Origin of the sequence: Bradyrhizobium sp. SZCCHNRI2009 (genome assembly GCF_032485115.1) — a bacterium.
GTDB lineage: Bacteria > Pseudomonadota > Alphaproteobacteria > Rhizobiales > Xanthobacteraceae > Bradyrhizobium.
On record NZ_JAUEUH010000007.1, the window covers coordinates 1 to 180,000 of the forward strand.

The 180,000-nt window shown below is 64.6% G+C and carries 162 protein-coding genes, 3 tRNA genes, 2 rRNA genes, 2 pseudogenes and 1 riboswitch (1 of these 170 only partly in view); of the genes and pseudogenes, 94 read left to right on the forward strand and 75 right to left on the reverse strand.

What is annotated here, in order from left to right; all coding sequences use genetic code 11:
• Window positions 1-211 (forward strand): hypothetical protein (locus QX041_RS23585; protein WP_316166664.1); only part of this gene is annotated, 211 nt, incomplete at its 5' end.
• 1,193 nt (window positions 212-1,404) lie between these two features.
• On the opposite strand, the gene QX041_RS23590 is transcribed toward QX041_RS23585, so the two are convergent.
• Window positions 1,405-2,067 (reverse strand): SOS response-associated peptidase, encoded by a 663-nt coding sequence (locus QX041_RS23590; protein ID WP_315718658.1) that lies wholly within the window; start codon window positions 2,065-2,067, stop codon window positions 1,405-1,407.
• Window positions 2,068-3,143: 1,076 nt separating this feature from the next.
• Between QX041_RS23590 and QX041_RS23595 the strand changes: the two genes are divergently transcribed.
• The 20 genes from QX041_RS23595 to QX041_RS23690 all read left to right on the forward strand — a co-directional run bounded on the left by QX041_RS23595 (window position 3,144) and on the right by QX041_RS23690 (window position 22,695).
• Complete coding sequence (locus QX041_RS23595) at window positions 3,144-3,422, forward strand: DNA -binding domain-containing protein (protein WP_315718652.1); 279 nt, start codon at window positions 3,144-3,146, stop codon at window positions 3,420-3,422.
• A 656-nt stretch (window positions 3,423-4,078) separates the two neighbouring features.
• Window positions 4,079-4,381 carry a helix-turn-helix domain-containing protein gene (locus tag QX041_RS23600; protein ID WP_315770026.1) on the forward strand — a complete coding sequence of 101 codons (303 nt, stop codon included), beginning with the start codon at window positions 4,079-4,081 and terminating at the stop codon, window positions 4,379-4,381.
• A 2-nt stretch (window positions 4,382-4,383) separates the two neighbouring features.
• Window positions 4,384-5,265, forward strand: coding sequence for a replication initiator protein A (locus QX041_RS23605; RefSeq protein ID WP_315770028.1), 882 nt, complete (start codon window positions 4,384-4,386; stop codon window positions 5,263-5,265).
• Window positions 5,266-5,554: 289 nt separating this feature from the next.
• Entirely contained in the window at window positions 5,555-6,019 is a 465-nt protein-coding gene (locus QX041_RS23610; protein WP_315770030.1) for a DUF2840 domain-containing protein, read from the forward strand.
• A gap of 26 nt (window positions 6,020-6,045) precedes the next feature.
• On the forward strand, window positions 6,046-6,528 hold the full coding sequence (locus QX041_RS23615) for a S26 family signal peptidase (RefSeq protein ID WP_316166665.1): 483 nt from the start codon (window positions 6,046-6,048) through the stop codon (window positions 6,526-6,528).
• Between the two features lie 463 nt (window positions 6,529-6,991).
• Window positions 6,992-8,752 carry a relaxase/mobilization nuclease domain-containing protein gene (locus tag QX041_RS23620; RefSeq protein WP_316166666.1) on the forward strand — a complete coding sequence of 587 codons (1,761 nt, stop codon included), beginning with the start codon at window positions 6,992-6,994 and terminating at the stop codon, window positions 8,750-8,752.
• Between the two features lie 17 nt (window positions 8,753-8,769).
• The gene (locus tag QX041_RS23625; RefSeq protein WP_316166667.1) at window positions 8,770-10,764 is read left to right on the forward strand and encodes a conjugal transfer protein TraG; all 1,995 of its coding nucleotides are present in this window, start codon (window positions 8,770-8,772) and stop codon (window positions 10,762-10,764) included.
• Between the two features lie 10 nt (window positions 10,765-10,774).
• Window positions 10,775-11,203, forward strand: coding sequence for a CopG family transcriptional regulator (locus QX041_RS23630; protein ID WP_315716450.1), 429 nt, complete (start codon window positions 10,775-10,777; stop codon window positions 11,201-11,203).
• Between the two features lie 158 nt (window positions 11,204-11,361).
• Window positions 11,362-11,901 carry a hypothetical protein gene (locus QX041_RS23635; protein ID WP_316166668.1) on the forward strand — a complete coding sequence of 180 codons (540 nt, stop codon included), beginning with the start codon at window positions 11,362-11,364 and terminating at the stop codon, window positions 11,899-11,901.
• 34 nt (window positions 11,902-11,935) lie between these two features.
• Window positions 11,936-13,309, forward strand: coding sequence for an MFS transporter (locus tag QX041_RS23640; RefSeq protein WP_316166669.1), 1,374 nt, complete (start codon window positions 11,936-11,938; stop codon window positions 13,307-13,309).
• Between the two features lie 275 nt (window positions 13,310-13,584).
• Window positions 13,585-14,556 carry a P-type conjugative transfer ATPase TrbB gene (gene trbB / locus QX041_RS23645; protein ID WP_316166670.1) on the forward strand — a complete coding sequence of 324 codons (972 nt, stop codon included), beginning with the start codon at window positions 13,585-13,587 and terminating at the stop codon, window positions 14,554-14,556.
• A complete protein-coding gene (locus QX041_RS23650; RefSeq protein ID WP_316166672.1) occupies window positions 14,553-14,879 on the forward strand; it encodes a TrbC/VirB2 family protein in 327 nt (108 codons plus the stop codon). The genes trbB and QX041_RS23650 overlap by 4 nt, the downstream gene beginning before the upstream one ends.
• Window positions 14,879-15,142, forward strand: coding sequence for a VirB3 family type IV secretion system protein (locus QX041_RS23655; RefSeq protein ID WP_315773483.1), 264 nt, complete (start codon window positions 14,879-14,881; stop codon window positions 15,140-15,142). Before QX041_RS23650 ends, QX041_RS23655 begins: the two co-directional genes overlap by 1 nt.
• Before the next feature lie 7 nt (window positions 15,143-15,149).
• Window positions 15,150-17,591: a conjugal transfer protein TrbE gene (trbE, locus tag QX041_RS23660; RefSeq protein WP_316166673.1), complete on the forward strand. Its 2,442-nt coding sequence runs from the start codon at window positions 15,150-15,152 to the stop codon at window positions 17,589-17,591.
• Window positions 17,588-18,316 (forward strand): P-type conjugative transfer protein TrbJ, encoded by a 729-nt coding sequence (trbJ, locus tag QX041_RS23665; protein ID WP_316166674.1) that lies wholly within the window; start codon window positions 17,588-17,590, stop codon window positions 18,314-18,316. Before trbE ends, trbJ begins: the two co-directional genes overlap by 4 nt.
• 76 nt (window positions 18,317-18,392) lie before the next feature.
• Window positions 18,393-19,604: a P-type conjugative transfer protein TrbL gene (trbL, locus tag QX041_RS23670; protein ID WP_316166675.1), complete on the forward strand. Its 1,212-nt coding sequence runs from the start codon at window positions 18,393-18,395 to the stop codon at window positions 19,602-19,604.
• A 1-nt stretch (window position 19,605) separates the two neighbouring features.
• Window positions 19,606-20,289: a conjugal transfer protein TrbF gene (trbF, locus tag QX041_RS23675; protein WP_315716441.1), complete on the forward strand. Its 684-nt coding sequence runs from the start codon at window positions 19,606-19,608 to the stop codon at window positions 20,287-20,289.
• A gap of 32 nt (window positions 20,290-20,321) precedes the next feature.
• Window positions 20,322-21,254: a P-type conjugative transfer protein TrbG gene (gene trbG / locus QX041_RS23680; RefSeq protein ID WP_316166676.1), complete on the forward strand. Its 933-nt coding sequence runs from the start codon at window positions 20,322-20,324 to the stop codon at window positions 21,252-21,254.
• 74 nt (window positions 21,255-21,328) lie between these two features.
• On the forward strand, window positions 21,329-22,456 hold the full coding sequence (locus QX041_RS23685) for a TrbI/VirB10 family protein (protein ID WP_316166677.1): 1,128 nt from the start codon (window positions 21,329-21,331) through the stop codon (window positions 22,454-22,456).
• A 5-nt stretch (window positions 22,457-22,461) separates the two neighbouring features.
• Window positions 22,462-22,695 carry a DUF2274 domain-containing protein gene (locus QX041_RS23690; protein ID WP_316166678.1) on the forward strand — a complete coding sequence of 78 codons (234 nt, stop codon included), beginning with the start codon at window positions 22,462-22,464 and terminating at the stop codon, window positions 22,693-22,695.
• 299 nt (window positions 22,696-22,994) lie between these two features.
• Here the strand turns inward: QX041_RS23690 and QX041_RS23695 are convergent, their stop codons facing one another.
• The gene (locus tag QX041_RS23695; protein ID WP_316166679.1) at window positions 22,995-23,711 is read right to left on the reverse strand and encodes an acyl-homoserine-lactone synthase; all 717 of its coding nucleotides are present in this window, start codon (window positions 23,709-23,711) and stop codon (window positions 22,995-22,997) included.
• A 703-nt stretch (window positions 23,712-24,414) separates the two neighbouring features.
• On the opposite strand from QX041_RS23695, the gene QX041_RS23700 reads away from it, so the two are divergent.
• On the forward strand, window positions 24,415-25,221 hold the full coding sequence (locus QX041_RS23700) for a LuxR family transcriptional regulator (protein WP_316166681.1): 807 nt from the start codon (window positions 24,415-24,417) through the stop codon (window positions 25,219-25,221).
• 407 nt (window positions 25,222-25,628) lie between these two features.
• Window positions 25,629-27,206, forward strand: coding sequence for an ABC transporter substrate-binding protein (locus QX041_RS23705; RefSeq protein WP_316166682.1), 1,578 nt, complete (start codon window positions 25,629-25,631; stop codon window positions 27,204-27,206).
• Here the strand turns inward: QX041_RS23705 and QX041_RS23710 are convergent.
• On the reverse strand, window positions 27,193-28,176 hold the full coding sequence (locus QX041_RS23710; RefSeq protein ID WP_316166924.1) for a LysR substrate-binding domain-containing protein: 984 nt from the start codon (window positions 28,174-28,176) through the stop codon (window positions 27,193-27,195). The two genes, QX041_RS23705 and QX041_RS23710, sit on opposite strands and share 14 nt — an antisense overlap.
• 20 nt (window positions 28,177-28,196) lie before the next feature.
• On the opposite strand from QX041_RS23710, the gene QX041_RS23715 reads away from it, so the two are divergent.
• The 7 genes from QX041_RS23715 (at window position 28,197) to QX041_RS23745 (ending at window position 34,878) form a co-directional block, all read left to right on the forward strand.
• Window positions 28,197-29,315 carry an FAD-dependent oxidoreductase gene (locus QX041_RS23715; RefSeq protein ID WP_315716466.1) on the forward strand — a complete coding sequence of 373 codons (1,119 nt, stop codon included), beginning with the start codon at window positions 28,197-28,199 and terminating at the stop codon, window positions 29,313-29,315.
• The gene (locus QX041_RS23720; RefSeq protein WP_315716423.1) at window positions 29,296-29,589 is read left to right on the forward strand and encodes a (2Fe-2S)-binding protein; all 294 of its coding nucleotides are present in this window, start codon (window positions 29,296-29,298) and stop codon (window positions 29,587-29,589) included. Before QX041_RS23715 ends, QX041_RS23720 begins: the two co-directional genes overlap by 20 nt.
• Window positions 29,586-30,983 carry an FAD-dependent oxidoreductase gene (locus QX041_RS23725; protein ID WP_316166684.1) on the forward strand — a complete coding sequence of 466 codons (1,398 nt, stop codon included), beginning with the start codon at window positions 29,586-29,588 and terminating at the stop codon, window positions 30,981-30,983. Before QX041_RS23720 ends, QX041_RS23725 begins: the two co-directional genes overlap by 4 nt.
• Before the next feature lie 76 nt (window positions 30,984-31,059).
• Window positions 31,060-31,998, forward strand: coding sequence for an ABC transporter permease (locus tag QX041_RS23730; protein WP_315754288.1), 939 nt, complete (start codon window positions 31,060-31,062; stop codon window positions 31,996-31,998).
• Entirely contained in the window at window positions 31,995-32,864 is an 870-nt protein-coding gene (locus QX041_RS23735) for an ABC transporter permease (protein ID WP_315773510.1), read from the forward strand. The genes QX041_RS23730 and QX041_RS23735 overlap by 4 nt, the downstream gene beginning before the upstream one ends.
• A 5-nt stretch (window positions 32,865-32,869) precedes the next feature.
• Window positions 32,870-33,865, forward strand: a complete 996-nt coding sequence (locus QX041_RS23740; RefSeq protein ID WP_315716419.1) for an ABC transporter ATP-binding protein — start codon at window positions 32,870-32,872, stop codon at window positions 33,863-33,865.
• Window positions 33,865-34,878, forward strand: coding sequence for an oligopeptide/dipeptide ABC transporter ATP-binding protein (locus QX041_RS23745; protein WP_316166686.1), 1,014 nt, complete (start codon window positions 33,865-33,867; stop codon window positions 34,876-34,878). Before QX041_RS23740 ends, QX041_RS23745 begins: the two co-directional genes overlap by 1 nt.
• Window positions 34,879-35,005: 127 nt before the next feature.
• On the opposite strand, the gene QX041_RS23750 is transcribed toward QX041_RS23745, so the two are convergent.
• A complete protein-coding gene (locus QX041_RS23750; RefSeq protein ID WP_315828479.1) occupies window positions 35,006-35,986 on the reverse strand; it encodes a response regulator transcription factor in 981 nt (326 codons plus the stop codon).
• Window positions 35,987-36,314: 328 nt separating this feature from the next.
• On the opposite strand from QX041_RS23750, the gene QX041_RS23755 reads away from it, so the two are divergent.
• From QX041_RS23755 to QX041_RS23785, 6 genes are all read left to right on the forward strand, one after another.
• Window positions 36,315-37,238: a sugar phosphate isomerase/epimerase gene (locus tag QX041_RS23755; protein WP_316166687.1), complete on the forward strand. Its 924-nt coding sequence runs from the start codon at window positions 36,315-36,317 to the stop codon at window positions 37,236-37,238.
• Between the two features lie 364 nt (window positions 37,239-37,602).
• A complete protein-coding gene (locus QX041_RS23760; protein WP_316166688.1) occupies window positions 37,603-38,706 on the forward strand; it encodes an NAD/NADP-dependent octopine/nopaline dehydrogenase family protein in 1,104 nt (367 codons plus the stop codon).
• A 31-nt stretch (window positions 38,707-38,737) separates the two neighbouring features.
• Window positions 38,738-39,700, forward strand: a complete 963-nt coding sequence (locus QX041_RS23765; protein ID WP_315754299.1) for a DMT family transporter — start codon at window positions 38,738-38,740, stop codon at window positions 39,698-39,700.
• A 215-nt stretch (window positions 39,701-39,915) separates the two neighbouring features.
• Window positions 39,916-41,295 carry an MmgE/PrpD family protein gene (locus QX041_RS23770; RefSeq protein ID WP_316166690.1) on the forward strand — a complete coding sequence of 460 codons (1,380 nt, stop codon included), beginning with the start codon at window positions 39,916-39,918 and terminating at the stop codon, window positions 41,293-41,295.
• Window positions 41,296-42,532: 1,237 nt separating this feature from the next.
• Window positions 42,533-42,727: a transcriptional regulator domain-containing protein gene (locus tag QX041_RS23780; protein ID WP_315754303.1), complete on the forward strand. Its 195-nt coding sequence runs from the start codon at window positions 42,533-42,535 to the stop codon at window positions 42,725-42,727.
• Window positions 42,728-42,731: 4 nt separating this feature from the next.
• Complete coding sequence (locus QX041_RS23785) at window positions 42,732-43,307, forward strand: DUF2285 domain-containing protein (protein ID WP_316166691.1); 576 nt, start codon at window positions 42,732-42,734, stop codon at window positions 43,305-43,307.
• A 110-nt stretch (window positions 43,308-43,417) separates the two neighbouring features.
• Here QX041_RS23785 and QX041_RS23790 read toward each other — a convergent pair whose 3' ends face one another.
• A complete protein-coding gene (locus QX041_RS23790) occupies window positions 43,418-43,894 on the reverse strand; it encodes a helix-turn-helix domain-containing protein (RefSeq protein ID WP_316166693.1) in 477 nt (158 codons plus the stop codon).
• 167 nt (window positions 43,895-44,061) lie between these two features.
• Between QX041_RS23790 and QX041_RS23795 the strand changes: the two genes are divergently transcribed.
• Window positions 44,062-44,841 carry a hypothetical protein gene (locus QX041_RS23795; protein WP_316166694.1) on the forward strand — a complete coding sequence of 260 codons (780 nt, stop codon included), beginning with the start codon at window positions 44,062-44,064 and terminating at the stop codon, window positions 44,839-44,841.
• Window positions 44,842-44,872: 31 nt separating this feature from the next.
• Window positions 44,873-45,244 (forward strand): nuclear transport factor 2 family protein, encoded by a 372-nt coding sequence (locus QX041_RS23800; RefSeq protein WP_315716411.1) that lies wholly within the window; start codon window positions 44,873-44,875, stop codon window positions 45,242-45,244.
• Window positions 45,245-45,396: 152 nt separating this feature from the next.
• On the opposite strand, the gene QX041_RS23805 is transcribed toward QX041_RS23800, so the two are convergent.
• From QX041_RS23805 to QX041_RS23840, 8 genes and pseudogenes are all read right to left on the reverse strand, one after another.
• Window positions 45,397-46,695 carry an alkaline phosphatase family protein gene (locus tag QX041_RS23805; RefSeq protein ID WP_315801426.1) on the reverse strand — a complete coding sequence of 433 codons (1,299 nt, stop codon included), beginning with the start codon at window positions 46,693-46,695 and terminating at the stop codon, window positions 45,397-45,399.
• A 2-nt stretch (window positions 46,696-46,697) separates the two neighbouring features.
• A complete protein-coding gene (gene phnA, locus QX041_RS23810; protein ID WP_315716409.1) occupies window positions 46,698-47,975 on the reverse strand; it encodes a phosphonoacetate hydrolase in 1,278 nt (425 codons plus the stop codon).
• Complete coding sequence (locus QX041_RS23815) at window positions 47,975-49,321, reverse strand: amidase (RefSeq protein WP_316166695.1); 1,347 nt, start codon at window positions 49,319-49,321, stop codon at window positions 47,975-47,977. Before QX041_RS23815 ends, phnA begins: the two co-directional genes overlap by 1 nt.
• On the reverse strand, window positions 49,318-50,370 hold the full coding sequence (locus QX041_RS23820) for a branched-chain amino acid ABC transporter permease (RefSeq protein WP_316166925.1): 1,053 nt from the start codon (window positions 50,368-50,370) through the stop codon (window positions 49,318-49,320). The genes QX041_RS23815 and QX041_RS23820 overlap by 4 nt, the downstream gene beginning before the upstream one ends.
• Before the next feature lie 6 nt (window positions 50,371-50,376).
• Window positions 50,377-51,231, reverse strand: a pseudogene (locus QX041_RS23825) (branched-chain amino acid ABC transporter permease); the annotation flags it as partial.
• A gap of 6 nt (window positions 51,232-51,237) precedes the next feature.
• Window positions 51,238-51,963, reverse strand: coding sequence for an ABC transporter ATP-binding protein (locus QX041_RS23830; RefSeq protein WP_316186196.1), 726 nt, complete (start codon window positions 51,961-51,963; stop codon window positions 51,238-51,240).
• Window positions 51,956-52,765 carry an ABC transporter ATP-binding protein gene (locus tag QX041_RS23835; RefSeq protein WP_315716406.1) on the reverse strand — a complete coding sequence of 270 codons (810 nt, stop codon included), beginning with the start codon at window positions 52,763-52,765 and terminating at the stop codon, window positions 51,956-51,958. Before QX041_RS23835 ends, QX041_RS23830 begins: the two co-directional genes overlap by 8 nt.
• A gap of 2 nt (window positions 52,766-52,767) precedes the next feature.
• On the reverse strand, window positions 52,768-53,976 hold the full coding sequence (locus QX041_RS23840; protein WP_316166699.1) for an ABC transporter substrate-binding protein: 1,209 nt from the start codon (window positions 53,974-53,976) through the stop codon (window positions 52,768-52,770).
• A 159-nt stretch (window positions 53,977-54,135) separates the two neighbouring features.
• Between QX041_RS23840 and QX041_RS23845 the strand changes: the two genes are divergently transcribed.
• The gene (locus QX041_RS23845; protein WP_316166700.1) at window positions 54,136-55,122 is read left to right on the forward strand and encodes a sugar-binding transcriptional regulator; all 987 of its coding nucleotides are present in this window, start codon (window positions 54,136-54,138) and stop codon (window positions 55,120-55,122) included.
• 95 nt (window positions 55,123-55,217) lie between these two features.
• Here the strand turns inward: QX041_RS23845 and phnY are convergent, their stop codons facing one another.
• From phnY to aepX, 5 genes are all read right to left on the reverse strand, one after another.
• Complete coding sequence (phnY, locus tag QX041_RS23850; RefSeq protein ID WP_316166701.1) at window positions 55,218-56,660, reverse strand: phosphonoacetaldehyde dehydrogenase; 1,443 nt, start codon at window positions 56,658-56,660, stop codon at window positions 55,218-55,220.
• A 15-nt stretch (window positions 56,661-56,675) separates the two neighbouring features.
• On the reverse strand, window positions 56,676-57,662 hold the full coding sequence (locus tag QX041_RS23855) for a DMT family transporter (protein ID WP_316166703.1): 987 nt from the start codon (window positions 57,660-57,662) through the stop codon (window positions 56,676-56,678).
• A 15-nt stretch (window positions 57,663-57,677) separates the two neighbouring features.
• Entirely contained in the window at window positions 57,678-58,820 is a 1,143-nt protein-coding gene (gene aepY / locus QX041_RS23860; protein WP_316166704.1) for a phosphonopyruvate decarboxylase, read from the reverse strand.
• Between the two features lie 69 nt (window positions 58,821-58,889).
• On the reverse strand, window positions 58,890-59,969 hold the full coding sequence (locus tag QX041_RS23865) for a methyltransferase (RefSeq protein WP_316166706.1): 1,080 nt from the start codon (window positions 59,967-59,969) through the stop codon (window positions 58,890-58,892).
• Between the two features lie 38 nt (window positions 59,970-60,007).
• A complete protein-coding gene (aepX, locus tag QX041_RS23870) occupies window positions 60,008-60,886 on the reverse strand; it encodes a phosphoenolpyruvate mutase (RefSeq protein ID WP_316166926.1) in 879 nt (292 codons plus the stop codon).
• Window positions 60,887-61,309: 423 nt separating this feature from the next.
• Here aepX and QX041_RS23875 point away from each other — a divergent pair, with 423 nt between their 5' ends.
• Both QX041_RS23875 and QX041_RS23880 read left to right on the forward strand, forming a co-directional pair.
• On the forward strand, window positions 61,310-62,230 hold the full coding sequence (locus tag QX041_RS23875; protein ID WP_316166707.1) for a hypothetical protein: 921 nt from the start codon (window positions 61,310-61,312) through the stop codon (window positions 62,228-62,230).
• 747 nt (window positions 62,231-62,977) lie between these two features.
• On the forward strand, window positions 62,978-63,427 hold the full coding sequence (locus QX041_RS23880; RefSeq protein ID WP_316166708.1) for a hypothetical protein: 450 nt from the start codon (window positions 62,978-62,980) through the stop codon (window positions 63,425-63,427).
• Between the two features lie 123 nt (window positions 63,428-63,550).
• Here the strand turns inward: QX041_RS23880 and QX041_RS23885 are convergent, their stop codons facing one another.
• The 11 genes from QX041_RS23885 to QX041_RS23935 all read right to left on the reverse strand — a co-directional run bounded on the left by QX041_RS23885 (window position 63,551) and on the right by QX041_RS23935 (window position 72,779).
• Window positions 63,551-63,730: a hypothetical protein gene (locus QX041_RS23885; RefSeq protein ID WP_316166710.1), complete on the reverse strand. Its 180-nt coding sequence runs from the start codon at window positions 63,728-63,730 to the stop codon at window positions 63,551-63,553.
• A 10-nt stretch (window positions 63,731-63,740) separates the two neighbouring features.
• Complete coding sequence (locus QX041_RS23890; protein ID WP_316166927.1) at window positions 63,741-64,196, reverse strand: class I SAM-dependent methyltransferase; 456 nt, start codon at window positions 64,194-64,196, stop codon at window positions 63,741-63,743.
• A gap of 311 nt (window positions 64,197-64,507) precedes the next feature.
• Entirely contained in the window at window positions 64,508-65,353 is an 846-nt protein-coding gene (locus QX041_RS23895; protein WP_316166711.1) for a GntR family transcriptional regulator, read from the reverse strand.
• Window positions 65,354-65,410: 57 nt separating this feature from the next.
• Window positions 65,411-66,343 (reverse strand): ABC transporter substrate-binding protein, encoded by a 933-nt coding sequence (locus QX041_RS23900; protein WP_316166712.1) that lies wholly within the window; start codon window positions 66,341-66,343, stop codon window positions 65,411-65,413.
• Window positions 66,344-67,018: 675 nt separating this feature from the next.
• Entirely contained in the window at window positions 67,019-67,756 is a 738-nt protein-coding gene (locus tag QX041_RS23905) for a class I SAM-dependent methyltransferase (RefSeq protein WP_316166713.1), read from the reverse strand.
• 118 nt (window positions 67,757-67,874) lie between these two features.
• Window positions 67,875-68,042 (reverse strand): hypothetical protein, encoded by a 168-nt coding sequence (locus QX041_RS23910; protein ID WP_316166714.1) that lies wholly within the window; start codon window positions 68,040-68,042, stop codon window positions 67,875-67,877.
• A 499-nt stretch (window positions 68,043-68,541) separates the two neighbouring features.
• Window positions 68,542-69,867: a type II toxin-antitoxin system HipA family toxin gene (locus QX041_RS23915; RefSeq protein WP_316166715.1), complete on the reverse strand. Its 1,326-nt coding sequence runs from the start codon at window positions 69,865-69,867 to the stop codon at window positions 68,542-68,544.
• On the reverse strand, window positions 69,867-70,118 hold the full coding sequence (locus tag QX041_RS23920; protein ID WP_316166928.1) for a helix-turn-helix transcriptional regulator: 252 nt from the start codon (window positions 70,116-70,118) through the stop codon (window positions 69,867-69,869). Before QX041_RS23920 ends, QX041_RS23915 begins: the two co-directional genes overlap by 1 nt.
• A 374-nt stretch (window positions 70,119-70,492) precedes the next feature.
• Window positions 70,493-70,960: a hypothetical protein gene (locus QX041_RS23925; protein WP_316166716.1), complete on the reverse strand. Its 468-nt coding sequence runs from the start codon at window positions 70,958-70,960 to the stop codon at window positions 70,493-70,495.
• A 142-nt stretch (window positions 70,961-71,102) separates the two neighbouring features.
• A complete protein-coding gene (locus QX041_RS23930; RefSeq protein ID WP_316166717.1) occupies window positions 71,103-72,473 on the reverse strand; it encodes a tyrosine-type recombinase/integrase in 1,371 nt (456 codons plus the stop codon).
• A 221-nt stretch (window positions 72,474-72,694) separates the two neighbouring features.
• Window positions 72,695-72,779, reverse strand: a tRNA-Leu gene (locus tag QX041_RS23935).
• 173 nt (window positions 72,780-72,952) lie between these two features.
• Between QX041_RS23935 and QX041_RS23940 the strand changes: the two genes are divergently transcribed.
• Window positions 72,953-73,486, forward strand: coding sequence for a disulfide bond formation protein B (locus QX041_RS23940; protein ID WP_315754326.1), 534 nt, complete (start codon window positions 72,953-72,955; stop codon window positions 73,484-73,486).
• On the opposite strand, the gene QX041_RS23945 is transcribed toward QX041_RS23940, so the two are convergent.
• Both QX041_RS23945 and QX041_RS23950 read right to left on the reverse strand, forming a co-directional pair.
• The gene (locus QX041_RS23945) at window positions 73,483-74,568 is read right to left on the reverse strand and encodes an AbrB family transcriptional regulator (protein WP_315716226.1); all 1,086 of its coding nucleotides are present in this window, start codon (window positions 74,566-74,568) and stop codon (window positions 73,483-73,485) included. The genes QX041_RS23940 and QX041_RS23945 overlap by 4 nt on opposite strands.
• Before the next feature lie 83 nt (window positions 74,569-74,651).
• The gene (locus QX041_RS23950) at window positions 74,652-75,176 is read right to left on the reverse strand and encodes a PsiF family protein (protein WP_316166719.1); all 525 of its coding nucleotides are present in this window, start codon (window positions 75,174-75,176) and stop codon (window positions 74,652-74,654) included.
• On the opposite strand from QX041_RS23950, the gene QX041_RS23955 reads away from it, so the two are divergent.
• From QX041_RS23955 to QX041_RS23970, 4 genes are read left to right on the forward strand one after another with little or no spacing between them, the layout of a single operon-like run.
• Complete coding sequence (locus QX041_RS23955; protein WP_315716224.1) at window positions 75,155-75,649, forward strand: hypothetical protein; 495 nt, start codon at window positions 75,155-75,157, stop codon at window positions 75,647-75,649. The two genes, QX041_RS23950 and QX041_RS23955, sit on opposite strands and share 22 nt — an antisense overlap.
• Window positions 75,650-75,687: 38 nt before the next feature.
• Window positions 75,688-75,837, forward strand: coding sequence for a hypothetical protein (locus QX041_RS23960; RefSeq protein WP_315754328.1), 150 nt, complete (start codon window positions 75,688-75,690; stop codon window positions 75,835-75,837).
• 13 nt (window positions 75,838-75,850) lie between these two features.
• Window positions 75,851-76,636 (forward strand): sulfite exporter TauE/SafE family protein, encoded by a 786-nt coding sequence (locus QX041_RS23965; RefSeq protein WP_315716223.1) that lies wholly within the window; start codon window positions 75,851-75,853, stop codon window positions 76,634-76,636.
• A 5-nt stretch (window positions 76,637-76,641) separates the two neighbouring features.
• Window positions 76,642-77,304: a DsbA family protein gene (locus QX041_RS23970; protein WP_316166720.1), complete on the forward strand. Its 663-nt coding sequence runs from the start codon at window positions 76,642-76,644 to the stop codon at window positions 77,302-77,304.
• A gap of 64 nt (window positions 77,305-77,368) precedes the next feature.
• Here QX041_RS23970 and QX041_RS23975 read toward each other — a convergent pair whose 3' ends face one another.
• The 4 genes from QX041_RS23975 to QX041_RS23990 form a co-directional block, all read right to left on the reverse strand.
• Entirely contained in the window at window positions 77,369-77,575 is a 207-nt protein-coding gene (locus QX041_RS23975) for a hypothetical protein (RefSeq protein ID WP_316166721.1), read from the reverse strand.
• Between the two features lie 91 nt (window positions 77,576-77,666).
• Entirely contained in the window at window positions 77,667-78,488 is an 822-nt protein-coding gene (locus QX041_RS23980; protein WP_316166722.1) for a hypothetical protein, read from the reverse strand.
• Window positions 78,489-78,492: 4 nt separating this feature from the next.
• On the reverse strand, window positions 78,493-79,857 hold the full coding sequence (locus QX041_RS23985) for a hypothetical protein (RefSeq protein WP_409999239.1): 1,365 nt from the start codon (window positions 79,855-79,857) through the stop codon (window positions 78,493-78,495).
• A gap of 141 nt (window positions 79,858-79,998) precedes the next feature.
• Entirely contained in the window at window positions 79,999-81,066 is a 1,068-nt protein-coding gene (locus QX041_RS23990; protein WP_316166723.1) for a phospholipase, read from the reverse strand.
• Between the two features lie 343 nt (window positions 81,067-81,409).
• Between QX041_RS23990 and QX041_RS23995 the strand changes: the two genes are divergently transcribed.
• Window positions 81,410-83,341, forward strand: coding sequence for a calcium-binding protein (locus tag QX041_RS23995; protein ID WP_316166724.1), 1,932 nt, complete (start codon window positions 81,410-81,412; stop codon window positions 83,339-83,341).
• Window positions 83,342-83,360: 19 nt separating this feature from the next.
• Here QX041_RS23995 and QX041_RS24000 read toward each other — a convergent pair whose 3' ends face one another.
• The 6 genes from QX041_RS24000 to QX041_RS24025 all read right to left on the reverse strand — a co-directional run bounded on the left by QX041_RS24000 (window position 83,361) and on the right by QX041_RS24025 (window position 89,351).
• Entirely contained in the window at window positions 83,361-84,332 is a 972-nt protein-coding gene (locus tag QX041_RS24000; protein ID WP_316166725.1) for a S1C family serine protease, read from the reverse strand.
• A gap of 157 nt (window positions 84,333-84,489) precedes the next feature.
• On the reverse strand, window positions 84,490-84,795 hold the full coding sequence (locus tag QX041_RS24005) for a hypothetical protein (protein WP_316166726.1): 306 nt from the start codon (window positions 84,793-84,795) through the stop codon (window positions 84,490-84,492).
• Window positions 84,779-85,882 carry a hypothetical protein gene (locus QX041_RS24010; protein WP_316166727.1) on the reverse strand — a complete coding sequence of 368 codons (1,104 nt, stop codon included), beginning with the start codon at window positions 85,880-85,882 and terminating at the stop codon, window positions 84,779-84,781. The genes QX041_RS24005 and QX041_RS24010 overlap by 17 nt, the downstream gene beginning before the upstream one ends.
• Window positions 85,879-86,322, reverse strand: a complete 444-nt coding sequence (locus tag QX041_RS24015) for a DUF4383 domain-containing protein (protein WP_315716214.1) — start codon at window positions 86,320-86,322, stop codon at window positions 85,879-85,881. Before QX041_RS24015 ends, QX041_RS24010 begins: the two co-directional genes overlap by 4 nt.
• The gene (locus QX041_RS24020) at window positions 86,319-87,764 is read right to left on the reverse strand and encodes an FAD-binding oxidoreductase (RefSeq protein ID WP_316166728.1); all 1,446 of its coding nucleotides are present in this window, start codon (window positions 87,762-87,764) and stop codon (window positions 86,319-86,321) included. The genes QX041_RS24015 and QX041_RS24020 overlap by 4 nt, the downstream gene beginning before the upstream one ends.
• Before the next feature lie 69 nt (window positions 87,765-87,833).
• The gene (locus tag QX041_RS24025) at window positions 87,834-89,351 is read right to left on the reverse strand and encodes an AMP-binding protein (RefSeq protein WP_316166729.1); all 1,518 of its coding nucleotides are present in this window, start codon (window positions 89,349-89,351) and stop codon (window positions 87,834-87,836) included.
• A gap of 350 nt (window positions 89,352-89,701) precedes the next feature.
• Between QX041_RS24025 and QX041_RS24030 the strand changes: the two genes are divergently transcribed.
• Complete coding sequence (locus QX041_RS24030; protein ID WP_316166730.1) at window positions 89,702-90,106, forward strand: four-helix bundle copper-binding protein; 405 nt, start codon at window positions 89,702-89,704, stop codon at window positions 90,104-90,106.
• A 136-nt stretch (window positions 90,107-90,242) separates the two neighbouring features.
• On the opposite strand, the gene QX041_RS24035 is transcribed toward QX041_RS24030, so the two are convergent.
• Both QX041_RS24035 and QX041_RS24040 read right to left on the reverse strand, forming a co-directional pair.
• On the reverse strand, window positions 90,243-90,413 hold the full coding sequence (locus QX041_RS24035; RefSeq protein WP_284418181.1) for a Flp family type IVb pilin: 171 nt from the start codon (window positions 90,411-90,413) through the stop codon (window positions 90,243-90,245).
• A gap of 160 nt (window positions 90,414-90,573) precedes the next feature.
• Window positions 90,574-92,121, reverse strand: a complete 1,548-nt coding sequence (locus tag QX041_RS24040) for a winged helix-turn-helix domain-containing protein (protein WP_316166930.1) — start codon at window positions 92,119-92,121, stop codon at window positions 90,574-90,576.
• Between the two features lie 146 nt (window positions 92,122-92,267).
• On the opposite strand from QX041_RS24040, the gene QX041_RS24045 reads away from it, so the two are divergent.
• On the forward strand, window positions 92,268-93,317 hold the full coding sequence (locus QX041_RS24045; RefSeq protein WP_316166731.1) for an alpha/beta hydrolase: 1,050 nt from the start codon (window positions 92,268-92,270) through the stop codon (window positions 93,315-93,317).
• 11 nt (window positions 93,318-93,328) lie between these two features.
• Here the strand turns inward: QX041_RS24045 and QX041_RS24050 are convergent, their stop codons facing one another.
• Window positions 93,329-93,901, reverse strand: coding sequence for a GNAT family N-acetyltransferase (locus QX041_RS24050; protein WP_315754349.1), 573 nt, complete (start codon window positions 93,899-93,901; stop codon window positions 93,329-93,331).
• A 324-nt stretch (window positions 93,902-94,225) separates the two neighbouring features.
• On the opposite strand from QX041_RS24050, the gene QX041_RS24055 reads away from it, so the two are divergent.
• Both QX041_RS24055 and QX041_RS24060 read left to right on the forward strand, forming a co-directional pair.
• Entirely contained in the window at window positions 94,226-95,737 is a 1,512-nt protein-coding gene (locus QX041_RS24055) for a hypothetical protein (protein WP_316166733.1), read from the forward strand.
• Window positions 95,734-97,230 carry a hypothetical protein gene (locus QX041_RS24060; protein WP_316166734.1) on the forward strand — a complete coding sequence of 499 codons (1,497 nt, stop codon included), beginning with the start codon at window positions 95,734-95,736 and terminating at the stop codon, window positions 97,228-97,230. Before QX041_RS24055 ends, QX041_RS24060 begins: the two co-directional genes overlap by 4 nt.
• A 6-nt stretch (window positions 97,231-97,236) precedes the next feature.
• Here QX041_RS24060 and QX041_RS24065 read toward each other — a convergent pair whose 3' ends face one another.
• The 5 genes from QX041_RS24065 to QX041_RS24085 all read right to left on the reverse strand — a co-directional run bounded on the left by QX041_RS24065 (window position 97,237) and on the right by QX041_RS24085 (window position 102,488).
• Window positions 97,237-98,496: an Hsp70 family protein gene (locus QX041_RS24065; RefSeq protein ID WP_316166736.1), complete on the reverse strand. Its 1,260-nt coding sequence runs from the start codon at window positions 98,494-98,496 to the stop codon at window positions 97,237-97,239.
• Window positions 98,497-98,666: 170 nt separating this feature from the next.
• Window positions 98,667-99,290 (reverse strand): peptide chain release factor H, encoded by a 624-nt coding sequence (gene prfH / locus QX041_RS24070; protein ID WP_316166737.1) that lies wholly within the window; start codon window positions 99,288-99,290, stop codon window positions 98,667-98,669.
• Window positions 99,287-100,426, reverse strand: coding sequence for an RNA ligase RtcB family protein (locus QX041_RS24075; RefSeq protein ID WP_316166738.1), 1,140 nt, complete (start codon window positions 100,424-100,426; stop codon window positions 99,287-99,289). Before QX041_RS24075 ends, prfH begins: the two co-directional genes overlap by 4 nt.
• Window positions 100,427-100,874: 448 nt before the next feature.
• Complete coding sequence (locus QX041_RS24080; RefSeq protein ID WP_315716202.1) at window positions 100,875-101,327, reverse strand: hypothetical protein; 453 nt, start codon at window positions 101,325-101,327, stop codon at window positions 100,875-100,877.
• Between the two features lie 177 nt (window positions 101,328-101,504).
• A complete protein-coding gene (locus QX041_RS24085) occupies window positions 101,505-102,488 on the reverse strand; it encodes a phosphotransferase enzyme family protein (protein WP_316166740.1) in 984 nt (327 codons plus the stop codon).
• Window positions 102,489-103,351: 863 nt separating this feature from the next.
• Between QX041_RS24085 and QX041_RS24090 the strand changes: the two genes are divergently transcribed.
• Window positions 103,352-104,563, forward strand: coding sequence for an APC family permease (locus tag QX041_RS24090; protein WP_316166741.1), 1,212 nt, complete (start codon window positions 103,352-103,354; stop codon window positions 104,561-104,563).
• An 82-nt stretch (window positions 104,564-104,645) separates the two neighbouring features.
• Complete coding sequence (locus QX041_RS24095; protein ID WP_316166742.1) at window positions 104,646-105,941, forward strand: MgtC/SapB family protein; 1,296 nt, start codon at window positions 104,646-104,648, stop codon at window positions 105,939-105,941.
• A gap of 20 nt (window positions 105,942-105,961) precedes the next feature.
• Here QX041_RS24095 and QX041_RS24100 read toward each other — a convergent pair whose 3' ends face one another.
• The 5 genes from QX041_RS24100 to QX041_RS24120 all read right to left on the reverse strand — a co-directional run bounded on the left by QX041_RS24100 (window position 105,962) and on the right by QX041_RS24120 (window position 111,851).
• Window positions 105,962-107,923, reverse strand: coding sequence for a putative bifunctional diguanylate cyclase/phosphodiesterase (locus QX041_RS24100; protein WP_315826614.1), 1,962 nt, complete (start codon window positions 107,921-107,923; stop codon window positions 105,962-105,964).
• A 248-nt stretch (window positions 107,924-108,171) separates the two neighbouring features.
• Window positions 108,172-108,729: an HNH endonuclease gene (locus QX041_RS24105; protein WP_006610584.1), complete on the reverse strand. Its 558-nt coding sequence runs from the start codon at window positions 108,727-108,729 to the stop codon at window positions 108,172-108,174.
• Window positions 108,730-108,949: 220 nt separating this feature from the next.
• Window positions 108,950-109,921: a peptidyl-alpha-hydroxyglycine alpha-amidating lyase family protein gene (locus tag QX041_RS24110; RefSeq protein WP_315826615.1), complete on the reverse strand. Its 972-nt coding sequence runs from the start codon at window positions 109,919-109,921 to the stop codon at window positions 108,950-108,952.
• A gap of 75 nt (window positions 109,922-109,996) precedes the next feature.
• Entirely contained in the window at window positions 109,997-111,088 is a 1,092-nt protein-coding gene (locus QX041_RS24115) for a DUF2855 family protein (RefSeq protein WP_315826616.1), read from the reverse strand.
• 109 nt (window positions 111,089-111,197) lie between these two features.
• On the reverse strand, window positions 111,198-111,851 hold the full coding sequence (locus QX041_RS24120; RefSeq protein ID WP_315826617.1) for a DNA-3-methyladenine glycosylase 2 family protein: 654 nt from the start codon (window positions 111,849-111,851) through the stop codon (window positions 111,198-111,200).
• Between the two features lie 93 nt (window positions 111,852-111,944).
• Here QX041_RS24120 and QX041_RS24125 point away from each other — a divergent pair, with 93 nt between their 5' ends.
• The 3 genes from QX041_RS24125 to QX041_RS24135 all read left to right on the forward strand — a co-directional run bounded on the left by QX041_RS24125 (window position 111,945) and on the right by QX041_RS24135 (window position 115,393).
• Window positions 111,945-112,811: a nucleotidyltransferase domain-containing protein gene (locus QX041_RS24125; protein ID WP_315753873.1), complete on the forward strand. Its 867-nt coding sequence runs from the start codon at window positions 111,945-111,947 to the stop codon at window positions 112,809-112,811.
• Complete coding sequence (gluQRS, locus tag QX041_RS24130) at window positions 112,811-113,680, forward strand: tRNA glutamyl-Q(34) synthetase GluQRS (RefSeq protein WP_315826746.1); 870 nt, start codon at window positions 112,811-112,813, stop codon at window positions 113,678-113,680. Before QX041_RS24125 ends, gluQRS begins: the two co-directional genes overlap by 1 nt.
• A gap of 558 nt (window positions 113,681-114,238) precedes the next feature.
• Complete coding sequence (locus QX041_RS24135) at window positions 114,239-115,393, forward strand: ATP-binding protein (protein WP_409999241.1); 1,155 nt, start codon at window positions 114,239-114,241, stop codon at window positions 115,391-115,393.
• On the opposite strand, the gene QX041_RS24140 is transcribed toward QX041_RS24135, so the two are convergent.
• Complete coding sequence (locus QX041_RS24140) at window positions 115,320-116,213, reverse strand: YihY/virulence factor BrkB family protein (protein WP_315718152.1); 894 nt, start codon at window positions 116,211-116,213, stop codon at window positions 115,320-115,322. The two genes, QX041_RS24135 and QX041_RS24140, sit on opposite strands and share 74 nt — an antisense overlap.
• 130 nt (window positions 116,214-116,343) lie before the next feature.
• Between QX041_RS24140 and QX041_RS24145 the strand changes: the two genes are divergently transcribed.
• The 6 genes from QX041_RS24145 to QX041_RS24170 all read left to right on the forward strand — a co-directional run bounded on the left by QX041_RS24145 (window position 116,344) and on the right by QX041_RS24170 (window position 120,236).
• Window positions 116,344-116,538 carry a twin transmembrane helix small protein gene (locus tag QX041_RS24145; RefSeq protein ID WP_315718162.1) on the forward strand — a complete coding sequence of 65 codons (195 nt, stop codon included), beginning with the start codon at window positions 116,344-116,346 and terminating at the stop codon, window positions 116,536-116,538.
• 45 nt (window positions 116,539-116,583) lie between these two features.
• Window positions 116,584-117,156: a cob(I)yrinic acid a,c-diamide adenosyltransferase gene (locus QX041_RS24150; protein WP_315736202.1), complete on the forward strand. Its 573-nt coding sequence runs from the start codon at window positions 116,584-116,586 to the stop codon at window positions 117,154-117,156.
• Between the two features lie 133 nt (window positions 117,157-117,289).
• Window positions 117,290-118,039, forward strand: a complete 750-nt coding sequence (locus tag QX041_RS24155) for an electron transfer flavoprotein subunit beta/FixA family protein (RefSeq protein ID WP_315718150.1) — start codon at window positions 117,290-117,292, stop codon at window positions 118,037-118,039.
• Window positions 118,039-118,983, forward strand: coding sequence for an electron transfer flavoprotein subunit alpha/FixB family protein (locus tag QX041_RS24160; protein WP_315718148.1), 945 nt, complete (start codon window positions 118,039-118,041; stop codon window positions 118,981-118,983). Before QX041_RS24155 ends, QX041_RS24160 begins: the two co-directional genes overlap by 1 nt.
• Before the next feature lie 99 nt (window positions 118,984-119,082).
• A complete protein-coding gene (locus QX041_RS24165; protein ID WP_315718147.1) occupies window positions 119,083-119,961 on the forward strand; it encodes a 3-hydroxybutyryl-CoA dehydrogenase in 879 nt (292 codons plus the stop codon).
• Window positions 119,962-120,038: 77 nt separating this feature from the next.
• Entirely contained in the window at window positions 120,039-120,236 is a 198-nt protein-coding gene (locus QX041_RS24170) for a putative motility protein (protein WP_315718145.1), read from the forward strand.
• A gap of 10 nt (window positions 120,237-120,246) precedes the next feature.
• Here the strand turns inward: QX041_RS24170 and tlpA are convergent, their stop codons facing one another.
• The gene (tlpA, locus tag QX041_RS24175; RefSeq protein WP_316166744.1) at window positions 120,247-120,936 is read right to left on the reverse strand and encodes a thiol:disulfide interchange protein TlpA; all 690 of its coding nucleotides are present in this window, start codon (window positions 120,934-120,936) and stop codon (window positions 120,247-120,249) included.
• 98 nt (window positions 120,937-121,034) lie between these two features.
• Here tlpA and argH point away from each other — a divergent pair, with 98 nt between their 5' ends.
• The 5 genes from argH to argC all read left to right on the forward strand — a co-directional run bounded on the left by argH (window position 121,035) and on the right by argC (window position 125,768).
• A complete protein-coding gene (gene argH, locus QX041_RS24180; protein ID WP_316166746.1) occupies window positions 121,035-122,426 on the forward strand; it encodes an argininosuccinate lyase in 1,392 nt (463 codons plus the stop codon).
• Between the two features lie 83 nt (window positions 122,427-122,509).
• Entirely contained in the window at window positions 122,510-122,803 is a 294-nt protein-coding gene (lptM, locus tag QX041_RS24185) for an LPS translocon maturation chaperone LptM (protein ID WP_315718142.1), read from the forward strand.
• Window positions 122,804-123,078: 275 nt separating this feature from the next.
• Window positions 123,079-124,344 (forward strand): diaminopimelate decarboxylase, encoded by a 1,266-nt coding sequence (gene lysA / locus QX041_RS24190; protein ID WP_316166747.1) that lies wholly within the window; start codon window positions 123,079-123,081, stop codon window positions 124,342-124,344.
• A gap of 91 nt (window positions 124,345-124,435) precedes the next feature.
• Entirely contained in the window at window positions 124,436-124,723 is a 288-nt protein-coding gene (locus tag QX041_RS24195; RefSeq protein ID WP_316166749.1) for a hypothetical protein, read from the forward strand.
• A 70-nt stretch (window positions 124,724-124,793) separates the two neighbouring features.
• Window positions 124,794-125,768 (forward strand): N-acetyl-gamma-glutamyl-phosphate reductase, encoded by a 975-nt coding sequence (gene argC / locus QX041_RS24200; protein WP_316166750.1) that lies wholly within the window; start codon window positions 124,794-124,796, stop codon window positions 125,766-125,768.
• A 99-nt stretch (window positions 125,769-125,867) separates the two neighbouring features.
• On the opposite strand, the gene QX041_RS24205 is transcribed toward argC, so the two are convergent.
• Window positions 125,868-126,692, reverse strand: a complete 825-nt coding sequence (locus tag QX041_RS24205; RefSeq protein ID WP_316166752.1) for an SDR family NAD(P)-dependent oxidoreductase — start codon at window positions 126,690-126,692, stop codon at window positions 125,868-125,870.
• A gap of 54 nt (window positions 126,693-126,746) precedes the next feature.
• Entirely contained in the window at window positions 126,747-127,733 is a 987-nt protein-coding gene (locus tag QX041_RS24210; RefSeq protein WP_316166753.1) for a zinc-dependent alcohol dehydrogenase family protein, read from the reverse strand.
• 132 nt (window positions 127,734-127,865) lie between these two features.
• Here QX041_RS24210 and QX041_RS24215 point away from each other — a divergent pair, with 132 nt between their 5' ends.
• Together QX041_RS24215 and QX041_RS24220 are read left to right on the forward strand one after the other, a co-directional pair.
• Window positions 127,866-128,720 carry a LysR family transcriptional regulator gene (locus QX041_RS24215; protein ID WP_316166754.1) on the forward strand — a complete coding sequence of 285 codons (855 nt, stop codon included), beginning with the start codon at window positions 127,866-127,868 and terminating at the stop codon, window positions 128,718-128,720.
• Window positions 128,721-129,039: 319 nt separating this feature from the next.
• Window positions 129,040-131,169, forward strand: coding sequence for a helix-turn-helix transcriptional regulator (locus QX041_RS24220; RefSeq protein ID WP_316166755.1), 2,130 nt, complete (start codon window positions 129,040-129,042; stop codon window positions 131,167-131,169).
• A 129-nt stretch (window positions 131,170-131,298) separates the two neighbouring features.
• Here the strand turns inward: QX041_RS24220 and QX041_RS24225 are convergent, their stop codons facing one another.
• Complete coding sequence (locus QX041_RS24225; protein ID WP_316166756.1) at window positions 131,299-132,510, reverse strand: AIPR family protein; 1,212 nt, start codon at window positions 132,508-132,510, stop codon at window positions 131,299-131,301.
• 1,209 nt (window positions 132,511-133,719) lie between these two features.
• On the opposite strand from QX041_RS24225, the gene QX041_RS24230 reads away from it, so the two are divergent.
• Entirely contained in the window at window positions 133,720-136,362 is a 2,643-nt protein-coding gene (locus tag QX041_RS24230) for a TIGR02302 family protein (RefSeq protein WP_316166757.1), read from the forward strand.
• A 65-nt stretch (window positions 136,363-136,427) separates the two neighbouring features.
• Here QX041_RS24230 and QX041_RS24235 read toward each other — a convergent pair whose 3' ends face one another.
• The gene (locus QX041_RS24235) at window positions 136,428-137,258 is read right to left on the reverse strand and encodes a MurR/RpiR family transcriptional regulator (protein ID WP_316166758.1); all 831 of its coding nucleotides are present in this window, start codon (window positions 137,256-137,258) and stop codon (window positions 136,428-136,430) included.
• Window positions 137,259-137,483: 225 nt separating this feature from the next.
• On the opposite strand from QX041_RS24235, the gene QX041_RS24240 reads away from it, so the two are divergent.
• Complete coding sequence (locus QX041_RS24240; protein ID WP_316166759.1) at window positions 137,484-139,832, forward strand: phosphocholine-specific phospholipase C; 2,349 nt, start codon at window positions 137,484-137,486, stop codon at window positions 139,830-139,832.
• Between the two features lie 58 nt (window positions 139,833-139,890).
• Here QX041_RS24240 and QX041_RS24245 read toward each other — a convergent pair whose 3' ends face one another.
• A complete protein-coding gene (locus QX041_RS24245; RefSeq protein WP_316166760.1) occupies window positions 139,891-140,355 on the reverse strand; it encodes a metallophosphoesterase family protein in 465 nt (154 codons plus the stop codon).
• A gap of 29 nt (window positions 140,356-140,384) precedes the next feature.
• Window positions 140,385-140,867, reverse strand: coding sequence for a transcription elongation factor GreA (gene greA, locus QX041_RS24250; RefSeq protein ID WP_316166762.1), 483 nt, complete (start codon window positions 140,865-140,867; stop codon window positions 140,385-140,387).
• A 221-nt stretch (window positions 140,868-141,088) separates the two neighbouring features.
• Here greA and QX041_RS24255 point away from each other — a divergent pair, with 221 nt between their 5' ends.
• From QX041_RS24255 to QX041_RS24290, 8 genes are all read left to right on the forward strand, one after another.
• A complete protein-coding gene (locus QX041_RS24255) occupies window positions 141,089-141,904 on the forward strand; it encodes an IclR family transcriptional regulator (RefSeq protein WP_316166763.1) in 816 nt (271 codons plus the stop codon).
• A 28-nt stretch (window positions 141,905-141,932) separates the two neighbouring features.
• Window positions 141,933-142,877, forward strand: coding sequence for a dihydrodipicolinate synthase family protein (locus QX041_RS24260; protein ID WP_316166764.1), 945 nt, complete (start codon window positions 141,933-141,935; stop codon window positions 142,875-142,877).
• Window positions 142,878-142,949: 72 nt separating this feature from the next.
• A complete protein-coding gene (locus QX041_RS24265; RefSeq protein WP_315826638.1) occupies window positions 142,950-143,777 on the forward strand; it encodes an ABC transporter ATP-binding protein in 828 nt (275 codons plus the stop codon).
• The gene (locus QX041_RS24270) at window positions 143,770-144,609 is read left to right on the forward strand and encodes an ABC transporter permease (RefSeq protein ID WP_315718117.1); all 840 of its coding nucleotides are present in this window, start codon (window positions 143,770-143,772) and stop codon (window positions 144,607-144,609) included. The genes QX041_RS24265 and QX041_RS24270 overlap by 8 nt, the downstream gene beginning before the upstream one ends.
• A 21-nt stretch (window positions 144,610-144,630) precedes the next feature.
• Entirely contained in the window at window positions 144,631-145,701 is a 1,071-nt protein-coding gene (locus QX041_RS24275) for an ABC transporter substrate-binding protein (protein ID WP_315826640.1), read from the forward strand.
• On the forward strand, window positions 145,698-146,405 hold the full coding sequence (locus QX041_RS24280) for an SDR family oxidoreductase (RefSeq protein ID WP_315718115.1): 708 nt from the start codon (window positions 145,698-145,700) through the stop codon (window positions 146,403-146,405). The genes QX041_RS24275 and QX041_RS24280 overlap by 4 nt, the downstream gene beginning before the upstream one ends.
• Before the next feature lie 34 nt (window positions 146,406-146,439).
• Complete coding sequence (locus QX041_RS24285) at window positions 146,440-147,609, forward strand: mandelate racemase/muconate lactonizing enzyme family protein (protein ID WP_315826641.1); 1,170 nt, start codon at window positions 146,440-146,442, stop codon at window positions 147,607-147,609.
• A 187-nt stretch (window positions 147,610-147,796) separates the two neighbouring features.
• A complete protein-coding gene (locus tag QX041_RS24290) occupies window positions 147,797-148,954 on the forward strand; it encodes an IS481 family transposase (protein ID WP_315759740.1) in 1,158 nt (385 codons plus the stop codon).
• Between the two features lie 312 nt (window positions 148,955-149,266).
• On the opposite strand, the gene QX041_RS24295 is transcribed toward QX041_RS24290, so the two are convergent.
• A complete protein-coding gene (locus QX041_RS24295; RefSeq protein ID WP_315718112.1) occupies window positions 149,267-149,647 on the reverse strand; it encodes a response regulator in 381 nt (126 codons plus the stop codon).
• A 54-nt stretch (window positions 149,648-149,701) separates the two neighbouring features.
• Entirely contained in the window at window positions 149,702-150,556 is an 855-nt protein-coding gene (locus tag QX041_RS24300; protein ID WP_315753890.1) for an MJ0042-type zinc finger domain-containing protein, read from the reverse strand.
• Between the two features lie 214 nt (window positions 150,557-150,770).
• Here QX041_RS24300 and ftsE point away from each other — a divergent pair, with 214 nt between their 5' ends.
• The 4 genes from ftsE (at window position 150,771) to QX041_RS24320 (ending at window position 154,140) form a co-directional block, all read left to right on the forward strand.
• Complete coding sequence (gene ftsE / locus QX041_RS24305) at window positions 150,771-151,430, forward strand: cell division ATP-binding protein FtsE (protein ID WP_006615648.1); 660 nt, start codon at window positions 150,771-150,773, stop codon at window positions 151,428-151,430.
• Window positions 151,423-152,391 carry an ABC transporter permease gene (locus tag QX041_RS24310; RefSeq protein ID WP_315826642.1) on the forward strand — a complete coding sequence of 323 codons (969 nt, stop codon included), beginning with the start codon at window positions 151,423-151,425 and terminating at the stop codon, window positions 152,389-152,391. The genes ftsE and QX041_RS24310 overlap by 8 nt, the downstream gene beginning before the upstream one ends.
• 255 nt (window positions 152,392-152,646) lie before the next feature.
• On the forward strand, window positions 152,647-153,360 hold the full coding sequence (locus QX041_RS24315; protein WP_315718108.1) for a YdcF family protein: 714 nt from the start codon (window positions 152,647-152,649) through the stop codon (window positions 153,358-153,360).
• 12 nt (window positions 153,361-153,372) lie between these two features.
• Complete coding sequence (locus QX041_RS24320; RefSeq protein WP_315718107.1) at window positions 153,373-154,140, forward strand: lysophospholipid acyltransferase family protein; 768 nt, start codon at window positions 153,373-153,375, stop codon at window positions 154,138-154,140.
• Between the two features lie 3 nt (window positions 154,141-154,143).
• Here QX041_RS24320 and QX041_RS24325 read toward each other — a convergent pair whose 3' ends face one another.
• Window positions 154,144-154,740, reverse strand: coding sequence for a gamma-glutamylcyclotransferase (locus QX041_RS24325; protein ID WP_409977989.1), 597 nt, complete (start codon window positions 154,738-154,740; stop codon window positions 154,144-154,146).
• A 99-nt stretch (window positions 154,741-154,839) separates the two neighbouring features.
• On the opposite strand from QX041_RS24325, the gene QX041_RS24330 reads away from it, so the two are divergent.
• Window positions 154,840-156,024 carry a DUF2125 domain-containing protein gene (locus QX041_RS24330; protein WP_315826643.1) on the forward strand — a complete coding sequence of 395 codons (1,185 nt, stop codon included), beginning with the start codon at window positions 154,840-154,842 and terminating at the stop codon, window positions 156,022-156,024.
• A 2-nt stretch (window positions 156,025-156,026) separates the two neighbouring features.
• Here QX041_RS24330 and QX041_RS24335 read toward each other — a convergent pair whose 3' ends face one another.
• The 3 genes from QX041_RS24335 to QX041_RS24345 are packed head-to-tail and all read right to left on the reverse strand — an operon-like array spanning window position 156,027 to window position 158,927.
• Window positions 156,027-156,962, reverse strand: coding sequence for a prephenate/arogenate dehydrogenase family protein (locus QX041_RS24335; RefSeq protein ID WP_315753824.1), 936 nt, complete (start codon window positions 156,960-156,962; stop codon window positions 156,027-156,029).
• The gene (gene hisC / locus QX041_RS24340; protein WP_315753822.1) at window positions 156,959-158,056 is read right to left on the reverse strand and encodes a histidinol-phosphate transaminase; all 1,098 of its coding nucleotides are present in this window, start codon (window positions 158,054-158,056) and stop codon (window positions 156,959-156,961) included. The genes QX041_RS24335 and hisC overlap by 4 nt, the downstream gene beginning before the upstream one ends.
• Before the next feature lie 37 nt (window positions 158,057-158,093).
• On the reverse strand, window positions 158,094-158,927 hold the full coding sequence (locus QX041_RS24345) for a chorismate mutase (RefSeq protein ID WP_315718102.1): 834 nt from the start codon (window positions 158,925-158,927) through the stop codon (window positions 158,094-158,096).
• Window positions 158,928-159,124: 197 nt separating this feature from the next.
• Window positions 159,125-159,204, forward strand: a riboswitch (SAM riboswitch).
• Between the two features lie 91 nt (window positions 159,205-159,295).
• Here QX041_RS24345 and QX041_RS24350 point away from each other — a divergent pair.
• From QX041_RS24350 to QX041_RS24360, 3 genes and pseudogenes are all read left to right on the forward strand, one after another.
• The gene (locus tag QX041_RS24350; protein WP_315718101.1) at window positions 159,296-160,510 is read left to right on the forward strand and encodes a homoserine O-acetyltransferase; all 1,215 of its coding nucleotides are present in this window, start codon (window positions 159,296-159,298) and stop codon (window positions 160,508-160,510) included.
• Between the two features lie 3 nt (window positions 160,511-160,513).
• Window positions 160,514-161,179 (forward strand): methionine biosynthesis protein MetW, encoded by a 666-nt coding sequence (gene metW, locus QX041_RS24355; RefSeq protein ID WP_315718100.1) that lies wholly within the window; start codon window positions 160,514-160,516, stop codon window positions 161,177-161,179.
• Between the two features lie 59 nt (window positions 161,180-161,238).
• Window positions 161,239-161,573: pseudogene (locus tag QX041_RS24360) on the forward strand (GIY-YIG nuclease family protein).
• Window positions 161,574-162,247: 674 nt separating this feature from the next.
• Here the strand turns inward: QX041_RS24360 and QX041_RS24365 are convergent.
• The 4 genes from QX041_RS24365 to QX041_RS24380 all read right to left on the reverse strand — a co-directional run bounded on the left by QX041_RS24365 (window position 162,248) and on the right by QX041_RS24380 (window position 166,780).
• A complete protein-coding gene (locus tag QX041_RS24365; RefSeq protein ID WP_316166766.1) occupies window positions 162,248-164,317 on the reverse strand; it encodes a S8 family serine peptidase in 2,070 nt (689 codons plus the stop codon).
• 53 nt (window positions 164,318-164,370) lie between these two features.
• Entirely contained in the window at window positions 164,371-164,601 is a 231-nt protein-coding gene (locus QX041_RS24370) for a hypothetical protein (RefSeq protein WP_315718098.1), read from the reverse strand.
• Between the two features lie 114 nt (window positions 164,602-164,715).
• Entirely contained in the window at window positions 164,716-165,858 is a 1,143-nt protein-coding gene (locus tag QX041_RS24375) for a hypothetical protein (RefSeq protein ID WP_316166767.1), read from the reverse strand.
• Between the two features lie 190 nt (window positions 165,859-166,048).
• Window positions 166,049-166,780 (reverse strand): BTAD domain-containing putative transcriptional regulator, encoded by a 732-nt coding sequence (locus QX041_RS24380; protein WP_315826647.1) that lies wholly within the window; start codon window positions 166,778-166,780, stop codon window positions 166,049-166,051.
• Window positions 166,781-167,151: 371 nt separating this feature from the next.
• On the opposite strand from QX041_RS24380, the gene QX041_RS24385 reads away from it, so the two are divergent.
• Complete coding sequence (locus tag QX041_RS24385; protein WP_315755973.1) at window positions 167,152-167,571, forward strand: secondary thiamine-phosphate synthase enzyme YjbQ; 420 nt, start codon at window positions 167,152-167,154, stop codon at window positions 167,569-167,571.
• Window positions 167,572-167,833: 262 nt separating this feature from the next.
• On the opposite strand, the gene QX041_RS24390 is transcribed toward QX041_RS24385, so the two are convergent.
• On the reverse strand, window positions 167,834-168,694 hold the full coding sequence (locus tag QX041_RS24390) for an alpha/beta hydrolase (protein ID WP_316166769.1): 861 nt from the start codon (window positions 168,692-168,694) through the stop codon (window positions 167,834-167,836).
• Window positions 168,695-168,950: 256 nt separating this feature from the next.
• On the opposite strand from QX041_RS24390, the gene QX041_RS24395 reads away from it, so the two are divergent.
• Window positions 168,951-169,607, forward strand: coding sequence for a TIGR02594 family protein (locus QX041_RS24395; protein WP_315718092.1), 657 nt, complete (start codon window positions 168,951-168,953; stop codon window positions 169,605-169,607).
• 199 nt (window positions 169,608-169,806) lie between these two features.
• On the opposite strand, the gene QX041_RS24400 is transcribed toward QX041_RS24395, so the two are convergent.
• Window positions 169,807-170,592 (reverse strand): MOSC domain-containing protein, encoded by a 786-nt coding sequence (locus tag QX041_RS24400; protein WP_316166771.1) that lies wholly within the window; start codon window positions 170,590-170,592, stop codon window positions 169,807-169,809.
• Between the two features lie 223 nt (window positions 170,593-170,815).
• On the opposite strand from QX041_RS24400, the gene clpB reads away from it, so the two are divergent.
• Entirely contained in the window at window positions 170,816-173,455 is a 2,640-nt protein-coding gene (clpB, locus tag QX041_RS24405; protein ID WP_316166772.1) for an ATP-dependent chaperone ClpB, read from the forward strand.
• 99 nt (window positions 173,456-173,554) lie between these two features.
• Here clpB and QX041_RS24410 read toward each other — a convergent pair whose 3' ends face one another.
• Window positions 173,555-175,618, reverse strand: coding sequence for a M23 family metallopeptidase (locus QX041_RS24410; RefSeq protein WP_315718088.1), 2,064 nt, complete (start codon window positions 175,616-175,618; stop codon window positions 173,555-173,557).
• An 802-nt stretch (window positions 175,619-176,420) separates the two neighbouring features.
• On the opposite strand from QX041_RS24410, the gene QX041_RS24415 reads away from it, so the two are divergent.
• The 4 genes from QX041_RS24415 to QX041_RS24430 all read left to right on the forward strand — a co-directional run.
• Window positions 176,421-177,909, forward strand: a 16S ribosomal RNA gene (locus QX041_RS24415).
• A gap of 233 nt (window positions 177,910-178,142) precedes the next feature.
• Window positions 178,143-178,219 (forward strand) — tRNA-Ile (locus QX041_RS24420).
• A gap of 53 nt (window positions 178,220-178,272) precedes the next feature.
• Window positions 178,273-178,348 (forward strand) — tRNA-Ala (locus tag QX041_RS24425).
• Between the two features lie 423 nt (window positions 178,349-178,771).
• Window positions 178,772-180,000, forward strand: a 23S ribosomal RNA gene (locus tag QX041_RS24430); it runs 1,616 nt beyond the window's last position.
• Together the 16S and 23S rRNA genes with 2 tRNA genes alongside form the textbook arrangement of a ribosomal RNA operon.

Here is a 180,000-nt window from a genome sequence, read left to right on the forward strand (position 1 = left end):
GCGCCAATTCGTCCTCGAAACAGATGGCGTTCACGACGAAACTACTGCCGACTTTTTCAACGGAATCGGTCAAAAGCGTTCCTATGATCCTTTGACGGCCTGCTTCCAGTCCGCTCCGGGAGCGGACGTCGCGAGCGCCAACCGAGAAGATCCGCGAGGCGACGTCTCGAATCGGGCTCTCGGCCGGGCCATCTCAGCGCTCCTGAAATAGTCGCGCGGCGTGCCGTTGACGCGCACGCACTCGACTCAGAAAGGTGCCGAGGTGTCTATTCGTCGTCGACCCAAGCGCAACGATGCTAAGGGAGTCGCTTTAGTGCCCTGCCTCCCAATCGATACGCGGCCGTCACTCATCAATGTCGGGCCGCCGTCCTTCTCAGCAGCGACATTGCCACGTCTCGGCTACGTGGGGCACCGAAAGGTGGCCACTAAACCAGAAATGGATTGGCTCTGCCGATTGCTGGGCCATGCTGGCGTACTGTGGATGGAGGACCGAAGCACGTCTGGCGAGGCGAACCGGGTTCACACCCCGGTGCCCTGATCGACCCATAGCTTTGCCCATCGAGGGCAGGATGGGTATGTCCGCCGAAGCCTATGGCTTGCTGTTCTGCCAGATCCCTGAGAGCGGGTTCGGCAGCGGGACATAATCGCGCTTGTTCTAAAGGGCAGATCGAGGGTGAAGATGGTAAAAGGGTCGCGCCGGCCGGGCTGTCGTGAACGGAGTCGCTAGCAAGTATGGACGCGTCTCCGCCATTCGGCTTTCATCCCTGGCGCATCATGATGGATCGCTCGCCGGGGGCAGTCGGTCCCGCGTCCCGGCTTCGCCGTCGCATGCTGACGCTCCTGCGGCTGCCCTCTTGACTGGTCTCGCGATCGCAGTCGGTCCCGCGCCGCAAAGCGGCGCTCCTGCGGCTGCTCTTTCGCGTTCCGCGCCCTGGCGGCTGATCGCCGCGCCTTCTCTTCAAAGAAGATCCCAGGGCAAAGAGGTTCCCAGGAGCAAGCGGCGCCTCGCGTAAGGCGGCTTCGATTCCCTTGATCTCTATCGTGGTAGGCGTTCGCCCAGCGGCGATCATTCATTCCGACCTTCGGCCGGACGCACGAGGCTGCGGATCGTGAGCTCGTCGTGTAGATGCCGAAATCTGGCAGGCTCACCTCCGCGATGCTTGGCCGGCCTGACCACTTTGTGCGCGACCGATCGTCTTGCAGTCCGGCTGTCCGAAGCCGTGCCGCGTGGTCTAGAATCGTTTTCCTTTGGTTCCGTCAGCTTCGCGGCAGCGACGCTACAACGCCACCCGATGACTCCACACGAGCGAGCGCTTCGAGTCTCGGACGCGGAAAAGGTTGTCGCCGGGAGCTGTAGGATTGGGGCGCAAGGCGAGCCCGTCTTTGTGCAATCCGCCGGCTCGTTCAGGCCGCAGGTATATCTTCCTTGGCCGGCCCGCGTGCGACGATCTCGAGCGCGCCATCGGGCAATGGACGTTGCAGCTCCTTGGCCTCGTTCCATGGCGCACGCAGCCAGACCTCCCTCTCTTCTTCTGTCGTCAGGATGACCGGCATCGCCTTGGGGTGGATAGGTGCGACCACGGCGTTGGGCTCCGTAGTCAGGAAGCCGTAGACCAAATGAGGGCCTGGCAGCGGCTTGGATTTCGTGCCGCGGTCGCCTTTGAACTCGGTCCAAATGCCCGCGAAGCTGGTCAAGGGGCGATCATCAGACAAGGCAAACCAGACCACGTCCTTCTTCTTCGTCTCCGGGTTCGGCTCGGGCGCATATTCGGCGAAGCTGTTGAAAGGCACAAGGCACCGGTTCTCGGGCTTGAGCCAGCCGCGCCAATGCGGAGACGACGTGTTGCGGATGTTGGTCACGGGTGGCCCGCCAGTCCGCGGAGGTGGTGGCATTCCCCACCGCATCATCATCATCTCGCGGTCGTCTCCGGTGCCGCGAATGATCGGAGCCGGATAGTCGGGGAAGACGCCCGGCATCGAGGGGAGATTGCCCGCGAACTGGCGAACGATCCGAAAAAGCGCGGCGATGGCGGCCTGATTGGTGGTGATCGAGTAGAGATTGCACATCGTCAAGATGATCCCGGAACCAAGCGTCTCGCGGTCGGCATGTGGTGAGAGTAGATGTGCTCGGTACTTGTCTTCAGGTCGATCACCGCGCCGCAGAAGCAGCGCGAGCAACCTGACTTGGTTTGGGTCGGCTGAGGACATCCGGCCTCCCGCATCTGATCCTTCCAGGCGACGAAGGCCCGGTGCTGGCGCCATTCGTCGAAATCTTGCTGTGACCGATTCGATAGGAAGACGTTCCATGCTGCCTGGAACGCGTCGCGCGCCTGCTCATAGGTGCTGGCGCCGCCAAGCTGTTGCTCGCCTGGGTGACTGCCTGGATAGAAGCCGCAGAACCACTGCCAGACGGGCGAACCGGAGGGGCCTTCGGGGCGCTCTGCAATCGTTCCCGCCTCGACGTCTCCGAAGTAAATGCGCCAGGTCTCGTTTGGCGAGTGCGGATCGCGGCGACGGGTGAGTGTAGGCATGCCGCATTGATTCCAGTCCCGCGGCTGAAAGTGAAGCCGCTACGCCTTGGGTGCAACTACATCGTCGTCCTCAATCTCTGGGACGGGCGCTTCGGGAACCTGAACGGGAGCGCTTGGTCTTGAGCTCGATCGAGAGCTGGATTCCACAGCGCTGTGCGCTCCTGTTTGGCGGCGAGAGGTCGTGGCCACTCTGCCGCTCACGGAACTCCATTTGGAAAGACGGTTCTCAGATACCGATCGTCAGCCCTCCCCGCGCGGGAATTCGCGAGCGTCGCCGGCGCTTTGGCAACATCGGCCGTGAGTATTATTCTCAAGATGAAATGTGGACGTGCGTCGGCTACACGAACGCAGGCGACGAGCCAAGCGTGAGCGAGCGCTTGCAGCAAAACGCCTTGGATTAGACGCAAGCGCTTCATGGTGGCGGCAAAGACGCGTCGAATTGTCTTCTCAAACAGCTCCGGCTTTGCCGGCATTTCAACACGGACATCTTTCTCTCACGCGGGAGCGACAGCTGAAGACGTTTGGAAGGCGGTCTCGTGCCCGGATCTCGACGGGGTCCGTGCTGCTTTTTCAGGTCGACAGGTTGTGTTCGCTCCAAACAGGTTCTGACCAATGCCCATTCCACCGCTCGATCCCGCTGTCGCCGACCTCGCGCCGACTGATTCCGTTCTGACAGCCTATGATGAAGAACATGCTGTGACGTATCTCCGCCTTCTGGATGCAGCATCCGAGGGCGCGGACTGGGAGGAGGTTGCCCGGCTCGTCTTGCACATCGATCCGGTCAACGAACCCCAGCGTGCCCGCCGCGCCTTCGATAGCCATCTGGCGCGGGCGAGGTGGATGTCTGAGAAGGGTTATCATCAGTTGCTACGCGGATCGGATCAGACGTAGCTCTGAGCTCCTGAGGCTGCGGCAGGCCCGCTTGGACTGGAAACAAGCCGCGGTCCGTCGCGAGCATGGACGGGCTCGCGAGATCATACGCAGGCAACCAAACTCAAGTTGCGGTAGAAGCGATCGAACATGCGGCGCAGCTTCAGCCAGCTTCGAAGCCGCCTTCCGGCATGCGCCGCGATCCACGGTCTTGGCCGTCACTCAGATCCTTCTCCAGGCGACTGAGGGCGTGGACAAGAGATCAGGGCGGAAGCCGCACGCGGAGCGTCCCTGGGTCGCGCCTGAGGCATCATCTGGCTGCCGCTCGCGCTTGATCCTGCCGGTGGGTCTGCGAGCTCACCCAATGGCAGCGGGCGGGCGATCGCTATCCGAGGATTTTCGGAACTGCCCTTGAGCGCGGCATTCAGCATGCCACTGATCGGCCTCCCATGCTCAGCTGCACTGGTCACCGGTGAAAAGACGGCTCGTGGCCGATAGGGGCTGTCACTAAGGCCGCGCCCGCCGCCGCAAAGACGAGTCGCTTCCTTGAGGCGAGGGGGTGCCGAAACCGCGCCCCTCGATCTCCGGCATCCCCCCTCGCTGCCCTGCGCGTCGATCATGTCCGTCGACGCGCCGAACGACCCGTGAGGGCGCGAACCTGTCCCGGAGGATGCTCGATGCCCGATCCGATAGCCGGTCCCCCGCCGCGCTTTCTTCGTACACCCGAAGCTGCGCGTTACCTTGGACTGTCCGGCCGCACCCTGGAAAAGCACCGCACCTACGGCACCGGCCCCTTATATCGCAAGATCGGCGGCCGCGTCGTGTATGCGCTCGACGATCTGAAAGCCTGGGCCGATCGCGGCACCAAGACGTCGACGGCTGATCCCGGCCAGGGCACCGTTCTGCCGGCGAAGCGACATCCAGGTCTCATTCCCTATGCAGGGCAGGAGCGTCGCGCGTCGCGGGCTGGGCGGGCTTGAACGTGCGAGGTTTGCGCAAATCCGAGCGCGATCAGCTCGATCTGTTTCGCGCGCTGCCTGGCGATCTGGCGCCGCGCGATGCGCAGGATCTGATGGCCTATCCGTTCTTCTCGCTGGCCAAGAGCAAGCGCGTCGTGCCGATCGACTTCCGCGCGGGGCCTGTCGCCATTCGGGTCGAGGCCGTCCCCGAACATGGCATGGCGACGATCTGGGACGCGGATGTTCTGATCTGGGCGGCGTCACAGATCGTCGAGGCTCGCGACGCCGGACTGAAGACGTCGCGCCTGATGGCCGCCACGCCGTATGAGATCCTGACGTTTGTCGGTCGCGGCACCGGCGTGCGTGACTACGACCGTCTGAAGGCAGGACTTGATCGGCTGCAGTCGACGACCGTGCTCACCTCGATTCGTCAGCCGGCCGAGCGGCGGCGGCACCGCTTCTCCTGGATCAACGAGTGGAAGGAGACGGCGGATGCCCATGGCAGGCCGTCCGGATTGCAGCTGATCCTGCCGGACTGGTTCTATTCGGGCGTCATCGATGACGCGCTCGTGCTGACGATTGATCGGGCCTATTTCGCGCTGACGGGCGGGCTGGAGCGCTGGCTGTATCGCCTCGTGCGCAAGCATGGCGGCCATCAGGATGGCGGCTGGAGCTTCGATCTCGGCTATCTGCATGCCAAGTCCGGCAGCCTCTCGCCGCTGAAGCATTTCGCCTACGACCTTCGCGAAATCGTCCGCCGCCAGCGCCTGCCGGGCTACGAGCTGGTCCTCACCCGCGATCCAAACGGCACCGAACGGCTGAACTTCGCAGCCGCCGTTACTGACCCGGTCGCAAGGCGTTTCGCCAGGCATCGCCCCTCGAGCTCCGCAGGGGACAAGCTGTGAATTGTCTCGTGCTATCGGGGACCGGAGGACGCGTGCCATCGAGGACCGGATCGTCGTGCCATCGGGGACCGAAGTCGACCCTAAGCCTTTGGTCTGGCGCGTCCTTTCCGCCTTCTAACTTACCTAACCGCAAAATCCTTCGGATTTTGTCTAACGGGCCCGAGCTTTGGGGCGCCGGTGCACGCTGGCTTCTCCTGCTGTCGACAGCGGAGACCGTGCGAGACGCCCCCGGTTTCCTCATTCCCGGCCCGCAGAGCCGTCCAGATTTCGTCAACCTCAGAGTTTGCCAATGAGCGAGCTGACGCGTGTCCAATTGCTGTGGCTGCAGGGAAAGATCGAAAACCGCATACGCTTCGGTCGAACCGTGCGGGAGCTTCGCCTCGACCGTTATCGCCGGGAGGTCGCGTTCACGCCGGGAAGCGTCTTTGCGTTCGTGCGCTGGTCGTCGAACGATTACGGCACGGTGCTGTCGCGGATCAACGTTCTGCAGGCCGTTGGCCCCGGAGAAGCCTGTGCGACCGTGCCCTTCGTCGCTCCGGGAGCAGCGATCCTGTTGCAGGTGTTTGGCTGGCCGAAGGTCGAGCGGGTGCTGCAGCAGATCGACGCGATCGAGGCGCTCGGCATCGATCCGGCGGATGTCGCACCGGATCATTGGTGGCACGTTCAGAACCGCATGGCCGCCGGACAACCGCCGCGTCCCTACACGGATCTGCGCCATCGGGCCTGGCTGCATCGAAGGACGATCATGCCATGACGAAATGGCTTGCCATTGGCGTCGCGATGCTCGCCGGGGTGTGGCTCGTGACGGAGGTCGGGCGACCAAGGTTGCGTCCGCTGCTCATCTGGAATGTCTCCGGCAGCGTTCCGATCGGCCTCTATCTGGTTCGGCCGGTCCGGCAATGGGTCACCAACGAGATCGTCGTTGTCCTGCCCCACGGCGTGTTGGCCGGATGGCTTGCGGACGAAGGCTACCTGCCGAGGGGCGTACCGATGCTGAAGCGCATTCTTGCTCTTCCCGGCCAGGCCGTTTGTCGTCGCGAGCATGTCATCCTGATTGATGGAGTCGAAGTCGGCATCGCGCAAGAGAGCGACAGACAGGGCCGGCCGCTCCCGGATTGGCGTGGCTGCCGCATCATCGGCGGTGACGAGCTCTTTCTGATGAACAGGCAATCGGATAGTTCGCTGGATGGACGCTATTTCGGTCCGACGGCGACATCGGACGTCATCGGGCGTGCCATTCCCGTGTGGACGAGGCAGCCGTGATGATTCACGCGTTCTGCGCACGACCTGCGAACGTCATGTCGACGTTGATGAGCAGCCGCTGCGATCGGAAACGGTCGTCATTGAGGTCGGCACGAGAGGCTTTGAATGACAAAGCCGACCGCAGCGGAATTCCTCGCGACGTTGTCATGCGGTGCGATGCGTCGGCCTCAACGATGATTGTCCGTCGCAGTCTTCACGGTCGCCGATGCTTCGCTGTTGTTTCCGGCACGCCGGCGCGGAGCGTCGGACCGAGAGCCGAGGCGAGGGTCCAAAGCCAGCCGCAAGCTGCCGACGGTCGACTGCAAGATAAAAGCGGCTCGCCTGTTGATCAGCAAGCCATTGACATGGCTCGCGTTCAACCGTGCCGTCCGGTCGGAGCGCGTGTCGCGCTGATGCTCTTTCTCAACAACATCAATGCTGCTTTCGGCACTATAGCCTCAATCCTTGCCGCGGGGTGCCGCGCATGAGCACCACAGAGCGCGAATTCCGCATCCGTCCGGGGCGCATCCGTCAGGCGCGTGAGAGGAAGGCCAGGAGCTTCATCAATCGCGTCCTGCGCGCGGCGAACGCCGCGGGGCACGTCACGCTGCCTTCGGTGATCGACGGACGCCGGCCGGCTGGCACCCATTCGACCTTCGGCCGCGGCCGTCTCAGCTTCAGTCGCGAGCGCCTCTTTGCCTCGGGCCGCCGCGTCACGGTGAAGGCCCGCATCGCAAGGCACAAGGGTCACGCGTTTCGGTCAGCGCCGCTGGCGATGCATCTGACCTATCTCAAGCGGGAGGGGGTCACCCGCGACGGCGAACCGGCAAGGATGTTCGATGCGCGAGCTGATCACGCCGACGAGGCTGCCTTCGAGGCGCGGAGCAGCGACGACCGGCATCATTTCCGCTTCATCGTCTCGCCAGAGGACGCAGCCGACATGGTGGACCTCAGAGCGTTCACGCGCGATCTGATGCGGCAGATGGAAGCTGATCTGTCGACGCGTCTCGAGTGGATCGCGGTTGATCATTGGAATACGGACCATCCGCACGTTCATGTGCTCGTACGCGGTGTCGATCAGACGGGCGCAGATCTCGTAATGGCCCGCGACTATATCGGCCGGGGCCTGCGCTCCCGGGCCGAGGAGCTGGTGGCGCTCGAGCTCGGTCCGAAGCCTGAGCACGACATCCGCAACGCACTGGAAAGAGAGATCACCGCGGATCGCTGGACACGGCTCGATCGCGAGATCCGCATGGCCTGCGATGAGGTGGGGGCCATCGATCTCCGTCAGCGGGTGGCAGCGGGTCCTGATCCCGAGGTCCACCGCCTGATGCGAGGGCGCCTGCAATATCTCGAGCGCCTGGGACTGGCAGCGGCGGCCGGACCCAACGAGTGGATGGTCGAGCTTGGCGCAGAGCGACAGCTCCGCGAGCTCGGCACGCGTGGTGATATCATCAGGACCATGCATCAGGCGTTCGCTCGCCGTGGTGAGGAGCGGAGCGCTGCGGACTACGTCATCGACGGGATCAACAGTCCATCATCGATCATGGGGCGGTTGGTCGACCGTGGACTCCACGACGAGCTGACCGGCGAAGCCTATGCAGTGATCGATGGCATCGACGGCCGCGCCCACCACGTTCGCTTCCGCGGGATCGAGGCTTTTGCGCAGGCGCCTCAGCCTGGCGGCATTGTGGAGATCAGGCGCTTTGGCGCTGCGGACGAGGCGCGGCCGACCCTGGTCCTGGCGACGCGCTCGGACCTGGCCCTGGCCGACCAGATCAAGGCCGAGGGAGCGACCTGGCTCGATCATCGGCTGGTCGAGCGTGAACCTGTCTCCCTGGCCTTCGGCGGATTTGGCGCGGAGGTGAGGAGCGCGCTGCGCAGCCGGGCAGAGTATCTCGCGGACCGGGGACTGGCGCAGAGACATGGCCAGCAGATCGTCCCGCAACGGGATCTTCTGAAGACGCTGCGCAGGCAGGAGCTTGAATCCGTGGGCGCGCGGCTGTCGGCGACCAACGGCGCGCCGCAGCTGAAGGTCGACCCCGGCCAACAGGTTGCGGGCATCTACCGCCAGCGGCTTGTCCTGGCCTCCGGCCGCTTCGCCATGATCGACAATGGTCCCGGTTTCTACCTCGTCCCGTGGTCGCGCGACATCGATCACCGGCTCGGTCAGAAGGTCACGGGCCTTGCGAAGGCCACTGGCATCGACTGGCAGCTTGGTCGCAAGCGCGACCTCGGTCTTTAGAACTCGGGAGACACCACATGCCTGCGACGAGAATCCAATGGGCACAATTACTCGCCGTCGTGCTGATCAACCTGCTTGCGATATGGGCCGCGACCGAATGGACGGCCTGGCGGCTCGCCTTCCAGTCGCGATTGGGGACGCCATGGTTCATGCTGGCCGGCTGGCCAGTCTACTTCCCACCGACCTTGTTCTGGTGGTGGTTCATCTACGATGCCTATGCCCCCTCCGTCTTTGCCGAAGGTGGGGCTATCGCGGTCAGTGGCAGTCTCGCGTCTATTGCGGTTGCGGTCGGCATGTCGCTGTGGCGGTCGCGCGAGGCGAAAGCCACAGCAACTTATGGGTCCGCGCGCTGGGCCGAGCTGGGCGAGGTGCGCAAGGCGGGACTGCTCGGCGAGGATGGCGTGGTCCTGGGACGGTTGGGAGCGCGCTACCTGCGCCATGACGGACCGGAGCATGTGCTTTGTTTTGCACCGACGCGGTCTGGCAAGGGCGTCGGTCTCGTGGTGCCGTCTCTTCTGACGTGGCCGGGATCGGCGATCGTTCACGACATCAAGGGCGAGAACTGGCAGCTCACGGCAGGATTCCGCGCGCGGCACGGCCGCATATTTCTGTTCGACCCGACCAACCCGAATGCCTCAGCCTACAATCCGCTGCTCGAAGTCAGGCGAGGGGCCTGCGAGGTGCGTGACGTCCAGAATGTCGCCGACGTGCTGGTGGATCCCGAGGGATCCCTCGACAAGCGCAATCATTGGGAAAAGACCAGCCATTCGCTTCTGGTCGGTGCCATCCTGCACGTTCTCTATGCCGAGCCCGACAAGACCTTGGCCGGCGTTGCCGCGTTCCTCTCCGACCCCCGGCGCACGATCGAGGCGACGTTGATGGCGATGATGGCGACGCATCATCTGGGCGCGGCCGGGCCGCACCCGGTGGTGGCATCGACAGCGCGCGAGCTTCTGAACAAATCGGAGAATGAGCGCTCGGGCGTCCTTTCAACGGCGATGTCATTCCTCGGTCTTTACCGGGATCCGGTGGTGGCTGCTGTCACGGGGAGATGTGATTGGCACATTGCTGATCTGGTTGCAGGGGAGGAGCCTGCGACGCTGTATCTCGTCGTGCCGCCATCCGACATCTCACGTACGAAGCCGCTCATTCGTCTGGTTCTGAACCAGATCGGCCGGCGCTTGACCGAGGATCTCAAGGCAAAGCAGAGCCGGCATCGTGTCCTGATGATGCTGGACGAGTTTCCGGCGTTAGGCCGGCTCGACTTCTTCGAATCCGCTCTCGCCTTCATGGCTGGGTACGGCATCAAGAGCTTCCTGATTGCGCAATCGCTCAATCAGATCGAGAAGGCCTATGGGCAGAACAATGCCATTCTGGACAACTGCCATGTCCGCGTCAGCTTCGCGACCAACGACGAGCGAACCGCCAAGCGCGTCTCGGACGCGCTCGGCACCGCAACCGAAATGCGGGCCGTGAAGAATTATGCCGGGCATCGCCTGGCGCCATGGTTGGGTCACCTCATGGTGTCGCGCCAGGAGACGCCGCGTCCGCTCCTGACGCCGGGCGAGGTGATGCAATTGCCGGCGGCTGATGAGATCGTGATGGTCGCCGGCGTACCACCGATCCGCGCCAGGAAGGTGCGATATTTCGAGGATGAGAGACTGGTCTCGCGCATCCTGCCGCCGCCGGACATCGCCAGGACCAGAGCGTCCGTGAGTGCGGATGACTGGTCATCGCTTGCGCCCCTCTCGCCCGTGCTCACTGGATCCCGGCTGACGGTGCCCACCGAGACAAGGGGCGAGCAGGCCAATGGCGGCTTGCGACGCGAGCCGGAGCTGCCGCAGCACGAAGCGATCGCGAGCGAAACGACGAGCCTAGATCCGGTGGACGAGTTTTCTGTCGTGCTCGATGACGATGATGGGACGCCGCAGCTGGTCAGCTCACGCGATGCGAGCACGACGGGGATTGCGCGTCAGGCTGCGCTCGACCCGCGCGATGACATGGGCTTGTGAGGACAGACCAATGCGGGATCGAATGAATGTCTACTTCCCGCCGGAGCTGCTGCGGCAGATCGTAGAGCTCGCCGATCGCAGGAAGCTTTCGCGCTCGGCCATCGTCGAGGCGGCGGTTCAGTCGTTTCTGTCGCCGGATGCGGCTGATCGGCGCGAGGCGGCGCTCACACGCCGGCTCGACAGGCTGTCGCGGCAGATGCAGCGGCTCGAGCGTGATGTCGGCATCCTTGCCGAGACGCACGCATTGTTCGTTCGCTTCTGGCTGACCGTGACACCCCCGCTGCCGTCCGAAGCGCAGGCCACAGCGCAGGTCAAGGGACGCGAGCGGTTCGAAGGCTTTGTGGAGGCGCTCGGCCGCCGGCTGCAGAAGGGGCAGAGCTTCCTGCGCGAAATTCCTGAGGATTTCGTCAGACCGCCGTCGAGCGAGCCCGGCTCCTGAGGCGGTGGAAGCGTCGATCGGGACCGTTCCAGCGCGCGGGTTGAGCTTGGCATCTACGCCAGCGTTTCTTTCCACCCGCCAGGCTTCGAACGTTCGAATCTTGCGCGTGCCAGGCCAGGCAAGCTGACCTAATCGACGGACCAGATGAGGTCCGAACGATGAAGAAAAAACTCACTTTGCAGCTATCCAGCGAGATTCTCGCCCGCCTTGCCGGCGCAGCCGAGGAAAGATGCGTGAACCGCACGATCGTCGTGGAAAAGGCGCTCGAACGGTTTCTAGCCCAGCCGCTGGACGGACCGATGCCGGCGCAAGATCGCCTGCAGGGCCTGGAACAGCAGCTGCAAACGATTCAGCGCGACATCGCGGCCCTCAATGAGACGGTCGCCCTTCATGCACGCTACCATCTGGCGTTGACGTCGCTGGCGGATCAGGAGAGCACGGGCGCAGCAAGGGGCGGTGATCGTGATTTCGACCAGGCGATGCGGATTGGCGCGATCCAAAAGCTGCAGCGTGACTTGTCGGAAAGGCAGCGAGAGAGGCGACCCGATGGCGCTGCGCGAGCCGGTCAAGTGAGCCAGCCATTTCCGGCTCAACTTCGCCGTGCCGAGCCTCCAATCGCCGAGGTGTCCTGGGGCGTGCCTGCCGCCGGGGAGGGCGGCGAGGATCCCTTTCGCCTCCCGCCTCAATCGAGCCGTTGAGCGATCCCGCGAGCACGCAGATCACGGCAGTTCGTTGTCGGCCTATGCCTTCGGCCGAAAGGGCACCGAAGCCGGAGACCAAGGCCATCGCGAGATCACAGGCTGGCGGCTCGCCGCCCTGGTGTTTCTGCCCTTCGCAATGGGCTATTTCCTGTCCTATCTGTTTCGCACCATCAATGGACTCGTCTCTGCCAGTCTTGCCTCAGAGCTCGGGTTGAACGCGGCCGACCTTGGTCTGATCACGGCGGCCTACTTCCTGGTCCTTGCGGCTGCCCAGATCCCGGTCGGCATGATGCTCGACCGCTATGGCCCGCGCCGGGTTCAGAGCGCGCTTCTTGTCGTCGCGGCCTTTGGCGCGGAGGCCTTCGCAAGGTCGTCGGGGCCGCTCTCGCTGCTCCTCTCACGCGCCCTGATCGGGCTCGGGGTCGCTGCGGCTCTGACCGCGGGCCTGAAGGCCATTGTTCTGTGGTTTCCGCGCGAGCGGGTGGCGTTGGTCAATGGGTACATGGTCATGCTCGGGGCGCTTGGCGCTGTCAGCGCGACGCTGCCCGCCGAGGCGATCCTGGTGAAGACCGGATGGCGCGGCCTGTTTGACATCCTGGCCATCGCGACCGCTGCAGCGGCGATCCTGATCTATTGCCTGGTGCCGGAGCGCGAAACGCAGGCGTCGTCCGCGTCGGAAGCAGGTGGCTTGCGGAGCATTCTTCGCGACGTCCGGTTCTGGAGGGTCGCGCCGCTATCCGGAGCCTGCATCGGATCGGCGTGGTCGCTCCAGGGCTTGTGGGCATCCGCGTGGCTGGCCGACGTGGAGGGCATGACCCGCGCCCAGGTCGTGACAGCGCTGTGTCTGACCGCCCTGATGCTCAGCCTCGGTGCGTGGATGCTCGGTGCGTTGGCCAACTGGACGCAACGCAGGGGATTAGGTCCAGAGCATTTGCTGGCTTTGATCGCCGTGCTCTTCATGGCGGCGCAGCTGGCGCTGGTGTGGCGGCTGCCATTGCCGGCAATCGCGCCATGGCTGATCATCGCGATCGTCGGAGCCGCTACCGTGCTCAGCTTTGCGATCATCTCGGACTATTACCCGAAGGAATTGGCTGGCCGCGCCAACGGGGCCTTGAACGTGGTGCATTTCGGGTGGGGGTTTCTGGCCCAGTACGGGATCGGTGTTTTGCTGGCCCAATGGCCGCAATCCAATGGGCACTATCCTGTCATCGCCTATCAGGTTGCCTTCGGAGTGAACCTCGCGCTGCAGGCAGCAGCACTGATTTGGTTTGCCGCTCCACGAGAGCAGAGGCCGCGATCATCGGAGGCGAGCAGCGGGACCGAATTTGTCATGGCCGACCTCGCCGCGACCTCAAGCGATCGCCCGGCTCCCGCCCGCGAGCCGCCAAGCCATGCCAGATGGTGAGTCGACGCCGCGGCGCCGGTGGCGACCTTCGCCTTTGCTAGAGCAGCGTTCGCCGTCGCTCTCGGCCGCGAGGGGGCGGTGCTGCGGGCCCATGACCCGCGCTCTGAAAGCTGCTGCCCCGCCTTGGTGATCTGCTTGTCCCGCCCGAAAGAGCCCTCCTGTCTCTACGCTTTCCTGCGCCAGGCTACACCCGAAGCGCTGTTGGTCTTGCTGCTGCAGGAGGTCTGCATCTTTGATCATCACAAGCGATGCTGACCGCGCTTCAATGATCGGAGATGAGAGTGACCGGCTTCGTCCAGACACAGCGCATCACGCGTGGCACCCGCATGCTGCGGACGGCATTGGGGCCTGCCATCGCGCGTCATCTCGACGATCAATCCGTCGTGGAGATCATGCTCAATCCGGATGGCCGGCTCTGGGTCGATCGGCTCGCGTCTGGCTTGGCCGATACCGGTGAGAGCCTCGCTGCCGGTGATGGCGAGCGCGTCGTCCGGCTGGTCGCGCACCACGTCGGGCTCGAGGTCCATGCGGGCTCTCCGCGCGTGTCGGCGGAGCTGCCGACGACGGGCGAACGTTTCGAAGGCCTGCTGCCGCCGCTCGTTGCAGCCCCGACATTCGCCATCCGCAAGCCCGCGATCGCCGTCTTTACGCTCGACGACTACGTGGCTTGTGGGATTGCGACCGCAGAACAGGCCGGCGCGTTGCGGCGGGCTGTTGCCAACCGCTGCAACATTCTGGTGGCCGGCGGCACCTCGACCGGCAAGACCACGCTTGTCAATGCCTTGTTGGCTGAAGTGGCGATGACCGGCGATCGCATCGTGCTGATCGAGGATACGCTCGAGCTGCAATGCTCGGCGCCCAACCTCGTGACGCTTCGAACCAAGCAGGGTGTCGCGTCGCTTTCGGATCTGGTGCGCGCCGCGCTTCGGTTGCGCCCGGATCGCATTCCGATCGGCGAGGTCCGCGGGCCCGAGGCGCTCGATCTCGTCAAGGCCTGGGGCACCGGCCATCCCGGCGGCATCGGCACCATTCATGCCGGGTCCGCACTCGGCACCCTCCGGCGGCTGGAGCAGCTGATTCAGGAGGCCGTCGTGAGCGTCCCACGTGCTCTGATTGCCGAGACGATCAACGTGATCGCCGTTCTTGCCGGGCGCGGCTCGCAGCGGCGGCTCGGCGAGCTCGTGCGTGTCGAGGGGCTCTCACCTTGCGGAGACTACATCCTCGCTCCTTTGGGAGATCAGCGATGAAGGCGCGACTGTCTTGCTGGTCCATCGCCACGATTGCGATTGCTGCAGCCGCAGTGCTCGTGGCGGTGGCGCCGGTGCATGCGGCGGGCTCGAACATGCCTTGGGAGCAGCCGCTCAACAAGATCCTGCTTTCAGTCGAGGGGCCGGTCGCCAAGATCATCGCCGTGATCATCATCATCACGACGGGTCTGTCACTGGGTTTTGGCGAAACCTCCGGTGGCTTTCGGCGGCTCATCCAGATCGTCTTCGGTCTCTCCATCGCCTTTGCCGCCTCGAGCTTCTTCCTGTCGTTCTTCTCCTTCGGCGGCGGCGTGGTGTTCTGATGGATAGTGAGATCAAGGGCTTCAGCGCGCCTGTGCATCGCTCGCTGACCGAGCCCATTCTGCTCGGGGGCGCGCCGCGATCGGTCGCGATTGTCAACGGCACCGTGTCGGCGGCGCTCGGCCTCGGTTTGCGGCTCTGGTTCTTCGGCCTGCTGCTCTGGTTCGTCTGCCACATGGTCGCGGTCTGGGCGACACGGCGCGATCCATCCTTTGTCGAGGTCGTGCGCCGCCACCTGCGGATTCCCAATCATCTCAGCCAGTGAGGCTCCCATGTTCAATTTGGCCGAATACCGCCGCACCAATATCCGGCTTGCGGACTTCCTGCCCTGGGCGGCGCTGGTGGACGAGGGCGTCGTCCTCAACAAGGACGGCTCGCTGCAGCGGACGGCGCGTTTTCGCGGGCCTGACCTGGAGAGCTCGGTCGCATCCGAGCTCACAGCAGTCGCCTTCCGTCTCAACAACGCTCTGCGGCGCCTGGGGTCGGGCTGGGCGATCTTCGTCGAGGCGCAGCGGCATTCGGCCGGAGCCTACCCAATTTGCGTGTTTCCGGATGCCGCGTCCGCCCTGGTCGATGCCGAGAGAAAGGCACAGTTCGAGGAGCAGGCGGCGCACTACGAGTCGAGCTATTATTTGACGTTTCTGTACCTGCCGCCGCGAGAAGACGTCGCCCGTTCCGAACGCGTGCTCTATGAAGGCGCACCGCAGCGGGAGGGCTCGCGCGGCCGCGACATCCTGCGAAGCTTTGTCGATCGCACCGACCGCATCCTGCAGCTCGTGGGCGGCTTCATGCCGGAATGCGGCTGGCTGGGCGACGACGCCGTGCTGAGCTATCTGCACTCGACCGTCTCGACCAAGCGCCAGCGGGTCCGCGTCCCTGAAATCCCCATGCATCTGGATGGGCTGCTCGCCGACCAGCCGCTGACCTGCGGCCTCGCGCCGATGCTGGGGGCGGTCAATCTCCGCGTGCTCACCATCATCGGCTTTCCCTCTGCAACGACGCCAGGACTGCTGGACGAATTGAACGGGCTTGCCTTCGCCTACCGCTGGTCGACCCGCGCCATCATGCTCGACAAGCAGGATGCCGTGAAGCTCGTGACACGGATCCGCCGGCAGTGGTTTGCCAAGCGCAAATCTCTGGCGGCGATCCTCAAGGAGGTCGTGACCAACGAGGCGGCAAGCCTCGTTGACAGCGACGCCCACAACAAGACCGCTGACGCCGATGCGGCGCTGCAGGATCTCGGCTCCGATGAGATCAGCCAGGCCTATGTCACCGCGACCGTGACGGTGTGGGATCCTGATCCGGCGAGGGCTGACGAGAAGCTGCGCCTGGTGGAGAAGGTGATCCAGGGGCGCGATTTCACCTGCATGACGGAGACTGTGAATGCGGTTGAGGCCTGGCTCGGCAGCCTTCCGGGGCACGTCTATGCCAATGTGCGCCAGCCACCGCTGTCGACGCTGAACCTTGCGCATCTCGTCCCGCTCTCGGCGGTCTGGGCAGGTGAGGTGCGTGACCATCATCTGAGGGCGCCTGCGCTGCTGTTCGGCCGCACCGATGGCGCGACGCCATTCCGGTTCTCGCTCCATGTCGGCGATGTCGGCCACACGCTGGTGATCGGACCGACCGGAGCCGGCAAATCGGTGCTGCTGGCGCTGATGGCGCTGCAGTTCCGCCGCTATCCGAATGCGCAGATCCTTGCGTTTGATTTCGGCGGCTCCCTGCGGGCCGCCGCGCTTGCCATGGAAGGTGACTGGCATGATCTCGGTGGAGCGCTGTCGGCCGATAGCGAGACCTCGATCGCGCTGCAGCCGCTGGCAGGCATCGGTGATGTGATGGAGCGCGCCTGGGCGGCGGATTGGATCGCCGGCCTGCTGGTCCGCGAGAAGATCGTGGTGACCCCGGACGCCAAGGAGCATCTCTGGTCGGCGCTGACCTCGCTGGCTTCCGCGCCAGCTTCTGAGCGGACCCTGACCGGCCTGTCGGTGTTGCTGCAGTCGAACATCTTGAAACGGGCCCTCAAGCCGTATTGCCTCGATGGCGCTCACGGACGACTGCTGGATGCCGATCATGAGCTCGTGGGCGACCGGTCGGTCCAGGTGTTTGAGACCGAGGGGTTGATCGGGACCGCTGCCGCTCCCGCTGTCCTCGCTTATCTGTTCCATAGGATCGCCCGGCAGCTCGACGGCCGCCCGACACTTCTGATCATCGATGAAGGGTGGCTGGCGCTGGACGACGCCGACTTCGCGGGCCAGCTCAGGGAGTGGCTGAAGACCCTGCGCAAGAAGAACGCCTCCGTCGTTTTCGCGACCCAGTCGCTATCCGACATCGACGGCTCGCCGATCGCACCCGCCATCATTGAGAGCTGCCCGAGCCGCATCCTGCTGCCGAACGAGCGGGCGCTCGAGCCACAGATCATGGGCATCTATCGTCGCTTCGGTCTCAATGATCGTCAGATCGAGCTCGTCAGCCGTGCGGCCCCCAAGCGCGACTATTACTGCCAGTCGCGCCGGGGCAACCGCATGTTCGAGCTTGGCCTCGGCGAGGTCGCGCTCGCCTTTGCCGCGGCGTCGTCCAAAGCCGATCAGGCCGCGATCTCGGACGTTCTGAAGTCCGCTGGCAGGGACGGCTTTGCGGCAGCGTGGTTGCGGCACCTGAAGCTTGGCTGGGCGGCCGACCTCATCCCGCGCCTCGACAATCTGGAGACGCGGCGATGATCTCTGGCAAGCGATGGGCAGCGTCGTTGGCGCTGCTGGTTCTGACCTCGGCGGGGCCGGTGCGGGCCCAGCTCGTCGTCTTCGACCCCAACAATTATGCTCAGAACGTGCTGACCGCCGCACGTGAGCTGCAGCAGATCAACAATCAGATTCTGGCCCTGCAGAACCAGGCCGAGATGCTGATCAATCAGTCGCGCAACCTCGTCAGCCTGCCGTATTCGTCATTGACGCAGCTGCAGCAATCGATCCAGCGGACCCAGGATCTGCTCAAGCAGGCTCAGCGCCTGGCCTACGACGTGCAGCAGATCGAGCAGGCGTTCAGGACGATCTACGCGCCGGCAGCCGCCGGCGCCAGCGCCGCTGACCTCGCAGACAATGCGCGCTCACGCTGGCAGACGTCCGTGGCCGCGCTGCAGGATGCGCTCAAGCTTCAGGCAGGCGCGGTCGGCAATCTCGACACCATCAAGAGCCAGTCCGCCGCGCTGGTTGCCGCGAGCCAAGGAGCCGCCGGCGCCCTGGCTGTCAGGCAAGCCGGCAACCAGATCCTGGCGATGCAGGCGCAACAGCTCGCGGATCTGACGGCGGTCGTGGCCGCCCAGGGACGGGCGCAGAGCCTCACCATGGCGGAGCGCGCGGCGGCACAGGATCAGGCACGCGAACAGCTCCGCCGCTTCCTGACGCAGGGTCAGGGCGACCAGCCCTCCAACGTACGAATGTTTCACTGATGATGACGAGCGTTCCGGACCAAATTGGCGGATCCCCCGCCGCGGCTGCCCGGCAGCTCATGGTTGAGATTGCCCGATGACCGGAACGGGGATCATCGATCAATTCCTGGAGACCTTTACCCGGACAATCGACAGCGGCTTTGGTCTGGTGGGCGGTGAGGTCGGATATCTCGCAACCACGCTCGTCACCATCGATGTGACGCTTGCTGCGCTCTTCTGGGCGTTTGGCGGCGAGGACGATGTCGTCGCCCGGCTGGTGAAGAAGACCTTGTTTGTCGGCGTGTTCGCCTACCTGATCGGCAATTGGAACAGCCTCGCCCGGGTCGTCTTCGAGAGCTTCGCAGCACTCGGCCTGAAGGCCTCCGGCTCGGCGCTGTCGGCGGCGGACTTCCTGCGCCCGGGCAGGATCGCGCAAGTGGGTCTCGATACCGGGCGGCCGCTGCTCCAGGCGATCTCGAGCCTCCTGGGATATGTGGGCTTCTTCGAGAACTTCCTGCAGATTGCGGTCCTGTTGTTTGCGTGGGTGGTCGTGCTGCTCGCCTTCTTCATTCTGGCCATCCAGCTCTTCGTCACCCTGATCGAGTTCAAGCTCACGACGCTTGCTGGATTTGTGCTCATCCCGTTTGGTCTGTTCGGCAAGACCGCCTTCGCAGCCGAACGTGTGCTCGGCAATGTCATCTCCTCCGGTGTGAAGGTTCTGCTGCTCGCCGTGATCTCAGGAACCGGCTCGACCCTGTTCGGTCAGTTGACCCAGGTGACGAGCGGCGATCCTCCGACCGTCGAGAGTGCCATGGCCCTGGTCCTGGCGTCCCTGGCGCTGCTCGGCCTTGGATTGTTCGGGCCCGGGATCGCCAATGGTCTTGTCGGCGGCGGACCGCAGCTTGGAGCAGGGAGCGCGGTCGGGGCGTCGCTTGCAGCGGGTGGTCTCGTCGTGGCCGGCGCCGGCATGGCCGCTGGCGCAGCGGGGCTCGCAGGCGGCGCGATCTCTGGTGCAAGCCGTGCTGTCGCGCCGCTTGGTGCGGCGGCGTCCGGCGGCGGGCGCGTCAGCGGCGCTGCCGCCGAGGCAGCAGGAGCGAACGCGAGTCCCCTTCGCCAAAGGGCGAATGTCCAGGCTGGCGGCTCGGATCAGCCGGGTCAGGCCGATGGCTCGGGCTCTCCGATGTGGGCGCAGCGCATGAAGGCAGCGCGCGCCGTCCATCAGGGCGCATCTACAACGGCACAAGCCGTTCGCCATGCCGAGCGCGGCGGGCAGGGAAGCGCGGTCGATCTCTCCGAGGGGAAATCCTGACATGTTCAAGCGGTCATCTGTTCATTACGGCCGTACGCCCGAGCCGGTGACGCCCTATCAGAAGGCAGCACAGGTCTGGGATGAGCGCATCGGCTCTGCGCGCGTGCAGGCCAAGAACTGGCGGCTGATGGCATTCGGCTGCCTCACCCTCGCCGCAGGCTTCGCGTCCGCCCTGATCTGGCAGTCGGCCCGCGGTACGGTGACGCCCTGGGTGGTCGAGGTTGGCCATCTCGGCGAGGTCCAGCGGGTAGCGCCTGCGGTGGCTGACTACGTGCCGACCGATCCGCAGGTCGCCTTCCATCTTGCCCGGTTCATTGAGGACGTGAGAGGTCTGCCGGCCGATGGCATCGTGCTGCGCCAGAATTGGCTGCGCGCCTACGACTTCACGACCGATCGCGGCGCGGCTGCCCTGAATGACTATGCCCGCTCCAATGATCCTTTTAGCAAGCTCGGGAAGATCCAGGTCTCGGTCGAGGTCTCCAGTGTGATCCGCGCCTCGCCGGACAGCTTCCGGATCGCCTGGGTCGAGCGTCGCTACGAGAACGGCGCCTCGGTTGCGACCGAACGCTGGAGCGCGATCCTCACCCTCGTGTTCGCCATGCCGGACGATGCTGACCGCCTGCGCAAGAACCCGCTCGGCGTCTACGTCCAAGCCATCAACTGGTCGAAGGAGCTGTCGCAATGAGCAAGCCAATGGTCCGGAGGGCTGGAGGGCCAATGACGGCGGGAGCCGCCGTTCTGGTGCTGCTCTGCAGCTGCACAACGACCAATCTGCCCAAGATCAGCTATGACAGCGAAGCACCACCATTGCCGGCGCCGCCAGCTGCGCTGGATGGAAAGGTTCAGCCGCTTCATCTTCCGCCGCCCTGGAAAGTGTCCCTTGGTGGCAAGGCGGGAGCCCAGGAAGAAGCGGAGCCGCTCGACCGCGTCGAGATGGCCAATAGCGCGGCGCGGGTCGAACCGCGCAAGAAGGGCTACTTCAACGCGACGCAGATCTATGCCTACAGTCCCGGCGCGCTCTATCAGGTCTATGCGGCGCCCGGGCAGATCACCGACATCATGCTCGAGGAAGGTGAACAGCTCACAGGGTCGGGGCCCGTGTCCGCCGGCGACACCGTGCGCTGGGTCGTCGGCGATACCGAGAGCGGTGCGGGCGAACGCCGCCGCGTCCACATCCTGGTCAAGCCGACGCGTGCCGCGATCGAAACCAATCTCATCGTCAACACCGACCGGCGGACCTATCTGCTCGAGCTGCGCGCTCGTGACAAGCCGTATATGCCCGCCGTGGCCTGGTACTATCCCCAGAATGCCGAGACGAGAGCGCGCCAGCTCGTCTTGAGGCCGGAGCTGCCCAATCCGGCGCTGCGACGCTTCCGCTATCGCATCGAGGGGGATGATCCGCCATGGAGGCCGGTCAACGCCTATGACGACGGTCGCAAGGTCTATATCGAGTTTGCCCCTGGCATTGTGCAGGGTGAATTGCCGCCCTTGTTCGTCATCGGGAGCGATGGTGCGCCCGAGATCGTCAACTACCGTGCCTTCCGCAACATCATGATCGTCGATCGGCTGTTTGCCGCGGCCGAGTTGCGCCTCGGCGGCGAGGAGCAGCGCAAGGTCAGGATCGTCAGAACCGACGGAGCCTCAGGGTGAAAAACGAGGAGGATGAGGCTTCTGCGTCTCAGGCTCCGTCTGCAGCCGAGAAGGCTGAGCGGCGCACGAAAAGAATGCGCCTGAACGGAGATCTTCCGCCGGTTACGCGGCTGTCGCGCAATGTCCTGGCCGGCGGCAGTGCAGTTGCGCTCCTGTTGATGGGAGGCGCCGTCGTCTGGACATTGCAGACCAACAGGCCGAGCAAATCGGGTCCATCCGAGCTCTACAGCACTGATCATCACGACATCGCGGACGGGGTTTCGGCCCTGCCGCGTGACTACACCAGTCTTCCCAGGAACGTCCCAGTGATCGGACCGCCGCTGCCCGGGGATCTCGGCAAGGCGATTGTCGCTGCGCAGGGCCAGGCACTTGCGGTCACCCCCGATCAGGAGCAGCTCCGCCATGAGCAGGAGCGGGATGCCGCTCGCTTGAGCCGCCTGTTTGCGACGGTCAATGTTCGTGGCACCGAGGCCGCGGCGAGCGGGCCTCAGACCAGCGAACGCGCGGGCGCGATGCCCAGTCCCGACGACGCGTTCGCCCAGAATGGCCAGGACCGCAAGCTCGCCTTCGTCAATGCCGCGGTCGATCGCCGGACCACGAGTGCCGACCGTGTCAGCCGGCCGGCCTCCCCCTATGTGGTTCAGGCCGGGACCGTGATTGCGGGCGCCCTGATCACGGGCATTCGCTCCGATCTGCCGGGGCAGATCACCGCTCAGGTCACCGAGAACGTGTTCGATTCGCCGTCAGGCCGCTTCCTGCTTGTCCCGCAGGGCGCGCGGCTGATCGGGATATACGATAGCCAGGTGACGGCCGGGCAATCGCGCGTGCTCCTGGTCTGGACCAGGCTGATCATGCCCAATGGACGGTCGATCGTCCTGGAACGGCAGCAGGGCGCCGACGCTGCCGGCTATTCGGGTCTCTCGGACGAGGTCGATAACCACTTCAGGCAGCTGGTTGGCGCAGCGCTGCTCTCGACGCTGCTCTCGATGGGCAGCGAGGTCAACGCGGGCACCAATCAAAATACGAACAATGCCGCGATCATCCAGGCGCTCCGCCAGGGCTTCGGCAACTCCATGAGCCGCACAGGTCAGCAGCTGGTTGGTCAACAGATGAACGTCCAGCCGACTCTGACAGTGAGGCCGGGCTTTCCGGTCCGCGTGATCGTCAATCGTGACCTCGTGCTCGAGCCGTATCAGGGGTAGCAGTCATGGCGAAGCTGAAGATCTCGGAACTTCCCGATGAGAAGCCGGTCAAAATCACGGTCGAACTGTCAGCGAGCGTGTTTCGCGATCTGCAGGCCTATGCCGAAGCTGTCGGCCGCCATTCGGACCAGCCGGCCAATGATCTTGGTCGCCTGGCCTCGGCAATGGTGGCACGTTTCATGGCGACTGATCGGGCGTTTGCCAAGTCGAAGCGGGCACCAGCCATCAAGGCCAGATAGACCCGGAGCCGCGCATCGCGTTGGCTTCCTCCGCAATGCATACAAACCAGGACCGCCTGGCGCTCAAAGTTGATACATTCGGCGTTCCTGAAGCAGGGAAGCTTGTGAGCGACAAATCCAGCGTGGCAGGCTTTCTTGAGCGAAGCAGCCGACGCGTTGATCGCCACCGATTGCGGTGATGCCGCATCTTCTTCAGAGACGGTCAATCGCGCTGAGGCCCAAAGCCTGATGCAAGCGCTGATCGGCCCTCACTGGCGGGCCCTGCGGCGGCAAGATGGTCGAAGGTTCGGGGATCGCGCTCATCCAGCCTCCACGAGCCCTTCCAACTCTGGGCTGCAGGCCAGTCCTTTGGGCTCCGATGGAGCATCCTCTGCCAAGCGCCGGGACGGTGCTGATGGGACAGGCCCAGGAGAAGGGCTTTCATGCAGCGCTTTAGGGACGCCCGTATGCTGGCGAACCAATTCCAGGACGGCTGATGATACCCCGATATAGGCTGCCCCAATGTCATGCCCCGGAAACGGCAGCTTCGCTCCCAGTGGCCTCACCGGGCAGCCATGGGCAGCGATGACATTCTTGAAGATCCAGCTGGGCATGACACCAAGATAGGACGAGATGCCGTTGGCGAGGCCGAATTCCTGACAAGCCTGTATGAGCTGCCCGATCACTCGGCGCCGTCCGCCGGTGCTCAGCGCACGATCGCAGCCGAATCGCGATGCTTCCCAGATTTCGTCCGAATGCGGCAGCAAGCCTTCAACCAGGTTAGGCCACAAGGACTTGACCATGTAGGGGCGTGTGGTCGGAATCAGCCGTGCAGTTCCAAGCGCCTGATCTTGCTCGTCCACGACCAGGATGTAGGTGGCTGCCGGTGTGTCGAACTCATCATATTCCATGCCCTGATAATGAGGCACGGACCACCCCTGGCGCTCGACGAACATCCGGTACCGCAGCCGATGATGCGAAATCCAGGCTTCGCCATATCGATGGACGGTTTCCCACCTGATTAAAAGGGTACGCATGAGCATCTTCCAATGTGCCACGTGACGGGAAGATGCAGACTAATCGGCACAGCGTCAGCGAGGCAGCTACCCAGTCGAGTAGTTCGCGCGTCTGTGGAGCGGCTGCTGTCCTACCGGCTGCTCAGAGGAAGACAACTGTCAGACATCGCCCCAATATCACCTACAATCTGGCGCAATTCTGAGTTGTATTGGGGTGTAGTTCTTGGCTTTTGCAAGGCTCGTCCAGGCCCGTTTGAACGGGTTCAGCTTGGGATGGCCGCGAGGCCTGACTTGCGCGTGCTGCGTGCCGGGAGAATGTCCCTGGTGCGCATGATCCGATCGAAACTTGTACCAGCAATCTCGTGCATGCTGACACAAGTGCCGAAGATCGCTCATCAAACAGGCACTTTGCTGCGCGATCTGATTGCCGGAGTCGGCAAGATCGTCAGGGCCGCCGCTTCCGGAGAAGGGCATTGTTGATGACATCGCGGCTTCTGAAAAAATCAATCGAATATGATCGTCAATTGCACGACGGAGCGTATCATGGTACGGTCTACCTCAGGTTGGGTTGGAGTTTGGACAAGCAAGCGCCTGCTTCTCGCCTTGATAGAGGCAGACGAGGGGGCAAGGACGGACCGTCGGCAATCGGGACATTCAGACGGATTCGTTTTCACGATCACATCTGGGCGGAAGTTTGCGCAGCTTTGTCTGCCGTGAGGTAGCAATGGACCTCTTCAGCTTCATCGATTGTGCAAACCGCACGCAGTCGCTGTCCGACCTCTTCGATCTTCTCGTCAGTTCTGCAGCCGATGAGGGGTTCGGCCAAGTGGCTTATGGCGCCCTGAACTATGAAGAGACGGTACGGCTGCCAGAGCATCCTATGCCGGCCGTCGCTCTCAACTTTCCGCTCGATTGGCGAGAGCACTATTTCGAGCGCAAGTATCACGAGATCGATCCGGTCGTCAGGCGAACCCCGTTTCATAGCAGTCCATTCATGTGGGATCAGCTGCTCGAGCAGAAGCAGCTGCAGGATGGCGAGCGGTTGGTCCTTCGTGAGAGCCGCGAAGCCGGTCTCAAGCACGGGGTGAGCGTGCCGCTGTTTGGGCCATCGGGGCGCATCTCCGTTCTATCCTTTGCATCCAGCTTCGACGATGCCGACCCGATCCGGCATATGAAGCATCTTCACGCCTTGGCGTGTCAGTTCCATGTTGCTTTTGGCGAGCTTGCCCAGCCAGCGATGGGCAAGAAGGCGATTGGGCTCTCGCAGCGCGAACGCGAATGCCTGAAGTGGACCGCAGAGGGCAAATCCTCCTGGGATATCGGAATCATCCTCAAGATCAGCGAAAACACGATCAACTTCCACCTCAAGAAGGCGATGAGAAAGCTTGGCACGAACAGCCGGACGGTCGCCGTCGTGAGGGCGATAAGGCTTGGTCTCATTGAGATCCCCGGATTATCCGGCCCATCCGTGTCGGCGTGGACCGACACGCCACCGACTGAAGCCGACGCCGCCCGACCGTTGCCGCTCTGACACTCACGACGAAGCGCCGTTCCTGCGCGGCGCGCAATTGGCGAAACGGCGCGATGGTCGCGCGCAATCGCCAGCTTTGAGATCGATCGCTTCCGTAAGCCAACCACGGCGCGTCCTCCATCGATGCGCGCGGCGGTGTGGCGGCACAGGGTTCCGCGTGCCGCCTGTAACGGAGCTATGCTCATGCTCTCATGGGGGCCGTTCCGGATGGAGGCGACGCGCTCCGGGTAGACGGTTCGCCGGGTCTGCAGTCGCTGCCGCCTGGGTCCTGGTACTCGAACTTTTGGGCCGCGGTTGAGCTTCGCCGTTAGCCCATAACGCCCAAGAATAGGTCTCCTTGATTTCGGACTTTGACAGAGATGCAGGACTCTTCCAGCCTGATGCGTGGGCAACGGGCGAGGCACCGGATGAAGTACGTCTCTATGAAGTACGTCTATATGTTGGCTTTCTGCATCGCCGTCACGGTGAACGCGACCGGTGATGTGTCTGCAGCGGAAGCCCCGGGGACCACCCTGCAAATCGGGGCCGGTGGATCAGACATTACCACGCTCGACCCCCATCGTGCGACGACCAGCACCGACAAGCCGCTGATCGGCCTGATGTTCAACGGCCTGGTTCGATTCAAGCCAGGGAGCGCGGACCCTAAGGATCTCGAGCCCGATCTCGCCGAGCGGTGGGAAACGTCCTCAGACGGACGAGTCTGGACCTTCTTCCTCCGAAAGGGCGTCAAGTTTCACGGCGACTGGGGCAGCCTCTCCGCAGATGATGTCGTCTACTCGCTGACACGTGCCGCAGACCCCAGCCGATCGAGCTTCGCTGCAGACTTCTCCGCGGTGGAGAGCATCGCCAAGGTAGACGGGTCCACCGTTCGCGTGACCCTGAAGTATCCAGATCCGAATTTCCTCGGCCGCTTGTCCAACTATCACGGCGGAAACATTGTCTGCAAAAGAGCAGTGGAGGAGCTCGGAGACAAGTTTGCCTCCAACCCCGTCGGTACGGGTCCGTTTGCGTTTTCAGAGCATGAAACGCAGCGGCATGTGAAGCTGGTCGCAAACGAGGGCTATTTCCGCGGCCGGCCGCAGATCAGCAATATCATGTACCGTACGATCCCCTCCGACAGCGCCCGCGAGCTCGCCTTTGCGTCTGGAGAGCTCGACGTCATCCAAGGCCGGCGCGAGCAACGCTGGGTCGATATGACCCGCCAGCGCGGCAACATGGTCGTTGATGTCTTCCGTCCAGGAGAGTTTCGAACGCTTCACATCAACAGCAGTATTCCGCCGCTCGATGACCTGAAGGTCCGACAGGCAATCGCCGCTGCGGTCAATCTCGACGATCTCGTGCAGTTTGTCGGTAAGAGCGTCAGTCTGAAAGGCTGCTCGGTCGTGCCCCCGGGCTATATCGGAGAGGACTGTTCATCAGGGGCTTATGCTTACGATCCGGTGAAGGCCAAGGCACTTCTGGCCGAAGCGGGCTACCCAAATGGCCTGACGCTCAAGGTCGTGGTGTCCAACATCTCGGCTATCCTGCCGACAATGGAAATTATTCAGCGCCAGCTCGCAAAGGCCGGTATCAAGCTGGATATGAGCGTTGTCGATCACGCCACGTATCAGAGCCAGATTCGCGGCAATGCCAGCGCTCTGGTGTTTTATGGCGCCGCCAGATTTCCGGTCGCCGACACGTACCTGACCGAGTTCTATCACTCGAGCTCGAGCATTGGAAAGCCGACGGCGGTTGCCAATTTCTCCCATTGCGACGTTGCGGACGCAGACATACAGGCGGCGCGGGTGGAAGGCAGTGTGGAGCGGCAGCAGGAGCTGTGGAAGGAGGCTCAGCGCAAGATCCACGACGCCGTCTGTTCTGTTCCGCTGTTTGAGCTTCAGCAGGTCTGGGGGCACAGCAAGCGTGTCAACTACGGCTATGAGCTCAAAGGAGCCATGAATCTCGCTCCGCCGATCACCGAGGCGACGACGCTTATGCCGCGCTGAGCGACTCGTGGGAGAGCCGTGCGGCCGTCGTGCGCGCCTGCTGCAGGAAGGCGTCGACCAGACTTGCATTGCGGCTGTCGCGCATTCGACAGAGCTGGAAGTCGTAGGACAAAGCGGGCTCGAAGCGTCTGATGGCCAGACGGTCCTGAAGCCCGCTGAACATCAAAGGGTGCACCAGCGCGACGCCGAGGCCGGCTGCCACGAATTCGCACAGGGTCGGCGAGACATTGGCAACGAGCACGGTGTTGGGTCTGACGTTGTAGGCGTCGAACATCGTCGCAATGCACTGACCGGCCTGGCTCTCAGGGTCGAAAGACACGAAGGGAATGTTGTCGAGATCATCCGGCTCCACAACGTTCTTCATGGCGAGGGGATGATCGGTCGGCATGATGCAGACGAGCGGGTGCTGGGTCAGCGGTTCGGCGATCACATAGGGATTGTCGATCCGCGAGCTGACAAGGCCGACATCGAGCTTGCGTGTGACCAGCCAATCCACGATCCATTCCGAGCTGCGTGACTTGACCGAGCAGAACACGTTGGGATGCTGCTGCAGGAAGCCCATCGTCGCCTGCTGGATGAACGAACGCGACAAAGCCGGCATGACTCCGACAAGAAGCTGCCCCTGCTCCTCGCGGCGGATGGCCTCGACGGCATTCTCCACCTGGCGGACACCTGAAAAAATACGATCAATCTCCTTGTAAAGCCGCATGCCACGCTCTGTCGGAGCAAGGCGGCCCTTGACGCGATCGAACAGGCTGAGCCCGGTATCCTCTTCGAGATGAGCGATCAGTTTGCTCATCGCGGGCTGGGAGATGTTGAGGATCAAAGCGGCTCGGCTGATCGAGCCGCTCTCGATCACCGCTTTGAACGCCTCGACCTGTCTGAGATTGATCTGACGAGCCATCCCATAACCCTGAAGAATACAGCCAGAGATTTTCGACTTTGACCAAATATCTCTTTTTGTCGTCATATTGGGCAAGAGGAAATCTGATGCATCCTGAGATAATAGTTATCGGTGCGGGCACGGTCGGTGCTGCGATCGCTTATGGGCTTGCGCGAAGACAACGCCGAGTGCTCGTGCTCGACGGTGACGATCGCGACCATCGTGCGGCGCGGGCCAATTTCGGCCTTGTTTGGCTACAGGGCAAAGGCCAGAACATGCCCGCCTATCAGCAGCTGTCACGCCGTAGCGTCGACATGTGGTCCGACTTTGCGTCGGAACTCACTGATCTGGCCGCGTTGGATCTTCAGTATGAGCAGAATGGCGGTTTGGCGTTCTGCCTCGGAGATGACGCGTTCGAGAAGCGCCGCTTGGACCTTCAGCGGCTGCAGAATCAGCTCGGCGGAGCGGAGGCGGATTGGCGGATGCTCGATCGCGCTGAACTGGCCAAACTGCTTCCGAAGGTTCGATTGGGGCCTGACGTGGCCGGCGCCAGCTTCGGCCAGCGGGACGGGCATGCCAATCCGCTTCAGCTCCTTGCGGCTCTTCATGCCGGAATCCTGCGTCTGGGTGGAGATCTGCGCCCAAACGCTGCGGTGCGGCAGATCGTGCCCAGCGAGGCGGGCTTTACGGTGACGTTCGGAAACGAGACCGTCAGTGCGCCGCGCGTGCTGATCGCTGCGGGTCTCGGGTCTCAGGCGCTGGCGCGGCAAGTGGGTCTTGAAATCCCGCTGCGGCCTCAACGCGGGCAGATCCTGGTGACCGAGCGCCTTGAACCATTTCTGCCTCTGCCGACGAGTGGCTTGCGTCAGACCCGGGAAGGCACCGTGATGATCGGTGCTACCCATGAGGAGACCGGTTTCGATAGCTCCGCGACCGCGATCGCGGCGGCAGATCTCAGTCGGCGGACGCTTCGCATCGTGCCGGGGCTTGCTGAGGCAAAATTGGTTCGGCAGTGGGCCGGGTTGCGCATCATGACGCCTGATGGGTGTCCCGTCTACGCCCAGTCCCAGAAGCACCGGGGAGCCTTCGTGGCGTTGTGCCATTCAGGCGTCACGCTTGCAGCTCTGCATTCCACCGTCTTGGCCGATGCCATCTCGGCCGGCCAGTTGCCGGATTCGCTCGATATCTTTCATCAGAGTCGCTTTGATGTTTCGAAAGCTGCATGAGCCCGCTGAGACCGTGACTGTCTATGTCGAAGGCAAACCTGTCACGGCGGAGCCGGGCGAAAGCCTGGCAGCTGTGCTGCTCCGGCAGGCTGTCGTCTGGTCGCGCCCCACACCGGTCAAAGGGAGCGGGCGAGCTCCCTATTGTATGATCGGCGTCTGCTTCGACTGTCTCGCTCAGGTGGATGGAATCGCCTCGGTTCAGACCTGCATGACCCCGGTTCAGGAGGGCATGAAGGTTGAGCGCCAGCAGCGTAAGCGGTGCTTGCCGTCATGAGCACCACCGATCTTCTCATCGTAGGGGCTGGCCCTGCTGGCATGACAGCGGCCATCACAGCCCGCCGCTATGGAATTGACGTCCTGGTTGTGGATGATCAAAGTTCGCCTGGCGGGCAGATCTGGCGCTCGGTCGAAACCCAAGCGGCGACCCCGAGGGGCGCCATCCTTGGAAGGACTTATCAGGACGGAAAGGCTGCGACCGATGCATTCCGCGCCAGCGGCGCGCGGTACGAGCCTCGTACACAGCTTTGGCAGGTCGAACCTGGTTTTCGTGCCTTCGTGACCCATGATGGCAAGGCCCGGACGATCGAGGCGCGCGCCATCATCCTCGCAACCGGCGCCCAGGAGCGGCCTGCTCCCTTCCCAGGCTGGACACTGCCGGGAGTCCTCACGGTGGGTGCCGCTCAGGTCCTGTTGAAGACCGCCGGGCAGATCCCCTCCAAGCCGGTCTGGGTCGCTGGTTGTGGCCCGTTGCCGCTTCTCTACCTCGTTCAGTTGCTCAACGCCGGAGGTCAGATCGCCGGCTATCTGGACACGACACCGGCCGGGAGTCATTGGGCGGCGCTCCGGCATCTGCCGAAGGCCCTGCGTGCCAGTGGGGCGCTCCTCAAAGGGCTCGCGTGGACGGCCGTCCTTCGACACCGGCGTGTGCCCGTCGTCCGTCATGTCGTCGACCTCGTGGCGCACGGATCGGACCGGATCGAATCCATCAGCTATCGAACGGCCGATGCACAAGAGAAGACCGTTTCCGCGGATAATCTGTTTGTGCATGAAGGTGTCGTGCCGAACGTCCATGCACCGCTGGGGCTGGGCTGCGCGGTTGAATGGCGTGACGAGCAGGATTGCTACGTTCCGGTTCTCGATCAATGGGGTGAAACGACCAAAGCCGGTATCTTCGTTGCCGGGGACGGCGCGGGCATTGCTGGCGCGAAGGCCGCGCAATTTCGTGGGGCGCTCGCAGCACACAGGCTGGCAGTCAAGCTCGGCTATGCGGACGAGCAGATCGTGCTCAAGGAAGCGCTGCGCGTTCAAAAGAGTTTGGCTCGCGAACTTGCCTTGCGGCCCTTTCTTGACACCATGTTCAGACCCCGCGGCAGGATTTTTAGTCCGTCCGATGAGACCGTCGTATGCCGCTGCGAGGAGGTCACGGCAGGAGAGATCCGGGCGATGGCGCAGATCGGCGGCTCCGGCCCGAACCAGATCAAGGCCTTCACGCGTGCAGGGATGGGCCCCTGCCAGGGGCGGCAATGCGGTTATACCGTCATCCGCATCCTCGCGGAAATCCAGGATTGTCCTATAGGGGAGATCGGCTTCTATCGAGTCAGGCCCCCGCTCAAGCCCGTGACGCTTGGAGAGCTGGCCACACTCGATCAAGAGGAGGAGGTGTTGTGAGGCACTTTCCCTGTCTGGAGAGAAGAGTTCAGTCCGAACATTCTGGTTTCTGTTCGCGAATGTGCTGGGTGATCCAATGATCAGCTTTGCCTTCAAGCGGCTGCTGCTGGCCATCCCCACCTTGCTGGTGATGCTGACAGCAATCTTCGTGCTGGTGCGTCTCGTTCCGGGTGATGCGGCATCCGTCATCCTTGGCGATCAGGCAACCGAAGCCTCGCTTCGCGCGATGCGCGCCCGGCTCGGGCTCGATCAGCCGATCCAGGTCCAATATCTTCACTTTCTCGGTGAGGTGCTCACCGGAAATCTCGGGCAATCGCTGAGCAGCGGCCGGACTGTCGTGCAGGAGGTCCTGCTGGTGTTGCCCTCCACAATCCAACTCACCTTGGCGGCCATCGTGATCGGAATCGTCCTGGGCCTGCCGCTCGGAATTCTCGCCGCGCTCGGCCGCAACAGCTGGATCGACTACGTCTCGCGGCTGGTCTCGTTGGTCGGGCTATCGTTCCCAGCGTTTGTGTCAGGCATTCTTTTGCTCATCGTATTCGCAATCCAGCTGGGATGGTTCCCCGTTCTCGCGTCCGATAGCACTGATCCGATCGAACGGTTACGAAGCCTTGCCTTGCCTGCGCTGAATCTCGGCTTGATCCTGATGGCCTATGTGGTGCGTGTCACGCGGTCATCCATGCTGGGAGTCCTTGGCGAGGATTACATCCGCACAGCGCGCGCGAAGGGAGTGACTCCCACCCGCCTCGTCATGCGACACGCTCTGCGCAATGGCCTCATTCCGGTGGTTACCGTTGTTGGCCTCTACTTCGGTACGTTGATCGGAAATTCGGTGCTCACGGAGATCATCTTCAACCGGCCCGGCCTCGGCAAGCTGATCTTCGGGGCACTCAACGCTCGCGACTATACGCTGCTCGAGGGGCTGATGATCATCTTTGCCATCTGCGTCATCGTCGTGAATACGCTGACGGACATTACCTATGGGCTTATCGATCCGCGGGTGAAATACAAATGACGGTCGGGGTTGCATCGGTTGCAGTGTCGCAGCCCAGTCGATTGTGGCTGGCCTTCTCCAGAAATCCTCTCTTCTGGCTGGGTGCGCTGCTCCTCGCGCTCATCATCGTCGTGGCGGTGCTCGCGCCGGTGATCGCGCCTCATGACCCGCTGGAGCAGAATATCGTGGCCAGGCTCGAGCCGCCGTCAGCGGAGTTTCTGTTCGGAACGGACAATTACGGCCGAGATGTCCTGTCCCGTCTGATCTATGGAGCCCGCATCTCACTGATGGTCGGTTTCGTCGCCATCCTGATTGCGATGACAATCGGCTGCACGATCGGAATCGTTGCGGGTTATGTCGGAGGAGCGCTGGATCAGCTCGTGATGGGAGTGCTCGATGTCATGCTCTCGTTTCCAGCTCTCCTGCTCGGCCTCATGATTGCGGCGATGCTCGGCGCCAGCCTTCAGAACCTGATCATTGCAATCGCAATCACGGAGATCGCGCCGTTTGCGCGAGTTGCCCGGGCGCCAACGATTGCCTTGAAGCAGCAGGACTTCGTGATCGCCGGCCGAGCGCTTGGGTTCGGACCCGTCCGGATCATGGGGGTTCATATTCTCCCCAATCTCATCTCGGATGTCGTGGTGATGAGTTCACTATGGATGGCTTCCGCGATTCGCACGGAAGCATCGCTGAGCTTCATCGGGCTAGGCGTTCCGCCACCGACACCGACCTGGGGCAGCATGATCCGCGAAGGGTTCGACAATATCCTCGACGCCTGGTGGCTCGCGGTCTTCCCGAGCCTTGCGATCCTGTTGACCGTGCTCGCCCTCAATCTCCTGGGAGACGCTCTGCGAGACGCCATCGATCCAAAGCTGCGGGGGGAATAGCAGGCATGACATCGTTTCCTAGGCCAGCTCTCGACCTGCGCAATCTGCGGACCGAATTCCGAATCGGCGGCCATTGGTACCCGGCAGTACGAAACGTCTCGGTATCACTGATGCCAAACGAGACGCTCGCGGTCGTGGGCGAGTCGGGCAGTGGCAAGAGCGTCACGGCCCTGTCCATCCTACGGCTGCTTCCGCATGCCGGTGCTCGCATCCAAGGCGGAGAGGTGTTGTTCGAGGGTCAAGATCTCGTGACCTTGTCCGAGCGGGACATGAGCACGATCCGGGGCAATTCGATTGCGATGATCTTCCAGGAGCCGATGACCAGTCTCAATCCGACCATGACCGTGGGAGACCAGATCGCGGAGGCGATCCTCATTCATCGCGGAGGGTCGCGCATGGAGGCCAAGGCTGAGGCGCTTCGGCTCTTGGCGGAGGTCAAGATTCCATCGCCGAAGAGCCGACTAGATGAGTATCCGCATCAATTTTCGGGGGGGATGCGCCAACGCGTCATGATTGCCATGGCGCTTGCCTGCCATCCGAGGGTTCTTCTGGCCGACGAGCCGACGACGGCACTCGATGTGACGATCCAGGCGCAGGTGCTGACTCAACTCGAAGAGCTCAAACAGGCCTACGGAATGTCGATGTTGTTCATCACGCATAATCTTGGCGTGGTTGCGCAGATCGCCGACCGCGTTGCCGTGATGTATGCGGGCGAGATTGTCGAGCTTGCGACTGTCGACGCGCTGTTCGCAAAGCCCATGCATCCTTATACGGCGGCGTTGCTGCGCGCCATGCCGCGAGCTGACCGGGCCAGCGAGAGTCTGGAGCCGATCCCCGGCAGTGTTCCGGCCCTGTCTGCCGTTCCAGCAGGCTGCGCCTATGCGCCCCGCTGCCCGTTCAAGGACCGCAGCTGTACCGAACTGCACCCAGAGCTCGTATCATCAGGTGATCCCGGACATTTGGTGCGCTGTCCCGTCAGACCGGTCGGAGGAGTGCATTGATGACGACATCCCTGGGAAGCGGCGACTTTGTTGTACGTCATCTTTCGAAGACCTTCGTGAGACACGGAGGTTCAGGCGCCAGATGCGTCCGGGCGGTCGATGATGTGTCCTTCCGCATTCCAAAGGGGGCTTCCCTTGGCCTCGTGGGCGAGTCCGGTTGTGGCAAGTCAACGGTCGCGCGTACCATTCTTCGGCTCATTGAGCCCGATAGCGGATCAATCTTATTCGACGGCATCGATGTCCGCGCCGCCAAGGGGGCCACCTTGCGCGCGTTGCGGCGCCGGATGCAGATCGTGTTTCAGGATCCGTATTCTTCGCTCAATCCGCGCCGAACAATCCGGCAGACTCTGGAAGAACCCCTTCGTGTTCATCTGCGACTCTCGTCCAAGGACATCCGCGAGAAGGCGGAAGCCGCCATGCTCGAGGTCGGGTTGCCGCGAGAAGCACTGGAACGCTACCCGCACGAGTTCTCAGGGGGGCAGCGGCAACGGATTGGCATTGCACGGGCGCTGGTCTTGGATCCCGAACTGGTCGTCGCAGACGAGGCCGTTTCTGCTCTCGATGTGTCGGTCCAGGCGCAAATTCTTCGACTGCTGGAGGGGCTGCGCGAACGCCGCGGCCTGTCGTTCTTGTTCGTTTCGCATGATCTCGGGGTGGTCCGCCATTTCTGCGACCGAGTCTCCGTCATGTATCTTGGGCGCATCATCGAAGAGGGGCCGACGGCAGATGTTCTTGACCGTCCGTTGCATCCTTACACCAGGCTTCTGCGCGACAGCTATCCAGTGCCGGATCCGAGGGCCCGCCGGCCTCTGATCCAGATCGTGGGAGAGGTTCCTTCTGCAGCCAATCCGCCTCCGGGCTGTGGCTTTCATCCGCGTTGCGCGCGAGCGGAAGGTCTATGTTCCGTCGAAAAGCCGCAGTTGGAGACGTCGGGAGACGGCCGATTCTGGGCATGCTACTTCCCGGAAACAAGCGAGATCGCGTGGGGGAGCCTGCGCATCGGAGCGCGATGACTTGAAGCCCCGCCAAAGAAGTTCATTGGCGAGTGTGCCGTGATCGTAATCCAGTCGCCCAATTCCTTGGATTGAGGTCGACCGAGCGGAAGCTTCGCTGGAGGCTAGCGCGAGAGCCGCTCTCTGATCAGCGGCGAGCGGTGTTTACCCGATCCGATCGGTGCAGCATTCGCGCGTTGCTGACCGGCTCAGGTCGGGGAAGGTAGGTGGCAGGTCCGTCCGGGGCGAAGTCGAGCGAATAGCCCAATCCTCGCACCGTACGGATATAGTTCGGCTCGCCACGTTCACAAAGAGCCTTGCGAATGCGGCTGATATGAACATCGATCGAGCGAACGGCGTTCTCCTGAGTATGTGCTCGAATGCTGGATAGGATCTGCTCCCGAGAAAAGACCTTTCGGGGGCATTCGAGGAGCTGTTGCAAGATCCGATATTCGACGGGGCAGAGGCGAATGCAGCGCGCTCCTCGGGAGACGCGATGCGCGTCGGACTCCATGACAATGTCGGCAAATCGAAGCACTTTGGGACTGGAACAAGTCGATTCGCGCAGAAGACCACGCAGCCGGTCGATGAAGATGTCCGGAAGAAACGGCTTCAATATATAGCTTGTCCGATCCGCATGGACGCACGCCTCCTCGAGGTGAGGCGATACGCTTGCCATGATCAGCGTCGGGACATTCTGCGTTGCAGGGTCCCGGTGCAACTGTTCGAGCGCGAAGGCTACGCGATCCCCGCACGATACATCGTCCAGGGCGATCAAGCCGGGGCGCGCGGCGGTGGCGGAGGCGATCGCATCTGTCAGGGTATCAGTCAGCATGCAGTCGAAGCCGTTGCTCTCGAGAATGTATTTGAGCAGGCTCGTGAATCCCTTGTCGCCGACCAGCAGGACGCGTGGTCTCGAAGGCACGGAGATGGAGCGGCCTTCGTCGCGGGCTGTAGAAGCCGGCGCAGACATCTGGTCGCATCCCGCCGCGGATTGGTCGACCCCCGAATCCGGTTTCCAGCCGGTCGCGAATGCAAGGCCCTTGTCCTGATTTTTAGCTGAGTTTGCGACACTGCAGAACTCCTCGGCAGGCTCGTCGCTGCCAGCTAGGACTGCCTTGTGCACCATTCCCATCTCCATCATGTGTCTGCTGCATCAGATGCAGTAGAGCAGCTTCCGGCGCGCGCGGAAGCTACCAAGCCGGATAGGGGGCTGGACGTGTACGGCTGCCGCCGGCAACCTTGGGACGGGTCGGATCCGTGAATGGTGATGTAATTCCGCAGATGGCGGTCGTCGCTTGCGGAACAAGAAGACTGCGCTCCGGACCGCGGACCTCTACCAGGGTTGGTAGTGGCAGTGTGTGGTCGGTCGCCCTATCTTTGCGGTGCAGGCTCTCCGTGCCGCAGCCGGTCGCAAGTCATCAAGCTTTGGCGCGTCCAGTCGAAGGATCCATGATATGATTTTCGGAGAGGCGCAGATGGTCAGCCGCATCGGATTTGTGCAGGGTGACCTCATGGAGCCGGCTGACAAGAGAGGACGAGGCTTTCTCACGGATTGCTGGCGCGAGGAATTCTCGGTTGCCCAAAAAGTCGGCTTCGAATTGATCGAGTGGAGGATCGGTGACGAGCCGATCCTGATGAATCCTGTGATGTCTTCCACCGGACGAGATCAGATGCGGCGGCTTAGTCGCGAGTGCGACATCTGCATTCCATCGCTGTCCGCCGACTTCATGATGCAATCCCCCTTCTACAAGGTCACCGGCCGTGAGCATTGGGCGAGGCTCGATCTGCTCGGTGCCGTGATCGAGGCGTGTGCTGAGATCGGCATCAAGCTCCTCGTGGTGCCACTCGCGAACGGCGGGCAACAGCTTTCCTCCCGCGAGGCGGCGGCACTTCGATCCGGACTGGATCGGCTTGCGCCGCTCCTCGAGGCTTGCGGCGTCGTCCTCTCCCTTGAGTCTGATCTCGATCCGCCGCTCTTGGCATCGCTGATCGAACCATACCCGGCAGACCGGTTCGGCATCACATACACGGTTGGATGTCGAGCTTCGACAAGCGCTGATGCGCATGAGGCCCTTGCCGCCTGCGGCAACCGGATCGTGAACGTCCACCTGAAGGACTGGAATTTGCACGTCAACCGCGCTTCGCCGTCTCGTCAGCGAACCAACCTCGCCGGCGCGCTCAATCAGCTGAGACTCGCAGGTTATCGGGGCGATCTTATTCTTCAATCGACCCCTGGTAACTGTCGAGCAGCATTGCTCGCCCAGTATGGTGCCATGGCTGCGACCTGGTGGAGCTTCGGGGGGCCAGATCATCTCAGTCTTGCTCCAGGGATGGTCGAGGCGAACGAGAACCTGCAACAGCTGTCGCACACGCGGTGAGCTTGGAGCTCGACGCCACGCCGAGACGAATTCCCTGCAGGCTGTGACTTCGCACCTCTCTGCATGAATTGGTGCGTCCCAGAGCCCGCTTTGGACGAAGCATGATCCTGGCGGTTGCCCTTGACCGAGCGAGGACGGCGCCTCCGCGCGCGCGAGCCAGTCGTGCAAATATAAAGGCGATCTGTTGACTGCAAAGGCAAGTCAATGCGCGCATTTATGCGTTTCACCGCTAGCCCATTATTAGTGTCCGAGGCGCGTACGTTAGCGAGATGCTTCCGTATGTTTACAGGATTATTATGTTGACCGGATCGCGCTGCTCCAAGAATACTTGAATCTACGTTGGGTTGCGTCACGGAGCAGCAACATGCAGACGTCGGTTTCGATCATTGGTGCCGGGAATTGCGGATGTGCGTTCGCGGCCGATCTTGCCAGTCGAGGAGCGAACGTACTGTTGTACGCGCATCCCGAGCATCGCCGGCACGCGGAGACAATCGACCGCAACGGCTATCTGGAAGCAGGCCTCAAGATCGAAGGCCGCTTCCATCCGGATGTCAGCTCGGACATGGCCGACGTCGTCCGGTTCTCCAAGTTCATCATCATCACGGTCCCGTCATATGGCCATGAGGCCGTCCTGAGCGAACTCGCAAAGTTCGACCTCAGCAAGCATGTCGTCATTTCGATCACGGGCAACTTCTTCGCTCTCATGGCGCGCAGACAGATCAATGCGCGGTACATCCTCGAAACCGCCACGGCGCCCTACGCCTCGAGAATGCAGGATGGCAAGGTGACGGTGATGGGCATCAAGAGCATCATGCCGATCGCAGCGATGCCGGTCGATGTCAGTGAAGCGTTGCGCGGTGAGATTGGCGCGATCTTCCCGATGCCGCTGCAGTGGCGCAGCAATGTTCTCGAGATCGGCATGTCTTGCATTACCGGAGTGATTCATCCGACGCCGGCGCTGATGAACGCCGGATGGATCGAGACGCGAAAGGGCGACTTCTATTTCTATCGTGAAGGCATGTCGACGTCGGTCGCCCGCGTCATCGACGAAGTCGACAAGGAGAGAATGGCGATCGCCAGGGAATTTGGCTTCAAGCCGCAGCCTGTCGTGGCGATCATGAACAGCTACTACGACAGGGCCTTCGCCAGTTTCGGCGAGTTCGCCAGAGAGACGGTCGAACACAACACGACCAAGATGGCGCCGACGCACATGCGCGACAGGTTTATTGTGCAGGACGTTCCATACGTTCTGGTTCCCTGGTTCGAGCTCGGCGTCAAGGTCGGCCTCCATTCCACCGCGATCAAGTCGATCATCGATCTGGCCTCCATCGTCAACGAGACGGACTATCTGGAGACCGGCCGAAACCTGCGCAGGCTGGGACTGGATGCGGCTTCCAAGGGACAGGTGATCGAGACATTCAGCGCACCGCTCGCGCCCTGGGACGATGAGCTTCGCCGTATCGCGTAGATCTTGGCCGCTTCTCGACCATGAGGCTTGTATGACGATCATCAGCAGCCGGCAGGGCGTGCCAGACAGCTCGGTGTCATCTCACCTGCCGGCAATCGGCTATAAGGTGCTCTCGGCAGCGGTGCTCGCCGTCATGTTCGCCTTGATCAAGAAGCTGGGCGGCGAGTACCCCGTGGGACAGATCGTCTTCGTTCGGAGTTTCTTCGCTCTGCTGCCGATTCTCTGGCTTGTCCGGCGTCTCGGAGGTTATCGCCTGCTTCGCACCGAACGGCCGGGCGCTCATCTGCGCCGCTCCGTTGCCGGTCTTTGCTCCCTCTTCTTCAGCTTCACGGCGGTCGGGATGCTGCCGCTCGCGACCGCGACGGCGCTGGGCTACGCAGCACCGTTGTTCATTACGCTGTTTGCCATTCCCTTGCTCGGGGAGAGCATTCGCCTCCATCGTCTTGTTGCCGTCGTTTTCGGATTTGGCGGCGTGCTGCTGATGGCCCATCCCGATGGCCGGGGGCTCTCCTCGGGAGTCTTGTTCGCGCTGGCCGGTGCGGTGGCTACGGCCCTTGCATTGATCTCCATCCGCAAGATGCGGGACACCGAGACGAGCATGGCCATTGTTTTCTACTTTTCGCTCTCGGGCACATTGGTGAGCGCAGCGACACTGCCGTTCTCTGCAGTCTGGCCGAGCGTGACTGACTTGCCGATCCTCGTCGCAATTGGTGTTCTGGGCGGCGCTGCTCAGATTCTGCTCACCAAGGCCTACCAGATGGCGCCGGCGAGCGTCGTTGCACCCTTCGAATACGCCACCTTCGTCTTTGCCTTTCTGCTCGGTCTCCTCGTCTGGCGTGAGATGCCGGTCCCGATCGAGCTGGCTGGGATTGCCGTCGTGATCGCTTCAAATCTCTTCATTGCGATGTACGAGCAGCTGGCCGGAGTTTCGTCAAAGCTTCGCCTGCCCGGCAAGTGGCACCACACCGCGACGGTCCGCGCCAAAACCGACTGAAAGGATCGGCGCGGATCCGGCTCAACCCCATAACTCCGACGAATAGGTGCTCGCAAAATTCGACTTTGACTTCCTGCTGCCATTCGCGCGGAAGATGCTCAAAGGCCAGCTTCGTGCCACTTCGATAGAGTTCGGTTTGCCAATCATGAGTCGGACGGCTGCGCTACCTCACCTCGTCCGATCAGCACACATGTTGAAGATCCCTGGAGGCCCGCATGACATACACCGCTGCCGAGCTGTTGGCCGAATGGGTCAGCGCGAGCAAAGTTCCAGAAGAAGCCCGGATCAGCGCGGCGAAATGCGTGCTCGATTTGATGACCGCCGCGATAGCCGGCCATGAGACGCCAAATGCGGTGGCCGTGCGCCGAATAGCGAGCGCGACCTGGGGCCATGGACCGGCGGCGATGTGGTTTTCAGGAGAGCGGTCGACCGCTGCGGGGGCAACCTTCGTCAATGCGGCCTGCGCGTGCTCGCTCGACCTGGATGATGGCCACCGCGCCGCTTCGGGCCACCCCGGCGCAGCGATCATTCCGGGGGTATTGTCACTGCTCGGCAGTCCGTCCTTGGATGGGCAACGGGCGCTTGCCGCCATTGCCATCGGATATGAGATAGGCATTCGTATTTCTGCTGCCCGGGATCTGCGAAGCGTCCCGACGGTGAACAGCGGCCTCTGGAGCGGTCAAGCCGTTGCGGCAGCGGTGGGTTGGCTGAGAGGGCTGTCGCGGAGCCAGATCGCACACGCGATCTCAATCGCTGGGACAACGGCACCGAGCCAGTCGGCCACTCCATACACCCGGTTCAGAGGCAACAGCGTCAAGGAGGGCATCCCATGGGGAGCTGCCAATGGCATCCTGGCGGCCGATCTGGCCAAGCAGGGCTTCACCGGACCGATCGACATTCTGGACAGTTCAGAACGGTACGATCGCGCGCGGCTTCTCGACGGGCTCGGAACGAGTTGGCTCATCAACAGCACCTATTTCAAGCCCTATAGTTGCTGCCGTTGGATTCACGCGCCGATTGACGCGCTGATCACGTTGCTGAGCGATCATGACATTCATCCGGAAGCCATCATCAGCATCGATGTGGAGACCTTTGGGAGGTCGTTGACCCTGAGCAACGAGGTGGCGCCGCGTACGCTGGAAGGAGCGCAATACAGCCTTCCGTTCTGCCTCGGTGTCGCCGCGACCAGCGGCGCACCAGCGTTGCTCCCCTTGAGCAACGAGTCGCTGACAGACCAAAGGGCCATCGAGATCGCTGGACGCGTCCACATGACCGTCAATCCCGAATTTGAGCTGATGTTCCCGGCTGCGGTTCCCGGGCGAGTTCGCATCACCACTGCTTCGGGCACGTTTGAGCGGACCGTGTTGGCGCCGAAGGGAGAACCTACGAACCCCATGAGCTGGGACGACATCGGGTTCAAGTTCCAGGCCATTGCAGCTGGTCGCGCCGATGCTCGTGTCGCGGCTGGGATTCCAAATGCGATCGGCGCGTTGCGAAGGGGAGATGTTGCGCCGTTGCAATCGATGCTGGAAGCAAGGCTGTTCGCCAGCTCGAATGACGCGTCGCCCGTCGAGCGGCTTGAGGTCGCCCAGTAGGCCCAGCGAGCGATGAGACGGCGGCAAAAAGTCTTCCTGGCAACAGGTCTATGCAGATCGCTTTGTCCCATCCCCTGGACAGGAGCGTGCGTGCGAAGCCGGCGAGGAGGGACCGGCTACTCAGTTTCTGCAGCGGTTTGACATCTCCCCTAACCATGCTGTCTCATTTGGCTTCCTGATATGAAAATGACGAGAAAGCAGCACTGCCTTTAGGGGTAGTGGTGCTGAATGCAGTCGTATGCCTGTCACAATATCGGGAAATCCTTCAGTGCGGTGAAGACGACGCTACGGTCGCCGTCGACGTGAAAGCGCCATACGTCAATCGGATCGACCTTTAGTCTCTGTTTGAAATCTTGTTTTGAGCAGCGAGAAGGCCGGCATGGTCAAGACACCAGTTTTCATCGGACCTAGCGTCGCAACGGATGCTCCCTCCCTTGCACGAGCGGATACTGCCCGTCTGCTCTGTCCCCATCGGGCAGATTGCGGGACGAACTGGCGGGGGTCAAAGGCGAACCTTGTGTTCGCAGCAAAGCTGCTCGGCTGCTTGCGCACAGGAACGTCACCGCCACCATCTGCGCTCGAATGGTCCGGATTTGTTGAGCACTGGACTGTCATCGTTCGCGACGACATATGTGTGCTTGAGGGAACGGTATGGCGTCTCCCATTGTGCCAGGGCAGCTTGGCTGCACCTCTTTTGGCCATTGATCCTGCCGCAGGGTGGGCGCGCGCGCTCGGGGAATGGCTTACGATAGGGGCGCCTCACAAGAGCACCGGCGCAGCCGGACTTCGTCCGGAGCTGATCTCCGATCTTGCTGCACGATGGCTGGAACATCAGCTCGCCCCCACAGATTGAGCTGTGGCCCAGATCGCTTGACCGACATTGCCAAGGGCGGACGAAGCGCTTCTCAAACGGGTGTGAGCGCCTTTTGAGAGCGCGCGTGAGCTTCGAGCGTAAGCAAACTTGATAGGGTCGCGCGACCGCCGTCGATCTGCTGAAATCCTTGGCAAAGTGGACCTGAGGCGAGGCTGGTATGCCGCAGACAGCAGCGGGGCCTCATCATCGCTGCCCGGAATCACGCGATTTGAGTGAAACCGAAAGTCCCTGGAATACGCAAAATCCACTGTGTTGCGCTCGATCGGTGTCAACGCCGCAGATTGATAGCCACGTGCAGGAGCCCTCGTTGCTAGCCTCTGCAAACCTTGGTGAGAGAGTGGAAATGGCAGGGACGAGTGTGTAATGAGCGAGTTCAACTGGAGGTCGTCCGAGTCTTACAAGAAGCTCGAAACAGCCGATGCGGCCGACTTTGCCTGGGAATGTCTACGTCGTAATCCAGACTATCGGCGAGACTACAGCGATCTGCTTGCACAAGACAAAGACGGCCCGACCGATCCTGAATTCCGGCAGCGATGGGGGCTTTCTTTTCGCGGCTGACCCAATGCGCCGGTTTGATGCTCAGGCCATATTCTGGGCGCCGGAAGTGCTGCCGACTGTGCTTCGGGTTGCTCCGACCTCGCTAGGCTCGCTTGCGCCATTCTCTCATCTCGACCTTCGCGGATCGCCCGGCACCGAGCTGAGACGGGCGTCCGACGGCTGGTACGCGGTGCTGCAGTTGGGCGGCGCCACGCACCGGCTGATGCTCTCCCGGCTTCCGGCGAAGGGGACGGCCGTGGCTGTCGAACTGCCGCTCGACCGTGATTTCGATTTGCAGACGCGCGCGGCCTATCGGCTTTGGACGGCGCTGAGACGAGGTCCGATCCGGCTGCCGGCTCACACCGGGCCCATTCAGCAGCGCCGGCGCCTCGTTCTTGCGCTGCGCGCCTTGGATGGCCGCCTCGAGGGCCAGAATTATCGGGCGATCGCCACGGTTCTGTTCGGGTCCGAGCGAGTTGAAGATCGGGGATGGAAAACGCACGACCTGCGCAGCCGGACGATCCGGCTGGTTCAAACAGGTCAGACCCTGATCCGAGGCGGCTATCGAAATCTGCTGCGTAGCCAACGGCGATCAGCATGATCGGCGCGCTGGTCCGTCTCGCAGCGGCCGCGGGAGTCGACCCTCTGGGCAAGGACTGCATGAGGGATGCGAAAACTCAGTCATTCGGCTTGGCCGATGTCCTGAGCGCATTACTCGTCGTCGCGCGAGCGGAGAAGTTCAGCCATCTGCAGCACCTTTCGGCGAAGCCGCTCGTCGGATATGCCGAAATAAAGCTCGAGCAGCTGGCGAGATTCGCGTTTGGTCACAAGCTCACTGAAGTCCGCCGTCTGCTCATGAGCCGCCTCTGGCACAGCGGCGCCTGCCTCGACGTCAATCTCGTCAAAGAACCACGTGATCGGAACAGCGAGCTGGTTTGCGATTTCGTACAGCCGAGATGCGCTGATCCGGGTCTCGCCCGCTTCATACTTCTGAATGAGTTGAGCTGTCACGCCAAGGCGTCTTGCCAGGTCATCCTGGCTGAGATCGAGCAGGTTCCGTCGCAGGCGCAAGCGCGTTCCCACATGCTGATCGACATGATTGGGCTTCTTGGATGACTTCCTGAGCCGCTTGCCTTGGTTTCGGGACACAGCGGGGCGGCCGTCAGGGAGCTGTTTGGAAGTCGCCACGTCCGCTTACCTCATGCCGTATCCAAGATGTTCGTCCATGAAGCATCAATCTCAGCTTGAAACAATCAACCAGAATTATGTCATTCGCGCTACAACTACAGAGGATAGATCAAATGCAATCGTCGCTAGCCACGGTTTGATGTGCGTGACGTAGCAAAGGGCAAGGAATGTCGATGCAGGATTGCTGTCCTCAATCTGGCCGCGTGCCTTCCAATCTGAAGATCGATCATGGTCCGATCAGCCTCCTGGGACGCTTCTTCCTCGCCGCTGACACCGCCGCCCAAGAGCGCGGCGTCAGCGTCTATTTTGCGAGCCTACAGGATTTGCTCGACATCAACAGCGCAAATTCCGACAGCTGGCGACCGCTGGTGCCGATCTTCCAGCCCGACCTCGGCGGCGCGACAGCTGAGAACAGCTTCGTCATGGTCGGGAAAGACAAGGACGGGGAGATCGTCGCGACACAGGCGGGTCGGTACTACGACTGGACAGCCACGACGCTGTTCGAGGAAGCCATCTCGCTTCGTATGTTCTACGCAGATCCGGCAGCCGCCTTGGCGCGCGGCGACGGCTGTCTGATTGCGACCCCGGTGGCGTCGACGATTTCGGGGAGGGTCGTGTTTTCCGGCGCCGGCTGGTACCGGCGCGATTTTCGCGGCAGAGGGTTGGCGCGAATCCTGCCCCGGATTTCGCGTGCCTATGCTCATGCGCGCTGGAATACGGATTTCACGATCAGCATGATGGCCGACGCTGTGATTGCCGGCGGCATGGCGGATCGCACCGGCTACACCCGGATCGAGCGGTCGAGCGTCGAACTGGTCGTATCTCCGCTCGGATCGATGCGCTGTGGTCTTGTCTGGATGCCGGTGCAGGAGATGCTGGCCGATCTGGAGGCCGCCATGGGCGTAAGCTGGCGCGAGGAATCCGATCCGCGCGCAGCGGCGATGTGAGCAGAGCCGGCTCTCAATGGCGGGGGAAAGCATGCAGGGACCGCTGGGTCACCGGGAAGCCGAGGCATATGTCAGGCACCTGTTCGCGTGTATCGACGCTCACGACTGGGCAGGTTTGTCCAGCCTGCTGGACGACGGTGCCGTCTATGAGCGTCCAGGATATGAGCCCTTTGTCGGCAAGTTGGCCATCATGCAGTTCTATCGCCACGAGCGCATCGTGGCCTCGGGAGAGCACCTGCTTGAGCAGGTGCTGAGCAATGGCGAACAGATCGCCTGCTGGGGCAGCTTTGCGGGCCAGGACAAGAATGGGCGTCCCTTGAAGGCCAGATTCGCCGATGTCTATCATCTCAGCGGTGGCCGCATCGGCCTGCGGCGGACGTTCTTCGACAGTCCGGCGCTCTGATCAGCGCAGTGGCTACGCGCTCTCGGCACCAGTGAACAACTGCTCGCCCCAGGGGGCATCGACAGGATGGGGGGCTGCGGTGCAGCCGGCAGGCATTGGCCACAGATGCTTGGTTGGACATCGTTTGGGCCAATGCGTGTACAGCGCGGGCGTCAGGCCGTCATGGCGCGCGTCTCGGAACGCCAGGCTGCCGCCTGCAAGGCCTCGCCGTCCATCCCTGTGCGGGGCAGCCCGAGATGGGACAGCACTGTCGGCGCGATGTCGATGACGCGCGCGGGTGACTTGCGGATCCGACCCGGACTGAAGCCTTCGCCCCATGCCATCAGGAACGGAGCCTGCTCGTAGGTCCCGAGTCCTCCATGCTGTCCGCATCCAAGTCGGTCGGGCTTGCCGAGGGCAGGCTTGGCCGCGAGGCTCGAACCGCGGATTCCGAAGCGGTTGGGGACGTCGCTGGACCGCATGGACACAGCAAAGGCAAGGCCGCCGGTGTGAGCTTGTCCAACGCGGTCGAGCTCGTCCGGCCCGAAGACCTGCCCGGCCCAATCACTGCGTTCCAGAAGCGATCGCACGTTCTGCAGCGAGGGGCCGCGCTGGGAATCGACATAGATCAAGGCCGAGGTCCCGTTCGAGATGGCCAGAATCTCGTCGGACATGGGGTTGGCTTTGAGACCCGCGGTGATCAGCGCTGCATCGATGTCGACGATGTCCTCGACCGTTTGATGACCATGATCGGATCCGATCAGAAGGAGGATGTCCTCGCCCTGGTCGCGCTGTCTTTCGACGGCTGCGATGACCTCGGCCGCCCGACGATCCGCCTCCGCCAGCACGGCAAGATGGTCCGGAGAACCGAGCGGTGCGTTGTGTTGAATGTGGTCCGGTTCGCCAAGCCACAAAATGCCGACCGCCGGGCGACGCTTCACCATCACGTCGTCGATGAAGCGGGCTGTCATCCTGGCGTCACCGCCGCTGTCCAGCGTGACGTCCAATCGATCGCCGGCCGCCACTTCGATGCGGCCAGGTCCGAATGAGCCGGCCCGGTGATAGACAAATCCATGCCCGTCGGGATCATGGGCATAGGCAGCCCCGGGGGACACGTTGCTGAAGACGATCTGGCCACCCACGGTCTTGACGCGTTCCGCCAGGGTCGGCACTTGCAGTGAGGATCCCGTGACTCGGCGCTTGTGTTGCAGAAACTGCGGATCTCCGGCGTCGCGCAGCACCAACCTGCCGGATTCGATCAGGGCAACGGAATTGCCTTGCAGTCCATGTCTTGCCGGAGTGCATCCGGTTGCAATACTCGCCGACACGACGCGTGTGCACGAAGGAAAGACGGTCCGGTAGTCCTCGAACCATTCGGCGCGCGCGGCGAAATCTGCGAGATGGGGCGTGGTCGCAGGCGAAATGAGGTCCCGTCGAAGTCCGTCGAGGATCATGATGACAACACGCTTCATGGTCAAAGGTCCACCTCATTGAGTGCGACACTGAAAATATCGAAATTGCGCAAAGTGCGCCCGTCGGGCGCGCCCGGGCTCGCGCGAAGCCGATGAGACAGGATGAAGGGGACGCGCTGCTCGGCGAGACCGCCATGCGAGCGCAGCCTTGCGCCCGCCAGGTTGGAAAGCTCGTGGTCGCACGCCCGGGCGCCCAGGGCGATTCCCTTTGCTGCGATCACGCAGACGTCGCCCTCGCGGTCGCGCGGCAGCTCGAAGCGGGCGGCTGCATCGTCTCCGGTCAAGGCGAGACCGACGCCCGGAAGCCCCGCGAGAAACGAAACGACGTCTGAGGCGCGCAGGACTGGATCCAGGAGGTGAACCCGGACGAAGCCGCCGAGCGCGCCGTGATGGCGGACGAACGGGTCGGTGATGGGGCAGATCACCCGCGTCCGCCCGAGGCCAAAGACTGCGTCGAGCTGATCGCCGAGATACATGACATTGGGCGAACCATCGGCGTGCGCCATATCACTCATACCGTGATCGGCGACGATCCCGACGAGCGCGCCCTCGGCGAGCAGTGCGCCGAGCCTCTGATCCACCTCGGCCATGAACGCCAGGGCTTCCGGCTCGTGCGGTGCGTAGGCGTGCTGGACATAGTCGGACAGCGACAAATAGATCAGATCAGGACGATGATCCGCCAAGAGCCTGAGACCCGCGTCCAGGACGAACAGGGACAGGTCCGCCGAATACTGATGAGGGACGGAGCGGCCGATCCGCGCGGGCACGTCTGCAATGCCATTCTCGGCTTCGCTGCAGCAATCCGCCTTCTCGGCAGAGAACACGATTCCCTTGAGGTCCTTGCCAAGCGCCTTGCGGAGCTTGTCCTTGGCCGTCACGGCGGCCACCTTGGCTCCGGCACGGGAGAAGGCGGAAAGGATCGTCGGCGCTCGCATCGGCGATGCGTCCACCATCATCACCTCCTCTCCGCTCGCGGCATCGATGTAGAAGTTGCCCGACACCCCGTGGTGCGCGGGCGCGACCCCGGTGACGATCGAAACGTTGTTTGGATTGGTGAAGGTCGGTATGGCCGCGAGCGCCGTGGTCGCAAAGCCGTCGCGTCGCATGCGATCGAGGGCAGGGACGATGCCCGCGCTGCTCGCCGCTGCGATATAGTCGGGATCGCAGCCGTCGAAGCAGATGATGACAGTGGAAACGCGCGGCCAATTGTAGACCCGTCCGTTCACTTCGATCTGCGTGTCGGAACCCGTTGTCGGCTCGGTGGCGGATGAATATCGCATCAATGATCAACCCGTGTTGGCAGGCGGCAGGTGTGAGCAACCCAGGCGGCGCTCTGAAGCAGCTCACGGTCAGAGCCATGACGCCCAATGAGCTGGAGACCGATCGGCAAGCCGTGTGCGCCGCAGAGCAGCGGCAGTGAGACGACAGGCAGACCGCACAGGCTCCAGGGCATGGCAAGACTCCCCGAGCCGGGACCTTCATCGAGCCTTGTCGCCTCGCCCAGCGCCGAAAGGGTCACAAGCACATCGTGCTGCGCGAACAGCTTCGACGTCAGTCTGATCAAGCGATCGGCCAACGCGTTCAACTCGATGTAACGTTTTGCGCTGAGCGCAAGGCCTGCGGCAATTCCATCCTGCAGCGGTGGACACAGCTTGGCAGACAGATGCTGGGGTAGATCGCCGAAGCGAGCCGCCAGATGAGCGTTCAAAAGGCCAAGAGCCACCTCGATCGCACCGCCGAACTCGCTCGGAAGATCCAGCTCGTGGACTGCAACCGGCAACGCACCGATGAAGGCCGTCAAAGCCTCGCCCGCGTCCGGAGCGACCTGCTCGAATCCCGGTCCGCGCACCACAGCCAGCCTGGGAGGGCGTCCGATCCGATCGGCGGCGCTGTCGACAACGGGATCAAATGCGCCGGCAAACAAGCAGAGATCCTGGACGGATCTCGCGAGATAGCCAATCTGCGCAAGCCGCGGCACCAGGATGTTGGAGCCTTCCATGCTTGCAAACCCGAACGACGGCTTGAAGGCATACGCTCCGCAGAATGATGCCGGCAGCACCGTCGAGGCGGTGTGCTGAGTCCCGAGTGCAAGAGGGACCATTCGGTCGACCACAGCTGCCGCCGAGCCGGCCGAAGACACACCAGGTGAGCGCCCAAGATCATTGGGATTGCGGGTCGCGCTCGGATGATACATGCCGAACTCCGACGTCGTCGTCTTGCCGATGATGATGGCGCCGGATCGCCTGAGCATCGCGACCGCCGCGGCGTCCGCTGCCGGGCGACGGTGGCGCAGCAGGCTGCTGCCATATTCTGATGGCATGTCGATCGTATCGAAGACATCCTTGACGCCGACGGGCAGGCCGTGGAGCGGTCCGGAGAGCCGGCCTTCCGATTGCGCCTTGTCGGCGAGGAACGCCTGCTCGCGCGCCGCGTCCACCGCGACATGAGTGAAGGCGTGGACCTCGCCGTCGCGTGCCGCGATGCGAGCGAGGCAGGCCTCGAGTAGTGTGGCCGCGGAGAGGCGTCGTTCGCGTATGGCCGAAGCTGCAGCCGTGGCTGTCAGCTGCGAAGGATCGCCATCCATCTCGCAAAGCTGACGCCGACTGTGTGGGATCGCGATGGTCATGATCGGCCCGTCTCCTCGAGGGTCTCGGCAGGTGCGAATGAGCTGGCGCTGGTCCCGCGGAGCCGTGAAGGCCAGGCGAACGCGTGTCGAGGCATCATCCCGTCACGAAAGGTCAGGACGCATGATGCGAAGACGATGCCCTGGAGCACCTGCACCCAGGCCCCATAGGGAGCGAGAAAGTGCTGCATCGTGACCAGGACCGCGGCGCCGACCAAGGGTCCGCTCAATGTGCCGAGGCCCCCGATGAGGCACATCAGAACAGCCTCTCCGGAGAGGTGCCAGTGCGCGCCGGACAAAGTCGCGAGCTGAAAGGCAACCGCACTCAGTGACCCGGCGAGGCCGGCACAGCTGGCGGCGATCGCAAAGGCGAACAGCTTGAGGCCCCGGGCATTCTGACCAAGGGACAGGGCGCGCCGCTCGTCGTCGCGGACCGCGACAAGCATCATCCCAAGCTGAGACGACAGCAGCCGCTTGATGCCGAAATGGACGGAGCAGAAGGCTGCGACGGCAAGTGCATAGACGGCGAGGTCGTTGCGCAGATCAATCAGACCGAACAGGAGGCCGCGCGGCACCGCCTGCAGCCCGTCCTCGCCATGCGTGAAGCTCGACTGGACGAACACGAAGTAGACCATCTGGGCGACGGCGAGCGTGATCATGGCTTGATAGATGCCACGCCGCCGGATCGCCAGCGCTCCCATGACGATGCCGAGCAGAATAGCGGCAGTGATCCCCGCCAGCATGGCCAGCTCCGGGGACATCGCCCAGTGCTTCAGCGCATGCGCGGTGACATAGGCGGCCGTCCCGTAGAGAGCCGCCTGTCCGAACGACATGACCCCGGCGAACCCCAGCAGGAAGTTGAACGACGCGGCAAGAATCGCAAAGCAGAAGATCTTGACCAGGAAGATCGGGTAGAGCAGTGCCGGCAGGACAGCGAGTGCAGCTGCGATGATGACGACGATCAGGATGCGCTCGTATTTCTTGTCCGCGCGTACATCCGGCGTGGCCGTGACCGGGGGAGGAATGCCGGCAAAGGAATGATGACGCAGCACCTCGATGCCGAACAGGCCCTGTGGCCGGACCGACAGGACGATGCACATGAAAGCGAAGATCATGACATTGGCCGCTTGCGGGAACACCGCCAGTGTCGCGCTCTCGAGCAATGCCAGGCAGTAGGCCGCCAGGATTGTCCCTCCGAGGGAGCCCATCCCGCCGATCACAATGATGGCGAAGACAACAAGCAGGACGTCGGACCCCATCAACGGACTCACCTGATAGATCGGCGCCGCAAGAGCGCCGGCGAGGCCCGCAAGAGCCGCGCCCAGCCCAAAGGTTGTCGTCATCACCGCAGGAATCGGGACGCCCAGCGCTTCGGCCATCGTGGCGTTCTCGGAAGCCGCCCGAAGCGTCGCTCCAGCCTTGGTTCGTGCGATCGCGATCCACACCCCAAGGCAAACAATAAAGGCGACCATGACGACCCACAGCCGGTAGACGGGGAACACTGCAAAGCCGAGATCGACCACGTCCGACAGCCAGGCGGGCGTCGTGAAGGGCAGTCCCGTAGAGCCGAAGATGACCTGAAACCCGCCCTGGATCGCGGTTGCGAGCCCGAAGCTCAGCATGAATCCATAGAGCGGATCGAGACTGTAGGTCCGCCGCAACAAGAGTCGCTCCAGCACCATCCCGGTCGATCCAACCAGAACGGCAGCCGCACACAGGCCCACGAGATAGGGAAGACCAAGGCGCGCAACGGCCGCCCAGGCGGCAAATGCACCCATCATGTAGAGCGCGCCGTGAGCCATGTTGAGGATGTTCAAGAGCCCGAAGATCAATGCGAGGCCGAGGCAGAGCAGGGCATAGAACGATCCATTGACCAGACCGATCGTGAGATAGGAGAGAACGAGGTTTGACATAAGGATTCACACGGCAACGTATTTGGAGAGCCGCGCTTCGATGCGCTCGGCCTCGCAGGTCGGGCAATTGTCGACAACCAGTCCGTTCTCGATTGCAACAACCCGGTCAGCGACGCCCAGCACGAAAGCGAGGTTCTGTTCGACCAGCAGGATGGTGTAGCCGCGCTGCTTGAGGGCGGTGATCGCCTGTTCGATCTGGCGGATGATGATGGGTGCCAGCCCCTCCGTCGGCTCGTCCAGCAGCAGAGTTCGGGCACCGGATCGCAGGATCCGCCCGATCGCCAGCATCTGTTGTTCGCCGCCGCTCAGCTGCCCGCCGAGATGGCGGGTCCGCGACCTGAGATTCGGAAACAGTTCGAAGATCTCATCATCACTCATGCCGGAGCCGCCCAGCGTGGGCGATAGCGCCATGTTCTCGGCCACGGTGAGGCTGGCGAAGATCCCTCGCTCTTCCGGACAGTAACCGAGACCAAGATGCGCGCGCTCCGATGGACGCAGCGAACGCACCTCTCGCCCCTGCACCAGCACATGCCCCGACTGCCGCTGCAACAGGCCCATGATGGCGCGCAGGATGGTGCTCTTGCCGGCGCCGTTGCGGCCCAGCAGCACGACGACCTCACCCTCCGATACGGTGAAGTCGATCCCGAACAGCGCCTGGACCTCGCCATACCAGGCCTTGAGGTTGGATATCGCAAGCGGAAGGCTTGCTTCGCTTCGTTCCGGATCAAGCATCAGCGGCTGCACCGAGATAGGCGGCGCGGACGCGGTGGTCGCGCGCAACGTCTTGATAGGATCCGTCGCTCAGAACGGCGCCGTTCGCCAGGACGGTGACGTGGTCCGCGAGCCGTTCGACGACCTTGAGATTGTGTTCAACCAGCAGGACGCAGCAATCCTGCGCTGCGTCGGCAATCATCTCGACGACTGGACCGATGTCTTCCCGGCCGAGCCCCGACGTCGGCTCGTCGAGAAGCAGGAGGCGAGGTTTGAGGGCGAGCGTGGTTGCAATTTCGAGCAGGCGTCGCCGGCCATAGGAGAGTTCACGCGCCTGCCTGCGTCGGTCGGAGGTCAGGCCAGCTCGCGCGAGCAGAGTCTCGTTGTGAGGGGCGAGATCGCCGCTGACGCGGCGGCGCAACAGCCGGAGTGGTGGGCTGGCATGGGCCTGCGCCACCAACATGTTCTCCTCGACCGACAATTCGGGAAATACCGCGCAGATCTGGAAAGATCGGGCCAGCCCGAGCCTGGCCAGCCGATTGGCAGGCCAGGCCGTGACGTCGCGTCCAAACAGTTCGATCTGACCGCGGGTGGGCTTGATGAAGCCGCTGATCGCGTTGAACAGGGTGGATTTGCCTGCTCCGTTGGGACCGATCACCGCGTGAATGCAGCCTTCCCGAAGGTCGAGCGACACCTCGTTCAAGGCGACGAAGTCCTTGAACTGAACCGTCAGAGCACGAACCTTCAGCACGGGATTGGTCGGCAGCGGGGCAGAGACAGCTCTCGGATCTTCGAAAGCCTGGAGCGAGGCGCTGGCTACCATGTTTATTGCGCCTTGGCCGCCTGCGAGCTGCAGCCGGATGCCGACGCGGGACGGAATGCCGCGCTCGCAGGAACCGTGGCTGTGCGGACGTAGAAGTCCCACGGCTCCTTGCTTTCGGCAGGCGCCTTCACGCGATAGACGCCGATGTCATAGGTCACCCGTCCATTCGCCTGAATGTGCGCCACGCTGCCGAAGCGGTCGACCGGCAGCTGCCGCATCTGGTCGTTGACAGAAGCGGCGTCGTCGCTGTGCCCTGCCCGTGCGGCCTTCAAATAGTGCAGCACGCTGACATAGACGCCGGCCTGCTCACGCGTTGGCATCCGTCCATGGGCGGCAAAAAACCGCCGGGCGAATGCGCGCGTCGCATCATTGTCGTTCCAGTAGAAGCCGGTGCTGATGATCAGGTTCTGCGCGGTCTCCAGACCGATACTATTGATATCCGTTACGAAGGCGTGTAGCGCGGCCAGCTTTTGCCCGGACCGCGTGATACCGAATTGGCCGGCTTGCTTGATGGCGTTGACAGTGTCGGCGCCGGCGCTGGCAAGCGCGATCACCTCGGCGGAGGAACTGCGCGCCCTCACCAGGAGTGTGGAGAAGTCGGCGGTGCCGAGCGGATGGCGAGCGCTGCCGGTCACTTTGCCGCCGCGCTCGTCCACGACCTGTTGGGCTACTCCCTCCAGATCATGGCCAAAGGAGTAATCCGCGGTGAGGAAGAACCAGGTCTTCAAGCCCTGGTCGAGCAGCGACGCCGCAGTGCCGCGCGCCAGCGCATAGGTGTCGTCGGTCCAGTGTGTGACATAGGGCGAACAATAGCGGCCCGTGATGTCGGTAGAGGCTGCGCCGGATATCAGAAGCGAGCGCTTCTTATCGGTTGCGAGCGGGATCAATCCGAAAACCACGCCCGAATGCGGCAGATCGACGATGGCATCGACGCCGCGCCGGTCAAACCATTCGCGGGCGATGCTGGAGGCGATGTCCGGCTTGTTCTGATGATCTGCCGTGACGATCTCGATCGGGGTGCCGTCGATGGTTCCCCCGAAATCGGCAACGGCCATCCGGGCCGCGAGGATCGAGCCAGGACCACCAACGTCGGCGACCACGCCGCTCTGATCTCCCATGACGCCGATCACGACCTTGCCGTCCGAGAATTCCGCCAATGCGGCACTCATAGAGACGGAGAGAAATGCAACCGACAGCAGAATGCTTCGCATGGTCAGCCCCCTATCATTATTGGCAGGGGGTGCTTAGCCGGGTTCGCTGACACATTTGTGACGGGTGCGGTACAATTGGGCTATCCGGGATGGCAGTTGTCGTAGCGACCGCGACGGGGCACACATGGGTCCTGACCCAAACCCGACTCAGGCTGTGACGTGACCACCTCAAACCTGAAACTGCGCGACGGCGAGACCGACAACGCCGATACGATCCTGGAAGACCGGGTCCTGGTTGCCAGAATATGCTGGTACTACTTCAAGGAAGGGCAGACCCAGGAAGCGATATCGCAGCGGCTGAACATGACGCGGAAGCGCGTCAACCGGATCCTCGGGCTCGCGCGGGAAAGCGGCTTCGTACAGATCACGATCACCGATCCCGCCGGGCAGAGAACGAAACTCGAGGCGGAGCTCGCTGCACGATACGGCTTGACGCAAGCCATCGTGGTCCCAACCCCTATGACCGACCCGGACGTCAGGTCGTTTCTGGGAGCGGCAGCTGCCAACTACGTCGCTGAACGGCTCCCCGCGGACGGCTCGCTTGGGATCACCTGGGGAGGGACGATCAACGCAGCCGCCCAGAACCTGAGGCCGCGTCAGGGGCAGAACACCAAGGTCGTCCTGCTCTGCGGCGGATTGGCGGAAAGCGCGCCGATCAATCCGTACGACAACGCTGCGATGATCGCTCGCGCGCTCGGAGCCCGCTGTTATTATCTCACAGCGCCCATGTTCGTCGACGACGCCGCCTTCCGAGACCTCATCGTGGACAGCGAGCCGGTTCGCTCCGTGCTGGCCATGGTGCCAAGTCTGGACATGGCCCTCTTGAGCGCGATCGACCTTTCCGAGCAGTCAAAGGTGCTCGAATACAACGTCATCTCGCGCAAGACCTGGACATCGCTGCGAGCGGCCGGCGCGGTCGGAGACATTTGCGGCCACTACCTCGATCGCAGGGGCAAGCGAGTGGATCATCCGCTGTCGCGGCGGACCATCAATCCGCCTTGGGACCATATTCATCGGATCAAGCACCGGGTTCTGGCAGCGGGAGGACTGCAGAAGGTCGCGATCATTCGCGCCGCGCTGCTGGCCGGGCTCTGTCATGTTCTCGTGACTGACGAAAATGCGGCGGAGAAGCTGCTGATCGACTAGGTGCGCATCGCATGCGCAGCCGCTTGGTTCCTGGCGCGGCGGCTCGACCGCTTTGATGACTCGCTCGGTGGCAACCGGCGAGCAGGTCGAGGGCCCTAGACCGGCCAGGGCAGAGAGTAGGTTTTCACCTGCGTGAAGCTGCGCATCGCCTCCAGGATGCCCTCCTTGTGACCGAGGCCGGACTGCTTGATGCCGCCGAACGGAGTGAGTTCGGTGCGATAGCCGGGAACTTCCCACACATTGACCGAGCCGACCGCGAGGCCCTCGATGAGCCTCGTGATGTGATCGAGGCGGTTGGAGCAGACGGCGGCGGAAAGTCCGAACTTGGTGGCGTTCGCAATCCTGATGATCTCGTCGATATCATTGTTGCATCGGATGATCGGCAGAACCGGGCCGAACGTCTCCTCGGCAACGAGCTCGCAAGCGGGCGAGACATGATCGAGCAGCGTGGGAGGATAAAAGGCGCCGCGAGGTTCACCGCCGAGCAGAAGCCTGGCACCTGCCGCGACCGCACCGGCCACGCGTCTGGCAATCAGCTGGGCTGCGTCTTCGCTGATGACGGTGCCGAGATCAACGCAAGGGTCGCTGGGGTCGCCTGTTGAGAGCTGCTGCATGTGGTGCAGGGCCCGCTCGGCGAAGTGATCGGCAAGCTCCTCCACGACGAGCGCCCGCTTCACGGCCGTACAGCGTTGACCGGAATGTCTGACTGCGCCCTGCACGGCCAGATGCGCGGCCCGATCGACGTCCGCATCCGAAAGGACGATGAACGGATCGTTCCCACCCAGTTCGAGGACAAGCCGCCGGTAACCTGCCCGTTCCGCGATCTGGTGCCCGACGCGAACCGACCCCGTGAATGTCACGAGCTCGGCGTCCTCATCGGTGAACACGCAATCTCCAAGATCGCGCGGCGTTCCGGTCACGATCGAGAGCATGCCCTCTGGCAAGCCTTGTTCGCGGAGGATCCTGCCCAGCGCAAGTGCCGTCAGGGGCGTCTGCTCCGACGGCTTGAGCACCACGCGGTTGTTGGTCGCAATTGCCGGCGCCAGCTTGTGGCTGACCAGGTTCAGCGGATGATTGAAGGGGGTGATGGCCGCGATGACCCCCGCGAGCGGCGTACGCATTGAAAAAATGCGCCGCTGATGAGGGTTTCCGCCGATGTCTCCAGGGTAGATCTCGCCATCATTTTGAATCGGCGCATGGGCGGCAAACGACCAGACGTCGCAGGCGCGCCTGGTTTCATGCAGGGAGTCCCTCAGACAGAGACCGGTCTCGGCGGTTATGAGCTGTGCGAGCCGGTTCTGATCTCTTGCGATCGCACGCGCAGCGCCGAGCAGGATATCGGACCTTTCGCGGCGGCTCAGCTTTGGGCGGAAGCGCGCGGCTGCCGCGAATGCCGCCCGTATTTGACGTGGCTCTGCCTGCGGGACCGTCCCGACAAGCGCGCCGGAGAACGGATTCCTGACTTCAATGACGCGATCCGCGTCTGCTGATGCTCCAGCCAGGAGCATCGGCTGGTAGATCGGCTCAACAGCGTGCATGTATGGCTCCTCAACTCAAAGACTGCGCTGGCTGACGCTTGCTTGGGGCTTGTCGGCCTCGTCGATTTGGCTGAAAGGCGCTCTGGCCCGCTTGTTGCGCGAAGGCTGCTCTTCGCGCTGCCAGATCACGATCGTAACGCCCATGATGATCAGCAGGCTGGCAAGAACCGTGCGCAACGCGAGCTCCTCCCCCTGCAGGACGAGAGCTGAGATCAGCGCGACGACGGGAATGAGAACGAGGCTCTGAGATGCGATTCGCGCCGGAATTGAAGCCAACGCATAGTACCAGGCAACGAATGCGAGGCCGGTCGCTACGATACAGTTGAACGCGATCGGGAAGGCGAGAGCTGAAAGGTGCTTGACGTCGAAATGCGGCTCGAGGACGGCTGAGGCCATCATGACCGCCATCCCTGCCGCTGCGAGCTGGAATGTAGTCCGGCTCCAGACGTCGATATCGCTGTGAGCTCGGTTGGCGAGCCACGTTCCCAAGGCCCAGCAGATGGCCGCAATCAGCAGCAAGGCAATCCCTTCCGCGTTGTCGAAAGTCATTGGCGCAGCCGTTGGCCCGAGGCCATTGGCGCTCAACAACATGATGCCACCAAGCCCGCTCCCGATCGCTGCAAGCTCGAAGCCGGTCTGCCGCCTTCCGTCCAAGACCCACTCAATGATCGCAAGCCAGAGCGGCATCGTATAGAAAATGAGAGCACTTCGGCCGACGTCCAGATATTGGAGCCCAACGAGGCTCAGGCCCAGCCCGCAGGCCATCTGCAGCATGCCCACGGCAAGCAGGTTGAGCCGTCCGCGATCGCCGATGCGGAGCTGATACCCCAAGGCAAGGCGCGCCACCGCGATCGCCATCGCGCCGCCGAGAAGACGCAGTCCTGTAAAGAACAGGGGCGGCGCGATCTGCAGCGCATCCTTTATGACGAGCCAGTTCATACCCCAGATCAGGATCACGAAGATCAGGCAGAGGGCTGCCGAAGCAGACGTCTTGCGGACCATCACATCGTTTCCCCTTTAGCCGGCAGCTGAAGGTTCAAGAACGTAGCGCCCCATGGCGTCCTGGAATCGGCGCTTGTTACCGACAGGCGTATGGCGGGTGGTCACGCGCGGAAGCGTTGCGGGATGGGAACGATTGATCTTGCAAAGCAGGAAATGCGGGCCCCGCGTCGTCGCACAGTGCTCCATTGCTGTCAGGATATGCCCGGCTTCGGCACAACGCACCGACGAGCGATAGCCGCAGGCGGATGCGACAAGATCCAGGGACGAGCTTCGGGACGTCGAGGCCTGGCCACCGGTGGACGCATAACTTTCATTGTCGAGCACGACATGGATGAGGTTCTGGGGTTTGGCGTGGCCAATCGTGGACATGACGCCCATGTGCATCAGCGCGCCGCCGTCGCCATCCAGTGCGAGCACGGGACGGTTGGGCATGGCGATGGCGAGGCCTGCCGCCAATGCGCTGCAGTGCCCGAGCGAGCCCTGCATGTAGAAATTCTCGGGACGATCGTTGACCCGGAAGAGCTCTCTCGTGATGAATCCGGTCGTCGAGACGATCGACGTGGTCGGATCGAGCCGCTGGCAGATCAGTTCGATCGCCTCTCCCGCGCTCAGCGGGTAATCGAGCGATGCGTCGGGGGCCGCTCCCGCGGCGCTCGGCGTGAGCTGGCCCTTTCGCAACAGCACAGCAAAAGGTGCCTCCTGCCGATGCGCTTCAGCGGCGCGGATGAGAAGCCGATCCAGTCCGCCCGTCATTCCGTCGAACTCGTCCCAGTCGATGGCGAGCTGATCGAGGATCGCTTTCGTCGCGGCACCCATGAAGATGTGCTGCGGCTCATCCGCGCTCTCGTCGGGATGCCCTCGGACCGAGATCAGCAACAGGACCGGGATCCTGTTGACCATCAACAACGAGGTGAGTGGATTGACGACGTGACCAAGACCGGAGTTTTGCAGCGCGACGACGGCTCGCTGGCCAGACAGCGCAGCACCGGCGGCGAGCGCCACCGCGCTGCCTTCGTTGGCCGCGGGCACGTCGGTCAACGCGCTGCTTTCGGCCGCCCTCTCAAACAGGTCAGCGAAGTGCGAGCACGGAACGCCCGAGAAGAACGTGTAGCCTGCTGCACTCAATCTCGATAGGAGAACGCTCGTCGGCACGGACATGTCTTTTGCTCCTGCACAAGGGCATTGGGAGCGGCTCTGCCGCCCCCAATGAATCGACGTCCTGCGACCTCAGCTGAGTTTCTTCGCCACGATCAGGCTGCGATTGCAGAGCGATCTGTGGTACTCGACCTGCCCGAAGCCGGCCTGTTCGAGCATCCCGCGCATGTCTTCAAAGCTGTAGCAGCAGCCTTCGTAGCCCGTGGTCAGGAGCACCGAATATTCAGCTTCGGCGGCCGGGGCCGGACGCCCGCCGCGATCGTCGGGATGGCAGCTGTAGACAGCAATGCGGCCACCGGGCTGGAGGCTGCCGTGGGACTTGCGCATCAGCAGGCGGACCTTCTCGGGTCCCCAATTGTGAAGAACGTGGGAATAGAGATGAAGGCTTGCATCGCGTGGCAGCGGGTCGACAAACATGTCGCCAGCGACGATACGGACGCGGTCGGGAAAGAGACCCCGCGCGATCAGACAGGATCGCGCGAGCTCGTCGACCGGGGGGCGCTCGAAGATGGTCGCGGATAGCCGAGGATATCGCATCAGCAGATGAGCGGAATAGACGCCGGAGCCGCCGCCGATGTCGAGCATGGACGTATCGGCGCTGCAATCGAGCAGGGTAGCGAGATGCGGGGCAAAGATCCGGCCGCGCTCCTCCATGCCGCGCGTGTTGAGGTCCGCGAACTCATCCGTCTGCATCAGATCGTCCCAGCTGGTCGTGTCGCCGCGCGCGACATGCCAGGTGTCGGAGCCGTCGTTCCGCAGGACGTCGTACAGCTCGCGAACCGACGACTTGTACTTCATTGTGGCGATGTAGGAGGCGACATTCTCGTCGGATCGGCTGCTGAGATATCGGACGGCTTCGATGGTGGCGTGAAGTTTTCCGCCCTCGCAGGCAATCAGGCCCCAGGATTCGAAGAGCCTGATCATTGTACGTGTCGGCCGGTCACGAAGCGAGAAATGCTCCCGCAGTTCGTCTTCAGAGACGTGATGACCGTCCAGATAGGTGAACAGGTCGAGCCAGGATACCGCTGCAATGTAGAGGTCGGCGGCGTATGAGCTATCCCGCCACTTGATGACCTGGGCAATGTCGGGGCGGTCGACCTGTGAGACATCGGTCGGTGTGTCGATGCGAGATGCGAGTGCAGTCGGGGTCATGAGTCTGATCCTTTACGAGAACGGCATGAGTTGTTCGGTCAGTCTGGCTGGCCTGACGCGGCATTCACGGGCAGGTATCGGGCCTCGGCGCGCGCCAGCTCGTCGTAGTGAAACAGCGAGAAGACATCCTCGAGGGTCGCGACCTCAGCCTCGATCCCGGCGATGCTCTGCTCGGTGATGATGCGCTCGCAGACATTGCGCATCGCGCTTGTCGCGGCGCGCATCGAATGATTGGCCCAGATCACGGTCGAGATGCCGGCAGCACGAAAGGCGGACGCGGGGGTCCGATAGTATTTCGTTGGGACGATCACGACGGGGAGGCGGTTCTGCCAACCATTGGCGAAGGCGAAAATCTCGTCCGCCGTGCTCTTCCGGGAATGAATGAGAATGGCGTCCGCTCCGGCGTCCGCATAGGCGTGAGCGCGGTGAAGGGCCTCGTCCATGCCATGGCCGGCGATCAAGGCCTCGATGCGGGCGACGAGGACGAGTTCGTCTCCAACCGCATCCTTCACGGCACGCAGACGCCCGGAGAATTCGCCGGCATCGGCGAGCGGATGACGATCGCCGACGAACGAGTTCATCTTCGGAAACTGCTTGTCTTCCAAGGCCACACCCGCGGCACCCCGCTGACGGAGCTTGTGGGCCAGAATGCGCGCGTTGTTGAAATTGCCGAAGCCGCTGTCACCGTCGACGAGAACGGGGAGATCAGTCGAATCGACCATGCGTTCGACGACGTCGATGAGCTGGGTCCAGGACGCCTCACTTGCATCGCGATAGCCGAGAGAGCAGGCGATCGACAGGCCGGATGCCCATAGGCCCCTGAAGCCGGCGCGCTCGGCGACGGCGCTTGAGAGCCCATCATGGGCCTCCATCAGAAAGCTCAGATCTCGATTGCAGCAGATCTGCTCGCGGAGCACTGCGGCGCGAGTGGCGAGTTCCGGACGATGATCTGCAGCATGACGAATCGATTGCGGTCGCGTGAGCATGCAAGGTCTCCCTTCCCCGTGCGGGTCTGTCATCAACCATCAGTTGACAGTTTTGCGATACCGGGATCAATTACTAACTCTGGTAGTCACACCAGCGCATAGGTTCCGGTGGGGAGGGCGAGGGAGGCGGTCTCGCCGAGGGCGAGCACTGCCGGCGAGCAGGCCCGGGTTCGTGCTGGCAAGGGGAGGACCGCGGCCCTGCCGCGTCCGCTTGCGCCGCCGGGGAAAGTCGCGTGCCTGGAGGGAGGGCGATGGCCGGCCGCTACCTAAGCTTGTAGTAGCGGCGCGGACCGATATGCGTTCAACTGGTTGCTTCGTTCGGCATCCGGTCAGCCGTTTGGCGGATCTGATCCGATGACGATACATCAACGGGCGCCAGAGACGCTGGCGCGCTGCCGCGTTCGTATTGAAGATGGCGTGGGTCCGATGACAACCATCCTTCTGGACGATCATGGGCGGGCTTGGGATGCTCATTCGCCGGTTTTGCGGCGATTCCTGCAATGCCCGGTGTCAGATTTTGATTTCTCGTCCTATGTGGTCGACAATCTGGGATTCGTCGCTGTCACCATGATCGACAGTCGATCGGCCCGGATCCGGCTCAGGCCGAGGACCGCCTGCGGGATCAGCATCGCTTCGGCGCTATACTTCATCGCGGATAGGGCCGTGGAGCGAATCATCGTTGTGAAAGCAGGCGATGAAGTTGTCGAGCGCATGTTCCCGAGGGTCAGCCAGGCGATGACCTATATCGGGGATGAGGTCGCGCGAGCCCGCCTGCATCTGTCGCCGGTGTTCAGAAGCCGTGAGTTGCCCATCACTGCGCTTGCCAAAGAGGCAGAGCCTCTTGCGGTCCTGTTCATGCGATGGCTCGAATGTGATCAGGGCCGCGACAATACCGAACTGAAGGGCCTCCTCGATCTGCAATCGCTGCAGCGCTTCGTCATCATCGAGCCTGTCGACGGCCGGCTCATTTTCGCTGACATCGGCTCGGGGTTTGAAAGCTTCGGCAGAACCTGGCAACAGCATGCACCGGGATTGCCGCTCGAGGAGCAGCCGGACTATCATTACGGCCAATGGGTCCGTGGCGTTTACGACCATGTGCTTCATACAGGCAAGCCGCTCTTCGACGACGTTGATGCCGTCATCCGGCGCCCGCACCGAAATGACAGGTTGCGGGTGCACTACAGGCGCCTCATCCTTCCCTGCGGTTCGACTGGCTCCAGACCAGCTCGGCTTGTCGGTGCGTCGCTCGTCGAGAACGTTGCATCAACCCCTTGATAGCTGCGCGATGCAGTACGAGGATGATTGATGCACGCCTGATGGCGAGTGGTTGAGTGCGGTCTTGCGAGCTTTCCGGCTGTTGAGCGGCCCGCTTGCAATGCGTCAATTGTCTTGAAACCTGGCAGTTCGTGCTTGGGTCCGCAGCAACGCGGCGCGGCATGGCTTGGCTCAATTCAGGCGCGACATGTCGCAGCCGTCTGCTCAACCGGAGCGTTTGATTGCGCCGTCCCATGATAGGACGGAGGCGTTCAGCGCTGTGCCAAGTGAGACGAACAGGCGTTGGCTACTCGCGTAAGACGCGTAGTGACGATAGTGGCACGCAGCAATAGGCCGTACTGCGGACGCCGGACGAGCTTTCTGGCCAGTGACTCCGCCGCTGGTGTAGGACCACCAATTTCGGTAGCTCGCCAAGCGCAGGCTTGCGTGGCATGAGTGGGCCAAGCTGGCCGAGCGCAACCTCTTTCGTCTCGGCACGTCGCGTGAAATGAGCCGGCGTCAAAGACAACGCCGTTTCCTGCGTCGCGATGCGAGCTCTCCGCATTGCGTCGTGACGGGGCTCTGGCAGTCTGGGACCTATTGATGACGGCCTGAAACAGATATTGTATTGATGTTGATACGACTGGGCGATATCGTCTCACGTCGAGAAGGAGAGGCGGACTTCGTCCGCTGGGTGCACGTCGATCCCTTGCAACCGATCGGCTGTCGGCGACCTTCCACCGACCGTTTTCGGCCTGGAGTTCGGTGATGTCTCTTGATGAAACCCTGCGGATTTTGGCAACCGTCGAGCCAGGTGGTCTGACGCTCGATGAGCAAGCCATCGAAAGCAATCCCGACGCCGTGCTGGTTGCCCTCGGACGCAGCTTTGAAGCGCTCTCCGCAGAACTCGCAACTCTCCAGCAGCAAGATGCGCAATCAGCTGGGGCCACCTGGGATGCAAAATCGCAGATCTCCGCCGTGGTGGTGCCCGGTGTAGAGCGCATCGAAGCGGTCTTGAGCTCGCTTGACCCGATTGAACGCGCCATCATGGCGATTCCGGCCAGAACGGTCGTCGGTCTGGGGGTAAAGGCGCGACATGCTGCACATGTGCTCTCAAATTACTGGGCGGACGTCCCCGAGAGGCTCGACTGGGATGCCCGGACCGTGCGGCATCTGATCGAATCCGCTTGTTCAGTCGCCGGTGTAGAGCTGAGCTAAGGTCTTTGCTGCGGGCCGTCTTCGTCATGGAGCGGTGCGATGGCCGTGGCGACTGGCGTGTGCCGGCGCTTTCGCCCTATCGGGCGGCCAAGTAGGTCGATTGGGCAGCGAAGCTTGTGAGCCTCAGCGGCGCTGCGCAATGAGGACCTGCGATTCAATGACTTCTACGACGCCGCCGGCGGTTGCGAATGGCGATATCTCCATCGTCAATTCCTGCGCGAGCTGACCTTCGAGAACGCCCAGCTGTTCAGGCGAGGAGGTCGACATCGATAGTGCGCGGTCGATCAGGCGAGCGACAGGCACGAGACGCTGCTCAATGACACCAATTCTGGTGAGCTGACCGAAGCGCGACTCCAGCAGGATCGATTCGTGACGTAAGCGCTCGGGTGCGAAACCGACACTCTTGTTGTGTGAAGCGATCGACGACGTCCGAGTAACGCTTGTACCAGGCGTTCTGTGGGACATCGGGACGTACGTCATTGAACAGCATGACTGCGCCGTCCTCCTCGATCAATGGGTCGAGCTTTCGCAGCGTATCGGCGCGATCCATCCAATGAAAGGCACGTCCAATCGCCACGGCGCGAAAGCGGCCGAGCTGCGGGCTGAGGTCGAACGAGCTGCCTTCGATCAGTTCGATCTCAACGGCCGCCGCGTTGGCGATCGCCTGAGCAGCCTCTAGCATGGCAGGCTCCGGATCTATTCCGATGACCTTGCCGACCAGGGGTGCAAATGCGATGCCGAGCCACCCTGGTCCACAGCCGAGATCCATCAATCGGTGGTCCTTGGTCAGACGAAGGTGATCCGCCACAACTTGGATGAGCGCGGGTGCGTAATTCGGTCGCCCGGCCACGTAGTGAGGGACCGTCGATTGAAAGCGAGGGAATGAAGGGGAAACTGGTTCGGACGTCATCTGTATCGTTCGGCCGCCGTGCAGAGGCTCATGTCTTGTGACGCCTCCCGGTGTGGGCCGGTCCGCCCACGGCGCGGCCCCATGAGATCGTGAGCGCTTCTCCTTCGCACGCGTACCGAAATGTCAGTTTGGACGGAACGTGCTCGGGACTTGGCGCGCTTGCAGGCAGGCTAGAAGTCTTTCAATGGCATGCGAAGCTCGTAGGTTGCAGGTGGAGCCAGCAGCTCAAAGTGCTGAATCGGACGTCCGGCGCTGTCGAAATGAATGCGCACCACCTTCAAGAGCGGTGCGCCTATCGCGACATTGAGGCGTGCTGCGACAACGGGGTCGGCTGCAGCTGCCGTCACAATCTGCTCGCCAGATGTGAATGTGATGCCGAAGCGCTGCAGAATCGCATAGAGCGACCCTCCTTCCATGTCCTCAGGACCAAATTGCCGTCCGATCGCTTCCGGAATGTAGGTCGTGACCTGCATGATTGGCCAGTCATTCATGTAGCGGATGCGAACTGTGCGCTGGAAAAGGTCGCCTGGCTGGGCTTGGAAGTGCTCGCGAACGTGACGAGGGGCCACCTTGAACTCGAACTCGACCACGTGAGCTCGCGTTGTGCGCACGATCTCCCTGTTTCGAGCAGCGAGGTCCATCATCGGCACCGTGAGAGGCTCCGGCTTCGAGAGCTCCCGTACGAACGTGCCGATACCCTGGCGGCGTTCGATCAGTCCGAGCTCATCGAGAGTGTCCAAAGCTGCCCGGATCGTCACGCGCGAGACGCCGAAGAGCACAGCCAGATCCGCCTCCGCCGGCAAGACTTCTCCTGGTGCATAGCGGCGTTCTGCAATTTCGTCCTGCAGGACCAAGAACACCTGATGATGAAGCGGTATGTCGCGCCGCCGTCTTGCAAGGATCGCGGGCCGTCCTTTTGGGCGCTTGGGCTTATCTGTCGGACGCGTCTTCCGCGCCGTTTTCTTGGCGGCCGAAGCAGAAGCGTTCGAATGCTGCGGAGCTCGCGGCGCCACCACCTAGCCTCGATCCCACAGTGCCGCGGGCATGTTCATCGGCTCGAACTCTCCACGATGCTATTTCGATGCTAGCGTCTGGAGAGCCTTTTCGACGAACCTGTTCGTAAATGTCTCCGCGAGATCGACCTTCACGCCACGCAATTGTGGGTCGACGGTCGACAACACCTGAAATGCGATCCCCGCGCCCTCGGCGCTGAACCGGCCATCGGGCGAAAACATGTCTCGGGTGCCCCGGATGGAGGCGAGAAAGATGTTTCGATCAGGTTTGGCCCATTCCGCCGGAAGCGCATCGGCGATCTCGTCGACGGACGCGCGATCAATCCACTGCAGGGCGCGCACCAGCGCGAGAACAAAGGCCTGGAGCGTATCGGGATTGCGTTCGATGAAGTCTGACCGCACGTAGATCGTCCCTGACGGATAGAGACCGCCAAAAATGCCGATGGTCCCCTCGTTGGTGCGAGTGTCCGCGACAAGTTTGACGTCACCTGCGGCGGTCAGCGCCGTAAGCGCCGGCTCACCCGTGACGACCCCATCCACAGCGCCGTTGCGGATCGCTGCTACGGCACCTGTGCCACCTCCGACACTGACGAAGGAAATGTCGGCCGGAGAGACACCAGCTCGCAAAGCGATGTACTCCACCATGAACTGAGTTTGGGATCCCAATGCCGTGACCCCGATCTTCATGCCTCTCAGGCTGCTCGGGTCGCGATAGTCCGCAGCCTTCTCTTTTCGCAGGGCCAATGCGAACGTCGGATGCCTGCCAAACAGCACAACCCCGACGATTTTTTGTCCCTTGGCATGCATCTGAATCGTGTGGTCGAAAGCGCCAGCGGTGAGTTCAGCACTTCCTGCCACGAGAGCCTGGAGCGCCTTGGATCCGCCGCTCACGTCAAGAAGCTCCGGGTCGAGGCCCGCGTCCCTGAAAAAGCCAAGGCGCTCGGCAAGTGTGACCGGTGCGTATTGTAGGAATGCCTTTCCGCCGATCGTCACTCTGACTCTGGACGTCTCGACGGAATTGCCCGCCCAGGCCGAATTCGCCGAGCCACACAACGCCAATAGCGGAAGCCCGAGAAAACTACGTCGCTGTAACACTGGCCGGGTCTCGCGAGTGTTGGGAGGGAATGTGTGCCGGTAGTGAACTTTTCTCACGATCCGATCACATTCGAATCATACGAACGATCATCCGCACGAGCAAGGCAAAAGCTCGCCGAGGTTGCACGAGTTAAATGCACGTGAGGCGATAGTCATCATAAACTGCGACCGAAAATTGTCGAAAGTAGTTGTTGGACGTCGATTGAGGCCGGGCAGCCGGCTGCGCGATGAGACCGAACTACTCCACCGCTCAAGATGGACCGGCGACGCTCGCGTTCTGCGAAGCACACGCATCAGATATGCAAATCGCTCAACGAGTGCAGCTACGATCAGTCTCCGGCTTCGCAATCTGGCCTTGGGGAATTCGGCCGAGAGCGCCGCTTCCGGCTAGCTGCACCGGCACGGAAGCTGCACGCCGTTGCTGTCCGGCGCAGTTCGCCGCCCAACGGCCATGAGGCGAGAGCGGCCAACTCAGCAAAGTGACCATAGTCCCGACTTCGTCAGGCCATTCGACCGGAAGTAGCGAGCACGTCAAGCGCGCCCGATATGATCGAGTTCAGCCGGCAATTGACATCAGGCTGCGACGTCCGTCTTGCGGGTTACCCAGACAATACCGGCGCGCTTGCGGCAGACGAACGATAGGACCTCCGCAGCCGCCGGCAGGCGAGCGAGCAACGACAGCCCGCGCCGTCCTGCGGACTGAATGCGGAACCGCATGAAGTCCGCCTCGGCGGGGACTGGAGGAGACCCAAAGGCCGATTGCCACCATCTTCGCAACTCACCCGGCGAGTAATAGAAAACGTCAGTTTTGAGCTGCCACAGCATAAAGTCGGCCCACTCTTTGCTGCTCTTGCCTTCCCGATAATAGCCGAAGCCGAGCCGATGCGCGGCTCGCATGTAGAGATGGGCGAATAACTCGGGCATGTGATGCACGAAGTACAGTCCCACGTGTCCCTCGAACCACGACGTGCGGTCGGGAAACAAAGCCAGGAATACCCCTCCGGGCTTTAGTACGCGCGCGATCTCGGAGACCGCAAGCTCCGGGTCTCGCACATGCTCGAAGACCTGGTTGGATATGACGACGTCGAAAAACCCTTCGTCGAAATCGAGGCGTCCACTACGGAGCGCGCGGAAGTGCTCAGGACGTTCCGATGCCGGGGCATCGAGGTCCGCTCCGAAGAACTCGTAGCCTGCTTTTCGTCCATGGACGACAACCTCGCCGCGCCCGCAGCCGTAATCCAAGACGCGGGGGCGTTCAACGCCAGATAGCGAAAGTGCTCGCTGAAACACAAACTCGTAATTCGGGCTCATGGACGGAGGCTTGGCAAAAACAGCGCGCCCCTGCAACACAATGTTTATGAATGTTACTGCAGGTTTCGAAGATTGCTGCTTCGAACGAGCCTGCCAAACCCTGTCTCAGCGACGTCGGTCAGCTGCGCGGGATGATTTTTGCCGACAGTGTCGATCCGCCGTGGCAGCCCGTCTGCCCGAGGGGGCTGCGATACATGAAGCTCAGCGCCTCCGCCTCGATGGTCTGACGGCAGGTGTACTGACGTTCAGCAAGGAGAAACGTCCGCAGGTACGAGCGCCAGGTCAAGAAGGTTCCGCGGGGCTGGATGGCAAATCCCGCCGCAAACAGCCTGTTGGCAATGTCGAAATTGCTCCTGCCCAGACGATAGAGATGCAGAATGCCGGAGTGGCAGAGGCAGGCTGCCGTGGCTTCGTCAGAGCGCTCGGATCCGAAGCGGCTGAGCTGATAGAACGCGACGACCGGCTACAGATGGGATTCGTTGTCCCACACGGATCATCTCGCGGATCGGGGCAGGCACGTCGTGCCCCCCGGGTCGCCGCGCGGCGCCAGTGCTGCCGCCGTGTTCCGCTACAACGCCCCGCGGCCGGGTGCAGCCGTTGATGTTGGGCAGCACGAAATAATGCTCGGGGCCCTGCGCTCGTCCGCCCCTTTGGTTAGGGTGCTTGCAGAGCTCGCTAAAAAAAGCGGTGGGGAAGCGGTCAAATGTTCGCCGCGCGGCGCGTATTGGAGCCGTTCCCGAGGTGGCGGCTGCTTTGGCGAGATTAGTATCCGATGTGAGTTGGCTTCAACCCGCCGGGTCTTTTCTGGCCGTAGACAATGTGGCGATGCGACGCTTCGCGCCGTCAGCGACCGAGTCTGCGATCGTGCCGGGAAAATCGTTTGGCAGGGCGTCCAGCACCTGGTCGATGCTCTTGGCGGCCGTATCGCCGAGCTCCTCAATGACGTCATCGACCGTCTTTTGGGGCAGACCGCAGCTCTTGGCCGTTTGCACGAAATGTCGTCCTAGAATGGTTTGCACTACATAATGCCGATTTTCGCCGATCGACATGGCGAGCTTCATCTGGTTCTGGGTGATCTGCTTGGCGTCGAGGCTCGGTTGGGTCGATATGATGTCGTAGAGCGGCGTAAGCACGAAGCGTCCGCCGGGAGACAGGCGGATGCTGAAGTTCTTGGCGTGGCCGTCCGTCGCAGCAAGGAGCCAGAAAACGATCTGCGCTTTAAAGAACGTTGCTTGATCGCCTTCCGGCGTATCGCTGCCCTTCAAGAAATCAGAAATCTTGCGGATGCCGGGACCGCCTTCCGACTCGTACTTGCGGGAAGGCGGTACTGAGAGTGCCTGGCAGCAGTCTTCTTGGGGAACCCGCAACAACCGGCCATCGCGGGTCCAGACGCGGTCGAAGCGCTCGACAACGAGCACGCGCCGTCCTGCGAAATCCACGATGCGCGATTTGGCGACAGGCAAGCCGAGCGCCGCGACCAGCTCAAGGCAGAGATGCTCGTTCTCTACGCTGTTGGTCAGGTCGATGCCGTTCGGGAGTTTGCCGATCTGAGGCTTGATGATGTGGGTCGTGGCTGTCATCCCGTGCGGTACGTGCCACTTGTCCCTCCAGTAGAGCAGGGCGGTTTTTTCCTGCGCGCCTGCTAAAGAGATACGGAAGTCTTGGTCGGGCCCTATGCCGAGCGGATTATTGGCGAGATTGCCCAGGATGGCCGAGATCTCCTGATCATTTGCGGCGCGCCCGTCGATTGCGCCGGCTACGCCGGGTGCCGCACCTTCAGGCAGAAACTGCAGCGCGCCGACGCAATCGCGACCGATGGCGGAGAGCAGGCTGAAGGCGTCCGCGCCGGCCGCATGCGAGCGCTCGGCTATGCGGCGGCGAATGTCGTCGTTGTCTGGAAGAAGGTTGTCGAACACGGCAACCACGGGATCGCCGATATAACGGTCCTCGCGCAAAGGCAGCGAGACCGACACGGGGATCGCGTTATCCCAACCGAGCCAGTCCTTGTCGTATTGGAAGTTGATGGCGCCGCTGCTCTCGCGCTGAAGCCGTCCGACCAGCCTTGCGTTCAGGTGGACATTCAGCGGCGCGCGGACAGGACGACGCCCCATCAGAACAGATCCTCGATGGCTTCTGCGGAGACCTTGGTGCGCGGCCGGATGACGAGCTCAAGGTCAAGCGCCGCAAGCGCGTCCATAAGGATGCGCAACTGCGTGGCTGGTTCGCCGGCCTCCAGCTTTGAGACTGTCGCCTGGCGCGCGTGCATCTTTTCGCCCAGGTCACCCTGGGTGAGTTTCTTCTGACGTCGATGCCGCCGAATGCCGGCTCCGAGCTGCAAGGGTGTACGGGCGATTGTGTCCATGCTTGCAAAATACGCGAACACGTATAATGTGTCAATATACGCGAACGCGCATATTTCATATATATACGTGATCACGTATAATGTGCGGTAATACGCGACCACACGTAATCAGGGGCATATCCGACTTCAGGCGGCGCCCACCGCGACCAGAGTACCGCTATCCCGTTCAGGCCAGAGAGCGGCGCGGCATCGGCGCAGGAGAGATTAGCGTTGGGTACACTGGTGGGTACACCATAAGATCAAAATACAAATACACAGCAAAGACAGCTAATTAAATTTCAAATTCCGCCCCTGGGGCCATACCTACACCACTCGCACCGACGGTCTATTGGGATCGGGCACATTGGGCCGTCAGCGGTTGCGGACCGATAGGGCTATTCATCTGGCTGCGTATCAGAGAAATACAAACTCACGAGCTTGCCCGAGCCATATCGCGGCTTGTTGAACCGAGCCTCAACATACTGCAGCCGCCCACTTCTCAGATCGGTCTGCAGCGCCCAAAATACGTCTGCTGGAAGATAGGCAGAGAAAAGCCGGAGGTCTGGCTTGAGTCTCATGTACAGCAACGAGGGTTGTGCCTGAGCAACATTCGCATCGCTGCGATGATAGACGCGCGAGCACATCAGAGAGCAGCGGATTTCCCTGCCGAGGTGCTTGGGCAACTTGGGTCTGGTCATGACGATTTCAGCAAGCAAATGAGCAATAGCCTCATCTGTGCTGGCGTCACGCTCGCTACCATGCGTTGAGATGTAATAGCTCGCAGTGACTGATCTCACGTGAGCAACCAAAGAATATTCCTCTTCCGGTTGCTTGCGGTTTGGCAGCCGTTCTCTAGGCGGCATTCGAGGTCTTCCCTTTGGCCAGGTGGAGAGCTCGGCTATGGGAAAGCAGGCCAGTGTTGACCCAGCAGTCTGCTGAAAACTGTCACATGATCTTTGCCAGGGATCGAACAGGCAGCATCAACCGCGCACGAAGCTACGTGACTCAGCCCTGCGACCCGCGCTTGATCGGCATCACCTTCTTGGGATCGAGCCAGTGGTCGATACGATCAGCCCAATGCTGCATCAGCTTCGTGCGCGAGCCGATCAGCGCGAGCGGTCCGTGTTTCTTGTAGAGCCCTTCCACGGTCGAACTATCGAGATGCGCGAGCTGCAGTTCGACGACATCGCCATCCCATGCCTTGGCCTCCTTGATCTCTTCGTGGTGGGACAGGGTCGAGAAGGTGGTCCGGAACCCGTGGGCGCAATGATCAGTCTTGGTGTCAATGCCAAGCAGCCGCAAGCGCTTGTTGAGCGTGTTGTTCGATAGCGGGGCATCCTTTGAGCAGGAAAAAACATACTGGCGATGGCCGGTCAGCTTTTGGACGCTGCGCAGGATTGCGAGTGCCTGTCGTGACAAGGGCACGACATGGTCCCACCCGGTCTTCATCTTGGTGGCTGGAATAGTCCAGCGCTCAGTGTCCCAATCGACCTCGCTCCACTCCATTTCATTGACCATGCCGGGGCGAGGTATGGTCAGCGCATCGAAGCGCAGGGCAAGGCCAACAATGTCGCCAAACCTCCCTCTCGCCCACGGTGCACTGATGAGCTTGAAGACGCGCGTCACATCGCGTGGCTCAGTTACGCCGGGACGCGGCGTTGAAATGTTGGCAATCAGCTTCCCATTCAGATTGCGGAATGGATTGTAGCCATCGCCTTCGACGTCGGCATAGTCACAGATTTGCGCACCGATGCTGCGCACGCGGTCGCGGGTTTCCAGCTTTCCTTCGGCTTCGTATGAACGCAGGAAAGCGAGCACGTCCGGACGCTTGATGTCCTGCCTGCACAGCTTGCCAAAGCGGGCCTTGACGTAGCGGACGCGCAGCTCAAGGACCTCGATGGTCTTGGGGTCGCGCACCGCGACGATCCTGCCGCGTTTGACTTTTTCCACCTTCTTCTTCGCGAGCCACTCGTCGGCCCATTGCTCGAAAGGCCGGGCGGCCGCCTGCCTGTGCTTATCGAGCTGCTTCTCGGTGCTCGGGTCTTTGCTTTCCTTGAGCAGGTCTTTCGCCTTGTCCCGCTCGCGCCGCGCGTCGGCGAGCGAAAACGTGCCATCCTTGCCGTTGCCGTAAGGGCCGATGGAGTAGGTTTTCTGACGGCTATGGAAGCGGTAGCTCATCCGCCACAGCTTGGAGGCCGCGTTACCAGGTCTGCTCTTGTCCGGCGTGACGAAGAGGTAGAGACCGCCGCCGGTCACATCCGAGATCTTGGCGGGGCTCCACGCGCCCTTGTCGAATTTCGGTCGGGCGGCGCGGCAGTCGACGTCGGTTCTGATCTGCTTGGGGTTGGCGCACGCGCCGTCGTTCTTGCGGGCCATCGGCTCAATTCCTCGTTCGGAATAGCGAAAGTCGCCGTGAACGTTTGTTCTCCCGATACCAACACGATACCAACAAAAATACCAACAAATCGGACGGCTGGGATCGGATGAGAACAAACGGTGACGAACACCGATGTACGCGGAAGTGCCTATTTTTCAAGGGGTTCCGAGCAGGGGATGGACGGTTGCGGACGATTTAGAACGGGCCTGAACAGCCTAGTTGGTGCCCCTGGCCGGAATCGAACCAGCACTCCTTGCGGAACTCGATTTTGAGTCGAGCGCGTCTACCAGTTCCGCCACAGGGGCATTCGCCGGGCCTGTGCAGGAACCATAGCGAAGCGGGCGGACTATAGCGGGCGGCCGGGCCGGGTCAACCCGCACGGACGTGATGGGCGCGCATCTCGACAGCTTTCGCGGGCCGGAGTAGGAGCCGGAACGGCCCGGCATGGGACCGGATGCAGCCCCGTTCGGGAGGACCGATGACCAATACTTCTGTGATGGCGCGCCCTGCGGCGGGAGCCATGAGCCCGGCGGTGGCGGCGGCGCTGCTCGCGGCCGGCATCGCGGCGGCGGCTTTGGCCGGCGCCTGGTACATGCAGCTGGTCTGGGGCCTGCAGCCCTGCGAGCTCTGCCTGAAGCAGCGCTGGGCCTACTATGCGATCGTGCCGCTCGGGCTGCTGATCGCGCTCGCCGCCAAAGGCGGCGCGCCGCGCGCGCTGGTGCTCGCGGGGCTCGGCGTGGTCGCGCTGGCCGCGCTCGGCAATGCCGGGCTCGGCGTCTATCACTCCGGCGTCGAATGGGGCTTCTGGCCGGGGCCGACCGAATGCACCGGGCCGATCGGCAATCTCGGCAGCGCCGGCAGCCTCTTGGAGCGGCTCGACAGCGTCAAGGTCGTACGCTGCGACGAGGTGCAATTCCGCTTCCTCGGCCTGTCGCTCGCCGGCTACAGCGTGCTGATCTCGCTCGCCATCGCCGCCATCGCCGGCTGGGGCATCACCCGGAAGCGCGCCTAGTCGTCGACATCCTCCTGCGGCCGTCCGAACAGATGGACGATGCCGGGGGTGGCGATCGTGACGAACACGAAGCGCGACAGGTGATGCGCGCCGACGAAGATCGGGTCGATGTGCAGCGTCAGTGCCAGGGCCATCATCGCGTCCATGGCGCCGGGCGCGAACGCGACAATGGTGTCGGAAAAGCGCACATGCGTCACCAGCACGATCACGGTGACGAACAGCGCCGAGATCGCCACCGCGATCGCGAACGAGCCGAGCGCGGCCCTGATATGGCCGACCAGGGTCTTCACCCGCATCCGGGCGAAGCGGCTGCCGATCAGGGCGCCGATGCCGACCAGCGCCACGCCACGCATCCATTCCGGCAGGCCGCCCTCGACGAGGCCGGTGCCGTGCAGGACACCGCTGGCGACCATCGCGCCGAACAGCCAGCTCGCCGGAAACCTGATCAGCTGCATCAGCATCGCCGCGACCAGCGAGGCCACCAGCAGTGCGAGCAGGCCGAGCGGCGAGGCGACGCTCTGGCCGAGCGAGATCGGCGCCGCCGGTGCGACGCCGGCCACTGCCAGCACCAGCGGCAGCGCCGCCGTCAGGATGATCACCCGCAGCGTCTGCACCACGGCGATCGCCGGCAGGTCGGCGCCGCGCTCGACCGCGAGCATCGTGATCTGCGACAGCGCGCCGGGACTGCCGGCGAGCAGCGCCGAGGTGCGGTCCCAGCCATGGACGCGCTGCAGATAGAGGCTGGAGCCGAAGGTCGAGCAGAACGTCGCGAGCGCCAGGAGGCCGATGGTCACCGGATAGGCGCTGACATGGTTGATCAGCTCGCGCGAGACGACGGCGCCGATCGAGATGCCGAGCAGCAGCAGCACGGTCTGGGTTAGGATCGGCGGCATCGCCAGCGGGCGGCCGGCGATCGCGGCGATCGCGGTCGCGATCATCGCGCCGGAGATCAGCCCGCCCGGCAGATGGGCGACGAGGAAGATCAGGCCGCCGGCGGTGCCGAGCACGAGGGTCTCGATCGCGCTCAGGGTCTTGGCGCGGCTCGGCAGGTCAAAGGGGAGGGAGGAGATGATCTGGCGCACGGCGCCTTATGCCAAAACCTGCCTGCGCGAACAATTCCCGCCGCTGCGCAGGCGCCATGCGCGCATGCGTCCGCAGGGGCCGGTCATTTCGGCTTGTCGGGCGTCGGCAAGGGAGCGGGCACGGGTGTGGTCGCTGCGGCGGCCGCCGCCTTGTCGCGCTTGCAGGCCGAGCGGAATTTGCCGCGTGCCTTGCCCTTCAGCCCCTGCTCATCGGCCTCCTTGGAGCAGGCGATGGAAATCGTCCGCCGCGCCGCCTTGTCGAGGGTGGTGAACTTGTCGGTGGCGGCATCGGGCCGCGACGGCAGCGTCAATCCGGGTTGCGAGCGGGCGGGGCCGGCGGCCGACAGGGTGGCCATTGCGATCGCCGCAATCGCCGCCCGGGCAGTGAATCTCATGCTGAAGTCCTCGAACGAAAGGCACGCTGCGATGTCCGGCGATGCTGAACCCGCAGTGAATGGAATGAGCCGGATCGCCGCGCGACGCAAATTATATTTTCGCGCGGCCATGCTCCCGCCTGCTTTGTTGGTCGCGGGCGTCTCGCTAGAATTACCGTCCCATTCCACCATGCTCCACAGGGAGATCGAGGATGAGTTTTCACGCAAAATCATTGGTTGCTTCGTCACTCGCTACGCTGGCCGTGATCGGGCTCGCGACGTTCGCCGCCGCGCCGGCGAAAGCGCTGACCGCGCAGGAATGCAGCGCCAAGTACAAGCAGGCGAAGGAGGCCGGCACGCTGGGCGGCCAGAAGTGGAACGACTTCCGCAAGGCCCAGTGCGGCAGCGATGCCACCGCTGCCGCGGCACCGGCGGCTCCGGCCGCGCCTGCGGCGGAGGCCAAGCCTGCCAAGGCGGCGAAATCCGACGCCAAGGAGGCCGCTCCCGCGCCGACCGGTCCCGCCGTGTTCCCCAACGCGGTGGACCCGAAATACGCCAAGGAGAAGCCCGGCAAGGCGCGGCTGCAGACCTGTGTCGATCAGTACAATGCCAACAAGGCGACCAACGCTAATGGCGGCCTGAAGTGGATCCAGAAGGGCGGCGGCTACTACAGCGAATGCACCAAGAAGCTGAAGGGCGCTGCCTGATCCGGGTTGACGAGACGATGCCGGCGGCCGGAGGCATCATGCGTTCGGCCGCCGCTCTCGACGCCGCGCATCGCCGCGAGACCGCCGGCCCGACTCGGCTCGGCGCCGGTCGCGCGGCGGTTCGCGCCGGTGGCGGCGGAATTGCTGCTCCGGTGATTTTGGGGCTTGCCTTCCTGTGCGGGAAATGACCCTGCTCTCGCCATGATCTCTGCTGTCCAAGGTGTGCTCAGCCTGTTTTGCGGCGCGATGGTCGGGTTCTCGCTCGGCCTCGTCGGCGGCGGTGGCTCGGTGCTGGCGGTGCCGCTGATGGTCTATGTCGTCGGCGTGCCCGAGCCGCACATCGCGATCGGCTCGAGCGCCATCGCGGTCGCCACCAACGCGGCCATCAATCTCGCCAATCATGCGCGCGGCGGCACCGTGATCTGGCCGATCGCGGCGCTGTTCGCAACGGCGGGCATCGTCGGCGCCTTCACCGGCTCGCTGCTCGGCAAGATGGTCGACGGCCAGAAGCTGCTGGCGCTGTTCGCGCTGGTGATGATGGTCATCGCCATGCTGATGCTGAAGACGCGCGCCCGCATCGGCACCCCCGATGTGAAGATGAGCATGGCCAACGTCCCGGCGATCGTCGGCTTCGGCCTCGCCACCGGCACGCTGTCCGGTTTCTTCGGCATCGGCGGCGGCTTCCTGATCGTGCCGGCGCTGATGGCTGCGACGGGCATGCCGATCATGAATGCGGTCAGCTCGTCGCTGGTCGCGGTGACGACCTTCGGGCTCACCACCGCGGCGAGCTATGCCTGGTCCGGGCTCGTCGCCTGGGATCTCGCCGGACTGTTCATCGCCGGCGGGATCGCGGGTGGCCTTGCCGGCACGCGCCTGGCGCGCCATCTCTCCGGACGGCGCGGCGCATTGAACGTGGTATTTTCCGTCGTGATCGCGGTGGTGGCGCTGTATATGCTGACGCGCAGCCTGCTGCATATCTGGAGCTGACCTCAATGAAGCGCGTCCCCTCGACTGCGATCACCTCCGCCAGCAGCCGGCGTGACGTGTTGACGCTTTTTGGCGCAGGCGCGGCGCTTTCCTTGTGGCCCCGCGACAGTCGCGCCGAGGATGCCGACGAGCCCGACGAGGGCGCGGTGCTGCGCGACCCCGATGCGCCGGTGCTCGGCAATGCCGCGGGCGACATCGCGATCGTCGAATGGTTCGACTACAATTGTCCGTATTGCCGCAAGCTCGATCCCGAGCTGCAGCAGGTCATCCATGATGATGGCAAGGTGCGCTGGGTTCTCAAGGAGTGGCCGATTCTCGGGCCGACTTCGGTGGTTGCAGCGCGGATGGCGCTGGCCTGCAAATATCAGGACAAATATGCGAAGGCGCATGAGGCGCTGATCGGCGTCAGCTCGAAGCTCACCGAACCGCGCATCGACGAGTTGCTCGCGGGAGCAGGCGTCGACGTCGACCGCGCCAAGCGCGACCTCGCCGCCAACGCCAAGGCCATCGATGACATGCTGGCGCGCAACGACAAGCAGGCGCGGGGATTGCGTTTCCGCGGTACGCCGTCCTTCATCGTCGGCAAGTTCAGGGTACCCGGCGTGCTGACCATGGCGCAGTTCGAGCAGGTCATCGCCGACGCGCGCAAGGCCAGGGCGGCCAACTGATTGGCAAAGCAAAGGCGCCCCGACCAACGGCCGAGGCGCCCTGAAAACAGCAGCGTCGTGCGCGTTACTTCGACGAGATGCGAACCCAGTCGTCATGCGCGCGGGTCTTGAGTGAATTCCAGCTGTCCGCCGCGACGTCCCAGTTCACGATCGTCCGGCGCGCCTGCGCGGTCGGCCCGTTGGCGACCTCGGAGGTCTGCATCGAATCATGGATGTAGACGCCGAACCCCAGAATGAGAGCCCCCAGGATCATTCCCACGAATGTCCGCATGTCATGTTCTCCAGTGTGACGGCCAATAACGCCGCGGTCGAAACTTGGTTCCACGCCCGCCGCGGTCCCGGTCCACCGCGATCAGAACATCCTAACTGCGCGATTTTTCAGGCCGCGATTCCGGCAGCGAGGTGACGAGATTGAGTGTTTTCATCTCGTCGGGCTTGAACGTGAACAGCTGGTCATGCGGCGTCTCCATCGCATGCACCCAGACCTTCAGATCGATGCCCATCTCGGCGAGATGGCGCTGGCATCGCGCCGAGATGTTCTGCGCAAGGCTCATGTCGTCGCCGGACCTCACGGCGGTCCCGGACGTGGGGACTGCGGCGATCTGATGCACGCCGATGATCGCCCGCTCGCCGGCCCGGCGCTCGAGACCGCCGGCGAACACCAGCGGGCACGACGAGGCGCAATATTTTCCCGCCTCCACTTCGGTTGCGAATTTCCGCGCGCGGATCAGTCGCCCCATCGCCAGCGCATCGGCGACGGAGCCGCCGGGCGAGTTCAGCACGATCGTCCTGATATATTCGCCATGACGTTCGACTGCGTCCGCAAAGCTGCGCGCGCTGCCGGGCGTAATCGTGCCGGTCGCGAACAGCCGGCCGCCGCCGCGCAGCTCGAACTGAATCGGCCGCTGCAAGGCCCGATCGCCCTGCGGCAGAGGCATCAACCGCTTCATCAAGGGCGCCAGCAAGGATGGTGATTCGGCCGGCATGTCCGGCGCGTCGCGCCGAATGTCGAGCTGAGGCGGGGCCGCATCCGATGGCACCTGCGGAGCGTTCAACTCGAGCAGGTCCGCCGCGAGAACTGCGATAGTGATGACGAGGATGCCGCGGAAGACCCAACGCAGAATGCTCTCATCGGGATTGTCCGCGAGCCAGGCATGGACGCGTCGGTTCAGCGCCGAAGCCACGGGACTACTTTCCAATTCGGGCCGACGACAGCGACGTCACGTTCTCATCCGCCGCGGCCGGCGCCGGCTCGATGGCCGGTGCAGAAGGCTCCTCCGTGGGCGTTTCGGCTGGCCGTCGCTCGGCCGCCCGCCTGGCGTCCTCGACCTCGCGCGCAATCTGCAACGCGGTGACGAGATCGGCGGCGGTCAGGCTGGAGGCGCTCACGGCGGGCAGGCCCTCGCGGCGGATGGCGGCATGGACGACGCAGAGGATCAGCACCAGCACCGCCGGCATCAGGTCGATCGAGATTGCGCCGGCCCAGCTCGGGATGAAGTCGCCGGCGTAGCGCAGCACGGCTTCAGCGGGCGACAGCGTCTGGAACCGGGTCGGCTCGATGCGCGGCAGCGCCAGGATCTTGTCGGCGGCGTCGGCGAGCGAGGCGGCCTGCGTGGCGATCGCGCTCTCCACCTTGCCGACGACGGCGGTCTGGCGCTCGGCCAGGTCGCCGCTGCGTCCGCCTGCGGCAGGCGCGATGAATCCGGCCGAAAGCGACGTCGCGGCGCGCCTCACCGCAGGTGCCACCGAGGTCTGCTGCAGATTGGCGATCACGCCCATCAGGTTCAACGACTCCGTGGCGAAGGCATCGCTACGCGTTGCGATCGGCCCGCGGTCGGAGATCAGCTCGCGCATCTTGGCGAGGCTCTTGCCGCCCTGCTCGTAGAGAGCAGAGACGCGCTTGCCGGACTCCTGGACCTGTTGTCCCAGTCCGTCGAGCTGCGTCGACATCTGCGCGAGGAGCTGGACCACGGTGCCCGATCCGGAGGTGCCGGTGAGCGAGCCCGCGCGTTCGGCGTCCGCCAGCTTGGCGAAGCGGGAGGAGGCGAGCTGGATGTCCGGCAGCAGGCTTTGCGCAGCAATGGCCTGGCTGTTGGCCCTGTCGAGGTCGCGTGTGTAGTTCTGCACGGTGATGGCGAGATGCTGCTGGATCGCTGCGGCGCCGGCCAGGGCCGACGCATTCAGCCAGGACGACATCGCGACGATCATCAGCGAGCCCAGCAGCATGCAGCCGGCCATCATCAAGCGCCCGATCGCGCTGGTGACGTGCGGCATGAACTGCATCATGAACACCCAGAAGGCGTAGATGCCGACCGAGACCGCGACTGAGTAGATGACCGCCGCAAAAAACACCGTGGTCGGACTGCCGTTGAGCAGCTCGCGGACGCCAAGATAGGTGTAGACGCCGGCGGCCAGCGCCAGGATCGCGGTCGTGAGCTTCAGCGTCACCTCAAGACGGTTGACGCCATTGGCGAGCACGACGGAGGTGGAGGAGCGGGCGGACGAGACTTGCGCGACGGACGCGGCAGGCGAGGGCATCAGCGGCGAGGGCATGAGCAAACCTTCGGCGGCGTCATGGCCGCCCGTGTGCAGCGCCCCCGCTGTATGACCGAGCAGAACCAATGCGGACAAAATCCGCCGACATTGTGTCGGCGGCATTGCCGATCAGCCATGTCGTAGCAAGGAGAGGCGCGCTCAGCGCATCAGCCAGCGCAGCAGCTCGACATTCGCCTCGCGCGGATAGCAGTGGCTGAGATCGTCGATCTCGCGATAGGCGACGTTGGCGCCGGCCTTGGCCAGGGCGTCGGCCGTATGCCGCGCGATCTCGACCGGAAACATCCAGTCGAGCCGGCCGTGCACGATCTGGATCGGCAGGCCGCGCAGACGGTCCCGGTCGGCGATCTCGGCCATCAGCGGATGGAACGTCGCGGCCACCGGCGCAAGATGCGTGAACGGCGAGCCTGCGGCCAGTCCGCTGACGTAGCAGAACGTGCCGCCGTCGCTCATCCCGGTCAGGAGCATGCGGGCGGGATCGATCGCGACGCGACTGCGGACGAGGTCGAGAATGCGCAGGAGGTTCGGCGTATCGGCGTCGTCGCCCATCAGCGCCCAGGTCGGTCCTGCCGCGGTGGGGGCAACCAGGATCGCGCCGAGGCTGCGCGCGGCGCGCAGCCAGCTCCAGAGAAAGTCGCGGCCGTTGCCGCTGCCGCCATGCAGCGCCATGACCAGCGGCCAGTCTCGGTCCGCCGTGTAGTATTCCGGCACATACAGCGAAAAGCCGCCGCGATTGCCGATCTCGTTATGGTCGTGAAACACGGTGTCCTTGCCTGCAGAGGACGCGGCCAGCAACTGGCGCAGCCCGTCGTCACCGTCGACGGCGGGATCGAGGAAGAATTCGCTCAGCGGCGGCAGCGTCGCGGCCAGTGGAAACAGCGCCTCGAGTGCGCGGGGCAATTGACGGAGGGCCCTGAACACGTCGATCAGGTCGCCCTCGCCGCGCTGAACGGCGCGCAGGCCGGCAAACGACATCAGCGCTGCGTCCGCTGCGGTGTCGAAGGCGATACGGATATGGGCGAAGTCCGCCGGCCACGACGTGAGATGAATCCGCGCCGTGTGCAGCACCTGCTCGGGATCGCCGACGTCAGCCATCACGCGATCGAAATCCGGCGGGTTCAGGTAGCGTGCAACGTGGGACAGGGCTTCGAGCGTCTGCAGCAGTGGCGGCAACACGATGAGAATGTCATCCACCACGGCATCCGTCATGCAGGTCTCCTTGATACGCGATACGCGGGGCTGGCCGTCTCGTCTGCTTGCCGGTCATGCAACGCAAAATCGGGCGTCCGGGCAATGACCATTTTCCGAACGCGTGTTCGCTCCGCGAAGCCGCAATCTCGCGATGCGGCTCCTGCAAGTCAACACGGTCCGGACGCTGCCGTCGCGCGCGGCAGGTGAGTCGCGCGCGAATACACGCGCAGACGATAGTTGATTGACAAAATTCGGGCGCGATGTCGCACTTGGTGAGAGCCGGCGGCGCGGCGGAGGGTTCCTCGTGGATCACCGCCCTGGGTCAAAACTGCCGATCGGTTGCCGAGGGGGGATTCGCATCATGACCAAATCGCCGTCGGCCGCGTTGATCAACGCGGTGCTCGCCATGGACGTCTACAACAGGGGCGTCAACCCGACGCTCGTGGTCAATTTCAACCGTATCGGGAGCTATGAGCTGGTGGCGGCGAGCGTGACCTCGACCGCCGACAATTTCGAGGCCGCGACCTATCAGCTCGCGGGCGATCCATCGACACGGATCATTTCGTTTCGCGGCACCGACAGTCTCGCCGACGTGCCATCGTGGCTTGGCGGTGCCGGTCTGGCCGGCTGGCCGACGCAGTTCCCGGATGCGGAGTCCTACTACAAGACATGGGCGACATCGAACGTCTCGCTGACCGGACATTCGCTCGGCGGCGGACTTGCCGGCTACATCGCGGCGCTCAACGACAAGGTGGCCTATGCGTATGACGCGATGCCGTTCGAATTCGCGGCTGAGGTCCGCTACGACCAGTTGCACGGCTTCTGGGGCGCGCTGATGTCGCACCCGGTCGACCGCTATTCCGACATTCACATGGTCTCCCTGTCCGGCGAGATCCTGCAATATGTGCGGGCTGCGGCGCCGGTGCTGGAAGCGCCGCTGGCGCTGCTGCAGCTCGGACCGGTCGCCGGCGCGCTCGCCATCGCCCATGCTGCGATCGGCATCTCGTCAGAGCAGAAGACCGTGCTCGGCGCGGGCACGGATCTCGGTCAGGATCCGGTCAGCCTGCACTCGATCGCGCTGCTGACGATGATGCAGTGGGCGAGCGACAACGGTGCCCAGGATTGGAAGAAGGCGGCCGCTGTGCTGCTGGCGCCGCTGGAGGATGACGCCATTGCTTCGGCCGTCGGCATTCCCGCGGCCGGTGTGGGCGGCGAAGGCGCGCCGTCCGACAAGATGAAGGACATGATCGCCTATTCGACGGTGACCGACGCCAGTGGTTACGGCAACAGCGCCGTGCAGGCCCTGTTCAACGGCGGTGGCGTGCTCGGCAACAGCGTCAGCGCCGACACTGCGGCGACCTACCTGAAGAACGGCGGGGTCGAGAAGGCGCTGGCCGAGATCGTGGTGGAATATTCGGCACTGCTGGCGCAGAACCACGACGAGGTCGCGGCGACGCCGGGCGTGATCGGCCATGAGCACGGCATCCTTTATCAGGACACGGCCAACAACCTGCTGGTCGCGGATCTGTCGTCCGACCTGTGGTCGCGCGCCGACACCGGATCGGCTGTCGACGTCCTGGGCAAGCTCGCGCTGATCGATGCCGTCGCGAGTTTCGACAGTGAGGACGCTGGCCTGATCGACCTGGCGATCGGCGTGCTCTGGGGCGGCAAGACCGACAATCTCGACTGGCTCAGCGCAGCCTTGAGCGACGCGGCGACCACGGTCGCGGTCGATCCGGTGCCGGGCGCGATCATTGCTGCGTCCGACGGTGCGCTGCTGATCGCGGGCGGCGGCAACGACACGCTGTTCGGCACCGCCAATGACGACCTGCTGATCGGCGGCGGCGGCAGCGACGTGCTCAAGGGCGGGGCCGGCGACAACATCCTGGTCGGCGGCGTCGGCGCCACCTACGTCTATGCGCAAGGCGACGGCAACGACGTCATCATCAACGGCGTAGCGTCGCTGTCGAAGCCGACCGGCACGCTCGATTTCGGAACGACCTACACGGCCGACAATTTCTGGTTCGTCAAATCGGGCAACGATCTGGAGATCGACATTCTCGGCACCCATCAGCAGGTCACCGTCGCCGACTGGTTCCTTGGCGGCTCCTATCAGCTGCAGGAGATCAAGGCCGGCGGTCTCGAGATCGATACCCAGGTTTCGCAACTCGTGCAGGCCATGGCGACCTACGCCCAGGCGCATCCGGGTTTCGATCCCACGGTGGCATCACAGTTGCCGACGGATGCGCAACTGCACGACCAGATCGCTGCGGCCTGGCACGTCAACGCGTGAACGCAGGCCCGCGGCCGCCTCAGTGCAGCCGCGGCGCCTTGAGCAGCTTGGCGCGGTCGGTCGAGGCGATGGTGACGTCGAAGGTGACGCCCTCATGGTACACCGTCAGCGGCACGTCGACGCCGGCTGCGCCGAGCGCCCAGAGCTTGCGATAGAACTCGCTCTGGCTCGTCACCTTGTCGCCGTTGATGCCGAGGATCACGTCGCCCGCCTTGAGCTCGGCGCGGGCCGCCGGGCCGTTGTCGGAGACGCCGATCACGACGACGCGATCGTCGACCTCCGTCGCGTACATGCCGAGCCAGGGGCGTGCCGGCTTGTTGACACGGCCGAAGCGCCTGAGATCATCGATGATCGGCTTCAACAGGTCGATCGGCACGATCATGTTGACGTGCTCGTCCTTGCTGTCGCGCTCACGCTCCAACTGCAGCGACCCGATGCCGATCAGTTCGCCCTTGGCCGAGAGCAAGCCGGTGCCGCCCCAATTCGGATGGGCGGGGTGGGTGAAGATCGCCTCGTCCAGCAGATATTCCCAATAGCCGGCGAATTCCTGCTTGGCGATGATCTGGCTCGCGACCGATCGCGTGCGTCCGCCGGCGCCGCCGAGCACGACATGATCGCCGACCTTGGTTGCCGCCGACGAGCCGAGCGGCAGCGCCGGCAGGTCGAGCGATCCGAGCGCCTGCACCAGGCCGAAGCCGGTCGTGAAGTCGAACCCGAGCACATGGCCCTCGACCACGCGTCCGTCATTGGGGTGCAGCCAGACGGATTCGGCCTCGGTGATCAGGTAGCCGATGGTCAGCACCAGCCCGTCGTCGATGACGACGGCATTGCCGGCACGCTCGGTCCCCAGCGTTTCCGCGCTGAAGGCGTCGGACGGAATGATGGCATGCAGGCCCACGATCGAGGACAGCGCTTGATCGAGATCATATTCATAGTCTTCGGCGCGAGGCTGGAAGGCGGACGGCACTTTCCATTCGGTCAAAGAAGGCATTTCGTTCTCCTGCTCTGTCGATACCCCCGGGTGTATCGACCAAGCTTCTGCTTCGTGTCGCGTGACGGCCACAGCGTGAACGCGAGCTTAACATCTTTGGGCGGCTGCGCCAGTTCCGCCGGCTCCGCATCGGCGTCGGGAGGAACTGGCTTCCCAACTACCCGCGGCCGCAGCCCCTGCCGATCACGGGCCAGACCAGCCACGCTCCGGCAGCATACAGGCTGCCGACAGTCGTGGCTCCGGTTTTGGCCGCGATGTGGAAACGTCCGGCATCGAGCAAGGCTCCATCGGAGGCGACGATCGCCGAGATCATACGGTCGGACGGGCCGAACACGACCACCGCATCCGGCTTGATCACCAGGGCCATGGCAGCCATGCCCGCAAACCAGACGAGGGCAACGGCCAGCACGCCCTTCAAGGGAAGGGCGTGGGACGGGGAATGCCGGTCAATAGTCGTAGGCATGCTCGAACGTATATCCCGCGGCTTCGAAACGGCCGATGTCCTGAACCAAAGACCGGACCGGTACGTCGACGCCGATGCGACGGGCACCGGGGCGCGACTGGATCGGGACACTGAATATAGGCAGCCCATCGAAAGCTGCCAGCCGTCCGTCGCCCGGAGGGACCACGATCGTGACCAGGATACGATGATTGCCTGCGATTTCGCCGAACGCCGCGCCGTCATGACGGCCGAGCTCCTTGGCGAAGGAATCGAACTTGGCGTAGCGCTCGGTCTCCACCAGCACGCCCTTCATGCCTTTGGAGTCCGTGACCTCGCGGATCACCTTCACGCCCGGAATGACTGCAAGCTCGGCGGCAGGCAGGCCGGTGACGACGCTCTGGATGGTCAGCACGGCCGGATCGTAGCCCGCCACATAGCCGATGACGGCCGCATAGGCGGCGCGCCCGGCATATTGCAGGCTGAGCGAGACGCGCCGCTCCACGGCGCGGAACGATGGCACGAAGGGCGTCTCGCGCCAGAACTGATCGAGCTTGGCGACGAAGGGATACCGATACCAGGGTGTCTGATACAGGAACGCAGCGTAGTCCTTCAGCAGGGCAAGGTTGAAGGCGTCCTCCGCGGTCTTGACGCCGTCCGTGGTCTCCCAGCTGATCGCCCCGATGCTCTTCTCGTAAGCGCCCTGGAGCGCCATCTCGGCGGTGAAGCTGAAGCCGATGATGTAGTTCGTCAGCTTCTGCTCCGAGGTAGCGGGACCGGAGCCTGCGGCCTGGCGCGTGGCCCGGCACAGGCTGCGCCAGAAGCCGGCGACGCTCGATAGATAGTGGAAGTCGGACTCCGAGGCCTGCCCGGTCACCGCAGCGAGGTCGGCATAGGCGTGGACGATGTACCATTCAGGAAAGGTCAGGAAGCTGTCACCCTGTGATCGCGCATATGCGGGATCGGTGATGCCGAAGTAGGAGGTCACCATCGGGGTCGGGACGTCGGCCACGCAAACCGTCTCGACGCTGATCACGGTGGTGGCAACGCCGATCGCCGCGGCTGCCAAAACGACGCCGAGAAGATACAGCGCTTTGCGACGCAGGCTCATGCGAGGGCAGCCTGTCTACGCCACGGCGACCAGCCGACCGCGATGCCGATCGCGCCGAGTGCGAGATGCGGCAGGCTGGAGAGGACCTTCACCAGCCACGAGGTGTCGCGGATGCCGTCGATGACGATCGAGAGGTCGAGATAGCCCGAGCCGGTGAACACGCCCATCACGCCGTCGAGGAAATACAGCGAGCCGAACACGCGCAGGAAGAACACCGCGCTGCGGCGGGTCAGCATCGCCGCCAGCGCCCACAGGCCGGAGGCGACATGCAGCGCATCCTTGTAGATGTCGAGCTGGAACAGGCCGAACACGCGGCCTTGCGCATCGATAAAGGTCGGGATGTAGTCGGTCGCGGCGGCGAACAGGAGCGCCATGGCGAGCGCCAGCGCGGCGATGCGATAGCGGTCCAATGCGAAGCCATCTGCTGCTGATGTATTCATGCGAAATAGGCGTCCCACATCGCGTTGCGGAACAGGAGGTTCGGATCATACTGCCGCTTGGCGGCGACGAAACGCGCGGCCGCTGGATAGGCCTTCTCGACCTGGTCGCGGCGGGCGTGCAGACGATAGGGCAGATAGAACGCGCCGCCAATCGCCGTGATGCGGTCGATCAGCGCTTCCGTCGTCCGCAGCATGTCGATCTCGCCTTCGGGCGAGGTCGCCTGCGAGAACGACATGACGGCCGCGATCCGGCGCACCGGTGCGATCGCGAGCGCGGGTGTCTTGTCCTCGGCGACGTAGCGCAGGGTGACGTTGAGGAATTCGGCGCGCGCCTTGGGAATGATCTCGCGGCAGGCGGTGAGGAACTCGCCGAACCGCTCCGGCGCGACGAAATATTCGTGCAGGATGTCGGTGCGGTGCATGTCCTTCTGCGCCAGATTGGCGACCGGCTCGGCCATCAGCGAGTTGCGGGTGTAGCGGCTGTCGGAGATGGCGGGGCCGAGCCGGGTCTCCATGAACCAGCGCAGGCCCTTGGCGACCTCCCATCCGGTCTGGGCGCGATAGATCGTGTTGGCGACGCCGGTGAGCTTGCCGGAGCTGACTGCCGCGGGCAGGGTCGCCGGAGCATCGGGGGCGGGGCGGAAGGTGACGAGCAGGGCGTCGTCGAAGAACGCCTTGCGGGACACCGACATCCGGCCATAGGCCATCTTCACATTGGCGTCGCCGTCGATGTTGCGTGTGAACTGCTCGGCGAATTTCTCCGGCGCCATGCGCTCGAAGCGCGGCTCGAGCAGCAGGTTCGGCACCATCTCGACCTCGAGATCGACGACGATGCCGAACAGGCCGTAGCCACCCATCGCGAGCCCGAACAGCTCGGCATTCTCGTTGCGCGAGCACTGCACCAAGGTGCCGTCGGCGAGCAGCATGCGGATCGATTTCACCGTGGAGCCGAACGGGCCATACGGCACCGGCCAGCCATGGGCATTGACGCAGAACGTGCTGCCGACGCCGAAATCGCTGTTGGACTGCATCACGGCCGGCGAGAAGCCTTTGGGATCGAGCGCGGCGATCACGTCCCACCAGCGGTTGCCCGCCGCGGTGCGATAGGTCTTCGCCGCCGTGTCGAGCTCGATCGCGCCGCCGTCGAGCGTGATCGCCGTGCCGTCGCGCGGCAGGCTCTGGCCGCCCATCGAATGCCGGGCCACGGCCGCGGTCACCGGGCGTTTCGCCGCGGCCGCCTCCTTGAGCTCGGCGCGCAGCCGCGCGATCAGGTCGTCGGTCGTGGGCTTGCTGATCACCACATGCCTGGCGACCGGCGTCGGGTTGAGCCGGCTGGCGTCGTTGAGGATGGTGCGCAGCTCGGCCCGCGCCCGCGGCATCCGCGCCAAGGGCAGCGCCGCGGCCGTACCCGCGGCGCGCAGAAACCGTCGTCTCGACATCATGGCGCGGACTCTCCTTCCCTTCACGGAGTCTACGCCAGCATCGTAAACGTTCGAAAAATTTCCGTGCCGTCAGTCTGCCGCCGGGCGCGCCCGCGTGGGCACGAGACGGAAGTCGCGGCCATCCTTCACCCACTCCGCGCGCTCGTCGCGCAGCAAGGTGCGGCGGACCTTGCCGGAATCGTCGCGCAGCATGACGTCGACCAGCTCGTAGCTTTCGGGGTGCTTGTAGCGGCTGAGCCGGTCGGCAAGGAACGCGCTCATGCCGTCGACGATTCCCTGCGCATTCCTGGAGCGGTCGATCTCCACGATCGCATGCACGCGCTGGCCAAGCTCTGGATCGGGCAGGCCGACCACGACGCAGGAGCGGATGTCGGGATGCGCCATCAGCGCCGCCTCGACCTCGGCCGGATAGATGTTGGCGCCGCCGCGCAGGATCATGTCGGCGAGGCGATCGCCGAGATAGAGATAGCCGTCGGCATCGAGCCGGCCGATGTCACCGAGCGACTCCCAGCCGTCGGCGCGGCGCTTCGGCTCGGCGCCGAGATAGTGATAGGTGCTGTCGGGACCATCCGCAGGCAGGAAGTAGATCTCGCCACTTTCGCCCGGCGCGACGTCATTGCCTTGGGGATCGAGGATGCGCAGTTTGCAGGACTCGTCGATCTTGCCGACCGAGCCCTTGTGCTGCAGCCATTCGGTGCCGGAGATGATGGTGCGGCCCTGGCGCTCGGTGCCGCCATAGAGCTCGTAGACGCGCTCGGGCCCGAGCCACTCGATCCATCTTTCCTTGAGCCATGGCGGCATCGGCGCGGCCATGTGGAACACCATCTTCAGGCTCGACAGATCGTAGCTGTTGCGGACCGCCTCCGGCAGCGCCCAGATCCGGTGCATCATCGTCGGCACGAAGTTGACCCACTGAATGTGCTGCGTCTGGATCAGCCGCAGCGTCTCTTCGGCGTCGAACTTCACCATCCCGGTCAGGCTGCCGCCGGCGAACAGCGCGTAATGCGACACGATGAAGGGCGCGTTGTGATAGAGTGGGCCGGGATTGAGCAGCGATGCGCCCTTCGGAATGCCGAGCGGCGGCTCGGCGGCGGTGTCGGTTACCGCAGGCTGGTGATCGAGGATCACCTTCGGCCGTCCGGTCGAGCCGCCCGAGGTCATTGCTTTCCAATAGCGCGACACCGGCGCGGCGAGCGGCGCGTCGGAAAAGCCCTCGGGCGTGAAATCGGCCGGCAGCGCGTTCGGCGCATTCCAGTCGGCCTCGCCGCCGACCACCAGTGACGGCTTGAGGATCTCGAGCACCGCGGCGGCCTCGCCGCGCGGCAGCCGCCACGACAGCGACGTCGGCGTCGCGCCGCATTTCCACACCGCGAAGCTGGTCTCGAACAGCGCATTGCCGTTGGGCAGGCCGATCGCGACGAAGTCGCCGGGCTTGACGCCCTTGGCCGCGAAGGCGCGCGCACGCGCATTGGCGCGGCACTCGAGCTGCTCCCAGGTCAGGACATCGGTGCCATGCCGGAGCGCGACGCTGTCCCCGGGTTTGCGCTCCGCATACCAGCGCGGCACGTCGGCCATCGGAATCAGCATCCATTCCTCCGCATCGTCGGCTGCCTCGCACGGGCGCCCATTCTTGGTCCGCGGCTCGGGCCGCCGACGTCAGTGACGAGAGGTGTTGTGCCTCAACCGAACCGGGTCGTCCATACGCGCGCGCCGCCAGGTTTCGGATGGCAGTTCTGCGAAATGGCGCTGATGAGCCCGAGGCAGGACTGAAAGGCTGGAAGCCGTGACGCTAGGCGGACTGATAATTCCGTCACGCGGATCGTAAGACGATCGGGGTCGCGCCACGGGAACAGGTCAGGCACCGAACGGCGCGGCGATAAGAACCTTTGCAGCCGATCTTCATTGTCGCTCGCGGGGGCCAACGGACAGGAGCTCCCATGCACGCTCAACAGATGATCGAAACCCACCCGCACGTCCGCGGTCGAGTTGACGACGCACTCGTCCGCTGCATCGAGGAGTGCTACTCCTGCGCTCAGATCTGCACCTCCTGCGCCGATGCGTGTCTCGGAGAGAATAGCGTCGCCAGGCTGACGCAGTGCATCCGGCTCAATCTCGATTGCGCCGACGTCTGCAACGTCACCGGCCGTCTTGCCACGCGGCGCACGGGCTCCGACCAGGAGATGATCAGCCGCATGCTCGAGGCCTGCGCGGCGGCGTGCCGGCTATGTGCCGAGGAGTGCGATAAGCACGCCAAGATGCATGCCCATTGCCGGATCTGCGCCGAGTCCTGCCGGCGCTGCATGAACGCGTGCGAGGAGGCTGGACGCAGCACGACCCATTGATAGGTCGGTTGCGGCGCCGCTCCATCGAAGAATGGAGCTCATCAAGAGACAAAGGCCGGGCGCGAGGCCCGGCCAGTCCGACCATGGCGACCGGATTGCTCCGGTCCTGAGAACGCCATCGCAGACAATCGATCGATCAGCCGCCGTTCAGCTTCGTGGTCAGGGTCGTGAAGATGCCTTCCAGGGTGAGTCCGAGCTTGTTGAGTATGGTGATGATCGCAAGCGCGATGCCGGCCGCAATCAGGCCGTACTCGATCGCGGTTGCGCCCGATTCATCCTCGTAAAATTTGAGAAGCAATTTCTTCATCAATTCCCTCCGCCGCCCGGCGATATGGCCGCCGAACGATGCCCGCGAAACTACGGAATGGAACCTAAGGTAGTATGAACGAGGTCTAGCCAAGTTTCGCAACGTTGCCGTTTATGTCGAAAATCTCAGTTGCAACACGGTCCACTGCACGCGAACGGGTTCATGGCGGCACACCGGCTGCGCGCAGCGCCTCCGCGTAGGTTGTGGCGAGCGTCCCGGTCGGAAATGGGATCCGTTCGAGGAACTCGGACACGGTGAGATGCGGCTCGAGGCTCAGAAGCTGGCGCGCGACCTCGCCGGCGCGCGACATCTCTCCGGTCCTGACCAGGGCCACGATCAGGACGCGGAGCGCGACGGCGAAACGCCGGTTCTGCGCCAGCGCGATCTCCGCCCATTGAACGGCGCCAGCGAGATCGTCCTCCGCCACCGCACAGATCGCCAGCGCTCCGGCTGCGAACCAGCCCCGCGGATCGCGCGGGTTCAGCCGCCGCGCCCGTTCGATCATCGCGCGTCCCGCAGCCGTGTGTCCGGCCATGATCTCGATCCAGCCGCTCAAGGTCAGCGCCATCGCCGAGTTCGGGTTGATGGCAAGCGAGCGGCGGAATAGCTCCCGTGCTGGGGCGATGTCCTCGGCCATGTTCCAGATCGCGAAGGCCGCCATCCACAGCACCTGCGCGTCACCGGGCGCATGCTCGCACGCCTGCCACGCCCGCGCCACGGCGGCCTTGCGATAGGTCTCGTCCGGCGCGCTCCAGCCCTGGAAGTGGCGCAGCGCCTGGCAATAGGCCCAAGCCGCCATCGCGGGCGCGCAGGCGGGATCGATCGCCAGCGCCTGGTCCAGACACGCGGTCGCCGCCGCGAGGCTGTCGGACGTGAAGGCGTCGCGCAGGCTGGCGGCGCGCAGCAGCAGATCGTAGGCGTCCGGATGCAGCGGCGGCGTGGCGCGGCGCCGCTCGCCTTCCGCCAGCTCGAGCGTCGGCTCGATCGCCGCCACGATGCTCCCGGTGATGCGGTCCTGCAGCGCGAACACATCGTCCAGCTGGCCGTCGAAGCGCTCCGCCCACAGATGCGCGCCGGACGCCGCATCGATCAGCTGCCCGTTGATGCGCAGGCGGGACCCAGCGCGGCGCACGCTGCCTTCGAGAACGTAGCCGACGCCGAGCTCGCGTCCGACCGTACGGATATCGACGGCCTTGCCCTTGTAGATGAAGGAGGAGTTGCGGGCGATCACAGCGAGGCCGCTGCAACGGGATAGCGCGGTGATGATGTCCTCGGCCATCCCATCGGCGAAATAGTCCTGCTCGGGATCGCCGCTCATGTTGGTGAAGGGCAGCACGGCGATGGCGGGGCCGTCGAAGGCGGGTGCGGCTGATACGGCCGGCGTCTGCACCGCGTCGGCCTGCTCACGGACCGCCCCGACGAAGCGGACGCCCTTGCGCGGAATGGTGCGGATCAGCCGCTGCGCCTCGCCGCTGTCGCCGATCGCGCTCCGCGCCGCGCTGATGCGGCTCGCCAGCGTCGCCTCGGAGACGATGCGGCCGCCCCACACCTCGGCGAGGATGTCGTCGCGGCTGACGACGCGCTCGCGCGTCCTGATCAGGAACGCGAGCAGGTCGAACACCTGCGGCTCCATCGCGACCAGGTCGTCGCCGCGGCGCAGCTCGCGGCGGCCGGGATCGAGCACGAAATCGTCGAAGCAATATACCACAGGCACCGTCCTGGCCGCCGGTTTCACCTTCGCGTCACGCGATCCGCAAAATCAAGCCGGCCTCAAGGAAAAATCAATGCCTCCTCCAAGCGCCGCGCGGGCGCAAGGCGCACAACGGCCGCACCTCGGAACCAGGAGCCTCCGCCATGCCGACCATCCTTCACGCCAGCCGCCGCCGTTTCCTCACCCTTGCCGGAACCGCCGTTGCGGCCTTTCAACTCGGCTCCAGCGCCGGGCAGGCGCAGAGCTTCAAGTCGGCGTCGAAGCTGCCGGCGATCCGGCCGGGGGCGGGGACGTCGCTCGGACCGATCAAGCAGGTCAAGGCCGGCGAGATCAGCATCGGCTATGCCGAGACAGGTCCGGCCGACGGCCCCGTCGTCATCCTGCTGCACGGCTGGCCGTACGACATCCACAGCTTCGCCGACGTCGCGCCGGCGCTGGCCGCGTCCGGCCATCGCGTCATCATTCCGCATCTGCGCGGCTACGGCACGACGCGGCTGCTGTCGCCGACCGCGTTGCGCAGCGGTCAGCCGGTCGCCGTCGCCGCCGACATCGTCGCGCTGATGGACGCGCTCGCGATCAGGACCGCGACCCTCGCCGGCTATGACTGGGGCGCGCGCACCGCCAACATCATCGCGGCGCTGTGGCCGGAGCGGTGCAAGGCGATGGTCTCGGTCAGCGGCTATTTGATCGGCAGCCAGCAGGCCGGCCGCATGCCGCTGCCGCCGGCCGCCGAGCTGCAATGGTGGTACCAGTTCTACTTCGCGACCGAGCGCGGTCGCGAGGGCTACGACAAGAACCGGCGCGACTTTGCCAGGCTGATCTGGCAGACGGCCTCGCCGAAATGGGCGTTCGACGACGCCACGTTCGCGCGCAGCGCCGCCGCCTTCGACAATCCCGATCACGTCGACATCGTCGTGCACAACTATCGCTGGCGGCTCGGCCTCGCGCAGAGCGAGGCGAAATACGATGCGCTGGAGGCGAAGCTCGCGACCTTTCCTGACATCACCGTGCCCACCATCACGATGGAGGGCGATGCCAACGGCGCGCCGCATCCAGCGCCCGAGGCATACGCCAGGAAGTTCACCGGCCGCTACGAGCACCGGCTGATCACTGGCGGCATCGGCCACAACCTGCCGCAGGAAGCGCCGCAGGCGTTTGCGCAGGCGGTGCTCGACGTGACGGCGAGCGCGTAGCGCCGACGATCTCAGGCGGGAGCGCGTTGCTTTTCTCGGCGTTGCAGCCACGTCTCCCGCCGCACGATCCATTGCTCGGAGCGGGTCTCGCCATTGTGGTGCGCGACCTCGATGAAGCCGACGAACTCGGCGCCCGTCTTCTGCTTGACCCGCCGTGATGCGATGTTGCTCGCGACGTTGCAGACGGTGAACTGATCGAGCCCGAGCGGACCGAAGGCGAAGTCGTTCACGGCGGCGATCGCCTCGCTCATCAGCCCTCGATTCCAATAGGGCTCAGCGAGCCAGAAGCCGCGATGGCCCTTCATCGACTCCATGCGCGGCCGGAAGTGAATATTGCCGATGGCCTCGCCGTCACCGTCGCGCAGCGCCAGCACCCATTGATACAGCTCCTCGCCGGCCGCGATCCTGTCGAGCTGCAGCCTGACGAAGGTCTCGGCGCCGTCAGGAGGATAGGGCCACGGCACGACGGCCGCGAGGTTGCGGATCACGTTCCAGTTGTCGAACTGACGCTGGATCGCCGGCGCATCGGCGAGGGCCAGCGGCCGCAGGATCAGACGGGCGGTATGCAACGTGGGCGTGAGCATGACGCCATGCTGTCGTTTACCAAGCTCGTTTGCAAGCCGGGGTTGCTACGCCGTCTAACTCGCATGTCATTGATACTTCGCATCGCGCTCCGCCATTAAGGTTGCCAGGAACTTTCACGCCCGGACTGGAGCCCGATACTTCCACAACGTTGCATTGCAGTGCATGAATCGAGCACACGCAGCCTGCACGAATGCAGCGCGCGTACAACCGTCGCAGGAAACTGCGCCGGCTCGGGCTCAGGGTTGCGCCCGAACGTCAACCATTCGCTTGCCGCGAGATCATCACGCAGATCTTGGGCTGGCGCGATTCGGGGTGTCGTGGATATGAACCGCAAAGCGGCGGATCGTCAGTTACGTCGTCTGCAGGCAGAGCAGAGCTTCGATCCGCGCACATGGCGCGATCGGCAGCTCGGCCGGGCCGCGCCGTTCTACGGCTCGGAGCTGTTCCAGCTCGGCTGCCCGCCGCTGGCGTCGTTCATCGCCGCGTTCCTCGGCTGTCTGATGACCCTGCATCTGAGTGCAACCGGGCTGTCGCCGCTGATTGCCTCGGCCGCGGCGGCTTTGCTGCTGTGCGCCTCGCTGATCCTGACACGGACCGCGGATCTGGTGCCGAGCACGTTCTTCTCGTCGGCCTATGGCGGCAGCTTCGTCGGCATGACTCCCGTGGCGCTGTTGAACGCAAGCGTCATTCGCGCCGGCCTGCCGCTCGACGCCGCCTTCGTTCTGCTCTCGCTGTTCTGTGGACTGGTGTTCTGTCTGGGCTGTGCGCTCGACATGTGGCTGCGCGGGGGGCTCGCGCGTGGCTATGGTGGACGACTGGGCGCGCTGGCGGCGGTCGCTTCGTTCCTGTTCGTCGGTCTCGCGCCGCTGCTTGGCGCCGAGGGCGAGCTGTTTCCGATCGCGCGCCGCGGCGCGCTGGAGCAGGGGCTCGGCGGCACCGCGCTCACCTTCGCGTTGTGCTCGGTCGGCATGCTGGCGACGATGGCCGCCTTGCGCTGGGCGCCCGTGGCAGGGTCGCGCCGCGCGGTGCGCATCTTCGTTGCGGCGACGGTGGCCTTTGCCGGCCTCGTGGTGCTGCAGCTTCTGCCCAGCAAGGCCCCTGATCTCGACGCCTATTCCGCCGGTTGCTTCGTCGGCATGTCGTCGTTGCGGCGGCTCCGCAGCCTGCCGCAGGCGATGGCCGCGGTGGTGCTGCTGACGTGCCTGCTGATCCTCACCGGTCCCATCCTGCCGAGCGTCGGCGGCAGCCTCGGATACATCGCCTTCGTCTCGGTCATCTTCGTGGATGCTGCGGTTCGTCTGTTCGTCGAGGCAGGCGAATCGCCGTGGCAGACCGTCCTCGCCTGGACGCGGGGATTCGTCGCCACACTCGCTATCTTCGCGGTGCTGCTCACCAGCGAGCTGATGTTTCAGCCGCCGGTGGCGGAGCCCAACGGTCCGTTGGTGAACGCGGACAAAGCCGCTGCGCCGGCGCGGACCACGATGCCCTCACACGACGAGGATCGGCGCGACGGCACGGCGCCCGGCGAGCCGGCCTTCGCCGCTGATACAGCGCCCGATCTGCCGCTTCAGATCCTGAATCCGGAGGGCGCCAATCCGCTCGCCCCGCGGCCCTCGAGTGAGCCGGTCCAGCAGTCCGCGTCGCCCGCGTCCGCAGAGCCGTCCCGGCGGATCGGTCGCGATGGTCGGCCAGCGGGCGTGCTGGCTGCCCGGCTGAAGCGCCAACAGGCACGGGTGGTGCCGCACGCGACGGCGCGACCGCGCATCGTGGCCCGCCATGAGGTGCAGCCCGCGCCGGAGTGGCGGCCGGACCCATCGACGTTGGCGGGACCGTGACAGCGGATCGCGATGGCGCGCTCGACCGGCCGTCCGAGCCCGGCTCTCACCGCTGGCCGCGCCGGTCGCTGAATGTCGTGCCGCTGGCCTCGTTCGCCGGCGCTTTTCTCGGTTGTCTGGCGACGCTGCACCTGTGCACGTCGGGCCTGTCCCCGGCGCTCGCGTCGGTCACCGCCACCCTGCTGCTCTGCGCTGGCCTGATCACGGCAAGAACCAGAGATCTGCTGCCGACGACCTTCTCCTCCTCGGTCTATGGCGGCAGCTTCAGCGGGATGACGCCGATCGTTGCGTTGAGCGAGAGCGTGGCGCGGTCGGGGCTTCCGGTCGACAGGTCCTTCCTGCTGCTGTCGCTGTTTTGCGGCCTCGTGTTCTGCAGCGTCTGCGCGATCGAAATGCGGCTGCGCGTCGTGCTGTTGCGCGGCTATGGCGGCCGCTTCGGCGCGCTCGCGGCGATCGGCTCGTTTCTGTTCCTCAGCCTCGCGCCGCTGCTCGGCGCCGACGGCGCACCGGTGCGCGTCGCCAGCCTTCAGGGCTTCGACAGGGGTCTCAATCATTCGGTGCTCATGCTGGCGCTGTGCGGCGTCGGAATGGTCGCAACGATGGCGGCGCTGAGGCTGCCGCGGGTTGCGGCCGCAGGGCGGCCGGCGCGCATCTTCGTCTCGGCAGCACTGGCCTGTGCCGGTCTCGTCATCCTGCAGCAGCTCGCGCCGGACGATGCCCGCCTGTCCGACGCGTATTTTGCCGGTTGTTTCGTCGGCATGTCGTCGCCGCAGCGTTTGCGGGGTGTCGTCCAGCCGCTGGTCGCCGCGGTAGCGCTGACCGCGTTGCTGGTCCAGGCGGCGGCGGTTCTGCCAAGCGTCGGCGGCAGCCTCGGCTTCGCGGCCTTCGTCGCGGTGGTCGGCGTCGATGCCGGCCGCCGGATGATCAGCCGCGCCGCGCTGCCGCCCGAGCGTCCTGCGCGGATCTCGCTCGGCAGAAGCCTTGCCGCCGCACTCGCGATTGCGGGCGTGCTGCTGCCGAATGACATGTTCCGGTCGGGGCCGGTCGAGGAGACCACGGGATCGATCGTGCAGGTCGAGAGGCCGCCTCAACCTGAGCCCGCCGTTCCAGCCGAGCCTGTTGCGGCCGAGCCGGCCGTGGCGGCAGTCCCGATCGAAATGCCCGCCGATGCGCCGCCGGCCGCCGAGACGACATCCGACGTAGTCCGTCCGGTCGCGCGGCCGGCGCCAAGCGAGCCGCCGCGGCGGCGCCGCGCCAGCCGGCCCGCGGTCGTTGCTCCGCAATCGCGTCCGATCGATCCCGAACCCTGGCGCATCATCCGCGACGGACAGCAGGCGGGTGCAGGAACGGCGGCGACCAGCTCGCCGCCGGCTCGGGCCAAGCGCAGCCAAGCCCGCGTTCCCGGATCAGCACCGGCCGCGCCGCGCGCCGCGCCACGGCCGCGGACGCCCCGGGTGCAGGATCCGCGGCCTTCGGCGTCGGAACCGCGCTGAGCAGGCTCAGCCGAACTTGCGCCGCGCGTCGAGCGCGAGCCCGATGCCGACGCTGCCGAGCAGGTCGGTCTCGGCGATGCGCGCCGCCGGAAACAGCGCCAGGATTGCCTGACGCAGCGCCGGCACCATGCTCGAGCCGCCGGTGAGGAAGATGGTGTTGATGGCAGCGGCCCCGACGCCGGCATCGTCGAGCAGCTTCGTCACCGTGCCGACGACGCGCTCGACGGAATCGGCGATGGCGCGGTCGAAATCCTTGCGCGTGAAGCGGATGCGCGCCCAGTCGTCCTTCTCCGACAGCACCGAGGTCAGCGACTTGGCCGCGGTCAGCGCGATCTTCGCCTGCTCGACGCCGATCGCAAGCGTATGGCCGCGATGCTCCTCCACCACCTTGATGAAGCGGTCGACCAGATCGCGCCGCTCGGCCTCGTAGCGGATCTGCCGCAGCTCGCCGATCACGCCCTTCTTGTAGAGCTGGTTGATGCGGTGCCAGGTGGCGAGCTCGTGATAGTACAGCGTCGGCAGGTTGCGCTTGCCGTCGGCGGTCAGGCTGCCGTAGCCGAGATGCGGCATCACGCTTTTCAGGCTGAGCAGCCGGTCGAAATCGGTGCCGCCGATGTGGATGCCGCCATTGGCGAGAATGTCGTCATCGCGCTGCGTCTTGCTGCGCCGCTCGGGCGAGACGCGCACGATCGAGAAGTCCGAGGTGCCGCCGCCGATGTCGACGATCAGCACCAGCTCCTCGCGGGCGACCTGCTGCTCGTAGTCGAGCGCGGCGGCGATCGGCTCGTATTGGAACGCGATGTGCTTGAAACCCTGGTCCCGCGCGATGCCCTCCAGCGCGCTCTGCGCCTCCGCGTCGGCCGCATCATCCTTGTCGACGAAGCGGACGGGACGGCCGAGCACGACTTGATTGATCTCCCTGCCGAGCCGCGTCTCGATCCGCGTCTTCAGATGCGCGAAGAAGAAGCCGAGGATACCGGCAAACGGCACCGCCTTCTGCCGGATATAGGTCTTCTCGTGAATCAGCGCGGTGCCGAGGATGCTCTTCAGCGCGCGCATGAAGCGGCCGTCGTGGCCGGTCAGATAGCGCTCGATCGCGCTGCGCCCGAACTGGGTGCCGTGATCCTCGAAATCGAAGAACATCGCACTCGGCAAGGTCCGCTGCTCGCCCTCCAGGGGGATGAGCTCTGCGGAGGCGGAATTGCTGAGGCCGACCGTGGTGTTCGAAGTGCCGAAGTCGATGCCACAATGGGCCGCTGCCGCCATGCTCGTCTCGTTTCCGTCCGGGGGGGCGGTCCGCTTAGCCGTTCGGCGGTGCGATGTCATCCGCCAATGTGCGGAGCGGCGCGCATGGCAGTCGTCTGGCGGAGAGATGACTGTGCATCCTGCCTGTCGAAGGTGCAGCCGGGGGCGCTGACGCCCCCGCTGTCCGGTGATCATCCCGCCGGCCTGAATGCCGGTCCCTCGAAGCGCAGCCCGGCTGCGCCGCGTTCGACGCGGTCATGCGCCGCGTGGATGAGGTGCGCCTCGCCGGCGTCCGCTAGGCGCCCGCGGCCGTCCAGCAATGCGGCGAGACGCGCGAGCGCCAGCGCCTTGTTGCGATGCTGGGAGCGGCCGTCGCGCGCGATCGCGACCAGTCCCGTCGGCACGTGAACCGCGCGCACCGCGCTCTCGGTCTTGTTCTGGTGCTGGCCGCCGGGCCCGCCGGCACGGAAGCTCTCGAACCGGACGTCGGTGGCCGCCAACGCCGCCATCCGCTCCGACAGGGGCAGATCGACGATGCCGACGAACCAGTTCTTGCGGCCGTGATGCGGCCGCAGCGGACTGCGGCACACCCAGAGCAGCGAGCCCTGCGTCCAGCGCCGCGCGAGGTCGGCCGCCGTCGGCCCGTCCAGCACGACGATCGCGCTGGCCGGCCCATGCCCGTCCATCTGCTCTCGCGCGATCGCGCATTCGCAGTCCGCCGCCTCGGCCTCGTCGGCGAGCCGCCGCAGCGCATGCGCGACGGCGATCCGGCATTCGGCCGGACCGCGTCCCGCCGTGAGGAGCAGCCGTCTCATCGCCGGTCCTCCCTGCGCGGCCGCTGGACGGCGATCTTCTTCACCGTCACCAGCGGGCGGAAGCTGGCGACGACGCGCGCCAGCCCGAATGCTTCGAGATCGGCGATCACGCCGGCGATCGGCTTGTAGGCCTCCGGCGCCTCCTCGGCGAGCAGCGCGCGGTCCTCGCAGATCACGCGGCCGCCGAACGGATTGCGCGCGAGACGCTCGCGATCCGATCGCGTGGCGCCGACACGGCCGATCATCGAGCTCCGGTCGAACTTGCGACCGGCGCCATGCGCGATCGACCACAACGCCTCCTTTGGCGCCGACGCGAGCGGCGCGACCAGATAGGACAGCGCGCCGCGCGAGCCCGGCACGACGACGAGACCCTGGTCGGACGGCGCCGCCCCCTTTCGGTGCAACACGCCGTCTGCACGATGCTCGATGCAATTGTGCGAGCACGCACAGACCGGATCGGCCTCACAGCGCAAGGCCGTCGCGGCCCGCTGCGCGATGACCTGCCGGTTCAGCGACGCCCAGCGCAGCGCGTGATCATGTGCTGCGAGATAGGCGTGGCCAGCCCCACTGTCCGGCGCGAGCGGCTTGAGACCCTCCGCAACGTGCCGTTCGAGCAGCGCATGGCCGAGGCCGCGCGAGCCCGAATGCACCAGCAGATGAGCGCGGTCGCGATCGATGCCACAGGACGGATCGAACACCTCCTCGACCGCCTGCAGCTCACAGAAGTGATTGCCGCCACCGATCGTGCCGAGCGACGCATCGAAGTCGGACGGCGCAAGCTGATGAGCTGCGAGCTCGCTCACGATGTCGCCGTCATAGGGTGTGGCGACGTCGCGCAGCCGGTCGGCCGCCTTGTCGACGCGGATCCGGCGCGAAGCGAGGTCGAGCGCGAACAGCGCCATGCCGCAGCCCGCATCGGAGCCGACGAAGGCCGGGTGGATATGGTCGGCGAGGATGGCGCAGCCGACGGGACCGAACTTGCCGGGATGCAGGTCCGGCATGCCGGCGACAGCACGCACGCCACAGATGTCAGCCACCGTTTCGAGCTGGCGCGCAGCGGCGCCCTCGATCCAGGAGCTGGACGAGTAGAAGCCGTGGACCGGCGCACGGCCGTCCACGCGATGGGAATTGCCCATGTAAATACCTTGGAGAAAGATAGGGAGAACTGGTCAGGGACTATCAGCGCGCGCGGACGCACGCATGCCAGACCAAACCTCGCCTCACGCGAGGATCAGTCCCGGCGGCTCCTGGCGGAGCAACGGATGATCGCAGTCATCGTCTCTCTCCTGTGCGGCGGAGCCGAATGCTCGACGCCGGAGCGCGTAGTAATCACATCCCGATCACATTGGCAATGTACGTCATTCAACCAATGTCCCGCTGTGACGTACAGGACACGGATGCCCCGCCGTTTTCGAGCAGCTCGCTTTCTCTCCGTCATTGCGAGGAGCGCAGCGACGAAGCAATCCAGGGCCCCGCGCACCACACTGGATTCTTCGCGGCGCTCGCACAGAATGGGTGGCATCGAAGATGGACGACGGCGCATCTGCCCGCAGCCGGCAGATCCAGGCACGTGCATCCTCGCGATCAGAACAGCGCGAGGAAATCGCCGAGGAAATAGATGATGGCCACCACGATCAGCGCGCCCATCAGCAAGAAGGAAAGCTGCACGGCGATCGCGCAGCCGCCCAGGGTCGTCGCCATCGCCGCGACGTGCCGCTCCTCGCGACGCAACTGACCCACGACGCCGAGAATGATCGCAAGCAACCCGAGCGAGACCGCGGCCACCGGCAATTGGCGGTGCAGGCGGTCGGTCCAGGACGTCTCGCGCGCCGGCGCCTGGTAGTCGACGCCCTTGATGCGCGCCATCAGGCGCTCCTTCACGCGATGTCCGACATCGACGATGACCTGGTCGATCGGCGGCGGCGGATCGATCACCGGCAGCCCCCAATGCGGCAGAACCGCCGCGACCAGAGCAACAAGCCCGATCACGCAACCGATGATGCCCAGCCGGCGTGACTGAACGATCGTGTCTGTCATGGCTCAAAATCTCCGATGCGGGCGTGCTGCGTCTGCTTCGGTCGCGGCGGAAGGATTGCGAAACGTTAATCTCGTCATCGTCACCGCGGAAAGGACCCAACCCCCGCAAGCCTGAACGCCTGGATCATGCGTCGGCCGCCGGAGCTCTCCGGTTCAATCCCTCCGATCCGCCCAAGCTCATAGCAAGCGCGTCGCAAGGTGCTGCGCCTCCCAGCCTTCGAGAAATTCCCGCTGCTGCGTGACCCAGCGGACATTCTCGCTACCCCATTCGCGCGAACGGCTGGCCTGCTCGCCCATCAGCCAGAAGTGCCTGACGATCACGAAGGCATGCGCGGCCTCGAAATCAGCGGCCGAGATCGGGCGGACCGAGCGGTAGCCGTCGACGAAGGCGTGCCACGCCGCATGAAAGCGCCGGCCGAACGACAGCTTGGCCCACAGGAACACGGCCAGGTCATAGGCCAGATAGCCGGGACCGCCGTCGTCGAGGTCGAAGAACACGGCCTCGCCGCCGGCGCCGATGCGCGCATTGAAGCCGTGGCAGTCGCCGTGACAATGCGTCCATGTCAGGCCCTCCATCGCCTCGATCCGTGCGGCGGTTCGCTCCGCGATGTCCTGGAGAAGGCCGCCATCATCGGCATCGATCAGACTGCAGAGCTGTTGAACGCGCGCGAGCGGCCGGCGCAGCAGATGGTCGAGGTCCAGAAGATAGAGCGGCGCTTCGGGCCGATAGGACATCGCCGCCGCGTGCACTCGGGCAAGCGTCACGCCGTTGGCGCGCGCGTCGCTCTGCGATGCGACCTCCGGGGTCCGTCCCTCGATGGCGTGAAACAGCACGCCTTCGCGGCGGCCTTCCGCCGCCTTGCCGCGTACGAACAGCGCGCCGTCGCGTGCCGGAACCGCCGCGGCAACCGGCACGCCGCAGCGCGCGAGATGTGCGAGGAAGTCGGTCTCGGTGCGGACATCGGCCGGGCCGCGGGCGCGGTGATGCGACAGACGGAAGACGTAGCGTGCGCCCGTTGCGGATATAATCAGATAGACGTCGTTGAAGCCGCGGTTCATCAGGCGGCACGCGAGCGGCTCTGATAGCGCGTAGTGTGTTGCCACGAAGCGGCCCACGCTCTCGGCGCCGGTCGTGGTGTAGATCGGCTCGAAGTCGGGCACGTCGCGTGTTCCGTATTGTGGAGACGATGGCATCCTAGGCGGCTGCCGTCCGCGGTGAAAGGCGGGACGGGCACGAGCAATCCATCGCATTGGCGTAGGCAGGTTGTACCGGGCTGCCCGTCGGGCAAATCGATCGAGGTGGCGAGCGCAATCTGCCGCTCGTGTCCAGCCCGCCTGCGAAAAATATTCTTGTTTCGCTTTTCCGGAAATCATGCTTATCTCCCGCGCATCCCGCCTCATGCAGAGAGGGGCGTACGCGTCGTCACGATACGCGGGGGCGGGGAGTGGTGGCCGTCGCGAGGTCGGGCGCGTTCGCGCGCAAGACGGCTGATGTCGTGGCGGACGGTCAAGCCGTGTGGTCCTGGCGCCCCGAAGCTGGCGCCAAGCTCGCGATCACGTTCGTGCGTGGTTGCGAGCGACGGGGGCAAACAAGCCGGTCCCCGGGGAGAGCGCGGAGCAGCCGTGAAAACCATCGCGCAGGGAAGGCCGGGTCGCTCCGGCTGAACCTGTGGTTCCTGCCCCGTGCATTTTCTCCGCACGGGGGCCACGGGCCTCGGCCGAGGCTCGGTCTTCCCTGCGCCCTCTCGTTTCGAGAGGAGATCGATCAGCACAGCTCGGGCCCATCGCGCCGCGAGAGCGCGAAGTCATGTCTCGACGCGGCGCATCTCAAGTTGGCCGATGGCCGTGAAGGCGAACGCGCCTCGCGAAGAAGGCCCGGCGGCCGAATGCCGCAGCAGCCGGCCGCGGGCGCGCGCTCCGGATTGACCGGGATCAAGAGCGCTCGCGCTTGCTCCCTTAAGCCCCTACAACTCTGTTGTTCGTTGTGATCAAGAATGGACGTCGTGGTGCCGCAAGATCCAATCGTGCCTCCATCTGGCTTGCGGCGGCGGCTCGGACTGCCGCTGCTGGTCCTCTACGGCACGGGCGTGACCGTCGGGGCCGGCATCTATGTCCTGATCGGCGCGGTCGCCGGTCATGCAGGAGTCCATTCCTCCTGGGCCTTTGCGCTGGCGGCCTTCGTGATGGCGTTCACCGCCGCCTCCTATGCCGAGCTTGCGACCCGCTATCCCGTGAGCGCCGGCGAGGCCGCCTATGTCCGCGCGGCCTTCAAGTCGCGGCTGCTCTCGACGGCGGTCGGCTCGCTGCGACTCGCCACCGGCATCATCGCGGCGGCCGCAGTGACGCTCGGCGGCGCCGGCTACATCCGGCAACTGATCGATCTGCCGACGCCGCTGATCGCGATGGCCATCGTGGTCGCGCTCGGCATCGTGGCGTCCTGGGGCATTCTCGAATCGGTGATGCTCGCCGGACTGCTGACCTTGATCGAGACCGGCGGACTGGTGTGGATCGTCGTCTCGGCCGTTCACTCCGGCGTCGCGTTCGGCCCTGCCTTGCTGACGCCGCCGCCGCTCGATCTCGGCGTTCTTTCCGGCATCACCTTCGCCGGCCTGCTCGCGTTCTTCGCCTTCGTCGGCTTCGAGGACCTCGCCAACGTCGTGGAGGAGGCCAAGAGCCCGCAGCGAAGCATTCCGTGGGCGATGGCGCTCACGCTGCTGATCACCTCCGTGCTGTATGTGCTGATTGCTGCGATCGCGGTGACCGCCGTGGCGCCGGGCGTGCTGTCGGCCTCTCCGGCGCCGCTCAGCCTGGTGTTCAATGCCGTCGCAGGCATCAGCCCCGCCACCTTCACCGCGATTGCGATCGTGTCCACGCTCAACACCATTCTCGCTCAGATGACGATGACGGCGCGCGTCGTCTATGGCATGGCGGGGCAGGGCGACCTGCCGCGCATCGCCGGCCGCGTCGATCCGCGCACCGGAACGCCGCTGATCGCAACCGGCCTCGTCATGCTGGCGGTCGCGATCCTCGCGCTGGCCTTCCCGCTGGAGCGGCTGGCGGAAGGCACCTCGCTCGCGACGCTGACGATCTTCGCCATCGTCAATCTGTGCCTGCTCCGTATCCGCATCCGGCGCATCGGATCGGATGCCGCCCATGTGCGGGTGCCGCTATGGGTCCCCGCACTTGGTCTCATCACGTGTATGCTGATGATCGTCAGCGCGTTCGTCGCGGCCTGAGCGGACCGATGGGAAACCGTGCGGCGATGTACCGGGTTGCCCGATGTCCCCCGGCGCAGACCTGGCGGTTTGACGTAGGACCATGTCGATGCCGGATCTCATGAGCCTCAGTCCCGCGATCATCGCGATCGTCGTCGCGCTCGGCATCGGGTTGCTGATCGGCTTGGAGCGCGAGCGCCGCAAGGGCGAGGGGCCCGGGCGCTCGCCCGCGGGCTTGCGGACCTTTGCCGTCGCGTCGCTGGCCGGCGCGGTGAGCATGCTGATCGGCGGCAAGCTGCTGCTGGCCGTCGTCACCGCTGGAATCATGGTCCTCGCGGCGATCGCCTATTGGCGTTCGCGCAGCGACGATCCGGGACTGACCTCGGAGGCGGCGCTGATCCTGACCGTCCTGCTCGGCGGCCTCGCCACCGAGCAACCTGCTCTGGCGGCGGGCGTCGCCGTCGTGCTGGCGGTGCTGTTGGCGGCCCGGCCGGTGCTGCATGACTTCGTCCGTTCGGTGCTCAGCGAGAGCGAGCTCAAGGACGGCCTGATCTTTGCCGCGGCCACGCTGGTCGTGCTGCCTCTGCTCCCGGATCAGCCGATCGGTCCGTACGGCGCGCTCAACCTGCGCAGCATCTGGACGCTCGTCGTCCTGATGATGGCGATCGGTGCCGCCGGACATGCCTCGATGCGTCTGCTCGGCGCACGCGGCGGGCTCGCCGTGTCCGGCTTCGCCTCGGGCTTCGTCTCCAGCACGGCCACGATCGGCGCGATGGGCGCACGGGCGCGCAAGGCGCCGGAGCTTGGCGGCGCCGCGGCCGCAGGCGCGGCATTGTCGACCGTCGCGACCATCGCCCAGCTCGCCGCGGTGCTGGCCGTCACCAGCCTTCCCGCGCTGCAGGCGCTGCTGGTCCCGCTGCTCTGTGCCGGCGCGGCGGCGGCGATCTACGGCGCGATCTTCACGATCGTCGGGTTGCGGCAGAGCGGTTCCGCCGACCTGCCGCCCGGACACGCCTTCAGCCTGCCGGGCGCGCTGTTGCTGGCGCTGACGATCTCTGCGGTGCTGGTGCTCTCGGCCGCGTTGCGCGAGGCGTTCGGCGAAGCCGGCCTGGTGGCGAGCGCCGCCGTCGCCGGTCTCGTCGATACCCATGCGCCGGCGGTGGCCGCGGCTGCGCTTGCCGCGTCGGGCAAGATCGGCGCCGCCGATGCCGTGGCTCCGGTGCTCGCGGCGCTGTCGGCGAACACGATCAGCAAGATCGTGGTGGCGTGGACCAGCGGCGGGTCGTCCTTCGCCCTGCGCCTCGTCCCCGGCCTCGTCCTCGTCATCGCAGCCGCCTGGGCCGGCGCCTTCGGACCGAGCCTTGCCCATGGTCTTGCCGATGTGCTGGTCCATCCGTGAGCGCGACGTCCGCGCAGCACCTACGCGCTGCGCGGCAAGCGCTCGACCGCGGCAGCAGCACCGCTGCGATGCTGGACGAGCCACGCGATGGCGTCGTCCTCCTTCATCGGCTTGCCATACAGCCAGCCCTGTCCATAGGAGCAGCCGAGCATGCGAAGGCACTCGGCGTCCGCCTCGCTCTCGACGCCCTCGGCGATCATGCGGTGGCCGAGCGGCAGCGCCACCGCGGTGATGGCCGCGACGAGCTGCTGATCCCGTCGGTTGCTGGCGATGCCGTGGATGAAGGAGCGGTCGATCTTGATGGTGTCGATCTCGACCGCCATCAGGTTCGCGATCGAGGAATGGCCGACGCCGAAATCGTCGATCGCAAGACCAAAGCCGTATTGGTCGATCAGCTTCAATTCGTCGGCGCAGCGCTTGGGATCGAACATCGCCTCTTCGGTCACCTCGATCTCGATCCGGTGGGGATCGACGCCGTAGCGCTCGGAGACTGTCTTGAGGGTCTGCGCCGGCGAGTGAAGCGGGAATTCCCGCGGCGAGACGTTGATCGATACCCGGATGCCGTGCGCCTTCTTGCGGTCGAGCGCGCGCAGGAACGCGCAGACGCGCTCGCCCACGAACTCCGTGAGCTGGCCGGACAGGCGCAATCGGATCGCCGCGGACACGATGTCCGGCGGCGGGATCAGTCCGGCGCTCGGGTGCTTCCAGCGCAGCAGCGCCTCGAAGCCGATGACCTCCTGCGTGGCCATCGCGACCTGGGGCTGGAATTCGACGTGGAGCTCGCGGCGGGCCAGCGCGGCGGGGAGCTCGGCATCGAGCCGGCGCTGCTGCGTCAGCTCGGACTGCATCTTGGCGTCGAACACGCGCATGCAGGCGCGGCCGTCGTCCTTGGCGCGATAGAGCGCGACGTCGGCGCGGGCGGAGAGCTCTTCCAGATCGATCGGGCCTTCCGCATGCGCCGCGATGCCGATCGAGCAGCTCACGGGCAGCACCTGGCCCGCGATCGCGAGCGGCTGCGCGAGGGCGGCCATCAGCCATTCGGCGAGTGCGACGGACCGGCTCGCCACGTCGTCGCCCTGCATGACGACGACGAACTCGTCGCCGCCCAGGCGGACCGGCAGATCGTCGCCGCGGCAGGCGGATTGCAGCAGCGCGGCGATGGCCTGAATGACCCGGTCGCCGGCATCGTGGCCGCGCGCGTCGTTGATGGTCTTGAAGTTGTCGACGTCGATCAGGAGGAATGCGACCCCGCGTCCGGAACGGCACGCCGCGGCGGCCACGGTGCGGAAATGGCTGCGATTGGCGAGCCCGGTGAGCGAGTCCGTGCGAACCAGACGCTCCAAAGCGTGGTTGGCCTCGGCGACGGATTCCGCCAGCACGGTCGCCTCGATGGCGGTCTTCTGGCTCGCGATGAAGTTGCGCTCGCCGAGCCGCGCTGCGCGGAACAGCATGAAGGTCAGGAAGGCGACGTCGACCGCGACGATGTAGTCGACGTCGCTGCCCGAGATCAGCATCCGCAGCACGGTCGCGCCCATCAGCGGCGCGCCGAACGCGATCGCCATCCTCGAATAGGCGAGACTCTGGATGATGGCCCCGGTGGTGGTGCCGGCCATGATGAAGACGACGTCGTTGACGTTGTGCGCGTGGGAGAAGGCCGGCAGCGCGATCGGGACGATCGCCCACAGCACGCCGCTGGCGAAAGCCATGATGGTGAGATTGCGCAGCACGCGCTGTGGATCGCGCTCGATCCGTCCGGACGATTTCAGGTACGACACCCATCCGGCGCGGAACGCGGCGAAGACGATGGCGGCGCCCAGCCACCAGAAGATGAGGGTGCCGCCCTCCCTGAGATACAGCAGCAGCGCCAGCGACGTTGCGATCGCCACATTGGCGAACATCGTGAGGGAAATGTTCTGCAGCGAGCTGGCTGCCTGGGCTTTCGCGAGCGCCGCCGCTTTGCACTCGGTGGTTGCGGTCTGCATGCGCGGAACGGACGGCCCTGCTGGATCGGTGACGGAAGCGGGCAGCCATGGCGGCGGCCCATGCGGCAACGCGCGAGCATGCTGAACAGGGACCTAAAGTGGAGTTAATCCAGTCCGATATATGGCCGGACGGCCGGGCCATTCGGCCTGCGGATCTGGCGGCCGAGCGTTCGCAGACGCCAGCGAGAGCAGCATGTCGCCGCCGCCGGGGCGATGTCCAGCATCAACACCGACAACGGGCCGATCCGCTACGGATCGAGCTCGGTGTCCCAATAGAGATAGTCGAGCCAGCTGTCGTGCAGGTAGTTCGGCGGGAACAGCCGGCCGTTGCGATGGAGCTGGTGGACGGTTGGCGCATAGGGCGCCTGCTTGGGGAACATCTTGGCCTGCTGTGGCGTCAGATTGCCCTTCTTCAGATTGCAGGGCGAGCAGGCGGCGACGACGTTCTCCCAGGTGGTCTGGCCACCCTTGCTGCGGGGGATGACGTGATCGAAGGTCAGGTCGTCGCCGGAGTGGCAGTACTGGCAGGCGAAACGGTCGCGGAGGAAGACGTTGAAGCGGGTGAAGGCCGGATGCGTCGACGGCTTTACGAAGGATTTCAGCGAAACCACGCTGGGCAGCTGGATTTCGAAGGACGGACTTCGGATCGCGCGGTCGTAGTATTCGACAATGTTGACGCGATCGAGAAACACTGCCTTGATCGCGTCTTGCCACGACCAGAGAGACAGCGGGTAGTAACTCAGCGGCCGGAAGTCCGCGTTCAGCACCAACACCGGCCAACCGCCTTGCGAGACATGTGCGTTCAAGTAACGCTCCTGGCCTCCATAACGGCTGCGAAGCAGCATGCCCTGACATACTACATGCAGCGTGACGGGATTGTGAAGCCCCAAGAATGGCTTGACATGGCTTCTCCCGCCTTTGGAGCTGCCGTCCAAAGCGCGTCAGAACCGTGGCAGAGCGCCCGATCCGCCGCACTGCAAATCAGTTGCATGTCTTCCGGCACGACGACCAGCAGGACGACCAAGGTCAGCCCGGGACCCGCTCCAGCTTCTGCAGGCAGCGGTGGATCCTGACCTCGTCCGGCATCGGCCGGTCCGGGAAGCTCGTGCTCCAGTTGGTGACGCCGACCTCGCCGACATAGATGTCGCCGCGGCTGTCGATGGCGAGGCCGTGCGGGGCCAGGAAGCGGCCGGTTTCCAGGCCCGGACCGTGCTCGCCGCCGAGCCGGGCGATGCGCCGGCCGGTGGCGTCGGTGATGGTCAGCCGCGGTCCGAGATTGGGAACGTTGAGGTTGACCGGCATGCCGGGGCCGAGCTCGCCGATGATGAAGGTCTTGCGCCCCGCGCCGCAGGCGCACAGCGCGCAGGGCCGATGCAGATTGTTCCACTGCGTCTCGTAGCGGCCGTCGCCGTCGAAGATCTGGATGCGGTGGTTCTCGCGATCGGCGACATAGACAAAACCGTCGGCATCGGTCGCGATGTTGTGAACGATGTTGAACTGGCCGGGATCGGAGCCGGGCTCGCCCCAGCTGCGGATCAGCCGGCCGTCGGGTGTGTATTTGTGGACCCGCGCATTACCGTAGCCGTCGGAAACGTAGATCTCGCCCGAGGGCGACAGCGCGGTGTGGGTGCAGCGGTTGAACGGCTCGCCGCTCATGAACGGCGCCGGACGCTCCGGCAGGCCGATGGTCAGCAGCACCTTGCCGTCATCCGTGCATTTGCGCACGGTGTGGTCGCCATCGTCGGTGCAGTAGAGATTGTCCTCGCTGTCGATCGACAAGCCGTGGGCGCGGCTGAACAGGCCCTCGCCCCAGCTCTTGATGAAATTGCCGTCGCGGTCGAACACGATCATCGGATGGGCGCCGCGATTGAAGGCGTAGACGCGATCCTTGCTGTCAACGGCAACCGAGGCGACGTCGGTGAGCGCCCAGCCCTCGGGCAGCTTGGCCCAGTCCTTGACGACGCGATAGCTGTAATTGCCCGTTCCGAGAATGGACATCGCCTCGCCTCCCTGCCTCTGCGCAACCTCAGTCCGGGCAACGCTACACGGGTTTGGTCGCGGGTGAAAACCTGCTTACGTCGCCATCGTCAGCATGTGGCCCTCATGCGGCGGAATATGACCTTGCAAGGTGTCGAGATAGACGCGCTGTACGGCCTCCGGTCCGCGTCCTTCCGTGATCGTGAGCCAGCCGTCGAGCCGCGGGGCGAAGTCCCGCCACGCCGCGCCGAGCCGGCTTTCGATGCCGCCGGGTCCCCATTCCCTGGCACGCTTCCTGATCTGGTCGGGCGCGAAGAACCAGGTGGGCGGGGCACCGGGAAGCATCTCTGCATCATCGCTGCCGTCCTGATGCGTCAGCCCGACGCGGCCGGAATAGACGAGGTTGTCGCCGTAGTGCCGATGCAGCGCGGCGCGGAGGCTGGCGTTGCCGGCCATGTCGACGAACGCCGCGCGCGACCTCGCGTCGAGCCCGTCGACCGCGTCGTAGGTCACGACCGCGTCGTAGCAGCCGAGCGAGCGGACGAAGGCCGCATTCGATGGCGAGGTCAGCCCGATCACGCGGATGCCCTTGCGCCGCGTATGCAGGAGGTGGGCGAGACCGAACGCGGTCTTGCTCGAGGCCGAGGACAGGATGACGGTTGTGGCGCCGAAATGAGCCTGTTCGGCGAGAAAGTCGTCGACCAGGAACGACAGCATGAACAGCGGGCGCAGCAGCGCCTGATCATCGCCTTGCCGTCCGGCAAAGGCGGGATCGTCGCCCACCCGCGCATAGGCGTTGTAGACCGGCGCGACGCCCTGGCGGTGCGCGGCCGCGTCGCGCAGGCCGCGCTTGCCGACGTCGGCGGCCTCGATGACGAGATGCGTCGCCATCGGGAAGTAGCCGAACAGGCGCTCGCCTTGCGCGACGGCAGGATGGCGGGACGCGATCACGTCGCCGAAGCCCCACACGGGAATGATGCCGAAGCCGTCGGGCGCGGGAAACAGTTGCCAATATTTCAACTGCTCGCCGAGCAGCGCGTAGGTGATGTTGTTGGCGGTGAAGGCGAAGCGGTCGACCTTCACCAGCAGCGCCTCGGCAGGAAGCGCGTCGCCATCGGGAAGCTCGGTGACGATCGTCTTGCACTGCTGCAGATCGCCGCGTGCGACGATGAAATCGGACGATTGCATGATGAAGACCTCGGCCGTTCGTTTGCTGTGCGTCGTGGCGCGATCCTGGCCGACATCGATGACCGTTTTGCAACCCCAACTTTGTTTGAAACGCCGTTCACCGGAGTTGTTAGTTCGCCGGCGTGATCACGCCCTCGCGCTTCTTGACGACGCGGTAATAGCTCCACCACAGGTGCGCCGCCGCGCCGCGCAGCGGGCGCCACGCTTCGGCCAGCGGCATCATCTGCTTGGCCGTAGGCCGCGTCGCAAGCCCGAGCCCGACCTTGACCGCCTCCTGCACGGCGAGGTCGCCGGACGGCCAGGCGTCGCCATGGCCGAGGCAGAACAGCAGGTAGACGTCGGCGGTCCACGGCCCGATGCCGGGCAGGGCGGTCAGGGTGGCGTGCGCGGCGTCGGCGTCCTCATTGGCGAGCACGTCGAGGTTCAGCCGCCTGGCGCCGAGCTCGTGCGCGATGTGCTTCAGCGTCTTGATCTTGGCGGCAGAGAGGCCGAGCCGTCCCAGCCGGTCGGCTCGGGCGCGGCGGACGGCGTCGGCATCGAACGGATCGAATGCCGCCTGCAGCCGGCCCCAGATCGCGGCCGCGCTCGCGGTCGAGAGCTGCTGGCCGCAGACGATGTGGGCGATCCCGGCGAAGCCCGGCTCACGCCTCCGGAGCGCCGGCATGCCGGTCGCTTCGAGGACGGGCGCCAGCCGCGCGTCCTGCTTCACCAGGTCGCGGATCGCGTCCTCGAGAACGGCTTGGCTGTCGAGGTGAAGGGTCATGGCGTCGCCGAACGCAAGGCTGGGCCATGTCGCGCCGGGTGGACGGCAGGAAGGCCCAGGGCTAAGGCAGCATCAGTCACGGCTGGAACTCTCATGAGCTTGCGTAGCATCCCCTCCGACATGGCCCGCCACAAGGTCGCCGGGATCGACTCCCTGCTGGATCGCGTCGTTGCCGAGCACGGCGTGTTTCTGCCGCTCGCCATCGAGAGCGGCAGCCGCGCCTGGGGCTTTGCCTCGCCCGACAGCGACTATGATTGCCGGTTCGTCTATGTGCGGCGCGCCGCCGATCATATCAAGCCATGGCCGGTGCGCGACGTCATCGAGTTTCCGCTCGAAGATGATTACGACGCCAACGGCTGGGATCTGGCCAAGGCGGTACAGCTGCTGCTGAAGGGCAATGCGGTCATCATCGAATGGCTGCGGTCGCCGGTGGTGTATCGTGGCTCCGCTTGGTTTCGTGATGACTTTCTCGCCTTCGCCAGGAGCGTGGCGAGCCGCGATGCCGTGGCGCGGCACTATCTGCATCTCGGTGAACGGCAGCGCCGCGCGTATTTCGGCGACGGCACGGAGGTTGCGCAGAAGAAGATCTTCTACGCGCTGCGGCCAGCCGCGACGCTGCGCTGGCTGCGCCTGCACCCAAGGGAAGCGGTGGCGCCGATGCATTTCCCGACCTTGATGGCGGAGTGCGATCCACCCGCGGCCTTGCAGGCGGAGGTGGCCGAGCTGATGCAGCGGAAAGCCTCGACCCGCGAGCTCGGCATCGCACCGCTGCCGCCCGTGGTGGCCGCGTTCGTCGATGCCGAGTTCGAGCTGGCCCGGTCGGCCTTCAGCGAATGCCGCAGCAGTACGGCCGAGATGATGCAGCAGGCAGAGCACTTTTATCGGACCGTGGTCGAGCGTCTGGAACGCGAAACGCAGGCAGGAGAGGCGCAGGGCTCTGTGGCGTCGAACTCATCATGATGCCACCCGTTTTCCGATTCGCCCCCAGCCCCAACGGCTATCTGCATCTCGGCCACGCTTTTTCGGCGCTGTTGAACTTCCAATGCGCACAGCGGAGCGGCGGCCGCTTGCTGCTGCGGATCGAGGACATCGATCCGACCCGCTGCCGCCCCGAGTTCGAGCAGGCGATCTATGAGGACCTCGCCTGGCTCGGCATCGCCTGGGAGCAGCCGGTGCGGCGGCAATCGGAGCACCTTGCCGAGTACCGCGCTGCGCTGGACCGGCTGCGGGGCATGGGGCTGGTCTATCCGAGCTTCGAGAGCCGGGCCGAGGTCGCGCGGATGGTCGCGCAACGGGATGCAGAGGGGGCTTGGCCGCGCGATCCGGATGGCGCGCCGCTCTATCCGGGGACGGCGACCTCGCTCTCCGAGGCGCGCCGTGCGGCACTGATGGCCAGCGGCGCGCCCTATGCCTTGCGGCTCGACATGGCCGCCGCGGTCGCGCGCGCCGGCCGGCCCGCCTGGGACGAGCATGGCGCCGGGCCTTCGGGCGAGAGTGGCAGGGTCGAAGCAAGGCCGGAGGCCTGGGGGGATGTGGTTCTGGCGCGCAAGGAGACGCCGACCAGTTATCACCTCTCCGTCGTGCTCGACGATGCCCTGCAGGGGGTGACCGAGGTGGTGCGTGGGCAGGACCTGTTTCATGCCACCAGCGTGCACCGGCTGCTGCAGGTCCTGCTCGGCCTGCCGGCTCCGGCCTATCGGCATCACCAACTGATTCGCGACGCGCAGGGCCACAAGCTGTCCAAGTCCTCCCGGGCGACGGGATTGCGCGCCTTGCGTGCGGAAGGCGTCTCGCCGGCGGAAATCCGACACAGGATCGGCATGGTCTAGCCGCGTCCTGCCGCAAGCCCTGATGTCTCCCCACGTTTCCGGCGGGGACAACCTCCGGGGCATCGTGACACCCGGAAACGACCGTGCCATGCTGCTCAATGGCGCGGGTAATCGGGAGCTTCAATCGAAAGCGGCACGACGAGACATGACAGTACAAGTGCCCCTTCGTTTTTCGGAGTTCATGTCACAGGGGCCATGATGAAGCGCGTTCGGAAGATGAGTACGGGGCGTCGGGCCCGACCGGCCAAGCCGGCTGCGCCCAGGTCCGCCGGCGCGTCCAGAGCGCCCGCGGAAAAGGCGCCCTCCAGGACGACATCCCCGAGGATGCCGTCGTCCGCAGCACAAGCGCCGAAGACACAAACGCAGAAGACCAGGGCCGCGAAGGCGGCGCCGGCCAAGGAGCGCACCAAGGCGCGACCGCTCAAGAAGCACGTTCCTCAGGTCACGGCGATGGCGGGGAGCCGGCGAAGCGCGGCCAAGTCCGGAGTGAGGAAGCCCGAGACCGCGAAGTCCGCGCCCAAGGCTGCCGCTGGATCACCAGGAGTCGTCGAAGCCGCGCTGGCGGTGTTCGCCCATGAAGTGCGCACGCCGCTGACTGGCATTCTCGCCATCAGCGACCTGCTCGCCACCTCCGAGCTTGGCGAGCGCGAGCGGCGCTGGGTCGATACGATCAAGGCCGGCGCGGAGCATCTGTCGAGCCTCGCCACCCTGTTCGTCGATGCCGCCAAGGACGAGACCACCGGCGCGCTGCCGCGTGAGGATCTGTTCGATCTGCGCGTGCTGGCGCGGGCCGCCGGAGACTCGCTGTCGGGCCGCGCCGCCGCCAAGGGGCTGGATGTCAAGGTCCACGTTTCCGACGACTTGCCGGGACTCGTGATCGGCGACCCCGTGCGGCTGCGCGCTGCGCTCGAGAACCTGATCGACAATGCGGTGAAGTTCACCGAGCAGGGGGGCGTGGCGCTGGAGGTCGTTCCGGCACGCCGCGGCGGTCGCGGCAAGCCGAGCAGGGGCGCAGGCCGAGGCGCGGGCAGGGGCAGCGCCGCGATCGCCTTCCACGTCTCGGATTCGGGCATCGGCCTGACCCTGAAGGAGATCAAGCGGCTGTTCCGGCCGTTCAGCCAAGCCAATGTTTCGATTGCCTCGCGCTTCGGCGGGGCCGGACTCGGACTGTCCTCGGTCCGGCAACTGGCGCGCGCCATGGGCGGCGATGTCGCAGTGGCGCCGCATGAAGGCGGCGGCACGACCTTCACCCTGACGGTGACGCTGACCGTTGCGGCTACACCGCACGCCACCGCCGGCGGATCGGAAGATGGTGTCGCCCTCGCGCCGACGCGGCCCCTGCGGATCCTCGGGGTGGAGGACAATCCGTTCGGCCGCGTGGTGCTCAACACCATCCTCAATGAACTCGGCCACCAGGCCGAGTTCATCGGCCGCGGCGAGGCGGCGCCGGAGCGGATCGCGGCCGGCAATTACGATGCGGTGCTGATGGACATGGTGCTGCCCGGCATCAACGGCGTCGAGGCGATTGCTCGCATTCGCAAGCTGGACGCGCCCCACGGGACTATCCCGATCATCGGCGTGTCCGGACGCGGCGAGGACGAGGCGGCCTCGCGGGCTGCCGGCGCGGACGCGTTCCTGCTCAAGCCCGTTTCGCCGCGGGCTCTAGCGACTGCGCTTCTTGGAGCGACACGCCGCGCGGCAGCCGCGACTTGATGATCGAAGCGTTCAATTCGCCGCCATACACGAAGATCGCGGCGATGAAATACAGGAACACCAGTGCGATGATCACCGATGCGAGCCCTGCATACATCGTGACGTAGTTGTTGGCGAAGCGCGCCAGGTACTGGCCGAACACGATCCCTGACACCAGCGAGGCGATGAAGGTGAAGACGATGCCGGGCAGGATCTGCATGAAGCTGCGCCGCCCCGCCGGCAGCCAGGCGTGCAGGATGAACAGCGCGACGACCAGCGCGCTGATGGTGATGCCGTAGCGCGTCAGGTTGACGAAGCGCTCGTTGGCTTCGACCGCCAGCGGCAGGTAGCGCCGGGCGGTGGCGAGCATCAGCGGGCCGAGCACGATCAGGAACGACATCGCCAGCGCCGTGAACGCGGCGACCAGGGTATAGCCGATCGATTCCAGCCGCAGCCAGTACCAGCGGCGCTGTTCGATCACGCCGTAGGCGCGGTTGAGCGCGACCCGCAGCGCCTCGACGCCGTTCGAGGCGAAGTAGACCGCGAGCACGGCGCCGATGGTCAGCGCATCGGTCCGGGTCGTGGTCAGCACGTCGTGGATCTCGCCGGTCAGCGCATCCGCCACCTGCGCCGGCCAAGTCTCGAGCATCAAGGTGGCGGCCTGGTCGGCCAGGTCCTTGGAGCCGAGAAAGCCGGCGAGCGAGGTCAGGACGATCAGGAAGGGAAACAGCGCCATCAGGGTCGACAGCGCGATATGGCTGGCGATCGCCCAGCCGTCGTCGGCGAGGAAGGTGTAGAACGCGTCCATGACGACGTGGAAGATGTAGCGAAGCGCCTTCACCTGTCCCTGCACTCCGCGAAAGAACGTGATTTGTACAATCCGATATTACGGGTCCAAAAGCCAGAAGTTGCAGCGCCGGCTGCGCGGATCCGCCATGGCGCTCTTGCGTTTGCGGTGTTATCTAGCACCGATGGCTTCACTTCTTGGTAAATTCATCCTTCCCATCGCCGTTGGCGCGGTCGCCCTGGTGCTGTTTCTCGGCCTCGTCAACATGACGCGCGGCGGCTCGCCGAACCTGTCGCAGAAGCTGATGCGCTGGCGGGTGATCCTGCAGTTCGTCGCGATCGTCGTTGCCATGGCGGCGATCTGGGCAATGGGGCGCTGAGACCGAGACGCCGAGGCGTCGAGAAACGGACGTTGAGAACGCAGCATGGTGGTCCTGAATCGCATCTACACACGGACAGGTGACGACGGTACGACCGCGCTCGGCAATGGCGAGCGGCGTCCCAAGTACGATCTGCGCGTCTCCGCCTATGGAACCGTTGACGAGACCAACGCTGCGATCGGTGTGGTCCGGCTGCATCTGGCCGATGCGCCCGAGATCGATGCGATGCTCGGCCTGATCCAGAACGATCTGTTCGACCTCGGCGCCGATCTCGCCGTGCCGCAGCGCGAGGGCAAGGCGGAGCGGCTGCGCGTCGTCGCGAGCCAGGTCGACCGCCTGGAGCGCGACATCGATACGCTGAACGAGCGGCTCTCGCCGCTGACGTCGTTCGTGCTGCCCGGAGGGACTGCGGCGGCGGCGCATCTGCATGTGGCGCGTACCATTTGCCGCAGGGCGGAACGGATCATGACGGAACTCGCCGGCAAGCCTGACGAGCCGGTCAGCGAGGCCGCCATTCGTTATATGAACCGGTTGTCGGATTTCCTGTTCGTGGCCAGCCGGGCGGCAAACCGGAACGGCGCCGGCGACGTGTTGTGGGTGCCGGGCCAAAACCGTTAACCCGCAAAACCGTTAACGCGGGGGCGTGCGGGCCTGCGTTTTTTCCCCCTCGCGCGTTGACCGGGGGGTACGGGGGCTTTAGGTTCCGCGCCCGAAAGGTCAACCCCGGACAATTTAGAGCGAAAGAGGATCGATGAAGGTTCTGGTGCCGGTCAAGCGGGTGGTCGATTACAACGTCAAGGTCCGCGTCAAGAGCGACGGATCGGGCGTTGAGCTCGCCAACGTCAAGATGTCGATGAATCCGTTCGACGAGATCGCCGTCGAGGAAGCGCTGCGGCTGAAGGAAGCCGGCAAGGCGACCGAGGTGGTGGTGGTCTCGATCGGGCCCGCGCAGGCGTCCGAGACGATCCGCACCGCGCTCGCGATGGGCGCCGACCGCGGCATCCTGGTCAAGGCCGAGGGCAACGTGGAACCGCTGGCGGTCGCGAAGATCCTCAAAGCCGTGGCGCAGGACGAGCAGCCGGGTCTGATCATCCTCGGCAAGCAGGCGATCGACGACGATTCCAACCAGACCGGCCAGATGCTGGCCGCGCTGCTGGGCTGGGCGCAGGCGACCTTCGCCTCCAAGCTCGAGGTCGAGGGCTCCGATTTCAAGGTCACCCGCGAGGTCGACGGCGGCCTGCAGACCGTGAAGCTCAAGGGGCCGGCGATCGTCACCACCGACCTTCGCCTCAACGAGCCGCGCTACGCGTCGCTGCCGAACATCATGAAGGCGAAGAAGAAGCCGATCGCCGAAAAGACCGCCGCCGACACCGGCGTCGATCTCACGCCGCGGCTCGAAGTGCTCAAGACCACCGAGCCGGCGGGCCGCAAGGCCGGCGTCAAGGTCAAGGACGTCGCCGAGCTCGTCAACAAACTCAAGACCGAGGCGGGGGTGCTCTGATGGCCACGCTGCTGATTGCCGAACACGACAATGCATCCATCAAGGACGCCACCAACAAGGCGCTGACGGCGGCGACAGCCCTCGGCGCCGATGTCGACGTGCTGGTCGCGGGCCAGGGCGCCAAGGCTGCGGCCGAAGCCGCCGCCAAGCTCGCCGGTGTCAAGAAGGTGCTGCTCGCCGATGATGCGGCCTACGCGCATGATCTCGCCGAGCCGCTCGCCGACCTCGTCGTCAAGCTCGCCGCGAACTACGACGCGATCGTCGCGCCCGCGACCTCGCGCTTCAAGAACGTGATGCCGCGCATCGCCGCCCTGCTCGACGTGATGCAGGTGTCGGAAATCATCAAGGTCGTGGCGCCCGACACGTTCGAGCGTCCGATCTATGCCGGCAACGCGATCCAGACCGTGAAGTCGAAGGACGCCAAGAAGGTCATCACCGTGCGCACCTCGACCTTCGCCGCCGCAGGCGAGGGCGGCAGCGCGTCGGTCGAGACCGTGGCGGCCGCCGGCGATCCGGCGCTGTCGACCTTCGTCGGCGAGGAGGTCGCCAAGAGCGATCGTCCCGAGCTGACCTCGGCCAAGATCATCGTCTCCGGCGGCCGCGCGATGCAGAGCCGCGAGAACTTCGCCAAGTACATCGAGCCGCTCGCCGACAAGCTCGGCGCCGGCGTCGGCGCCTCGCGCGCCGCGGTGGATGCCGGCTATGCGCCGAACGACTGGCAGGTCGGCCAGACCGGCAAGGTGGTCGCGCCGGAACTGTATGTCGCGGTCGGCATTTCAGGCGCCATTCAGCATCTGGCCGGCATGAAGGACTCCAAGGTGATCGTCGCGATCAACAAGGACGAGGACGCGCCGATCTTCCAGGTGGCCGATTACGGTTTGGTGGCCGATCTTTACCAGGCGGTTCCGGAGCTGACCGAGGCGCTCGGCAAGCTCGGCAAATAACGCTGCTGGCACCGGCCGCGTGGGACCGCGGCGGCCGGTGTTCTCACTTCCAAGGGCATGGGCGGGCGCAGCAGGCGTGCCGTTCGGGTGGATGACAACATGGCTCAGATCAACAAGCTCGGAGTGATCGGCGCAGGACAGATGGGCAACGGCATCGCGCACGTTGCCGCGCTGGCCGGCCTCGACGTGGTGCTCAACGACGTCACTGCCGACCGGTTGAAATCGGGCATGGCGACCATCAACGGCAATCTGACCCGCCAAGTCGCGAAGAAGGTGATCTCCGAGGACGCCCGCAACCAGGCGCTCGGCCATATCTCGATCAGCGAAACCCTCGATGGCCTCGCCGATTGCGATCTCGTCATCGAGACCGCGATCGAGAAGGAGGACGTCAAGCGCAAGATCTTCCACGATCTCTGCGCGGTGCTGAAGCCGGAGGCGATCATCGCCTCCAACACCTCGTCGATCTCGATCACCCGGCTCGCCGCCTGCACCGATCGCCCCGAGCGCTTCATCGGCATTCATTTCATGAACCCGGTTCCGCTGATGGAGCTGGTCGAGCTGATCCGCGGCATCGCCACCGACGACGCCACCTTCGAGGCGGCCAAGGAGTTCGTCGGCCGGCTCGGCAAGCAGGTCGCCGTTTCCGAGGACTTCCCGGCCTTCATCGTCAACCGCGTGCTGCTGCCGATGATCAACGAGGCGATCTACACGCTCTACGAGGGCGTGGGTAATGTCGAGGCGATCGATGCGGCGATGAAGCTCGGCGCGCATCACCCGATGGGGCCGCTCGAGCTGGCCGATTTCATCGGTCTGGATACCTGTCTGTCCATCATGCAGGTGCTGCACGAGGGGCTGGCGGATTCCAAATACCGGCCGTGCCCGCTGCTGGTGAAATATGTCGAGGCCGGCTGGCTCGGTCGCAAGACGCAGCGCGGCTTCTACGACTATCGTGGCCCCAAGCCGGTGCCGACCCGCTGATTTTACCGCCGCCGGGCTCGACCGATACGCTTCGTTAAGGCTCCTCGGTTAGCGTGCCGCTAGCGAGGTAAGCGCGTATGGACATGAGCTTGGTGGCTGCGGTCATGGCGCAGCAGGCGAGTGCGACACAGCAGCAGGTCGCCACGTCGGTGCTGAAGCAGAACCTGAACGCCCAGAAGGATGCGGTGCTGACGCTGCTCGGCGGCGCGCAGCAGACATTGTCGCTCGCCAATGCCGGCCCCGGCGTCGGCGGCAACCTCAACATCGCCGCCTGAGTTCTCCCGATTAGAGTCCCGCGGCGGCCTTCGATGTCGCCGCCTGGATCAGCTTGACCGCGTCGGCGCTGTCCCACTCGGCGGGACCCGCGATGGTCGCGATCTCGCAGCCATTGCCGTCGACCAGCACCGAGGTCGGCATCCCCAGCGCGCGGCCGACCGCCTTCAGATCCTGGAACACCTTGGCCTTCGGATCGGCGAAATAGGCGAGCTGCGTCAGCTTGGCGTCGGCGAGGAACGTCTTCGGCTTCTCCGGGTCGCGGGTGTCGATGTTGACCGCGACCACCTGGAAGGCGTCGCTGCCGAGCTTGGCCTGCAGCCCGTCCAGCGCCGGCATCTCCTTGCGGCAGGGCACGCACCAGGTCGCCCACAGGTTCAATAGCACCGTCTTGCCGCGGAAATCCGACAGCTTCTTCGCTGCCCCCGTGCCGTCCTCGAAGGCGAGATCCGGCAGCCGCAGCGGCACTGTTGCCGCCGTCAGCGCCGCCACCTCGCCCTTGATCAGCGGTGCGATCCGCTTGGCGGTGTCGACCGCCGCCTGACAGGCCTGGTCGCCCGCCGGCCGTCCCTTCAGCAATCCGCCAAGGGTCACCGCCGCGATGCCGGCCACGGCGACCACCGCCACGGCACCGGCCGCGAGCAGCGTCCGCCGCGAGGATGCGGGGCGGGCAGGGGACGGGTCAGGCTTATCGTTTGTCATCTCGGGTCGGTTGCGGCTATCAGAGGCGCGAATTTCGGGATACCGGACGGTGTGTCCCATCCAGCGGCGGTCAGCAAGGTCTTGGAAGCGGTTCAGGCATGAGCAACACGATGTGGGGCGGACGGTTCTCGGAGCGTCCCGACGAGATCATGGAGGACATCAACGTCTCGATCGACGTCGATCGCCACCTTTACGCGCAGGATATCGCCGCTTCCAAGGCGCACGCCGCCATGCTCGCTGCCCAGGGCATCATCACGTCTGCTGATGCGAAAAATATGGCCAGGGGTCTAGACACGATTTTGTCAGAGATCACCAAGGGTTCGTTCGAGTTCAAGCGGGCCCTGGAAGACATCCATATGAATGTCGAGAGCCGGCTCTCCGAGCTGATCGGCCCCGCCGCCGGCCGCCTGCACACCGCGCGCTCGCGCAACGACCAGGTCGCGACCGACTTCCGCCTGTTCGTCCGCGACACCATCGACGACATCGACGCGGCGCTCGCCGCCTACCAGCACGCGCTCGCCACCCGCGCGCTCGAATACGCCGGCACGGTCATGCCCGGCTTCACCCATCTGCAGACCGCCCAGCCCGTCACCTTCGGCCACCATCTGCTCGCCTATGTCGAGATGGCCGGGCGCGACCGCGGCCGCTTCATCGATGCCCGCAAGCGGCTCAATGAATCGCCGCTGGGCGCCGCCGCACTCGCCGGCACCTCGTTCCCGATCGACCGCCACGCCACCGCCGAGGCGCTCGGCTTCGACCGCCCGATGGCCAATTCGCTGGACGCCGTGTCCGACCGCGATTTCGTGCTGGAGACCCTGTCGGCCGCCTCGATCTGCGCCGTGCACCTGTCGCGCTTCGCCGAGGAGATCGTGATCTGGACCTCGCCTTTGGTCGGCCTGATCAAGCTGTCGGACAAGTTCACCACCGGCTCCTCGATCATGCCGCAGAAGCGCAACCCGGACGCCGCCGAGCTGGTGCGCGCCAAGACCGGCCGCGTCATCGGCGCGCTGAACGGGCTGCTGATCGTGATGAAGGGCCTGCCGCTCGCCTACCAGAAGGACATGCAGGAGGATAAGCAGGGCGCGATGGAGGCGTTCGCGGCGCTGTCGCTCGCCATCCGTGCCATGACCGGCATGGCGCTCGATCTCGTGCCGGACGAGGCCCGCATGAAGGCCGCAGCCGGCGAGGGCTACGCCACCGCGACCGACCTCGCCGACTGGCTGGTGCGCACGCTCAAGATGCCGTTCCGCGAGGCCCACCACGTGACGGGGCGGATCGTGGCCTTGGCCGCCAAGCAGGGCGTCGCCCTGCACGAGCTGCCGCTGAAGGCGATGCAGGAGGTCGAGCCGAAGATATCAGCCGAGGTGCTCGGCGTGCTCTCGGTCGAGTCCTCGGTGAAGAGCCGCACCAGCTACGGCGGCACCGCGCCGAAGAACGTGGCCGCGCAGGCCAAAGCCTGGCTGAAGCGGCTGGAAAAACAGCGAAAGTAGGGCTCCCGTTCGAAATTTGATCGGCCCGGCGTGGCACTCCCGCACTCGTCAGGCCGGTGCATTCTCTGTATGGTGCCGCCCGCATGGGGATTTCACACGTGAATCGCGCTCGCCGTCCAACCTCCGCCGCCCGGGTCCTGCTCGTCCTGGGCGCTTCAGCCCTTCTGCTGGCCGCCTGCGGCCGCAAGGGTCCGTTGGACCTGCCGGCCAACTCCCCGCCGGCGCCGCAGATGTCGGCCGCTCCCGCCGACACCGCGACGGATGCCGCCAACAAGCCCGGCCTGTTCAACTCCGGCTACGGCGCCGACGCCGCCCCCGCCGCCACCCGCGGCCAGAAGAAACCCTTCATCCTCGACCCGCTGCTCGACAGCAAATAGAGCTCGAACTCCCTCTCGATCAGCGCTCGATGCCACCCTCCCCTGGAGGGGGAGGGTCGCCTCACGGTGAGCGCAGCGAAGCGTGAGGCGGGGTGGGGCGATCTCTCCACGCGCACCGTCCTCGCGGCTTCACCCCACCCCGCTCGCCCGCTTCGCGTGCGATCGACCCTCCCCCTCCAGGGGAGGGTGGCAGCGCGGGTTTGACAATCCGACCCATTTCCCGGCAATTCGCCGCCACAATCATTCATCTCGCAGCCCGCGCGCGGACCTGACCCATGAACCACTTCGACTACCGCGACGGCGTGCTGCACGCCGAGGCCGTCAATCTCGCCGAGCTCGCAGCCCGCGTCGGCACCCCGTTCTACTGCTACTCCACCGCGACCCTGGAGCGGCATTACCGCGTGTTCGCCGACGCCTTTGCCGGCCAGGACGTGCTGATCTGCTACGCGATGAAGGCCAACTCCAACCAGTCGGTGCTGCGGACGCTCGCCAAGCTCGGCGCCGGCGCCGACGTCGTCTCCGGCGGCGAATTGAAGCGCGCGCTGGCGGCCGGCATCCCCTCGCGCAAGATCGTGTTCTCCGGCGTCGGCAAGACCGAGGCCGAGCTGCGCGCCGCGCTCGCGGCCGACATCCACTGCCTCAACATCGAATCCGAGCCCGAGCTCGATCTGCTGGCGCGCCTCGCGGTCGAGACCGGCCACACCGCCCGCATCTCCGTGCGCGTCAACCCGGATGTCGATGCCGGCACCCACGCCAAGATCTCGACCGGCAAGTCGGAGAACAAGTTCGGCATCCCGCTGGAGCACGCCCGCCGCGTCTACGCCCGCGCGGCGAAGGTGAAGGGCATCAAGGTCACCGGCGTCGACGTCCATATCGGCAGCCAGATCACCGATCTCGGCCCGATGGAGACGGCGTTCCGCATCCTCGCCGACTTCGTGCAGACCCTGCGCGCCGACGGCCACGACATCTCCCATGTCGATTTCGGCGGCGGCCTCGGCATCCCCTATCACATGGACCGTGCGGTGCCGCCGGAGCCCGCCGCCTATGCCGCGATGGTCAAGCGCGTCTCGCACAATCTCGGCTGCACCCTGATGTTCGAGCCCGGCCGCATGATCGTCGGCAATGCCGGCATCCTCGTCGCCAAGGTGATCTACGTGAAGCACGGCGAGGCCAAGAACTTCGTCATCATCGACGCCGCGATGAACGACCTGATCCGCCCGACGCTCTACGAGGCCCATCACGACATCCTGCCGGTGACGCAGCCCGCGCCGGGTGCGCCGTCGTTCACAGCCGACATCGTCGGCCCGGTCTGCGAGAGCGGCGACTACCTTGCGCTCGACCGCACGCTGCCCGAGCCCAAGCCGGGCGATCTCCTCGCCATCATGACATCAGGCGCCTACGGCGCCGTCCAGGCCTGCACCTACAACACCCGCGCGCTGGTTCCCGAGGTGCTGGTCAAGGGCGACCAGTCCGCGGTGATCCGCCCGCGGATCGAGGTGGAGCAGCTGATCGCGATGGATACGCCGGCGCCGTGGCTGTGAGGGGCAAATCTTTGTAGATTGGCGGTTCGTCGATCTACCGCCTCCGCGCAGCGCTCTTCGTGCGGCGTCACGGCAACCGGGAAATAGCGGGATGAGTCTTGACCATGCCCTGGTTCGAGAGCTGCGCAAGGCAGCCGAGGCCGGTGCTCCCGCATCGCAGCTTGTGTTGATGGTTAGTCGCCACCTGGATGCCCTCGATACCAACTTTCGTCTGTACGCGATTGCTTATATGCGGGAAGCGTTCTTTCTATCAGTGCGCGAGGCTAGCACGGTCGGGGCGCTTTCGATTTTCCCGGACGGGAATTCATCTGCGGAGCAGATCGATGACGAGATGAGGCCGATTCTCAACGCGACACGACCGAGATGGGTGTCGCAATAGGAGCGAGCGTCGCACTCCGCCAGCCCGAAGTCACTCAACTATCCCCTCACTTCACCATCAGGACACCCCCATGAGCATTCGCGTCGGCATCGTCGGGATCTCGGGTTTTGGCGGCGGCGAGGCGATGCGCCTGGTCGCGGGGCATCCGGCGTTCGAGCTGGTCTACGCCGCGGGCGAGGGCAGCGCAGGCCAGCGGCTGGCGGAGCGCTTCCCCGGCGTGCCGGCCAGGCTCGCCGATCTCGTGATCGAGAAGTGGGACCCCGCGCGCCTGCCGCAGCTCGACGTGCTGTTCGCCTCGCTCCCCACCGGCGCCTCGCGGGAGGCGCTGGCGCGCGTGCCAAGCAGCGTGAAGATCGTCGACATCGGCGGCGACCACCGCTACGCCGACGGCTGGACCTACGGCCTCGCCGACGTCTGGCCCAGGGAGATCGCAGGCAAGACCCGCATCGCCAATCCCGGCTGCTTCCCCGCGGCGGCGCTGACCCCGCTGGCGCCGCTGCTCGCCGACAAACTGATTTCGCCCGACAACATCGTGATCGACGCCAAGACCGGCATCTCCGGCGCCGGCCGCGGCGGCGGCACAGGCTTCGGCTACGCCGAGAGCAACGAGAACCTGATCCCCTACGGCCTGCTCAAGCACGTCCACATGCCCGAGATCATCAGCACCATCGCGCGGATCAGCGGCGGCAGCGCCGCCGGCCTCGTGTTCACGCCGCATCTGGTGCCGATGACCCGCGGCATCCTCACCACCATCTACGCCCGCGGCCGCGCCACGACGGCGCAGTGCCTCGACGCCGCCCGCCGCTTCTACGCCGACAGCGCCTTCGTCCGCGTCACCGACACGCCGCCGCAGACCAAATGGGCCACCGGCTCCAACCTCGCCTTCGTCAGCTACGCCGCCGACCCCGAGCGCAACCTGGTGATCGCGCTCGGCGTCGTCGACAATCTCGGCAAGGGCGCAGCCGGGCAGGCGGTGCAGAATGCGAATCTGATGTGCGGGCTGCCGGAGACCGCGGGGCTGGAGGGGGCGCCGGTCTGGCCGTGAGGTCGGCCGCGATTGTCACAGCAGCGGGAGACGGCACGGGTGATCAAACGGCGTCTCTCCTCAGCGTTTGATCCGGTGCACCGTCATCGTGGTCCCCACTCAGAAGCCCGTCGAGAGCGCGACCTCGCGCCATCGGGCGATGATGGCGGCGTCGGAGGCGTGCTTCGCCTCGATCGCCGCGACGGTGTCGGCCCCCAGTGGTAACCGCACCGGCGGATCGGGCTCGCCGGCGAAGTCGACGAGCACCCGCGCGAGCTTGTCGGGATCGCCGGGCTGGGCGCCGTTGACGGTGCCGGCGTTCGCGCGGACCCGACCTGCCGTCGCGCTGTAATCGGGGATCACGATGCGGCTGACCTTCAGCGACGAGGCGTCCATGAAGTCGGTCCGGAAGTAGCCCGGCTCGATCGCCGTCACATGGATGCCGAGCGGCCTGAGCTCGGCGCGCATCGCCTCCGACAACGCCTCGACGGCGAACTTGGTCGCGCCATAGACGCCGAAGCCGGCCGAGCCGCGATAGCCGCCGATCGACGAGATGTTGAGGATGCGGCCGGACCGTGCCTTGCGCATGTGGGGCAGAATGGCGCGGGTGACGGCCAGGAGTCCGAACACGTTGGTGCGGAAGACGGCCTCGATCTCCTCTTGGCTGGTTTCCTCGACCGCGCCCATCAGGCCGAAGCCGGCGTTGTTGAGGAGCACGTCGATCCTGCCGAAGCGGTCGATCGCCGCCTGCGCCGCCGCGACCGCCTCGCTCTCCCTGGTCACGTCGAGCGCGAGGGCCAGGAGGTCGGGATGCGCCCCGATGCGATCGACGATCGCCTTCGGATTGCGGGCGGTCGCCACGACGGCGTCGCCTCTGTCCAGCGCCCGCTGCGCGACCAGCGCGCCGAAGCCGCGCGAGGCCCCTGTGATGAACCAGACTCTCATCGGACTATTCCTCGGATATTGCCGTTGCGTGTGAGGCTCGTGGGTCGCGCCGGCTCATGCCGCCGCGATGTCGATGGCGATCTTGCCGGTGCCGCCCGTCTTGAGCGCGTCATAGGCCGCACCGGCGTCCTCGAGGGCGAACCGGCGTGGGTCGAGCAGCGGCGTGAGCTTGCCGGATTCCACCAGCTGTGCGGCCTGGGCGAGGATCTCGCCGTGATGCCGCCGTCCCTTGCCGTCGAGCAGCGGCAGCAGCGTGAAGACGCCGGAATAGGTGCCGCCCTTGAACGACAGCGGCGCCAGCGGATGGGTGCCCCAGCCCAGCGACGAGGTGACATGGCCGAACCGCGCGACCGCGGCGAAGGCGGTGTCGAGCGCGCCGACCGTGTCGTAGACGACGTCGAAGCCGCGGCCCGCCGTGATGCGCTCGACGGCGTCGGCGATCGGTTCGTTGCGGTCGATGAAGACAGCGCCCAGGCGCTCGATCACCGGCCGACTCTCTGGACGTCCCGTTGCGAAAACCGTTGCGCCGAAGGCGAGGCCGAGCTGGACGACGATGTGACCGACACCGCCGGCGCCGCCCAGGACGAGCAGCGTCTGTCCCGGCCGGATGCCGACGCGATCGACCAGACCTTCCCAGGCCGTGATCGTCACCAGCGGCAGGACGGCCGCCTCGCGCATGCTGAGGTTCGCCGGCTTGGCCGCGAGCAGATCCGCGTCGGCGCTGACATATTCGGCCAGCGTTCCCGGGTGGCCGCCGACTCCGCCGACCATGCCGTAGACCTCGTCGCCCGGACGAAACCGGGTGACGCCTTCGCCTGTGGCCTCGACCGTGCCGGCCATGTCCAGGCCGAGGATGGCCGGAGCCGGTTGCCTGGCATGCGCGGCCTGGCCGGCATGGATCTTGGTATCGAGCGGGTTGGTGCCGGCCGCGGCGATGCGGACAAGGACCTCGCCGCGTCCCGGCGCGGGGCGGCTGATCGCGGTGACGCGGAGCGGCGCGCCGGTTTCGTGGAGAATGGCAGCCTTCATCGAGATGGTCATGGCGACCTCCTGTTGTGATGGAGGCATCATCGGCCGTCGTGCCATGAATGGACATCATCGAGTTCGTATGTAATCCATTCAGTTTTGAATGGGCGTCTCGTGTCCGTCGCCCCCGTCGTCGAAAGGCCTCGCATGGAGTGGAGCGACCTGCGGATCTTCCTCGCCATCGCGCGCGAGGGCACGCTCGGCGCGGCCGCGCGCCGGCTCGGCCTGTCTCAGCCGACCATGGGACGCCGCCTGGCGGCGCTCGAAGCGGCCGTGAGCCAGACGCTGTTTCAGCGCACGGCCGAAGGCTTCGTGCTGACTCACGAGGGCACGGCGGTGTTGGCCCACGCCGAGCGGATGGAGGAGGAGGCGCTCGCGTTCGAGCGGCGCCTGGCGGGCGCGCAGGCGCAGCTCGACGGTTTTCTCAGGATCTCGTCGTCGGATTGGTTCGGCCGCCTGATGCTGACGCCGGTTCTGGCCGAATTCGGCCGGCTGCACCCGCGCGTCTGTGTCGAGCTCTTGACCGACGCGCGGCTCTACAGTCTTCCCCGCCGCGAGGCCGATCTCGTGTTTCGCATCCGCGCGTTCGACGAGCCGGAGGTGATCTCGCGCCGGCTCCTGCACATCCCCTATGCCGTGTACGGCCCGCACGACGGCCCGCAGGCCGTCGAGGGCGATGGCCGGGGGATCAGGGTCGTCACCATGGACACGGCCTTCGCCGACATGCCCGATGCGCGCTGGCTGGCGAAGCGACTGCCGAAGGCCGAGGTCGCGATGCGCAGCAACAACCGCGACGTTCAGGCCATGCTATCGGCGCAAGGCGCGGGCCTCGCCGTGCTGCCCCGGCCGCTCGGCGACGCGACGCCGGGCCTGCGGCCCGTCGACATCGGCGAGCAGCCGCCGGGGCGGGACACCTATGTCGGCTATCACCGCGATCTGCGCCGGCTCGCCCGGCTGCGGGCGCTGCTCGACCTCGTCATCTCGCAACTGGCGTCCGCGTGAGATACGTTTGACACTGCGGCGCTCTCGATCTCGTCGGCGCTCCGGATATAGTCCTCCGCGTGCCTCGAGTTTTGTGCAGTGTCACCGTAATCCAATGGATGGCGGGGGCCGCGGTTGTGAGCGGAAAGTCTGCAGGTCGGCGGTTGGCGGTCAGACTACCTCAACCTAGCCGAGACTTTCCTGCAACGCCCGCAGTAAAAATTACGTTTATGGTCAATGTCTTGGCTGATATATGGCGATCTGAAACGTTGCTGAAAGATTTCCTTGCTTTGAGTGGATGATTGTGGCAACAATTCATTGTCGGGCCGGAGAGATCGCCATGAGTCGTGATGCTGCAATCGGAAGCCACCTAGCCGCTCTACGCGAACAGGCGCGGCTCAAACAGAATGAGCTTGCCAAGAAGCTCGAATGGAGCGCGGCCGTGCTATCGCGCGTCGAGAGCGGCGAGCGCTCGCTCACAGACGACGAGCTCGACATTCTGCTGCGCGGGATCGGGACGCCCGAGGCCGCCCGCCTCAAGGAGATTTTGGCTAGGCGCTGGAAAAGATTGCCGGAGCCGTCGCTCAGCGATGCTGATGCTGATTTCCTCTATGAGGCCGAGCAAGTGGCGCAGGAAATCCACGCCCTTGCAGAGCAGCCGGACGTGAAGCAGCTCTTTGAGCGCCGCCTCGTGCGTTACGAGGAAGAACTGCGCTCGGCGGCGCAGCATGTCCTCGACAAGCGCTACCGCGTTGCCTTCATGGGGACCATCGGGGTTGGAAAGTCGACCAGTATTTGCCGCATTGAGGGTCTGGAATTGCCGAGCGCAAAAGGCATGCCCAATGCGGTGCTGGAGACTGGGGCTGGCGGCATCACCATCTGCGACGTTCATGTCCGAAAGGGACCGGGCTATGGCTTGATCATTGAGCCATGCAGCGAAGATGAGATCCGACATCACGTCATGGACCTTGCCAATTCGCTGTTGAACCCTGCGAAGGTTTCTGACAACGAGGATGACGAGGCGGGAACTGGCTCGCCGGGCATCTCGCGGGAGATCGACCGAGCGCTTCGCAGCATGACCGGTCTGCGGCGCCGCCGCTCGGAGCGCAAGCCGGATGGTAGCATCATTCCGGCGAGCGATGATGCGCGCGACCTCGCCGTGAGCCATCCAGATGCCAAGGCTCTTTCTGTCGAAATTCTTGCCCGGATGGAGCTTCACCGGCGTGACCGCCGCGATCTCTGGCACGACGCGGCTACCGGCAAGCCGCCGCTCGTATGGCTTCAGGAAAACTTTGAGAAGATCAACAACGGCCGCCATCCCGAGTTTACTGTCCCGAAGCGAATCGAGGTCGTGGTGCCGGTCGATATCCTTGGGGATCAAACGGCCGAGATCACGCTCATCGACTCCCGCGGTATCGACGATCTAGCAGCGCGGGCCGACCTCGAGCAGCATTTCGACGATCCGCACACGCTTGTAATGCTCTGCACCCTTTTCGCGCAGGCTCCCTCGACGGAGGTACGGCAACTCTTGACCCGCGCGAAGGAAGCCGGTGTCCGCACCCTAGGCACGCAGGCGGCCATCCTGGCATTGCCAAGGGCAGGCGAAGCGCTTGCGGTGAAATTCGAAGGCGAACTCGCGCAGTCCGATCAGGAAGGCTATGACCTCAAAGGCGACGAGGTGAGGCTCAAGCTTCACGCGCTAGGCCTCGACCATTTGCCGATCGCATTCTTCAACTCGGCCACAGATGAACCCGAGAATCTCCGGGCTTTTATTGCGGCCAGAATCGAAGCCATTCGCGAAAGCCACCGGGCAACGCTGCGTGAAATCGTGGCCGGCGCAAAGGACCTCCTTGCCAACTATGAGAAGGAACAGGCTGCTGAGACGATGCGCGCTGCGGGCCGGCGCCTTTCAATCTGGCTGAGGGACAACACCGACTTGCCGCGGTCATCATCCCGGCGAGTGCACGATAGCCTTATGTCTACGACGCGCGCTGCGCACTGGAAGACAATCTACGCGACCATCAGCCGCCGCGGCGGTTGGCCGAATTTGGATTATGCCCACCAGCTTAGTCATGGTGCGCGCCGCATTGCGACGCAGATCGTGGAGGCTAAGATCGAGGCCTTTAAAACGCTCGCTGGCAACATAATCAGCGACGAAGAGCTGGTGGAAGCTCATGATCTTGCCAAGCAAGCTGTCCGCGCGCTGGAATCCGGATTCGACGAGATGATTCGCAACGCACAGCTGGTGGGTGAGAGCATCTACGCCGACGACTTGCGCGAGGATCTCGAATTCTGGCGTACCTGCAGCGCCATCGAGGGGCGCGGTTACAAGGACCGCGTCAATCAACAAAATCAGCACTGGTTCGATGAAAAACGTCACGGCGAGGCTGAGGCGCGCGTGATGGATTTAGTAGCGCAGAAATGGGGTGAGGCCGTGACCGAGGTCCGGGCCTTGCTGCCGGAGGGCTGAACCGGTGGCTCGATCTGTCGCAAATCGAGGCTGCAAATTCGAAAGTACGGGGCGCCAATCTTGCTTGGCGGCTTTGGGGGGAGCTCGGTCATGAAGACCGAGCCCTGTTGTGTTGCTGGTGTCGGACTATTACTTGCCAGAGGCCAGTTCTCGAAGGACTTCAACCAACGTTTGCGGATAGATCCGTAGTGCGTCGTAAGCGGCCTCCGAACGACCCATCATCATGGGGTCGCTATTGTGCGCCCTGAACTGGTTCACTGTTCGGAGGACCATCTCGTCCTCGCGAAAGCGGCTGGGCTTCTTTAGAGACCACTGCCCTCCCGCATCTTTGACCGCAAACTCGCTTTGAGCAGCGAGCAGAGGGAAGATGATCCCCGGAGATACCCAGGTAATCTTGTTGTTGGCGTCGCGGCGAACGGCCCGGCCGCCCTTTTTCGTTTCATCCCAGATGTGGTGACCGTTCCAAGCAGGATGGGCTTCCCACTTCTGGTACTCAAGCAACGCATAGGGTGCAATCTGCACAGTGAAATCGTACTTCGCCCGCGCTGCAGGATCGGTCTTCTTGTCGTCGTGCCACGAGCAGAAGTTCGTGAGACACTGCTCAGGGTTCTTGTAGGCCCTCAGTTTTTCAGAAGCCGAGTGATTTCCCGACACAGACGAGGGCATTAGCAGTCGCGTAAGCTGAAGCACGCGTCGAGTATCAATGACGCCTTCATCGTCGCTTTCTGCTTTGCGGATTCGTGCGCCAGGAAACGTCCGGCGAATGCTTTTTTCCAGATCGTCAAGCTGGTGGCGCGCCCCAGCCTCGGTCAGGCTCTTGATCGGCGTGGCGATATTCCGGGCGATGGCCGTCTCGGTGACCTCTCCGGCGTCGGGATCGACGATGATTGACGCCCTTACATAAAACGGCGGATCCTCATCGTCTTCCAGGCCCTCGCTGGCAACCAGAGCGTCATGATAGGCTCTGATTTCCCCCTGGGACTGCGCGCCGTTGATGATGCTGGGATCCACCAGTGTAACATGCTTCTCGTTGTCGTCCACCGCGATAGCGGCAGCCGTAATTACGAAGCCGCTATTACGAATAATGAATCGCTGCGGCTCATTCTCAATCGTGTCACGGATAGCATCGTGAACCCGGTTGCGCTTACGCGGATTATATTCAGCTAGATATGCCCGGAGGTTTTCTTTGGTGTTCAGCTTGAGGATTTCCCAAGCAGACAGATTGACAACGAAAGACTGAACACCGAGGTCTTTTTCGTCTGGCGACGTTGTGTTGCGAACTATCTGATAGTTAAGGCGCACGCGGTTAGGGGCGTGCTTCCCCGCTTTTGGAGGACGCATCTTGGTCTCTTTCTGTGCCGCTACCTGACCCGAGTGACCACATCTGCGATCCTCAGCAATAGACGGTAAGATTGCCGTGCCAGATTCTGAGCAGTATTGTCAATACTGAAAGTTGAGTTTCGCGCGCCTGCACTCAACTCAAGGCCAGAATGGTCCCAAGGGAATGTCTTGGAGGCGGTCGATCTCCAGAATGGAGCACACCACACTACACCTAATTGCGGTGGTCGGTTGAATGCTGTCTGTGTGGTAATCGCGAACGATAAAGAGGCGATTGGCAACACGTCCAGGTGAACCTTCTATTTGGGGTCGACGATCTGCGCGCAAGGCGTGCGCCGCTCGTTGTGTCAAATAGCTAAATTCTCGAATACTTTCGGCGCGTTCACCGTATTCGGTCGCTCTACCAAATTTCGTCTTGCGCTTTATCCGAAATCATGCTCTATTCCCCGCATCCCGTCCCGCTGAGGGGGCGCTTCGCGATCGTCACGGACGTCGGGTGCGGGATGCGGTGGGCGCATTGGGGCGCAGCGCGGGTTGTCCTGCGCGGACGAACGATCCCGGTGCGACGGTGAAGTCGCGTGGTTCTGGCATCCCGGTGCTGATGCCAAGTTGGCGGTGACGAATCGCCGGCGACGGGGGCAAGACAGCCGTTCCCCGGGAAGATCGCGTATAAATCGTAACACCATCGCGCAGGGAAGGCCGGGTGATCTCGGCTGAGCCTGTGGTTCTGCCGCGTGCTTTTTGTTGCACGCGGACCATGGGCGCCGGCCGGCGCCCGGTCTTCCCTGCGCCCTCTGTTCGGTGAGGGTGAGATGTCGGGCATCACTCGGGCGCCGAATGCGTCGCGAGAAGGACGGTGCTCGTCTCGCCGATGATTTCTCCGCGGGGGGGTTGATCATGTGCATCGTGACGTTCGCCACGAGTCATTGCGAGGAGCGCAGCGACGAAGCAATCCAGAATCCCGCCCGCAGCCCCTGGATTGCTTCGCTGCGCTCGCAATGACGGGAGTTTGGGGCGGGCGGCGTGCGTCACACTCGGATGTCGATGTCATCGGGGCGCCCACAGTCACTGGGGCGCTCCGTAGCTTTCCGGGAACCCGGCCGGTCACACTCCCGTGTGAACCGCGGCTGGCGGCGGGAAAGCCCGCGCAGAGCGGGTGCCTCACGGCTGCCTTTGTGCTAGGGTGAACATCCGGGCAACCTGGAGAGATTGTTGAGCGGCATCACCCCCGAGCCGGCCGGGCCGGCAAGCAGCACGCCCGATGGCCTTCCGCATGATGGCCTGGCGCGGCTCAAGCTGGCGCAGGCGCTGAAGCGGGCGCGTCTCGCCATCGCCTGGGAGCGCGGCTGGCCGCATCTCGCCCGGCTGCTCACGGTGGTCGGTCTGTTCCTGATCGTCTCGTGGGCCGGCCTCTGGCTCGGGCTGCCGTTCGCGGTCCGCATGATCGGCGTCGGGCTGTTTCTGCTGCTCCTGCTCGGCGCCGCCGTGCCGATGCTTAGATATCGCTGGCCGACCCGCGACGAGGGCCTGGCGCGGCTCGATCGCGGCTCGGGCATCGCCCATCGCCCCGCCACCGCGCTCACCGACACGCTGACCACCAAGGATCCGATCGCGCACGCGCTGTGGCAGGCGCAGCGCGAGCGCACTTTGGCCTCGATCAAGCGCATCCGCGCCGGGACGCCGCGGCCGCGGCTGTCGCTGCACGACCCCTGGGCCGTGCGCGCGCTGGTCATCGTGCTGCTGGTTGCGACCTCTATCGCGGCCGGCGACGAGCGGGCACTGCGCGTGGCCTCGGCGTTCGACTGGAACGGCGTGCTGACGCCGGTCACGGTCCGCGTCGATGCCTGGGTCAAGCCGCCGCTCTACACCGCGAAGCCGCCGATCATCCTGTCCGCCGCCAACAAGGAAGGCGCGGTGCCGTCGAGCGGCCCGATCGTGGTGCCCCAGGGCTCGACGCTGATCGTGCGTTCCAGCGGCGGCAATCTCGACATCATCACGTCAGGCGGCGTCGCCGAGGCGGCGCCCGGCGAGGTCGCGGCCGGCGAGGCCGCGCCGAAAGGCACCACCGAGAAGCACTACACGATCAAGACCGACGGCACCGTTCACGTCCGCGCGCCCGCAGGGCAGCCGCAATGGGTGTTCGCGGCGACGCCGGACAAGCCGCCGGTCATCAGCATGGCCAAGGACCCGGAGCGGCAGGCGCGCGGCTCGCTGAAGCTGTCCTACAAGCTCGAGGATGATTACGGCGTCACCGAAGCCCGCGCCAAGGTCGCTGCGCGGCCTGTCGAAAGCAAGCCTGCCGAAAGCAACGAAAGCAAGACGGCCGACGCGCCCGCCGCACGGCCGCTGTTCCAGCCGCCGGAGTTTCCGCTGGTGCTGCCGAACGCGCGCACCCGCAACGGCGTCGGCCAGACCGTCAAGGATCTCAGCGAGGACCCGTACGCCGGCGCCGACGTCACGCTCACGCTGACGGCCAAGGACGAGGCCGGCAACGAGGGCACCAGCGAGCCGTTCGAGACGAGGCTGCCGGAGCGGCTGTTCACCAAGCCGCTGGCGCGGGCGCTGATCGAGCAGCGGCGCATCCTCGCGCTCGACGGCAACCGCAACGCCGACGTGTTCACCGCGCTCGACGCGCTGGCGATCGCGCCGGAGCTGTTCACGCCCGAACTCGGCCAGTATCTCGGCCTGCGCTCGGTGACGCGCCAGCTCGAGGCGGCGCGCACCGACGATGCGCTGCGCGAGGTGGTGGCGAGCCTGTGGGCGCTCGCCGTCACCATCGAGGACGGCAACATCTCCGACGTCGACAAGGCGCTGCGCGCGGCCCAGGACGCGCTGAAGCAGGCGCTGGAGCGCGGCGCCAGCGACGAGGAGATCAAGAAGCTCGCCGAGGATCTGCGCAAGGCGATGGACAACTACATGCGCCAGCTCGCCGAGCAGTTGCGCAACAACCCGCAGATGGCGCAGCGTCCGCTCGATCAGAACACCAAGATCCTGCGCCAGCAGGATCTGCAGAACATGATCGACCGCATGGAGCGGCTGTCGCGGCAGGGCGACAAGGAGGGCGCGCGCGAGCTGCTCGAGCAGTTGCAGCAGATGCTGGAGAATTTGCAGATGGCGCAGCCCAACCAGGGCGGCGACAACGACATGGAGCAGGCGCTCAACGAGCTCGGCGACATGATCCGCAAGCAGCAGCAGCTCCGCGACAAGACCTTCAAGCAGGGCCAGGATTCGCGCCGCAACCGCAACAAGCAGCAGGGCGATCAGGACCAAGGCATGGGCGACCTGCAGCAGGACCAGCAGGCGCTGCGCGACCGCCTGAAGCAGTTGCAGGACCAGCTCGCCAAGCGTGGCATGGGCCAGCAGGGCGAAAAGGGACAGAAGGGTCAGAAAGGCCAGAAGGGGCAGCCCGGCCAGCAAGGTGAGCAGGGGGATCAAGGCGACCAGGGCGATTCCGGCGACGGGCTCGACGATGCCGACAGCGCGATGGGCGATGCCGGCAGCCAGCTCGGCGACAACAATGCCGACGGCGCCGTGGAATCGCAGGGCAAGGCGCTGGATGCGCTGCGCAAGGGCGCGCAGAGCCTCGCCGAGGCGATGCAGCAGGGCGACGGCGACCAGCCGGGCGACGGCCCCGGCCAGCGCGCCGGCCGCCAGCAGGGCGCGCAGCAGACCGACCCGCTGGGACGTCCGATGCATCCGGGCCGCGACATCGACGATTTCTCGCAGAAGATTCCCGGCGAGATCGACGTGCAGCGCGTCCGCCGCATCCTCGAGGAGCTGCGCCGCCGGCTCGGCGATCAGTCGCGGCCGCAGCTCGAGCTCGACTACATCGAGCGGCTGCTGAAGGACTATTGAGGATGGATCGGCCACGGGAGATCATCCCCGTGGCTCATCGTTGTTTTGACCGGAGGCCGCGCAGTTCAGTAGCGCTTTTCGGACAGGATGCGCGCCGCGTGCTGCAGCCGGTCGACGGAGCGCTCGGTGTCGGTCAGCGCGCAGCAGCTGACCAGCGTGTCGATGATCGCGAGCTGCGCGACGCGGCTGCTCATCGCCTCCGGGCGATAGCGCGTCTCGTTGGCGACGGTGTAGAGCAGCACCTCGCAATGCGCCGCCAGCGGCGACTTGCCGAGCCGGGTGATGCCGATGGTCCGCGCACCCGCCGCCTGCGCCAGCCGCGTCGCCAGCACCGTCTCGACCGTGCTGCCCGAATGCGACACCGTGACGGTCGCGACGTCGGGGCCGGCCATCCCGGCGCTGACCGCCTGAACATGCGAGTCGACGATGGCGTTCGCCGCGAGCCCGAGCTGCAGCAGCCGGTACGACAGATCCTGCGCAATCGGCGCCGAACTCCCGATGCCGTAGATCTCGACGCGCCGCGCCTCGCGCAAAAGTCTGGCCGCCTGCGCCAGCGCGTCCATCGACAGCAGCCGCCGCGTCTCCTGCAGCGAGGCGGCATGCGCCGCGAAGATGTGGTCCGTCACCGTCGCCGGATCATCGCCGCGATGCAGGTCCTCCTGGATCAGCCGGACCGGCTCGATCAGGTCCCGCGCCAGCATGATCTTGAGCTCCTGGAAGCCCCGCACCCCGACCCGCCGGCAGAACGACACGATCGTCCCCTCGCTCACGCCGCAGGCTTCCGCGACCTCGGTGATCGACATGTGGATGAACGGCTCCGGCCGGGCGATGACCAGCTCCGCGATCTGCCGCGCTTTTGGCGGCAGCTCGTTCTGCAGCTCCCGAATACGAAACAAGATGCCGTTCACGCCCGGCCCAGAACGAAAGGTCGATCCCGTCACGCTGTGCCCCGATACGCTGTGCCCGATGCTGAGAAAATCTCATTCAGGTTCATTTCGTAAATAAAAATTTCACAGCGCTGTCAAGTCGCGCTGATACGCCAGGGACGTTCGCAGGAGCAGGTCGGGCTCGCCCCGCCAACCCTGAATACGTTCTTCAAGATTTCAAAAGGTCGTATCAGCATGACAACACGTCGCGATTTCTTGGCAGGCGCCACGGCGGCGGCTGCCTTCGCCAGCATCCGCCAGGCGCTGGCCATTCCGGCACGGCGCCGGACCGGCACCATTCAGGACGTCAAGCACATCGTCATCCTGATGCAGGAGAACCGCTCCTTCGACCACTACTTCGGCACGCTGCGCGGCGTCCGCGGCTTCGGCGACCGCTTCCCGATCCCGCTGGAGAGCGGCAAGCCGGTCTGGTTCCAGTCCGACGGCAGCCGCGAGATTCCGCCCTATCACCGCGACTCCACGACCTCCAACGCGCTGGTCGGCTACGGCACGCCGCACTCCTTCGGCGACAGCCAGGCGGCGTGGAATCAGGGCAAGATGGGCTATTGGGCGAAGTACAAGACGCCCTATGCGATGGGCTATTTCGGCCGCGACGACATTCCGTTCCAGTTCGCGCTCGCCGAGGCGTTCACGATCTGCGACGCCTACCACGCCTCGATCACCACCGGCACCGATCCCAACCGCATCGTGTTCTGGTCGGGCTCCAACTTCAATCCGGCGCTGCGCGCGCAGGGCATCAACTCCACCACCAACGATTCCGAGCCCAACAACCTGCGCTGCTGGCCGAACCCGCACAATTGGGTGGCCGGCCAACCGCAACCGCAGGCGACCTACAAATATGTCGGCAGCGACTTCGCCTGGGACACACTGCCCGATCTGCTGAACAAGGCCGGCGTCAGCTGGCACATCTACCAGGACATGAACGACAACTGGACCGGCGCGATGCACGGCTGCCTGGCGTTCTCCAGCTTCCGTCATGCGCAGCCGAACGATCCGAACTACCTGCACGGCCTGACCGGCGGTCCGGATTATCTCGACCGGCTGAAGGCCGACGTGATGGCCGGCACCGTGCCGCAGGTGTCGTGGATCCTGCCGACGCAGGCCAACTCCGAGCATCCCGGCGGCGGCAGCCCGACCCGCGCCGGCAATTTCACCGACCAGGTGCTGGAAGCCCTGACCGCCAATCCCGAGGTCTGGAGCCAGACCGTCTTCTTCCTGACCTTCGACGAGAATGACGGCTTCTTCGATCATCTGCCGGCGCCCGCGGTGCCGTCCTACGACATCAACGGCAAGCTGATGGGCAAGGCGACCTTGCCGCTCGACGGCGAGTATTTCTCCAACACCGTCGGCAACGTGCTGACTGCGACCGACACCATCAGCGGCAACATCCGTCCCTGGGGCCTCTCCGCGCGGGTGCCGATGTACGTCGTTTCACCTTGGAGCAAGGGCGGCTGGGTCAACTCGCAGGTGTTCGACCACACCTCGATCGGTCGCTTCCTCGAGAAGCGCTTTGCGATCAAGGTCGACGCCATCAGCCCCTGGCACCGCGCCGTTTCCGGCGATCTCACCTCGGCGTTCGACTTCGCCAGCCCGAACGATCCGCGCTTCCCGGAGCTGCCCGATCAGAGCAACTGGCAGGCCTCGGACGCGCACCAGAAGACCTTGCCGGCGCCGGTTGCGCCCGCGACGCCGCAGCCGCTGTTCCAGGAGAGCGGCGCGCGCTATTCGCGCCCGCTGCCCTACATCCTGCACGCCACCGCAAAGGTCGACGCCGCGGCGGGCAAGGTGAAGCTGTTGTTCGCCAACACCGGCTTTGCCGGCGCGGTGTTCCACGTCTACGACAAGCAGCATCTCGATCTCATTCCGCGCCGCTACACCGTCGAGGCCGGCAAGATGATCGACGATGAATGGAGCGTCGGCAGCGATGGCCTGTATGATCTCTGGGTGCTCGGCCCGAACGGCTTCCATCGTCATTTCAAGGGCGACCTCGACAAGGTCAGGCCGTCGAATGCCGCCAACCCGGAGATCTTCGTCGGCTACAACGTCTTCGAGGGCGGCCTGCACATGCAGCTGCGCAACGACGGCCATGCCCGCGTGAGCTTCACGGTGAAGTCCAACGAGATCTATGGCCCGTTGCAGGCCGTCACCGCCTCGGTCTCGGCCGCGCTGGAGCCGCAATGTCCCGGCTTCGGTCCGCGCCCGGGCTTCCATCCGGTGGGTTTTGGCGTGGTGCCGGGCTTCCGGTCCGCGCCCGACTTCGATGCTCCCGGCTTCGGCTTTGGCGCACCGACCTTCTTCCCCGGACCGAGCCATGGCGGCCCATCGACGTCGTGGACCGTCAAGGTGTCTGCGCCCGGCCGCCACGGCGAGCTCTACTGGCATCTGCGCAAATCCGGCCTGTGGTACGACTTCGTCGTCACCAGCGACACCGACGACAGCTTCTATCGCCGCGTCGCCGGCCACGTCGAGACCGGCCGCCCCTCGTTCAGCGACCCCGGGATGGCGCTGGCCGATCGCTTCTGATCGATGCATCTCATACGAGGTTCGGGGAGGGCGCCCATGGGCGCCCTTTCGCTTTGCTTCAGGCGCTGCCGAGATCGTGGATCGCGGGTGACAGTTGGCCTGCCGAGATGTTCAGCGTCGCCAGGGTGATCGGCAGCTTGAAGCGGCGCGGCCCTGCGCTGCCCGGATTCAGGTAGAGCACGCCGTCGCGTGTCTCGACGCCTGCGCGATGCGAATGACCGGACACGACGACGTCGATACCCGCCGTTGCAGGGTCGATCGCGAGGTCGTGAACGTCGTGCACGACATGGACGGCACGCGTGCCGAGCCTGACGGTCTCGGTCGCAGGATATGCATTCGCCCAGTCTGCCGTGTCGATGTTGCCGCGGATCGCAGTCACCGGCGCGATCAGGCGAAGCCGCTCGACGATCTCGTGCCGGCCGATATCGCCGGCGTGGATGATGTGGTCGACGCCCGACAGACATCGCACTGCCTCCGGCCGCAGCAGCCCATGAGTGTCGGAGATGATTCCAACTTTGAGCATCGTTTCCTGCCGGCGTGATGGGCATCGCCTCAGGCGATCGTGAGAATCTCCAGCTCTTGTCCGGTAACCTCGACCACGTCGCCGGCCGATTTGCCCATCAGCAGGCGAGCCACAGGGGAGACATAGGAGATCATGCCGCGCTTCGGATCGGCCTCGTCCTCGCCGACGATGGTGTAGGTCTGGACGCGGCCGTCGCCGCGCTTGAACGTCACCGTGCTGCCGAACGCGATCTGCCCCGTCGATGTCGGCGCCGGCATCACCTGCGCGGTCCGCACCCGCGCTGCAAAGTAGCGCGCGTCGCGCAGCGGCAGCGCCGACTCCCGTCGCCGCTCGTTGACGTCCTCGATTCCCTGGGCCGCTTCAAACGCCGCCTGCGCTTCGCGCAACTGCGCCTCGAGCGCCTTGAGTCCGGCCGCGGTCACGAGGTTCGGATGCGGCGAGACCGGCCGGTCGGGCAGTTGCGTTTCGGCCGCCGTCTCGGCGCTCTCTTCCTTGGTGAATGCGACGCTCACGCCGGACTCCTGAAAAGGGCCGCGAGATGTCGCGGCCCTCAGGGAGAGATCATGCCGGCTGCGCGGATTTCAAGCCGTGTCGCATGCCGCGCGCGAGCGCGCTTGACAGCAGCGGCTACGCGCATTCTAATATACGAACTATAGTTCGCAATCCGAACCTTAGTCAATCCGAATGCCGGTCGTCAAGGCCGGCGTCAAGCAGGAAACGTCGGAGCCTCCACGTGGACGAGGACAGCAAGGCTGGCAAAAGCGTCGTGCAGTCGCTGGCCAAGGGCTTTCAGGTGCTCAATGCCTTCACCAGCGAGGAGCCGGAGCTGGTGCTCGCCGACGTTGCGCGCCGCGCCGCGCTCGACAAGGGCACCACGTTCCGACTGCTCAACACGCTCGTGATGCTCGGCTACGTCGAGAAGGTCGGCGACTCCAGGCGCTTCCGCCTGACGCTGAAATGCCTCGATCTCGGCTTCAACGCGATCGCGCGCTCGGAGCTGCGCGATCAGGCGCGTCCGATCCTGCGCAGTCTGGTCGGCGAAATGAACGAGGCTGCCTCGCTGGCGGTGCTCGACGGCAGCGACATCGTCTATGTCGAGCGCATCCAGGCGGGCCTCGTCCGGCTCGGCGTCGACGTCCGCATCGGCAGCCGCGCGCCGGTCTATTCGACCGCCGTCGGCCAGGCGATCCTGTCGTTGCTGCCGGTCGAGACGCAGATCGAGGTGCTCGAGGCGCAGCCGCGCATCAAGCGCACCGAAACCACGATCACCGATCTCGACGCGCTGCTGCAGCGCCTGCGCCAGGTGAAGGCTGCCGGCTACGCGCTGTCAAATCAGGAAAATGCGCCGGGGCTGTGCGTGCTCGCCGCGCCCGTCATCGACCGCGACGGCGTTCCGCTCGCGGCGATCAGTATCGCTGCGCCCACCATGCGCATCACCGCGGACGACTTCGAGCGGCTCGGCGTGGCGCCGCTGCTCAGAGCGGCAGCCCAGCTGTCCCGGGCTCTGGCGGCCATGGGCGGGGCGACTGCGACGGTCGCGAAACGATGAACGTCGATGTGACGAAACAGGAGCAAGCATGAGCGTCATGACCAACTTCAAGGGGATCATCCCGGCGATCGCCGTCCCCTTCAACGCCGACCACAGCATCGATGAGGTCGAGCTGTCGCGTTACGCAGCCTGGCTCGGCAAGCGTCGCGGCATCGTCGGCATCATGACCAACGGCCACACCGGCGAGGTGTTCAGCCTCACCGCGAAGGAGCGCGCGGAGGTGACGCGCATCGTCGCCAAGGCGCTCACCGGCATCTGCCCGACCATCTCCTCCGTCGTGTGCGAAGGCATCAAGGACGGCATCGAGCATGCGCTGATGGCGAAGGAAGCGGGCGCGACTGCTCTCGACATCATGCCGCCGCATCACTGGCTGCGCTTCGGCTTCAAGCGCGAGCACTGCCTGGATTATTTCAGCGCCATCGGCGAAGCCACCAGGCTGCCGCTGATCGTGCATGTCTATCCCGCCTGGACCCGCGCCTCGTTCTCCTCGGAGCTGCTCGCCGAGCTCGCCCGCCTCGACCACGTGCAGGCGTTCAAGATCGGCACCCGCGAGATGAACAAATACGCCCGCGACCTCAAGGCGATCCGCGCGGCGGCGCCGCACAAGGCGCTGCTGACGTGTCATGACGAATATCTGCTGGCGTCGATGGTGCAGGGCGTCGATGGTGCGCTGGTCGGCTTCGCCTCGCTGATTCCGGATCTGATCTACGATCTGTTCGCTGCCGTCACCGCTGGCGACCTTAAGCTTGCGATGAAGCTGCAGGCCATGATCGATCCGCTCAAGGACGCGGTGTATGGCGGCGGCGAGCCGACCGGGGAGGCGCATGGCCGCATGAAGGCGGCGATGCAGGTCGCCGGCGTGATCCGCGATGCCACGGTGCGGCCGCCGACGCATGCGCCGAGCGCCGAGGAGATGGCCGCGATCCGCGCCGCGGTGGCCGCGGCCGGGCTGACGGCGAAGGCTGCGGCCTGAGCTTGCGAGAGGCGACGGCCGGTGCCGGCCGTTGCCCCGTGATCACAACAAAAAGACACCGGGTGGACGCTGATGCTGACGATGGATGTCGACGATGCAACCCGGCGCGCTGCGGCTGCGCCCGAGGCTGTGCTCATCGCGATCGATCAACTGTCGAAGACCTATGTCTCGGCCTCCGGCGCGACGGTCCATGCGTTGAGCCGGATCTCGCTCCACATCAAGCCGGGCGAGTTCGTCTGCGTCGTCGGTCCCTCCGGCTGCGGCAAGAGCACCTTGCTGCGTTTGCTCGCGGGGCTTGATAGTTACAGCGACGGCCGGCTGCTGCTCGATGGCGAGCCCGTCGCCGGTCCCTCGCGCAAGGTCGGCGTCGTGTTCCAGGCGGCCAACCTGCTGCCGTGGATGACGGTGCGCGACAATGTCGGGCTGCCCTTGCGCGTCGGTGGCAAACATGCCCCGGCCGGCGATCGCATCGAGCGCCTGCTCGCCGTTACCGGTCTCGGCGATTTCGGCGACAAATATCCCTATGAGCTGTCCGGCGGCATGCAGCAGCGCGCCGGGATCTGCCGCGCGCTGGCGCGCGATCCCGAGATCCTGCTGATGGACGAGCCGTTCGGCGCGCTCGACGCACTGACGCGCGAGCGGCTGAACCTCGAGCTGCAGCGAATCTGGCAGGAGAACCGCAAGACCGTCCTGCTGATTACGCACTCGATCTCGGAAGCCATCTTCCTGGCCGACCGCGTCATCGTGATGTCGGCGCGTCCCGGCCGCATCCTTGCCGATCTCCACGTGCCGATCCCGCGGCAGCGCAGCTTCGACGACATCGTGCTGCATCCGGACTATGCGCGGCTTGCCAGGGAAGTTCGCGGGCTGCTCAATGCACAGGAGCACGGCCATGACTGATCTCGCCAACGTCGCCGTTTCAGCCCTGTCGCAGAAGCCCGCAAGCCCCCGGCGCCGCGTCAGCCTGGGCTCGCCGATCGCCTGGATCGGCCTCGCGGTGCTGATCCTGAGCTGGATCGCCGCGGTCAACCTGCTGAACATCCCGTCCTACATTCTGCCGAAGCCCGAAGCGGTCGTTCGTGCGTTGTGGTCCGGGCTCGCGGTCAGCCCGGCCAGCCCGCTCGGCTATTACCTGCCGCTGTGGAGCACGCTGAGCAACGCCGCCGCCGGCTGCGCCATCGGCGTCGGGCTCGGCCTCGTCATCGGCTCCTTGATGGCCGAGGTCGAAGCCATCGAGCGCCTGGTGATGCCCTATGCGTTCGCGCTGCAGAGCCTGCCCAAGGTGGCGATCGCGCCGCTGATCGTGATCTGGTTCGGCTTCGGTGACGGCTCGAAGGTCGCGATCTCGGCGCTGCTGTCGTTCTTCCCGGTGCTGATCAACAGCTTCACGGGGCTGCGCGCCGTCGAGCCCGAGCGTATCGACCTGATGCGCTCGCTGTCGGCCTCGCGCTTCGAGACCTACCGCATCGTCAAGCTGCCCAACGCCGCGCCCTTCATTTTCGCGGGCCTCGACATGGCGGTGGTCTATGCACTGCTCGGCGCGATCGTGGCCGAATTCCTCGGCGCCCAGCGTGGCATGGGGGTCGTCATCACGCAGGCGCAGGCGGTGTCGGACGTCGCCGGCGTGTTCGCCGCGCTGATCATTCTCGGCGTGCTCGGCATCGTGCTGCATGGGATCGTGCGCTGGTGCGAGGCCAAGGTCGTGCACTGGGGCGCCAACCGGAAAAAATAGGACCACAGGGAGGAACGAAGGATGGTTTCGCGCAGGTCATTCCTGAAGAGCAGTGCCGGCGCGGCGCTGCTGATGAGCGGCGCGCCGGCCGGCCTGATGGCGGCGGACGCGAAGAAGCTTCGCTTCGGCGTCGGGCTCAAGGCGCTCAACGCCACTATCATCAATTGCGTGATCGGCGAGGCGCTCGGCTACAACGCGCAGGAAGGGTTCTCGCTCGACGTCCAGGCGCTCGGCACCAATGCCAACGTCCAGGTCGCGACTGACCGGGGCTCCGTCTTCGTCGGCGTCGGCGTGCCGTCGACAGCGCTGCCGCTGCTCGCCAAGGGCGAATGGAGTGGCGCCAAACTGTTCTATCAATATACCTATCCGTACAAATGGGACATCGCCGTCCCGCCCGGCTCGGGGCTCAAGAGCTACACGGACCTCAAAGGCAAGAAGATCGGCGTGTCCGACTTCGGTGCCACCGAATATCCCGTCACCAAGAACGTGCTGAAGGCGCTGGGCCTGGATCCCGAGAAGGATGTGAGCTGGGTCGCGGTCGGCAACGGCACGCCGGCGGGCGTCGCCCTGCAGCGCGGCGTGATCGATGCGCTCGCTTATTTCGATACTGGCTTCGGCCAGATCGAGGCGGCCGGCATCGAGCTGGCCTATCTGCCGCGTCCGACCACGATCCCGATGGTCGGCGGCCAGTTCCTGATGGCGATGCCGCAGACGTTCGAGAAGGACAGGGATCTCCTGGTCGGCTTTGGCCGCTCGGTGTGCAAGGCGTCGCAATTCCTGCTCGCCAATCCGACCGCCGGCGCCAGGGCCTTTCTCAAGATGTACCCGGAGACGGCGCCGCGCGGTGCCAGCGAGGACGCGGCGGTCAAGGCCGTGCTGCAGTCGATCAGCCGCCGCATCAAGCTCTACGCGCCGCCTTATGCCGATACGAAGATGGGCGGGATCAACGAGCAAGAGTTCCGCACCGAGGCCGCGATGAACGGGCTGGACATCAAGGACTATGCTGCGCTCTACACCAATGAGCTGATCGACAAGATCAACAATTTCGATGCGGTGAAGGTCAAGGCCGAGGCGGCTGCGTACAAGGGATGACGGCACAGGACCACGACAGCAGCTCGGGCCTTCGCCATGCGGTGGTGACCGGAACCAGCTCGGGCATCGGCCGCGCCATCGCCGAGCGTCTGCTGGCGGACGGCTGGCGCGTGACCGGCATCGACCGCGCGGCCTCGGTGCTGTCGCACGAACACTTCGGTGGCTTCGAGGCCGATCTCGCCGAACCGCAGACGCTGATCGCGCGCCTTGCTGACGTCGGCGCCGTGACCGCGCTGGTCCACGCCGCCGGCTACATGCGTGTCGGCCGTCTCGGCGAGTTGCAGGCCGAGAGCAGCGAAGGGATGTGGCGCGTCCATGTCGGCGCCGCGGAGGCGCTGGCCAATGCGCTGGCGCCGCGCCTGCGCGAAGGCGGGCGCATCGTGCTGATCGGCAGCCGCACCGCCAATGGCGCGGCCGGCCGCAGCCAATACGCCGCGACCAAGGCGGCACTCACCGGCCTCGCGCGCTCCTGGGCGATCGAGCTGGCGCCGCGCCTGATCACCGTCAACGTCGTCGCACCGGCTGCGACCGACACGCCGTTTCTGCGCGATCCCAGCCGCGCCGGCATCGCCCCGGTGCTGCCGCCGATGGGGCGCTACGTCGATCCGGTCGAGGTGGCTGCGCTCACCGCCTTCCTGCTGTTGCCGGAAGCGGGCGCCATCACCGGCCAGACCATCACCATCTGCGCAGGCGCCTCGCTCTGAAACGGCGCGTGCGACCCCGACCAGGAGAATGACCATGACCGTTCGTATCGTCGACGTCCGCGAGGTGACGAAGCCGATCTCGTCGCCGATCCGCAATGCCTATATCGACTTCACCAAGATGACGTCGAGCCTGGTCGCGGTCATCACCAATGTCGAGCGCAATGGCCGGCCCGTGGTCGGCTACGGCTTCAACTCCAACGGCCGCTACGGCCAGGGCGGCTTGATCCGCGAGCGCTTTCGCGCGCGCCTCGTGGAAGCTGACCCGACATCGTTGCTCGATGCCAGCAAGGACAACATCGACCCGGACAAGGCCTGGGCGGCGATGATGATCAACGAGAAGCCCGGCGGCCACGGCGAGCGCTCGGTCGCGGTCGGCACGTTGGACATGGCGATCTGGGATGCGGTCGCCAAGATCGCCGACAAGCCGCTGTTCCGTCTGCTCGCGGAGCGGCACGGCCGCAAGGCCGAACCGCGCGTCTTCGTCTACGCTGCCGGCGGCTACTACTATCCCGGCAAGGATCTCTCGGCGCTGCGCCGCGAGATGCGCGGCTATCTCGAGCGTGGCTACACTGTCGTGAAGATGAAGATCGGCGGCGCGCCGATCGACGAGGACCGCCAGCGCATCGAGGCCGTGCTCGCGGAGATCGGCCCCAACAATCAGCTCGCGGTCGACGCCAATGGCCGCTTCGACCTGGAGACTGCGATCGCCTACGCCAAGATGCTGCGCGACTATCCGCTGTTCTGGTACGAGGAGGCGGGCGATCCGCTCGACTATCACCTGCAGGCGACGCTGGCCGATTTCTATCCCGGCCCGATGGCGACCGGCGAGAACCTGTTCAGCCACCAGGACGCGCGCAACCTCATCCGCTACGGCGGCATGCGCCCCGATCGCGACTGGTTGCAGTTCGACTGCGCGCTGTCCTACGGCCTGTGCGAGTATCTGCGCACGCTCGACGTGCTCAGGATCTATGGCTGGTCGCCGTCGCGCTGCATCCCGCATGGCGGTCACCAGATGTCCCTCAACATTGCCGCCGGCCTCGGCCTCGGCGGCAATGAGAGCTATCCCGACCTGTTCCAGCCCTATGGTGGCTTCCCCGACGGCGTGAAGGTGACCGACGGCCACATCACGATGCCCGACCTCCCCGGCATCGGTTTCGAGGGCAAATCCGATCTCTATGCCGAGATGCGCGCGCTCAGCGCGTGAAGCTGAGCGGGGCGTCCGACGGCCGCCCCAGCGTCATTGCGAGCGCAGCGAAGCAATCCAGATGGTCTCCGCAGAGGGATTCTGGATTGCTTCGCTTCTGTTCAGCCCGGGGACATAGCTGACGGGTGTTCGGGGAGATGGTTGACACTTCAAAATCGGCTCGATTCGTCAAGCAGAGGGGCGAGCGATGCCGTGGCGAGAGGTGTCTGTCATGGACCAGCGACGAGAGTTTGTGATGCTTGCCAAGCAGGAAGGGGCGAACCGGCGGGAGCTGTGTCGGCGGTTCGGCATCAGCCCTCAGACGGGCTACAAATGGATCCAGCGGCACGACGCTGGGGACACGGCGCTGGCGGATCGGTCGCGGCGGCCTCATCGAAGTCCGGAGCGCACCGCGGCTGCGACCGAGCAGCAGATTGTCGCATTGCGCGATGCTCACCCGGCCTGGGGCGCGCGCAAGCTTGCACGGTGTCTTGAGCGTGATGGTCAAGCTGTCCCGGCGATATCTACCGTGCACACCATCCTGCGCCGCTACGATCGAGTGGTCGAGCCTGCAGGCACGCCCGGACAGCCCTACACGCGGTTCGAGAAGGATGCGCCCAATCAGCTGTGGCAGATGGACTTCAAGGGGCACAGTGCGCTGGAGAATGGTGTGTCCTGTCATCCGCTGACAGCGTTGGACGATCACTCCCGCTTCTCGTTGTGCCTGGCGGCTTGTGACAACGAGCGCGGCTCTACGGTCAAAGGACATTTGGAGACGACGTTCCGCCGTTATGGACTGCCGGATGCGATGTTCGTCGACAATGGTGGCCCCTGGGGATTTACCCTCGAAGACCCCTGGACCGCGTTGACGGTCTGGCTTCTGAAGCTCGGCGTTCGAACGATCCACAGCCGGCCCTACCATCCTCAGAGCCGCGGCAAGAACGAACGCTTCCACCGTAGTCTGAAGGCCGAGGTGTTTGCCTTCAGGCGCTACCGTGATCTTCCCGATGTCCAGCGGGCACTCGACGGATGGCGCTCCGTCTACAATCTCGACCGGCCGCACGAGGCCTTGAACTTCGACGTGCCGGCAAGCCGCTATCAACCGAGCCAACGTGCGATGCCAGACCGGCTTCCGATCGTCGAATACGACGAGGGTGAGAGCATCCGTTCCGTGTCGAGCACGAAGGCCTACGTCAGTTTCGAGGGGCGGCTCTGGAAAGTCCCGCAAGCCTTCCGAGGTGAGCGGCTGGCTATCCGGCCACTCAGTGCCGACGGAAAGTTCGGAATTTTCTTTGCCGCACATCAGATCGCAGCGATTGATCTGCGCGACCCCAAAACTGTCAACTATGTCCCCGAACAGGTGTAAGCTATGTCTCCGGGCTGAACACTGCGCTCGCAATGACGGAGGAGAGAGGATCAGTTCCTTCAGCGACCTTTACGCAGGCGCGAGCCCATCAGGCACGTCCGCGCTCCATCGCACCCATCGCTGTCGTCCCGGGCAAGCCGCGATGGCGCGAAGCGACGGCGTGGCGCCGACCCGGGACCCATACCCCCAGGGAGATGTGATGGCGCGAGATGTGGGACCAGTGTCCCTCAACGGCGGCGGTGGCTATGGATCCCTGCGTTTGCAGGGATGACAGCGCGGACTGCAGCAACGTCGAGGATCATCGTTGGCGCCCTACGCCTTCGCAGCCTTTGACGCCAGCGCGTCGGCGACCGCGGTGCGGATGTCGGCGATCGAGAACGGCTTGGTGATGACGTCGTGAGCGATCGCGCTGAGATTCGACGCCCGCTCGCGCTGATGGGCAAAGCCGGTCATCAGCAGGATGGTCAGGTCGGGAAAATCGCGTGCTGCCGACAGCGCCAGCGCGATGCCGTCCATGATGGGCATTTGGATGTCGGTCAGCAGCAGGTCGAAGGCGCCGGCCTCGCGCGTCAGGATGTCGAGCGCCTCGGCACCGTCCTGCGCCGTCACGATCTCATGTCCATCCATGGCAATGGCGCGCGCGACCAAGGTCCGCATCGAATCTTCGTCGTCGGCGATCAGCACGCGCGACATGTCGTTTCGTCTCCGTCTCGTGGGCCCCGCGGGCGACCCACGAGACCGGAACCATCATGCACTGCCGGCGGCGAGATCGCGCCGGTTGAAGAACCGTATATCGATATTGCGGCCTTCGGGAGGGGGCGAGGCGAGCCGCGACTTGAACGTCGTGCGCTCGCCGGGCTTGAGCGCGGTCTGCTCGAGCAGCGTGTTCCAGGCGTAGATCTCGGTGCCCTGCGCGTCACGGACGCTGAAGCGCAGCCGCGGCAGGTCGACCGATTTCTTCGTCAGGCTGACGATCGTCCCCTCGATCACCAGCACCGGCTTGCCGTCGACGGTTTCGGTCGCCACCTTCAGGTCCTTGAAGGTCAGGCCGCGCAGGTTCACCTCGAGCCCGACCAGCTTGTAGAACGAGGCCGTCTGCGGCAGCAGCCTGACGACGTCGGCGCGCCACACCACCAGCGCAATTGTGAGCGCCGCCATGGCGGCCGTCAGCACCGGCAGGTTCAACACCTTGTTGCCTGGGAAATCCGGCAACGTCGGGCGCCTGATGAGCTTGCGGAGACCGGCGAGGCGCGAAGCCCCGCTCTGCAACGGCTGCTCGGCATCGGCCGTGTCGTCGTCGGGCTCGGCGAGGGCATCCTCGGGCCAGCCGGCAGCCAGCGGCGGACTTTCCACGTCGGGCGTCCGTTCGTCGTCGTCTTCCTGGCGCGCGAGGGCTTCCCACTCGTCGGCCGCGTCGCGGGGCGCGGCCGCCGCGCCGGCCTCCGCCATGGCAGGCATGGGGGCGGGCGCCTCGACCGCATCCTCCGGTCGCGCCAGCCAGACCTCCTTGCAACGGGAACAGCGTACATTGCGGCCAGCCATACCCAGGGTTGCCACGTCGATGGCATAAGATGTCGTACAATGAGGGCAAACGATGAACATCGCGCCTGTTCTCCAACGGCCATTGCCGCTTTGTTTCCGACAGTTCGTGCTACAAGGACCGCCATGTCGACGAACTTCGGAACTCAATCGCGCGAATGGTACACGGCGACCGTTAACGAACCGGAAACCATAACGGGCGCTCAATCGGGCCATCGTACCGCTGAGCTTGGAGCGTGCGGGTCTGCCGCGCACGCGGTCGAACGGAGCTGACGCTTTGGTTCGGTTCGAAAATGTTGGGCTGCGCTATGGATTGGGGCCGGAGATCCTCCGCGACCTCAGTTTCCAGATTCCGGCCCATTCCTTCCAGTTCCTCACCGGCCCGTCGGGCGCGGGCAAGACCTCGCTGCTCAAGCTGTTGTTTCTGTCGCTGCGGCCGACCCGCGGCCTGGTCAATCTGTTCGGCTACGATATCTCGCTGCTCAGCAAGGAGGAGATCGCCGATCTGCGCAAGCGCATCGGCATCGTGCTGCAGGACTTCCGGCTGCTCGATCACATGACGACCTATGAGAACGTGGCGCTGCCGTTTCGCGTCATGGGGCGGGATGAATCGAGCTACCGCAAGGAGGTCATCGACCTCCTGAAATGGGTCGGCCTTGGCGAGCGCATGGACGCGCTGCCGCCGATCCTGTCGGGTGGTGAGAAGCAGCGCGCGGCGATCGCGCGCGCCGTGATCTCGCGGCCGCAACTGCTGCTCGCGGACGAGCCGACCGGCAACGTCGATCCGACGCTCGGGCGCCGCCTGCTGCGGCTGTTCATCGAATTGAACCGCTCGGGGACGGCGGTCATCATCGCAACCCATGACATCACGCTGATGGACCAATACGAGGCCCGCCGGCTGGTGCTGCATCAGGGACGATTGCACATCTATGAGTAGCGTAGACGATCGCGGCCTCCTGGTCGATCTCGGCGACGACCGCCCGCAACTGCCGGCGCAGGCGCGCATCGTGTCACCGATCGTGCCGCGCGCCTCCATCGCCGGCCGCGCGCTGGTCGCCGTGGTGGCGATCATGACCTTCCTGGCCTCCATCACGACCGGCGGCGTGCTGCTGGTCAGCGAGTCCGCGGCCGAATGGCAGTCGGAGGTGTCGAGCGAGATCACCGTCCAGGTTCGCCCCAAGACCGGCCGGGACATCGAGCGCGACATTGCCCTGGTGACGGAGGCGATGCGGGCGCAGTCCGGAATCGTCGAGGTCCGGCCGTTCACCAAGGAGGAATCCAGCAAGCTGCTGGAGCCGTGGCTCGGCAGCGGCCTGTCGTTCGACGAGCTTCCGGTGCCGCGCGTCATCATCGCGCGCGTCCAGCCCGGCACCAGCTTCGATCTCAACGCGCTGCGCAGCCGCGTGACCCAGGTTGCGCCGACCGCCAGCGTGGATGACCACCGCGCCTGGATCGAGCGCATGCGCTCGATGACAGGCGCGACGCTTTTCGCAGGCTTCGGCATTCTGCTGCTGGTGATCGCTGCCACCATCATCTCGGTGTCGTTCGCGACCCGCGGCGCGATGGCCGCGAACCGGCCGATCGTCGAGGTGCTGCATTTCGTCGGCGCCGGCGACCGCTACATCGCCAATCACTTCCTGCGGCATTTTCTGCAGCTCGGACTGGAGGGGGGCGTGATCGGTGGCGGCCTTGCGATGCTCGGATTCGGGTTCTCGGAGTCGATCGCCAACTGGTTCTCCGGCACTCCCGTCGGCGATCAGTTCGCGGCGTTGCTGGGGACATTCTCGCTGCGCCCGCTCGGCTATGTCGCGATCGCGCTGCAGGCCGTGGTGATCGCCGCGGTGACCGGCTGGGCCGCACGCCGGACCCTGTTCACGACCCTGGCGAGCATCGACTGATGGCGGCTTCTATCCCCAGCCGTCTCGTTGCGGATTTCACTTGGCCCGAAAACCGCCTAAAATCGTCTGCGCCGGGGTGAGGCAGGACGGGGTGAGCTGGGTCACGAACACGGCGGAGGTCGCGCGCCAGGATCGGCGGCGAGCGAACGTGATCGGGAGGCCGGCGAAACCTGCCTGCGTTCCCGGACTTGAACGACGGGATCGCGCGACGGCATGGCGCCGCGCGCAGGCAGGCAAGGACAAGCCAGGCGTTGCATGGAGCCGGAGACTGACCATAGCAGGCGAAAGCTGCCGCTCACCGTCGCGGTGTGGCGGACGCTCGCGGGCGCCGTGGCGACGCTCGGGGTCGGCTTCTTCGTCGCGGCGGTCGGCTTCGTCGGCTTCCTCTCGCAATTGCGGGGCGCCGAGATCCAGCCCGAGCGCAAGGCGGACGGAATCGTGGTCCTGACCGGCGGCTCGTCACGCGTATCGGACGCGGTGGAACTCCTGGCGGGAGGCTATGGCCGGCGGCTGCTGATCTCCGGTGTGCACCCGACCAACGAGGCCAGCGACATCACCCGGTCGCTGCCCGAGGCGCGATCATTCATCAACTGCTGCGTCGATCTGGATTATTCGGCGATCAACACCCGCAGCAACGCTGCGCAGACGCGGCGATGGGCGAGCGAGCGCGGCTTCAAGTCGCTGATCGTCGTGACGTCGAACTATCACATGCCGCGGGCCATCGTCGAACTGTCGCATGCGATGCCGAGCATGGATCTCATTCCCTATGCGGTCGTTGGCGAGAAATGGCGCGACGAGCCGTGGTGGACCAGCGCGCCGACGGTGCGGCTTCTGCTGTCCGAATATGCCAAATATGTCGCCGCCGAGATGCGGCTGCGGCTGGCCGATCTCGGCCTCGATCTCGCGCCCGAGTTCGATCCGCCAACCGGCTCGGTGTCGCGCCGACCGACGACGGCGCAAGCCAATTGAACTGGGTTTCTGATGGTCTCGATCTTCCTGCGTTCGCTGCTGTTCAACATCCTATTCTACCCGAACTTCGTGCTCTGGGCGCTGATCGCGTTGCCGACCCTGGCTATGCCCCGCAAGGCGCTGCTGCGCGTCGCCAACTGGTGGGCGCAGAGCAACATCTTGTTGATGCGCGTCGTCTGCAACATCCGCGTCGAATATCGCGGCGTCGAGAAGATCCCGAAGGGGCCGCTGATCGTCGCCGCCAAGCATCAGTCGATGTGGGAGACGATCTCGCTGCTGCATTTCTTCGATGCGCCGTTCTTCGTTCTCAAGCGCGAGCTGCTGCGGATTCCCTTGTTCGGACAGTATCTCGTCAAGGCGGACATGATCGCGATCGACCGCAGCTCCGGCGCCCGCGCGTTGAAGCAGGTGATGCGGCGGGCGGCAGAGGAGGTGAAGCACGGCCGTCAGTTTGTGATCTTCCCGGAAGGCACCCGGCGTCCGGCGGGCGCACCGCCGGACTACAAAGGCGGCGTCGGCTTGATCTACACGGATTGCGGCGTACCCTGCCTGCCGGTGGCCCTGAATTCGGGTCTGTTTTGGCCACGCCGCACATTTCTGCGCTATCCGGGCACGCTCGTCGTGGAGTTTCTCGATCCGCTGCCGCCTGGCCTGCCGCGCGATGAGTTCATGGCGCGGATTCAGAGCGTCATCGAAGAGGCGACCGGCCGGCTCGTCGCCGCGGGGCAGGCGGAACAGGCGCAGTTGTTTGGCCGGGTGCCGGCGCCGGTGAAGGCTTGAGGGCTATGTCTTGCTTGGCGCAGGATGCAGCGAGTGGCCGTCATCGTGCAGCATCGTCGCCAGCCGATGCAACTGCGCGTCGCGAAAGCCCTGCGCCTCGATCGCCTTCACGGTCGAGATCACGTAGTCGCGATTGGCGCCGGACTGGCCGTGACCCTGGCGTACATGGCGCAACTGCTCCTGCGGCGACAGCCGGCCTGCATATTGCACATGGCCGCGATCGACCACGTAGACCAGCGCGCTCACCCGCTCGCGCGCGTCGTTTTCAAGCCAAACCGAGCGCGTCACTTCGCGATATACCGAGGTCACCTGCTCACGCGCCCGCAAATAGGCGATGGTCTCGTCGCGCTTGTCTGCTGCCACCCGGAACGCAATGCCGCGACACGCGCCGCCGCGATCGAGACCGAGCACGAGGCCCGGCTTCTCCGGCGTTCCGCGGTGGACGAACGAATACACACAGAGCGCGCGATGCTCGCCGATCAGCCGCGCCGGCACCTGCTCGAGAAAAGCGAATCCGGGCCGCCACATCAGCGAGCCGTAGCCGAAGACCCAGAGGTCGCCGTGGGGAAGGTCGCGTTCGGAGAGGGTCATTGCGGACATCAATGCGGAAGCCTAAGTGTGATGCTCGCGAATTGTTAATTTAGATACACAATCCGTGATCGCCGAATTGCCAAAATTGCTGCCCAAAGGGTGTCCTGCATGTCTCGTTTGCCGCAAGCGCGCCGCAGGCGCTCTCGTTGGGGGCTCTTCATAGCTCCCGTTCTGCTCCTGATCGCCGCTGTTGCGTGGAGCGCATTCTGGTTCTTCGCCGCTTCGCAAGTGGATGTCCAGGCCGACGCTTGGCGTGCGCGCGAAGCAAAATCGGGACGCGTCTATGACTGCGCGAAGCGCTCGGTCGCCGGCTTCCCGTTCCGGCTCGAGGTTCGCTGCACGGATCCGAGCGTGGCCCTGTTCTCGCAGGCCGCGGGCACGCCTTTGATGAATGCCAGGCTCGACGAGATCCTCGTCGTCGCCCAGGTGTGGGACCCGAAGCGGCTCATCGCGGAGTTCAAGGGACCCGCTATGATCGCCGACGGTCGCGGACCCGCCTCGTTCTCCGTGAACTGGCGCGTCGGTGAGGCCAGCGTCCGCGGTCTGCCGGGGTTGCCGCAGCGCGCCGACCTCGTGTTCGAACAACCGACCATCGACCGCATCGAGGGCGGGACAGCCGTGCCCGCCGCGCGCGCCGATCACGTCGAGTTGCACGGCCGCTTCGCCGACGGCACGCCGTCCGACCATCCGGTGCTGGAGACTGCGCTGCAGATCGAAAGCGGCAGCATCCAAGGCAGCCATCCTCTGCTTGCCGAACCGTTCAATACCGACATCCAGGCCCGCGTCACGGGTCTCAAGGACTTCCGGCCCAAACCCTGGCCGGAGCGGTTTCGCGAGATCCAGGCGGCGGGCGGTCATGTCGAGATCGTCCAGTCGCGCATCCAGCAGGGCGAGCTGCTGGCCGTTGCGTCGGGCACGCTCAGCCTGACCGCCAATGGCGGCATTGATGGCGAAGTGCAAATGACGGTGGCCGGGATCGAAAAGGTCATTCCGGCGCTCGGTCTCGACAAGATGCTCGAAAACGGCGTGCCGCAGGGGACGCTCGATCGCGTAGCGCCGGGTGTGAAGTCGCAGGACGTCAACAACCTGCTCGGTGCGCTCGACCGCGCCATTCCCGGCCTCGGCAAGGTCGTCAAGCAGAACGCCAATGTCGGCGTCGCGCTCGGTATCAATGCGCTCGGCAAGGAGGCCACCCTCGAAGGGCGCAAGGCGCGGACCTTCCCGTTGCGCTTCTCCGATGGCGTCGTCGTGCTCGGTCCGTTCAAGGTCGCCCGCGTCCCGCCGCTGTTCTGACCTCAGCTCTTCTTCAACTGCGGCAGCGGCCGGCCGAAGTCCGGCGCCGCCGAATCCTGGCCGATATCGACGATGCCGCGGCGGATCGCACGGGTGCGGGTGAAGTGATCGAACAGCGCATCGCCGTCGCCGCGGCGGATCGCCCGCGTCAGCTTGGAGAGGTCCTCGGTGAAGGTGCCGAGCATGTCGAGCACCGCATCCTTGTTGCTCAGGAAGATGTCGCGCCACATCGTCGGGTCGGAGGCGGCGATGCGGGTGAAATCGCGAAAGCCGCCGGCGGAGAACTTGATCACCTCGGACTCCGTCACCTGCGCCAGCTCGTCGGCGGTGCCGACGATGGTGTAGGCGATCAGATGCGGCAGATGGCTGGTGATCGCGAGCACGCGGTCGTGGTGATCCGGCGTCATGATCTCGACCTTGGCGCCGAGCGCCGCCCAGAACGCGCGGAGACGATCGATCGCGTCGGCATCTACACCGTCGGGTGGCGTCAGGATGCACCAGCGGTTGATGAACAGCTCGGCGAAACCAGAATCCGGTCCCGAATTCTCGGTGCCGGCGACCGGATGCGCCGGCACGAAATGAACATGCGCTGGCAGATGTGGCGCCATGTCGCGAACGATGGCGCCCTTCACGGAGCCGACGTCGGAGACGATGGCTCCGGGCTTCAGATGCGGCGCGATCTCGGCCGCGACCGGACCGCACGCGCCGACGGGAATGCAGAGGATGACGAGGTCGGCATCCTTGACCGCCTCCGCATTACTCGCCACGACGCGGTCGACGAGGCCGAGTTCGGCGACGCGCGCGCGCGTCTTTTCCGAGCGCGCGGTGGTGACGATCTCGCCGGCCACGCCCTGCAGCCGCGCCGCCCGCGCGATCGAGCCGCCGATCAGGCCGAAGCCGATCAGCGCGATGCGTTCGAACCGCCCCGCGACGCTCATTTCGCCCTCATGAATTCGCTGAGAGCCTCCACGACCAGACGATTGGCTTCCTCGGTGCCGATCGTCATGCGCAGCGCGTTCGGCAGCTTGTAGTTGGCGAGCGCGCGCAGCACGAGGCCGCGCCGGGTCAGGAATGCGTCGGCCTCGACCGCGGTCTTGCCCTTGTCGGTCGGGAAGTGGATCAGGATGAAATTGGTGACGCTCGGCGTCACCTTCAGCCCGAGCTTGCCGATCTCCTCGGTCAGCCAGTTGCGCCACGTTTCCGTGTGCGTCTTCGACATCTGCTGATGCGCGGTGTCCTCGATCGCGGCGACCGCGGCGAGCATCGCCGGCGAGGAGACGTTGAACGGCCCACGGATTCGGTTGATCGCATCGACGATGTGCGCCGGGCCGAACATCCAGCCGACACGGAGCGCCGCGAGGCCGTGGATCTTGGAAAAGGTATGAGTGACGACCGTGTTCTCGGTCGTCGCCACCAGCTCGAGCCCGAACTCGTAGTCATTGCGCGAAACGTAGTCGGCATAGGCGGCGTCGAGCACCAGCACGACATGCGACGGCAGGCCGGCACGCAGCCGCTTGACCTCGTCGAACGGGATGTAGGTGCCGGTCGGGTTGTTCGGGTTGGCGAGCCAGACCAGCTTGGTGCGCGGCGTCACCGCGGCAAGGATGGCGTCGACATCGGTGCGATACTCCGTCTCCGCGGCAACCACGTTCCTGGCGCCGCAGGCCATGGTCGCGATCGGATAGACCAGGAAGCCGTGCGCGGTGGAGATCGCCTCGTCGCCTTGGCCGAGAAAGGTGTGTGCCAGCAGATTGAGGATCTCGTCGGAGCCGGCGCCGCAGACGATGCGGTCGGGATCGAGGCCGTAGGTGCGGCCGATCGCCTCGCGCAGCACCCGGGAGGTCCCTTCCGGATAATCTTCCAGATGCGTGGCCGCGCTCTTGAACGCCTCGATCGCCCTCGGCGAGGGACCAAACGGGGTCTCATTGGCCGACAGCTTGAAAACCTTGCGGCCAGGCTCCGGCTTGGGACTCTTGCCCGGCGTGTAGGGCGCGATGTCGAGGATGCCGGGGTTCGGCACGGGGCGGTTCATCATCAACTCCGGAAAATCATCACTGGCGCGAGGCGTCTCAGCTCGGAACCGTATAGCGTTTCGCATGGCCGCCGACGAGGGCCGTCGAGCGGACCGAGGCGCCCGCCGCGATTAGGGCAGCCTTGATCTTGTCGAGGTTCGACGGCGCCTCGATCGACACCAGCAGCGCGGCGCCGTCGAAGGCGGTATCGGGCACCGCGACCACGTCGGCCAGCGGCGACAGCGCGCGCGACACCTGCGCATTCCAGCCGGAGACGCGGATGCTCCAGGTCTCGACCTCCAGCACGAGCGCGTCGTCGGCGACCCGCGACACCGCGAACACCGGCAGCGCCGCCGGATGGTCGGCACGCTCGATGAACGGCATCCGGGCGATGATCTTCGGCGCGCCCACGGGCTCGAGCGTGATCCACCACGGCGTATGCCCCGATGTCGTCGACACCAGCGCAAGATCGCCCTTCGAGCGCGCCACGGCTTCGACGGCGGCCTGGGCGCTGAAATGGGCGACATAAGGCACCACGAAGCCGAAATGGAACCTGGCGGAATCGCGCATCGCGGATTCGCCGACCGACACGTCGGCGTGAACCGAGAACGGCGCCTGCACGTAAGTGAACGTCGAGACGATCACGCGCCAGATGCCCTCGACGGTGTCGAGCGGCAGGATGCCGCGATGGCGCTGCACCAGGCGCCGCATCATGTCGGCCTCTCGCGCCGGCCGGAATGCCGAGCCGACCTCCTGGGTCTTCTTGACCTTGATCAGCCGGTCGATGATGTCGGCCCTGTTCATCAGGAGCTGATGGACCTGCTCGTCGATCGCGTCGATCTCCTTGCGCAAATCGGCAAGCGAAGGCGGGGCAGGCGGCGGGTTGGACATGGGCTGGTCACTCTTCGCAGGCCACCGGTTAACGTGCGGCCGACTGGAACGGATGTCGTTCTCTCCGATGCGGGAGACGCGCGCAACAGCAAGTTTACCTTGTGCCGCCTAGGCTTGGCTGGTTTGCAGCCGTGGGGCGCCCGATCGGCGGTCAACCCCAGCTTGCCTTGACGCGGAGCGCCCGCGGGACTAGTTTCTGCCTGTTCCGTGGTCATTTGAGCCGGCCGGCTTGCAGCCACGTTAAAAAACTCGCTAAACAGGCCGGGGACGTTATCGATCCCGGCCGAACCCCAGTTCAGGCCGGGTTTTTCATGGCCTGATATGTCACGTGGTTCGGGAGCCCTTGCCGGATGGCCGGGGTGAGAGACATGACAGGCCTGACGCCGAAACCCACCTCCGCGCTGCGCACGATTGCGCCCGAAGAGCGCTCGCACGAGGTCGATCATCCGAGCTCGCTGGTCGCGCAGTTCGGCGCTGACAAGCCGCTCAGGCTCGATTGCGGCGTCGACCTGTCGCCGTTCCAGATCGCCTACCAGACCTATGGCGAACTCAACGCCGACAGGTCCAACGCGGTCCTGGTCTGCCACGCCCTGACCGGCGACCAGCACGTCGCCAACCGCCATCCCGTCACCGGCAAGCCCGGCTGGTGGGAGACGCTGGTCGGCCCTGGCCGCCCGCTCGACCCGAGCCGTTATTTCATCATCTGCTCGAACGTGATCGGCGGCTGCATGGGCTCGACCGGCCCGGCCTCGCTGAATCCCGCCACCGGCAAGGTGTGGGGGCTCGATTTCCCGATCATCACCATCCCCGACATGGTGCGCGCTCAGGCCATGCTGATCGATCATCTCGGCATCGACACGTTGTTCGCCGTGGTCGGCGGCTCGATGGGCGGCATGCAGGCGCTGCAATGGACGGTGGCCTATCCCACCCGCGTGTTCGCGAATCTCGCGATCGCCTGCGCGACGCGGCATTCGGCGCAGAACATCGCCTTCCACGAGCTCGGCCGCCAGGCCGTGATGGCCGATCCCGACTGGGACCACGGCCGCTACGGCGACAAGGGCACTCATCCGCATCGCGGCCTCGCGGTGGCACGGATGGCCGCGCATATCACCTATCTGTCGGATGCCGCCCTGCATCGCAAGTTCGGCCGCCGCATGCAGGACCGCGAACTGCCGACCTTCTCGTTCGACGCCGATTTCCAGGTCGAGAGCTATCTGCGCTATCAGGGCTCGTCCTTCGTCGAGCGCTTCGACGCCAACTCCTATCTCTATCTGACGCGGGCGATGGACTATTTCGACATCGCCGCCGATCATGACGGCGTGCTGGCGGCGGCGTTCCGCGGCATCCAGACCCGCTTCTGCGTGGTGTCCTTCACCAGCGACTGGCTGTTTCCGACCGCGGAATCGCGGGCGCTGGTGCATGCGCTCAATGCCTCCAGCGCGCGGGTGTCGTTCGCGGAGATCGAGACCGACAAGGGGCACGACGCGTTCCTGCTCGACGTCCCCGAGTTCTTCGAGATCGCCAGCGCCTTTCTCGATTCCGCCGGCAAGGCGCGCGGCCTCAACGCCGCGAACGGAGGCTGAGCCATGAGCATGCAGGGCGTGTTGCCGCTGAACGGCTTTTCCGGCGGCGAGGTGCTGGCCTATCGACCGGATCATCTGCTGGTCGCCGGCATGGTCGAGCGCGACTCCAAGGTGCTCGACATCGGCTGCGGCGACGGCGATCTCTTGCAGCTGCTGGAGAGCCGCGGCATCGACGGCCGCGGCATCGAGCTGTCGCGCGAGGGCGTCAATCATTGCGTCGCCAAGGGGCTCGCGGTGGTGCAGGGCGACGCCGACACCGATCTCGTCGACTATCCCGACGATGCGTTCGACTACGTGATCCTGTCGCAGACCTTGCAGGCGACGCGGCAGCCCAAGGTCGTGCTGGAGAATCTGCTGCGCATCGGCCGTCGCGCCATCGTCACCTTTCCGAATTTCGGCTTCTGGCGGCTGCGCCTGCAACTGCTCGTCGGCGGCCACATGCCGCGAACCGACAATCTGCCCTTCACCTGGTACGACACGCCGAACATCCATTTCTGCACCATCAAGGACTTCGTGCAGCTCTGCGATGAGATCGGCGTCAAGATGGAGCGCGCCGTCGCGCTTGATAGTTACGGCCGTCCCTTGCGCGTCGCGATGCCCTGGTGGTTCTGGAACATGTTCGGCGAGCAGGGCGTGTTCCTGCTGAGCCGGGCGGAGAAGGGAAGGTAGGGCGCGCTCGCTGCTGCAGCGGGGCGCGGTCTAAGTTGATGGCTCGCTCTCTCCACGTCATGGCCGGGCTTGCCCCGGCCATCCACGTCTTGCAGTATGGCGCCATGGCGGGCGGCTACGTGTATTTCATGACCAATCGTCCCAATGGCCCGCTCTATGTCGGCGTGACCAGCGATCTCGTCCGTCGCGTGTATGAGCATCGCTCCGGCCTGGTTGATGGCTTCACCAAGCGATACGGCTTGAGCGGCTCGTTTACTTCGAGGCCTTCGACGACATTCAAAGTGCAATTCAGCGCGAGCACAACATCAAGCATTGGTCGCGTGCCTGGAAGGTCGGACTGATCATCACGAGCAATCCCGGCTGGGATGATCTCTTCGAGACGATCGCAACTTAGAGTGTGCATGAGGACGGACGTGGATGGCCGGGACAAGCCCGGCCATGACGAGCTTGGGGTTGGCGGCTTTTACTTTTCAAAGAGCCGAGAGCGGTTGATACAAAGTGCTACGTTCCCGCGGTGCGTCTACACCCGAGCTTTGCATTAGTCCCGCCTCCGATAACGAAGAGGCGCAGGGAAGGCCGGATGCTGGCCGCACCCATGGCCCGCCTGCGGAAAAAAATGCAGGCGGCAGGAACCACAGGTACGAGCCGGAACACCCGGCCTTCCCTGCGCGATGGTTGAACGGCTGCTTCGCGTTCTCCCCGGTGCGCCGGGCTTTCTGGCCACCGTCGTCCGCGTGATGCAGAACACCACAACAAACTTGGCATCAGCGTCGGGATGCCAGGACCGCGCGACTTGACCGTGCGTGCCGAAATTGTTCGTCCACGCGAGGCAAGCCCCACGCGCAATCCGACACGCCCATCGCATCCCACACTCAGCGCTCGTGACGACCGCGATACGCCCCTCTTGCTGCGAGGCGGGACGCGCGGAAATCTGCGCCTGATTTGCCCGACGGCGCAAGTGCCAAACGTGCGACGAACTAACACGACGGGCAATTCGCGCATGATGCTCATGCGCAAACTGCCCGTCATGCAACGACGCCGCTTCGTCGCTGTGGCTGGGCCGGCAATCTACAGCAAGCCGACCTTGTGCATCATGTCGCGGATCTGCGCCGGACTGGGATCACCGACCGCCGGGCTGGACCACTCGCCGGTCGTCGTTGCCGGGCCCCGGGCAACCGAACCGGATCCGTTGAGCTTGCCATTGGGCGCCTGCGGCGCCAGCGTCGGAGACGTCGCGCCGTTCTGCGCGCCGCGCGCCAGTCCCAACAGGCGACGGAGCACGTCGAGCGAGGGATCGGACGCGGGCGCGGAGGCCACGCTCGCCTCCAGGCCGAGGGCGCGCATCGCATTCGGCAGCCCGGCTCCTGCACGATTGGGATCGCCGAATTGCAGCGGCGTCGATGTCTCCTTCAGGATCTGGAACAGCCGCTCGACACGCCGCGCGTCGCGCGTCGCGAACTGGCCCTTGAAGTCGGGATGATGCGCCAGCACGAGCGCGGCGAGACCGGTGACGTGCGGCGTCGCCATCGAGGTGCCGTCCCAGGCGCCGAAGCCATCCGCCGGCAGCGAGGACACGATGCCGACGCCCGGCGCGCAGACGTCGATCTCCGGCCCGAAGCAACTGAACTTGGCCGGAAAATATCCGTCGGTGCTGCGGAAGCCATCCAGCGCCTGCTGGGCGTGGAAGCTGTCCTCGGGGAACTCGCCCCATTTGCCCATCGCGGCGACCGACAGGCAATGCGGCGTCGAGCCGGGAAACTGGACCGGCCCCGACGAATTTCCCGCGGCGACGATACAGGCGAGGCCCATCTGCTTGGCCCGCAGAATCCGCTCCTCGATGATCTGCGACGGCTCGCCGCCGCCCAGGCTCATGTTGGCGACGTCGATGCCGTTCTCCATGCAGTAGTCGAGCGCCGAGACGAGATCGCTGAACCGGCCACCCGGGAAGATCCGGCAGACATGGATTTCGGCCGCCGGAGCGAAGCCGCGAATGCCGCCGCCGCTGCCGACAGGCCCGCCGGCGATGATCCCGGCGCAATGCGAGCCGTGGCCAATGGTATCGATGGTCCAGCTCGCGGGATCATTGCCGACGATGCTCTTGCCGATCGTGACGCCGTGCAGATTGCGATGGGTTGGTGCTGCGCCGGAATCGATCACCGCGATCTTCACGCCTGCGCCATTGTAGGCGAGGGGAACGCGGTCGAGGCCCATCGCGCGCTGGCCCCATCCCAGCAATTGCTGGCCGGGAAAGCCGCGCAGGTAGGCACCCAGCGTCTTCGCGGCGATGCGGTTCACGCTGTCGGGGGTCAATTGCGGACGATCGAGCCAGAAGGTCCAGTAATCGACCCGCGGCTTGATCAGGATCGAGCGGATGGTGTCGGGCGTCTCGCCCTGAATCTTGAGCGTGACGCGGCCGCTGGCGTCGGTGACGCCCTGAACCGGCCATACGCTGCCGAACACGTACACTTCCACCTCCGGCAGCGGGCCGCTCTCGCCGAGCACTTCGATCGTCGTCGAGAACCCGTCGGCCAAGGGAATGAGAACGCCGGGATTGGGAAGCTGATGCGGCGCCGGCACCTGCGGGACGGTCGGATCGAGCATGTAGGTGAGCGGCGCATCGCGCTCGACCGCGAGCCGTGCGCCGGCCTGGGCCTTCAGCAATTCGGCCTTGTCGGGCGCCATGCGGGCCAGCACCATCGGGCCGAGCGGGGCTTGCCCCGGGTCGGCGCTCTGGAATCCGAGCAGCCGTGGCGGCTGAATGGTCTTCACCACGTCGATGTCGGGAGTGTTTGTCAGTTGCTGGACGATGAAGTCGGCGCTGAAGGTCGCAAGCCCCGTCTGCTGGCGCGGGGCCAGGATGTACTGCGCCCGTCGCTGCGAGATCGTTGCGACGGGTTGGCCCGCTGCCGGCGGCGCCTTGCCGCCGTCCTTGCCGCCGTCGCTGCGGCCCGTGCCTTGCGCGGCAGGGGCTGCAGCGGCGGCTGCCGGCGTTGTAGCCCGCGGTGCCGTTGTAGCCCGCGGTGCGGCAACGGCCTCGGCTGGTGGCTGCTCCGCTCCGGGCCGTGCTCCGGTGCCGTTGACGGCCGTGCCGGCCGCATCCTTCGGATCCGAGATTTCAGGTTTGCTTCGTGCGGCCATTTGCGGGCTCCTTCATCCTCGCTCGTGACATCGTCGGGGGGGCGCGGCTGAAGTCAGCCGGCGCCAAAGGGTTTCAGCGGAGCATTCGGCTCCACCACGATCGTGCTGAAAGTCGATCGGAGGCGGTCGGCCTGGCTCTTCGTCATCGACAGGATGACGACGTCGGGCGCGACCTGACCGACGCGTTTCACGCCGGGCTCGCGGCTCAAATGATCAGCAAGCTGGCCGGACTTGACCGGCTCGCCTTGCACGATGAATTCCTGCTCTGAGTTCGGATCCGCCATGCGTCGCTCCCTCCATGTCAGGTCGGCGGTGGGCGGACTGTTCGTGCGCCCACCGCCTTGCTTGCTTGGACCCGCGTTGCGAATGGCGCGGGTCGCTGCTTCAGATCCGCCGTCCTAGTGCATCGTGCCTGCGGGCTGGCCGGTGCTGAAGATGCCGAGCGTGTGCCCGATGTTGAGGCCGGTCTGCGCGCCCTGTCCGATCTTCTTGAGCACGCTCCAGAAGCCCTGCAGCTCCATGTCGGTCGGCTGCGCGGCCGCCGCCTGCTGGCCCGGCTGGCCGGCGCTGAAGATGCCGAGGTCGTGGCCGACTTTGAGGCCGGTCTGGACGCCCTGACCGATCTTCTTGAGCACGCTCCAGAAGCTCTGCAGCTCCATGTCGGTGGGCTGCGCGGCCGCCGTCTGCTGGCCCGGCTGGCCAGCGCTGAAGATGCCGAGGTTGTGGCCGACGTCGAGGCCGGTCTGGACGCCCTGACCGATCTTCTTGAGCACGCTCCAGAAGCCCTGCAGCTCCATGTCGGTCGGCTGCGCCGCTGCGGGTGCCGCTTGCGGACCGGTGCTGAAGATGCCGAGGTTGTGGCCGACGTTGAGGCCGGTCTGGACGCCCTGTCCGATCTTCTTGAGCACGCTCCAGAAGCCCTGCAGCTCCATGTCGGTCGGCTGCGTCGCGGCGGTTGCGGCTTGCGGACCAGCGCTGAAGATGCCGAGGTTGTGGCCGACGTCGAGGCCGGTCTGGACGCCCTGTCCGATCTTCTTGAGCACGCTCCAGAAGCCCTGCAGCTCCATGTCGGTCGGCTGCGTCGCGGCGGTTGCGGCTTGCGGACCAGCGCTGAAGATGCCGAGGTTGTGGCCGACGTCGAGGCCGGTCTGGACGCCCTGTCCGATCTTCTTGAGCACGCTCCAGAAGCCCTGCAGCTCCATGTCGGTCGGCTGCGCGGCGGCTGCGGCCTGCGGGCCGGCGCTGAAGATGCCGAGGTTGTGCCCGACGTTGAGCCCGGTCTGGACGCCCTGTCCGATCTTCTTGAGCACGCTCCAGAAGCCCTGCAACTCCATCTCCGACGGCTGCTCGGTGCCGGGGCCGACCGAGAACGGCGCGAACCCGCCCGCGATTCCGCCGATGGCGCCGCCAAAGTCGCGGCCGGTCTTGCCGCCGATCAGGCGTCCGATCGCCTGTCCGGCGAACCTGCCGAGAACGGAGCCGAAGATCCCTTCGGGATTCAATTGACCATAGTCCTCAGTCGACTGCTGCATGCCACTCATGTTGAGCCTCCTCGCTCGTTGTTTGATCTTCGAGCGGCGCGCCGCTTGACCTCATCAGGCGTAGTTGCTGCGCGACGTCGATCGAGGGCGATGTTGCGCGCGTGGCCGTGATGCAAGTGTCAAGCGGGGCGTGAAAGTGCCGTCAAAATCGATCATGTGTGGAACGCATGGAGCAAGATCACGCGGATCGTCAGACGCGTAGCATGCGCCTGATTTCGCGCTGCAGGCTCTCGGTTTCGCTCTCCGGCGTGGCGCCGACCTGCTTTCGCAGCACGGTGCGGCAGAAGTCATATTGACGCAGGGCGTCGGCACGGCGGCCCTGCTGCGCGTAGCAGCGCATCAAGGTGCGGTGGACGTCCTCCTGCAGCGGATCTGCGGCCAGCACACGCAATGAGAACGTCGTGGCGATCTCCACATGTTCCCGGCCGCCGACGTCCAGCAGGCCCGCGATCGCCCGGATCGCCCGCGTCTTCAGTCGTTGACGCTCGGCGGAGAGCCATGCCTCGAACGCGCAGGACGTCGAGCTGATGCCGTCGAGCAACTCGCCCCGGAACAGCGCGGCGGCGCGGGCCATGGTTTCCAGATCGCCGAGCTGCAGCAGCACCTCGAATTCCTGCACGTCGGTCGTGACGGCGTTCGGATGGATGCGGATGTCGTCGCGTTCCGCCGAGATCACCTCGGTGCATTGCGGCAGCACCCGGCGCAGCGTCAACAGCGCCTGGCGCAGGTTTGCGCGCGCGTTGTCGCCGAAGCGGCCTTCCCACAGGAGGGCGGCAAGCTTGCTGCGTGAAATGCCGTGCGGAGAGGTGAGGGCGAGATAGCCCAGGAGCGTTGCCGCCTTGCGGCTTGGGATGACGACCTGCTCGCCGGAGACGCGTCTGATTTCAAGACCGCCAAAGAGATTGATACGCAGCAGACTCATTGTCTCTCTCCTCTGAATGGCGACTCGCTGCGATCGGCGCCTTGCCTGCAGAAGTCGAGCTTCTCGTGCGATGAGATTGAGCGGCTGCAGCCCGATCAGGTCTGCACGGTCGTCGCCGAACGGCGAGCCGCCACGCTGTTCGTTGTCATCGTCGAAATGAGATCGGCAATGCAGTTAAGTCTGTCCGAGCAACGTTCGGTTCAATCTTGGATTGTAGGACGAAGCGAGACCGTGCCGTTGTGGCTTGCAGTATGCACTCCATCGGGTCCAGTCTGGGCGCAGCCGGAACCGCACGCTGTGAGCTACGCCACACTCCACGTCGGACACCGTCGTGCCGCATGCTCCATGGTCAGGAAGATTGGATTGTTCCGATGAGATCGTTCCGCAAGGAACTTTGGTTCCAGACACCGGGCCGTCGCGCCTTCATCAACATCACGGATGATGTCGAGGCGGCGCTGAAGGAGAGCGGGGTGCGCGAAGGGCTGGTGCTGGTCAACGCGATGCACATCACCGCGTCGGTGTTCATCAACGACGACGAGAGCGGGCTGCATTTCGACTACGAGCAGTGGCTAGAGAAGCTGGCGCCGCACGAGCCGGTCGCGGGCTATCGGCACAACCGGACCGGCGAGGACAATGCCGACGCCCACATGAAGCGCCAGATCATGGGGCGCGAGGTCGTAGTCGCGATCACGCAAGGCAGGCTGGACTTCGGTCCGTGGGAACAGATCTTCTACGGCGAGTTCGACGGCGGTCGGCGCAAGCGCGTGCTGATCAAGATCATCGGGGAGTAGGGGGCGGTGTCGCCGTTTCCGGATGCGTTGACGCCTCCGACTGACCCATGTCGTCACGGCCGGGTTGGTCCGTGCCACAATCTCCGCTGTCGTCCCTGCGAACGCAGGGACCCATACCGCGGAATCTATCGGTGAGGCACAACTACCAGCCATCGTCCCATTGAAGCCGGTGGTTATGGGTCCCTGCGTTCGCAGGGACGACAATGCAGGGCTGCGAGGCGTCGGTGATTCAGCCACGAAGGAGAGGCGCTTCCGGAGGTCATCACACCATCGACCTTGGATCCCGCAGGCCCCAACGGCCGGCCTCGACCAGGGTGATGAAGCGCTCCTCGGCCTCATTAAACAACGCCGGCTCCTCCAGATTCAGCACATGGCCGGACTTCGGGAAGAACGTCAGTCCCGACGCCGGCAGGTGCTGCTTGAGGAACAGGCTCGGCTCGATGCAGGCGTCGTCCTCGTCGCCGCAAATGATCAGCGCGGGCGTGGCGACGCGGCGGATCGCATCCGTCATGATGTAGATCGAGGGCCTCGCGCCTTGAAAGCCGCGCATGGTGTTGGCCGAGCCCCTGGCGTCGTGGCGAGCGAGTGCGGCGTAGAAATCGGCGTGGCCGCGTGGGTCCTTGATCAGGAAGGGAATGCGGCCGGGCGCCTCGCGGGTGACCTTGGCGGTCTCGGCCGAGCCGAGGGTCTCGAACTGCTCGGCCGTGGCGCGGCACTGGGCGCGGAAGGCGTCGAGCTGCGTGAGGTCGGAGCCGGAGCCGACGCCGGCCAGCACCATCGAGCGGATGCGGCCGGGCGCGTTCAGCGCGACCTGCAGCGAGGAGTACGAGCCCATCGACAGGCCAACGAAATGGGCGCTGTCGATGCCGAGATGGTCCAGCACCGCCAGGGCGTCGGTGTAGAAGTGCACGTAGCTGTAGACGTCGGGCGCGGCCGGCACCTCCGAGGGCGTGTAGCCTCGCGCGGAGTAGGCGATGCAGCGGTGGCGGCGCGCGAAATAGCGCAACTGCGGCTCCCAGTTGGTGTGGTCGGCGGCGAACTCGTGCAGGAAGATGAGCGGCGTGCCGGCGCCGACCTCTTCGAAATAGAGGCGAACGCCGTCTTTGGCCGTTGCGTGGGGCATCGTCAGCTCCTCCCGTGTCACGTGCCGCATGTTGACGAGTCGCGCGACACGCGACAATGGCCGGGCCAGTAGCCTTGTTTTCGCCTCAAGATAGACCCGGAATCACCCTCTCGTCGCCAGTCTTTCGCCGCCGAAGGTCATGGTTTCGTCACACCGCGACTTTTTACGGACCCCGCTGGCGGCTTGCAGAGGGGCCGCGCTGAGGACCAGGGGGTGCCAAGTCAGGGTACTGGGGGAAGTAACAGAAGGATTGAGTATGGTTGTGTCTACCCTTCGCCGGTCGCTTCACGTCGTTGCGCTGACCATGTGCTCGGCAGTCGTCGCCGTCACCGCAACACCGGCATCGGCCCGTCCGCATCACGGCTCGGGGCATCATGCCCACCGCAGCCACGGCGGCCATCACTACGCAGGGCATCATCACCACCGGCGTTCCGTCGCCCGGCTGTCGCGCTGGGAGCGCGGCGTGGCGCGGGTGCAGGTGAGCGGCGTTGCCGACGCGCAGGCCAGCGTCATGATGCCGGGAACGGCGTCCGACGGCATGGCGTCGTCCGGCGGCTTCGGCGGCGGCAGCAGCGTCGTTTCCGCGGCGCGCAGCTTCATCGGCAGCGGCAATCCGACCGGCCGGCGCAGCCTGTGGTGCGCCCGTTTCATGAACATGGTGCTGGAGCGCACCGGCCATCGCGGCACCGGCTCCGACATGGCGCGCTCGTTCGCGAGCTATGGCCAGCGCGTCTCCGGCCCGCAGGTCGGCGCGATCGCGGTGATGAGCCGCCGCGGCGGCGGCCACGTCGGCGTGGTGTCGGGCGTCGATGCCCAGGGCAACCCGATCGTCATCTCCGGCAACAACGGCAACCGTGTCCGCGAGAGCGCGGTGTCGCGGGGGCGGGTGTACGCCTACGTGATGCCGAACTAACCAATCTCGAACTAATGAATCGAGCCGTCGAGGCTCGCTCGGTGTGCGCCTCCCCCGCTTGCGGGGGAGGTCGCATCGCATCTTCGATGCGATGCGGGTGGGGGAAGTCTCTCCACACGAAGATTTTCGGGTGGGGCGGCCCCCACCCTCCCCCGCAAGCGGGAGAGGGGGCGCGCCGCCGATGCAGCCAGCGCTCGAACTACACCAGCCGCGGCTGCTCCACGGCGAGTTCGTCGCCAACGGCGATATCGCCGGCTTCGATCACCTCGGCATAGATGCCGCATTCATTGTTGCCGCGCCGGGTCATCAGCGCGGGCGGAATGTCGAGGTCGCGGGCGGCCGTGTCCGGGTCGACGTTGACGGCGGCGCAGCGGGTGGTGGTCTTCACGACCTTCAGCCGCGCCGAGCCGATGCGCAGCGTCTCGCCCATGAGCGAGGTCTCGTGCCAGGCCGGCCAGCCGGTGACATAGACGTTGGCGCGGAAGCGCAGCGGGTGCACGGGAGCGCCGACCAAGGTCTCGATCTCCGCGATGGAGGCGAGGTTGATGATCGAGACCACCTTGCGCGCCAGATCCGTAAAAGCGTAACCACCGCCCGACAGCAGCTTTGGCGGCCCGCGCAGCTCGGCGGCGAACTCGCCTGCGAAGAAGCGCTCGATCGCCGCGCGGCCGTCGGGGCTCTCGAGATCGCCTTGGGCGATGATCGCGCCGTCCTTGCGGATGGTGAGGATGTTGGTCGCGTCGTCGAAGATGGTCTTGAAGCCGGCGAGGCGCTCGTTGCGCATCAGCATCAGATACGCCGTCTTCGGTTTCCACACCGGAGCTGCGGGATCGAATCCGCTGGGACCGTTCTCGAGCGCGTAGCGGCGGTCGGCCGGCAGGGTCTGGCCGACCCGCAAAGGCGCCCTCCGCAATGGTTCCGGGGTAAGGCCCTTGACGGGATAGCGGTACAGGCCGGCGATGCGCGCGGGAGGGGTCTGGCTCATGCCGCCTCATAGGAGATTCCCTTGGCCGCGGCCAGGGCACACGAATTTGTGAAGCGGCCTCTTCCGTTTTCGCACCGCCTTCCCACATTTCCACTCAAGCCGGGCGCAAGCCGGCGACGTCAATGGTTGCGGCGTTGATGGACGTCAACGTGCGCGGTCCGAAACCCAATGAAGATGCTGAAGCCGTGCCTTCGGGGCGTCACAGCAGGCTGAGGGAAACATCATGAATATCGAAAAATATACCGAGCGCGCGCGGGGCTTCATCCAATCGGCGCAGTCGCTGGCGATGCGCGACGGCCATCAGCAGTTCTCGCCGCTGCATCTGCTGAAGGTCCTGCTCGACGACGGCGAGGGACTCGCTGGCGGTCTGATTGATCGCGCCGGCGGCAATTCGCGTGCGATTTTGAAGGCGACCGAGGATGCGCTGGGCAAGCTGCCGAAGGTGTCGGGCAGTGGCGCCGGGCAGATCTATCTGTCGCCCGAGCTGGCGCGCGCCTTCGACGCGGCGGAGAAGGCGGCTGAGAAGGCCGGCGACAGTTTCGTCACGGTGGAGCGGCTGCTGCTCGGCCTGACGCTGGAGAAGAACAGCGAAGCTGGCGGCATCCTCGCCAAGGGCGGCGTCACCGCGCAGAACCTCAACGCAGCGATCGAATCCTTGCGCAAGGGCCGCACGGCCGACTCGGCGACCGCCGAGAATGCGTATGACGCCTTGAAGAAATATGCCCGCGACCTGACCCAGGCGGCGCGCGACGGCAAGCTCGATCCGGTGATCGGCCGCGACGAGGAGATCCGCCGCACCATTCAAGTTCTGTCGCGTCGGACCAAGAACAACCCCGTGCTGATCGGCGAGCCCGGCGTCGGCAAGACCGCGATCGTCGAGGGCCTCGCGCTGCGCATCGTCAATGGCGACGTGCCGGAGAGCCTGAAGGACAAGCGGCTTTTGTCGCTCGATCTGGGCGCGCTGATCGCCGGCGCGAAATATCGCGGCGAGTTCGAGGAGCGGCTGAAGGCCGTGCTGCAGGAGGTCACGTCGGCCGAAGGCAGCTTCGTGCTGTTCATCGACGAGATGCACACCCTGATCGGTGCCGGCAAGGCCGACGGCGCGATGGATGCGTCGAACCTGCTGAAGCCCGCGCTCGCCCGCGGCGAGCTGCACTGCATCGGCGCGACCACGCTCGATGAGTATCAGAAGCACGTCGAGAAGGACGCGGCCTTGGCGCGGCGGTTTCAGCCGGTCTACGTCACCGAGCCGACGGTCGAGGATACCATCTCGATCCTGCGCGGCCTGAAGGACAAATACGAGCAGCATCACGGCGTGCGCATCACCGACTCTGCGCTGGTGGCGTCGGCCACGCTGTCGAACCGCTACATCACCGACCGCTTCCTGCCCGACAAGGCCATCGACCTGATGGACGAGGCGGCGGCGCGGCTGAAGATGCAGGTCGACAGCAAGCCCGAGGAACTGGACTCGCTGGATCGCGAGATCATCCGGCTCAAGATCGAGCAGGAGGCCTTGAAGAAGGAGAGCGATCTCGGCTCCAAGACGCGGCTGCAGGTGCTGGAGAAGGAGCTCGCCGATCTCGAGGAGAAGTCGGCGGCGCTGACGTCGAAATGGAGCGCCGAGAAGGACAAGCTGTCGAACGCGCAGAAGCTCAAGAGCGAGCTGGACGGCCTGCGCATCGAGCTCGCCAACGCGCAGCGCCGCGGCGAGTATCAGAAGGCGGGCGAGCTGGCCTATGGCCGCATCCCCGAGCTGGAGAAGCAGCTGGCCGACATCGAGGCCAAGGAGAATGCCGGGGAGATGATGGAGGAGGCGGTCACCGCCAACCACATCGCGCAGGTGGTCTCGCGCTGGACCGGCGTGCCGGTCGACAAGATGCTCGAGGGCGAGAAGGACAAGCTCCTGCGCATGGAGGACTCGCTCGGCAAGCGCGTCGTCGGCCAGTTCGAAGCCGTGCATGCGGTCGCGACCGCCGTGCGGCGCTCGCGTGCCGGCTTGCAGGACCCGCACCGGCCGATGGGCTCGTTCATGTTCCTAGGGCCGACCGGTGTCGGCAAGACCGAGCTGACGAAAGCGCTCGCCGAGTATCTGTTCAACGACGAAACCGCGATGGTCCGGCTCGACATGTCCGAGTACATGGAGAAGCACTCGGTGTCGCGGCTGATCGGCGCGCCTCCCGGCTATGTCGGCTATGACGAGGGCGGGGCGCTGACCGAGGCCGTGCGGCGCCGGCCGTACCAGGTCGTCTTGTTCGACGAGATCGAGAAGGCGCATCCGGACGTGTTCAACGTTCTCTTGCAGGTGCTCGACGACGGCCGCCTGACCGATGGCCAGGGCCGCACCGTCGACTTCCGCAACACGCTGATCATCATGACCAGCAATCTCGGCTCCGAGTTCCTGGTCAATCAGCCGGAGGGCGAGGATACGTCGGAGGTGCGCGAGCTGGTGATGGGCACGGTGCGGAGCCATTTCCGACCCGAGTTCCTCAACCGCGTCGACGAGATCATCCTGTTCCACCGCCTGCAGAAGAGCGAGATGGGTCGGATCGTCGAGATCCAGTTCGCGCGTCTCCAGAAGCTCCTGGAGGAGCGCAAGATCACGCTGTCGCTCGATGGCGACGCGCGCGACTGGCTTGCCGCCAAGGGCTGGGATCCGGCTTACGGCGCACGGCCGTTGAAGCGGGTGATCCAGCGCAGCGTGCAGGATCCGCTCGCCGAGATGATCCTCGCCGGAGACGTGAAGGACGGCGATCACATGACGATCTCGGCCGAAGGCAATGTGCTGACCTTCAACGGCAAGGTGCCGCACACTGCCGAGATCGCGACGTTCGAGGCGCCGATCCCGAAGCGCAAGCTGAACTGAGCGGCGTTTCGCCGAACTGAAACGGAAGCGGCCCGCGCTGAGCGATCAGCGCGGGCCGTTTTCAGTTGAACGCGCCTTTGGGGGGGCGAGGGGTCTCGCTCACCGGCTGACCTGGATCGGGCCGGCGTCGGAGATGCGCGAGGCGCCGGTGCCGCGGCTGGTCATCATCTGGTCGACGCGGTCGCGCTCCTTCTCGAAGTTGGCCATGATCGGGCCCTCGAGCGACCGGCCCCGCGGCAGCTTCACGCGCATCGGGTCGACGAAGCGGCCGTTGACGAGGATCTCATAGTGGACGTGCGGGCCGGTCGACATGCCGGTCGAGCCGACGAAACCGATGACCTGGCCCTGGCGCACGCGCTTGCCGGGCTCCATGCCCTTGGCAAACGCCGACATGTGGCCGTAGGCGGTCTCGTATCCGTTGTTGTGCTTGATGCGGATATATTTGCCGTAGCCGCCTTCCTGGCCGACCTTCTCGAGCACGCCGTTGCCGGAGGCGAAAATGGGGGTGCCGTAGGCGGTGGCCCAGTCGACGCCGGTGTGCATCTTCACGAAGCCGAGAATCGGATGGCGGCGGCCGCCAAAGCCGGAGCGCATGATCGCGTTGTTGACCGGCTTGCGCACCAGGAACTTCTTCGCGCTCTTGCCGGTCTCGTCGTAATAGTCGACGACACTGTCGTCGGGGGTCTGGAACCGGTAGTATTTCTTGGTCTCGCCGCCGACCGTCAGCGAAGTGAACAGCACCTCGGTCTTGTCGTTGTTGCCAGGCTTGTCGTCGTCGTCGCCGGCATAGAAGACGTCGAACGAATCCCCAGGCTGCACCTTGCGCTGGAAATCGACGTCGTAGGAGTAGATGCGGATCATGTCCTCGATGACCGGCGCGGGCACCTTGTTGCGCATCGCCGTCTCGTAAATGCTCTGATAGAGGCGGACACCGGTGCCGTCATCCTCCTCGTCATTGGTGTTGTCGGCGGTCTCGGTGACCGTGTTCATGCTCTGCGCGTCCACGGCGACGTATCGTCCGAGGTCCGACAGCGCGGCCACCGCCTCGATCATGGTGTCGTTGGCGACGATGACCCGGAACGGCTGTAGCCGGGCGCCGGGGGCAGGGCTGGATGGCGCCATCAGGATGCGCAGTTTCTCGCCTTCCTTCAGGCCGCCGTCACGGCCGCGCGGGCCGAGCTGGGCGGCGATCGCCTTGGCTTCGTCGGGCGTCGCGCCCTGGTCGCGCAGGATCGAGGCGACGGTATCGCCCTTCTTGACCAGGTGGACGCGCTCGCCGAGTGGATTGCCGCCGGTGATCTGGTCCTTGGTCTTGGGGAGCAAGGTGACATTTTCCGGCACCACCCGGGTCTCGAAGCCGGCGTAAGGATCGGGCAAGGTGCCGTCATTGGCATAGGACAGTTTCAGGTCGCCGCCTTGGACGGCCTGCGCGCCGGCCGCGTCGGCGGCGGCATTGGCAAGCGAGGCGTAGCGTACGCCGCCATTGTTGCCGCGCCAGTTCGCCGCATCACGGACCCGCATGACGATTTCGTCGAGCGCCACCGAGGTTGCGATCTTCGCCTTGGGGAGCACCGCGGCGAGATCCTTGGTCACGAACGAGACCTCGGCGTCGGGCTCGACGGCCTCGGGATTGTTCGGATCCTCGCCGGACCCTGTCTTGTCGTTGTCGGTGTCGCTCAGCAGGCGCTGGGCGTTGAACGGCGGGATCTTGGCGGAAAGATCGCTCGTCGTCATCGACAGGTTGCCCGAGATCCGGACATAGGGACGGACCCGGATGAGCTCGCGCGATCCCGCGCGGGTCACGGTCGAGATGCGCACCACATTGCGGGCCGCGGCCGCTTCGCTCGGCGGCGGCAGGCGGTCGCTCTTGCGCAGGGTGGCGACGCGGTCATTGGCACCGAAGGCGCCGCGCAGCGCGCTCTCCATCCGCTCCGGCATGCGCGCGAAGGTCATTTCGCCGTCGAGCGAGGCGAAAACGGCGCCGCCGATGAGGGCTGCGCCGCATAGACCCGTCAGAATCGTACCAGAGAACCATTGTACGGAAACGCGGCGGCGGTCGATCACCGCGGCCTCGGAGCCATCGACCGATAGCGGCGGCTCATGACCGAGATCGATCATGCCGACCTCGCGTCCATACCCCCCGCGTGACGTCCGATGGTTCAACCTTCGTCCCCCAAATTCAAAGTCAGCACCGAGATCACTCAGCTGCCGGTTGGCTTAACGTCCAAGACAAACGGCTCGGAATGATGGCGCGCTTCTGACGGTTCGAGACTCTCTGGCTGGAAAGCCGGAATCCGCAAACCGCTATTGTTCTTCAGGATCTCTCGATGTCGTCTCGGCCGTATCAGGCGAAGGGCTCGCCACTTCCTTGATCTGGATCATCCTTGAATCGATGGCAGTCCCCGCTGGACCCAAATCAACCCAGGTCGATGCTTAACAAATCGTCGCAGGATTGTGGCCCAAGTGGGGCACGAAGTCCGCAAGAAGTCGGGGTTCTCCTGCTGTCCGGAAAAAAATGATTCGATGCGACGATTTGTTGACATTGGGCGTTGACACCCCGATCGGCCCCCCCTATAAACCCGATCACTGAGCGCGGCGCCGCTTCGGGACACACCGAGGCGAGCATTCGCGCCAATATTGCTCCTCACTTCTGTTGAGTGATGCACAACCGGTAAAACCCGGTTGCTCATCGACGTCGGAAGATGTTGGGCGCCCCTCCATCCGAGGGTGGGACCGAGGTCCCGGGCTGTTTGACAAGTGAAGATGAAGAAAGAGAAACGTGGACGGCGGAGTCCTTGCGGGTCTCGGGATTGAGGGCTTCGGCTTTTGGTTCTGGGATCGGACGAGAAGACTTCGGCGGACAATGTTTCAAAGGTAACACCATGGTATTTGCGCTGTGAAGCGTGGGTACTGATTGGTGGGACCTCGTCAAACGTTGTGATCAGCCGGTTCAAAGCTTCAAGTTCAACTTGAGAGTTTGATCCTGGCTCAGAGCGAACGCTGGCGGCAGGCTTAACACATGCAAGTCGAGCGGGCGTAGCAATACGTCAGCGGCAGACGGGTGAGTAACGCGTGGGAACGTACCTTTTGGTTCGGAACAACACAGGGAAACTTGTGCTAATACCGGATAAGCCCTTACGGGGAAAGATTTATCGCCGAAAGATCGGCCCGCGTCTGATTAGCTAGTTGGTGGGGTAATGGCCCACCAAGGCGACGATCAGTAGCTGGTCTGAGAGGATGATCAGCCACATTGGGACTGAGACACGGCCCAAACTCCTACGGGAGGCAGCAGTGGGGAATATTGGACAATGGGGGCAACCCTGATCCAGCCATGCCGCGTGAGTGATGAAGGCCCTAGGGTTGTAAAGCTCTTTTGTGCGGGAAGATAATGACGGTACCGCAAGAATAAGCCCCGGCTAACTTCGTGCCAGCAGCCGCGGTAATACGAAGGGGGCTAGCGTTGCTCGGAATCACTGGGCGTAAAGGGTGCGTAGGCGGGTCTTTAAGTCAGGGGTGAAATCCTGGAGCTCAACTCCAGAACTGCCTTTGATACTGAAGATCTTGAGTTCGGGAGAGGTGAGTGGAACTGCGAGTGTAGAGGTGAAATTCGTAGATATTCGCAAGAACACCAGTGGCGAAGGCGGCTCACTGGCCCGATACTGACGCTGAGGCACGAAAGCGTGGGGAGCAAACAGGATTAGATACCCTGGTAGTCCACGCCGTAAACGATGAATGCCAGCCGTTGGTGGGTTTACTCACCAGTGGCGCAGCTAACGCTTTAAGCATTCCGCCTGGGGAGTACGGTCGCAAGATTAAAACTCAAAGGAATTGACGGGGGCCCGCACAAGCGGTGGAGCATGTGGTTTAATTCGACGCAACGCGCAGAACCTTACCAGCCCTTGACATGTTTGGGACCGGTCGCAGAGACGTGACCTTCTCTTCGGAGCCCGAAACACAGGTGCTGCATGGCTGTCGTCAGCTCGTGTCGTGAGATGTTGGGTTAAGTCCCGCAACGAGCGCAACCCCCGTCCTTAGTTGCTACCATTTAGTTGAGCACTCTAAGGAGACTGCCGGTGATAAGCCGCGAGGAAGGTGGGGATGACGTCAAGTCCTCATGGCCCTTACGGGCTGGGCTACACACGTGCTACAATGGCGGTGACAGTGGGAAGCTAAGGGGCAACCCTTCGCAAATCTCAAAAAGCCGTCTCAGTTCGGATTGGGCTCTGCAACTCGAGCCCATGAAGTTGGAATCGCTAGTAATCGTGGATCAGCACGCCACGGTGAATACGTTCCCGGGCCTTGTACACACCGCCCGTCACACCATGGGAGTTGGCTTTACCTGAAGGCGGTGCGCTAACCAGCAATGGAGGCAGCCGACCACGGTAGGGTCAGCGACTGGGGTGAAGTCGTAACAAGGTAGCCGTAGGGGAACCTGCGGCTGGATCACCTCCTTTCTAAGGATGGCTCTTCAGCATGATCTTCGGATCGATCGACCTTCGGGTTGATCAGCTATCGAGCTGTTTTAGAAACATCAGGGGCCACCGAGACCGCCAGGTCTTGCGTGAGCTCCATTGGCGGGATTTCGCCGTCTTCGTTTCTCTTTCTTCGCGGACGAACACGCTGCCTGGGGCTGCGCGGTTGCTGCATTTGCCCTCACGGGCAGGGTGGCGACGAGCTTCGAGCGTTAGGGCTTGTAGCTCAGTTGGTTAGAGCGCGCGCTTGATAAGCGTGAGGTCGGAAGTTCAAGTCTTCCCAGGCCCACCACTTTCTGGCGTCTCTCACTCTCTGGTCTGGCTTGGCATTCGTCTTCTGGTTACGGGGCCATAGCTCAGCTGGGAGAGCGCGTGCTTTGCAAGCATGAGGTCGTCGGTTCGATCCCGTCTGGCTCCACCAGATGGTCTGATTGCCGAGCGATCGCTTGACAGCGCTGGTTCAACATCGTCCGCGAGACAACACTTCGCATCTTCTGATCCTCACCGGGATTACAGAAGACTGCGTGTTATCTGACATCGTGAAGAGGAGATCGATCCGAGTTGGGTCGTGCAATGGAGCGTCACCGCGCAAGCGGTCCGCGCTTCGACTATGCACCGACACTTCACTATCTCCGGGTCATTTCGGCGCAGGCTGGAAGCTGTGAAGCATCCTGTCTGTTGTAAATGACTCTGTTGGCTGCGCTTGACCGCACGGCCATCGGTTCGATCTTAAGAAGCAAGCTGGTCTTTCTAATCAGTGTCCGCGCTGCTCCAACGCTTAGTCCTTCGGGACGGTGGGAGCGGTGAACATTCTGCCGAGTGTGTGGACATTGATAATGAGAGCAATCAAGTGCCTTAAGGGTGTTCGGTGGATGCCTTGGCGCTGAGAGGCGATGAAGGACGTGCTACGCTGCGATAAGCCGTGGGGAGCTGCGAAGAAGCTTTGATCCGCGGATTTCCGAATGGGGAAACCCACCTTCGATAGCCGGAACTCCAAGACCTTGGTCTTGGTGTTCGACCAGGAGACTGTGAGAATTCAAGGCCGTGAGGTTTTGGATTTCCGGTTATCAAGAGAAGGTATGAGACTTCTGAATCCATAGGAGGTTTCAAGCGAACCCAGGGAACTGAAACATCTAAGTACCTGGAGGAAAGGACATCAACCGAGACTCCGCTAGTAGTGGCGAGCGAACGCGGACCAGGCCAGTCATGAATGTAAGCCAACCAGAACCTGTCAGGAAAGCAGGGCCTCAGAGGGTGATAGCCCCGTATGGGTAATGCAAGCATTCATGCTCGAGTAAGGCGGGACACGTGCAATCCTGTCTGAACATGGGGGGACCACCCTCCAAGCCTAAGTACTCCTCAGCGACCGATAGTGAACCAGTACCGTGAGGGAAAGGTGAAAAGCACCCCGACGAGGGGAGTGAAATAGACCTGAAACCGGACACCTACAAACAGACGGAGCCCAAGATGCGTTCTGGGTGACGTCGTACCTTTTGTATTATGGGCCAGCGACTTAATTTAACGAGCAAGCTTAAGCCGATAGGCGTAGGCGTAGCGAAAGCGAGTCTGAACAGGGCGTCAAGTTCGTTGTATTAGACCCGAAACCTAGTGATCTAGCCATGAGCAGGTTGAAGGTGAGGTAACACTCACTGGAGGACCGAACGGGTGCCTGTTGAAAAAGGCTCCGATGACTTGTGGTTAGGGGTGAAAGGCCAATCAAACTGGGAAATAGCTGGTTCTCCGCGAAAGATATTTAGGTATCGCCTCGGACGAATACCTCAGGGGGTAGAGCACTGGATGGGCTAGGGGGACTTACCGTCTTACCAAACCCAACCAAACTCCGAATACCTGAGAGTACTATCCGGGAGTCACACGGCGGGTGCTAACGTCCGTCGTGGAGAGGGAAACAACCCTGACCTACAGCTAAGGCCCCCAATTCGTGGCTAAGTGGGAAAGGATGTGGAAATCCCAAAACAACCAGGAGGTTGGCTTAGAAGCAGCCATCCTTTAAAGAAAGCGTAACAGCTCACTGGTCTAAATAAGGGTTTCTGCGCCGAAGATGTAACGGGGCTC

What these genes read in the sequence shown, in the direction of transcription:
- QX041_RS23590 (WP_315718658.1), bottom strand. Translation starts at nt 2,067, where the DNA reads ATGTGCAATCTCTACTCGATCACCACCAATCAGGCCGCCATCGCCGCG.
- QX041_RS23595 (WP_315718652.1), top strand. Translation starts at nt 3,144, where the DNA reads ATGCCCATTCCACCGCTCGATCCCGCTGTCGCCGACCTCGCGCCGACT.
- QX041_RS23600 (WP_315770026.1), top strand. Translation starts at nt 4,079, where the DNA reads ATGCCCGATCCGATAGCCGGTCCCCCGCCGCGCTTTCTTCGTACACCC.
- QX041_RS23610 (WP_315770030.1), top strand. Translation starts at nt 5,555, where the DNA reads ATGAGCGAGCTGACGCGTGTCCAATTGCTGTGGCTGCAGGGAAAGATC.
- QX041_RS23615 (WP_316166665.1), top strand. Translation starts at nt 6,046, where the DNA reads ATGCTCGCCGGGGTGTGGCTCGTGACGGAGGTCGGGCGACCAAGGTTG.
- QX041_RS23620 (WP_316166666.1), top strand. Translation starts at nt 6,992, where the DNA reads ATGAGCACCACAGAGCGCGAATTCCGCATCCGTCCGGGGCGCATCCGT.
- QX041_RS23625 (WP_316166667.1), top strand. Translation starts at nt 8,770, where the DNA reads ATGCCTGCGACGAGAATCCAATGGGCACAATTACTCGCCGTCGTGCTG.
- QX041_RS23630 (WP_315716450.1), top strand. Translation starts at nt 10,775, where the DNA reads ATGCGGGATCGAATGAATGTCTACTTCCCGCCGGAGCTGCTGCGGCAG.
- QX041_RS23635 (WP_316166668.1), top strand. Translation starts at nt 11,362, where the DNA reads ATGAAGAAAAAACTCACTTTGCAGCTATCCAGCGAGATTCTCGCCCGC.
- trbB (WP_316166670.1), top strand. Translation starts at nt 13,585, where the DNA reads ATGAGAGTGACCGGCTTCGTCCAGACACAGCGCATCACGCGTGGCACC.
- QX041_RS23650 (WP_316166672.1), top strand. Translation starts at nt 14,553, where the DNA reads ATGAAGGCGCGACTGTCTTGCTGGTCCATCGCCACGATTGCGATTGCT.
- QX041_RS23655 (WP_315773483.1), top strand. Translation starts at nt 14,879, where the DNA reads ATGGATAGTGAGATCAAGGGCTTCAGCGCGCCTGTGCATCGCTCGCTG.
- trbE (WP_316166673.1), top strand. Translation starts at nt 15,150, where the DNA reads ATGTTCAATTTGGCCGAATACCGCCGCACCAATATCCGGCTTGCGGAC.
- trbJ (WP_316166674.1), top strand. Translation starts at nt 17,588, where the DNA reads ATGATCTCTGGCAAGCGATGGGCAGCGTCGTTGGCGCTGCTGGTTCTG.
- trbL (WP_316166675.1), top strand. Translation starts at nt 18,393, where the DNA reads ATGACCGGAACGGGGATCATCGATCAATTCCTGGAGACCTTTACCCGG.
- trbF (WP_315716441.1), top strand. Translation starts at nt 19,606, where the DNA reads ATGTTCAAGCGGTCATCTGTTCATTACGGCCGTACGCCCGAGCCGGTG.
- trbG (WP_316166676.1), top strand. Translation starts at nt 20,322, where the DNA reads ATGACGGCGGGAGCCGCCGTTCTGGTGCTGCTCTGCAGCTGCACAACG.
- QX041_RS23685 (WP_316166677.1), top strand. Translation starts at nt 21,329, where the DNA reads ATGCGCCTGAACGGAGATCTTCCGCCGGTTACGCGGCTGTCGCGCAAT.
- QX041_RS23690 (WP_316166678.1), top strand. Translation starts at nt 22,462, where the DNA reads ATGGCGAAGCTGAAGATCTCGGAACTTCCCGATGAGAAGCCGGTCAAA.
- QX041_RS23695 (WP_316166679.1), bottom strand. Translation starts at nt 23,711, where the DNA reads ATGCGTACCCTTTTAATCAGGTGGGAAACCGTCCATCGATATGGCGAA.
- QX041_RS23700 (WP_316166681.1), top strand. Translation starts at nt 24,415, where the DNA reads ATGGACCTCTTCAGCTTCATCGATTGTGCAAACCGCACGCAGTCGCTG.
- QX041_RS23705 (WP_316166682.1), top strand. Translation starts at nt 25,629, where the DNA reads ATGAAGTACGTCTCTATGAAGTACGTCTATATGTTGGCTTTCTGCATC.
- QX041_RS23710 (WP_316166924.1), bottom strand. Translation starts at nt 28,176, where the DNA reads ATGACGACAAAAAGAGATATTTGGTCAAAGTCGAAAATCTCTGGCTGT.
- QX041_RS23715 (WP_315716466.1), top strand. Translation starts at nt 28,197, where the DNA reads ATGCATCCTGAGATAATAGTTATCGGTGCGGGCACGGTCGGTGCTGCG.
- QX041_RS23720 (WP_315716423.1), top strand. Translation starts at nt 29,296, where the DNA reads ATGTTTCGAAAGCTGCATGAGCCCGCTGAGACCGTGACTGTCTATGTC.
- QX041_RS23725 (WP_316166684.1), top strand. Translation starts at nt 29,586, where the DNA reads ATGAGCACCACCGATCTTCTCATCGTAGGGGCTGGCCCTGCTGGCATG.
- QX041_RS23730 (WP_315754288.1), top strand. Translation starts at nt 31,060, where the DNA reads ATGATCAGCTTTGCCTTCAAGCGGCTGCTGCTGGCCATCCCCACCTTG.
- QX041_RS23735 (WP_315773510.1), top strand. Translation starts at nt 31,995, where the DNA reads ATGACGGTCGGGGTTGCATCGGTTGCAGTGTCGCAGCCCAGTCGATTG.
- QX041_RS23740 (WP_315716419.1), top strand. Translation starts at nt 32,870, where the DNA reads ATGACATCGTTTCCTAGGCCAGCTCTCGACCTGCGCAATCTGCGGACC.
- QX041_RS23745 (WP_316166686.1), top strand. Translation starts at nt 33,865, where the DNA reads ATGACGACATCCCTGGGAAGCGGCGACTTTGTTGTACGTCATCTTTCG.
- QX041_RS23750 (WP_315828479.1), bottom strand. Translation starts at nt 35,986, where the DNA reads ATGGTGCACAAGGCAGTCCTAGCTGGCAGCGACGAGCCTGCCGAGGAG.
- QX041_RS23755 (WP_316166687.1), top strand. Translation starts at nt 36,315, where the DNA reads ATGATTTTCGGAGAGGCGCAGATGGTCAGCCGCATCGGATTTGTGCAG.
- QX041_RS23760 (WP_316166688.1), top strand. Translation starts at nt 37,603, where the DNA reads ATGCAGACGTCGGTTTCGATCATTGGTGCCGGGAATTGCGGATGTGCG.
- QX041_RS23765 (WP_315754299.1), top strand. Translation starts at nt 38,738, where the DNA reads ATGACGATCATCAGCAGCCGGCAGGGCGTGCCAGACAGCTCGGTGTCA.
- QX041_RS23770 (WP_316166690.1), top strand. Translation starts at nt 39,916, where the DNA reads ATGACATACACCGCTGCCGAGCTGTTGGCCGAATGGGTCAGCGCGAGC.
- QX041_RS23780 (WP_315754303.1), top strand. Translation starts at nt 42,533, where the DNA reads ATGAGCGAGTTCAACTGGAGGTCGTCCGAGTCTTACAAGAAGCTCGAA.
- QX041_RS23785 (WP_316166691.1), top strand. Translation starts at nt 42,732, where the DNA reads ATGCGCCGGTTTGATGCTCAGGCCATATTCTGGGCGCCGGAAGTGCTG.
- QX041_RS23795 (WP_316166694.1), top strand. Translation starts at nt 44,062, where the DNA reads ATGTCGATGCAGGATTGCTGTCCTCAATCTGGCCGCGTGCCTTCCAAT.
- QX041_RS23800 (WP_315716411.1), top strand. Translation starts at nt 44,873, where the DNA reads ATGCAGGGACCGCTGGGTCACCGGGAAGCCGAGGCATATGTCAGGCAC.
- QX041_RS23805 (WP_315801426.1), bottom strand. Translation starts at nt 46,695, where the DNA reads ATGAAGCGTGTTGTCATCATGATCCTCGACGGACTTCGACGGGACCTC.
- phnA (WP_315716409.1), bottom strand. Translation starts at nt 47,975, where the DNA reads ATGCGATATTCATCCGCCACCGAGCCGACAACGGGTTCCGACACGCAG.
- QX041_RS23815 (WP_316166695.1), bottom strand. Translation starts at nt 49,321, where the DNA reads ATGACCATCGCGATCCCACACAGTCGGCGTCAGCTTTGCGAGATGGAT.
- QX041_RS23830 (WP_316186196.1), bottom strand. Translation starts at nt 51,963, where the DNA reads ATGCTTGATCCGGAACGAAGCGAAGCAAGCCTTCCGCTTGCGATATCC.
- QX041_RS23835 (WP_315716406.1), bottom strand. Translation starts at nt 52,765, where the DNA reads ATGGTAGCCAGCGCCTCGCTCCAGGCTTTCGAAGATCCGAGAGCTGTC.
- QX041_RS23840 (WP_316166699.1), bottom strand. Translation starts at nt 53,976, where the DNA reads ATGCGAAGCATTCTGCTGTCGGTTGCATTTCTCTCCGTCTCTATGAGT.
- phnY (WP_316166701.1), bottom strand. Translation starts at nt 56,660, where the DNA reads ATGCACGCTGTTGAGCCGATCTACCAGCCGATGCTCCTGGCTGGAGCA.
- QX041_RS23855 (WP_316166703.1), bottom strand. Translation starts at nt 57,662, where the DNA reads ATGGTCCGCAAGACGTCTGCTTCGGCAGCCCTCTGCCTGATCTTCGTG.
- aepY (WP_316166704.1), bottom strand. Translation starts at nt 58,820, where the DNA reads ATGTCCGTGCCGACGAGCGTTCTCCTATCGAGATTGAGTGCAGCAGGC.
- QX041_RS23865 (WP_316166706.1), bottom strand. Translation starts at nt 59,969, where the DNA reads ATGACCCCGACTGCACTCGCATCTCGCATCGACACACCGACCGATGTC.
- QX041_RS23875 (WP_316166707.1), top strand. Translation starts at nt 61,310, where the DNA reads ATGACGATACATCAACGGGCGCCAGAGACGCTGGCGCGCTGCCGCGTT.
- QX041_RS23880 (WP_316166708.1), top strand. Translation starts at nt 62,978, where the DNA reads ATGTCTCTTGATGAAACCCTGCGGATTTTGGCAACCGTCGAGCCAGGT.
- QX041_RS23890 (WP_316166927.1), bottom strand. Translation starts at nt 64,196, where the DNA reads ATGGATCTCGGCTGTGGACCAGGGTGGCTCGGCATCGCATTTGCACCC.
- QX041_RS23905 (WP_316166713.1), bottom strand. Translation starts at nt 67,756, where the DNA reads ATGAGCCCGAATTACGAGTTTGTGTTTCAGCGAGCACTTTCGCTATCT.
- QX041_RS23915 (WP_316166715.1), bottom strand. Translation starts at nt 69,867, where the DNA reads ATGGGGCGTCGTCCTGTCCGCGCGCCGCTGAATGTCCACCTGAACGCA.
- QX041_RS23920 (WP_316166928.1), bottom strand. Translation starts at nt 70,118, where the DNA reads ATGGACACAATCGCCCGTACACCCTTGCAGCTCGGAGCCGGCATTCGG.
- QX041_RS23925 (WP_316166716.1), bottom strand. Translation starts at nt 70,960, where the DNA reads ATGCCGCCTAGAGAACGGCTGCCAAACCGCAAGCAACCGGAAGAGGAA.
- QX041_RS23930 (WP_316166717.1), bottom strand. Translation starts at nt 72,473, where the DNA reads ATGGCCCGCAAGAACGACGGCGCGTGCGCCAACCCCAAGCAGATCAGA.
- QX041_RS23940 (WP_315754326.1), top strand. Translation starts at nt 72,953, where the DNA reads ATGACCAATACTTCTGTGATGGCGCGCCCTGCGGCGGGAGCCATGAGC.
- QX041_RS23955 (WP_315716224.1), top strand. Translation starts at nt 75,155, where the DNA reads ATGAGTTTTCACGCAAAATCATTGGTTGCTTCGTCACTCGCTACGCTG.
- QX041_RS23950 (WP_316166719.1), bottom strand. Translation starts at nt 75,176, where the DNA reads ATGATTTTGCGTGAAAACTCATCCTCGATCTCCCTGTGGAGCATGGTG.
- QX041_RS23960 (WP_315754328.1), top strand. Translation starts at nt 75,688, where the DNA reads ATGCGTTCGGCCGCCGCTCTCGACGCCGCGCATCGCCGCGAGACCGCC.
- QX041_RS23965 (WP_315716223.1), top strand. Translation starts at nt 75,851, where the DNA reads ATGATCTCTGCTGTCCAAGGTGTGCTCAGCCTGTTTTGCGGCGCGATG.
- QX041_RS23970 (WP_316166720.1), top strand. Translation starts at nt 76,642, where the DNA reads ATGAAGCGCGTCCCCTCGACTGCGATCACCTCCGCCAGCAGCCGGCGT.
- QX041_RS23975 (WP_316166721.1), bottom strand. Translation starts at nt 77,575, where the DNA reads ATGCGGACATTCGTGGGAATGATCCTGGGGGCTCTCATTCTGGGGTTC.
- QX041_RS23985 (WP_409999239.1), bottom strand. Translation starts at nt 79,857, where the DNA reads ATGCCCTCGCCGCTGATGCCCTCGCCTGCCGCGTCCGTCGCGCAAGTC.
- QX041_RS23990 (WP_316166723.1), bottom strand. Translation starts at nt 81,066, where the DNA reads ATGACGGATGCCGTGGTGGATGACATTCTCATCGTGTTGCCGCCACTG.
- QX041_RS23995 (WP_316166724.1), top strand. Translation starts at nt 81,410, where the DNA reads ATGACCAAATCGCCGTCGGCCGCGTTGATCAACGCGGTGCTCGCCATG.
- QX041_RS24000 (WP_316166725.1), bottom strand. Translation starts at nt 84,332, where the DNA reads ATGCCTTCTTTGACCGAATGGAAAGTGCCGTCCGCCTTCCAGCCTCGC.
- QX041_RS24005 (WP_316166726.1), bottom strand. Translation starts at nt 84,795, where the DNA reads ATGCCTACGACTATTGACCGGCATTCCCCGTCCCACGCCCTTCCCTTG.
- QX041_RS24010 (WP_316166727.1), bottom strand. Translation starts at nt 85,882, where the DNA reads ATGAGCCTGCGTCGCAAAGCGCTGTATCTTCTCGGCGTCGTTTTGGCA.
- QX041_RS24015 (WP_315716214.1), bottom strand. Translation starts at nt 86,322, where the DNA reads ATGAATACATCAGCAGCAGATGGCTTCGCATTGGACCGCTATCGCATC.
- QX041_RS24020 (WP_316166728.1), bottom strand. Translation starts at nt 87,764, where the DNA reads ATGATGTCGAGACGACGGTTTCTGCGCGCCGCGGGTACGGCCGCGGCG.
- QX041_RS24025 (WP_316166729.1), bottom strand. Translation starts at nt 89,351, where the DNA reads ATGCTGATTCCGATGGCCGACGTGCCGCGCTGGTATGCGGAGCGCAAA.
- QX041_RS24030 (WP_316166730.1), top strand. Translation starts at nt 89,702, where the DNA reads ATGCACGCTCAACAGATGATCGAAACCCACCCGCACGTCCGCGGTCGA.
- QX041_RS24035 (WP_284418181.1), bottom strand. Translation starts at nt 90,413, where the DNA reads ATGAAGAAATTGCTTCTCAAATTTTACGAGGATGAATCGGGCGCAACC.
- QX041_RS24045 (WP_316166731.1), top strand. Translation starts at nt 92,268, where the DNA reads ATGCCGACCATCCTTCACGCCAGCCGCCGCCGTTTCCTCACCCTTGCC.
- QX041_RS24050 (WP_315754349.1), bottom strand. Translation starts at nt 93,901, where the DNA reads ATGCTCACGCCCACGTTGCATACCGCCCGTCTGATCCTGCGGCCGCTG.
- QX041_RS24055 (WP_316166733.1), top strand. Translation starts at nt 94,226, where the DNA reads ATGAACCGCAAAGCGGCGGATCGTCAGTTACGTCGTCTGCAGGCAGAG.
- QX041_RS24065 (WP_316166736.1), bottom strand. Translation starts at nt 98,496, where the DNA reads ATGGCGGCAGCGGCCCATTGTGGCATCGACTTCGGCACTTCGAACACC.
- prfH (WP_316166737.1), bottom strand. Translation starts at nt 99,290, where the DNA reads ATGAGACGGCTGCTCCTCACGGCGGGACGCGGTCCGGCCGAATGCCGG.
- QX041_RS24075 (WP_316166738.1), bottom strand. Translation starts at nt 100,426, where the DNA reads ATGGGCAATTCCCATCGCGTGGACGGCCGTGCGCCGGTCCACGGCTTC.
- QX041_RS24080 (WP_315716202.1), bottom strand. Translation starts at nt 101,327, where the DNA reads ATGACAGACACGATCGTTCAGTCACGCCGGCTGGGCATCATCGGTTGC.
- QX041_RS24095 (WP_316166742.1), top strand. Translation starts at nt 104,646, where the DNA reads ATGTCGATGCCGGATCTCATGAGCCTCAGTCCCGCGATCATCGCGATC.
- QX041_RS24100 (WP_315826614.1), bottom strand. Translation starts at nt 107,923, where the DNA reads ATGCAGACCGCAACCACCGAGTGCAAAGCGGCGGCGCTCGCGAAAGCC.
- QX041_RS24110 (WP_315826615.1), bottom strand. Translation starts at nt 109,921, where the DNA reads ATGTCCATTCTCGGAACGGGCAATTACAGCTATCGCGTCGTCAAGGAC.
- QX041_RS24115 (WP_315826616.1), bottom strand. Translation starts at nt 111,088, where the DNA reads ATGCAATCGTCCGATTTCATCGTCGCACGCGGCGATCTGCAGCAGTGC.
- QX041_RS24120 (WP_315826617.1), bottom strand. Translation starts at nt 111,851, where the DNA reads ATGACCCTTCACCTCGACAGCCAAGCCGTTCTCGAGGACGCGATCCGC.
- QX041_RS24125 (WP_315753873.1), top strand. Translation starts at nt 111,945, where the DNA reads ATGAGCTTGCGTAGCATCCCCTCCGACATGGCCCGCCACAAGGTCGCC.
- gluQRS (WP_315826746.1), top strand. Translation starts at nt 112,811, where the DNA reads ATGCCACCCGTTTTCCGATTCGCCCCCAGCCCCAACGGCTATCTGCAT.
- QX041_RS24145 (WP_315718162.1), top strand. Translation starts at nt 116,344, where the DNA reads ATGGCTTCACTTCTTGGTAAATTCATCCTTCCCATCGCCGTTGGCGCG.
- QX041_RS24150 (WP_315736202.1), top strand. Translation starts at nt 116,584, where the DNA reads ATGGTGGTCCTGAATCGCATCTACACACGGACAGGTGACGACGGTACG.
- QX041_RS24155 (WP_315718150.1), top strand. Translation starts at nt 117,290, where the DNA reads ATGAAGGTTCTGGTGCCGGTCAAGCGGGTGGTCGATTACAACGTCAAG.
- QX041_RS24160 (WP_315718148.1), top strand. Translation starts at nt 118,039, where the DNA reads ATGGCCACGCTGCTGATTGCCGAACACGACAATGCATCCATCAAGGAC.
- QX041_RS24165 (WP_315718147.1), top strand. Translation starts at nt 119,083, where the DNA reads ATGGCTCAGATCAACAAGCTCGGAGTGATCGGCGCAGGACAGATGGGC.
- QX041_RS24170 (WP_315718145.1), top strand. Translation starts at nt 120,039, where the DNA reads ATGGACATGAGCTTGGTGGCTGCGGTCATGGCGCAGCAGGCGAGTGCG.
- tlpA (WP_316166744.1), bottom strand. Translation starts at nt 120,936, where the DNA reads ATGACAAACGATAAGCCTGACCCGTCCCCTGCCCGCCCCGCATCCTCG.
- argH (WP_316166746.1), top strand. Translation starts at nt 121,035, where the DNA reads ATGAGCAACACGATGTGGGGCGGACGGTTCTCGGAGCGTCCCGACGAG.
- lptM (WP_315718142.1), top strand. Translation starts at nt 122,510, where the DNA reads ATGGGGATTTCACACGTGAATCGCGCTCGCCGTCCAACCTCCGCCGCC.
- lysA (WP_316166747.1), top strand. Translation starts at nt 123,079, where the DNA reads ATGAACCACTTCGACTACCGCGACGGCGTGCTGCACGCCGAGGCCGTC.
- QX041_RS24195 (WP_316166749.1), top strand. Translation starts at nt 124,436, where the DNA reads ATGAGTCTTGACCATGCCCTGGTTCGAGAGCTGCGCAAGGCAGCCGAG.
- argC (WP_316166750.1), top strand. Translation starts at nt 124,794, where the DNA reads ATGAGCATTCGCGTCGGCATCGTCGGGATCTCGGGTTTTGGCGGCGGC.
- QX041_RS24205 (WP_316166752.1), bottom strand. Translation starts at nt 126,692, where the DNA reads ATGAGAGTCTGGTTCATCACAGGGGCCTCGCGCGGCTTCGGCGCGCTG.
- QX041_RS24210 (WP_316166753.1), bottom strand. Translation starts at nt 127,733, where the DNA reads ATGACCATCTCGATGAAGGCTGCCATTCTCCACGAAACCGGCGCGCCG.
- QX041_RS24215 (WP_316166754.1), top strand. Translation starts at nt 127,866, where the DNA reads ATGGAGTGGAGCGACCTGCGGATCTTCCTCGCCATCGCGCGCGAGGGC.
- QX041_RS24220 (WP_316166755.1), top strand. Translation starts at nt 129,040, where the DNA reads ATGAGTCGTGATGCTGCAATCGGAAGCCACCTAGCCGCTCTACGCGAA.
- QX041_RS24225 (WP_316166756.1), bottom strand. Translation starts at nt 132,510, where the DNA reads ATGCGTCCTCCAAAAGCGGGGAAGCACGCCCCTAACCGCGTGCGCCTT.
- QX041_RS24240 (WP_316166759.1), top strand. Translation starts at nt 137,484, where the DNA reads ATGACAACACGTCGCGATTTCTTGGCAGGCGCCACGGCGGCGGCTGCC.
- QX041_RS24245 (WP_316166760.1), bottom strand. Translation starts at nt 140,355, where the DNA reads ATGCTCAAAGTTGGAATCATCTCCGACACTCATGGGCTGCTGCGGCCG.
- QX041_RS24260 (WP_316166764.1), top strand. Translation starts at nt 141,933, where the DNA reads ATGAGCGTCATGACCAACTTCAAGGGGATCATCCCGGCGATCGCCGTC.
- QX041_RS24265 (WP_315826638.1), top strand. Translation starts at nt 142,950, where the DNA reads ATGCTGACGATGGATGTCGACGATGCAACCCGGCGCGCTGCGGCTGCG.
- QX041_RS24270 (WP_315718117.1), top strand. Translation starts at nt 143,770, where the DNA reads ATGACTGATCTCGCCAACGTCGCCGTTTCAGCCCTGTCGCAGAAGCCC.
- QX041_RS24275 (WP_315826640.1), top strand. Translation starts at nt 144,631, where the DNA reads ATGGTTTCGCGCAGGTCATTCCTGAAGAGCAGTGCCGGCGCGGCGCTG.
- QX041_RS24280 (WP_315718115.1), top strand. Translation starts at nt 145,698, where the DNA reads ATGACGGCACAGGACCACGACAGCAGCTCGGGCCTTCGCCATGCGGTG.
- QX041_RS24285 (WP_315826641.1), top strand. Translation starts at nt 146,440, where the DNA reads ATGACCGTTCGTATCGTCGACGTCCGCGAGGTGACGAAGCCGATCTCG.
- QX041_RS24290 (WP_315759740.1), top strand. Translation starts at nt 147,797, where the DNA reads ATGCCGTGGCGAGAGGTGTCTGTCATGGACCAGCGACGAGAGTTTGTG.
- QX041_RS24295 (WP_315718112.1), bottom strand. Translation starts at nt 149,647, where the DNA reads ATGTCGCGCGTGCTGATCGCCGACGACGAAGATTCGATGCGGACCTTG.
- QX041_RS24300 (WP_315753890.1), bottom strand. Translation starts at nt 150,556, where the DNA reads ATGTTCATCGTTTGCCCTCATTGTACGACATCTTATGCCATCGACGTG.
- QX041_RS24310 (WP_315826642.1), top strand. Translation starts at nt 151,423, where the DNA reads ATGAGTAGCGTAGACGATCGCGGCCTCCTGGTCGATCTCGGCGACGAC.
- QX041_RS24315 (WP_315718108.1), top strand. Translation starts at nt 152,647, where the DNA reads ATGGAGCCGGAGACTGACCATAGCAGGCGAAAGCTGCCGCTCACCGTC.
- QX041_RS24320 (WP_315718107.1), top strand. Translation starts at nt 153,373, where the DNA reads ATGGTCTCGATCTTCCTGCGTTCGCTGCTGTTCAACATCCTATTCTAC.
- QX041_RS24325 (WP_409977989.1), bottom strand. Translation starts at nt 154,740, where the DNA reads ATGTCCGCAATGACCCTCTCCGAACGCGACCTTCCCCACGGCGACCTC.
- QX041_RS24330 (WP_315826643.1), top strand. Translation starts at nt 154,840, where the DNA reads ATGTCTCGTTTGCCGCAAGCGCGCCGCAGGCGCTCTCGTTGGGGGCTC.
- QX041_RS24335 (WP_315753824.1), bottom strand. Translation starts at nt 156,962, where the DNA reads ATGAGCGTCGCGGGGCGGTTCGAACGCATCGCGCTGATCGGCTTCGGC.
- hisC (WP_315753822.1), bottom strand. Translation starts at nt 158,056, where the DNA reads ATGAACCGCCCCGTGCCGAACCCCGGCATCCTCGACATCGCGCCCTAC.
- QX041_RS24345 (WP_315718102.1), bottom strand. Translation starts at nt 158,927, where the DNA reads ATGTCCAACCCGCCGCCTGCCCCGCCTTCGCTTGCCGATTTGCGCAAG.
- QX041_RS24350 (WP_315718101.1), top strand. Translation starts at nt 159,296, where the DNA reads ATGACAGGCCTGACGCCGAAACCCACCTCCGCGCTGCGCACGATTGCG.
- metW (WP_315718100.1), top strand. Translation starts at nt 160,514, where the DNA reads ATGAGCATGCAGGGCGTGTTGCCGCTGAACGGCTTTTCCGGCGGCGAG.
- QX041_RS24365 (WP_316166766.1), bottom strand. Translation starts at nt 164,317, where the DNA reads ATGGCCGCACGAAGCAAACCTGAAATCTCGGATCCGAAGGATGCGGCC.
- QX041_RS24370 (WP_315718098.1), bottom strand. Translation starts at nt 164,601, where the DNA reads ATGGCGGATCCGAACTCAGAGCAGGAATTCATCGTGCAAGGCGAGCCG.
- QX041_RS24375 (WP_316166767.1), bottom strand. Translation starts at nt 165,858, where the DNA reads ATGAGTGGCATGCAGCAGTCGACTGAGGACTATGGTCAATTGAATCCC.
- QX041_RS24380 (WP_315826647.1), bottom strand. Translation starts at nt 166,780, where the DNA reads ATGAGTCTGCTGCGTATCAATCTCTTTGGCGGTCTTGAAATCAGACGC.
- QX041_RS24385 (WP_315755973.1), top strand. Translation starts at nt 167,152, where the DNA reads ATGAGATCGTTCCGCAAGGAACTTTGGTTCCAGACACCGGGCCGTCGC.
- QX041_RS24390 (WP_316166769.1), bottom strand. Translation starts at nt 168,694, where the DNA reads ATGCCCCACGCAACGGCCAAAGACGGCGTTCGCCTCTATTTCGAAGAG.
- QX041_RS24395 (WP_315718092.1), top strand. Translation starts at nt 168,951, where the DNA reads ATGGTTGTGTCTACCCTTCGCCGGTCGCTTCACGTCGTTGCGCTGACC.
- QX041_RS24400 (WP_316166771.1), bottom strand. Translation starts at nt 170,592, where the DNA reads ATGAGCCAGACCCCTCCCGCGCGCATCGCCGGCCTGTACCGCTATCCC.
- clpB (WP_316166772.1), top strand. Translation starts at nt 170,816, where the DNA reads ATGAATATCGAAAAATATACCGAGCGCGCGCGGGGCTTCATCCAATCG.